Origin of the sequence: Pseudomonas sp. H11T01 (genome assembly GCF_048515765.1) — a bacterium.
In the GTDB taxonomy this organism is placed as follows: Bacteria; Pseudomonadota; Gammaproteobacteria; order Pseudomonadales; family Pseudomonadaceae; genus Aquipseudomonas.
Map to the genome: position 1 here is coordinate 1 of NZ_JBLYED010000004.1, position 223,742 is coordinate 223,742.

Consider the following 223,742-nt stretch of genomic DNA (forward strand, 5'->3'; position numbering starts at 1 on the left):
CTTCCTTCAGATTCGCAGTCACCCGCGACACCCTTGCCTCTGGCTAACACTTCCCCTTGCCGGGTGTGTAGAGGACTTTCACCTCCAAGTCACCAGCGTGGCCACCACAGCCAAACTGGTTGCGCTTGCGCGCAACGCGCCATGCCTGGCGCACCCAAAAAAAAACGCCAACCCTAGGGTTGGCGTTCTTGTTTGCAGCTTACCGCTTACTCAGGCTTGCGACGGCCGAAGCCTGGGCGCTGACCGGAGCCAGCCGGTGCGCCACGGCGTTTTCCCGATGGCGCATCCTTGTCGACCAGGACGATCCCCGGACGCCTGGACTTAGGCCCTGGCTTGGCTGGACGCTTGGTGTCGGCCGGGCGCTCTGCCACTGGCGTACCACGACTGGAATCGCTGCGACCACCTGCTGGCGCACCACGATCGCTACGACCGCCGGCTGGAGCACCGCGACCGGTGGTCGGACGCGGAGTGCGTGGGCCGCGCTCGCCATCCTGGCGGGGCGCTGCTGGCTTGCGCGCCGGGCGCTCACCTTCAAGATGCGGCTCACGGGCTGGACGCGGGCCAGCGGCAGGTGCGCCGGCGGCTGGACGCAGGGTCCGTACGCGCTCGGTCTTGCCAACCGGGCGGGACGATTTGCGCTGCATACGCTCCAGCTTGTCTTTGCTCTTGGCGTTCAACTGCGGCATGGCGACCGGTGTCAAGCCCACTTCAGCACTGAGAATGTCGACTTCGTACTGGCTCATTTCGCGCCAGCGGCCCATCGGCAGGTCCGAATTGAGGAACACCGGACCGAAACGCACGCGCTTCAGACGGCTGACCACAAGCCCTTGGGATTCCCACAAACGACGCACTTCACGGTTACGGCCTTCCATCACCACGCAGTGGTACCAATGGTTGAAGCCTTCGCCGCCCGGTGCTTGCTTGATGTCGGTGAACTTCGCCGGGCCGTCTTCGAGGACCACACCGGCCTTGAGCCGCTCGATCATCTCGTCATCGACTTCGCCACGCACACGCACGGCGTACTCGCGGTCCATCTCGTAAGAAGGGTGCATCAGGCGGTTGGCCAGCTCACCGTCGGTGGTGAACATCAGCAGACCGGTGGTGTTGATGTCCAGACGACCGATGTTGATCCAGCGACCTTCTTTTGGACGCGGCATTTTATCGAACACGGTCGGACGGCCTTCCGGGTCGTCACGGGTGCAGATTTCGCCGTCGGGTTTGTTGTACATGATCACGCGGCGCACCGATTCGGCGGCCTCTTCGCGCTTGATCACCTTGCCATCGATAGTGATGGCGTCATGCAGGTCGACGCGCAGGCCAAGGGTGGCATCTTTGCCATTGACCTTGATTCGGCCATGGCTGATCCAGGCTTCTACGTCGCGGCGCGAGCCAACGCCGATACGGGCGAGGACTTTCTGCAGTTTTTCGCCTGCTGGGCCGATTTCCTGGTCGTCTTTCTGGTCTTTAATACTCATCTGGGCACCTCCCGGTGTGGTCTGTTCAGGCTTGGCCTGAAGAGTTGAAAGCTGGTCTTTGGGCGAAGGGATCGCTTGAGGGTCGCGAATCATACGCTCATGGTGCTGCTCGCGCATCAGAGACTAGTTGATAAGTCGTGGCTTATTTGTTTTTCCGCCGACCGGTGACGCCGAGTTCGAATTCAATACAGCTCCAATGTGGGAGCGGGCTTGCTCGCGAAAGCGGTGTGTCAGGCAACGGTGATGTCGACTGACACTCTGTCTTAGCGAGCAAGCCCGCTCCCACATTGGATTCGTGTCAGTCTTCGAGTAGGCGGCGTTCGTTTTCGATCGCTTCGGCGAGGGCAAGGGCTTCGGCTTCTTCGTCGCTCAAGGCAGGGGTCGTTTGCTCCAGCGCGGCAACGGCGGCCAGGAGTTTGGCGCGGGCCTCTGCGACGCCGATGAGGTCGTCTTCCTGCTCTTCCTCAATTTCAGTTTCAGCCTCGACGTGTAGCTCAATCTCAACCTCGCATTCGGGTTCTGCTTCGGCTTGAACTTCGGCCTCAGCCTCGCTCTCGGCGCCGGTCTCGATCACCGCCCCATCCCTGTGCAAATCATCAAAGTCGGTTTTGAGCCCCAACTCCATTGTGTCCAGCTCGGCCAGCAGGCTGTGGAAACTGGTTTCATCTTTCGGTTCTTCCGGCTCGGCGCTGGCGTCGGCCAGGGCCTGGATGCTTTCCGGTACCGGCGCATCGTCGAAGTCGAGAATCGGATCGGGCTCCAACTCACGCAGTTCGGCCAACGGCGGCAGGTCGTCGAGGTTCTTCAGGTTGAAGTGATCGAGAAAGGCTTTGGTAGTGGCGAACATCGCCGGCCTGCCCGGCACTTCGCGGTACCCGACGATGCGGATCCACTCACGTTCGAGCAGGGTTTTGACGATATGGCTGTTGACTGCTACACCGCGCACATCCTCGATCTCGCCCCGGGTGATCGGCTGGCGATAGGCGATCAAGGCCATGGTCTCAAGCATCGCTCGGGAGTAACGCTGCGGCCGTTCTTCCCACAACCGGCCAACCCACGGCGAGAACTTTTCGCGGATCTGCAGGCGATAGCCGGACGCCACTTCCTTGAGCTCAAAGGCCCGGCCGTCGCAGGATTTGCGCAGAATTTCCAGGGCCTTCTTGAAGACCGGTGGTTCCGGCCGCTCGCCCTCTTCGAAGAGTTCGAACAGACGCTCCATGGTTTGCGGCTTTCCCGAGGCCAACAGAAAGGCTTCAAGCAATGGCGCCAGCTCGCGGGGTTCAGTCAGATTCATTGATTTCGGCTCGTTATTCGGCTCGCGCCCGCACATGGATAGCCGCAAAGGGCTCATTCTGCACCAGCTCGACCAAGGACTCCTTGACCAGCTCGAGGATCGCCATAAAGGTCACGACCACTCCCAGTCGACCTTCTTCAGCGGTAAACAGCTCGACAAAGGGCACGAAACCACCGCCCTTGAGCCGCTCCAGTACATCACTCATGCGCTCGCGAGTGGACAACGCCTCGCGACTGACCTGATGGCTTTCGAACATATCGCCACGGCGCAGAACTTCGGCCATGGACATCAGCAATTCTTCCAGGCTCACGTCCGGCAACAATTTACGCGCCCGGGCCTCTGGTGCATCGAGCTTGGGCACCACCACATCGCGCCCTACCCGGCTCAAGCCATCAATGCCCTCGGCAGCGGCCTTGAAGCGTTCGTACTCCTGCAAGCGGCGGATCAGCTCGGCGCGCGGGTCGTCTTCTTCCGCTTCGATCTCGCTGGCCCGTGGCAGCAGCATCCGCGACTTGATCTCGGCGAGCATCGCCGCCATTACCAGATATTCAGCGGCCAGTTCCAGACGCACCGATTGCATCAACTCGACATAGCCCATGTACTGACGAGTGATTTCCGCCACCGGGATATCGAGGATGTTGATGTTCTGTTTGCGGATCAGGTACAGCAGCAGGTCGAGCGGGCCTTCGAAGGCTTCGAGGAAAACCTCAAGCGCATCCGGCGGGATGTACAGGTCCAGCGGCATTTCCATGACCGCCCGGCCATAGACCATGGCGAACGGCAGTTCTTGCTGCGCTCCCGCCTGACTGTCCACTGATTCGACCGCAGACATCTAGGCTTCGACCGTGAACGGTGCAGGATCACCACAACCGACACGGATCACTTGCGGCTCGCCGTCGGCCAGATTGATCACTGTGGACGCTTTGATGCCGCCGAAACCGCCATCAATGATCAGGTCGACCTGATGCTCAAGCAATTGGCGCATCTCATAAGGGTCGCTCATGGGCTCAGTCTCACCGGGCATGATCAGCGTCACACTCATCAGCGGCTCGCCCAGCTCTTCAAGCAACGCCAAAGCAATCGGGTGACTCGGCACCCGCAGGCCAATGGTCCGTTTCTTGGGATGCAGCAACAAACGCGGGACTTCGCGGGTGGCGTTGAGAATGAACGTGTAGGGGCCCGGCGTATGGGCCTTGAGCAGGCGGAAGGTGCCGGTGTCGATTTTGGCGAACAGCCCCAGTTGCGACAGGTCGCTGCAGATCAGTGCGAAGTTGTGCTTTTCGTCCAGTTGCCGCAAACGACGGACACGCTCGATGGCGTTCTTGTCGCCGATCTGGCAACCAATGGCGTAGGACGAGTCGGTTGGATAGATGACCACTCCACCGGACCTGATGATCTCGACAGCCTGTTTGATCAGGCGCGCTTGTGGGTTTTCCGGATGAATCTGGAAAAATTGACTCACATTTTCTACCTGTTCAGACGGCGGCAATAATTGGGTCATGTTTGAACCGACACCAAAGCGGCGGCAGATCCTCCGGGAGCGGGCGGTATTCGCCAATCTCGGACCAGCCTCCAGGGCCATGAAAATCACTGCCGGCGCTGACCAGCAGCCCAAACTCACGAGCAAGAATAGCCAGGCTGCCCACTTGCTCTGCGGGCTGATGACCATTAACCACCTCAATCGCGTGGCCACCTGCTTGAATATAGTCGGCAATCAGGCGACGGCGTTTGCTGCGGGTGAAATCGTAGTGCCAAGGATGCGCCAGGCTAACCCAGGCACCCGCCGCACGCAGGGTTTCGACGGTTTCTTCCAACGTCGGCCAATGCTGCTTGACGTCCCCTAACTTGCCGGCGCCCAGCCATTTGCGGAACGCTTCAGCGCGATCCTTCACGAAACCGGCACGCACCAGGTAATCGGCGAAGTGCGGTCGAGCGGGCGCATTACCGCTGTCGCCCAACTCCTGCTGAACTGCGCGAGCGCCTTCCAGCGCGCCCGGCATGCCCTTGAGTGCAAGCTTGCGGCTTATTTCTTCGGACCGTAGCCAGCGGCCATCATGCAATTTGGCAATGGCCTCGACCAGCGCCGGAGCGTTGACGTCGAAACCATAGCCCAATACATGAATAGTCGCCCCGCCCCAGGTACAGGATAATTCGATACCGTTGATCAGCTGCATACCCAGCGCTACGGCCGCGCTGCGGGCCTCTTCCAGGCCTTCGAGGGTGTCATGGTCGGTCAAGGCCAGGACTCGCACGCCTTTCTCGAACGCCCGCGCCACCAGTACCGCAGGCGCCAGGGCGCCATCGGAGGCCGTGCTATGGCAATGCAAATCAACATTCACAGGACTCTGTAACCTCAAATCAGCTGGCGCTTTCGCTACCATGGATGTTTGTTATTATGCCGCCACATCCTGCTTCTGGCTGCCACTGTGAAACAATTCATCGACTTCATCCCGCTGCTGCTGTTTTTCATCGTCTACAAAATCGATCCACGGGTCGTCGACATCGCCGGCCATGAGCTGACTGTAGGCGGTATTTACAGTGCCACGGCGATGCTGATCATCAGTTCGCTGGTGGTTTACGGCACGCTGTTCATTACCCAGCGCAAGCTGGAAAAGAGCCAATGGCTGACGCTGATTGCCTGCCTGGTCTTCGGCAGCCTGACCCTCGCCTTCCACAGCGAAACCTTCCTCAAGTGGAAAGCCCCGGTGGTCAACTGGCTATTCGCCCTGGCCTTTTTCGGCAGTCATTTCATTGGTGATAGCCTGCTGATCAAACGCATCATGGGCCATGCGCTGACGTTGCCAGACCAGGTCTGGACTCGTTTGAACATCGCCTGGATCGCTTTTTTCCTGTTCTGCGGTGGCGCCAATCTGTTCGTGGCCTTTACTTTCCAGAACTACTGGGTCGACTTCAAAGTCTTCGGCAGCCTGGGCATGACCCTGCTGTTCCTGGTCGGCCAGGGCATCTACCTGTCCCGCCACCTACATGAAACCGACACCACTACTCCGAAAACAGAGGACTGACATGCTTTACGCAATCATTGCTACAGACGTCGCCAACTCCCTGGAAAACCGCCTGGCTGCACGCCCCGCGCATCTGGAGCGGCTGCAACAGCTGCAAGCCGAAGGTCGCGTGGTGTTGGCAGGCCCTCATCCTGCCGTCGATAGCAATGATCCCGGTGCCGCGGGTTTTACCGGCAGCCTGATCGTCGCCGAGTTCGACTCGCTGACTGCCGCCCAGGCATGGGCCGATGCCGATCCGTACATCGCTGCGGGCGTCTACGCTAATGTTCTGGTCAAGCCGTTCAAGCAAGTCCTGCCGTAAGCTTCTCCTGCGTGGTGAACCTTGTCGGTTCATCGCGCGCTCAATCGCTCATTATTCTCGTTTAACGGCCGACAACCTGCCCAACACTCGATTGGAATCAGGAGTTCCGATGCGCCAAGGTCCGCTGTGTCTGCTGTTGGTCATGTTATCGATCGGGCCCCCCGCCCATGCCGAAGAAACTCCGGATGCAGGCCATTCAACGCCTCTGTCCCTGAGCGCCGGCAGCCAGATCACCGAGTTGCAGCAACGTTTGAAAGAAAGCGAACGGCTGCGTGATGAGCTGAACAAACAATTGCAAAGTGCCGATGGCGAACGCGAAAGCGTCCAGCTGACCCGACTGCGCCAAGAGAATCAGCGCCTCAAGCTGCAACTCAAGGAAGCTCAGGCCAGCCCCGTACCGCGTCTGCTGACCGATCAGCAGCAGTGGTTCGTCACCGGTGCCGGAGTAGCGCTATTGGCCCTGCTCTGCGGTATCTTCGCCGGTGGCAGACGTAGACAACGTCGGCAATGGCTAAATTGAGTGAGTCATGAGCGACCTGTTACTGATAGATGATGACCAGGAGTTGTGTGAACTCCTGACCAGCTGGCTGAGCCAGGAGGGCTTTCAGGTCCGTGCCTGCCACGATGGCCTGAGTGCTCGCCGCGCCTTGGCCGAAGCCGCACCGGCCGCCGTCGTGCTGGACGTGATGCTGCCTGATGGCAGCGGTCTGGAGCTGCTCAAGCAACTGCGCAACGATCACCCGGACTTGCCGGTGCTGATGCTCTCGGCCCGCGGCGAGCCGCTGGACCGCATTCTCGGTCTGGAATTGGGTGCTGACGATTACCTGGCCAAACCCTGCGACCCAAGGGAATTGACCGCACGCTTGCGTGCCGTGCTGCGCCGCAGCCATCCGACGGCAGTATCCAGCCAGCTCGAACTGGGTGATCTGTGCTTCAGCCCGGTTCGTGGCGTAGTCAGTATCGATGAACAGGAATTCACCCTGACCATCTCCGAAAGCCGCCTGCTTGAAGCGCTACTCAAGCAACCCGGCGAGCCGCTGGACAAGCAGGAACTGGCACAAATCGCCCTGGGCCGCAAACTGACCCTGTACGACCGCAGCCTGGACATGCACGTCAGCAACCTGCGCAAAAAGATCGGCCCGCACCCCGATGGACGTCCACGCATCGTCGCCCTGCGCAGCCGGGGTTATTACTACAGCCTCTGAAGCCCGACCACGCGCCCCCACCTGACGCGCGCCCCTACGAAGTACGTGTTTCGTCAGGAAGCAGTCGGCATAACACCGTGTTTTGTCAGGAGCCTCGAAAAGCCTCTTTACCCAAGCTTTACGCTCCGCTGACCGCCGCTGACCTTGATCTGGGTAATCTGCAGACATCCGGACTCACCGGGAATCGAGACAAGGAGATACACCATGCGCAAGACCCTTATCGCTCTGATGTTCGCTGCTGCCCTGCCCACCGTTGCCATGGCCATGCCAGAAGGTACAGGCCCGATGGGTTCGATGGACGGCCCGCGTCACGAGCACATGCACGACAAAGGTGCCTACAGCCAGCTGGACCTGACTCACGAACAGCGTCAGCAGATCCGCAAAATCATGGGCGAGCAGATGCACGAGCGTCAGCAACTGATCGATAAATACCTCGAAAAACTCTCACCAGCCGATCAGAAAGCCTTGAAAGACGAAATGGCGGCCAAACACCAGAAGGCCGAAGCCGAGGTTCGCGGTCTGCTGAAACCTGATCAGCAGAAGCAATTTGACGCGATTCAGAAAAAACAGGCTGAGCGTCGCGCAGAGTGGGCCGAGTTCAAGGCCTGGAAAGCGCAACAACCGCAAAAAGCGCAATAATTATGTAGCGTCATTTCCCAGCCCGCCGGTCCCCCGCCGTCGGGCTTTCTTTGTTTGAGGACTTCCCGTGCGTTCATTGTTCTGGCGCATCCTTGCCAGCTTCTGGCTGGCCATCGCTCTGGTTGCAGGGCTTTCACTCCTGCTCGGGCATATGTTGAATCAGGACGCCTGGATCCTCAGCCGTCATCCGGGCCTCAATACCCTGGCCGAGGACTGGACCCAAACATTTGAGACGCAAGGCGAAGATGCCGCACAGGACATTCTGGAGCAACGCAAACGCCAGTATCACATCGATGTTCAGGTGCTCAATGAAAGTGGCGATCCGGTGGTGCATGGGACCTTTCCGCGTCGCGCAGCCGCCTTCGAAGCACGGCAAAACAATGATGATCGACGCCTGCCATGGCGCCGTCTGACTGTCGAATATACCAGCCCGAAAAGCGGCGAAACCTACCTGCTGATCTACCGCATACCGCACCCGGAGCTGGATGCCTGGCATCGTGAGAGTCTGCTTTGGCCACTCAGCGCCTTGGGTATCGCCTTGGTGGTGCTTACCCTGTTCAGCTTACTGGTAACGTTCTCCATCACCCGTCCCCTTAGCCGATTGCGCGGCGCGGTTCACGACTTGGGTCAAACCACCTATCAACAAAACAGCCTGGCGAAACTGGCGAACCGTCGCGATGAATTCGGTGTACTGGCCAACGATTTCAACCGTATGGGCGCACGCCTGCAAAGCCTGATCGGCAGCCAGCGGCAACTGCTTCGCGATGTCTCACACGAGCTCCGTTCACCCTTGGCCCGATTGCGTATTGCCTTGGCCCTGGCAGAGCGCGCCACCCCGCAAGAGCGGGAAAAGCTCTGGCCACGACTGACCCGCGAGTGTGATCGCCTGGAAGCCTTGATCAGTGAAATTCTGGTACTGGCTCGTGTCGATGCCGATAACGCCAGCGCCGAAGAGATCGACCTCAATGGGTTGCTGAACAACCTGCAAAAAGACGCCCTGCTCAATTCTGCGGAGCAAAACGTAAGGGTTGAGGCCGAATCACAGTTGAGCCTCAAGGGCTGGCCGACCATGATCGAGCGTGCGCTGGATAACCTGTTGCGCAATGCCCAGCGCTTTAATCCGGCGGGGCAGCCGATTGAAATGTTGGCGTTACGTCAGGGCGAAAGAATTGTCATCAGTGTGCGTGACCATGGCCCCGGCGTTGACGCTGAACATTTGAGTCAACTGGGTGAGCCGTTCTACCGCGCGCCCGGGCAGACCGCACCGGGGCATGGCCTTGGGTTGGCCATCGCCCGTCGGGCGGCGGAGCGGCATGGCGGTAGCTTGATACTGGCCAACCATCCGGAAGGCGGTTTTATTGCCAGCCTGGATTTACCGTTGGTGCCTGGGGCTGTGGTTCAGCCCTGACCTGTGGCGAGGGAGCTTGCTCCCGCCCGACCGGGGACGCGTCCGTCAGCGAAGCGGTCGCAACAGCCGCGACGTGTTCTATCTGAAAATCTGCGGTTGCAGGTTTTAGGGCCGCTGCGCAGCCCAGCGGGAGCAAGCTCCCTCGCCACATAGACAATCAGACCTTGGCCGGCCAGGCGCTGACAAACTCTGCGATATCCACCTTCGGTGCTGTGCGCGGTTCGTTCTGCGGTGTGCCGAGGTACAGGAAGGCAATCACCTCTTCGCCCTCGGCCAAACCCAGCCCCTTGGCAACATGCGGCGAGTAGGACAACTCACCGGTACGCCACACCGCACCAATGCCCTGGGCATAGGCGGCCAGCAAAATACCGTGGGCAGCGCAGCCGGCGGCCAGTAATTGCTCGGACTTCGGCACTTTGAAATGGTCCTGCAAACGCGCGATGACCACCACCACCAACGGCGCGCGCATCGGCATGGCGCGGGCCTTGTCCAGAGCAGCCTGGGTCACTTCACCACCTTGCAACTGCGCCGCTTCAACCAACAACTCGCCCATTTGCTCGCGTGCCGCGCCTTCGACCGTCAGAAAGCGCCATGGCCGCAGTTGGCCGTGATCCGGAGCGCGCAACGCTGCGCCAAACAGCACTTCGCGTTGCGCCGCAGTGGGCGCCGGGTCAAGCAAACGCGGTACGGAAACACGGTTGAGCAAAGCGTCGAGAGCCTGCATCGGCCACCTCCTGAGAAAAATGTCCGGCCATTCTAGCGGTAACTGGCTCCGGGATGCCGGTTTACATGCCTCGCACCGCAGGTAGAATGGCGCACTTCCCTTATCAGCCCGAGCGGACTTCATGGCGTTGCCGACCATACGGATCATTGGTTTCATTATCGGCATCTTCCTGATTACCCTGGCCATCAGCATGGTCGTGCCAATGGCGACGCTGGTGATTTTCGAACGGACCAGCGATCTACCGTCGTTCCTCTGGGCCAGCACGATCACCTTTATCGCCGGCCTGGCACTGGTGATTCCGGGGCGTCCTGAGCACATTCATCTGCGACCGCGGGACATGTACCTACTGACAGTTTCCAGCTGGCTGGTGGTGTGCATCTTCGCCGCCTTACCGTTTTTACTGACCCAACACATGAGTTACACCGACTCGTTTTTTGAAAGCATGTCCGGCATCACGGCCACCGGTTCCACCGTGCTCAGCGGTCTGGACAGTATGTCTCCAGGCATTCTGATGTGGCGCTCGCTGCTTCACTGGCTCGGAGGGATCGGTTTTATCGGTATGGCGGTGGCCATTCTGCCGCTGCTGCGAATCGGCGGCATGCGTCTGTTCCAGACCGAGTCCTCGGACCGCTCAGAGAAGGTCATGCCGCGCTCGCACATGGTGGCCCGCCTGATCGTCGGTGCCTACGTCGGCATCACCATTCTCGGCAGTCTGGCATTGTGGTGGGCCGGAATGAGCCTGTTCGACGCCATCAACCATTCCATGTCTGCGATTTCCACTGGCGGTTTCTCGACCTCCGACCAATCTCTGGCCAAGTGGACACAACCGGCGGTGCATTGGGTCGCGATCGTGATCATGATCCTCGGCAGCCTGCCGTTCACCCTGTATGTCGCAACGTTGCGCGGCAATCGTCGAGCGTTGATCAAGGATCAGCAGGTTCAAGGCTTGCTCGGGATGTTGCTCGTTACCTGGCTGGTGTTGGGCACCTGGTACTGGTGGACCACCAATCTGCACTGGCTGGACGCCTTGCGGCATGTGGCGCTGAACGTCACCTCGGTGGTTACCACCACCGGATTTGCCCTGGGCGACTACAGCCTGTGGGGAAATTTTTCGCTGATGTTGTTTTTCTATCTAGGGTTTGTCGGAGGTTGCTCCGGCTCAACCGCCGGCGGGATCAAGATCTTCCGCTTTCAGGTCGCCTATATCCTGCTCAAGGCCAACCTGAATCAGTTGATTCACCCACGGGCAGTGATCAAACAGAAGTACAACGGTCATCGTCTCGACGAAGAAATTGTCCGGTCGATTCTGACGTTTTCGTTCTTCTTCGCCATCACCATCTGCGTAATCGCCCTGGCGCTATCGCTGCTCGGTGTGGACTGGATGACTGCCTTGACCGGCGCCGCCAGCACGGTTTCCGGTGTCGGCCCGGGCCTGGGTGAAACCATCGGCCCGGCCGGTAACTTCGCCACACTGCCGGATGCCGCCAAGTGGATTCTGTCGCTCGGCATGCTGCTCGGCCGACTGGAAATCATTACCGTGTTCGTTCTATGTATTCCGGCGTTTTGGCGTCATTGAGCAACGCTGGCGCTTCCAGTAGCCGCGCGCGGTACTCGCCGGGTGTGGCATCGAACCAGCGCCGAAACGCCCGGAAGAAGTTACTCGGATCGGCGAAACCCAGCAGATAAGCGATTTCCAGCAGGGTCATGGTTGGCTGCGCGAGGTACTGCTCGGCCAACTCGCGTCGGGTGTCATCAAGTAATGTCTGGAAGCTTGTGCCCTCTTCCTGCAAACGCCGCTGCAGGGTGCGAGGGGACAAATGCAGGGTCTGCGCGACAGCGTCACGCTTGGGCTCGCCCTGGGGCAGCAGACGACACAGCACCTGCCGCGCCTTGTGGGTGACCCGACTTTCAGAGAACCGCGCCAGGTACTCACCGGCAAACCGGTCATGCAGCAGCGCCATCGCCTCATTGGCTGTCGGCAATGGCGCTTCCATGTCCTGACGCTCGAAAATCAGCGCGTCGTACGGCGCGTTGAATACCAACGGTGCATGGAAAGCTTGTTTGTAGGGTTCGAGATTCACCGGTTGATCGCCCTGGACCAACACCTTGCGCGGCTGCAGAGTGCGGCCAGTCAACCAGCCGCATAACGCCAGTGCACAAGCCAGCGAGGCCTCGGCACTTTGCCGGGTCGGCGGCAGGTGATCGCCATGCACCGTCAGAATCAGCGCATAGCCTTCGGGCAGAAGACGGAAACTCAAGTCAGCGCTTTCAGCGATGATCCGTTGATAACGCACCAACCGCTGGAAGCCCTCGGCCAGGGTCCGACTGGACATCAAGGCGTAACCGACCACATTAAAGGATGCCGGTCGCACCAACTTGCCCATGTTCAAGCCAATCGCCGGATTACCAGACAGCTCCACGGCACGCTGCCAAAGCCGCGTCATGGAATCCTGAGGGAATCGCGCATCCGGGTCGTCCAGCGCCGCGTAATCGAGCCCTAGTTGTTTGAACAATAGTCGGCAATCCAGGCCGTCCATTTCCAGTGTTTTGACAATCCCCATCGCCCAGCTTGCAGAAGTCGTTCTTTCGCTCATGGCGTTTTCTTACATGATGAGCCGCATCCCACGGCTGATTTCAAAAGGATACTAAAGTGGCGCTTATGGTCACTGGCTGTTGCCACTGATGACTCTAGACTCAAATAAGCTACTCGCAGTACATCTGGCTATCAGAACAATAATCACAGAGATCGCAGTCGTGGCAAACACCAAGCGCTTCAACAGCTTTGCTGAGTTCTACCCTTACTATTTAAGTGAACACAACAACAGCACTTGCCGTCGCCTGCATTTCATCGGCACCAGTCTGGTCATTCTCATGCTCGCCGCAGCCATCGGCAAAGGCGCCTGGCTGCTGTTGTGGGCACTCCCCCTGGCCGGTTACAGCTTCGCCTGGGTCGGCCACTTCTTCTTTGAAAAGAATCGCCCCGCGACTTTCCAGCACCCGCTTTACAGCCTGCTCGGCGACTTCGTCATGTACCGCGACATGATCTTTGGCAAAGTGCCGTTCTAGAGGCCATCCTCAGCAGCCAGTGCTTGATTGGATCCAAGACCTACACTAAAGAACTTCCCGTCGAAAACGAAAACGATAAGAGGATCATCACCGATGAATGCCAATGCGCGCTTCACTCATATGCAGGATGGTACGCAGCAAGACTGGGAGATCATCGCCGCAGACTTCAGTGCCTATGCCAGGCAGCTACCGACGCGAATCGTTGCGCATCTCAAGTTGCTTGAGGGTGATTTCGGCGGTTTCCCGGTAGATCGACTGACTCACTCACTGCAAACCGCCAGCCGCGCCTGGCGCGATGGCCGTGACGAAGAATATGTGGTCTGTGCCCTGCTCCATGATATTGGCGACACCTTGGGTTCCTACAACCATCCAGACATCGCCGCAGCAATCCTCAAGCCCTTTGTCAGCGCCGAAAACCTGTGGATGGTGGAGAAACACGGTATTTTCCAGGGTTATTACTTCTTCCATTACCTGGGGATGGATCGACACCTGCGTGAGCAATTCAGTGGACATCCGCAATACCGGCAGACCATCGAGTTCTGCGCCAAGTACGATGCCGCAGCCTTTGACCCGACTTACGACACCTTGGCGCTGAGCTTCTTTGAACCGATGCTGGAGCGCCTGTTCGCTCAGCCGAAGAACTCGATCTACATGGCGGTGATGGAAGAGCATTCGCCGGTCTGAAGAGAGGGGACTGCCAATTTCAGGGCCGCTTCGCAGCCTATCCCTTGTGCCCTAACTCGGCTCTGCCACCTTCACCACTTGCGCCTTCAATTGCGCCTCCCGCGCCTGAGCATCGGACAATCGATACAGCTCGATCGAGCCATCCCAGTGCTCGATCAATGCGGTGCATGACTCCACCCAATCGCCACAATTGAGGTAGTCCACCTCGCCGACCTTGCGAATTTCGGCATGGTGAATATGCCCGCAGACCACACCGTGCAACCCGCGCTTGGTGCATTCGTGGGCGATGGCTTCTTCAAAATCACTGATAAAGCTGACCGCGGTTTTGACCTTGTGCTTGAGGTACGCCGACAACGACCAATAACCGTAGCCATACCGCGCGCGCCAGTGATTGAGCCAGCGGTTCAGGGTCAGGGTGAACTCGTAGGCCGAGTCGCCCAAAAACGCCAACCAACGGTGATAACGAGTGATCACGTCGAACTGATCACCGTGGATCACCAGCAAATGCCGACCATCGGCGGTGACGTGCACCGCCTCGTCCACCAACTGGATATTGCCCAGGATCAGTTTCGAATAACGCCGCAGGAATTCATCATGGTTACCGGTGACGTAGATCACTTCGGTGCCGCGTTTGCTCATGGTCAGCAAACGGCGAATGACGTTGGTATGTGCCTGAGGCCAGTACATGCCGCTGCGCAGCTTCCAGCCATCGATGATGTCACCGACCAGGTAGACACGGTCCGCGTGGTAGCCCTTGAGAAACTGCGACAAATGCTCCGCCTGGCAATCCCGGGTACCGAGATGCACATCGGAAATCCACAACGTGCGCACGCGTTGCTTACGGCTGGGTTTGGCGAGCTCAGCGCTGGTCATGGGCAACCTCTTCGGTATTTTTTGCGAGCTTGCGCCAGAGCGATTAATAGCCCATGACACTAATACGGCAGTCCGATGACAGCGAAAGCCTGCGCATTGCCGGTGTAGACTGCTGGTCTGCCAAGGAGACTGCGATGAGACCGATCCTCACGCTACGCCAATACACCCACGACTTGATCGTCCACAGCCATGAACACGCGCAACTGGTGTTCGGCCTGTCGGGCCAGCTCGACTTCGAAGTCGACGGCCGCGGCAGTCAGGTGGTTCAGCAAAGCTTCGTGGTGGTTCCCTCTGACGCCCATCACGCCTGCGGCAGCCCGAACGGCAGCCGCTGTCTGGTGCTGGATGTACCCAGCGATCATTGGGTGACGCAATCCTTGGGTGACCACGCCGATGCCAGCCGCCGCTTGCTGGACAATCCTGGTCGGCAGCCATTGAATGCTGCACAAAACCAGCTGGTCAGTTGGCTGGCATGCAGCCCGGTGGATGACCCGCTGATTGCTCGGCAAGGTGCCGTTCTTTTACTCGCCAGCCTCAATAGCGCCGCACCAAACAGCGTTGGCGGTCGACGTCTGCCCTACGCCGCGCTGAATGCACATATCGATCAATACGCCGCCTACCCGTTGCAAGTCGCAGACCTGGCCCGCGTCGCCGGGCTATCCAGCGCTCGCCTGCACGCACGATTCATCGCCGAATGCGGTCAGACACCGATGGACTACATTCGCAGTCGTCGTCTACATATCGCCGTACGACTGTTGCGCGAATCCGCGCTGCCGATCGGCGAAGTCGCCAACAGAGTCGGTTACAGCTCCCAAAGCGCGTTCGCTGCAGCGGTGATGCGCGAGTTCGGCGTCTCCCCCGGCAAATTGCGCCGCGAGGTTTGAGACAAATAACGCGAGGATCACGACAGACAGACGTGCGTGCAGCGCGGTTCAATAGGGTGTCCATCCCCACTATCGTGATGTTAAGGATTGCAATGACTCCGCGTACCGCCCTTGGCGCCCTGCATATCGGTGCACTGATGTTTGGCCTGACCGGCGTGTTCGGCAAACTCGCCGCCGCCTCGCCCGCCATTATCGTCTTCGGCCGTGCCGCATTCGCCGTCATTGCGCTGGCATTCTTCGCCCGTTTCGCCAGCAATACGCGCTGGCAGAAACTTGAGACCGTCGACTGGCGCCGTCTGCTGCTCAGCGGCCTGTTGCTGGCCGGGCACTGGGTAAGCTTTTTCATCGCGGTGAAAGTCGCCGGTGTGGCGGTTGCGACCTTGGGCTTTGCCAGCTTCCCGGCATTTACCGTGATCCTCGAAGGGCTGATCTTCCGCGAGCGAATTCGCGCCAATGAAATCCTGCTGGTGGTGCTGGTGAGTGTCGGCCTGGTGCTGGTCACCCCAGACTTCGACCTCGCCAGTGAAGCCACCAGTGGTTTGCTCTGGGCCATGGGTTCGGGGTTATTGTTCGCCCTGCTGTCGCTGACCAACCGCGCCAGCTCCGGGCGGATTCCGGCGGTGCAGGCCGCGTTGTGCCAAAACGTGGTGGTCGCGTTGTGTCTGCTGCCGGTGGCTGCGCCGGGGTTGACCGAGGTTCGGGCCATCGACTGGCTGTGGATCGGCTTGCTCGGGGTATTCTGCACCGGCGTCGCCCACAGCTTGTTTGTCGCCAGCCTCGCGGTGATCAAGGCACGCACCGCCGCGGTAGTGTTTGCCCTGGAACCGGTCTACGGCATCACTGTCGCCTGGCTGTTGTTCGGTGAAAACCCGACCCTGCGCATGCTCATCGGCGGCGCATTGATCATTGTCGCTATCGTGGTTTCCAGCAGCCTCTCAAGCAGCTCAAACAAAAAAACAGTCGCGGCTGAAGCAGCGTCTCACTGAGTTCGGTCGTTGTGACCGAGGTCGCGCTGCGGATCAATCTGATCGCGGACCCGCTGCTTGAGTACTTTGGCCTCGGGGAAACCGCCGTCGGCCTTGCGTTCCCAGATTTGCACACCATCGCAGGTGATGTGAAATATCCCGCCTGTTCCAGGCGCAAGGGAGACTTTGCCGAGATCGTCGCTAAAGGTACTGAGCAGCTCCTGAGCCAGCCAGGCGGCGCGCAATAACCACTGGCACTGCGTGCAATAGGTGATGACGATTTCCGGTTTACTTCCAGTCATGGCGCGGTGAACTCCTGAACTCGATGACGTCGCTATAATAGCCACCTTTATCGCTCGACCCTGTGGCGAGAGAGCTTGCTCCCTCGCCACAATTGATCGCCAGACAATAGATTTCCGTTAACTGGCCAAGTCTCAACGAATACTGGCCAACAAATGACGCGCAGTCTGTTGCAACGATTCATCGCCTTCTTCAAGCAACTCATTGAGCAAGCGACTGGCGCCCTCCAGGTCGCCCTCGTCGATACAGGTTTGGGCCTGCTCCAGCTTATGGGCGCAGGCTCGCTGACGCTCCAGCGTGTCGAAATCCACCGACAACGGTTCGACCTCCAGTTCCTGCGGGCCGCTGGCGAAACTATCGAGAAACGCTTCGCCCAACGCCTCTATCTCTGACGTCGAGGACAGATCGGATTCGGCCTCGCTGAAGTCGCTCAGAAACGGCTCGTCGGACATTTCGAATACTTCAGGCAATACTTTCAAATTCGACGTGAAGCCCGGATCGAAGCTGGGCGTTGTATGGATGAGTGACGTGTTGCTCAGCGGCGGCGTGGTGTCGAACGGACTGATCAAATCCCAGTCTGTGTCCATCGACAAATCTTCCAGGTTCAGCTGGAACTCATCCAGCACTGGACTGGCCGGGACCTCGGCTTCAGCCAAAGCCGACACTGCTGGTGGCGCTTGTACCGGCGCTGCCGACAGTTTCGTAAATCGCGCACGAGTGTCCTGCAGGGTTTGGGCGCTCACACCTGACTCAAGCAAGCGGCTCTCCTGCTCTGCATACCCGACCTCATCGCCCTGCTGCCCGAGAATCTCCAGCAACCGCATACCCAGATCGAGTCGTTCAGGCTGTTTGAGCAGGGCCTCGCGCAAAATCCCCACGGCTTCGCCAAGGCGGCCGTAGGCAACGTAGAGACTGACCCCCTCGAGGACATCGGATTCTTCAGCACGCTCCCGGCGCGGTGACGCGGTTTTCTGCGCTGGCGCAGCATCATCCATTTCAGCGGCGACCTGTTCCTGCGCACGAGGTGCCACTCGGCTAACCAGTGAGTCATGGACCACTGGCGGAACGGGTAATGCCTGGGGCGTCGCTTGAGCCTGATGCCGCTGACGGCGCACCCAGAATGCCAATATCAACAGCAATAACAGCAACACCAACCCCGCCACCACCAGCAGGTTCGGTCCGCCAGACTCTTCAATCTGCGGTGCAGCGAGCGGCGAATTTACCACCACAGGGGTGACAGGCGCGGCAGGACTGGCAGAGAGTCTTTTAACTTCGGCCAATTGGGTTTGCAGATCGATGATTGCTTTTTGGCCAGCGGCGATCTGTTCGTCCTGGGCTTGAAGTCTGGTTTGCTGATCATCGACGGTTGTTTGCAGATGCTGGTTCTCCAGCACGCTGGCGGCCAACTGCTCGGAAGTGGATACAGATTGCTCCTGAGGCGGTGCCACGGCAGGTGATTGAACGTAGCCTGCGGGTTCGGGTGACTTCGGCTGCACCGCCATATCAGGCAGCAACAGGCTCTGGCCGACAGCCAGACGCTCGCCACCGGGGTTGAGTGCGCGAATGCCTAGCATCAGTTCGTTGGTAGACGCTTTGCTGCCAGCGTCACGTAAACGCTTGACGATGATCCACAGGTTATCGCCGTTGACCACGGTGTAACGTTTGCCCTGCAACGCTGGCGGCGGCGGTTCGAGCGGAGACTCTTGCCGGGGGGCCGATGCAGATGACCGAGATGTCGCGGGCGATACTTGCCCGAACTCACTCGAGGGGACGATCCCCGGTGAGCCCGGTGGGTCGATCAGCACGGTGTACTCGCGCAACAAACGCCCATTGGGCTGATTCACTTGCACCAGGAAATTCAGGAAAGGTTCATTGACCGGCTTGTTCGAAACCACCCGAATCACGCTGCGATTGCCACGCAGGATCGGGGTGAAACGCAAGTCATTGAGAAAGAACACCCGCTCGACACCGGCACGACTGAACTCCTCAGCCGTCGCCAGGCTCACGGACACCTCACCTTCGGCCAGATCACCGGGTTCCACCAGTGTGATCTCGGCATCGAGCGGTTGATTCAATGCCGAATGCAGCGTGATATCACCCAGCCCCAACGCTGGGGCGAATGCCGAATAACACAAAGCCCCGCAGGCGACTAACAGCGAGTGAATTTTGCGCAGCCGGGGCTTTTTTTCAGAGGAGTTCAATCTGACGGAACTGCGCAACGCGAACTGCAAACTCTCGAGCATGAGCATCCCTTGGATAATCGAAAACAACCTGCGGGCGTTCATGCGTCCTGCACAAACCCTGCTATCTCTTATAGTCTGCCAAGCGCTGAATCTCAAAAGTCTGCAGGGTTGTAATGCCTCAAGATTTTTCCAGATTGGCCAGAATGTGCCCATGAACTCTCATGCAAACACGCAAATCTGCTTCGTCGACGCCGACGAAAAGTTCGTGGCGCAAGGCGGTGGCTATGGTTTCGATTTGTTCGATCAACGGTCGTGCCGGAGCGCAGAGGACGATCTTTTTCGCCCGACGGTCTTCAACAACAGCTTGGCGCTGCACCAGCCCTTGAGTCTCCAGACTGTCGAGCAAACGGGCCAGCGTTGGTCCTTCGACACCGACGCTTTGGGCCAGTTCACGTTGAGTCGGTGCTTCCTCAAAACGGGCAAGGTGCAGCAGCACCAGCCAGCGGGCCTGGGACAGGCCAAGCCCGGCCAGACGGCGATCCAGTTCAGCACGCCAGCCTCGAGACATCTGGGCCAGCTGCATGCCAAAACGGTGTTGATCGGTTAACGGCATAAAACACTCATGGTTAGACTGAAATAGAGAAATACTAATTATTAGTCAGCTAAGCATGACCCTTTGCTTGAGGCAAGGCTTGCTATGTACTGAATCGTTACATCCAGGGTCACTCAAATCTCGAATTCCGACTGCAAAGCAGCGCGCACGCAGTAGAGAACGCCCTCGGGAACCCGACCGGCGAACAGCTCGATGACCTCTGCGGCAGGCGGCAATTCGCCTTCCCCATCAAGGAATGCATCCTGGATTTCACCCAGCAAATCTTCTGGCAGATCCAGCGCCTGCTCCAGTGACAACTGCTGCTTGCCAATGGCCTCGGCGAGCAAGGTGTAAACGTTCTTTTCCGAGCATTGCAATTGACCGGCGATCTGCATCGGCGTCATGCCCGCGCGGGCCAGGGTGATCAGCTCGTGGCGAATATCGGCAACCACTTTCGGCGCCTCGACCTGGCCGCCCAGCACTTCGAGGAAAGCCTCGCCGTAACGCTCCAGTTTGCGCGCACCAACGCCGCTGACCCTGGCCATTTCCGACAAGGAGCTCGGCTGGCTGCGGAGCATTTCCAGCAAGGTCGAATCAGGAAAGATGACATACGGCGGCACGCCATGCTCTTCGGCCAGTTTGCGCCGCAGGGCGCGCAAGGCTTCCCACTGCTCGCGCTCTTCGCCACGCACCAGCTGACTGGCCTGGCTGGTACTGCTTTTCGCAGTGGTCTGCGGTTTGAGATCGCGGCGCAGTTCCAACGTGACTTCGCCCTTGAGCAACGGCCGGCAACTGTCGCTCAAACGCAGGCCACCGTAGCCTTCCAGATCAATGTCCGCCAGACCACGGGCCACCAGCTGTCGGAACAGTGAACGCCATTCGCCTTCGGTCCGCGCCTTGCCCACTCCAAACACCGAAAGATGTTGATGGCCAAAGCTGCGTACCTTGTCGTTGTCTTTGCCCAGCAACACATCCACCAGATGCCCGACGCCATAACGCTGGCCGGTACGGTAGATCGCCGACAGTGCCTGACGCGCAGGCTCGGTGGCGTCCCAGGTTTGTACCCCGTCGACGCAGTTGTCGCAGTGACCGCAAGGTTTGGGCATGTCTTCGTCGAAATACGCCAGCAGGGTCTGGCGCCGGCAGCGGGTCTCTTCACAGAGTGCCAGCATGGCGTCGAGCTTGTGCTGTTCCAGACGCTTGTGGCGCTCATCACCTTCGGAATTTTGCAGCATCTGCTTGAGCATCAGTACGTCTTGCAGGCCGTAGGCCATCCAGGCGTCTGCGGGCAAACCGTCACGGCCGGAGCGACCGGTTTCCTGGTAATAGGCTTCCAGAGACTTGGGCAAGTCGAGGTGCGCGACAAAGCGCACGTTGGGCTTGTCGATGCCCATACCGAAGGCAATGGTGGCAACCATGATCAGGCCTTCCTCATTGAGGAAGCGCTTCTGATTGAAGGCCCGCGTTTCGTTGGGCAACCCGGCGTGGTATGGCAGCGCGGGATAGCCTTGCTCACACAGGAAGGCGGCCACTTCATCGACTTTCTTGCGCGACAGGCAGTAGACAATGCCCGCATCGCTACGACGCTCGGACAGGAACGCCAGCAACTGCTTGCGCGGCTGCTCTTTGGGCACGATGCGGTAGAAAATGTTCGGACGGTCAAAACTCGAAAGGAATCGCTCGGCATCCTGCAAATGCAGGCGAGTGACGATTTCTTCGCGGGTTCGCTTGTCGGCGGTGGCAGTCAGGGCAATACGCGGCACATTGGGGAACAACTCCGCCAGTTGCCCCAGTTGCAGGTATTCCGGACGGAAGTCGTGGCCCCATTGAGAGACACAGTGCGCTTCGTCAATGGCGAACAGGGCGATTTCCAGGCTCTGCAAGAAAGCCAGCATCCGCGGCTGCACCAGTCGCTCGGGGGCCAGATAGAGCATTTTCACTTCGCCGCGCTTGATTCGCGCCGCCAGATCGCGCTGCTGCTCGGCGCTCAGGGTCGAATTCAAGGCGGCTGCGGCAACTCCCAGCTCTTCCAGGGTCGCGACCTGATCGTCCATCAACGCGATCAACGGTGATACCACCACCGCCAAACCATCACGCAGCAGCGCCGGGACCTGAAAACACAGCGACTTGCCGCCGCCGGTAGGCATCAGCACCAGGGCGTCGCCGCCGCTGGCCACACGCTCAATGATTGCACCCTGACGGCCACGAAAACTGTCGTAGCCGAAGATGTCCTTGAGAACGCGTTGAGCCTGCTCGAGCATGAAAAACTCCAAATATTGCCGAATATCCCTCTGCGCAGGCTGGATGAAAAAGTCACGGCTTTCACGGAAAAATCCGTAAGCGGACTTTTCCTGATCCGTCGCACCACCTGCAGGGCATTACAAAACGCGGCAGTATACCCGAGGGTTCCCCGGCGAAGTGTGCCGGTGACGAATAGCAGCCGACACCGCAAAAACCGTGCAAATCTGCCCTGCGGCTGGCCTGAGCGCCAAAGAAGGCCTAGAATTCAGCATCGAATATTCCCAAGGTAGCCCTTCTAATGTCCTTCGCTGAGCAACTAACCCGCCTGCAAGTCTTCCTCGACGCCGACGAGCTGCATGACGAGGCGCTGGACTATGTGGCCGCCCACGGCTATCTGACTGCGCTATCGATCTGTTCAGAGATCGTTCCCGACCGTGAGTGGATCGACGCCCTGTTCGCCGAGGAGCCGCATTACAGCGACGCCGCCGAGCGTGAAGCGATCGAAGCCACCCTGGTGCTGCTCAAGGCGCACATCGCCCGTCAACTGGCGTCCGATGAAGAGTTCGAGCTGCCGTGCGAGCTCGATCTCGGCGAAGATCCGGACGACTCCGACCTGCGCGGTTGGTGCATCGGCTTCATGGAAGGCGTGTTCCTGCGCGAAGCGGCCTGGTTCGAAACCGCCGAAGACGAAGTCAGCGAGATGCTCCTGCCGATCATGGTGGGTTCCGGTCTGTTCGATGAACAGCCTGAATTCTCCGACATCGCCAGCGACGCCAACCTGATGGACGACATGATCGTACAGATCCCTGAAGCGCTGACCGCGCTGTACCTGCTGTGCAATGCACCGGACGAAAAACCGGCCATTCTCAAGCCTCGTCACCACTGAGTCTGTGGCGACCGACCCTATAAGCAACCGCCCCCTGCTGCTGCGTTACGTTCTGCTGGCCATCGGCTGGCTGAGCGTCGCATTGGGGGTGATCGGGATTTTCCTGCCCGTGTTGCCCACCACACCTTTTCTGCTGCTGGCGGCCGCTTGTTTCGCCCGCAGTTCGCCGCGTTTCTATCAATGGCTGGTTGAGCATCCACGGCTCGGCCCATGGATTCGCGACTACCTCGACGGCAACGGCATCCCGCTCAAGGGCAAGGTCTACGCCCTCGGCCTGATGTGGCTGAGCATCGGGTTTTCCTGCTACCTGGTGCCCCTGCCCTGGGCCCGCGGCTTCATGCTGACCAGCGCGGTGCTGGTGACGGTTTACATTCTTCGGCAGAAGACCCTTTACAGGTCTTAATACCGGGCGCCCATTGTGGCGAGGGAGCTTGCTCCCGCTGGACCGCAAAGCGGTCCCAAAATCGGTCACTGCGTTTTTATCAGGTAGAACGCATCAGCTGATTTCACGACTGCTTCGCCCGAACGCGGACCGGCCGGCGGGAGCAAGCTCCCTCGCCACAGGTGTTTTCCACCATGCTCCCGTCAATAGACAATCAACCTGCCCTTTCAGAAAACACCGCCTAAACTTCAGTAATCTGCACTTAGGCAGCCAGACATGTCCCGTAGTCCGCGTAGTCCAGGATGGTCAACGCTCCGACTTCGGCTCGGCGGATGGTTGCTTGTGTCGGGTATTCTGCTGGCCAGCCTGGGCAGTGTCTGGGCGAATTGGGATTTTGCGCTGATCCTGCAAGTTGCCGAGCAACGCTACGGCCCTCTGGGCCCGGCCAAGGAACGGATCGAGGCCTGGAATCAGATGCTGCAACGCGAAGCAAAACAACCCGAGCGCGAGCAACTGCGCGCCGTCAATCGCTTCTTCAACCAGCAACTGAGCTTCCAGGACGACACGCGTATCTGGAATCAAATCGACTATTGGGCCACGCCCGTCGAATCACTGATCAAGGGTGCAGGCGACTGCGAAGACTATGCCCTCGCCAAGTACTTCAGCCTGCGCAACCTTGGTGTTCCCAGCGAAAAACTGCGCATCACTTATGTCAAGGCGTTGACCCAGAACCAAGCGCACATGGTGCTGACCTACTACACCAGCCCCGGTGCCGATCCATGGGTGCTGGACAATCTGATCGACGAGATCCGCCTGGCCTCACAACGTAAAGACCTGCTTCCGGTATACGCCTTCAACGCTGAAGGACTGTACTTGCCGGGCGCAAACGGTGGTAATCGTAGCAGCGACTCGAAAAAGCTCTCGCGCTGGCAGGACGTATTGAAAAAGATGCAGGCCGAAGGTTTTGTCGTGGGTGATGGGTAAAGCCGTCAACAACAAGGAGCGCTTCATGTCGCTACTCAAGCAGTTGTTTCTCGCCATCTGTCTGTTCCTGCTGGTGGCGTTCAGTGGCAGTTTTTTTGTCAGCCTGGAAACTTCGCGTGAGCAAATGCTCAGCCAGTTGCGCTCCCACGCTCAGGACGCAGCCACCGCACTGGGGTTGTCGTTGACCACGCAAGTCGACGATCCGGCGATGATTGAGCTGATGGTCAGTTCGATATTCGACAGCGGTTACTTCGCCAGCATCCGGGTGGTGAGCATCGCCGATGAGCAGGTTCTGGTGGAGCGCAGTACACCACCCCAGGCTGAGGGCATACCGGATTGGTTCGAGCGTCTGGTGAATTTACGCCCGCAAGGTGGCGACGCACTGATCATGCGTGGCTGGGAGCAGGTCGCGCGAGTCGAAGTGGTGAGTAACCCTCAGTTTGCCCTGGCGAAACTCTGGGACGGCACCCTTGGCAGCCTGGTCTGGTTGCTGCTGTGCGGGCTGCTCAGCGCAGTGTTTGGTGGCTGGCTGCTGCGCGGGCAATTGCGCCCGCTCAACAGCATGGTCAAACAGGCCGAAGCCATCAGCAAGCGCGAGTTCCTCAGCCTGCCAAAACTCCCCAACACGCCGGAGCTCAAGCGTGTAGTGCTGGCCATGAATCAAATGGTCGAAAAACTCAAAGGGCTGTTTGCCGAAGAAGCCGCCCGCAGCGAAAAACTGCGGGTCGAGTCCTATCAGGACAGTCTCACTGGACTTGCCAATCGGCGCCTGCTGGATGAACAACTCACCGACCTTTTATTGGTCACCGAACAAAGCAGCGAGGGCCATCTGCTGATGCTGCGAGTCAACGACCTGGCCGGCCTCAACCAACGCCTGGGTGGTCAGCGCACCGATGCCCTGATCAGCGCGATCGGCGAATTGCTCAAACGCTTGATCCAGCAAACCGATCGCCGTCACTGGTTGGCGGCGCGTAACCGTGGCGGCGAGTTCAGCCTGTTAGCACCCGGTCTGGACAGCAAAGACGCCGCACGGCTGGCCGCCGAGATCAGTGCGACCCTGGAAAACCTGCGCCTCACCGGTGCCAGCGACTGCATGCCGGTCGCACACTTGGGTATCGTCGCTTATCAACCGGGCGACCCCGTCAGCACCGTGCTGCTGCATCTCGATCAGGCGCTGACCCAGGCACGGCACCACCCGGAACGACCCTGGGCACATCTGGCGAACTTCAATGGCGCGCCCAGGCAGACTCAGCACGATTGGCGCAACTGGATCGATGACGCCCTCAACCACGGCAAGATGCAGCTGTACTTCCAACCGGTGGTGGAGTGCGCCGATACCAGCCAGGTGCTGCATCACAAGGTACTGGCCCGACTCCTCGACCCACAGGGCAAGGCGATTGCCGCCGGGCATTTCCTGCCATGGATCGAGCGTTTGGGCTGGTCGACGCGTTTCGACCTGACAATGCTCGAACACACCCTGGACTACCTCGCCGAACACCCTTGGCCACTGGCGTTAAGTCTTTCCGGCAGCACCCTGCGTGATGCGCCGCATCTGCAACAAATGCTGGCCATGCTAGAAGGCCTCCCCGATCTCGCACCACTGCTGATCCTTGAACTGGACGAGCGCCAACTGCCACCACCGGATGAACTGCTGCAACTGAGCCAAAGCATTCAGGCCACCGGTTACCGGATCGGCCTGCAACACTTTGGTGGCAACTTCAGCCAGATCGGCAATCTCACTAACCTCGGTCTGGCCTACCTGAAAATCGACGGCAGCTATATCCGTGCCATCGACCAACAGAGCGACAAACGCCTGTTCATCGAAGCCGTTCACCGCGCGACCAACAGCATCGACCTGCCGCTGATTGCCGAGATGGTCGAGACCCAAGGGGAGCTGGAAGTGATCAAGGAGTTGGGGTTGTTTGGGGTGATGGGAAGATTGATCGGGCCGCCGGAGCCGATGTAGGCAAAAGCGACTCGCTCCTACAAAATGCTCTGTCGGTCGATTTTTCGTGGGGACTTTTCTGACGGGTTTTCGGGGTTGCGTTGGGATCGGTGCGCGGATAACCTTCGCGGGTCGCTGCCAATTCAGCGACCGGGCGTCGCGGCCCGAGCAATCAAGGCGCACAGCGCCACCTCTCCAATCAGTTGGCGCTTTTTTATCGTCTACTGTTTTGTTATGGCGGCTGTGCGCGGGATACCTTCGGGTATGCCGGGTTCCTTGATTCCCGGTCCGCGAACCTGCGTACAGCTGCCACCCTCCATCGCGTCGCGGCGATCAGTGGCGGCTCCACTTATCAAGGAGCTCCACCATGATCAAAATCACCCCCGATCCCCCTGAAACCGAAAGCACCTCCCCGTACGATTCCCTCGATCCTGGCAAACTCCACGAAGCCGCCGAACGCGCCCTCGATTTCCACCTGCCACCATCCAAAACCAAACCAAAACCCACCCTGCAATCAGCCCATATCTTCACCGTGATCGATGGTATCGACACCGAACGCTTGCTGGCCAATCTCAGCGAAACCCTGGCCTCGGCCAATGCCATGGCCAGTGACCTGGCCTTCGAGCTGGAAGGCTCCCGTCGGCACTTTGCGTTGGGCATTGCGCAGATGATCGAGTTGGGCGAATTGCTGGCCAACCGGGTGCTGGATAACGTCGACCCGCGGAGCGTCCATGGAGGCGTTCCTTTGCTGCGCGTGGGAACGATCTAAAATGCTCTGTCGGTCGATTTTTCGTGGGGACTTTTCTGACGGGTTTTCGGGGTTGCGTTGGGATCGGTGCACGGATAACCTTCGCGGGTCGCTGCAAAATCAGCGACCGGGTTTGGTCACCCGTTTAATGTCAGGCGCACGAGCGCCAACCTCAGCATGTCAGGCGCTTTTTTGTGCTTGTTATAATGCTTTGCGGTGGGCTGTGCGCGGGGCACTTTCGAGTGCGCCGGGTGCCTGACTTCCCGGTTGACCAACCTGCGTACCGCCCACCACCTATCGTTTGGTCACGATGGTGGTGAGCTCCACTAATGTCAGGAGATTCACTCAATGATCAAAGTCACCCCCGATCCCCCTGAAACCGAAAGCATCTCCCCCTACGACTCCCTCGATCCCGGCAAACTCAACGAAGCCGCCGAACACACCCTCGATTTCCACCTGCCACCACCATCCGAAACCAAACCAAAACCCACCCCGCAATCGGCCCATATCTTCACCGTGATCGACGGTATCGACACCGAACGCTTGCTGACCAATCTCAGCGAAACCCTGGCCTCGGCCAATGTCATGGCCAGCGACCTGGCCTTCGAGCTGGAAGGCTCCCGTCGGCACTTTGCGTTGGGCATTGCGCAGATGATCGAGTTGGGCGAGTTGTTGGCGAATCGGGTGCTGGATGATCTCGATCCGCGGGAACCGGTGGAGTATCGGGTCAAGTCTTAGGGGTTCGTCAGACTGACAGCGTCATCGTTCATCGCGAGCAAGCCCGCTCCCACACTGGATCTCCTACATACACAAATCTTGTGAACGACAGAGGTCAAATGTGGGAGCGGGCTTGCTCGCGATGAGGGCCTCACGGCCACCACTGACTTCCCGATTTCATACAAAACAAAAAACCCCACCCTCTCGCGAAGGTGGCGGGTTTTGTTGTTTCAGGTCAGACGGTATCCACCTTCAACGAATGGTCGTGGAGCATGCCGTTGATGATGGTGGCGGTGTCCGCGCCGCCGGCGATCACGCCGCCGGCTCCCGGTGTCACGCCATAATGGGTGGCGAGGTTGACCCCGGCCAGGTCGATGGTCTGAGTCGGAGTCGCACCGGCTATCGAGCTGACGTCGATGCTGGTCACCAGTGAGGCGCCGCTGCCGGTGACCTTGAAGTGCAGGTAATCGTCGAGCGAGGCTGAAGTGGTGTTTTCGCCTTGTAGCAGTTGCGACAGGTCGAGCTTGTCGGTGCCCGGCGTGAAGTCGGTGACCACGTCGTGCCCGCTGTTGCCTTGCAGCCACTGGAAGGTGTCGCTGCCCGGGCCGCCGGTCAGGGTGTTGTTGCCCATTCCGCCGATCAGGATGTCGTCACCGCCACCGCCGTTGAGTACGTCGTTGCCCAAACCACCGTTGATGATATTGGCGTTGTTGTCTCCGGTCAGGGTGTCGTTGTAGTTGGAGCCGATCAGATTTTCGATTGAGGTCAGTGTGTCGGTGCCAGCGCCGATGGTGTTTTGCGCGCCGAGCACGTTGAGGTCGACCGTCACGCCAGCCGTGGCATGGGCGTAGCTGGCGGTGTCATTACCGGTGCCACCGTCGAGCAAGTCGTTGCCTGGCCCGCTGAACAGCAGGTCGTTGCCCGCGCCGCCGTGCAGGGTGTTGTTGCCGGAGCCTGCGGTGAGCACATCATTGCCGTCGCCACCGTTGAGGATGTTGTCACCGGAGCCTGCCACCAGCACATCATCGCCCGAGGTTCCGGTGAGGGTATGCCCTTCCTGGTAGGTGATGCTGACCGCCGCGCTGTCGCTGCCGCCGTGGCTGTCACTGGCGGTGTAGGTGCCGTGGTAGTCCGGGGTGATGTCGTGGGCCCCGGCGTAGTTGACGGTCATGGTCAGTTGGTAGTTTTCCGCCGCATTGGTGTGGCTGCCGCTGGTGTTGGTGATGTTGGTAACGTGGATCTGATAGGTCCCGTCCGCCGCCGCGGTGATGGTGCCGCCGTCGGGAATCGCTACGAAGGCGCCACCGTTGAGCGAGTACTCCAGGGTGATGTGACCGGCCGCCAGGTTATGGTCCAGGTTGAGGGTTTCGCCTTGTTTGAGGTTAACGGTAATGCGGTCCTCATCGTTGGCGCTGGAATTGCTGACATTGCCCAGATAGCCGCTGACCACCACCATGGCGGTCATGGCCACTGCGTTGGCGTTGAACGATGCACGGTCGACGCTAATTGCCTGGTTGGCAGCGTTGTTGCCGTGCCCGTCGAAACAGATGGTTTGGATGCTGCCCGCAGTGAAGTCGCTCCCTTTGGCCACCCATCCGGTGTTGAACGTGGTTGGGGAGGCCGTCAGAGGATCGCCATTGGCATCGCTGTCATTGGCCAGCAGCACATCCCCGGGGATCGAGACGTTGTTCGACATCACGTTGGTGATGATGTGGTCATCGACCGCCACCGGCGGCGCGTTCGGGTTGACCTTGATCACCAGGCTGGAACTGGCCAGATCACCGTCGTTGTCGCTGACGGTGTAGCCAACGTTCTCGGTGATCACCACGCCAGTAACTTTCTGTGAGGTGTAGGTGAAGTCTCCGGTGTCGAGGTTGATCACCAGCGTGCCACCATTGTTGGTGGCGATGCTGATGCTGTTGTCGACGGTGTTGAAGGTGCCATGGTTCGCCCCGCCACTAGCGGTCAACGCCCCCTGGTTGCTGAGGCCCTTGGGATCATAGGTGTAGGTCGTGCCGTCGACCACGATCGATTTGATGAAACCACCGTCGGCGCCGAACGAACCGCCGTCTCCCAGTAAGCTACCGGTGACTGGCATGCCGACTACGGTGCCTGACAAAACCGAGTTGAGCTGGTTGAGATCGGTTACCACCACAGCGTTGGTGTCGGTATGAGTGCTGCCGTCGTAGGCCAGCGGGTTCAGGTTGGCGCTGCTCACTCCGGAACCCAGGCCGATGGCGTAGTTCTTGATGCCATTGGCGTCGAGGAAGGCTTTCCAGGCCAGCTCGTCTGCCGCGCCGGTTTCTTGTCCGGAGGTCGGAATACCGTCGGAGAAAAAGTAGCCGACGTTTTGTGCACCGGTGAGCTGGCCGCTGGTGGCGAACGCCAGCTTCGCCGCCGCCACGGCAGCGTCGTAGTTGGTGTCGCCATAGGCGACCAGAGACGCCACGATAGTTTTGGCAGTGGCGATGTCGACCCAGACAGGGGTCTTGTCGGCAGCGTGGGTGCTGAAGGTGACGATCTGCACTTTGACGTCGCCCAGTTCATCGTACTTGTCGAGCAAGGCACTGATCGCCTGCTTGGCCAGGTCAAGGCGGGACAAACCCGGTACGCCGGAAGGGTCAACCATACTGCCGGACACATCGATCACCAGCAGCAGGTTCGAGTCGACTCCTACCGCCGTCACCGAGCGTTCGCTGGCGACCGCTTTGGGCACGTCATCGACGATGCTGACCACAAGGGTACTGGTGGTGGTGTTGCCCTGCGCATCGGTGGCCTTGTAGGTGAAGCTTTCGCTCAGGGTATTGGCCCCGTCGTTGGCATTCGGCGAGGTTTTCGGCGCCGAGGTCAGGGTGTAGGTGTACGTGCCGTCGGGGTTGAGCAGGATCTGCCCGTAAGTCCCGGTGGCGCTGCCGACCAGGCTGAAGGTGATGCCACCACTGCCGCCGGAGACCGAACCAACCAACGTACCGGACGCAGTTTCGCCGGTTGAAGTCGGGTCGCTGCCGGTCACTGTGCCGGCTGCCAGGTCCTGGCCATCCTTGCTCAGATCGAGGGCTTTTTCGTAGACCGTGACGTCCTGATCGGTGACGGCCTTGAGGTTGCAATCGGCGACGTTGATCGAGATGGTCGTGGTGCTTTCATCGCCATCGGAATCACGAATGGTGTAGGTGAACACATCCGTAGCCCCAGGAGGGCTCACCGAATTCGGGTTGCTGTGATAGACCGCATGGCCGGCGGCGTCCAGAGTCAGGTAGCCGTAGGTGCCGTTGATGTTCGAGTTGAGGCCGCCGACGGCCGAGCTCGAGGTATCGCTCCCCGCCCGAACACCGATCACTGCCCCGCCGACCGCCGCACCATCGGCGCCGGTGATGTCGTTACTCAAGACGTTGCCTGTGACCGTGCCGCCTTCAGCGACCGTGGCGCTATCGGCATTCGCGGTCGGAAGATCATCGACGATATTGACGTCAATCACCCCCGAAGCCGTGCTGCCATCGCCATCGGTGGCGACCACGGTGAAGTGCTCGGCAATGCTGTTGGCACCCAGCCCGGTTGGGTGGGTTTCGTTGCCGTTCAGGGTGTAGCTATAACTGATCACGCCGGTGGTGGCGTTGTAGCCGGTGATGGTCAGCGTGCTGCCCAATGCAGTGGGTATCGATTGCGGGAAGCCCGCGGCCACCCCGCCGGCGACCACGTAGACGCCACCGACGCTGAGGGTTTGCAGGCCATCCAGCGCAGTCACGGTGAAAGTACCGTTCTGGGTCAGTGCCGGCGCATTCGGGCTGCTGCCATCGCTGAGGTTTTTTTCGTAAACGGTGAGTTCGCCGCCCTCGACATTGAGCCCCCCGAGGGTCACCGGGTCGCCATTATTGTGGACCTTCAGCACCAGATTCGCGGTACTGGTATCGCCGTCTGAGTCGGTCAGCGTGTAGGTGAACGTGTCGGTCCCGTTACCGCCGCCATGCAACGCCAAAAACGCCGGATCCGTGGTGTGGACGGTATAGGTGTAAGTGCCGTCTGCCGCCAACACCAGGGTGCCGTAGGTCCCATTGAAAGTGCCTCCGGTAATAGGTCCGGTGGCCACACGGTCAGCGCCTTGCACGTCGTTGGTCAGCACACTGCCCGTCAGGATCAGTTGGCTTTCCGAGGCGGTGCCAGTGTTGCTGTCATCGACAGCCTTGGGCACGTCGTCAGTGATGTTGATGTCAAGCGAACCGGTTGTTGAATCGCCGTTGCTGTCGCCGGCAACGACGGTGAAATGCTCGCTCAGACTGTTTGCGCCATCGCCGGCGGGATGGGTCTCGTTAGTCACCAGGGTGTAGGTATAACTGACCGCGCCGGTAGCCGCGTTGTAGCCGGTGATCGTCAGGGTATTGCCGAGCTGGGTGGTGATCGACTGCGGGAAGCCTGCGGCCACACCGCCGCTGATCACGTTGATCCCGCCGATGCTCAGACTGAGCAGACCGTCGGGAGCGGAAACGCTGAAGCTGCCACTTTGGGTCAACGCCGACGGATTGCTCGCCGAGCCTTGGGGCAGATTGGCTTCATTGAGGGTCAGTTCACCGCCTTGCACAGACAGGCCGGTCAAGGTCACCGGATTGTTGGGCGGCACGATAACCACTGGGTTCTGGTCGCCGTTGTCCGGGGCCACTACAACCACAGGAGGCTGGCCGCCGTTGTCCGGGGCCGCTGCAACCGCTGGGTTCTGGTCGCCGTTGTCCGGGGCCGCTGCGATACGTTCCAGAGGAAGCTCGGGAATGCCGTTGAAACCGGCCGTAGGAAAACCAATGACCGGGTCAACCCGCCCCGCCACTTCTTCCAGCAACACAAAGGAGTGACCGCCGCCCAAGGCCCCCGTTGCACCTGTACCGTCAGGTCCGGCCGCAGTGGCCTCCCCGGTCTGGGTCGGGTCGGCGCCGGCCGCAATGGCTTTCTGCAGCTGTTCGACATCGCTCAGTTGCGCTTCGCTGGGCGTCACCGCCTCATGAGCATCCACATGGGGCGCCTGGTGCGCTAGCAGTTGCGAGGTCACTTGCAGACTGCTGTCACGCCCCAGGGTCAATTCCTGTCCGTTTTGCAAATGAACAGCGACTGCGCCTTCGGCACCGGTGACCAGTTGATCCCCGGCAAACAAGCGGTCCCCTTCGACCAGGGCGCGTCGGGTTCCATCACCCGCAACAGCGAAAACCTGACCAACGATCTTACTGACGATACCGATGAGCGTTGCCATGTGCACTCCTCCGCTGCCGACAGCTATCGGCACTTGGTTGTACGGAGAAAGTGTTTATGGCGTTACCGGGTTGCTTGGCGAAACATCTGCCTGGCAGCTCGTTTACTCAACGTAAACTGCGCTCCGTCGCGATCTTCTCGCCCCACATGACTGACCTTCGCCGGCCCGCTGTTTCTGCCGGGGAAAACCGAATGAAATCAACTTCATCCCCCCGACAGCTTTCCTGCGAAAGCTGCGTCGCGATTTTCTGCTGAAAGCGCCAAAAAAATGCCGCCCAAAAAACCGTGCCGCTCCATCCCCTCCACCACTTCCCCGCCCTATGTTGCAAAATTGGTTGAACTTTCCTTCAGCCCGCTAAAGCTCCCTAGAGCTTAATAAACTTGAGGCCTCTGGTTTGAACAATGTGCTGGATTTTGAGGAGCACATAAGTTTTTTTCGGCATAAGCCTTATGAGAAATCCTTCTTGGTTTCTCTCCAAGATGTTCTTAGCTCTGATGTTACAAACCTGAAACGGTTTGACCTAATAAAGTTCGTCATTTTTTTGGCGAATGATAAGCACCATCAGGATCAGGGAGAAGTACCTATGGGCGTTTTGAAACCTCTTTGCAGCGCAATTTTATTGGCCATAGCCTGTTCACATCAGGCCCAGGCCATGTCACTGACCGAAGCGATTCAGAGCACGCTGGATAACCACCCGGAACTGCATGCCAGCGAGAACAATCGCCTGTCCGCCGATGAGGACGTGAAAGTCGCTAGAGGGGGCTACTTTCCTACCGTCGATTTGAATGCCGCATACGGACGCGGCTACAGCGACAACACCAACACCCGTGCCTTGGGTAAACACAACACTGAAACCCTGACCTACACCCAGTCGGAACTGCGTTTGCGGCAAATGCTGTTCGACGGTTTCAACACCGCCAATGAAGTCGGGCGGACCAAGTCAGTGGTCAACTCCCGGGCTTATTTCACCCGCGGCACCGCCGAGAGCCTGGCCTTGCGCACCATCGAGGTGTATCTCGAAGTCCTCAAGCGCCGTGAGCTGGTAACCCTGGCCAAGAACAACCTGCAGGCGCACTTGCGGGTCAACGATCAGATCGGCCTGCGCACCCAGCGCGGCGTAGGCAGCAATGCCGACCGTGATCAATCAAGCGCGCGCCGGGCACTGGCGGAAAACAACTTCGATACCGCAGAAGTCGACCTGGCCGATGCCGAGGCAAACTTCTTCAGTGCGGTCGGGCGCATGCCCGATGAGCTGGAAACCCTCCCTTCGATCAGAGGCGAAGTACCCGGCAGCCTGCCGGATGCGCGGCAAAGCATGCTGGAGAACAACCCGTACCTGAAATCCGCCCAAGCTGACGTGCACGCCGCAGAGAGTCAGTACGAGGTCGCCAAATCGCCGTTCTATCCACGCTTCGATGCGGAAGCTGCAGTCGGCGCCAACGAAAATGTTCAAGGCGACATCGGCCACGACAACGAATGGCGGGTCGGCGTGGTGATGAACTACAACCTGTTCAGGGGCGGCAGTGACAAGGCTCGCCTGCAATCGGACGCACACAAAATCAACCAGGCCATGGACATCCGCAACAACGCCCTGCGCATGCTCAACGAGAACATCACGCTGGCCTGGAACGCGATGGTCAACGCGAAGAAACAAACCCCGACCGCCCGTGAATACGCCGAAACCACAACCCGCGTGCGCGCGGCCTATCAAGACCAGTTCGGCCTTGGCCAGCGTACCTTGCTCGATCTGCTAGACAGCGAAAACGAGCTGTACAACGCTAACCGCCGCTACACCGAAGTGCGCTACGTCGAAGAGTTCTCCATGTACCGGGTTCTGGCCAACATGGGTGAGCTGTTGAACAAAGAAAAAGTGGTGGTACCTGCTGAAGCGATCGCACAAACAGAAGTCAGAAGCGAAGCCCGTTTGCCAGAAATGAAGTAGGTAAAAGGAGAGATCAATTTGACCAGCATGGAATCCGGTGGCCCAGGTGTCGATCCGCGCCTGAGCTTTGATGACCCGCTGTTGGACGGATTATTGATCCTCTGCAAACTGCACGACTGCACCGTCAGCCGCGCCAGCCTGAGCGCCGGGTTACCACTGGCCCAACAGCGTCTGAGCCTGGACTTGCTACCGCGTGCCGCAGCCCGGGCCAGCTTGCAAGCGCGTTTACTGCGCCGAGAACTAGGGGCCATCTCGGCACTCAACCTGCCGGTGTTGCTGATCCTCAAACATGGCCGCTGCGCGGTCTTGCGGCGTTGGGGTGATGACGGCGGGGCATTGATTCTGCCGAGCGAAGCCGAAGGCGGTGAACAATGGGTCAGCCGTGAAGAGCTGGCCGAAGACTACAGTGGTCAGGCGCTGTTCGCCCGGCCACGGCATGAACTCGAAGACTTGCGCGCGCCACTGGTGCCGAGGGTCGAAGCCTGGTTCCGCGACACGCTGAAGTTGTCGCGCTGGCTGTACAGCGATGCGATTCTGGCAAGTTTTCTGATCAACCTCTTGGGGTTGATGGTGCCGTTGTTCGTCATGCAGACCTACGACCGCGTGGTGCCGAACCAGGCGACCTCGACGCTCTGGGTGCTGTCCATCGGGCTGCTGATCGGCACCGGTTTCGAACTGGTGCTGCGAGTAGTCCGTGCTCACCTGCTGGATCAGGCCGGGAAAAAAACCGACATCATTCTTTCCGCCACCTTGTTCGAACGCATCACCGGCATGTCGATGAAGGCGAAGCCTGCGACCATCGGCGGTTTTGCCCAAAGCATTCATGACTTTCAGGGGCTGCGGGAATTCCTCACCGCCGTGACCCTGACCAGCCTGATCGACCTGCCGTTCGCCGTGCTGATGCTGCTGGTGATCGGCCTGCTCGGCGGCTGGCTGGTGGTGATCCCGTTGCTGGCCTTCCCCATCACGATTCTCTTCGCCATGCTGATTCAGGTGCGTCTGCGCGACACCGTACAGAAAAGCCTCAGCCTGGGCGCCGAACGTCAGGCGCTACTGATCGAAACCCTCGGCGGCCTGGAAACCCTCAAGGCTTGCAGCGCCGAAAGCGAACGCCAGCACAAATGGGAAAGCACTCATGGCGCGCTGACCCGGCTGGACAGCCATGCGCGCAACCTGTCGGCTTTGGCCACCAACGGCACGCTGTTCATTCAGCAGTTCTCCGGCATGGCGACCATCGTCGCCGGGGTCTACAGCATCATCGCCGGCAACCTCAGCGTCGGCGCTTTGGTCGCGACCTACATGCTCGGCAGTCGGGTACTGGCTCCGCTCGGGCAAATCGCCGGGCTGATCACCCGCTATCAACAAGCCCAACTGACCATGCGCAGCACCGATGCGCTGATGTCATTGCCTCAGGAGCGCGACGCCAAACAGCGGCCGCTGGAGCGCACCCAGCTGCAAGGCGCGCTGGATGTCAGCCAGGTAACCTTTCGCTACAACGGGCAAAACGCCCCGGCCCTGGCCAACATCAGTTTCAGCATGAAACCCGGCGAACGGATCGGCATCATCGGTCGCAGCGGCTCGGGCAAAAGCACCCTGGCGCGGTTGGTCATGGGTTTTTATGCACCTGAAGAAGGTCAACTGTTGCTCGATGGTTTGGACTTGCGGCAATTGGATGTCGCTGATCTGCGCCAGCAGATCGGTTATGTCGCGCACGATCTGCCGCTGCTGGCCGGCAGCCTGCGCGACAACCTGACCCTCGGCGCGCGCTACATCAGCGACTCGCGGATGCTTGAAGTGGCCGAACTGACCGGTGTCACCGAACTCGCCCGCCAACACCCGCAAGGCTTTGACCGCCCTGTCGGTGAGCGCGGCCAGTTGCTGTCCGGTGGTCAGCGTCAGGCCGTGCTGTTGGCCCGGGCGCTGTTGCTCGACCCGCCGATCATGTTGCTCGACGAACCCACCAGTGCCATGGACAACAGCAGTGAAGATGTTCTGCGCCAACGACTGCACGATTGGGTTCAGGGCAAGACTTTGCTGCTGGTCACCCACCGCACTTCAATGCTCAGCCTGGTGGATCGGCTGGTGGTGCTGGACAACGGCCGGATCGTCGCCGACGGTCCAAAAGAAGCAGTCATCGATGCACTGCGCAAGGGCCGTGTCGGCTCTGCGGCCGTTTAGGAGTCGCCTATGTCTGGTTCATCTCCTGCTTCATCAAGACCACGCGGCTATTTCAGCAGCTTCAGCAAAAGTGCGGAAAGCGAATTCATGCCCGACGTCGCCGGGGCGTCGCTGCAGGATTCACCGCGCTGGTCGCGAATGACGGTGTGGATCGCTGCAGCGTTGATTATCAGCGCAGTGGTCTGGGCCAAGTTCGCCGTGCTGCAAGAAGTCACCATGGGCGAAGGCAAGGCTATACCGTCGAGCAAAGTTCAGGTGATCCAGAACCTTGAGGGCGGCATCGTCACCGAGATCTTCGTGCGCGAAGGGCAAATGGTGAACAAGGGCGATACCCTGCTGCGCCTCGATGACACACGGTTTCTGTCCAACAAGGGCGAGAGCGAAGCGGATCGCTTTGCCTTGATCGCGCAGGTCGAACGGTTGTCCGCCGAGGCCGAGGGGCGACCTTTCAAACTCTCCGAAGAGGTCATCGCCAAAGCCCCGCAAGTGGCTGAAGACGAGCGTTCGCTGTTCGAACAACGGCAACGTCGGCTGGCCAGCGAGCAACGCACACTGACGGAGCAACTTCGGCAAAAAACCCAGGAACTGGCTGAGTTTCGCTCCAAACAGGGCCAATTCAGTTCCAGCCTGGGCTTGCTGCAACAGGAAATGAACATGTCGGCGCCGCTGGTGGGGACTGGTGCGGTTTCGCCGGTGGAAATCCTTCGTCTCAAACGCAGTGCGGTGGAGATTCGCGGCTCCTTGAACGCCACCACCCTGGCCATTCCACGGGCCGAATCGGCGATCAATGAGATCAAGAGCAAGCTCGATGAATCGGTGCAGAGCTTCCGCTCGGACGCCGCCAAGGAGCTCAACGAGAAACGCACCGACCTGTCGAAAATCACCGCGTCGAGCATCGCCATCGATGACCGGGTGACCCGCACCACGGTGATTTCACCGGTGCACGGGGTGATCAAGCAATTGAAGGTCAACACCATCGGCGGTGTGGTCCAGCCGGGCAGTGACATGGTGGAAATCGTGCCGCTTGAAGACAACCTGCTGATCGAAGCCAAGGTCCGGCCGCAGGATGTGGCCTTTCTGCATCCCGGGCAGAAAGCCATGGTCAAGTTCAGCGCCTATGACTACACCATCTACGGCGGCTTAAGTGCCAAACTCGAACTGATCGGTGCCGACACCATCACCGACGACAAGGGCAACAGCTTCTATCTGATCCAGGTGCGCACCGACAAAAACCATTTGGGCGGCGACGTCAAACCGCTGTTGATCATCCCCGGCATGGTCGCCACCGTCGACATCATCACCGGCGAGAAAAGCGTGCTGGATTACTTGCTTAAACCGGTGCTCAAAGCCCGGACCGAAGCGATGCGGGAGAGGTAGCATCGGGCTGGAAACTGTAGCGATAGTTCAATTGCCATCGCGAGCAAGCCTGCTCCCACACTGAATCTGCGTCAGCCCACGATGGTGGGATCAGCATAGATCTAATGTGGGAGCGGGCTTGCTCGCGATAGGGACGACTCGATCCTACCTGCAAGGTTACTCCCCCACCCCACCATGATTTCTCCGAAAGGTCTCCTCCCCCATCGCCGCAATCTGTCCTTCGATCAACGCTTCAAACGGTCGCAACAGCGGCTCGAACGAAGTCGGTGCTTCAAGGGTTTGCAGTGCCTGGACGATCGCCTCCACCGTCGACAACGCCCCTGGCCCCGGAGCCTTGCGCAAGCGATAACGCGACACCGCACCCTCGGCCAATGTCACTCTCGGCAACGCCGCCAGCAATGGATTGAGGTGCAACAACTTGCGTGCTTTGCGCCAGGTACCGTCCGGCACCACCAAGAGCAACGGTTGATCCGACGGGGTGTAGGCCTGCAACGGTTGCGCGTCTTGCGCAGGGAACAGCAGTCGCGCTTGATAGCCCGGCAGGTTCAACAACGCGGGCAGATCCTCGAACACCTCCCCCACGATCAATTCGGCATTGTTCAAGCCCAACGCCGCCAACCGCGCGGTGTTCAGCGCATGGTTCACTTCGCTGGGATGCTGCAACAGTAACACCCGGGTGCGGCTATCAAGCTGCGGGATCAATGGGCACAAGCAATGGGTTTCAGGGCGCAGGCAACGGGCGCATTGGCTTCTGGACATGAGGTTCTCCCGGTCAGACCTGGTTTAGCTGCGCTTTGAGCAAGTCGCGGAAGGTCTGGATCAGCGGTTCACGGCTGCGACCGCGGCGCACGATCATCGAGAACGGTGCCTGATAACCAAAAGTCGCCGGTAGCAATACGCGCAAATCACCCTTGTCGGCCCACGCCTGGGCGTAATGCTCCGGCAGGTAACCGATGTAGGCGCCGGACAGCACCAGAATCAGTTGCGCCTCCATACTCTCCACCGTCGCCGCACTGTGCTTGAAGCCGTGGCGAGCCAGTTCGGCCTGACTCCAGTAACCGCGACCGACCATGCGTTGCTGGGTGATGACTTGTTCGGGGATGCGCCGCTCGGTGAACAATGGGTGACGGTTACTGCAATACAGCCAGTGTTGTTCACGATAGAGCGGCATATAGACCAGCCCGCTCATGCGCGTGGAGAACGCACCGATGGCCAGGTCCAGACGGTTATCCTGAACGCCGAGCTGCAGCTCATAGGGGCTCATAACAGACAGGTGCAAGTGCACCGCCGGGTGTTCCTGGCTGTAGGCGCCGATCGCTTCGGCGAACGGCAGGGCCTTGTCGCTGACAGTCGAGTCGATCACCCCGAGGTTGAGGGTGCCGCGCAATTCGCCCTTGAGGGCGGCGGCGTATTGCTCGAAACCTTCCAGTTCGCCGAGCAGCCGCAGGGTTTCCTGATGGAACAACTCACCTTTGCTGGTCAGGCTGAAGCCGCCCCGGCCGCGATGGCAGAGCACCAGACCCAACGCGGCCTCGAGCTGACTCATGTAAGTGCTGATAGCCGACGTCGACAGGTTGAGCTCCTGCTGAGCATTGGCAAACCCCTGATGCCGCACCACGCTGACGAAAATGCGCAATAGTTTCAGGTCGGGTAAAGCGTTGGCCATGGGGGGCTCCGGCTGGAAATGTGTTGTCTGTCATAACCTCCCCTCACCCCAGCCCTCCCGAAACGTCGGACCGCCCCAGAGGGGAGAGGGAGCTGACCGAAGTGGATTCTGCAGATACTGCGACCTGAAATATCGAGTCGAACTCAGATTTTGAAAACGACAAAGATCGGCTCCCTTTCCCCTCTCCCCTGTGGGGAGAGGGTTGGGGTGAGGGGTCGATCTTGTAGCCCCACAAATCCTCAATGCTGCAAAGTCTATCTCCCCCCACTCTATTAGTTTAGAAAAATCTGAACTAAGTATTTGCCGGTAGCGATTCTTCTCGCTCACTACATTTCGCAGAATCACCCCCTGACAAATAAAACAACGATGAGGCCCTACCCGTGGACAAGATTCTTCACCAACCACTGGGCGGCAATGAAATGCCGCGCTTCGGCGGCATCGCCACCATGCTGCGACTCCCCCATTTGCAATCCGCTGCCGGCCTGGATGCAGCTTTCATCGGCGTCCCGCTGGACATCGGCACTTCGCTGCGCCCCGGCACCCGCTTTGGGCCACGTGAGATTCGCGCCGAATCGGTGATGATCCGCCCGTACAACATGGCCACCGGTGCTGCACCGTTCGACTCGCTGTCGGTCGCCGACATCGGTGACGTGGCAATCAACACCTTCAACCTGCTGGAATCCGTGCGCATCATCGAAGAAGCCTACGACGACATCCTCGAGCACAATGTTATCCCCCTGACCCTGGGTGGCGACCACACCATCACCCTGCCGATCCTGCGTGCCATTCACAAGAAGCACGGCAAGGTCGGTCTGGTGCATATCGACGCCCACGCCGATGTGAACGATCACATGTTCGGCGAGAAAATCGCCCACGGCACGACCTTCCGTCGCGCTGCGGAAGAAGGTCTTCTGGACTGCGACCGCGTGGTACAGATTGGTCTGCGGGCCCAGGGCTACACGGCTGAAGACTTCAACTGGAGCCGTAAACAGGGCTTCCGTGTAATTCAGGCAGAAGAATGCTGGCATCACTCAATGGCACCGCTGATGGCTGAAGTCCGCGAGAAAGTCGGCGGCGGCCCTGTGTACCTGAGCTTCGACATCGACGGCATCGACCCGGCGTGGGCACCAGGTACCGGCACCCCGGAAATCGGCGGCCTGACCACCATTCAAGCGATCGAGATCATCCGCGGCTGCCAAGGGCTCGACCTGATTGGCTGCGATCTGGTAGAAGTTTCGCCGCCTTACGACACCACCGGTAACACCTCGCTGCTGGGCGCCAACCTGCTGTACGAAATGCTCTGCGTACTGCCGGGCGTGGCCCACCGCTGAGGAATGACCATGAGTGAACGTAATCAGGTGTTGAAGGCCGCCGCTGAACTGGTGTCGGCTTTTGCCCGTAACGATCGCGAAGCCTACTTCGGCGCGTTCAGCGCCGACGCCAGCTTCGTTTTCTACACCCTCGAAAAGCCGTTGCTGTCACGCGATGCCTACCAGGCCTTGTGGGACAACTGGCGCCGCGAGGATGGCTTCGAGGTGCTCTCGTGCACCTCGAGCAACGCCTTCGTCAGCCTGCAGGGTGACGTGGCGATTTTTATTCATGACGTCGCCACCGAGCTGCGCATGCAAGGGGAGCAACTCTTTAGCCAGGAACGCGAAACGATAGTGTTTCGTAAACAACAAGAAGGCCATTGGCTGGCCTGCCACGAACACTTATCCGCAATGCCGGAAGGGCTGCCCTCCCCTTAGCCAAGACAGGTGACGCTCACACACGATGAGCGCGCCTTTATGATCGGAGCTGATCATGAATAACAACAACAAAGACCAAAGCATCAACACGATTGAAACCTTCGGGGTCGAACAGATCCCGGACCATGAGCGCACCGCCAAGCCCATCGATCTTTTTCGAATGATCTTCGGCGGCTCTAACACCTTTGCCACCGCCGTGCTTGGGAGTTTCCCGGTATTGTTCGGCCTGTCCTTTCAGGCCGGAGTCCTGGCGATTGTGCTGGGCGTGCTGTTCGGTGCAATTATCCTCGCGCCGATGGGCCTGTTCGGTCCGATCAACGGCACCAACAACGCAGTGTCTTCCGGTGCGCACTTCGGCGTGCACGGGCGAGTCGTCGGCTCATTCCTGTCGCTGCTGACCGCCATCGCCTTCTTCTCACTCTCGGTGTGGAGCTCGGGTGATGCACTGATCGGCGGCGCCAAGCGCTTGATCGGCGTCCCGGAAAACGACCTGACCCTGGCCCTGGCCTACGGTCTGTTCGCGATCCTGGTGCTGACCGTGTGCATCTACGGTTTCCGCTTCCTGTTGTGGGTCAACAAGATCGCGGTGTGGAGTGCCAGCCTGCTGTTCCTGCTGGGGATCTTCGCCTTCGCAGGGCCTTTCGACATCAACTTTGCCGGTAGCGTCAGCCTCGGTCAGCCGGGTTTCTGGGCAGCCTTTATCGGTGCCGCACTGGTGGCCATGAGCAACCCGATTTCCTTCGGTGCGTTCCTCGGTGACTGGTCGCGTTACATCCCGCGGGACACCCCTAAAGGCCGGATCATGGCGGCGGTGATCATCTCGCAGATCGCCACGCTGATTCCGTTCATGTTCGGCCTCGCCACCGCGACCATCGTTGCCATCAAGGCACCGGAGTACATTGCGGCGAACAACTATGTCGGCGGCCTGCTGGCGGTTTCACCGAGCTGGTTCTTCCTGCCGGTGTGCCTGATTGCAGTGATCGGCGGCATGTCCACCGGCACCACCTCGCTGTATGGCACCGGGCTGGACATGTCCAGCGTGTTCCCACGCGTGCTGTCGCGGGTCAAGGCGACCTTGTTGATTGGCGTGCTGTCGATTGCCTTCATCTTCATCGGACGCTTTGCGGCGAACCTGGTGCAGAGCGTGTCGACCTTCGCCGTGCTGATCATCACCTGCACCACCCCGTGGATGGTGATCATGATCATCGGTCTGCTGGTGCGTCGCGGCTTCTACTGCCCGGATGACCTGCAAGTCTTCACCCGTGGCGAACAAGGCGGTCGCTACTGGTTCCAGCACGGCTGGAACTGGCGTGGTCTGGGTGCCTGGATTCCTAGTGCAATGGTCGGTCTGTGCTTCGTCAACCTGCCGGGGCAGTTCGTCGGCCCACTGGGCAATCTGGCGGGTGGCATCGATATCAGCCTGCCGGTGACCCTCGGTCTGGCTTCGTTGGTGTACCTGACGCTGTTGAGCCTGTTCCCGGAGCCAGCATTGGTTTACGCACCGAACGACCCACGCAGCAAGCGCACGGATTCGCGCGCCAAATCTGAACTGAGACAACCCGCCTGATAACGAACTACCTGTAGGAATGGGCTTATGTGGCTAGGGAGCAATCTCTCTCGCCACAGAAAGCCCTCCTTGCTAAAGATTTCGAGTTTGGCTTCACCATAAAAAAGACAATCGGAGACACGCTGTAATGGCTTTGGATTTATTTGTTGTTCTCATCTATGCCGCCGGCATGCTGGTGCTCGGTTACTACGGCATGCGCAAGGCCAAGACCCACGAGGATTACCTGGTGGCCGGTCGCAACCTCGGCCCGACCCTGTACATGGGCACCATGGCTGCCACCGTACTCGGCGGCGCTTCGACAGTCGGCACTGTACGTCTGGGCTACGTCCACGGGATCTCCGGTTTCTGGCTCTGCGCCGCACTGGGCTGCGGCATCATCGCGCTGAACCTGTTCCTGGCCAAACCGCTGCTCAAGCTGCGGATCTTCACCGTCACCCAGATTCTGGAAAAGCGCTACAACCCGATGGCCCGTCAGGCCAGTGCGGTGATCATGCTGGCCTACGCGCTGATGATCGGCGTGACCTCGATCCTGGCCATCGGCACCGTACTGCAAGTGCTGTTCGGCCTGCCGTTCTGGATTTCGGTGATGCTCGGTGGTGGTGTGGTGGTGGTTTACTCGACCATCGGCGGCATGTGGTCGCTGACCCTGACCGACATCGTCCAGTTCGTGATCAAGACTGTCGGCCTGATGTTTGTCCTGCTGCCGATCTGCCTGTACCGCGTCGGCGGTTGGGATGAGCTGGTCACCAAGTTACCGGCATCCAGTTTCAGCTTCACCACCATCGGCTGGGACACGATCATCACCTACTTCCTGATCTACTTCTTCGGGATCCTGATCGGCCAAGACATCTGGCAGCGTGTGTTCACTGCCAAAAATGAAAAAGTCGCGCAATACGCGGGTACGTTCGCCGGTTTCTACTGTATTGTTTACGGCCTGGCCTGCGCCCTGATCGGCATGGCCGCTCACGTGCTGCTGCCGGACCTGGACAACGTCAACAATGCCTTCGCAGCGATCGTCAAAGTGTCCTTGCCGGACGGTCTGCGCGGTCTGGTGATCGCCGCTGCGCTTGCAGCGATGATGTCCACTGCCAGTGCCGGCCTGCTGGCCGCCTCCACCACCCTGACCGAAGACCTGCTGCCAAGACTGCGCGGCGGCAAACAGTCGAGCCTGAACATCAACCGTCTGTTCACCCTGCTGACCGGTCTGGTGGTGCTGTGTATTGCGCTGGTGGTCAACGACGTGATCAGTGCTCTGACACTGGCCTACAACCTGTTGGTGGGCGGCATATTGATCCCGCTGATGGGCGCCATTTTCTGGAAACGCGCGACCACCGCCGGCGCTATCGCCAGCATGGGCCTGGGCTTTGTCACTGCACTGGTGTTCATGCTCAAGGACGGTCTGGATGCCAACACGCCGATCTACTACAGCCTGGCGGTAGGTTTGATCAGCTTCGTATTCGTCAGCTTGTTTTCCCCTCGCCCGGTGGCAGTGGCCAACGCGATCTAATCTGAGAATAGAAACGGCTTAACCTTTTTCTTCGACGGGTGCGGCGTCGGTTGCCGCATCCGTTTTTTTTCGCCAGAAGGAAACCTCTATGAAAATAGTCAGCCGAGATCAATGGTTCGAAGTCAAAACCCTGAGCGATGGCGTGCGCTTGATTCACGAGCCGTATATCCGGCCTTTCTACCGCTGCAACCTGTGGCACATTCAAGGCCGCGACAAAGACCTGTTGGTGGACAGCGGCTCCGGTCTGGTCAGCCTGCGCGAGCAACTGCCCTGGCTTACCGAACGACCGCTGCTGGCAGTGGCCAGCCATTGTCATTTCGACCACATCGCCGGTCATCACGAATTCCCCGAACGCCTGGTCCACCCGGCCGAAGCGCAGATCCTCGCCGAGCCCAATGGCGACAACACCCTGGCCACGGCTTTTGTCGGCGACGACATGTTCGAGGCTCATCCCGACTGCCCGTTGTGCTACGCCGAATACCGGGTCAAGGCTGCGCCCGCTACCCGTTTGATCGAAGAAGGTGACGTGCTCGACCTCGGTAACCGCACGCTGCAGGTGCTGCACACACCCGGCCATTCACCGGGCGGTATCAGCCTCTGGGAAGCCGCCACCGGTACGCTGTTCAGCGGCGACATCATCTATGACGGCCCATTGATCGAAGACGCCTACCACTCCAATCTCGAGGACTATGCGAAAAGCCTGCAGCGATTGCGCGAACTGCCAATCCGCACCGTGCACGGCGGACACTTCCCGAGTTTTTCCGGGGAGCGTCTGCGCGCACTGATAGATGAGTGGAGCCGTCAGCATGAGTAATCTGTGCGGTACTGGCAGTTAGCGACTACCGCTTTTGCAGGAAGGCGGTACAAGGATCGCTAGCGTCATTTTGAGGTCTTTGGCCTGGTTCCCGTTGATCAGTCAGCGGGAAGCCGGGCCTTTTTTCGCATGCTGCAAGAGGTCCCGCGCCGCGCGCAGGATGGCTCAGCCGCCGAGGATCCTACCGGCGCTGCTGACGTCGCCGTTGCTCGTCGTCAGTGCGGATTGGCACGGGTTGCAGAGGCGGTTCAATCAGGCCGAGAGCAACACCGAGGTCATGGAGCCAGTTTTGGATTTTCTCTTTCATGGTGCCCCCTTCAGGGTAGTGCCGAGCGACCGGAGTTCTGTAGCCGCTTCATACAGATAATAGTCCGAAGTCCTACGCAATGCTCGCCCGGTATGACAATGATCTGTTACAGAATTATTTCGAATGTGCCGAATCATCCTCAGGCGCTGACCCTGACTTCCAGTGGCTGAACCGGCCTGGCCGCCTGTTGTAACTCGATCCAGGCATTGAGGTTGGCGCCGACCATGCCCTTGCGCCACATCAACCAGGTGGTGGCGCTGGCGAACGGCTCAGCCAACGGGTGCACCGCCACGCTTTCGCGTCCCGGCAGGCTGGCGAGCATCGATTCCGACATCAACGCCACACCGGAACCGGCAATCACGCAGGCCAACATCCCCGGATATGACTCGATCTCCATCGCCCGGCCCATCGCCGCATGATCATGGGCAAACCACGCCTCCAGACGCATCCGGTAAGAACAGCCCTGACGAAAGGTGAACACCGACCGCCCTTCCACATCCAGGGCACTGCGCACCGGGGGGTGATCAGCCTCGCTGATCAGCACCAGTTTCTCGTCGCACAGCGGCACACCGTCGAGCCCGGCCAGTTCCAGCGGCCCGTCCACCAGTGCCGCGTCGAGCCGACCGGTGAGCAAGCCTTCCAATAGCTCACCGCTGGGGCCCGATTGCACCTGCAGGTTCACCGCCGGGTAGGTGCGGTGATAGCGCGCCAGCAGCGCTGGAAGATGAATCGCGGCCGTGCTGTACATAGTGCCCAACACAAAGTCGCCGGCCGGCTGACCGCCCTGTACCGCCGCATGAGCTTCGTCGTGCAAGGCGAACAGCCTTGCGGTGTAGTCCAGCAAGACTTTGCCCGCAGGCGAAAGCTGCAAACGCTGACGCTCGCGCAGAAACAGTTCGACACCCAGTTGCTCTTCCAACTGCTTGAGCCGGGTCGACAGATTGGACGGCACCCGGTGCAGCCGTTCGGCGGCACGGGTGATGGAACCTTCCTCGGCAACGGCCTGGAAGATGCGCAATTGGCTGAACTCCACACCATTCTCCAAACGTGAACAAGTTACTCACTATTATTCATTTTTAAAGAAAGTCAATCAGTCCTAGCCTAACGGTCATTGCTCCTTTGCAGGAATCCTGACCATGTCACCTCTGATTCGCTTACTCGCCAGTTTCATTGCCTTGATGATGGCCATGGGTATTGGCCGCTTCGCCCTCACCCCACAATTGCCGCACTTGCTCAGTGAAGGTCAGATTGATCTGACCGCCGCCGGGCTTATCGCGGCGGCCAACTACCTCGGTTACTTCATTGGCGCGGTCGACGCGATGTTCGCCCGCCGCCCTGAGCAGGTTCGTCGCCGTTTGCTCGGCGGTTTGTGGTTGTGCGTGTTGCTGACGCTGGCTTCGTTCTGGGCCACGGGCTTCTGGTCGCATTTGCTGCTGCGATTCGGCACTGGCGTGGCCAGCGCCTGGGTTCTGGTGATGATTACTGCGCTGAGTCAGCCTCTGGCGTTGGCAGCCGGACGTCCACGACTCGGCGCCCTCGTCTTCGCCGGGCCCGGGCTGGGGATTTTCCTGACGGGATTGCTGGCGCTGGGCTCGAACCTATTGGGGCAGAGCTCGGCCACGCTGTGGCTGGTGTATGCCGCTGTGGGGCTGCTGATGCTGCTGGTGATTTTGCCGATCCTGCCGCAACCGACAGCGAACGTGACCGCGGCGCCTGCGGCCGTGACCTCAGGCAACGCCGCAATCCCTCGGCTGGGTTTGATCTATGCCTTGTACGGCCTGGGTTACATCATTCCCGCCACGTTCCTCTCGCAGATGGCCAGTGCGCGCTTTCAGGGTCAATGGCAGGCCGACCTGTTCTGGCCGTGCTTCGGCCTGGCCGCGGCCACTGGCGTGGTGCTGGTCAGTTTGCGTCGGTACACCCCTAATACAACCCCGAATACCACCCGCCATTGGTTGATCGCGACCCTATGGCTGCAAGCTGCCGGGGTGTTCGCTTGCCTGCTGGGCAGCGGTCTCGGACTGGCGTTGGGCGTGATCCTCTGCGGCACGCCGTTTTTAGCCTGCATGCAGCTGGTGATGCAACGCTCGCGGGAACTGGCGCCCCACAACACCCAACGCAATGCCGGGTTGCTGACGGCCTGCTTCGCCGTGGGTCAGCTCAGCGGGCCGTTGCTGGCGGCGCTGAGCAGCCATTTCAGTGGTGGGTTGGCGCCCGCATTGATGGTTGCCGGTAGCGGATTGTTGCTGGGTGGCGCGCTATTGCTGCGCCCGGTCATTGCCCCAGTGCTTTGCGCAAACGACGTCGCACCCACTGTTCTGCGCTGACGAAGGTGATGCCGAGCAACACCAATACGGCACCGACCACGAAGTTGAGGCTCAGCTTTTCATTGAGTAGCACCACACCAAACGTGACGCCGAACAACGGCGTCATGAAGGAGAACACCGCCAGATTCGCCGCCAGGTATCGGCGCAACAACCAGAACCAGGTCAGGTAACTGAAGAACGACACCACCAGCCCCTGGAACAGCACACTGGCCACGGCCACCGTGGTCAAACTGACATGGCTGATCTGCCCACTCGCGGCGGCAATCACCAGTAGACCGACAAAGCCAACGATCAGTTGATAAAACAAGGTCAGGGTCGCGGGTGCTTCGGACAAACGTGAAGCGCGCACCACCACTGTGGTCGCGCCCCAGGCAGCCCCGGCCAACACGCCCAACGCGTCACCCAGCAGCATCCGCCGATCGAGGTTGTCCAGCGACAAACCGCCAGCAAACGCAAAGCTGATGCCGACAAACGCGAGGAAGATCCCCAGCCATTGCAATGGTCGAAGCCGCTCGCTTGGTAGCAGCCAGTTCACACCCAATGCGGTGAAGATCGGCGCGGTGTAGAGGAACACCGACATGTGCGCAGCCGTGGTCAGTTGCAGGCCTTCGGAGATAAACAGAAACTCCAGGCCAAACAGGCTACCGGCGAGCAGGCCGCCCCTCCAGGTATTGCCGACTTGCTCCCAACCGCCCTTCCAGAAAATCAGCAAAGCGACCAATACCGCAGAGATTCCGGAGCGTCCGGCCGCCTGCATCACCGGCGCGATGTCTGCGGCAGCCCATTTGATCATCACCTGCTGCACGCCCCAGATCAGGCACAGCCCCATCATCACTTGCAGGGCAAAACCATCGGCGCTGCGCCGTTCAACGCTCACCGCAAGACCTCGAAGACAGACAAAAACATGGCAGTTACTCAGATCAAGATCAAAAGATCGCAGCCTGCGGCAGCTCCTACGCCGGGCACGTACACCTGTAGGAGTTGGCGTAGCCTGCGATCTTTTTGGGGGATCAGCTTAGCTCGATACGATCGGCATGAATCACGATCTGCCCGTTCTTGTAGAGCGCACCAATGGCTTTTTTGAAGTTGCCCTTGCTGACGCCGAACAAACCGCTGATCACCGCCGGGTCGCTCTTGTCGCTGACCGGCAAGGTGCCGTTGTTTTCGCGCAACTTGCTGAGGATCTTCGAGTTCAGGCTGCTGGAGGCTTCTTCACCCACCGGTTGCAGGCTCAGACTGATTTTGCCGTCGGCACGGATTTCTTTGATAAAACCTTTCTCTTCCTTGCCGGCGCGCATGAACTTGAACACTTCGTTCTTGTGGATCAAGCCCCAGTGTTTGTTATTGATGATCGCCTTGAAGCCCATGTCTGTGGCTTCGGCCACCAGCAAATTAACTTCCTGACCGACCTGGTAGTTAGCCGGGGTCTTGTCCAGGTAACGGTCCAGACGCGCGGTGGCGGTGATGCGGCGGGTGTGCTTGTCGAGATAGACATGCACCACGCAATACTCGCCGGCGGTCATCTGGCGTTTTTCTTCGGAGTACGGCAGCAACAGGTCTTTAGGCAGACCCCAATCAAGGAAAACCCCGATGCTGTTCACTTCAACGACTTTCAAACTGGCAAAATCACCGACCTGAACTTTCGGTTTTTCAGTGGTTGCGATGAGTTTGTCATCGCTGTCCAGATAAATAAAAACGTTGAGCCAGTCTTCATCTTCGCTGGGAATATCTTTGGGGATATAACGATTAGGCAACAGAATTTCGCCGTCCGCCCCACCGTCCAGATACAAACCAAAGTTAGTGTGTTTAACCACTTGCAAACTGTTGTAGCGCCCGACTAAAGCCATTTCCAATACCCTCATTGCGTGGGCGGCATTCTACCCGAGTTTGCCGGTACAGTTCTGCGGCCAGCCGGGCGGCCAATGAAAAACCTCTGGGCGCCCCGATTTTCCTGGCTTTGGGAACCCGTTTTGGCCCGCTCGTCAGACCGGCCAGCGGATTTGCCCTGCCGCGGCGTTGCCCTGCACCAATAATTTCCACCCGGGTTTTTAGTTAAAACAGTAGGTTAGGCGTTTATTCCGAAGATCAACTTATACTTAATCGACCCGTGGGCTCGGTTATTTCAGGGGGATATTTACCAAGCAATTGTCAAGTATTTCCTGTACGATGCCTGGCCAAGTTAATTTTCTACAGGTTAATGGCCGCCATGCGTGTAAAAGCATCCAACAGCAAAGCAAAGCCAGCTCCAGCCGTTGAAACCAGCGAATCGATCAACAGCCAGATTGCTGCTTTCCTGAAATCCGGCGGTGAGATCCAGCAAATTGCCAAAGGCGTCAGCGGCCAGACGTTCGGCCCGTCCAAGCAGATCACCCTGGGCAAAAAGTAACATCCCCTTAACATCCCCCGCATCACCTGGTCCCTAAGCGCTTTGAGCCCCGAAGCGCTTGGACTGGAACCCTCCCTGCAATATCCCGTCAGTTAACCCATCTTGCAAAAATAGACGAACGGCCTTCGCTGGCCAAGCTCTGCGCCTGATCTACAGTGAGCCGATGAACTGCCGGGTTCATTCTGCGTTCAGATGCAGAACCTGCGCAGTCGCAAGGATTCGCCCATGTCGTACTGGCTGAAACACTTCGCTTTGCTGCTGATACTGAGCCTCGTGCTGTCTGGCTGTAATCGCGTGGGGGTGGCCTACCGCAATCTCGACATGATCATCCCCTGGACGCTGAACGACTATCTGGTCATGAACAGCGAGCAAAAAGTCTGGTTCAACGAGCGGCTCAAGGAACACCTCAGCTGGAATTGCACCACGCAACTGCCCGGCTACCTCGACTGGCTGGATCGCCTGCAACAGATGGTCGAGACCCATCAGGTCACCGACGCTGCTCTGAACGCCAGAATCCTGGAGGCCAAGCAGGCCATCGCACAAACCGCCCGGGAAATCACCCCTTCGGCCATTGAGTTGCTTCAAGGCCTTGATGATCAACAAGTCAAAAAAATGAATGAGGCATTTGCTAAAGACCAGCGCAAACGCCTGGCCAACTTCCTCAAACCGTCTTTGGAACAGCAGATACAACAACGCAGTGAACGGATGAATAAACGCCTGGTCGCCTGGCTAGGCCCGCTCAGCGCAAGCCAGGCACAACGGATCGTTGTCTGGTCAACTTCGTTAGGTGAACAGAACCAACAATGGATCGCCAACCGCGTCCATTGGCAGACGCAATTCAGTGCTGCCATGGAGCAGCGTCATAACAGCGACTTCCCACAACGCATCGAGCAACTTCTGGTTAATCGCGAGAGCTTATGGACTCCAGAGTATCGCCAAGCCTACAACCAGAGCGAGCAAGCGGTCCGCAGCCTGCTGGTGGACCTGATGGCCGAAAGCACACCCGAACAGCGGCAAAGACTGCTGAAGAAAATCAATGATATCCGCAGTGATCTCACCGCATTGAAGTGTTTGAAGGCGGTGCGGCAGGGGTGATTATGGAGGGGGCGATCTTTTGGCGGTTATCAGAGACACCCTTCATAGCGTGTGACCGATGGCGTGGGTAGCCGTTCAGCCTGCTGATTATCGAGCAGTAAAACCGCCGGGCACCTTGTCGATTTCAACCTTGGCCAAACGACTAGGCTGTGTAAGCAGTCGCCCTGCAAAGCGCTGCAACCGTCGCAGGAGGAAAGATCATGAACACCTGGCAACCGCAACAGCACAAGGTTGTGTCCCGCGAGCAATGGCTCGTGGCACGTAAAGAGCATTTGCTTCATGAAAAAGCCTTTACCCGGGAACGGGACAAACTCAGCGCCGAACGCCGCGCACTGCCCTGGGTGAAAGTAGACAAACCCTACAGCTTCGAAGGCCCCGACGGACCGCAAAGCCTGGCTGACCTGTTCGGTGGCCGCAGTCAGCTGATCGTCTATCACTTCATGTTTGCAGCCGGTTGGAAAGAAGGCTGCCCTGGCTGCTCGTTCCTGTCCGATCACATCGACGGCGCCAACCAGCATCTGGCCCATCATGACGTGGCATTTGTGGTGGTTTCCCACGCCCCCTTGGCCGAATTCCAGCCTTTCAAAAAGCGCATGGGCTGGAAGTTCAACTGGGTGTCTTCAGCCGGAAGCGACTTCAACGCGGACTTCAAAGTGACCATCAGCGACGAAGAGCTCACCGCCGGCACCGCCGTCTATAACTACGAAAAAAGCACCAGCACCGAAGGCGAACTGCCAGGCCTCAGCGTGTTCTATCGCAACGACGCCGGCGAGATCTTCCACACCTATTCCACTTATGCGAGGGGACTCGACTTGCTGGTCGGCGCCTACAACTACCTCGACCTGACGCCCAAAGGACGTAACGAAGAAGAGATCATGGAGTGGGTCCGCCATCATGATCGCTACGAAGACGAACCGGCAGCCAAGGGAGCGTCGAGCTGCTGTTCCGAATGAAGCCAACGGGTCCTGCGTTGTCAGTTCAATCGCCATCGCGGGCAAGAACCAGGCGTCCCCTGTTGCCCCCACTCACATGAAGGACCAGACGATGAACGTCACCCTCAAAGAGCTGCCACCCACACGCGTGGCTTACATGCGCTACGTCGGCCCCTACGGCATGGGCATCGGCACCTTCTGGCGCGAAACCATGGCCCCGTGGATGATCGAAAACAACCTGCTGCAACGAGTACGCTACGGCATCGGCCACGACGACCCGTTCACCACACCCGCCGAAAAATGCCGCTACGACGCCTGCGTCGAAGTCCCGGACAGCTTCGGCGCCAGCGAACAGGCCGCCGTCACCACCCTGCCCGGCGGGCTCTATGCCATCGCCCAATTCAAAGGCAAAGGCCCGGACATCGCCGACGCCTGGACCGAACTCTGCCGCGACTGGATGCCCAAAAGCGGCATGCAGTTCGATGCACGGCCGTGCTTTGAGCGGTACCCGGTGCACGCCCAATACGATGAGAAAACCGGCGTGCTGGAGTGCGAAATCTGTATACCGGTGAAAGCGCTCTAAACAGCGTCGCCGTCCCATAGACACAGGCTTCGTCTTGAACGAAAAACGGGCGACTTTAAGGTCGCCCGTTTTTGTTTTGTTGATCAGGCCAGGCTGTGAAGCACGCTGAAACACTGAACTTTTTCCGTTTCAACCCTCTCAACCAGATAACTGCCTGACCTGGAATGCGAGGCCTGCCCCATGAAAACCCTGCTGAAAATGACCCTTGCCGTCACCTTGATCGGTGCCCTGCCCGTCTGGGCCTGCACCCCGGAAGAAGCCTTGGCCAAACGTGAGCAACTGGCCAAGGAGGTGGCCAAGATCACCGAGCAGAACCCGGCCAAAGCCAAAGAGATCAACGATGAACTGCAAAAGATGGATTTGGTGACCGCGAGCAAAGACCTGCCGGACAAATGCCAGTTGATCGACAAGCGCCTCAAGGAACTCGATGAAGCTGCGGCAAAGGCTAAGAGTTAAATCCTCGACAGCAAAAAGCCCGGCCTCACTGACTGGGTGAACGCCGGGCTTTTTGTTGAATCACGACAGCGCGTTATTCAGCCGCCGGTGCTTCTGGCTTGCGGCGCTTGAGCGGCGCCATACCATCCTTGCTGACCAGCGACAGGGCGTCGGTCTTCGGACGGTTGGCGATCTTGCGCTTGGTCGGTGCCTTGGCGCCGGTTTTCTTTTTGTCGCCTTTGGCGTCGGTCTTTTTCTTCTTCACGCCAACGGCCTTGCCCGAAGCCTTGACCTTTTTCGGTCCGCCGTAGGTGCCTTTGACTTCCTTGATGGTGCGGCGCTCGAAGGTCTGCTTCAAGTAGCGCTCGATGCTCGACATCAGGTTCCAGTCGCCGTGGCAGATCAGCGAGATGGCCAGGCCATCATTGCCGGCACGACCGGTACGACCGATACGGTGAACGTATTCGTCGCCGCTGCGCGGCATGTCGAAGTTGATCACCATGTCCAGACCGTCGACGTCCAGGCCGCGAGCGGCAACGTCGGTGGCCACGAGGATTTTCACGCCGCCCTGTTTCAGACGGTCGATCGCCAGTTTGCGGTCTTTCTGGTCCTTGTCGCCGTGCAAGACGAAGGCTTTGTATTCCAGTGCCACCAGACGGCCGTAGATACGGTCAGCCATGGCGCGGGTGTTGGTGAAGATGATCGCCTTTTGATAGGTCTCGTTGGCCAGCAGCCAATTGACGATCTGTTCTTTGTGCTGGTTGTGGTCAGCAGTGATGATTTGCTGACGGGTCGTCGCGTTCAGCTGGCTGACGCTGTTGAGCTGCAAGTGTTCAGGGTTGACCAGCACTTTGCCGATCATCTCGCGCAGGCCCGAACCGCCGGTGGTGGCGGAGAACAGCATGGTCTGCTGACGGCTCGCGCACTCATCGACCAAGCGTTGCACGTCTTCGGCAAAGCCCATGTCGAGCATACGGTCGGCTTCGTCGAGCACCAGCACTTCGACTTCTTTCAGATCGAGGTTACCGGCGTTCAGTTGTTCCAGCAAACGGCCCGGGGTACCGATCAGGATGTCCGGCACCTTGCGCAACATGGCGGCCTGGACCTTGAAGTCTTCACCGCCGGTGATCAGGCCAGACTTGATGAAGGTGAACTGCGAGAAGCGTTCAACTTCCTTGAGGGTCTGCTGTGCCAGCTCACGGGTCGGCAACAGAATGACCGCTTTGATGCTGACGCGGATCTTCGCCGGGCCGATCAAGCGGTTAAGGATTGGCAGAACGAAGGCTGCGGTTTTGCCGCTACCCGTTTGAGCCGTCACCCGCAGGTCACGCCCTTGGAGCGCGAGCGGGATGGCCGCTGCTTGCACAGGCGTTGGCTCGACAAATTTAAGCTCGGCCACGGCTTTGAGCAGGCGTTCGTGCAGGGCGAATTGGGAAAACACGGGTGCTACCTCGAAGAAATACAAAAAAACAGCTGCATAGGGTAACGGTTTCGAGCGCGAAGGCCGAGTCTCTTTACGCGAAGAGCCGCAATCAGGCACTTTTTTGTTAGGGAATTTGACCGTGATCGTAACAATAGTGGTCTTAAATGCTCTAATCGACCCGTCTCGTCCTACAGAAGAATCGTTTTAGCGCATGGATATCAAACAGCTCTGGCTCAATGCCCAAGACCTTTGGGGCGCCCTCGATCAACATCCGTTGCTGCATTCCAGCCTGGCTTTGGCGCTGTTGTTGGTGGTCGCGCTGGTCCTCGGACGAGTGGCACGCTATCTCATTCTGCACGCAGCCAAATTGCTCGGCCGGCAACCGGCGTTGTATTGGCTCAACGATTTACGGCACAACAAAGTCTTTCACCGCCTGGCGCAGATGACGCCTTCGCTGGTGATCCAGTTCGGCCTGAACCTGGTGCCGGAATTGAGCAAGGCCAGTCAGCACTTCCTCGGTAACGTGGCACTGGCCTTCACCATCCTGTTCCAGGTGCTGGTCTTGAGCGCCCTGCTCAGCGCCTTGCTGGATATATACGCGCGCACCGATCACGCCAAGACCCGCTCGATCAAGGGCTACGTGCAACTGGCGAAGATGGTGCTGTACGTCTGTGGCGCAATCATCATTGTTGCGACGCTGATCGACCGTTCGCCGCTGTTGCTGTTGTCCGGCCTGGGGGCGATGTCGGCCGTGATTCTGTTGGTCTACAAGGACACCTTGCTGTCGTTCGTCGCAGGGGTACAGCTGACCAGCAACGACATGCTGCGAGTCGGCGACTGGATCGAAATGCCGCAAGTCGGCGCCGATGGCGACGTGGTGGACATCACCCTGCACACGGTCAAAGTGCAGAATTTCGACAAAACCATCGTCTCGATTCCGACCTGGCGCTTGATGTCCGAGTCGTTCAAAAACTGGCGCGGCATGCAACAGTCTGGCGGTCGGCGAATCAAGCGCAGCCTGTTTATCGACGCCAGTGGCGTGCGCTTTCTGCACGATGAAGAAGAACAAAAGCTGACCCAGATCCGCTTGCTGACCGACTACATCGGCCGCAAACAAGCAGAGCTCAAAAGCTGGAACGAAGCCCAGGGCAACGTCGCGGCGATGTCGGCGAACCGTCGACGCATGACCAACCTCGGGACCTTCCGTGCGTATGCACTGGCTTATCTGAAGAGCCACCCCGAGGTTCAAACCAACATGACCTGCATGGTCCGCCAAATGCAGACCACCGCCCAAGGTGTGCCGCTGGAAATCTACTGCTTCACCCGCACCACCGTCTGGGCCGATTACGAGCGGATTCAGGGCGATATCTTCGATTACCTGTTGGCGGTGTTGCCGGAGTTTGGTTTGAGTGTGTATCAGCAGCCAAGTGGCAGTGATATGCGCGCAGGGCTATTGCCGGCAGTGTTGGGGGCGGGTTACATCCCCGAACTTGAAAAGCGCTCGATGTAAGGCACACCACATCCCGCAAGGACGCCGCTGGACCTGTGGGAGTGTGGCTTGCCCGCGATAAGACCATTCAATAAAAAGTGATGATCCTGACATGACGCCTCGTAAGCAAAGGTGCTGAGCGTAGAACTAATAGAGCCAATGGTGTCTGTGCACACCCAATAGTTCCCCGCCAATAAAAATCGGCGTGCACCTGTAATCGCCGTATTTAAGGAAAGCAACACAACAGCAGCAGAAAGAAAAATTCACCTACACATTTAGTGAATTTTACTATCTACGCACGCACTTTTAATCTGTTTTCAGGAAAACTAAATCTATAGCATCTGGCCACTCGCAAACCAATGACCAAAGGCGCTGAACGTGTTAGGGACAACTAAACTCTCAGAGAACTCTGTCAGCAATCAACAGAGCCAGGATTTTAAGGCATTGACAGCATTTGTCAGTGCGCCACATTTTTCCCAGCCCACCAGCTTTTATACAAACAGCCCTTATCAAAGACCGTCTCGCGGCCAGGACATAACCGAGACGCTTATCAGTGGTTCTCTGGCTCGAGATCAACTTTCGAGCAATTCTCATCTTTTGGCTCAGCGTATTTTATTAAATATTTATGAACAGGACTTGGTCTTCTTGCCAAAGGCGCCTTTGGCCTTGGATCTCCATGAGTTCAAAAGCTTTTATAATCCAGCATTGGTGGCCTGTGGCAAACAGATTCGCCCTGCCCTTGAAAACTATCTTTATCACTGGCTGGAACAGGAAATCCATGTCAATGGTCCTTGGTGCCTGGACTCATTTGTTGCTCATACCAGTAAAGTACTGGACGACATCGCCCATTCAGACTCCAAACTCTATAACGTATTGACCCACAGTCGTGATCCCCAACGAGCGGCGAAATTTTTCCTCACCCAATGTGCCGGAGACTTCCTCAGCGAAGCATCCGCCATGGCGCGCAATGTTCTAGGCAACGCCGGCGAGTACACCAGCGAACTGTTCAAGATCCTGATTGACGAATATGGTTATGGCATTGATAAAAGGAAACACAGTACGATCTTCGAAAACATGCTCAGGGAACTGGACATGCCCCCTCACGTCCATCACTACTGGCAGTTTTATACGGCGGGTTCTCTTTCTCTGACCAACTACTTCCACTACGTATCGGCTAATCACGGTGAGTTATTTCGTTATATCGGCGCAATGTATTACACCGAAGCCACTCTGGCGCTCACCACAAAACACCAATCGCGTGCGATCAACACCATTTTCAATGGTACCGTCTCCACGGAATACTTTGACGAACACAACCATATTGACGTGCATCACGGAAGAATGGCGTTGCAGCGCCTGATCATTCCCATGATCAAACATTTCGGACCCAAAATAATACCGGACCTCATCCGCGGCTTCGAAGAGTTCAAGCTACTTCAAGATATCGCCGACGAAGAACTGTATGCACACATCAAATGGCATGACGAACTGGATATTCATCGCGCGCGCGCCACAACGCTCCACGGCAATCAATGCCCGGACAGTACGTTCACCGAAGTGAAAAATGAATTATCCGTCTTGCACACCCACGCCAATGATGAGCTGTTCTGGGTAGAGTCCGGAGAGTTGAATTTCGTCGTAAGTCCGGAATTGTCTGTTCGGCTTAGCGCCGGAGAAGGCATTGTCATCCCCAAGGGAATGATCCATGGAACTTACATAACCAGCGACCACTGCACCTACACTGTTACCGCGATCTGAGCAGCCACCTCCCATGAAAGCCATCACGCTAAATATCGCTAATGCTAACTATGTCGCTGTGGGTGATAAAACGTACTTCCTCAACAGACGACACAACGCCACTCAACTGTTGCCCACCACGTGCCCACACCGAGGCGGCCCCTTGCATATGGGGGAAATCACGCTTGATGGGAAAACCGTGGTCTGCCCCTGGCACGACAACAAGTACAAAATTTGTAATCTGGAAAAGAAATCGTTGCCCACCGTCCGCGTCGGAAGCGTTATCAGCACTGTGGTGGGTGACACCGAACGGTGTGTGCCCTTACTTAAAATTTCACGGCATAACGGACAGGCGCTATGACTAATAAATCAACACTTCCCGCGTTCTACTCTATCGTGACTTTATTCACCAGCCTGGACATGGCAATTGTCATCGCCATGGTCTGGTTCGGCCTGGAAACCACTGGCTCCACTTTCCTGGTGGGTGTCACCTTGTGTGTTGCGACCGTGGTTCCTTACGCGTGCGAACACTACATCGGTAAATTCTTTACGATTGAGTTGAGCATGAAACGGCTCCTCTATATTCGGCTCATCGCTTTCGCGGCAATTCTGGGACTCTCGTTCACTGAAGCGGCCTTGCTACCGATTGGCTTTCTGAGTATCGCTTTTCTGGTCGGTGTCACCGACTACTTCACCATCAGCACGCTGGAATCGAAAAATACCAAACTGGTCCTCGCAGGCTTTACCAACAGTGACACTTCTGCGCGACTCATGCAGACCTCAATCCAGATTGGCGCCTTTGGGGGAGCGCTGCTGGGCGGCGTTATCGTGGATGTTTTTTCGGTCAACCAGACCCTGCAGATAATCAGCATCGCAGCGATCGTTTCTTTGGCGGCGATCCTTCTGGTTTCTGCGACACCCACACCCCTCAAGCAAGACGAAGCCCCAATCATTACCGCCACGACAAGGCTCCAGCTTCCAAGAAACCTTTTTATATTGATCATCGTTCTCAGCATGATCGGTTTCCATATCGGGGCTTTTAACAGCCTGGTTCCTATCGTCTTTCAAAAACTCAACGAGTGGAACGCCACACTCTTTGGCGTTGCCAGCGGCCTTGCCGGGCTCGGCGCATTCAGCGCCGCCGTGTTGCCCCGACTGAAGCTCAAAAGTCATCACGCGGTGTTGATCGTCATTATCGCCGATGTGGCAATCGTCTATTTCCAGAACCTCTACCTAATGATGTTCGCCGCTTTCACCCTTGGTTTTTGCATTAACAGTCTGAGAATCCAGCTGCGTAAAACCCTCATAGAGTCAGCCCCCAATGACCGGGTTGCCGACATGATTGCCTCCAAAAGCTCGCTCTATTACCTATTGGTCAGTGGTTCGGCCCCCATGATTCTCACTTTTTTCACCACAAGCACGTTCCTGGGTCTGGAAGGTGCACGGATCCTGATGGTCGTTTCCGCAGCTCTTCTGGGGTGCGCTGTATTGGCCTGGCTCATAAGCCGGGAAGTCTCGCCCGCAGCAACCGTTGATTAAGGAGTTTCTGACAGTGAAAACCGTTCTTATTGTTGACCCGTTCTCCACGGGCAAACTGTATGCACCGATATTCAACTCGCTGGGCGTGCGTTGTATCGCCATCATTTCCAGCCCTCACCTGCCCGATCACTTCACCAGTGATTTGGTGCCAGAGAATTTCGAAGAAATTTTCCAATGGGAAGAGAGCTTGTTAATCACCCTTGAAGATATACCTATCACGGCGGTCATCGCGGGGTGCGAAACCGCAATTTATCTCACGGACTACCTGACCGAACTTCTTGATGTAAAGGGCAACAGCCGAATCACCAGTGACTTTCGGCGTAATAAATTTTCCATGCAGGAAGCGCTGAGGAATCATCACCTGCCCCACATCAACTCTCGTCTTTTAAGCTCGACGTCACAAATCCCCGGTTTGCTGGAGTCAATAGACCCTGATCTGAAATACGTCATCAAACCCCTTAATTCAGCAGCCACCGAGGGTGTTGTTTTCGCAGAAGGGATAGAGAACGTTGAAGCGGCATTGACCAACGCTGCCTGGCATCAAGCAAACGATTTGGGCGAAATCAATCTCGGATTCATCGTTCAGCCATTTGTATCCGGCCCGGAATACGTGGTCGATATGGTTGCGTTTGACGGAACTTTTATTATTGCCTCTGTGTGCAAGTACACAAAAGTCCATAAGAATGGAAGCATGTTTGTCTACGAAAGCCTGGACACACTTGATCCTGGTGAAAGCAGTCTAAAACCGTTGATCGATTATGCAAAACTGGCCGCCGCCGCATTGGGTATCAAGGTTGGCCCCATTCACATGGAAATAATCTGGTCCGATGCCGGCCCGGTCATGATTGAGGCCGGAGCTCGTCTGCATGGGGGAATAGCTCCGCAATTATTTGAACACGTGTACCAACCCGATCTGCTTTCCCTGTCTGTAGATTGCTACTTGGGCCGCCCGGCCCCCGAAGGAATGAGCGCAGCCAAACACGTCAGTCATGGAAAAATCGGATTCTTCTGCTCTGATAAAAAACACACCTTTGAAAGCCCCTCTGACGCAACACTGATCTGCGCAACGCAGGATGTCGCGTATGGAGGCCACACATATTTCATTCCTCCGGGTGGCACCACTGAGGTGACGATCGACTTTGCCACCTGCCCGGGTTTGTTTTGGCTACATCACCCGAACACCGAACAACTCGATAGCAGTGCACACAACATACGCTCTCTACTGTGGCGTTAATGAGGGACCTATGACAAACCGTTTAATCATCCAGAAATCCGCTGCAGATGTCGGTGCCAATAATGCCTGCGCCGCCATTATAGAAGGCATTACGGTGTCTTCCGACCAGAGTTTCCTTCCTGTTCTGACGGCCAACCTGAACCATGTTGCGTCTCGCCTCTGCGAGCTGGACTCGAACAGGGTTTACATGGGGTTTTCGCATCAACTGCAAAAACTTGGCTATCACAAAACCGTCAGCGCAAACGAAAAAATCCTGAAGAGTTTCATTTCCAAAGGTATACGGTCCATCAATAATATTGTTGATGCCTACAATGCGGTTGCCATCCGTAACGGTGTCAGCATCGGCGTACATACCTATAAACAAGCGAATGACATCCACGTATTTCGCTCTGAAAAACCAATGAGCTTTCGACCTCTTTTTGCAAAAAAAGAAGTCACCATTCCGGTCGGAGACCTCGTTTACACCTCAGGAGAGTCGCCCTTGGCGAGCATCGGAAAAGCGGATGCCGATGCCCATGACTTCAGACTGACGGACGAATCCTCAAGCCTGCTGGTGGTCGTACTAGGCCACGAAGATACACCGCACGCCTTCAACCAGGCGGTTATCGAAGAACTGGTCGACGCTCTTCGAGAGAAAATGCCCACGTTGAGCTATCACTTTCTGGAGCGGGTCCTGGTCCCGGAAGTTAAATAAACTTCAGGCTCTGAACGTCCGAGGTTATGCAATGGGTACGGGGCTTTCCTTTTCTGATGTCATCATTCAAGGAATCCCCCGCCCACGATTCGTATCAAATCAACGAAACACGCCTATCGCCACGCTTTCAAAACGGGATTAACGATCACTTCGTCGACTTGCTCTATCTTCAAGATTTTCTCTTTAAGAACCATCAACTCCTCAAAGCTTTTATATTCAACTTCGAGCATCATGTCGATGTCACCAAATAGAGAGTAGGCGTGAATTATTTCGGCATATCCGTGTAATTGCGGAAAGACCAGATGACAACTACTCCCAATGAGCCTCAGTATCAAAAAGGCCACTTGCTGCTGTTCACCCTCTTCTTTAGCCACATTAATTGTAAACCCTAGTATGACCCCCTTATCTATCAGCTTTTGAACTCGTGACTCCACTGCTGTTCGAGACTTGTGAACTTGCCGTGACAGGCTCGACAAACTGACTCTGGAGTCATCCTTCAACGCAGCTATAATAAGCTCATCCACCTTATCCACTCTGCCGCCCCTTACATTATTCTTTTTTATAACTGACTTTCATTACCAACTGCCGAGCAAAAAACAGAGGCCTGTACTGCATTTCGACAAGGCTACCCTGCTGATGTCACTTGGCGCCTTACCCCCAGCCGACTGATCCAGACCGCCGCCAAAATTACCCCACCACCAAAAAACAACCGCCCCAACGCCTCATGCTGATTCCAGATCAGCAAATTGATCAACAACCCCACTGGCACATGCAGGTTATTCATCACCGCCAGCGTGCCGCCGTTGACCAGGCACGCGCCCTTGTTCCACCAATACAAACCCAGTGCCGTCGAGACCAGCCCGAGGAACACCAGTACGCCCCATTGCAGCGGTGCTTCGGGCAGGAAGTTGGTTTTGCCGAACAGCAGAAACGCTGGCAACGCCACCGCCAGTGCTCCCAGATAGAAATAACCAAAGCGCCGGTAATGCGGCAGATCGCTTGGGTAACGCGCCACCAGATGCTTATAAAGCACCTGCCCCGCGGCGTAGGTGAAGTTGGCCAGTTGCAGCAGCAAGAAGCCCATAAAGAAGTCCGGGTTGATCCGGTCGTAGCGAATCACCGCGGCCCCGGCCACCGCTACCAGCGCTGCAATCAAAGCCCATGGATTGAATCGGCGGTTCAGCGCGTCTTCGATCAATGTCACGTGCAGGGGCGTGAGGATGGTGAACAGCAACACTTCCGGCACCGTCAATACGCGAAAGCTCAGGTACAGACAGACGTAGGTCACGCCGAACTGCAAGGCGCCGATCACCAGCATCCCGCGCATAAAGGTCGGCTCGACCTGGCGCCAGCGGGTCAAGGGAATGAACACCAGTCCGGCCAGCAGCACGCGCACCAGCACCGCGAAGTAGCTGTCGACATGACCGGCGAGGTATTCGCCGATCAAGCTGAAGGAAAACGCCTGAATCAACGTAACAAAAAGTAGATAGCCCATACGCGCCTCGTTTCGAATGGCGGCGACGATAGCGGTTTTGCGGCTGACAGTGAAATCCTGCTCCGCGATTAAGAAACAAAAAAAAGCCCGATCTCGCTAATGCGTTCGATCGGGCGGGAGCACTCAGGTGCAACAAGTGCAAAGGGAGGTTCGATGCGCGAACCGGCTTGAAGGGGGGGCGCGAGGTCACTAAACCATCAGGCGATTATCTGGCGATTAAAGCCTCAAGCCACCTGAGCAAGCTTGGCGTTAGCCTGGTTCAGTCCTTTTTCATGGAAGTCACCGCCCAGGTTCATGCCTTCGGCGTGAATGAACTCAACGTCGTGGATCCCGATGAACGCCATGACCTGACGCAGGTAGGGTTCCTGGTGATCAGCGGGGCTGCCGGCGTAGATGCCGCCGCGAGCGGTCAGCACATAGGCACGCTTGCCAGTGAGCAGGCCTTGCGGGCCGGTGTCGGTGTATTTGAAGGTCACTCCGGCACGCAGCACATGGTCCAGCCAGGCTTTCAGAGTGCTCGGAATGGCGAAGTTGTACATGGGCGCGGCCATCACCAGTACGTCGGCGGCCAGCAGCTCATCGGTCAACTGGTTGGAGCGCTCGAGGGAAGCGTGCTCGATCTCGTTGCGCTGCTCGGCAGGCTTCATCCAGCCGCCCAACAGGTTGGCGTCCAGGTGTGGAACCGGATGGGTCGCCAGGTCACGAACAGTGATCTGGTCAGCCGGGTGAGCGATTTTCCACTGGCTGATGAAGGTTTGGGTCAGCTGGCGTGAAACCGAATCTTGCTGACGGGCACTGCTTTCGATGATCAGAACGCGGGACATGGGATGTAGCCTCCATCGGTGAATGCTGTAAGTCGATGGAGTGGAGATTAAACAGTGTCATATCGATGAAAAAGCGCAAATAACTGCTATAACCCATCTATAAATTCGTTTATAAGCGAAGCATGCCCAGCCGGACTACTCCGTTCGGTGCTACTTGGGTGTGCAGGTCAGCTCAATGCGAAGCTTGATGATAGTGCGGTTGAACTTGGCGGTGGCATTTTTGAATTTGCCAGCGGGCACGTCCATCTTGCGGGTGCGAGGCGCTTCAGGGCCGTTACGAAAAACCACGGTGCAAGCCACGTCGGTGCTGCCGTAGTTGTTCACCTGAATGGAGCCGATGTCGGCATCCGTGTCGTACGCGGTGTAGTCGACCTTCAGCCCGTTGAGCTCTTTGTGCACATCGATCGGATAGGCAAACGCACTGAGCGGCAACATCGCCAGCAGTACACAACAGATTTTTCTCATTCGGCAGTCTCCAATTTAGACCGCCAGCTTAGGACAAGAGGAGCTCATCTTGAAAGCGCCCCGCGTTACCCTTGATCAATGGCGAACATTACAGGCCGTGGTCGACCACGGTGGCTTCGCCCAGGCAGCCGAAGCGCTGCACCGTTCACAATCGTCCGTCAGCTATACCGTGGCGCGCATGCAGGATCAGCTCGGCGTGCCGCTGTTGCGCATCGACGGCCGCAAAGCGGTGCTGACAGAAGCTGGCGGCGTGTTGCTGCGCCGCTCGCGGCAGCTGGTCAAACAGGCCAGCCAACTGGAAGACCTGGCCCATCACATGGAGCAAGGCTGGGAAGCGGAAGTGCGGCTGGTGGTCGATGCCGCTTACCCGAATGCCCGTTTGGTGCGCGCCCTGACAGCGTTCATGCCACAAAGCCGTGGCTGCCGCGTACGCTTGCGTGAAGAAGTGTTGTCCGGGGTCGAAGAAGTGCTGCTCGAAGGCGTCGCCGACCTGGCCATTAGCGGTTTCAACATTCCCGGTTACCTGGGCACCGAAATGAGCGCGGTGGAATTCGTCGCCGTGGCGCACCCGGATCACCCACTGCATCGGCTGAACCGCGAATTGAGTTTCCAGGACCTGGAAAGCCAGTTGCAAGTGGTGATCCGCGATTCCGGCCGCCAACAACCGCGGGACGTCGGCTGGCTTGGCGCCGAACAGCGCTGGACCGTCGGCAGCCTGGCCACTGCCGCTACTTTCGTCGGCAGCGGCCTGGGTTTCGCCTGGCTGCCACGGCACCTGATCGAACGTGAAATCAAGGAAGGTCTGCTTAAGCTGCTACCGTTGGACCAGGGCGGCAGCCGCCACCCGACGTTCTATCTGTATTCGAACAAGGACAAACCACTGGGCCCGGCCACGCAGATTCTTATCGAACTGCTGCGCACCTTTGACACCGCGCCGCTGGATGCGCCCTTCGCCGCCCCACAGCAAGCCTGAAACCCGGTAAGCCCGAACAGGAGTTCTGCCATGGCCTATTTCGAACATGAAGGTTGCACCCTGCACTACGAAGAATATGGCCACGGCGAACCCGTGCTGCTGCTACACGGTCTGGGTTCAAGCGCCCTGGATTGGGAAGACCAGATCCCTGTGCTGGCGGCCCGCTACCGGGTGATCGTCCCGGATGCACGTGGCCATGGTCGCTCCGACAAGCCCCGCGAGCGCTACAGCATCGCTGGCTTCAGCGCTGATGTGATCGCACTGATCGAGTACCTGAACCTGGGACCTGCCCATGTCATCGGGCTGTCCATGGGTGGCATGATCGGCTTCCAACTGGCGGTGGATCAGCCGCAAATGCTCAAAAGCCTGTGCATCGTCAACAGCGCACCCCAGGTCAAACTGCAGACGCCGGACGAATATTGGCAGTGGTTCAAGCGCTGGAGCCTGATGCGCGTCGTGAGTATGAGCGCCATCGGCACGGCGTTGGGTGCGAAGCTTTTCCCCAAACCGGAACAAGCCGCGCTGCGCAGTAAAATCGCCCAGCGCTGGGCAAAAAACGACAAACGTGCTTATCTCGCCAGCTTCGACGCCATCATCGGTTGGGGTGTGCAGGAACGACTTTCCCGTGTCACCTGTCCAACCCTGATCGTCAGCGCCGACCGTGATTACACGCCGGTCGCGCTGAAAGAGGCCTATGTAAAACTGTTGCCCAATGCGCGGCTGGTGGTGATCGCCGATTCCCGCCACGCCACCCCACTGGATCAACCAGAACGCTTCAACCAAACCCTGCTCGAGTTTCTAACCGCAGTCGACACCACTACCAGGATCACTGACCCATGCTAAAAAAAATTGCCCTCGTCGCCGGCTCCGTTTTGTTCGCCGCTAACCTGATGGCCGCGACACCTGCCAAGGCGCCGCACGTTTTGCTGGACACCACCAATGGCCAGATCGAAATCGAACTGGACCCGGTCAAGGCACCGGTCTCCACCGCCAACTTTCTCGCTTACGTCGACAGCGGCTTTTACACCAACACCATTTTCCACCGGGTGATTCCTGGCTTCATGGTTCAGGGCGGTGGTTTCACCCCACAGATGCAGCAAAAAGACACCAAGGCGCCGATCAAGAACGAAGCAAGTAACGGCCTGCATAACGTACGTGGCACGCTGTCGATGGCTCGCACATCCGATCCAGACTCCGCCACCAGCCAGTTCTTCATCAACGTCAAGGACAACGACTTCCTCGACCCGGGCCGCGATGCCGGTTACGCCGTGTTCGCCAAAGTGGTGAAGGGCATGGACGTGGTCGACGTCATCGTCAACTCGCAAACCACCACCAAAAATGGCATGCAGAATGTGCCAATCGATGCCGTGCTGATAAAGTCGGCCAAGCGCATAGACTGATATGTAAAGGGAGTCCTGAGCGGCGGTGGCTTTCCCACCCCGCTCACATCAGAACAGGAGAGCCCGTACGCGGGCGTGAGACCTCATGCTTTATCGTCGCTTTGAACAACTGATCGATATTTTTCGCGACGCTCCGACAGCGGCTCCGCCGAACACGGTTCTACCCTTTTACGTGTATTACCTGCGTCAGGTCTGGCCGAGCTTTGCTGCCTTGCTCATCGTCGGTCTGTTCGGTGCGCTGATCGAAGTTGCGCTGTTCAGTTACCTGAGCCGGATCATCGATCTGACCCAGGGCCCCCCAAATGTCGACTTCTTCAAGATTCACGGCATCGAGCTGATCTGGATGGTGGTGGTCGCCCTGGTCCTGCGTCCGGTCTTCGTCGGCCTGCACGACCTGCTGGTGCACCAGACCCTCAGCCCCGGCATGACCAGCATGATTCGCTGGCAGAATCACAGCTACGTGCTCAAACAAAGCCTCAACTTCTTTCAGAATGACTTCGCCGGGCGCATCGCCCAGCGCATCATGCAGACCGGCAACTCCTTGCGCGACTCCGCCGTGCAAGCGGTGGACGCGCTGTGGCATGTGCTGATCTACGCCATCAGTTCGCTGGTGCTGTTCGCCGAGGCCGACTGGCGCCTGATGATCCCGTTGCTGACCTGGATCGCCTGCTACATCGGTGCGCTGTGCTACTTCGTGCCGCGGGTCAAACAGCGCTCTGTTGTCTCCTCCGACGCCCGTTCGAAACTGATGGGGCGCATCGTCGATGGCTACACCAACATCACCACGCTCAAACTGTTCGCCCACACCCACTTCGAACAACAGTACGCCCGCGAAGCCATCGCGGAACAAACGGAAAAATCCCAACTGGCCGGCCGCGTCGTCACCAGTATGGACGTGGTCATCACCAGCATGAACGGCCTGTTGATCGTCTCCACCACGGGCCTGGCCTTGTGGCTGTGGACCCAGTCACTGATCTCGGTCGGTGCCATCGCCCTGGCCACCGGCCTGGTGATCCGCATCGTCAACATGTCCGGCTGGATCATGTGGGTGGTCAACGGCATCTTCGAAAACATCGGCATGGTCCAGGACGGCCTGCAAACCATCGCCCAACCGGTCAGCGTGACGGACCGCGAAAAAGCCCCGCGCCTGGAAGTGGCACGGGGTGAAGTGCGTTTCGAGCACGTCGACTTTCACTATGGCAAGAAAAGCGGAATCATCAGTGACCTCAACCTGACGATCAAACCCGGCGAGAAAATCGGCTTGATCGGCCCATCCGGCGCGGGTAAATCGACTTTGGTCAACCTGCTGCTGCGCCTGTACGACCTGCAAGGCGGGCGGATCCTGATCGATGGCCAGGACATCGCCGAAGTGGCCCAGGAAAGCCTGCGCGAGCGGATCGGCATGATCACCCAGGACACCTCGCTGCTGCACCGTTCGATCCGCGACAATTTGCTTTATGGCAAACCCGACGCCACCGACGAAGAGCTCTGGGAAGCGGTGCACAAGGCTCGGGCCGACGAATTTATCCCGCATCTTTCCGATGCCCAGGGCCGTACCGGTTTCGATGCTCATGTCGGTGAGCGCGGGGTGAAACTCTCCGGCGGTCAGCGCCAACGGATCGCTATTGCCCGAGTGCTGCTCAAGGACGCGCCAATCCTGATCATGGACGAAGCCACCTCGGCGCTGGACTCGGAAGTCGAAGCGGCGATTCAGGAAAGCCTGGAAACCCTGATGCAAGGCAAGACCGTGATCGCCATCGCTCACCGTCTCTCGACCATTGCCCGAATGGACCGCCTGGTGGTACTGGAAAAAGGCCGGATCGCCGAAACCGGCAGCCATGCCGAACTGCTCGCCCACGGCGGTTTGTATGCGCGCTTGTGGCAGCACCAGACGGGTGGGTTTGTGGGGATTGATTGATCTACCGACAATCGCCACACACACAAACCGCCAGAGCCCTTTAACCATGGGCTCTGGCGGTTTTTTTTGGACTGGCGTTCCGGAAAATCCCTGCTGTACTCAGCCAAGGCTCTGGAGAGGGTCTGTAGTCACCCTGCAGGATGCATAACGGCTATATCGACTCGATCGTCGACCTACTACAAGGATGCGTCTCATGTCTCTGTTCAAACGTTCAGTTACTGAGTTGTTAGGTACGTTTTGGCTGGTGTTGGGTGGTTGCGGCAGTGCGGTGCTGGCAGCGGCTTTTCCGGGTGTAGGAATCGGATTGCTCGGGGTGGCGCTGGCGTTTGGTCTGACAGTACTGACCATGGCGTTCGCCATCGGCCATATCTCTGGTTGTCATCTCAACCCTGCAGTGTCTGTCGGGCTGTGGGTGGGTGGTCGATTCCCGGCCAAAGAACTGCCCGTTTATATCGTCGCCCAAGTCATCGGCGGGGTGATTGCCGCTGCCTTGCTGTATTTCATTGCCAGCGGTAAACCCGGGTTCGAGCTGGCCGCAGGGTTGGCGTCCAATGGTTATGGCGAACATTCGCCGGGCGGTTATTCGATGGCTGCGGGGTTTGTTTGTGAACTGGTGATGACCGCGATGTTCATCCTGATCATCCTTGGTTCCACCGATAAACGCGCTCCGGCCGGCCTGGCGCCAATCGCCATTGGCCTGGCGTTGACCTTGATCCACCTGATCACGATTCCGGTCACCAACACCTCGGTCAACCCGGCCCGCAGTACCGGTCCGGCGCTGATTGTCGGTGGATGGGCGATTCAGCAGCTGTGGATGTTCTGGCTGGCGCCGATCCTCGGCGCGGTGATCGGCGGGGTGACCTATCGCTGGCTGGGCAAAGAAGACAGTTAGGCTCAAGACCTGCGAGGATCAGTCCTGCCGATACGGCAAGGCGGTCCTCGCCTCTTCTGCATAGGCCAGCACACCAATCCGCTCCTGCTGCAGGAAATCTTTGACCGCCGCCTTCAAACCCGGATGCCTCAGGTAGTGCCAGGAATGAGTGATGACCGGTTCAAAGCCACGAATCAATTTGTGTTCACCCTGGGCGCCGGCGTCGAACCGTTGAAAGCCATTGGCGATCGCGTATTCCATCCCCTGATAGAAGCACGTCTCAAAATGCAGGCGATCGAACTCCGCCAGGCAGCCCCAATAACGACCGTAAAAACTGTCGCCCCCCACTAGGCTGAAGGCCATCGCCACTGGCCGTGATCCTTGCCTGGCCAGCACCACGCGAATGGCTTCGGGCATCCGTTCAGCCAGCAGACTGAAAAATTCCCGTGTCAGGTACGGCGCTTGCCGACGTATAGCGTAGGTATTGGCATAGCAGGCATAAACGAAATCCCACTGCGCCTGATCGAGTTGCCGACCTTCGAGCCATTCAAACTCGATGCCCTGCCCCGCGACCTGTTCACGCTCCTTGCGCATCTGTTTGCGTTTGCGTGAACTCAGGGCGTCGAGAAAATCCTGAAAGTCCCGATAACCACGGTTCTGCCAGTGATACTGGCAGCCGACCCGTTGCAGCCAACCCGGCTGCTCGGCCAACGCCGCATCGGTGAACGGGTCAGTGAAGTTGATATGAGCACTGGAGAGCCCTTCGATTTCCAGATATCCCGGCAGGCTTTTCAGTAGCTCAAAACCGTCCTGCACGTTGGCCGCCAACAACCGTGGCCCGCTGACGGGGCTGAACGGCACGGCGGTCAATAGCTTCGGGTAGTACTCGATCCCGGCACGCTCGCAGGCATCGGCCCAGGCATGGTCGAACACGTATTCGCCGTAGGAGTGCCATTTACGATAACTCGGCAATGCGGCAATCAAACGACCGTCTTCAATATGCAGCAAATGCTCAGGCTGCCAACCGGAATGCGGACCCAGGCTGCCACTGTCTTCCATCGCACTAAGAAAGGCATGCCGCAGGAACGGCTGAGCGTCGGGCACCAGCGCATCCCATTCTTGAGGTGCGATGGCGGACAGACTTTCCAAACGTTGTAGCGGCATCGCATTCCCCGAGAATCATGACTCACAGACGCGCCGAGTATCGCCCATCGCAACACAATCCACACGACCTATCCACCCGCGAGGCTCTGAAACGGGGGTGTTACGCCGTGCCCCGATCGTCATCGAGCCGCCATCACTTTGCCACTTCCCTGTCATAAACCATCGCGATACTGGCGCCAGTTTTTAGAGCGTCGGGTACTACCCGGCCTCTGGTTTTCCGTCCGTCACGGTCGGTTGCTTCCTGGATGGCTCAGTCATCCCCTCTCATTCTCGGAGATTGATATGCGTCTTGCTTCCACGAAAACTGCGGCGGCTCTGTGTGGCGGCCTGCTGCTGGCCATGAGTATTCCGGCCAGCGCCGCAGTCGACGCCAAACTGCTCGACATGCTCAAGGCAAACGGCTCTATTTCCCCAGCGCAGTACACCGAACTGCAAGCCGAGCTGGCCAAGGACCAAAAGACCCAGCAGATCCAGCAACAAGCTCAACAAGAGACCAACGAGCAGATCGCGGCGACCGCGAAGAAAACCAATGAACTGAGCACCTTCGACCAAAAACTGGCGTGGGCTGCCAAGACCCAATTCAAGGGTGACGTGCGCTTCCGCCAGGAAACGGTCAAGAACGATGGCGTTCCAAACAGCAAAGACCAGGATCGTCAGCGCATTCGTGCCCGCCTGGGTGCCTACAGCGAAATCAACCCGCAAGTCGACACCGGTATCCGTATCGCCACCGGCAGCAACGACGACGCTCGCTCCACCAACCAGGACCTGAACAACTACTTCGACAAGAAGCAGATCTGGCTGGACCTGGGCTACATCGACTACCACCCCGACGCGATCAAGAACCTGCACGTGATCGGCGGCAAGATGTCTCAGCCATGGGTGAGCATGGGTGACATCATCTGGGATAGCGACATCAACCCGGAAGGTCTGGCCCTGACTTACAAATTGCCGGTGGGCGGCAGTACCGAGCTGTTCGGTAGCGCCGGTCACTACACCCTCAAGGACAACGTCGACGGCGAAGGCGTGCAGTTCAAACACGACCTGCGTCTGTACGCTGGCCAGTTGGGTGCGCGCTTCGCCATCACCGACAGCATGAAAATGACGTTGGGCGGCAGTATCTACTCGTACGACAACGACAAGAGCAGTGCCTGCCCTACCTCCGGCACCGTCAGCACGCCATGCGCACTGGCCGTCAACGGCAACAGCCCGAACGAAACATTCAAACTGTACGAAGGTTTTGGTCAGCTCGACTTCACCAACCTGCCAGTACCGCTTTCGTTGTACGGTCAGTACGTCAACAACAAAGACGCGAGCAACGATCAGGACACTGGCTGGCTGGCCGGCGTGAAGTCCAAGTTCTACGGTTTCAACGTGGACTACAACTACCGCGATGTGCAGCGTAACGCAGTGGTTGGCGCCTTCACCGACTCTGACTTCGCCAACGGCTTTACCGGTTCGCGCGGCAGCAAGTTGAAAGTGAGTTACGACATCGACAAGAACTTCGCCCTCGGCGCGACGTACTTTCTGGCGACCTCTGACCAAACAAACGCCAACATCAACAAGAAAGATTCGGACATCAACACCCTGCAACTGGATGCTGAAGCGAAGTTCTGATTTACCCCGCTATACGATTCGGGCAAGGAAGCCCGAGTTGCTTTTACAGTCTGGCCTGGATGGATTGATCCCCATCATCCGTTCGATACATCCACCCGAGCCTGTTTCTTGACTCCCCCGCAATGAATCCCCTGACCTACGGAATGTCCTTGCGACGCTCGGCAGCGAGACGTTCGGCCAGCGTATCGGCGTCCGGCACGGCTTCTTCGGGCATGGCACGCAACGTCGCCTGCATCAATCGCATCTGACGAATGAACCGCCGGCAATTGGCGCAAAACATCAGGTGATGGCGCACCATCAGCTTCTCCCGAAAATTCAACTGGCCATCGAGGTAATCGCTGGATCGTGCCACTTGTTCCTTGCAGGTCAACATTCGCCGGTTTCCTCAAAGTGCTCCACGGTCGCAAAGACCTTCAGTCGTGCCCGATGCAGCAGTACACGAACATTGGAGAGCGAGAGCTCCAGAAGATTACAAATCTCCTCCAACTCCAGGCCTTGGCGCTCGCGCAGCAGCAACACACTGCTTTGCAGTTCAGAAAGGCTCAGCAAGGTGTGTTCCAGACATTCGCGCAGCTCATTTTCGGTGAGCAGGGCTTCGGGCGTGTCCTCGTGCCAGGCGAACGGAGCCACCAGCCAATGACCGTCCCCCGGGGAAAACCGCTCATCGCCAATCGTGCCGTGGGGCGATGGCAAATCGTCCAGCAGGACTTCCCGGCGGTTTTGTTTGTAACGACTTTTAGCCGAGTTGGCGGTGATGGTCAGCAGCCAGGTTTTGAGACTGGAACGGCCCTGAAAACCGACCAGGTTGCGCACGACGGACAGCCAGGCGTCCTGCACCACTTCGTCAGCATGACGATTGCCGACAATGGCATAGGCCACAGCGCGCATCGCGCTTTGGTAGGTGCTGACCAATTCCTTGTAAGCCCGCTGCTCACCCGCCAGAAGGCGTTCGAGCAGTTGCGTGTCGTCAGTCATAAGCGCTGATCTCCTGTGGCGAGGGGGCTTGCCTCAATGCCAATCCATTAAGGCGCAGGATCCGTGGGAGCGTGGCTTGCCCGCGAAGAACGATGACGCGCAATGCCTGAAAAAACACGGTGTTCGCTTCGCGGGCAAGCCACGCTCCCACAGGGTTTGTGCCTGGCTCAGGCTTCCCACTGCCCCACACAAATCACCGCTTACGCAGAATCACGCTACCAATCGAATAACCGGCACCAAACGAACTCAGCACTGCCAGCGAACCGCTCGGCAAATCGTCCTGGTTCTTGTGAAACGCAATCACGGAACCGGCCGAGCTGGTGTTGGCGTAGGTGTCGAGAATTACGGGGGCTTCTTCAACCGTGGCTTCGCGGCCCAGCAGCTTCTTGACGATCAGGTGGTTCATGCTGAGGTTGGCCTGGTGCAGCCAGAAACGCTTCACGTCGCTGACGTTGAGCGTGTTCTCCTCCAGATGAGTGCCAATCAGTTCCGCCACCATCGGGCAAACGTCACGGAACACCTTGCGACCTTCCTGCACGAACAGCTTGTCTGGTGCACCGACGCCCTCTTCGGCTGCGCGGTTGAGGAAACCGAAGTTGTTGCGGATGTTGTTGGAGAACTTGGTCAGCAGTTTAGTGCTGACGATGTCGAACTGGTACTTGGAGGTCGCCAGATCGGCACGCTCGATGATTACCGCCGTTGCGGCGTCGCCAAAAATGAAGTGGCTGTCGCGGTCGCGGAAGTTCAAGTGGCCGGTGCAGACTTCCGGGTTGACCATCAGAATCGCCCGGGCCTGACCAAGTTGGACACTGTTGGCAGCGGCCTGGATACCGAAGGTCGCCGAGGAGCAGGCGACGTTCATGTCGAAGCCGAAGCCCTGGATGCCCAGCGCTTCCTGGACTTCGATGGCGATGGCCGGGTAGGCGCGTTGCAGGTTGGAACAGGCGACAATGACGCCGTCGATGTCGGCGGCGGTCTTGCCGGCGCGCTGCAAGGCTTGCTCGGCGGCACCGATGGCCATTTGGCAAAGTACCGACCACTCGTCGTTGGAGCGCTCTGGCAGACGCGGCGCCATGCGCTGCGGGTCAAGGATGCCTTCCTTGTCCATGACAAAGCGGCTTTTGATCCCTGAGGCCTTTTCAATAAAGGCTGCACTCGATTCAGTCAGTGCCTGAACTTCGCCACGCTCGATGGCAGCGGCGTTATCGGCATTGAACTGCTGCACATAGGCATTGAAAGACTGCACCAGCTCTTCGTTGGAGATGCTGTTGGCCGGGGTGTACAGGCCGGTGCCGCTGATGACGACGTTATGCATGGTCGTTTCTCTAATCTGTTCAGGCAGAAAGTATTAGTACCGACGTACCAATACATAAAGGGTTTAATCCCACCGATTGGGATGAAACCGTGCGAAGCTTTATTCCGAACCGCTGCGGCAATGAAAGCTCAAATTCGCGGTTCCGGCGTTTATAACCGCGAAGTTTGCCATAAACGTTGGCATTTGGCCCTATTTGCAGGATGCAGCGCCTGCTACAAATCCTACGAGAGGATTAGGTTTTTAGGCGTCAACCTGGCTCCATTGCTTGCTCAAACGCTTGTCGGAGATCGGTACCTTGGTCCCCAATTGCTGGGCAAACAACGAAACCCGGTATTCCTCCAGCCACCAGCGATACAGCTCCAGCTGTGGATCACGCTTGCCTTCCTGGGCGTGTTTGTTGGCGCGAACCTGGTATTGCGCCCACAACCCGGACAGTTCGGTGCTCCAGACCCGGTCCTTTTGCACCTGGCTCGGCAGTTTTTCAAGGCGCAACTCGATGGCCTTGAGGAAACGCGGCAGCTCCTTGAGCCAGACGGCCGGGGTTTCGCGAACGAAGCCGGTATAAACCAGCTGACTCAATTGCTGCTTGATGTCATTGAGGGCCACCGCCTGCGCCAGGTCGATCTTGCCCTTGAAGCGTTTTTGCAGGCCGTGCCAGAGTTTGAGGGTCTCCAGTGTCAACTTCGCCAGCCGCTCGGCGTGCTCAGTCCAGCTGCCACGCTTGCGCTCGGCCAACGAAGCCAACCCGGCGCCATCGCGCGGCAAACTGGCTTCACCGTCGAGAATGCAGCTGTCGAGACTGGCCAGCAGAATGTCTTCCACCAAGCTATCGATACGCCCCAGCTCGCGGTACATCAGACCCAGCTCGGTCAGCCCCGGTAACTTGCCACGCAGGAATTTCGCCGGCTCGGCCAGTTGCTGCATCAACAAACGCTGCAAAGCCCGGCGATGCTGGAACTCGGCCTCGGCGGCGGTGGAGAAGCGCCCTTCCTTGACTGTGCCGCCCTCTTCCACCAGCGCCGGATAAACCGTCATCGATAGCCCCGCGATTTTCTGCTGGGTCTTCTCAGCCACTGCGGCGAAGACTTTGGCCTCCACCGGCTGTTGGCTTTTCGCCGTTTGCGGCACCGCCAACGCGGCCTGGCTGGCCTCGACGAAACGCGCGGTCAGTTCGGCCAGGTCGCGGCCTTCCCCAAGGAATTTGCCTTGGCCGTCGACGATTTCCAGGTTCATCCGCAGATGCCCATCGACCTGCTGAGCGGCTTCAACCCAGGCTTCGTCGCTGACCCGCGCACCGGTCATGCGCAGTAATTCGCGTCCCAATGCCTGAGGCAGCGAGCCGTCGGCAAAGGTGATGCGCTGCAACGCGGCTTTGACGAAGTCCGGCACTGGCACAAAGTTCTTGCGCAAAGCCTTGGGCAGGTTGCGCACCAGCGCGATGCACTTGGCCTCGATCACTCCCGGTACCAGCCATTCCAGACGCTCGGACGGCAGTGCCGGCAGCAATGGCGCCGGCACTCGCAAGGTCACGCCGTCACGGGGATGATTGGGTTCGAAGTGGTAACTCAGGGCGAGTGCCAAATCGCCCAAATGCAACGTATCCGGGTAATGCGCAGCAGTCACTTCGCTGGCCTCACGGGCCAACACGTCTTCTTCGCGCATGACCAGCAACTGCGGGTCTTTCTGACTGTGGATGCGATACCAGCTGTCGAACGTCGCGGTCTGGTGAATATCGGCCGGCAGCCGCGCGTCATAGAAAGCGAACAGGGTTTCTTCGTCCGCGAGGATGTCGCGGCGACGGGCCTTGGCTTCCAGTTCGTCGAGTTGCTCGAGCAGTTGTGTGTTGGCGGTCAGGCACTTGGCGCGGGACTGGATTTCCCCGCGTACCAGAGCTTCACGAATAAATAGCTCACGGGACAGCACGGGCTCGATCGGGCCGTAATGCACCGGCCGCCGTCCGACCACGATCAACCCGAACAAGGTGATCTGTTCGAAAGCCACAACCTGCCCGCGCTTCTTCTCCCAATGGGGTTCGAAGTGGTTCTTCTTGATCAAATGCCCCGCCAGCGGCTCGATCCAGTCCGGCTCGATCTTGGCTACCATCCGCGCGTACAGCTTGGTGGTTTCCACCAGTTCGGCTGCCATCAGCCATTGCGGACGCTTTTTACCAAGCCCCGATGAAGGGTGAATCCAAAAGCGCCGTTGACGGGCGCCGAGGTAATCGCCGTCTTCGGTCTTCTGGCCGATCTGGCTGAGCAAACCGGACAGTACGGCTTTGTGCAGTTTCGGGTAGTCCGCCGGTTCTTTATTAAGGCTCAGCTGCATGTCGCGGCAGATCAGACTCAACTGCCGATGGGAGTCGCGCCACTCGCGCAAGCGCAGGTAATTCAGGAAGTTCTTGCGGCACCAATTGCGCAGCGGACTGGCCGTCAGCGCCTGGCGCTGCTCTTCAAAACCGCGCCACAGATTGACCAACCCGGCGAAGTCCGAGTCCACGTCCTTCCACTGGGCGTGGGCCTGATCGGCGGCTTGCTGACGCTCCGGCGGACGCTCGCGCGGGTCCTGGATCGACATGGCACTGGCGACGATCAAAACCTCCTGCAAGCTGCCCAGTTTGGCGGCTTCCAGCAGCATGCGGCCCATGCGCGGGTCCACCGGCAGACGCGCCAGCTGCCGACCCAGCGGGGTCAGCTGACTTTCGCGATCCACCGCAGAGAGCTCTTGCAGCAGGTTGAAACCGTCGCTGATGGCTTTGCCATCCGGCGGCTCGATAAAAGGGAAATCAGTGATCTCGCCCAGACGCAGATGCAGCATTTGCAGGATTACAGCTGCAAGGTTGGTGCGCAGAATTTCCGGATCGGTAAATTCCGGCCGGCCGATAAAGTCCTCTTCTGCGTACAGGCGAATGCAAATACCCGGCTCGACCCGTCCGCAACGGCCTTTACGCTGGTTGGCGCTGGCCTGGGAGATGGCTTCGATCGGAAGGCGTTGAACCTTGGCGCGGTAGCTGTAGCGGCTGATCCGCGCGGTGCCACTGTCGATCACGTAGCGAATGCCCGGCACCGTCAGCGAGGTTTCCGCCACGTTGGTCGCCAGCACCACACGACGCCCCGGGTGGGACTGGAAGATCCGCTGCTGCTCGGCCGGCGACAGCCGTGCGTACAACGGCAGGATTTCAGTGTGTTTGAGTTGCGCCTTGCGCAGCATGTCGGCCGCATCGCGAATTTCCCGCTCGCCGGGCAGGAACACCAGCACATCGCCGGGGCTGCGGCGCTCGCTGCGTTCATAGGCGGCGATTTCGTCGAGGGTGGCGAGGATCGCCTGATCCACCGTCAAGTCGTCTTCGACACGGTTGCCCTCTTCATCCTGCTCAAGCGTCAGCGGCCGATACCAGGTGTCCACCGGAAAGGTCCGGCCGGAGACTTCGACAATCGGTGCGTCGTTGAAATGCTTGGAGAAGCGCTCCAGATCGATGGTTGCCGAGGTGATGATGACTTTCAGGTCCGGGCGACGCGGCAGCAGGGTTTTCAGGTAGCCGAGCAGGAAGTCGATGTTGAGGCTGCGCTCGTGGGCTTCGTCGACGATGATCGTGTCGTAGCGCTCGAGGTAACGATCGTTCTGGGTTTCCGCCAGCAGAATGCCGTCGGTCATCAGTTTGATCAGGGTGTTCGAATCGCTCTGATCTTCGAATCGCACCTGATAGCCGACCAGCGCACCCAGCGGCGTCGCCAGTTCTTCTGCGACCCGGCTCGCGACGCTGCGAGCGGCGATACGGCGCGGCTGGGTGTGGCCGATCAGACCGTACTGGCCACGACCGATTTCCAGACAGATTTTCGGCAACTGGGTGGTTTTGCCCGAACCGGTTTCGCCAGCGATGATCAGCACCTGGTGCTTGAGCAGCGCTTCTTTGATTTCATCGCGCTTGGCGGCAATCGGCAGGCTGTCGTCATACCGAATCAGCGGCAGGCTGGCACGCCGCGCCACGACCCGATCGCAGGACGCCTGAGCGCGCTCGACCCACTGCGCCAGCTTGGCCTCGTCAGGCTTTTTACGCAGCTCAAGCAACTGCCGCCGCAACCGGTGGCGGTCGGCAAGCATGGCGTGATCGAGGTTTTTCAGCAGTTGGTCGATAGCAGGCGATTCGTCAGTCATCAGGTACGCAAAAGTCGTCTAGTGGTGCAGGGGGCGGATTGTCGCAGATTTTACGACCGCTGCGCGGCCGATCGCGAGCAAGCCCGCTCCCACATTAAATCTGTAGTGGCCGCGAAATTTGGGGCCGCCGCGGTCAAGTGTGGGAGCGGGCTTGCTCGCGATCGATTCGGGCCGCGTTCGGACGCAGCAATCGCAAAGAACTACTCGTTATCCAGCCCCTTGCGCCGATACGGAAACACATCGATCACCTTGCCGGCGCGAATGGCCGCTTGCAGGCCTTTCCAGTAGTCGGCGTTGTACAGCTCGCCGTGCAGTTGATCGAACAGACGCCGCTGTCCGGCGTCGGCGAACAGGAACGGCGGGAACTCCTCCGGGAACACATCCAGCGGCCCGATCGAGTACCACGGCTCCGAGGCCATTTCATCTTCCGGGGTGCGCGGGGCCGGGATGTGGCGGAAGTTGGCTTCGGTCAGGAAGCAGATTTCGTCGTAGTCATAGAACACCACCCGGCCGTGACGGGTAACGCCGAAGTTCTTCAGTAGCATGTCGCCGGGGAAGATGTTCGCCGCCGCCAGTTGCTTGATCGCCAGACCGTAATCCTCCAGCGCCTCGCGAACCTGCGCATCGTTGGCGTTTTCCAAATACATGTTCAACGGCGTCATACGGCGCTCGGTCCAGCAGTGGCGAATGAGCACGGTGTCGCCATCGACCTCCACCGTTTTGGCCGCCACTTCCAGCAATTCAGCCAGGCACGCCGGGTCAAATTTGCTCAGTGGGAAGCGGAAGTCGGCGAATTCCTGGGTATCGGCCATACGCCCAACCCGGTCGACGCTTTTTACCAGGCGATACTTCTCGATCACCGTCGCGCGGTCGACGTTCTTCGATGGCGAGAACCGGTCCTTGATGATTTTGAATACGGTGTTGAAACCCGGCAGGGTAAACACGCTCATGACCATGCCACGCACACCCGGGGCCATGATGAACTGGTCATCGGTGTTGGCCAGGTGATTGATCAGCGAGCGATAAAATTCGGACTTGCCGTGCTTGTAGAAGCCGATCGAGGTGTACAGCTCGGCGATGTGCTTGCCTGGCAGGATGCGCTTGAGAAAGCCGATGAACTCGGCCGGCACCGGCACGTCGACCATGAAATACGAACGGGTGAAGGAGAAAATGATCGACACATCCGCTTCATCGGTGATCAGCGCGTCGATCTGAATCCCGCGGCCTTCGCGGTGCAGAAAGGGAATCACCAACGGCCATTGGTCATCCTGGGTGTAGATGCGCCCCACCAGATACGCGCCCTTGTTGCGGTACAGCACCGAGGAAAACAACTCGACGCTCAACTCCGGGTCCTTGCAGACCCAATCCGGCAGGTTCTCACGCAACTGTGCTTCGAGCCGACGCAGGTCGCCTGGCAAATCGGCATAAGCCTCGCTGAAGCTGTAGTCGACGAAGATCTGCTCGAGCATGCCCGACAGTTCACCCTCAGGCTTATAGATGCGGGTTTGCGCAGCACGGGCCCGGCGCAGGCTCGGCCGGGTGGTGTGGATGAACATGCAGCCGTCGCTGATCAGGTCATGGCTGAACAGGCCGCAGAAGGTCGAGTTGTACCAGGTCTCGGACAGCTCATCGTCGAAGCGCAGATCGATCAGGCTGATGTATGCGCTTTTCACCAGCGGCCAGAACGTAACATCCAGCATTTCCTTGGCATCAAAGGCCTCGTGCAGCCGAGCGACCACTTCACTGACTTTATCTTCATAGAGGTTAATCCGCGCCGCTGAGGCGACCTGTGCCTCCTGCCATTGCGCCTGCTCGAAACGCCCGCGAGCGCCGTCGGTGATCTGGCGGAAATGCTCGCGGTAATCGTCGAAGCCATCGAGGATCATTCGGGCGATATCGGCGGCTGGCCATTGCTGCGGCATAGATAAACCTCTGGGGATGGTTCTTATCATTGAATGCCTGAGCTTAGAGGCCAATTGTTACGCAATGCAACCATTGCCATGTGCCCGACCTGCGGCGACACTTGCGCGCCAATCCAGTAAGGAACACGCCGTGAACCCCGTCGATATACTGCGCTTGCTGTCGCTTGCCGCCATTTGGGGCGCGAGCTTCCTGTTCATGCGCATCATCGCCCCAGTGATTGGCACTATCCCCACCGCTTTTTTCCGCGTATCGATTGCCGCCACCGGTCTGCTGGTGATCCTGGCGCTGATGCGCGTCAGCTGGGACTTTCGTGGCAAGTTCAAGACGGTACTGCTGCTCGGGGTGATCAACTCGGGGATTCCGGCGACGATGTATTCGGTAGCCGCCCAAGTGCTGCCGGCCGGTTACTCGGCGATCTTCAACGCAACAACGCCGTTGATGGGCGTGTTGATTGGCGGTGTGTTCTTCAGCGAAAGACTCACCCCGGCGAAGATTGCCGGTGTCTGCCTTGGGCTGTTCGGAGTCGGTGTTCTAACCCGCGCCGGTCCCGTGGCCTTCGACCTGGAACTGTTGATGGGTGCCCTCGCCTGCCTCCTCGCGACCACCTGCTATGGCTTCGCCGGTTTCCTCGCGCGTCGCTGGCTGGATCAGCAAGGCGGGCTCGACAGTCGCCTTTCGGCGCTGGGCAGCATGCTGGGCGCGACGTTGTTTCTATTGCCGCTGTTCGGTTACAGCGCCATCAGCCAGCCGCCGGCAAGCTGGGGTGGCTGGAGCGTCTGGTTGTCGCTGCTGGGATTGGGCCTGGTCTGCACAGCCTTTGCGTACATTCTGTATTTCCGCTTGCTCAGCTCGATTGGCCCGGTCAAATCAATGACCGTGACCTTCATGATCCCGCCGTTCGGCGTGTTGTGGGGCGCGCTGTTCCTCGATGAACCGTTGTCCATGGCGCATGTGTATGGCGGGATTTTGATCGCCGGGGCGCTGTGGTTGGTGCTCAAGCCTGCGGTGGTGAAGGTATCGAAGGTGGTTGCGCGGTAGGGAGCCTTGTGGCGAGGGAGCTTGCTCCCTCGCCATAGGGATTTCCACTACCCCGCTGCCATCCGCACCTTCCGGGCTTTTAGCCCGGCCATCAACGATGGCCCAAGAGCGACGAGTGCCGAGCCGAGCACCACCAGTACCGCGCCGCCATAACCCAGGCCATTGATCTGCTCGGCGTGCACATACTCCGGCCACAGCCTGGCTGCCAGCGCCACCGCGCCGAAGGTCACCAACGGCGTGATTGCCAACGTCGCACTGACTCGCGAGGCCTCCCAATGCGCCAGGGCTTCGGCAAATGCGCCGTAGGCAATCAAGGTATTCAAACAGCAACCGAGTAGCAGCCAGCCTTGCAACGGGCTCAGTTGCAGCGCTTCCAGCGGGTGCACCCAAGGCATCAGCAGCAGCGCGCAAAACAGGTAGATCACCATCATTATCTGGAACGAATTCCACACCGTGAGTAATTGCTTCTGACCCAAGGCATAAAAGGTCCAGACCGTCGACGCCGCCAGAACCAGCAAGACGCCAGCGGTGTAATCGCTGAGGGACGTCAGCAGCTCACTCAAACGCTGATTGAAAAACAGCCCGAAGCCGATCAACAGCACCAGCAACCCAATCCCTTGCCCCACGCTGAAGCGCTCCTTGAAGACAAACAGGCTGGCGATCAGCAGCAGGATCGGCCCCATCTGCACCACCAACTGCGCGGTGCCCGGGCTGAGCAGGTTCAGGCCCATCAGGTACAGCACGTAGTTGCCCACCAGCCCCAGGACTGCCATCAATACCAGCCAGCCGCCCCGTGGGCCGAGCACTCGCCAGCTCGGCAAGCGTTTGACCGCCGCCAGGTAAATGAACAGAAACCCACCGGATACGATGAGTCGATACCAGGTCACGGTGACCGGGTCCATGACCAGCAGCACTTGCTTGAGTTTGATCGGCAAGATGCCCCACAGCAGCGCAGTCAACAGGGCGAGGAACAGTCCATAAACCCAGCGACCGGACGAAATGTGCATGGAAACCTCAAAACCAGACGGCGAGAAACCATTCTAGGCCTGGATCGCCCCGCTACACAGTTACAGTTTGGAGCCCGCCGCTAATGAGACTGTGCTGGTCGCAACCTTAAGTTGGCTATATGCCACTGATCAGATGGCCAGGCGCTTCAACGGGTTCAGACATAAGCTGATTTGATTACCCAATCAGGACCACTACACAGGAGATCACCATGTTCGGCATGCGCGCACACGACCAAGCCCCTGCCACTCACTTTCGCAGTGAGCGGGTCTGTCGCGTCAATGGGGATTTGTATTTCAGCACCCGGGAAAACACGCTGGAAGGCCCGTTCCACAGCCAGGATGATGCCGAGCGGGAGATACAGGCTTATATCGAGCGCATGCAGGCACAGCGCACGAATTCATGATCGTGGCGCGCCCATCGCTTGCTCGCGATAGCTATTGGGAGAGCGACACCAAGCCTTCTGAGTTAACGCACCGCTTCAAACAACCCCGTAGCCCCCATCCCGCCGCCCACGCACATGGTCACGACGCCGTAGCGCAGGTTGCGCCGTTGCAGTTCGCGCACCAGATGCCCGACCTGACGCGAGCCGGTCATGCCGAACGGGTGGCCGATAGAGATCGAGCCGCCGTTGACGTTGTATTTTTCGTTATCGATTTCCAGCCGATTGCGGCTGTACAGGCACTGCGAAGCGAAGGCTTCGTTGAGTTCCCAGAGGTCGATATCGGCCACCTGCAGGCCCTTGGCCTTGAGCAGTTTTGGCACCGAGAACACCGGACCGATACCCATCTCGTCCGGCTCGCAGCCGGCGACGGTGAAACCACGGAAGAACGCGCGAGGCTTGAGGCCAAGCTCCAGGGCTTTTTCCAGGCTCATCACCAGGGTCATCGACGCGCCATCAGACAGCTGCGAGGAATTACCCGCGGTCACCGAACCGTCTTCAGCAAACACCGGCTTCAACCCGGCCAGGCTTTGCAGGGTGGTGTCGGGGCGGTTGCAATCATCACGATCGACGACGCCCTCCAGGATCTGCACCTGGCCAGTGGTTTTGTCTTCGACTGAGTATTTCACCGCCATCGGCACGATTTCATCGTCGAATAACCCGGCAGCCTGAGCCTGGGCGGTGCGCTGCTGACTTTGCAGAGCATAGAGATCCTGCTCTTCGCGGCTGACGCCATAGCGGCGGGCGACGATTTCGGCGGTCTGGCCCATCGGGAAGTAGATGCCCGGCACCTGCTCCTTGAGCAGCGGGTTGATCAAGTTATCGGTGTTGACGCTTTTCATGGTCAGGCTGATGGACTCGACGCCACCGGCAACGATGATGTCGCTGCAACCGGAAGCGATCTGGTTGGCGGCAATGGCAATCGCCTGCAAACCCGACGAGCAAAAGCGGTTGAGGGTCATGCCGGCAGTGCCGGTGCCCAGTTTGGATAACACCGCGACATTACGGCCGATGTTGTAACCCTGGGCCCCTTCGTTGGAACCGGCGCCGACGATGCAATCCTCGACGCTGGCCGGGTCGATGCCGTTGCGGGTCAGCAGCGCATTGACGCAATGGGCAGCCATGTCATCCGGACGGGTCTGGTTGAACTTGCCACGAAAGGATTTGGCCAGGCCAGTCCGCACGCTATCGACGATCACCACTTCACGCATGGCATACCTCATTGTTGTTGTCGGTTGAGAGTGCATCGAGCATAAATCCACCCTATTACCGACCGCGACAATCATTCACCCCGCGTATGCGCAACTATCGACTTACTCCTTGTCCTTTTTCACCTTCCGGTCGTGTTTGTCAGACTTCTCGAAGGCCTCTTCCAGCGCCCGATTGATGGTGCGCAGCACTTTGACCCGGGCCCAGCGCTTGTCATTGGCCTCCACCAGCGTCCAGGGTGAAATCTCGGTGCTGGTGCGGTCGACCATGTCGCAGACGGCGGCGCGGTAGTCATCCCACTTCTCGCGGTTGCGCCAATCGTCTTCGGTGATCTTGAAACGCTTGAAGGGAATGGCTTCGCGGGCCTGGAAGCGCTCCAGCTGGGTTTGCTTATCGATGGCCAGCCAGAACTTCACCACGATCACCCTGGCATCGCTGATCTGCTCCTCGAAGTCATTGATCTCGGCGTAAGCGCGCATCCAGTCAGCCCGGCTGCAAAAGCCTTCGATCCGCTCCACCAGCACCCGGCCGTACCAGGAGCGGTCGAACACGGTGAATTTGCCTCGCGCCGGAATGTACCGCCAGAACCGCCAAAGATACGGCTGAGCGCGTTCTTCTTCAGTCGGCGCGGCGATCGGTACGATGCTGTATTGCCGCGGATCGAGGGCCGCCGCCACTCGCCGGATCGCCCCGCCCTTGCCGGCCGCATCGTTGCCTTCGAACACCGCCACCAGTGCGTGTTTGCGCATGCGTTTGTCACGCATCAAGCCAGAGAGCCGTGCCTGCTCGGTAATCAGTTGTTCTTCGTAGTCGTCTTTATCCAGGCTTTGGCTCAGGTCCAGACTGCCAATCAGACTCAGTTGATCGACACTTGAGGGCAGCGGCGCGGCATTCACTGAGTCGGGTTTGACCTTGGGTCGGGCCAGGGCGATTTGCAGACCTTCGAGCAGGATCTTGCCCACCGCCAGACTCCGATAATGTGCATCGACGCCTTCGATCACATGCCAGGGCGCGTAGTCGCGACTGGTGCGGCGCAGCACACGTTCCCCGTATTTCACGAATTTGTCGTAGGTTTGCGATTGCTGCCAGTCCAGCGGGCTGATACGCCAGCTGTGCAGCGGATCGTCCTGCAGGACTTTGAGGCGGGTTTTCATTTGTTTCTTGGACAGGTGGAACCAGAACTTGAAGATCAGCGCGCCTTCATCGCAGAGCATTTTTTCCAGACGCTCAGCACCGCCGATGGCCTGATCCAGCACGGCGTCCTTGAACAGCCCGTGGACCCGGCCCTGCAACATTTGGCTGTACCAGTTGCCGAAAAAAATCCCCATCCGCCCCTTGGCCGGCAGCATCCGCCAGTAGCGCCAGGCCGGAGGTCGGGCCAGCTCTTCATCGGTCTGCTGATCGAAAGTACGGACCTCGATCAGCCGTGGGTCCATCCATTCGTTGAGCAACTTGACGGTCTCGCCCTTGCCGGCGCCCTCAATGCCGTTAATCAGTACGATGACCGGAAAGCGCCCTTGCTGCTGCAGATCGAACTGGGCTTCGAGTAAGGCTTCACGCAGGGCCGGCACCTCGGCCTCAAAGGTTTCTTTGTCGATGGCGTGACCGATTTCAGCGGATTCGAACATGGGCGCCTCTCCTTCCAGGATTGAGCAAGACTAGCGGATTGGGCAGAGGTTTGTCTGAGCAATGCAGCAGGCGTTGCCATGGATCAATCCCGATAGCAGCGATCAGCTAGAATGGCCGCCTTGCCGTCGCCGAGCCGAACATGACCACTCAATTGCCCCACGCCCAGATCGACTGGGACGACCAAGGTCGTCCGCGCTCACAGGTGTTTGACGATGTGTATTTCTCCGACCAGTCGGGCCTTGATGAAACCCGCTACGTGTTCATCGAGCAGAACCGTTTGGGCGAGCGCTTTGCCGCGTTGCCGGCTGATGGGCGACTGGTCATTGGCGAAACCGGTTTCGGCACCGGGCTGAATTTTCTCTGCGCCTGGCAATTGTTCGAGCAACAGGCTGTGGCCGGTGCGCGGCTGCATTTTGTCAGCGTGGAAAAGTACCCGCTGAGCCCCCCAGACCTGCAGCGCGCCCTCACTCTTTGGCCTGAGCTCAAGCCTTTTGCCGATCAGCTTCTGGCGCAATACATCGCCATCCATCAGGGCTTCCAGCGCCTGGTGCTCGATGGTGGGCGGGTGACTCTCACCCTGCTGATTGGCGACGCGTTGGAGCAACTGCCGCAACTGGACGCGCAGATCGATGCCTGGTTTCTCGACGGCTTCGCTCCGGCGAAGAACCCGGACATGTGGACGTCCGAACTGTTTGCCGAGCTGGCTCGCCTGGCCGCCCCCGGCTCGACCATCAGCACCTTTACCAGCACCGGTTGGGTACGACGCCTGCTCAATGCGGCGGGTTTCAAGATGCGGCGTACGCCGGGGATCGGTCATAAATGGGAAATCCTGCGCGGCGAATTCCTTGGCTGGCCTGAAGACGTGCCTCTACCTGTTGTGAGCAAGCCGTGGTTCGCCCGTCCTGATCAGCGCATCAGCGAACGTCGAGCGCTGGTGATCGGCGGTGGGCTGGCCGGTTGCGCCAGCGCCGCGAGCCTTGCTGCGCGTGGTTGGCAGGTGAGCCTGCTGGAGCGCCATGGCGAGCTGGCTCAGGAAGCCTCGGGCAATCCGCAAGGCGTGCTCTATCTCAAACTGTCGGCCCACGGCACGGCGTTATCACAGTTGATCGTCAGTGGTTTCGGGCATACCCGGCGCTTGCTCGAACATCTGCAGCGCGGTGTCGATTGGGACGGTTGCGGAGTGCTGCAACTGGCGTTCAACGCCAAGGAAGCCGAGCGCCAGGCGCAGTTGGCGGCAGCCTTTTCGCCGGACCTGTTGCACCTGCTGGATCAGCCACACGCTCAGGCTCAGACAGGTATCGCACTGGCTCATGGCGGTTTGTTCTTTCCCGAAGGTGGCTGGGTTCATCCGCCCGCCTTGTGTCAGTGGCAAGCGGCGCATCCGGCGATTGAAGTGCTGACGCATCACGATGCATTGGAGCTGCGCAAGGTCGATGACCAATGGCAAGTCTGGGACGGTTCAAGATTGCTGGCTTCAGCACCCGTGGTCATTCTGGCCGGTGCCGCCGAGATCAAGCGCTTTGCGGCAAGCGCCGAGCTGCCGCTCAAACGTATTCGCGGGCAAATCACACGTCTGGCACAAACCCCTGAAAGCGCAAGCGTGGCCACCGTGGTCTGCGCCGAAGGTTATGTCGCACCGGCTCGCCTGGGCGAACACACCTTGGGCGCCAGCTTCGACTTCAAGAGCGATGACCTGACCCCGACCACGGCCGAGCACGTGGGCAATCTGGAGTTGCTGAAAGAAATCTCGACCGATCTGGTTAGCCGCTTGCACGCCGAACAACTGGACCCGGAACAGCTTCAAGGACGCGCGGCCTTTCGCTGCACCAGCCCCGACTACTTACCCATCGTCGGCCCATTGGCCGATCACCAGGCCTTCGCCCAGACCTACGCTGCACTGAGCAAAGACGCCCGGCAAGTGCCCGACATCCGTTGCCCCTGGCTGGACGGTTTGTACGTCAACAGCGGCCATGGCTCTCGCGGCTTGATCACTGCGCCACTGTCAGGGGAGTTACTCGCCGCCTGGCTGGACAACGAACCGCTGCCGCTGCCGCGAAGCGTGGCTGAGGCTTGTCACCCGAATCGGTTTGCCTTGCGTCAGTTGATTCGCGGCAAGGCGTAATCCCAGTCAGTCAGGACACAAAACCTGTGGGAGCGGGCTTGCCCGCGAAGGGGCCTTAAAAGCAACCTCATCACAACCAGACAGCATCCCAAAGCGGATAGTCTCCGACTCGCTTTACCAACCTGGCCCGCACGGGGTTTGCCACGATGTAACGGGCCACTTCGAGCAAATCCTCTTCACTGCGAATAGCCCGATCATGGTAACCAGTCTGCCAGAGCGGGCCATTGCGTTGCCGGTTGCCATTAACTGCTCTCGCAGCGTTCGATTTTGTTCTTCTCATTAGTTCGCCAAGGCTGGCGTTCTGCAACTCGATCAACCAGTGGAAATGATCGGGCATCACCACCCAGGCCAGCGATTGAGCGGACCTCTCCCGCTCAGCCTGTTTGAATTCATTGACAAGCAAACGCCCGGTGGAGAAATCGCTAAAGATTGGTTCACGCCCCAGTACCACGGCAGTAAGAAGATAGACTTGACCAGACTCTGAATAGCGTCCTTTTCGCAGGCGATGTGAACTGTACACAGGCATTCCTTTGCCTCCTGAGCTGTTGAACTCTCAAAATATAGTGAGTGATCAATAGCTGGCTCGTTCGGCAGTGACACCGGATGTGTCTGGTCGATTGCATTCGCGGGCAAGCCCGCTCCCACAAGGAGTGCGCATAACCTGTGAGAAGGGCCGGGCGACGTTCGATTGCCCGCGAAGACGGTAGATCAGACACTACACAAACAAGCTGGCAGCCATGCTTTGACTGGCCGCGCGGGCCCAAGCCCAGTAGCATCGCCGGGATTGTTCACCAGAGGTGCCTATGCTGATTCCGTACGACCAACTTGAAGTCGATACCCTGACCCGTCTGATCGAAGACTTCGTCACCCGAGACGGCACCGACAATGGCGACGAAACTCCGTTGGAAACCCGCGTGCTGCGGGTTCGCCAGGCATTGACCAAAGGTCAGGCGCTGATTGTCTTCGATCCGGATAGCCAGCAATGCCAGCTGATGCTCAAGCACGACGTGCCCAAAGAGCTGTTTGATTGACGCTATCCGCTGCGTTTGGCTTGCGCCGTTCGGGCCTGGATGCGTTCGTAGACTTCCGCCCGGTGCACCTCGACCTCTTTGGGCGCCTCGATGCCGAAGCGAACATTGTTTCCGCTCACTGAGAGTATGCGTACGGAGATATTGTCGTCGATGGAAATCAACTCGCCCACAACACGGCTTAATACGAGCATGGCACTGGTCCTTAAGGTTACCGGGCCTTGAAGATGCCCGGAGCACCGACTGGCTTCAATGCGCCAGCACTAAAACAGTCCAACCCTACGCCGCCGGCAGATGCGCCTGACAGAAAGCCCTTTCAAACCTTTGCGATCGCGGAATATGTCAGACGCTGGAAAAGCGTGGACCAAACAGAATGATGCTCGCACCGATCACGCACAGAGCCACTCCCAACCAGTCCGAACTCAAGGGCCGAATCCGCTCGACCACGCTCAGCCAGCCAATGGACGCAATAATGTAGATACCGCCATAAGCCGCATAGGCGCGGCCGGCGTAGGTCGCTTCGACCTTGGTCAGCAGTAACGCGAAGAGCGTCAGGCTGAGTAACGCAGGGGCAATCCACCAGGCACTTTTACCCTGGCGTAACCACATCCAGAACGCGTAGCAACCGGCGATTTCAAACACCGCCGCAAGAAAAAACCACAGGTAATTGAGCATGCAACGGCCTCGTCAAGGTTGCCGGAATCGGCAACCCTAACGACGCTGCTTCCCGCGAGCAAGTTCAACCTGCGGTTTGCTTGGCTTTGGCGCGCATCTTGTCGGCCATCACGGTCATTTCGTTGTAGAGCAGTTGCGGGTTCTTCTGCTTCAGCGCCCAGGCCATGCGGCCCTGTTCGTGGGGCAGAATCATGAACTCGCCCTCAGCAACCCGCTGGTAGATGTAGTCGGCGATTTCACTGGCGGTAATCGGAGAGCTTTCCAGCAGCTTGCCGACCTGGGCTTTCATGGCTGGTGTCGGGCCACGGAAGGAATCCAGCAGGTTGGTCTGGAAAAATGACGGGCAGACCACATGCACAGCGATTTCCTGGTGCGCCAGTTCAATCAACAAGCTCTCGGACAACGCCACCACACCAGCCTTGGCCACGTTGTAGTTGCTCATCGCAGGGCCTTGCATCAAGGCTGCCATCGAAGCGATGTTGATGATCTTGCCTTGGCTTTTTTCCAGCAGCGGCAAGAAGGCCTTGCAGCCCTTGACCACACCCATCAGGTTGATCGCGATTTGCCAGTCCCAGTCTTCCAGGGACAGTTCACTGAAGAAGCCGCCCGAGGCGACACCGGCGTTATTGACGATCACATCGATGCCGCCCAGCTTCACTTCGCAGGCCTGGGCAAACGCGGTCAACTGGCTGTAATCGCGCACGTCACAACGCTGGATAAAGCCGTCGCCTCCGGCTTCGCGCACTAATTTGAGGGTCTCTTGCAAACCCGGTTCGCTGACATCCGACAAGGCCAACTGCCAACCCTCGCGGGCCCAGCGCAGAGCGATTTCGCGGCCCAGGCCGGAACCGGCGCCAGTGATCATCATGCGATTTTGCATAGAAAGTTGCCTTGTTGTTCTGGGGTAGATGCGCCGCAGTGTAGCGAAGGTTTTTCCTACACCCACGCACCATCAGACTGCTGAATGCCTCAGGCAAACTTTGGCCGAATACACACCGATTTGGGTCGTGGGAGCGTGGCTTGCCCGCGAAGACGCCGGGGTCGCGCTCGACTGACGCGGTCCCATTGAATGAAGGCAGCTTTAAATTAAAAGAAATAAGCCAAGCGCTAAAAAGCATTAAAAAAACTTGGAATTATCTGCAGCTCTCCAGAGTCGGAGATTATAAGCAGCCCGGTTTTATCGAGCTCGAGCGGGTCCTTAACAGCACTACGGTCTTTCCAGAACTTACCAATAAGGGAAATTGACATGGGCACCATTCTCCTCATTATCCTGATCCTCTTGCTGGTGGGTGGCCTGCCGGTCTTCCCGCACTCCAGAAGTTGGGGCTATGGCCCGTCCGGCATCATCGGCGTAGTGCTGGTGGTGATTTTGATTCTGTTGTTACTCGGCAAGATATAACGCTCTGCACATTTAATACTGCAAAAAAAAAGAGGCCCCTATGATAGGGGCCTCTTTTTTTACTGAACCAGACGCTTAGTCCGGATTGCTGTCGACGACACCGGCGGTGTTATCCAACAGGCTTTTGGTTGCCGTTTGCAGGAACGATTCCAGCTTCAGCTTCATCTCAGCCGTACGCGGTGCATCCGGGACGATTTCAGCGTGAGGATTGGCACCCAGTTCATACCGGTACATCTTCGGCGCCATTTCCTTTTCCTTAGGCATAACCAGGATCTGGTCATCGCTGATGATGGCCGTGGTCTGTTCGGTGCCCGACGGTTTGATCACGCCAAAACCAGTATCGCCTTGCGGCAGGTTGAGCAGGTCACGACCCCAGCACTGATGGCGCACTTCGCCACCAATCCGCCCCATGATGGTCGGAACGATGTCGATCTGAGTGCCCACAGTGTGGTCGCGTTGACCAAACTTTTCCTGGATCCCCGGTGCGATCATCAGCATCGGTACGTTGAAGCGGCCCAAGTCCATTTCGGTGATCTGGCGCTCGTTGCCAAAACCATGGTCGCCCACGATGACAAACAGGGTTTCCTTGAAGTAAGGCTCTTTACGGGCCTTTTCAAAGAACTGGCCCAGGGCCCAGTCGGCGTAACGCATTGCGGTCAAATGTTCGTTCAGGCTGCCACGATCGGTCACTTTTTCGACCGGCAATGGGGTCGGCAACGCGTAAGGCGTGTGGTTGGACAGGGTCTGCAGCAGCGCATAGAACGGCTTCCCTTCACGGGCCTTGAGCTCTACCAGGCCACGGTCGAACATGTCCTGGTCGGACACGCCCCAGGTCGGATCGGAGAACACCGGGTTAACGTAATCGTTACGCCCGATGAAGTTGGTCATGCCCTGGTTGCTGAAGAAACCCGACTGGTTGTCCCAGGCGAAGTCGCCGTTGTAGACATACACATCGTCGTATTTGCGGGCACTGAGCAACTGCGGCAGGCCGGACAGCTTGTGGCTGCCTTCCGGGGTCTGCATCAGGTATTCGAAGCCCGGCAGGTTCGGGAAGCACGCCATGGTGGCAAACATTCCCTGGTGGGTATGGGTACCGTTGGAGAAGAAGCGGTCGAACAGCAGGCCTTCTTTCGACAGTTTGTCGAGGTTCGGCGTGATATTGCCGGGGGCGCCCAGGGCACCCACCGAGTGACCGGCCATGCTTTCCATCAGGATCACGACGACGTTCTTGATCGGCAGGGTCTTGTCGGCCGGCGGTGTGTAATCGCGGCGTACGGCGGCGATATCGGCGTCAACCAGCTTTTCATCCGCCATTACCAGCATGTCGCGGACGACCTTCTGGGCTTCTTCCTGTGGCAGCGTCGGCTTCCAGATATTGTCGCGCTCCTGGGACATTCGGCTTTGCGCGGCAGCGACCAGCTGAAGCGTGCCGTTGAGGCCCAACTGGTTGGCGAAGTTCGAGTCAGTGGTGTAGACGTCGCCCCAACGCAGCGGCGGGCCTTGACGCAAGGTGCCACGGGCGGCCACGACACCAATCATCAGGCACACCGCAAAGACGCCTACGCGCACGTACCACGGGGCGACCTGGCGTGTGCTGATGCTGCCACCGCTGAACGGGCCACGAGGCCGGGTTGCGCGGTCGGCGCCCTTGAATGCCAGGCTCAACAGCCAGGTGCCAACGACCCAGGCCAGCAGATAGCGAACCACCGGGAAGCCGTACCAGAGCATGCTCATCACGGTTTTCGGGTCTTCCTTCACGTACTGGAAGACCAACCCGTTAAGGCGCTGGTGAAACTCGCGATAGAAGTCCATCTCCATCAGACCAAGGAACAGCGCGATGCTGGAGGCGATGGTCAGCCAGAAACGGAAGAGCCCGCGGGCGGCCATGGCCCGGACGCTGAATAATGCCAGCAGCAACGGTACGATGAGATAGACCACCAGACGCAGGTCAAAACGCAGGCCGTTGGCAAAGGCTTCGAGGAAGGTCGAGGCCGGGGTATTGAGGATCATCTCCCGGTTATAAACCAGCAGCGCCACGCGCAGCAGGGAGAGCATCACCATCATGACCAAGGCACAAAGCAGCGTGTAAGCCAGATGCGATTTGACGGTCGGTTGCAGCAAGCGATTTGAAGCGCGCTGCTGACTCAGGGCGTCCGGGTTTGCCATGTCGTTTTAGGACCCATTGGAAGTTGAAGTTTCATAAATGCAGGTGCGCTCTGTCCTCTCATAGCCATTACCAGTGCGTATTGGCTGCGGGGATTGCGCGGTGCGCAAATGTTGCACGATCACTCGCGGCATTGCCATTTATTACTGGCATGCCCCCCCAACCCGATCTTTCAGGGCTCTGGAACAAGGGAGCGCTAGAGGTTGAACGTGGAAAACAAAGCGTGCGAATTGTCTTGGAGCGGTTGTGAAAATTTCGTTCAGCGCATATTTGGATACATAAAAAAGGGCCTCGCGGCCCTTTCATCAACGCTGTTACTTAGTCATTGCTCGGCTTGTTAACCGCCTGCAATACATATTGCGGCAACGCGAACGCACCGATATGAATCTCAGGGTTGTAGTAGCGAGTGATGATGCCGCTGCCAGCAAAACGCTGGCGCAGGGTCTCGCGGGACAACTTGCGATAAGCAGTGTTGGTCGCGCCCCAGGCGAAGGTCATCGCGCCACCGATATAGGTCGGCACTGCGGCCTGATAGAAGTGCCAGTCCGGGAACAGGCTACGCATGCGGCCGGCGGTGGTTTTCACTTCGCTCAGTTGCATGAACGGTGTGCCATTCTGGGTCACCAGAATGCCGCCCTCGTTCAGGCAACGGCGGCACGCTTCATAGAAGTTTTCCGAGAACAGCACTTCGCCCGGGCCGATCGGGTCGGTGGAGTCGGAAATGATCACGTCGAACTTCTCTTCGGTGGTTGCGACGAAACGCATACCGTCGTCGATCACCAGGTTCAGCCGTGGATCCTCGAACGCGCCCTTGGAGTGGTTCGGCAGGAATTCCTTGCACATATCGACCACGGTGCCGTCGATCTCGACCATGGTGATGTGTTCGATGCTGCGGTGCTTGGCCACTTCGCGCAGCATGCCGCCGTCACCGCCGCCGATGATCAGCACACGCTTGGCGGTGCCGTGGGCAAGAATCGGTACGTGGGTGAGCATCTCGTGGTAGATGAACTCGTCGGCCTCGGTGGTCTGGATCACGCCGTCCAGCGCCATCACACGCCCCATGCGCGCGTTCTCGAAGATCACCAGGTGCTGGTGTTCGGTGCGCACTTCGTGCAGCAGTTTTTCCATGCGAAAACGCTGGCCATAGCCTTCGTAAAGGGTTTCCAGGTACTCGCTGTTCTCGGTGATGCTCATGGGTAAGTCCCCCGGTGAATGCTGGTGGCAACGGACGGTTACCCGCCCATGATGGTCAATCGTCGGCACGGGTGTCGGCGATTGACCAAGGAAAGGCGCGCATTCTACGTCGCCGAACATGACAGGTCGAACCTTCTGGCTCTATCTTTGTGCCTGACCCTCTCCAGGAGCCGACCCGATGTTTTACCGCTATCACCCCAGCCCCATCGGGCCGTTGCTGCTGGCCGGCGATGAACAGGGGCTGCGCCAGCTGTACATGGACATCCAACAGCACTGGACGCCGCCTGCGCACTGGCTTGAAGCGGGCAATGAACTCGATACCGTCTGTCGGCAACTGGATGAGTATTTCGAGGGTAAGCGCGAGTGTTTCGATGTGCGCCTGGCGCCCCAGGGCACGCAATTTCAGAAAACAGTGTGGCGGGCTCTACTGCAAATCCCTTTTGGCCGCACCTGGAGCTACGGCGAACTGGCCATGCATATCGGCAACCCGAAGGCCGTACGGGCGGTCGGCACCGCCAATGGCGCCAACCCGATATCAATCATTATCCCGTGTCATCGGGTGATCGGCAGCAACGGCACCCTCATCGGCTATGGCGGCGGACTCGAACGCAAACAGATGCTGCTGCAGCTTGAGGGATCGTGGTTGATTTGATGCGTCACCGTTACAGCCGCATATTGCCCCGCGGCCCGGCGATCGCCCAGATGATCAGCCCCAGCACCGGCAGCAAGATAATCACCAGTACCCAGATGATTTTCATCCCGATTTCGACGCTGCTTTTAAGAACGTTGATGATCGCCCAGATATCCAGGGCAAGAATGATCAGCCCGACCAGACCATTGAAGGTAGAACCCATGGTGTCGCTCCTTGGTGATGGCTTGCACTCTTAGGATAGCCGGGCTTGATAAGGGCTCCGCTTTATTACGCTCAGACGTGAACCGCCACCCGCAACGCTTCCAGGGACGGCGCGGCATTGATGCCGACTTCAGCGCACAACTCCAGTACCCGTGGCACGTCGTTGCCATACACCAGCACCGCCTGGATCTCGTCGTCGAGCAGTTGGCTGAAGTTCATCAGCACATAACCACCCTTTTCCGGGTTCATGGCGCTCAACTGGATCTGGATGCGGTTGAGCGCTGTCAACGCTTCGACTTTAGCCAACTGCTTGGGCTTGATGTTGAAGGCTACACCCGGGCCAAACGAAGCGACGATCTGGGCGAACAGGTCCATATAGGTATCGGCCTGGAACAACACGGTTTCCGGCAGGCTACCGACCACGATCCACTCACCCAGCGGGATCGGGAAAGTGTCGTCGTAGTTAATGTCCGGATTGGCTGCTAGAAACGCGTCGGCGTCGGCGTAGGCTTGCGCGGCTTCGTCGGCGATACGCGCCACTTCATCGTCGTCCATGCACCCGGAGCTGATTTTGCTGATGAGTTCGACGAGGGCGGTTTTCATGGGCGAATCCTGATGCGAGGGAAATTTGAGGGCGCGAAGGATAGCGCATTGAGGGAGCTTCGCGCATTTGTGGGTAATTGTGGACATCTGTGGCGAGGGAGCTTGCTCCCGCTGGGTCACGAAGTGGCCCCAAATCAGCCGACCGTGCTTTTTTCAGGAGGAACGCATCTACCGATTTTTACGACTGCTTCGCAGCCGAGCGGGAGCAAGCTCCCTCGCCACAAGGTTCAGCGCTAGCCTGAAAATCTCAGCCCAGCAACTTTTCCAACTGCGCCGTGGTGTCTGCTGCGCCCATGGTTTTTGCAGCGTCCAGCGCGGACACGCCGTTGGCGTCCTTGGCCTTTGGATCGGCGCCTTTGCTGATCAGGTAGTCGACGATTTCAGTGCGGTTGAACATCGCCGCCATCATCAACGCGGTACGACCGTCAAACGACGAACCTTCGACCTCGGCGCCGCCTTCGACCAACGCTTTGACCACCGGCAAGTCACCTTTGAACGCGGCGCCAGCAATCGGGCTTTGGCCGTTATCGTTGCGGATCTCTGGGTCAGCCTTGTGCTCGAGCAGTACCCGCACGGCATCGACGTGCCCGTGATAACTGGCAAGCATCAACAAGGTATCGCCCTTGTGATTGCGCAGATTGACCGGCAGACCTTTGCTCAGCAAGGCGGCGAGCATCGCGGCGTCGCCTTCACGCGCCTTGTTGAACACCTGCTCGGCAAACTCCGCAGCTTCTTCTTCGGTCATCTTGCGGCTTTTGTCTGACATTCTGGACTCCACATTCACATCGCAAAGCCGCTAGTTTCCCGAGCGGCCCCGAGCCTGTCACCCCTTTTTTCTCACTCCCCGCCATAGCCAGAATCAATAGCGGAACTTGCCACCGTGGATATCCGCCAACACCTGCTCGGTCACTTGCACGTAAGTGTCCGAACCTGGCAGCCAGGCGTAGATCGGATCATCGCCGGTTTTACCGGGGTCGAAGGCCTCGTCCTTAAGCCGGACTTTCTGATATTTGAAGGTGCCAGTAGTCTCCATTTTCACTTTCACCCGCAGGAACAACGGCACCGCGTAGGCCGGCATTTGCTGCCTGGCAAATTGCAGCAGCTCACTGAAATCCAGAGTGGCCAGGGATTCGGCCGGGGTAATCGCGGCCATCCCGGCACGCCCGTTGGTGTTGCTGATCTCGACGCCATAGGCCACCGCCTCGGCAATATGCGGATGTTGCAGCAGGATGTTCTCCACCTCAGTCGTCGATACGTTTTCGCCTTTCCAGCGGTAGGTATCGCCCAGGCGGTCAACAAACTGCGCATGCCCGAAACCGATATTCCTGAGCAGATCGCCGGTATTGAAGTAGCTGTCGCCCTTCTCGAACACATCGCGAAGAACGACCTTTTGGGTCTTCTCTGGATCGGTGTAACCGTCGAGCGGCGCCTTGTCGTCGATCTTCGCCAGCAGCAGTCCTTGCCCGCCCTTGGCGACTTTCTGCATGAAGCCGGCCTCGTTGCGAATTGGCGCACAGCTGTCGTGGGTATATTCCACCAACGCCCAGGACATCAGCGAAAAGCCGATGGTGTTGTCGAAGTTGAGAATGTTTGTAAATCCGATATTGCCGTCGCTGGCGGCGTACAACTCGCAGACATGATTGACCGCAAAGCGTCTCTTGAACTCAGTCCACACGCCCGGGCGCAAACCGTTGCCAATCATCTTCACCACGCCGTTGCGGCTGTCGTCGGCGCTGGGTGGCTGGTCGATCAGGTAGCGGCACAATTCGCCGACATAGCCAATGGTGGTAGCGTTGAATCTGCGCACGTCATTCCAGAACTGACTGGCGCTGAATTTACGCCGAATGGCAAACCCCGACGCGCCGATGATGGCAGAGCCCCAGCACACGCACAGCCCCGTGGCGTGGTACAGCGGCAACGTGCAGTAGACGACGTCCTTGGGGCCCATATCCAGGGCGATCAAGCCGAAAACAGCCGACGTCTTCATCCAGCGTCCGTGTTTGAAAACCCCGGCTTTGGGCAATCCGGTGGTGCCTGACGTGTAAATATAGAAGCAAGGGTCATCGAAACAGATCTGCTGACTGCTGGCAGGGTTGTCTGTCGAGCAATCGGCACTGGCGGTCATCAGGTCGATAAAGCCTGCTAGCGCCTCGCCGGGGTCACGGGAACTGTCCCGATCGGCAACACCCCAGGTTTTCGCCTCATCGATGGCGACGTGCTCACGGACCGATGAATAAGTGTCGGCCAATTCTGCCCCGACCACGATCGCGGCCGGCTTGACCAGGTTCAGGCTGTGAACCAGCACATGCTGGGTTTGCGAGGTGTTGAGCATGGCGCAGATACCGCCAACCTTGGCCACCGCCAGCACCGTCACCAAGAGCTCGGGACGGTTCTCGATGAAAATCCCGACCACATCGCCCTTGCCGATACCTTGAGCAATCAGGTGATGGGCAATGCGGTTGGCCCACTGGTTGACCTGTGCATAACTCAACGAGACATTGCCGTAGAGCAGCGCCGGGCCTTGGGGATTGCGCAGCGTGGCTTGCTCGAAGGCCCAACCCAGACCGCAGGGCTGATTCGGCTTGTTGGCGTTGGCGATCTTCATCCCCTTGACCACCCGTGGGATGGCTTTGGCAATGGACGGCAACTTACGGATCATCATGCCCCAGGTAATCATGTCGCTTGGGTTGCTGCTCATAGGTGAGGTCCTGTTTTTTTATTATCGGGCGAACACAAACCCATCCGGCCGTGACGCAAAACCTATGGAGTTTCGTAAACCGTTGAACACCAAAAAAACCGTGTTGGCGTTCAACTAAAAACGCTTAACAAGTCCGTTATTACAGGCTGAAAAATACGTCAGTCATTCTTGGGCTGTACATGGAGGATTTGAAAAGTTTTGTATCTATTGGCAGGACCACCGCCCACCCTGAAAACCACGCAAAATGCAGGATGCACGATGGCCATTCATGCAAAATGCACGAAATCGAAACTAAACGGAAATTTCAACTAATTGATTTATATATACTTTTAAAAAAAAGAATACTGGCACAATCACTGCACCTATCACTTCACGCTTGCCATTCAAGAGCTAACGGAGCCGATAGACATGAGCCTGATCCAAGAAAAATTCTCTTCTTTGTTTTCCAACTTCGACGTCACCATTCAGGCACGGCCTGACGGCGGTATTTTGCTCACGCTGCGCAATAGCGAAAAACAGCTCAAACGATCGATTTCCTATGCACAGCTGCACGCCGGCGACCAACTGTCCTGGGTCATCAGTGCCATTCGCCGCGACCTGGCAGAACAGGCCAGCGAGCTGCCAAACATTTCGATGCTGCAAAGCCAACACCGCTTCGCGCTGCCGACCTATCACTCGGTCTGAATCAGCGCTCGCTGCACCCGTTCAGGTCGTGCAAGCCTCCAGGCTTCACGACCTGACGTCGTAGGGGTCAGCTCAACAAACCGCGATTAACGGCCTCACCGACAGCCTGAGCCCTGTTGGTCACTTCCAGCTTGCAATAGATATTGCTCAAGTGAAATTTGACCGTAGCCTGAGAAATCTCCCGAATCACACTGATTTCCCATACCGTTTTCCCGGCCTTGGCCCACCTCAGGATTTCAAGCTCCTTTTCGCTTAAGGGCTTGCCCACCGGTCGCTGTCGAATGCTCATTCATGATCTCCCTCTCACTTCGCCAGGTCACACAGCTGCCCACATAAACATTTCGTTGACAGTCCATGCACGAAAAGGCGCAAGAGTTACACACAGGGGAGATTTAACAAGGAAGAAAAGCAACAAACAGCGATGACCTACACATCAACAAGCGTATTCCTACGCCTACAAATCACAACTTGGCCAGTTTCTAAAAGTTGACTGTTGACCTGTTCAAATGCGGCTGACTACTGACACCACATTCGTAGTCAGCCGCTGCAACTTAGCCTCGCGAACTTAGAACCCTGCCGGATCTATTTGCGCAAAGTTGGTCACGTTTGGATGCCCGGCCAATTCGCCCCCGTCGCGCACCAGACCACAGGTGGCCATACCCGCTTCTCGCGCCGCATCCAGTTCCTGAACGATATCGGACAGGAACAGAATCTGCTCGGGCTGACAGCCAATTGCCTGGGTAATCCGCTGATAAGACTGCGCTTCGCGTTTGGGCCCCGACGTGGTGTCGAAATAGCCACTGAACAACGGCGACAAATCACCCGCCTCGGAGCAGCCGAAAATCAGCCGTTGAGCCTGAATCGACCCGGAGGAATAAACAAAGAGTTGATAACCTTCCTGATGCCAGCGTTTCAGCGCTTCTACGGCATCCGGGTAAACGTGTCCTTTGAGCTGCCCGGCCTGATACCCCTGCTCCCAGACCATCCCTTGCAAGGCTTTGAGCGGCGTCGCCTTACGGTCTTCGGCGATCCAGTTCAGGAGAATCTGAATAACCCGCTCAACGTCTGCTGCTGACTCACCACTGTCCTGACGAACAGCCTGCAGTTGCTCGGCCACGTCCGGTCGTTCGGCGTTCTGCCGGACGAATTCGGGAAGATGCTTGGCGGCAAAGGGGAACAGCACCTCAAACACGAAACTCACCGCGCTGGTGGTGCCTTCGATGTCGGTGAGAATGGCTTTGATCGACATCCGCTCAGTCCTCCAGGCCAGGAAAACGGCTGGCGATATCTTCGCCGGTGAATTTGGCCACCCAGCCCTCAGGATTGTTGAACAGGCGGATCGCTACAAAGTGCGGGTTCTCGCCCATGTCGAACCAGTGTCGCGTACCGGCGGGAACCGAAATCAAGTCGTTCTTCTCGCAAAGCACGGCGTACACGTAATCATCGATGTGCAGGGTAAACAGGCCACGTCCGGCGACGAAAAACCGTACTTCGTCTTCGCCATGCTGGTGCTCATCGAGGAACTTGGCACGCAGTTCGGCTTTTTGCGGATGATCGCTGTTGAGGCTGACAACATCGACGGTGATGTAACCACGTTCGGTCATCAGTTTATCAATTTGCTCCTGATAGGCAGCGATCACTTCTTCCTGGCTGGCCCCGGGCTGAATCTTTGTCGCGGCTTGCCAGCGATCGAAACGCACGCCTTTTTCGGCCAGCGTCGAGGCAATGTCGTCGAAATGGGTCAGAACCTTGTTCGGCAGTTCCGGGCTGGATTGGTGGTAAACGGACAGGCTGCTCATGCTGGCAACTCCTCGGTATCAGCATCGCCTTCCGGTTTTTACAGACCGGTCAGGGGGTGCGTTTCATCAGACGGTGGGCTACTTCAGAAGAAGTAAGCGTTAACGGTTAAGCACCGAGCGGGTCTTCAACTCGCACTCGAACAAAAACTCAAAAGCTTCGATCTGCCGCAGCGCATCACTCATCCGCGCGCCCCAAGTGTAAAGACCATGGCCGCGGATCAGGTAACCCACGCAATCGGGATGAGCCTCAAGCCAAGGCTGCACCTTGGCGGCCAGGCGAGCAATATCCTGATCGTTATCGAAGATCGGCACCCGCACTCTGGACTCGTGAGTGGAGATACCACTAAACGCCTTTTGCAATTCGTAGTCTTCGAACTCGATAAAGTCTTCAGCGGTCAGCCGCGACAGCACGGTGGCATTCACCGAGTGCGTGTGCAACACCGCGCCGATCTCCGGGCGCCAGCTGTAGAGCTGGGTGTGCAACAGGGTTTCGGCAGAAGGCTTCTTGCCCGGTTCCAGGCTGTTGCCGGACAGATCGGTGGCCAATACGTCATCCAGGCCCAACTCACCTTTGTGCTTGCCGGAAACGGTCAGCAAGGCTTCGCTGGGCGACAGGCGGGTCGAGTAGTTGCTGCTGGTGGCCGGCGACCAGCCGCGACCATAGAGAAAACGCCCGGCTTCGATGATTTCCAGGGCTAGCTGTTCACGGGTAAGGTTCATGGCCTGTCCTCTTGCATACGTGTGGCAATGATAACGGCTGCAGCCAATGCTGCGAGGCTGGCAATACTAAAGGTCAACGTCGGCCCGAGGGCATTCCAGCTGTAACCGGAATACAACGCGCCCAGCGCGCCGCCAGTGCCGGCCAGCGCGGCGTACAACGCCTGACCCTGACCTTGTTGACGAGCGCCGAAGCTACGTTGCACGAAATGGATGGCAGCCGCGTGAAAGCTGCCGAAAGTGGCCGCGTGCAGCACTTGAGCAAACAGCAGCACCCACAGAAATTCAGCAAAGGAGCCGAGCAACAGCCAGCGCAATGCCGCCAACAGGAAACTTGCCATCAACACTCGGCGCACCGAGAAACGCGCCAGAATCTTGCTCATGGCCAGGAACATCAGCACTTCAGCGACCACGCCCAAGGCCCAGAGCATGCCAATCAAGCCACGGGTATAACCCAGTCGCTCAAGGTGCAGGGTCAGGAAGGTGTAATACGGTCCATGACTCATCTGCATCAGCGCCACGCAGGCATAAAACGCCAACACGCCGGGGCTGCGCAATTGCTTGAGAAACCCCTCGCCCGCCAGACGGTTGCCCTGGGCTGGCTGGGCATTCGGCACCCAGGCGCTGCTGACGACAATCCCGGCCATGATCACCACCAGTGTCACCGGATAGATGTCCAGACTCAGCCATTCGAACAAGCGCCCAAGAACGACCACTGTGATGATAAAACCGATGGAACCCCATAAACGGATCTGACTGTAACGCGAGGCCTGCCCATTCAAGTGCGCCAGGGTGATGACCTCAAATTGCGGCAACACCGCGTGCCAGAAGAACGCATGCAGGGCCATGACCATCGCCAGCCAGGCATAGCTTTTGCTGACGAAAATCAGTGAGAAGGTCAACAGCGTGCAGACCGCACCAAAGCGCACGATCGCCAGTCGGCGTCCGGTGTAGTCACCGAGCCAGCCCCAGATATTCGGCGCCACGCAGCGCATCAGCATCGGGATCGCCACCAGCTCACCAATGCGCGCACTGGAAAAGCCCAGATGATCGAAATACAGCGCCAGAAATGGCGCCGTCGAACCGAGCAAGGCGAAATAGAACAGATAGAAACTGGATAGCCGCCAGTATGGAAGCGCCGCCACGGCCATCAAGCCGTGGTGACTGGCTGGGCGCCCCGTGCCATTACAGCTGGCCCAGCACCGGTGTGCTCACGCGCACGTCCGCGTTCTGCCCGCGATTGCGCAGCAGGTGGTCCATCAGCACGATGGCCATCATCGCTTCGGCGATGGGTGTGGCGCGGATGCCGACGCACGGGTCGTGGCGGCCTTTGGTGATGACGTCCACCGGGTTGCCGTGTACATCAATGGAGCGGCCCGGCGTGGTGATGCTCGAGGTCGGTTTGAGAGCCAGGTGCGCCACGATCGGCTGACCCGACGAGATGCCACCAAGAATGCCGCCAGCGTTGTTGCTGAGGAATCCTTCCGGTGTCATCTCGTCACGGTGCTCCGTGCCACGCTGGGCAACGCTGGCGAAACCGGCGCCGATTTCCACACCCTTGACCGCATTGATGCTCATCAGCGCATGGGCCAGTTCGGCATCGAGGCGATCGAAAATCGGCTCGCCCAGACCCGGCATCACACCTTCGGCAACCACGGTGATCTTCGCGCCGACCGAGTCCTGATCACGGCGCAGTTGGTCCATGTAGGCTTCCAGCTCCGGCACTTTGTCCGGATCGGGGCTGAAGAAGGCGTTCTCTTCCACCGAGTCCCAGGTCTTGAACGGGATTTCGATCGGGCCCAACTGGCTCATGTAGCCGCGGATAACGATGCCCTGGCTCGCCAGGAACTTCTTCGCAATCGCGCCGGCTGCCACGCGCATGGCGGTTTCCCGCGCCGAGCTGCGACCACCGCCGCGATAATCGCGTTCGCCGTATTTGTGGTGGTAGGTGTAGTCGGCGTGGGCCGGACGGAACAGATCCTTGATCGCCGAGTAGTCCTTGGACTTCTGGTCGGTGTTGCGAATCAGCAGACCGATCGGGCAACCGGTCGTGCGGCCTTCGAAAACCCCGGAGAGGATTTCGACTTCGTCGGCTTCCTGGCGCTGGGTGGTGTGGCGGCTGGTGCCGGGCTTGCGCCGGTCCAGATCGCGCTGCAGGTCGTCCAGCGACAGCTCAAGGCCCGGCGGGCAGCCGTCGACAATGGCGACCAACGCCGGACCATGGCTTTCGCCAGCGGTGGTGACAGTGAACAGCTTGCCGTAGGTATTGCCGGACATGCAGGGCGCTCCGCGAAATCAGCTTAAAAAACGTAGGGTCTGTTGACGTTTGGTGACGAACCGCGTTGCTGTGCCAACGTGTGCGAGGCAAGGCGCGGGATGCCGCCAATGGTTGTTCCCTTGGCAAATCCCGCAACGCAGCCTCGCGCAAGTTGGCGCGCAACCCGAAGGGACGGGGCCCACTTGGCGCAGGGCTGCGTTGCTCGGAACTTATTTGGAACAACCAAACCACGTTCCTCGCGCCTTGCCCTGCGCCAAGTGGGCCGCCGTCGCGGTCGTCACCAAACGTCAACAGACCCTAGCCTGAATAACTAAGCGCGTCAGTATACGCACGCTGCCAAAGTAGTTCATCCTTGAACCTTATCGGTGCCCGTGAGTCAAACCTGCACCTTGTTCATAATGGCGTGATGATGCTGCGAGTTCTTGCCTTGAGCCTTACCCTGTTTACCGGCTTCGTCCAGGCCTCCGTCTTGCAACGCCCGATCAGCCTGGACACCGGCAGCGGCGAGTTGTACGGCTCGTTGTTGCTGCCCAAATCCGACACACCGGTGCCGGTGGTATTGATCGTCTCCGGCTCCGGCCCCACTGATCGCGACGGCAACAACCCCGAAGGCGGACGCAATGACAGCCTCAAGCGCCTGGCCTGGGTGCTGGCCAAACACAACATCGCCAGCGTGCGCTATGACAAACGCGGTGTGGCCGCCAGCCTCGCGGCCACCCCAGACGAACGCAATCTGACGCTGGATGCCTACGTGGCCGACGCCGTGGCCTGGGGCCAGAAGCTCAAGGCCGATCCACGCTTCGGCCCCTTGATCCTTCTCGGACACAGCGAAGGCGCACTGATCGCCAGTCTTGCAGCTCCGACAGTGGAGGCTGGCGCAGTGATCTCCGTCTCCGGCAGCGCCCGCCCAATCGACGAGGTGTTGCGTCAGCAGCTGAGCTATCGCCTGCCACCACCGTTGGTGCTGCGCAGTAATCAACTGCTCGACAGCCTCAAGGCCGGCCATGTTGACGAGGATGTGCCGCCGCAGCTGCAAGTGATTTTCCGCCCCAGCGTGCAACCGTATCTGATCACACTGTTTCGCCAGGACCCGGCAGCAGCCTTCGGCAAACTGAAAATGCCAGCCTTGATCATTCAGGGCGGCAACGACATTCAGGTCGGCGTCGGCGACGCAAAAATGCTCAAGGCGGCCAAACCGGATGCCGAACTGGCGCTGATCGAAGGCATGAACCACGTCATGCGCATCGTACCCAACGACATCAAGCGCCAACTGGCGTCCTACAAAGACCCGCAACTGCCACTGGCCGCCGAGCTGGGCGCGCACATCTTGAGTTTTATTGAAGGACTTCGTGCCAGTTAAGCGGCTTTTACCCTCCAGTCCTGAAAAAAACGGCCGATAAGCCTTTGCCAACAGTTCACTTGCTGTCGGCAAGCAGCGCTTGGACAGGATCTCGCCGTTATGACTGATACCCAGAATTCACCCGAAACCGCAGCCGACGAAACCGCCCCCGACGTGGTCGAGCTGCCGTGGGCGGACGTCCATGCCGAGCACCACAAGATGCTCCGTCTGGCGCAGCTGCAAACCGATCGTGCCACGGGCGGGCGACCCTTGCGCTTTGTCGAGTTCGGTTATGCCGAGCGCAACAACAAGGATCGCAGCCTGCTGCGCATGAGTATCCAGCTGCCGAACCAGCGGGTACGCAAAGAGCAGAACCACCTGGACGTATGGGTCGATCACGCCACTCATCGGGTGCATTTCGGCCCTGAAAGCGGCTTGCAAATCGAGCCATTGAACCGTGGAATTGGCCGTTTTCTGTTGGCGCAGGGGATCACCTGGGCACAGAAAAAGTGGTCGCACTACCGCGTCGACGGCTTCGATCTGGCGAACAAGGACGCCCTCAACGAAGACACACGCCTGCGCCGCGATCACGTTCTGCGCTCCCATGGTCTGAATGTGGTTTACGCCGATGCCCAACACTTGAAGGGCAGCGTGAAAGACCTGCAAGTGGGTGAGTTGCGGGCTGGCTGGAACACTGAAAAGCTGCAGTTCGTGGAAATCCTCGAAGCCGCACAGATGCTCCAGCAAGCCGAGCAAAACCTGGCGGAACAGGAAGTCAAACTGCGCCAACAGGAAGAAAAGGTCACCAAGTTCAAGCGCGAAGACATCGGATTACGCTTCACCATCACCTGCCTGGTAGCGTTCTCGGTGTTCCAGGCCGGGTTGTTGATCTGGATTGCTACGCACCGTTAAGTGCTCAACGTTTATGAAAAGGCGGACACTCGTGTTTGAGCTTGTGCCAGAGGAATTCGATCCGGCTCAGCTCCGAGGGAGTGCGGTGGCAAGAAGTACAGGGTTAGCCTTTCGAACTCCGGGAGCTGGAACGGTGCATGTAGCGCTTTCGCCGCGTGAATGGAGGGCGCTGTACGATTAATCCAGGCTTTTATGTGCAATTGCGAGAACCAGAAGCACCAAGCCTAACGCCATGAAAGTTATTAGTGGCAGTCTTATCCAGCGTCGAAGGTGAGGAGGAAAGTTATCGATATCATCTTGATTCACATCGCCCACTCTAACATTCTTGGGCGAATGTAATGCGCCACTTATAGTGGTCAGTCGATTGACACGTCCTCGTAAACCATTGCCTGTGAATTGCTGGTGTCGAGAGATAAACAAGCAGCGGCTAAGATTCTTTTCTATTTCGTCGATTTTAAAAAAAGCGACATACATATAGACGCAAGCGCACAAAACCATCAGCCCTAAGCACAAAGCCATTCCCTTTATTAACATCCATTCAGCTTGAGTGGTACTTGACGGTTTCCAGCCGAATAGAACCATTATAAAAAAAAGGGCAAAAAATCCCACCCCACCAATAAACGTCAATTGATCGGCTATTTTTATCCAGCGGCGTAAGTTTTCAGGGAAATTTTCTATGTCTTCCGGGTCAGCCCTACCGTCTTGGAGATAAATGCTTGGATTGCTCAGAATGGAACTGACAGTGTTCAGTATGTAGAAGCGACCTTGAGGTGTGTTCCTCATCATTGATTTGAGCACATTTATGCCTTGGCAACGGTCAAGACACTTGAGGATTTTCTCCATTTTAAAAAAAACCATGTATAGCGAAACGCCTAACCCCAAGAGTACTAGGGCAAGTGCCGAAAGACAAAAAACAATAAAAACCCAATTTCCCATGATGGAGACTCAGTAGTCTAATTAATAGATTGCGTAATGTTGAGGTGGTAAAAAGTTTAGGGTGGTCTGTTTATCTTGTCTCCTTGTAAACCAATTCGCCAACAATCTCGCCAAGTGTTTCTACTGCTTTTCCTCCTGTAGCAGATCCCACACCTACGATAACCAATCCACAGACAAGGCCGCCCACACCACCTGCAGCAGTGAAAGCTGGGCATATAACAGCTGCAGCTTTAATACCCGCCGCTCCTCCGGCCCACCCACCCGCAAGAGCTCCAGTAAACTTCCCTCCTTCCGTGAACTTCACTTCTTGGCATTCCTCTTCTCGCCCCACACGGCAGGTTTCCTGCACGTTCATCACCGAGGCTGTGGCGCCAAGACCTATGCCGACCACCCCACCTGCCTTGATGTACTTGGCGGCTCTACTTACCCCATCAATATGAGTCGCATACCCCGGTATCTGCCCCGGTGCTCCGGCCTTGTCCCAATGATGAATCAGGCTACGACTGGAGATACCAAGGGCGGTTTTCAGTTTGGGGTGGTCGGGTAGGCCGATGCTTTTGCGTACCAGTGGACCGAGGCTGTTATCCAGTTGTGAGAGTAGGCGTTTGCGTTCGGCGAAAAATTCCGCTGTTTGCAGATGGCCGTGTTGTTGATAGGTGCGTTGATGCAGGCTTTCCAGGTTAACAAGGGTGTCTTGCATGGTGACGAGGTGCCGGGCAAACATGGTTTCGCCAATACCAACAGCGGTTGAGCCGTGGGTCACGAAGGACTCGATCACACCATGTTGTTGCACCATGAAGGCGGCTTCTTCATCGGTGAGGTCTTGCAGCGCGGCATCGACAGCGGCGGCTGCCTGTTTGAGGTGTGCGACTTCGGGGTAGCAGAGGCGATAGTCGGGGTCGGCCAGGATGACCATTTGGCCGGGTTTGAGTTGTGGCCCCAAGTGTGAGTTGAAGCTGAGGAACTGTTTGGCCCTGACCGAGAACGGGTCATTGAAAAAGCTGGCTTGCAGTTCGTTCCGGCTCATCGGCCGTTGCACGATATGAAAGCCCGACGGAGCACCTTCCTAGCGAACCTTCACCGGTTCGATGGATTTCATGAAGGCCTGCCGAGCCCGGGCTTCGGCTGCGGCTTTTTCAAAAGGCGCCCAGTCGAAGGCATGGGCTTGTGGCTTGAGCAGCAGCCATTCGCCGCTTTTGACTGCATCGAGCACTTCGCCGTCAAAGTTGAGCAGCAAGGTGTCACGAAGTCCCTGGAGGCCTTCGATGTCTTGCAGGCCTTCGAGTGCCTGTTCTACCCATGGCAGCGCTTCGCGGGCGCTATAGGAAAAAGGGCGGTATTGAGGAAGGTCATTGCGATGAATCAGTTTCATTTTGGGCAGGCCTCACTATGGTTCAGTCGCGCCATTGATCTATGCCGGTGGTCCCGCAGACTTCGTGAGTCCAGGTAATTCGGCGATAGGCGAAGTGCACTGTTTCCATGAGGGTGTATTCCGCCTTGTCGGGGTCCTGACAATGGGGCATGACGATTTCTGCATGAGTGATGACCGCTTCATCCAGTGTCATCGTGTAGTAGTGCTCCTGCCCTCCCTGGGCTGACGTGCGATAAAACTCCACGCGACAGCAGGTCAAGGGCTCACCGTTGAACAGCGCGATATTGATCAGTGGTGATGATTTGTCGATCACCTTGGTGACCATCAACGGCCCGTGTTGCCTGCGGCCGGACTGGGCACCTGGTGGGACAAACACGACATGCTTGAAGGCCTGAACCAATATCTGATCTTCATGACCTTCTTGATAGCTGTTGCCGACCGATTCCTTGGTGAACGCTCCGGCGGTGATAAGGCCCTGATGGGCGCCTTCGATGGTCATGTAGGCGGGTGTTGGCATTTGGCTTCTCCGTTGCCATGGGTGATGAACATTTAAAGCGCGGAGCAACGGCGACTTTTAAATGAGCTCACTGTTATAGCAACGTCGAATCGGTTTGTTCTGGGGCGCAGAGGAATAGGGACGTAGCCCTCAACAATTGGAGAAAACTCTTACGGGATTGCTCAAGCATTGTTGTCGACGCTATCAACAACTGATCGGCAGGAGCCTTCGACAACGCCGAAGGCTCCGACAACCCGCCTCGAATCAGCGCGTTTTACGGAACACAAACACCAACCCGACGATGATCAACAGCATGCCGAGCATGCTCAACGTCGCCAGTGTGTTGCCGAAAAACAGATAGTCCATCACCGCCGTCACCGCTGGCACCAGATAGAACAGACTGGTGACATTCACCAGATTGCCCCGGGCGATCAAGCGATAGAGCAACAGGGTCGCCAGCACCGAAACCACCAGCCCCATCCATAACACCGGCACGATAAAACCCGTGTCGTGTTCAAAGTGGAACGGCTGGAACGGCACAAACACCCCACACAGCAGCAGTCCGGCCAGGTATTGCACCGGCAGCGTGCCCAACGGGTTATCGGTGATGCGTTTCTGCATGATCGCGCCAAACGTCATGCTCGCCAGCGCCAGCAAACCGAAAAGCATCCCGGCCAGGGACATTCCCGCCAAACCAATGCCTTGGTAAACCACCATGACCAGACCCGCTAACCCAAGCGCCAGACCGAAGATCCGGCTCCAGGAACGCTGACGCTCCATCAGCACCACGGTGAGGATCGGTTGTACGCCCATGATGGTGGCCATCACCCCGGGGGTGACCTTCAAATCGAGGGCCAGTAGATAGAAAATCTGATACGCCCCCAGCAACACCACACCGGTGGCTGCCGCATAGAGCATCGGTTTGCCGCCACGGGGCAGTTTCAGCTTGAGCAACGGCATCAACAACACCAGCCCGAACAGCGCAATGGCGAAGCGGATCAGCAGGAAGGCAAAGGGTGAGGCGTGAGCCAGCCCCCATTTAGAGAAGATCGCCCCGCTACTCCAGAGCAGGACGAACAGGCTCGTCGAGGCTGCCGCAAGCGCGGACTTTTTCGAAAGGACAAACATGGATACCACCTGTAATCAGGCAAAAAAGCCAACTCAGCAAAGGCTGAAGTTCAGTAGTTTTTTTCAGGCGGGCACAGGGAACAGCAAACGAAGCTGGTCAGCCCTGAATGCCAACGCCTGGCGGTGATACGACTGCGCACACCGGCGTGCTACTGACAGGTGGGGGGTAATGACTGATCTGCGCAGGCTGCTGATCCCCGCACGGCACGACGCCAGCGTTGACCGCTGAATCGACTACCGTGTTGATGAGGGAAGCTGGCATGGGCTGATCTTTTTTGAGGAGAGACATCAGGTGGGTTGTATAACGCACCGAGCGCCGACTATAACCAGCGCCCGATACCTATTGCAACGACTTGCAACGACTTAGCCAAACAACCAGTAACCCAGTAATGTCAGTACGACAACCGCCAACACTGGCCGCAGGATGCGATAGAGCTTCGGATTACGGCGTTTCCACTGTTTGACCACACCACTGAAGCGGTCACTGGAATTCTTGCTCCAGGCATAGGCCTGGTTGATGCCGCCGACGCGTTCGTCGTCGAGGTTCTGTGGTGCAGTGGCGCGGCCCAGCAAACCACTGACCCAACGGTTGATACGGGTCATGAGGCGGTTGCTCAGCGGGCGCTCGATGTCACAGAACAGGATCACGCGGGTCTTTTCGGTTTCGTTTTTGACCCAGTGCACATAGGTCTCGTCGAACATCACGTCTTCGCCATCGCGCCAGGCGTAGACCTGACCGTCGACAAAAATACGGCAATCGTCAGAGTTCGGTGTCGACAGCCCCAGATGATAACGCAGGGAACCGGCGAACGGATCGCGGTGCGGGTTGAGGTGGCTGCCGCCCGGCAGCAAGGCGAACATCGCGCCTTTTACATTGGGAATACTGCTGACCAGCGCCACGGTTTTCGGGCAGAGCACCTCGGCCGACGGCAATGGCTTGTCGTACCACTTGAGGTAAAAACGCTTCCAGCCCTTTTTGAAGAACGAGCCAAAACCGGCATCGTTGTTCTTCTCGGCGGCGCGGATGTAGCCCTCGTCGAACAAGTGCATGGCTTCGTCGCGGATGACTTCCCAGTTGTCTTTGAGCACATCCAGTTCAGGGAACTTGCTGCGATCCAGGTAGGGTTTGGACGGCACGCCGGAGAACAGGTACATCAAGGCGTTGTAGGGAGCGAACAGTGCGGAATGGTTGACGAACTGACGCAATACCGGCAGACGCGCCTTGCCGCGCAAATGCACATAGAGCGTGCTGCCCAGGAACAGCAGCAATATCGACGCCTTGGCGGCAAAGGAAAAGGTCATGCAACAACTCCTTGATAATAGGCAACTCTGCGCGATGTCATTTACCCCACATGGCAGCCGGCCATGATAAACACTACCGGCCTCGGGAAAAACCCGCCTGACTCAACATTCAGTATTAAGGGATACGCAATAAAGCACTTATTAACATAAGGCGGCTGAACAGGGGCTGATGTGGATCAGCACAACAGTCCGCAGATCGTTCCCACGCTCCTGCGTGGGGATGCAGCCCGTGACGCTCCGCGTCAAAGCGGACGCAGAGCGTCCAGTGAGGCATTCCCACGCAGAGCGTGGGAACGATCATCTATCGATCTGACGCCTTACTGCTGATTCTCCTGCTCAGTAAACAAATCGCTGAACAACATGCTCGACAGGTAACGCTCACCCGAGTCCGGCAGAATCACCACAATAGTCTTGCCCTGCATTTCCGGAGTTTCGGCCAGACGCACGGCGACGGCCATGGCTGCGCCACCGGAAATACCGCTCAGAATCCCCTCTTCCTGCATTAGCCGCAGGGCCATCGCCTTGGATTCTTCATCGCTGACCAATTCAACCCGGTCGACCATCGACAGATCGAGGTTTTTCGGCACAAACCCGGCGCCAATGCCCTGAATCTTGTGCGGGCTCGGCTTGATCTCTTCCCCGGCCAGCGCCTGGGTGATCACCGGCGAGACGATCGGCTCCACCGCAACCGACAGAATCGGCTTGCCCTTGGTGTTTTTGATGTAGCGCGACACACCAGTAATGGTCCCACCCGTGCCCACACCCGCCACTAGCACGTCCACCGCACCGTCGGTGTCATTCCAGATTTCCGGGCCGGTGGTTTTTTCATGGATAGCCGGGTTGGCCGGGTTATCGAACTGCTGCGGCATGAAGTACTGGGCCGGATTGCTGGCGGCGATTTCCTCAGCTTTCTCGATCGCACCTTTCATGCCTTTGGCGGGTTCAGTCAGCACCAATTCGGCACCCAGTGCCTTGAGGACTTTGCGCCGTTCGATGCTCATGGATGCCGGCATGGTCAGTACCAACTTGTACCCTCGGGCAGCCGCGACGAACGCCAGGCCAATGCCGGTATTACCCGAGGTCGGCTCGATGATGGTCATGCCAGGCTTGAGCTTGCCGGTGCTTTCGGCGTCCCAGATCATGCTCGCGCCAATCCGGCACTTGACCGAATACCCAGGGTTACGCCCTTCGGTCTTGGCCAGAATCGTAACGCCACGAGGGGCAATGCGGTTGATCTGTATCAACGGCGTATTGCCTATGGAATGGGCGTTGTCAACAAAAATGCGGCTCATGGCTGGGTCCTTGTACAGCATTGAATAAGCCTTCAAGGGTAAGCCTCGTGCTCATGAGCGTCCAGTCGGTCGAACGACTGTCATGCAGAGCAGTCAATGGCTTTATATGGCCGGAGATTGAATACCATGAAGCGTCGATACAGTTGGCCCCTGTGGACTCTGGCCGGCATCGTCGTGCTGCTGGTCGCGCTGGACATCGCTCTGCCCTACCTGGTTCGCGACTACTTGAACGACAAGCTGGCGGATATGGGCGACTACCGCGGCCAGGTCACCGACGTCGACGTGGCGCTGTGGCGCGGTGCCTACCGGATTAACGGGCTGAAGATCGTCAAGGTCGACGGCAAGGTGCCGGTGCCCTTCGTCAATGCGCCGTTGATCGACCTTTCAGTCAGTTGGCATTCGCTCTGGTACAACCACGCGGTGGTGGCCAAAGTCCTGTTCGTTAAACCGGAGCTGAACTTCGTCGACGGCGGTGCCAACAAGCAGGCCTCGCAAACCGGCCAAGGTACCAACTGGCGGGCACAATTGAGCAAGCTGGTGCCCATCACGCTGAACGAAGTACGCATCAATAACGGGCGAATTGCTTTCCACAATTTCAACTCGAAACCGCCGGTCAACATGGATGCCACTCAAGTCAACGCCAGCGTGTACAACCTGACCAATGTGGTCGACGTCAAAGGTAAACGTGACGCCCGCTTCGAAGGTAAAGCTCTGCTGCTTGGGCATGCACCGCTGGAAACCACGGCCACCTTCGACCCGCTGAGCAACTTCGAAGACTTCGAATTCCGCCTGCGTGCCAAGGATATTGAACTCAGACGCATGAACGACTTCGCCTCGGCCTACGGCAAGTTCGATTTCAATGCAGGCTCCGGTGACGTGGTGATAGAGGCCCAAGCCAAAAAAGGCCAACTCACGGGCTATATCAAACCGCTGTTAAGGAACGTCGAGGTGTTCAATTGGCAGCAGGACGTCGAAAACAAGAACAAAAGCATCTTCCGTTCCGTGTGGGAAGCCTTGGTCGGCACCAGTGAAACGGTGCTCAAGAACCAAAGAAAAAACCAGTTCGCCACCCGCGTCGAGCTCAGCGGCAGCGTTCACCAGCGAGATACCAGCGCGTTCCAGGCGTTTTTGCAGATCTTGCGTAACGGCTTCATCCAGGCGTTCAACGCCAATTATGAGCAACCCAAACCGTCGCCTGGCTAATCTTTGAGGGTCACTTGATAACGGCCGGTTTTTTCGGCCCGCCCTGACTGAGTCAACATGTGACGCTCCATTCAGAGACTGAATGGGGCGTCTGCGTTCACAGTCGACCGGGCGCCGCGTTATAGTCGGACATGTTTTTTATTTCGCCCGCCCTGCTTTGCTCAGGTTGGCGTTACCGTTCGAGGAATTGCAGATGAAGTTCGAAGGCACCCGCGCATACGTCGCCACCGATGACCTGAAGCTGGCGGTCAACGCCGCCATCACGCTGGAGCGGCCTTTGCTGGTCAAAGGCGAGCCCGGCACCGGCAAAACCATGCTCGCCGAGCAAATGGCCGAGTCCTTCGGCGCGCGGTTGATCACCTGGCACATCAAGTCCACCACCAAGGCTCACCAAGGCCTCTACGAGTACGACGCGGTCAGCCGTCTGCGTGACTCGCAGCTGGGCGTGGACAAGGTCCATGACGTTCGTAACTACCTGAAAAAGGGCAAGCTCTGGGAAGCCTTCGAGTCCGAGGAGCGGGTGGTTCTGCTGATCGACGAGATCGACAAGGCCGACATCGAATTCCCTAACGACCTGCTGCAAGAACTCGACAAGATGGAGTTCTACGTTTACGAGATCGACGAAACAATCAAAGCCAAAAAACGCCCGATCATCATCATTACCTCCAACAACGAGAAAGAGCTGCCGGACGCCTTCCTGCGCCGCTGCTTCTTCCACTACATCGCTTTCCCTGACCGCGTCACCCTGCAAAAAATCGTCGACGTGCACTACCCGGACATCAAGAAAGATCTGGTCAGCGAAGCGCTGGACGTGTTCTTCGACGTGCGCAAGGTGCCGGGTCTGAAGAAGAAGCCGTCAACCTCCGAACTGGTGGACTGGCTGAAACTGCTGATGGCCGACAACATTGGCGAAGCGGTGCTGCGTGAGCGCGATCCAACCAAGGCGATCCCGCCACTGGCAGGCGCCTTGGTGAAGAACGAGCAGGACGTGCAATTGCTTGAGCGTCTGGCGTTCATGAGCCGCCGCGGCACTCGCTGATACTTCTTTTTTACGATCTCAAGGGCGACAGCCATGCTGCTCAACCTGTTCAATGAAATGCGCGCGGCCAAGGTGCCGGTTTCGGTACGCGAACTGCTCGACCTGATCAACGCGCTGAAACAGCGGGTGATCTTCGCCGACATGGACGAGTTCTATTACCTCGCCCGGGCGATTCTGGTGAAGGACGAACGGCATTTCGACAAGTTCGACCGGGCGTTCGGCGCCTACTTCAATGGCCTGGAAAAGCTCGACGATCATCTTCAGGCGTTGATCCCCGAAGACTGGCTGCGCAAGGAATTCGAGCGTTCCCTGAGCGACGAAGAGCGTGCACAGATCCAGTCCCTGGGTGGCCTGGACAAGCTGATTGAAGAGTTCAAGAAGCGCCTCGAAGAGCAAAAGGAACGTCACGCCGGTGGCAACAAATGGATCGGCACCGGCGGCACCAGTCCGTTCGGCTCCGGCGGTTTCAACCCGGAAGGCATTCGGGTTGGCGATGCTGGCAAACGTCAGGGCAAAGCTGTCAAGGTCTGGGATCAGCGCGAGTACAAGAACCTCGACGATTCGGTCGAACTCGGTACGCGCAACATCAAGATCGCCCTGCGTCGTCTGCGCAAATTCGCTCGCCAGGGCGCAGCGGAAGAACTGGATATCGACGGCACCATCGACCACACCGCTCGCGATGCGGGGTTGCTGAACATTCAGATGCGTCCAGAGCGTCGAAACACCATCAAGCTGTTGCTGCTGTTCGACATCGGCGGCTCGATGGACGCCCATGTGAAGATTTGCGAGGAGCTGTTTTCGGCCTGCAAAACCGAGTTCAAGCATCTGGAGTATTTCTATTTCCACAACTTCATTTATGAATCGGTGTGGAAGAACAATATGCGTCGCGGCTCCGAACAGACGTCGACCCAGGATTTGCTGCACAAGTACGGCGCTGACTATAAAGTGATCTTCATCGGCGACGCCGCCATGGCGCCCTACGAAATCACCCAGGCCGGTGGCAGCGTCGAGCACTGGAACGAAGAAGCCGGTTATGTGTGGATGCAGCGTTTCAAGGAGAAGTACAAGAAGCTCATCTGGATCAACCCGTACCCGAAAGACACCTGGGGCTACACCGCTTCGACCAACATCGTGCGTGACCTGGTTGAAGATCAGATGTTTCCGTTGACGTTGCGTGGGCTGGAAGAAGGGATGCGGTTCCTCTCGAAATGATCGCTCCCATGCTCTGCGTGAGAATGCCGCCCGGGACGCTCCGCGTCCCAGTGACGCAGAGCGTCATAGGATGCATTCCCACGCGGGAGCGTGGGAACGATCAGTTGCCTACCTAAACCTGCGCAAATACCCAACCTGCTGCTGATGCGCCGTCTCCTGCACCACCGGCGCCAAGCGTACCTGCGCCCCTGGCAAACATTGCGCCAGCCGCGCCAGCGCCAAGGGTGTCAACGCTCCCAACCGTGGATAACCGCCAATGGTCTGCCGGTCATTGAGCAACACGATCGGCTGCCCATCCGGCGGCACCTGAATGGCGCCCAGCGGGATGCCTTCGGAAATCATCGGTTTACCCTGATACTCCAACACCGGCCCCAGCAGACGAATACCCATGCGATCAGCCCGACTGTCGACAGTCCAGGCGTTATTGAACGCATCGAACAGACTTTGCCCACTGAACTCACCGATCTGCGCACCGAGCACCACGTCCAGTGGCGAGCGCTGCTTGAAGTCCGGAATCAGTTCGCGAGGCAGTTCGCGCACATTAACCGCTGGCCGCAGGTAACTCAGCTCATCGCCTTTGGCCAACGCCCGCCCAAAACCATCAAGGCCGCCAAGTTCTTCACGCACCACCGTGGCACAACTGCCCAACACCATTGACGCAGCGAAACCACCGGGTGCGGCGAGATAGCCTCGAGCCCCCAGCAGCGGCTGAGTGAACTGCAGGCGTTGGCCCTTCTTCAGACTGAAACTGCGCCACGGAGCGAGAGGCTGACCGTCGAGTTGTGCGCCAAGATCCGCCCCCGCCAGCGCCAGGCAGCAATCGTCCTGCGCCACCAGCGTGAAGCCGCCGAGGGTCACTTCGATCACCGCCGCATCCAGCGAATTGCCCAGCAGCCAATTGGCCCAGGACATCGACACCCAGTCCAGCGCGCCGCCCTGAGTCACGCCCAGATGTCGCACGCCGAACCGCCCGGCGTCCTGCAGCAGGCACAGCGGGGTGCTGGCTTCAATTAATAGACGGCTCATGCCACGTTCTCCATCGGCGTGTCATCACCGCCCAGGTTGATGAATTCGGCATGGCTGACGGCCTCGAAACGCACCGTGTCGCCCGGTTGCATCAGGCTATAGCCGTCGCGCTCTCGGTCGAAGAGCCTGCTCGGTGTCCGCCCGATCAAGTTCCAGCCGCCCGGCGATACCACCGGATAGGCCGCGGTCTGGCGCTCGGCGATTCCCACACTGCCGGCCGCCACGCGCTTGCGCGGCGTACTCAAACGCGGTGCGGCCAGCGCCTCTTCCACCAGGCCCATAAAGGCAAAACCCGGCGCAAAGCCCAAGGCGAACACCTGATACTCACGCTCGCTGTGGCGACGAATGACCTCGTCAACCGCCAAACCGCTGCGCCGGGACAACAGATTCAACTCCGGCCCGACACTCAGGTCATACCAGACCGGCAGCACATGACACCGGCCTCCTGCCTGTGGATTCGGCGCCAGGTCGGTCAAGGCCTCGGCAATCAGTTCGCGGGCCTGGGCCGGCGTCAGCGCAGTCAGATCGTAATGCACCATCAAGGTCGTGTAGGACGGCACCAGATCGATCAGTTGCTCGGCGAACCCGCTGCGCAACCGTTCGCTGGCGGCGAGCATCCAAGGCATGTTGTCCTCGGCAATAACGTCGAACAGCCGCACCATCAGACAGTCGATTGCAACCACTTCAACCCGTGGCTTCATGGTTGAGTCTGCTGTTTCAAGGCCTCGCGGATACGCCGTACCGCAGCGACCGAACTGGCGTTGTCGCCATGTACACACAGGGTGTTGGCCTGCAGATGTAAGGCGCTGCCATCGCTGGCGATCAGGTGGTCACCACGGGCGATGATCAGCGCCTGTTCGATGATCTTCTCGGGATCGTGATGCACCGCCCCCGGCAACTGCCGCGATACCAATCGCCCGGCACTGTCATAAGCGCGATCAGCGAAGGCCTCGAACCACAACGACACACCGTACTCATCGCCCAAGGCTTGAGCTGCACTGTTGTCGCGAGTCGCCATCAGCATCAATGGCAGTTGTCGGTCATAAGCGGCCACGGCCTGGATCACCGCACGTAGCTGCTCAGGGTTGGCCATCATGTCGTTGTACATCGCGCCGTGGGGTTTGACGTAACTCACGCGGCTGCCCTGGGCCCGGCAAATGCCATCGAGGGCGCCGATCTGATAGTGCAGCAGGTCCTGAATTTCCTGCGGGGTGCAGGCCATGGAGCGGCGACCGAAACCCACCAGATCCGGGTAGGCCGGGTGGGCGCCAATCTGTACGCCGTTGTCCAGCGCAAGACTGACCGTCTTGCGCATGATGCTCGGGTCACCGGCATGGAAACCGCAGGCGATGTTGGCGCAATCAATGAACGGCATGACCTCGGCGTCCAGACCCATGGTCCAGTTGCCAAAGCTTTCGCCGATGTCGCAGTTCAATAGCAGGCGGTTCACGGTGAACACTCCTGTAGGCTTTTGAATATTCTTGTGCGGGACCTTTCGTCAGCATCCCGCCGAGGTTATCAGTTACTGCGCTTCGAGTTGCTTGCCGCGGGTTTCCGGCAGACTCAGGGCCGCCAGGATCACCACGCCATAAGAGACTGCCGCAAACGCCCCAATCCCCATGCTCAACGGTACTTTCTGGCTGAGCAGGCCAATCAGCAGCGGAAAGAATGCCGCCAATGCCCGACCGATGTTGTAGCAGAAGCCTTGGCCCGAGCCACGAATCCGCGTCGGGAACAGCTCGGTCAGGAACGCGCCCATGCCGCTGAAAATCCCCGAGGCGAAGAACCCCAGCGGGAAGCCCAGCCAGAGCATCACGTCATTACTGACCTTCAGTTGGGTGTAGAGCAGGACGATGGTGAAGGAGCCGACCGCGAACAAAATAAAATTCTTTTTGCGACCGAGAATGTCGGTCAGATAAGCGCTGATCACATAGCCCACGTAGGAGCCAACAATCACCATCGCCAGATAACCGCCGGTGCCCAGCACACTCAGACCGCGCTCGTTCTTGAGGAAGGTCGGCAGCCACGAGGTGATTGCGTAGTAACCGCCCAGCGCACCAGTGGTCAGCAACGAAGCGCGCAACGTGGTGCTGAGGATGCCCGGAGCGAAGATCTCGTAGAACTTTGCCGGGTTGCTCGGTTCCTGCCGGGCCTTGGCCTCACGGTAGATTTCCGGGTCCTTGACCAGTCGACGGACGAAAATTACGAAGATCGCCGGCACGATGCCCAGCAGGAACAACGCACGCCAGGCATCTTCTGGCGGCAGCCACGAGAACAGCAACGCGTACAAAATCGCCGTCAGCCCCCAACCGAGCGCCCAACCGGATTGCACCATGCCAACCGCCTTGCCGCGATCCTTGGCCCGAATCACTTCACCCATCAGCACCGCGCCGGCGGTCCATTCACCGCCAAAGCCGAAGCCCATCAACGTGCGCGAAATCAGCAGTTGCTCATAGCTTTGGGCGAAGCCACAGAGGAAGGTGAAAAAGGCGAACCACAGAACCGTCAGTTGCAGCGTACGCACCCGGCCAATGCGATCTGAGAGAATCCCGGCGATCCAGCCGCCGATAGCCGAAGCGATCAGGGTGCTGGTGTGCATCAACCCGGCCTGACCGGTGGTGATACCCCACATGGCAATCAGCGTTGGCACGACGAAGCTGAGCATCTGCGTGTCCATGCCGTCCAGGCCATAGCCAATCTTGCAGCTCCAGAACGTCCGGCGTTCTTGCTTATTGATATTACGGTACCAGTCGAAGGGACCGGGGCGGCCTTCGGACTTGGCGACATCGAGGGTGTCGGGCGCACTCATGGCAAAAATCTCCACGCTAATTTTATTGGTATTGTTCTGAGTCCCGACGACGCTTATCGTGGGTTAGGCGCATTCTTCGGCGCAGGCGCCCTGCCCGTCCAACTAATAAAAACCACCCCAAGACATAAGAAAAAGTTGATCCCATGAATCTCAAGTTTCTCGAAACCTTCGTCTGGGTGGCCCGGCTCAAGAGCTTTCGCCTGACCGCGGAAAAACTCTTCACTACCCAGGCATCGATATCCAGCCGTATTGCCGTGCTCGAAGGCGAGCTGGGGGTGAAGCTGTTTCTGCGTGATTCGCGGGGTGTGAGTCTGACGCCGGAAGGCTTGAAGGTGCTCGACTACGCCGAGCAGATGATGGACACCATGCAGGCGCTCAAGCACTCGATCGAGACCAGTTCAAGCAAGGTCGGGCGGATTCGTATCGGTGTGATGGACACCGTGATCCATACCTGGCTGAGTCCGCTGGTGGCGGAAATGACGGACGCCTACCCCTTGGTAGAAATCGAACTGGTCGCCGATACCTCACTCAACCTCTGCGATCAGCTGCAAAAAGGCTTCCTCGATATGGTGCTGCAAACCGATCTGCTGCGCCAGGAAACCATCCGCAGCCTGGAGCTGGCGAGTCACCCCATCGGCTGGATCGCCGCCACTAATTCGATCTACAACCGCGAATACTCAGGCGTCACCGACCTTGCCCGCGAGCGGATCATCACCTACTCGAAAAACTCTCATCCCCATCAGGACGTGCTCAGCCTGATGCAAGCCAACGGCGTGATCGCGCCGCGACTTAACTGCGTGAATTCGGTGTCGGCGATCACCCGTTTGCTGCGCGACGGGTTCGGGATTGGCGCGTTGCCACCGGTGCTGGTCGCTGAGGAGTTGGCGCGAGGTGAACTGACCTTGCTGGCGATCGAACAACGCCCGCCGAATCTGCAAGTGGTGGTGTCGTGGCGGGTCGGGGTGGAGTTGGTCGAAGAGATTGTGGTGTTGTGTCAGAAGGTCTTGCGCAGCTATGCACAGAAGGTGGGTGAGGGATATATCGTGTTAGCGAGTTAGTCGATCGTTCCCACGCGTGTGGGAACGATCATTTTACAAACCCTTCAAATCCCGTTCTTCAATCGGCCGGCTCTGGCGCAGGCGTTTGCCGCCGAGCACCACCCAGTCGATCAGGCGAAACAGGCATTCCAGACCGAACGACAGCAGCAGCGCGCCGCCCATGCCCCAGCCCATGGCTTCGGGTGTCAGCAGGATCTGGTAGCTGTAGCCGTTCCAGGTTTCCTTGCGAATATCCGGGTCGGCGGCCAACGCCACTTGCAACGCGCGGATGTACCACGGGCCTTGCATGGCCTGGAATTGCTTATCGAGTGCCAGTTGGCGAGTGAGTAAGGTACTCAGACTGTCGGCATCGCTGCGAAATACCGGGTCCTCGCTGGCGCGGTAATGGGCGACCAACGCCTGCAAGTCGCCCTTGAAGAACTGTTGGGCCGTGCCCTGAAAGCCCTGAAGACCGGTCTGCGCCTCGATCAAGTGGGCTTCGACGCGCTTGGCGTAGTCGCTGATAAACCCCGGCACTTGCACGCCGACCAACAGGCCCGCCGCAAACAACACCAGACGCAAATAACTGAGCAGCATAGTGGACGTCCTTATTCGGTCTGACCCTGGCTGATGCATTCACCGCGTCGCCACAGGCTCCATTGGCCCGGGTTGTAGCGGGTCCAGGTCTCGTTTTCGGTCAAGGGCTCGGTGGCAATCACGGTCACCACGTCGTTGGGCGTGGTTTCTGCCTGGAAGTCGACGATCACATCGACATCCTTCAAGCGGGCCGGGCCGAATGGCGCGCGGCGAGTGATCTGCGCAAGCTTGGTCGAGCAATAGCAAAACAACCAGTCGCCATCGCTGAGCAGGCAATTGAACACGCCTTTGCTGCGGTATTCGGCGCAGGCGGCCACCAGGTCCGGCAGCAATTGCTCGACGTCCACTGGTTCAGGGAAGGCTTGGCGGACCCGGTTGAGTAAATCGCAAAACGCCGCTTCGCTGTCGGTATCGCCGATCGGCCGATAGAAACTGGCGACAGGCTGGAAGTCGGCCAATTGGCCGTTATGGGCGAAACACCAGTTTCGGCCCCACAACTCGCGAACAAACGGATGGGTATTGGACAAGCACACCTTGCCGACATTGGCCTGACGGATATGGCCAATCACGACTTCGCTTTTGATCGGATAACGTTGCACCAGCTGCGCCACTTCCGAATCGCAACTCGCCGCAGGATCCTGAAACAACCGCAAGCCTCGGCCTTCGTAGAACGCAATACCCCAACCGTCGCGGTGCGGACCGGTACGGCCACCGCGCTGCATCAGCCCGGTAAAACTGAACACGATATCGGTCGGTACATTGGCGCTCATGCCCAATAACTCACACATTCTCGGACTCTCGCTTCAATACCGGGGCGGGGTTACAAACGCGGTTCAACTCGCAAACGCTGGGGGTTGCTCGGAACGGGTGGACGGCCATAGCGATCATCACCGCCGGCACCACCGAAAGGTTGATCATCCTCGGGGTCCTGCGCTGACGCCGCTGCTTTCGCGGCAGCGGCCTGTTCCTTGCGAGCCTTGGAGGCGCGCTCGATCGGCCAGCGGATCAACACGAAAACCAGGTAAATGCCGAAGGCGATCATGCTGTACATGAACAAGTCAGAGACCGCACGCCAGACGTTGTTACCGACCTTAAACGCAAGGTCCAGTGCGGTAATGGCCACGGCCGGGGCGAATTTTTCCTTTACTGGGTCGATAATGGTCGGACTGAGCAGCAGCACCGCCATCAGTAAACGCAATGGCTCGCGCAGCCAGCGCCACATCCAGCGGGTCATGCGCACCCACACCAATAGGCAGCCTAAAGCGGCGAAGGCGTAAAAGCCCCAGGCGATCAGATAGTCGTTCTCGGTCATGGTGTCCATGGCAAGGCAGGCAAAGAGGCGCTTATGATAACGGCTTTTCGCATGTCAGGCTGCACCGCTGTCCGCGAACCTTTCTTTTGTACAACGTCCGAGAGCCATTCATGCCCCTACCCGCCAACGTTCTCGCAGCTCCCATCGCCCACAAGGCCGACGGCGCTGATCCTTATGCCTGGCTGCAGGACCGCGACAGTACGCCTGTGCTTGACTACCTCAAGGCTGAAAACCGCTATCAGGACGCCCAGCTCGCCGATCAGGCCGAACTGCGCGAAACCCTGTTCAAAGAAATCAAGGCCCGGATTCGCGAAACCGACTTGTCGCTGCCCTCGCCCTGGGGTCCGTACCTGTATTACACCCGCACTACGGCCGGTGATGAATACGCTCGGCACTACCGCTGCCCGCGCCCGGCCGATGACAGCCTGCAGGTCGATGAGCGCCAGGAGCAGCTGCTGCTCGACCCGAACGCGCTGGCCAATGGCGGCTTTTTCTCTCTGGGCGCCTTCAGCATCAGCCCGGACCACCAGCGTCTGGCCTATAGCCTGGACACCAGCGGCGAAGAAACCTACACCCTGTTCGTCAAGGAACTGTCCAACGGCAAACTCAGTGAACTGCCGTTCGAAAACTGCGACGGCAGCATGACCTGGGCCAACGACAGTCTGACGCTGTTCTTCGGCGAGCTGGACGACACCCATCGCCCGCACAAACTGTTCCGCTATCGTCTGGATGGCACGGCGGCAGAAGAGATATTCAATGAGCCGGACGGACGTTTCTTCCTGCATTGCTACCGCTCGAGCTCCGAACGTCAACTGATTCTGTCTCTGGGCAGCAAGACCACCAGCGAAGTCTGGGTGCTCGACGCCACGCAACCGCAGCAACCGTTTACCTGCCTGGCGCCACGGGTCGAAGGCCATGAATATGACGTCGACCACGGCAAGCTCGACGGGCAATGGGCCTGGCTGATTCGCAGCAATCGCGATGGTATTAACTTCGCCTTGTACCAGACCGCCGACAACGGCGTCGTACCGTCCCAGGATGACTGGCAGAATCTGGTCCCCCACAGCGACAGCGTGATGCTCGACGGCATGAGTCTGAACGCCTCGGCGCTGACCCTGAGCCTGCGCGAAGGTGGCTTGCCGATCATTGAAGTCCGCCCGCAAAATCTGCCCGCCTACCGTGTGCAACTGCCCGACGCGGCCTACAGCCTGCATGTGCAAAACAGCCTGGAGTTCGCCAGCGACAAGATCCGCCTGCGCTACGAAGCCTTGAATCGTCCAGCCCAGATTCGCCAGCTTGAGCTTGGGAGTGGCGAACAGAAAGTCCTCAAGGAAACCCCGGTGCTCGGCCCGTTCGATCCCGATGCCTATGTCAGCCAGCGCCTCTGGGCCACCGCTGCCGATGGCACCCAGGTACCGATCAGTCTGGTGGTCAAGCGCGAAACCTTGCTCGAAAACCAAGAGCGTAAACCAACGCCGCTCTACCTCTACGGTTACGGCGCCTACGGTGAAAGCCTCGATCCGTGGTTTTCCCATGCGCGCCTGAGCTTGCTGGATCGTGGCGTCGCCTTCGCCATCGCCCACGTGCGCGGCGGCGGTGAGCTGGGCGAAGCCTGGTACCGCGCCGGCAAGCAGGAACACAAACACAACACCTTCAGCGACTTCATCGCCTGTGCCGAACACCTGATCGCCAACGGTTTTACCACCTCATCGCAACTGGCGATCAGCGGTGGCAGCGCCGGCGGTTTGTTGATTGGCGCGGTGCTCAATCAGCGTCCGGAGCTGTTCAAGGCAGCGATTGCCGAAGTACCGTTTGTCGACGTGCTGAACACCATGCTCGATCCGGATCTGCCGCTGACCGTCACTGAATACGACGAGTGGGGCAATCCCGAAGAGCCTGAAGTCTATGATCGGATCAAGGCTTACGCGCCTTACGAAAACGTCAGTGCCCAGAGCTATCCGGCAACCCTGGTGATTGCTGGCTACAACGACAGCCGCGTGCAGTACTGGGAAGCCGCCAAATGGGTGGCCAAACTGCGAGCGACCAAGACCGACGATCATCTGCTGCTGCTCAAGACCGAGCTGGGTGCTGGCCACGGCGGCATGAGCGGTCGCTATCAGGGATTGCGTGATGTAGCGCTCGAATACGCATTTGTTTTTAAGGTTTTGGGCATCGCCTGAGGAACTCAGGCCGGCGTCCCGGTCTTAACACTGGGCCGCCGGGCTTTGGCGTTTCATCCAACGCCCGGAACAGCAACAGACACAAAAAGACTATGATGACATGTCAGAACCCACTTTACTGAACAACGAAATCCGCGACTGGCTGATGGACTGTGGCATGTTCGATCAGCTGTTGCCGGCCGATTTCAGCACCGCTGCCGGCTACTTCAGCATCAGCACCATCACTCACGGCGAAGAGATTTTCCATGAGGGCGATGCCGGCAGCTTCATGTGCATCATCCACACAGGCCAGGTGGCGGTGCAGAAGACCAACAACGAAGGTCAGTTGGTGACTATCGCAACCCTGCGCAGTGGCCGGGCTTTTGGTGAGATGGCGGTACTCGACGGCGAACGGCGCTCGGCCAGTTGTATCGCTGCCAGTCATTGCCAATTGCTCAACCTGGGCAAGGATTCGCTGGAAAAGATGCTCAACGAGGCGCCGAAAATCGCCGCCAAGATCATCCGCGCAATCGCCATCGCGCTGTCTAAACGACTGCGCATGGCCGATGGACAACTGCTTTCGCAGCAGGTTTAACCGCCGGGGGTCTTGGCTTTTTGCTGACTTTGTTCCAATCCTGGCAAGGTCTGATCCTTGGGCGGATTGGGCATTTCAATCGGTGGCAACAAGGGGGATCCCCCGCTCCCGCCGCCAGCCTTGGGCACATTCCTTGGTGTGATCTGCGGATACGGCGTGGGCGTCGCGGTGCCCGGTGAACCCGAGACAGGCTCTGGAAAAACGGGGACAGATTGCAGCTCTTGTGCCTGCGCTGCACTTATCGAGAGCGCGGCCAACACAATGGCCGTTAGAATGGTGCGCTTCATCAATGGCTCCGTTGCCCTTTTTGCTGATCTTCAGGCTACTCCCAACCGCTCAAGTTTGCCCTTCTCAATGCCAGTTTTCCCACCCTAATGAGAGTCCCATGAAACGTTTCGTTCTGCTCGACACCACCCCGATCCCCGATAACGGCGGTGCCTTGTGCCTGTTCGAATACGGTGAGGATTTCGTCATCAAGATCCAGGGCGGTGACGGCGGGCAGTTGATGAACACTCGCATGCACGGATCCGAAGATGCCCTGGCGGAGATTCCCTGCCGCAAGGTGGCGGGTCGTCCTGGCTCTCGCGTATTGATCGGTGGTCTGGGTATGGGCTTCACCCTTGCCGCGGCCCTCAAACACTTGGGCAAGACCGCCGAAGTGGTGGTCGCGGAACTGGTGCCCGGCGTGGTTGAGTGGAATCGCGGACCGCTGGGGGAAAAATCCGGCCGGCCGCTGCTCGACCCGCGCACAGTGATCCGTATGGAAGACGTGGCCAAGGTGCTGCAAGCCGAGCCGCAAGGTTTCGACGCGATCATGCTCGACGTCGACAACGGTCCCGAAGGCCTGACCCAGAAGGCCAATAGCTGGCTGTATTCCTCTGGCGGCTTAAGTGCCTGCGCCAAGGCCTTGCGCCCCAAAGGCGTGCTGGCGGTATGGTCGGCCAGTGCTGACCGGCAGTTCTCCGACAAACTGCGCAAGGCCGGCTTCAAGGCCGAGGAAGTGCAAGTCTTCGCCCACGGCAACAAAGGCACGCGGCACACCATCTGGATTGCCGAGAAGCTCAAGGCCTGAGCTAAACTAGGTTCATAACCGTCATTCGTCTTTTACAAAGGTGAACCCATGAGTTCGTCAACACCTCCGTCCAACACGGCCAAACTGGACCGCATCCTCGCCGACGCTCAGCGCGACCGCGAGATGGGTTACCGCGACAAAGCCCTGAAGATGTACCCGCACGTGTGCGGGCGTTGCGCCCGTGAGTTTTCCGGCAAGCGCCTGAGCGAGCTGACCGTGCACCACCGCGACCACAACCACGACAACAACCCGCAAGACGGTTCCAACTGGGAGCTGCTCTGCCTGTACTGCCACGACAACGAGCACTCGCGCTACACCGACCAACAGTACTTCGGCGAAGGCTCCACCAGCTCGCCGAAAATCGCCAAGGCCACTCACAATCCGTTCGCCGCTCTGGCGGGGTTAATGAAGAAAGACGACTGAGAATCTTCGGTGCCTGTGCGGGCCTCATCGCGAGCAAGCCCGCTCCCACACTTGATCTGCAGCGGCCACAAATAGTGTGTTCACCAGAGGACTAGTGTGGGAGCGGGCTTGCTCGCGATAGCAATTGACCAGACGACACGCCTCTTCAAACTGACCGCCCTTCGAGCAATCCCCGTATAATCGCGGTTTTTCTCGAAGGCACCCGGCTCGTGGCAAACAAACGGTACAGCTGCATTGGTTTGTATAACCCTAAATCACCGGAGAACGTCGGTTCGGTGATGCGCGCCGCTGGCTGTTATGGCGTGGCGTCAGTGTTCTACACCGGCAAACGGTATGAACGCGCCCGCGACTTTGTCACCGACACCAAGAAAGTCCATCAGGACATTCCGTTGATCGGCATCGAAGACCTGAAAAAAATCCTCCCTCTAGGTTGCGTCCCGGTCGCTGTCGAACTGGTCGAAGGCGCTCGCTCACTGCCGGAATACACCCACCCGGATCGCGCGCTGTACATCTTCGGCCCGGAAGACGGCTCGCTGGATAAAGACATTCGCGACTGGTGTGAGGACGTGGTGTACATCCCGACAACCGGTTGCATGAACCTCGCCGCGACCGTCAACGTGGTGCTTTATGACCGCATGGCGAAAGGCAATAACACACGCTCCGGCCCGAAGTTCTAGTTTGTAAATATAGAAAACGGACGGAACAAGCGACGCGCGCGCGCAGTCAGCTTTATATCAATCACCCTTCTGGAGACAGGTCATGAGCGACAGCAAAATCGTACAGCGCATCGAATCCACCCCGTTCCAGACTCAGCCGACGCAAAACGTCCAGGGCTGGGAGCGCATTGGCTCGCTGGCCGGTGGCGTGGTAATGATGGGCAAAGGTCTGCGCCGTGGCGGCGTTTTCGGTCTGGTTCAGGTGGCGATTGGCGGTGTGGCCCTGGCCCGTGGCATCACCGGCCACAGTTCGGTGAAAGACCTGCTGGAAAAAAGCCGTCAGGACATGAACAGCATGCGTTCGAAAATCGAACGGGCCGCAGAAGAGTTGAGCCGTTTGAAAGCCAATGCCGAAGCAGCGAACCGTGCTGCGAAAGTGGCGGGTAATGATTCGGTGAAATCGCCTAAAGCCGGGGTTTGAGGCGACACAGTTGATCAGATGATCGTTCCCACGCTCCCGCGTGGGAATGCAGCCCGTGACGCTCCGCGTCACTGCCGAAGCGGACGCGGAGCGTCTAGTGAGGCATTCCCACGCAGAGCGTGGGAACGACCAGCAACTATAGCCTTACTGCAACAACTCGCTATCCAGTACCTTCGACGGCTCGCCGAGGATACTTTCGCTCAGCTGCACAAACTCTTTGGTGCTGATGCTTTCCAGGCGCATCGCCGCGCGCATCACATCATCCAGTGAACGCTTGTTGCGGGTTTTCAGGCGTATTTCGCGGTCCAGTTCCTGCAGCAGCAACACCGCTTTGGCAACCGCCGGTCCGGTGATTTGTTCGCCACGCAGGGTGGTGACGTTGTGGCTGTCCCTGGCCAGTCGGATCTCCAGGCTCTGATAACGCTCGTCACTCATGCCGCCAGCACGGCGCATCAGTTCGATCGCGTAGTACTCGGCAAACCCTTCGCTGATCCAGTCGCTGCGCTGACTGCCTTTGACCCGGCCAAACACCTGAACCAACTCACCTACCAAGGGGCTGCTGCCGCTTTCGCTGACCAGTGGCAAGCGGCTGTGCAGGTAAATCGAGTCCCGGCCGGCCACGCTGCCGCGCCACATCGGGTCGCCAGCACCGACGATCAGCAGTTTGGTCGGGTGACGTGGGAATACGGCCTGCACTTGCGGCCAAACGAAGGTCAGCAGTGTCAGCACGTCCATGCGACGCATGCCTTGGCGTTGCGGGGAGGCGACCGTGACTTCGGTTTCTCCCAGGCGAGTGCGACGACTGCCCAAGGTGCCCGCGAGCATCCAGCCGGTCGGCCGGTCAAACAGGCGCGAAACGTTGTCGACCCGAAAGCGGTTCTTGCCGATTCGCGGCCAAGCGGTTTCAACGCTTTTCCAGCCAGTCGGCAATTCAAATTCCAGACGCGACACCAGCTCGATACCGTCTTGCTGATCCAAACGCCCCGCCGGCACCAGGTCTTCGCCGCGCAGCAACGCCCAACTCGGGGTCATGCGCGTTTCGAAAGTGCCACTCTTGCGGGCATGGCTGATACGTACACGGTAGGTAAGGCTGGACTTGCCACTGGCAGGACGCCAAATGCCGCGCTGGCCTTCGGAAGTTTTGGGCACCGCAGATTGCCACTGACCATCGGCCTTGAAATCGCTGTAATCACCGCGATTGCCCAGATCGAAGTCGAGACTGCGCACCGCTGCACCGTCGGCCAGTGTCAGCCGCACTTCGGCCTCATCGCTCTGCGGCAACAGACGCACGTGGTAATCCAGATTGACTTTCTTCGCCGCCCACAGCGGCGAACTCAGCGCCAACAGCAGAAAAGCTAACGGCAGTCTTGATCCCACAGCCATACACACTCCCCGGTGAATCAACGTTGAAGCGCCTAATCCACTCGGCTCTCAACCCGCACGGAAGATCAGGTGATCTTCCCAATCTTCTTCGGCCACGCTGCCTTCGGCGAGCATGCGCCCGGATTGAGAAATCCGCTCGTGGTGAACCGCATCGCGATCACCGCAAACCAGATGGTGCCAGAGCGGCAAGTCCTTGCCCTCGCTGACCAAACGATACCCGCAGGTCGGCGGCAGCCATTTAAACTGGTCAGCCTTGCCCGGCGTGAGCTGAATGCAATCGGGCACCGAGTCGCGACGATTGGTGTAATCAGTGCACTGGCAGGTTTTCAGGTCCAGCAGTTTGCAGGCGATTCGCGTGTAATAGACGCTGTTGTCTTCCTCGTCTTCGAGCTTTTGCAGGCAGCACAGGCCACAGCCGTCGCACAACGACTCCCACTCCTCTTGATCGAGTTGTTCGAGGGTTTTGCGTATCCAGAAAGGTTCGACTTTGGCGGCCATGGTTCAAGCATCAGTATCAGGCAGTGAAAAGGCCGCCAGTCTAGTGTGCAAGGGCTCTGGGGCCAAGCGCTTGCGACTGCCGGTAGAACAGGACTTGTCAGTTCTTGCGCCGCGAAGTAGCTTTGCGAGTTGCAAGGAGCCATGCCGAAGTGCCATTAACGCTCAACTGCGTTGCATTCAGGTGAACTGCCACGGCTCAGAAAACCACATCTGCTCAGCTAACTGCGCCCGTCGGTTTTTCAACCTTTCATTCTCAAACGTAGCCAGGAACTCTTCATGAGCGCTAATCCCCGCATTGCCAAATACGCGATCCACCCACAGTTCACCGACCGCTGGTCTCCCCGCGCCTTCACTGGCGAAAGCATCCCGCAAGAAACCTTGCTGAGCTTTTTCGAAGCCGCGCGCTGGGCACCTTCGGCCTACAACTCGCAGCCTTGGCGTTTTCTCTACGCGCGTCGTGATACGCCGAACTGGGAGCGCTATCTGGGACTGCTCAATGAGTTCAACCGCAGCTGGGCACAACACGCCTCGGCGCTGGTGATCGTGATGTCGAAAACCACCTTCACGGCACCAGGCGCCGAAGAAGAAACCCCGGCACTGTGGCACACCTTCGACACCGGCTCGGCCTGGGGCCATCTGGCGCTGCAAGCCAGCATTAGCGGCTGGCACACCCACGGTATGGCCGGTTTCGATCAGGAACTGACCCGCAAGGAGCTGAATATTCCTGAAGGCTACGCGCTGCACGCCGCCGTGGCGATCGGCAAGCTGGGAGACAAAGCGACCCTGGCCGAGTACCTGCAAGCCCGGGAAACCCCAAGCCCGCGCCGCCCGCTGAGCGAGTTGGCGGCTGAGGGTGATTTCAGCCTGTAAAAGCATTCGCGGGCAAGCGAACGTCGCCCGGCCCTTCCCACAGGTTATGCGCAATCCTTGTGGGAGCGGGCTTGCCCGCGAAAGGGTCAACCGATTTTCAAACTTTACCGCGGGAATCAATATCCCCGCGAGAAATCCACTTCGCCGCGCAACGCTGCACCGGCCTGATACGCCAGCAGATTCTCGATAAACAACTGCACCATCATCGGCGGTGACGTAGGCGCCGAACTGTGGCCCGTCAGCAGCAAACCCCAAGCCGTCCAGAACGGGTGACGTTGCGGCAAGGGCTCCTGACGGCAGACGTCGATCACCGCCCCCGCCAGATGCCCTTCCTTCAACGCTTCGACCAGATCCGCATCGACCACTGCCACACCGCGTCCAACGTTGATGAACAACCCGGTCGGTTTGAATTTCTTGAACAGCGCCGCGTCGTACAAATCATGGGTATTGGATGTATTGGGCAGCAGGTTGACCACGTAATCGACCTCTCCCACCAGACGCCCTAAATCCTCCAGCCCGGCGACTTCGATAAACGGCGCCTGCTCACGCGCCTGGCTGGCGATGCCGTACAACTCGACACCAAACGGCAACAGGAACTGCGCAACGCTCTGGCCGATGTCACCGGTGCCGACGATCAACACCTTGCGTCCGGCCAGGCTCTGGCCCAAGCGGTTGTCCCACTTGCGCTCGACCTGACTGACTAGCCGCGCCAGTACTTCGCGTTCGTGGCCGAGCATGTAGGTCAGTACGTACTCGGCCATGACCTGACCGAAAATACCCACGGCCCGGGTCAGGCGGTAATGCCGAGGCAAACCTTCGGCGAGCAACGGCGTGATCCCGGCCCAGGTGGATTGCAACCACTGCGGTTCGTGCCCCTGACGCAGCAAAGTCGCCAGCAGGTCCGGCTGACCAAGCCAGATCGGGCAATCCGCGGCAAAGCTCGCCAGTTCAGCGGAGTCGCCGCTGGTGAGCACTTCCAGGTCAGGAGCGGCCTGACGCAACAATTGAGCGTAAAGAGCGTGGTCGTGCTCAGCAATTAGAACGCGCATGGTTCAAACCTTTCAAAAACAGTGCAGGTGGTCGTCGACGGAGTCTTCCCCATCGTTAACGGCCACCGCCAGATTATTCAGTTCCAATTGTAAGAGTGCTCTGGACAGAGCACCCGGATCAGTCCGTCAGAGCGGATCATTACGTCGTAGCAGTTCTTCGGGCAAATGTTCGATGTATTCGTCTTCGGCCGGCGGCATTTGCAGGTGATAGCCCTGCTTCTCGAGGTTCTCCAGCACCACGTTAATGTCCTCGCGAGACAACTTGCGCTCCGGGCTGAGTACCAGATCGAAGGCGTGGTGCGGTTTACCGAAGGCCAATAGCAGCGGTTCCGGGACGCGCTCCAGTGCATCGCTTTTCAGCACATAGAGGTACATCTCGTTTTTCTTCAGGCTTCGGTAGATGGAACAAATACGTTTCAAGGCTGTTCTCCGGCGGTGGCCAGGCTGTCTAGCAACGCCTGGCCCATCAATTCGCGGCGCCAACCACGCAATGAATCAGGCAATTGGTAAGGACCCTCGGGGAAGCCGCTTTTGAGCAGGGCTTCCAGGGTTTTCTTGCGAAGCATTAATTCCGGCGCCATATCCAGGCGTTCAGCTTCAGCCTGACCGAGCGCCCGCAAACGCTTGATCAGCGCCGCAGCCTCGACTGGCAATGGCTCAGGCACCGCAGGAGGCCATTGATCTGGCGATACACTGCCAGCCTGCTTGATCAGATCAAGCAGAAACTCGCCGTCCTGACGCACGGTACGCGGGTGCATGTCTTCGATTTTTGCCAGTGCTGCGAGGTTGTCCGGCTGAGTCCGGGCCAATGGCCACAACGCGTGCTCACGGACAATCCGGTTACGCGGCAGGTCGCGGGCACGGGCTTCACGCTCGCGCCAGGCACAGAGTTCACGCAACACCGCTAACTGAGCACGGGAGAGTTTCCAGGCCAGCTTGGCCTCGCGATAGACCTCATACGGATCAACTTCGCGGCGCAGGTTGGCCACAAGCTCAGCACCGTCGTCCAACACCCAGGCGTACTTGTCATCAGACAGTTTCGGACGCAGCCGAATGTAAACCTCAGCCAGATGCAGAGCATCTTCGGCAGCGTAGCTGATTTGGGTCTCGGACAACGGGCGCTGCAGCCAATCCGAGCGCGTCTCGCCCTTGGGCAGATCAATGCCCAGCACTTCCTGGACCAGGCGCGAGTAGCCCATGGAGAAGCCCAGGTTCAGGTAGGCGGCGGCCAATTGCGTATCGAACAACGGCGCTGGCAGGCTGCCAGTCAGACGCAGCAGTACTTCCAGATCTTCGCTGCAGGCGTGTAGGACCTTGATCACCGCCGGATTTTCCAGCAATGCGGCCAGCGGCTGCCAATTGTCGATGGTCAAAGGGTCAATCAGGTAAGCGCGTACGCCATCGCCAATCTGCAGGAGCCCGGCGATCGGATAAAAAGTGTCGACCCGCATGAATTCGGTGTCGAGGGCAACGAATGGCAGCTGCTGCCACTCGGCGCAAAACTGACCGAGGCTATCGTTGTCGCGAATCCAGTGAATATCGATGGCCACACGGCTCTCCCTTGAAGAATGGCGCGCAGTATATATCGCCCCCGGCGATTTCCGAGCATCCAGAGCACAAGAGCTTGAGCGAAAATACCTGCCGGGCTATTCAGAATAGCCTGACAAATCCTGACCAGTGGCCTGTACGGCTAGTTCGTTAGCTCAATTTACGCAGCACGTAGACCCGCGACAGGGCCCATCCAGGCATGAAGTCTCGAGAATCGAGAATCTCAAAACCCGCTTGCCTGAACTCGCCCTCGACCTGCGCTTTACTGACCAGTTGATACTCGGCAACACCCGTCGAGGTCGCCTGGTCAATGTCTAGTCCCTCGCGGCGCCGAACGTTGAAGCCGCTGTCGACTTGCACCGAAATAATCACGGTGTCACGGCTGACACGGTGAAACTCACGCAGCAAAACCAGTCGGTGCTCACTACTGACAACGTGCTGAAACAACCGCATGCAGAAAATGCAGTCCACCGCATTGGCCGAAAGACCAATGGTGAATGCCGAGCCCTGAAAGGTTTTGACTCGCTTTAGCAGACCCGCCGAGTGATGCGTTTGGGCATGGTTGAGCATGTCCTGAGAATTGTCCGTCGCCAGGATTACCCGATTGGCGTGCTCGGCCAGAACCGACCAAAAACGCCCGGCACCGCACGCTACGTCGAGAATCAGCCCCGGCTCGCCCGCCTCTTTGAGCGCGCGACGCACCAACTGCTCATCTCGCCAAAGCGAGAGTCGACGGGCCCACCCGGTCGGCCGTGTCCCCTGGCAAACTCGGGCGTGCTCCTGGTCGTAACGCTTAGCGAACTCAAGCTCGATGGAGGATGGGGGCTGCGATGACATGACTCGCGAACTCTTATGAAGGGATCTACTGGCGACAGGCTAAAGTCTGGCGCGTGAAAAAAAGGTCGAACGGTCGTGAAGATATCAATGAGCAGCCAGAGCCCCATCGGCCCCATTGCCCCGGCAACCGGCGAACATGTCCAGGCTGGCGTTGTAAACACTGCTGTCGACTTTCAACAGGCCGAGCATCGAATGGAACAGATTGTCGTGGCTAAGAGGTTTTTCACGACTCAGTTGCAGACAACCGGCGTCCACCGAGAAAGCCTTCTGATAACTGTCCGAGAACCAGGCCAGCATCGCTACATGCTTCTGCTGCTCCGGCGCCAGCATGTAAGGTGTGCCGTGCAGGTACAGGTTGTATTCACCCAGCGACTCACCGTGATCCGACAGATAGAGCATCGCGGTATCGACTTTGTTTTGATTGCTGCGCAGCAGATCGATCAATGTCGACAACACATGATCGGTGTACACCAGCGTGTTGTCGTAACCGTTAACGATACTGTCGCGACTGCAATTGTTCAGTGCATTGCTTTCACAGACCGGAGTAAAGCGCTCGTACGCTTTGGGGTAACGCTTGAAGTATTCAGGGCCATGACTGCCCATCTGGTGCAGTACCAATACGGTGTCTTTATCAAGGTTGTCGATGAACTGCTGCATACCCTGCAGCAGGATTTCATCGCGGCACTCGCTATCGGCGCACAATACCGGGTCCTGGAGGTTACTCACATCATCGATCGTGACCCGATCACAGGTGCCTTTGCAGCCTGACTGGTTATCTCGCCAGATCACTTCCAGCCCGGCGCGCTTGAGCACATCCAGCAGGCCTTCTTCGTTCTTCGCCTTACTGGCGTCGTAATCCTGGCGACCCATGTTGGAGAACATGCACGGCACCGACACCGCGGTTTCCGTGCCGCAGGAATGCACGTCAGTAAAGGCGATCAGGCCGGCCTCTTTACTGAGTTTGGGTGTGGTATCGCGGTCATAACCCAGAATGCCGAAGTTTTCCGCACGGGCACTCTCGCCCACCACCAGTACCGTCAACGACTTGCGGGCATGTGTCTGCCAGGCCGGATTTTTCTGCGCATCTTCACCGATCTTGAGGAACGGTTGCCGAGCGGACACTACCTGCTCACGCATATAGCCGACCGAGGCACCAATGTAATTGCTCGGCACTATCATCAACCGCAATTCGTGGTGATTGCGAAACAACGAAGACAAGCCTTGGTAGTTGGCCAGAGCCACAACACCAATAACGCCTGCCGAGACGATACCCACCAGCATTTTACTTAATAGTTCACCGTGCCAGCGACGATAGTTAATCGGGGTTTTCCATAACAACCACGACGGCAGTACGCCCAGGAAAACAACATAAGCCAGCCACTTCAGCGACAGTAAGCCACGCACTTCAGTGGCGTTGGTTTCGGCGAAGTTGCGCAACATTCCGGCGTCAATCAAAACACCGTACTGCGCCATGAAGTAAGCAACGCCAGCACTGATTAAAAACATCGTTATCAATACGGGCTTGAGAACAAATCGAAAAGCCAGCAGTGTCAATACGATATTGAATGCACACACAATCATCACGCCAAACGCCACGCGCATGGCAATGCCTTGCCCGTCGGATGGAATAATGTCGAAAAGGTGTTGCCAGAGAACAAAATTGAAGCCAAATAATAAAAATGCGCTGGCTATCAGCGTCACCCACTCAGGGCGCACGGCTTTAACATTCAACATGAGGGTTTGCTTGATCCTTAAAAGAAGTGCCGCCGAAAAAAAGCAAATATTCAGGCCCACGGCAGCACGAACTCTACGCAACTGACCATCAATTTTTCGTGAAAAGGAAGCCTACAAAGCCGGCGAGTGACCATTTGCCAGGCTTTTGCTCAGGATCTCGACGCTTTAGGCCTGGTGCAAATACCAGCGCCAGTCCTGCTCACCCACTTCGCCCATGAACTGACGGTACTCGGCACGCTTCACCGCCAGATACACCCCAAGAAATCCGGCTCCGAATGCGTCGCGAGCCCAGGACGAGCTTTCCAGAGCCCCCAAAGTGGTCAACCAGTCCGTAGGCAGCAGCTCTTTGGCTTGAGCGTAACCATTACCTTCAACCGGCGCACCTGAGTCACGCCGCTCACGAATACCCCGATGAATACCCGCCAGAATCGCTGCTGCTGCCAGATAGGGGTTAGCATCGGCACCGCAGATACGGTGTTCGATATGCCGGGAAAATGCTGGGCCGCCAGGCACGCGCAGGCTCACGGTGCGGTTGTCCACGCCCCAGGTTGCGGCCAGCGGCGCGTAGCTGTTGGCCTGGAAACGCCGGTAAGAGTTGGCGTTCGGGCAGAACATCAGCAGCGAATCAAGCAAGGTGCTGAGCATGCCGCCGACCGCCTGCCTGAGCAGCGGCGTACCGTCGGGCGCTTCGCTGGCAAAGAGGTTATTGCCGTCCTTGTCAGCCAGACTGACATGCATATGCATGCCGGTGCCGGCCAAGTCGTCGAACGGTTTGGCCATGAAACAGGCGGTCATTCCATGCTTGTGCGCCACGCCTTTGACCAGGCGCTTGTAGCGCACCGCCTCATCCATCGCTTGCAAGGCATCGCTGCGGTGCTCAAGGGTGATCTCCACCTGTCCCGGCGCGTATTCGGAAATCGCCGTGCGTGCCGGAATGCCCTGGAGTTTGCAGGCGCTGTAGAGGTCAGCGAGAAACGGCTCAATCTGCTCCAGCTCACGCAAGCCATAGACCTGCGTTGCCAGGGGTCGACCGCCGTCCACATCCCGTGCCGGTTGTGGGCGACCGTTGCTGTCGCGCTGGCGATCAAGCAGATAAAACTCCAGCTCTGCCGCCATCACCGGATAGTAACCATCGGCTTTGAGCCCATCGATCACCTTGGCCAACAGGTGCCGAGGGTCAGCCACCGTCGCCGGCATCCCCTCCTGCGGGTGCATGCTGACCTGCACTGCTGCGGTGGGAATCTGCCGCCAGGGCATACGCTGCAAACTGCCGCTAAGCGGATACGCCCGACAGTCGATATCGCCGACGTCCCAGACCAGTCCGGAGTTTTCCACATCGTCGCCATTGATGGTCAGACCGAGGATGGTGCTCGGCAGAGGCCGGCCGCTTTCATACACCGCCAGCAGTTCATCGCGATGCAGCAACTTGCCCCGTGGGACGCCGTTGTTGTCGAGGATGAACAACTCGAACATCTCGATATCCGGGTTGTGCTCAAGAAAAGTCAGGGCTTCTTGCTGTGAGGCGAAGCGGGTCGTGGCAAAACTCATGGGAACTCTCGTATTTCCGCGTCAGGCAAACGCGCAGGCGTCGCCGGTTCGATCCAGTCCACCGCGTACGGCGAAGTGCGATCCATATGAAGACTTAACGGGAAATACAGGTATCCGGTGGGCGCGCATGGCGACAGTGCCACAGCGCCCAGAAGGCCAGTTCAGAAGGGAGTGCAGACAAGCTCGGCGCGGTGCCAGGCATGATTCGACGACGTGGCTGAAGGCTTGACGCTATAACGCCAGGCGAAGCCTCGTGCTTGATTCCAATCAGCCAAGCATCCATAGAAAAGACCGCAGAAAACAGATGCCGAACAGCGTCACACGGGCAGATAAGCCGTTAAATCCGGATTTGACGGAGTTTGGTTGCAGATTGGTTAAACATTGCAAGCCCGCTAATGGCACGCTTGCGTGCTCACAATTGCCAAGTCCATCTAATTTCCCAATAGCAGCAGCGAGATTTTGATTTGCGGCGCCGACGCATCTCTCTGCCTAATCACACCCATGCCACTCAAGGCTTGGTTATGGAAAACATTCACCAATGAAAACCGTCAGTTTCACCGCCGCAAACATAGGCATGCTGATCTGGGCGTTGTTGATCGCCGCCTCGTTTTTCGCGGCTGCGCAGGTCAGTCAGAGCATCGACCCGATTCTGTTGACCGGTCTACGACTGCTGTTTTCAGCCTTGATGTTTTTGCCGATGCTGCTGTTGAAAGGCACCACGCCCATGACCGCCCGCGGCTTACTCAGCCATGCAATCCTTGGGTTGTTGCTGGCGGTGTATTTCGGTTCGCTGTTCGAAGCCTTGCGCTACACCTCTGCGACCAATACCGGAACGATGTTCACCCTCGTCCCCTTGATGAGCCTGCTGTTCGAAGCATTCCTTCTACCCAATAGTCGCCTGAATAACCGCTTGCTGCCCATGCTGATCGCTGCGGCAGGCGCACTGTTGCTGATTCTCAAAGACACAGGGTCCGGCGAACTGCCGTCGCTCTATGCCCTCCTGGTGTATGGCGTCGGCTGCCTGGCGATGGCCTTTTACTCGCCCCTGAGCCAGCGGCTCAAAGACCATAGCCTCAAAGGTCGCGGCCCGGTGGCCATGACCTTTTGGAACATGCTGTTTGGCTCGCTGTTTCTGTTTGTGTTCTGCCTGTTCAGCGGCGGCTGGCGCACGGGTTCGCAATTGGCGGCCAGTGATGTGTTCTGGCTGATGTACCTGGCGCTGTTTGCCACATTGGCGACTTTCTGGCTGCTGCACCGGGCGATCGGTGTGATTGCTCCGTCCACGGTGATTTCCTACATCTATCTGAGCACGCTGTTTATTACCTTGTTCCATTGGTTCTGGCTCAGGCAGCAACCGCTGCCGATGGAAATCATTGGCGCGCTGCTGGTGGGGATCGGCATGCTGGCACTGGTCGTCTCCAGCCGACGCTCGGAACCTGTAACGGCGTAAGATCAGGCGCTGGTCGTGTGACCTACACTTCGTGTCCCACAGCAGATAATGAAATTTCCCACGAGGCATTCTCCTGGGACTACCGTTCCGCTACCCTTTTATGGATGTGTTGCGCTCAACCAGCGCAAGGCGTTCATAGGGACGGAACTGATGCTGAACAGCAACTTGCTTAGAAAGCTCGACATGCAGGACCTCATGGTGTTTATCGCCGTGTATGAACAAAGCAGCGTCACCGGCGTGTCTGAAACCCTCTGCGTCAGCCAGTCCACCGTCAGCTATTGCCTGAAAAAGCTGCGTACAAGCTTCGAGGACGAGTTGTTTCTCAATACCCGAACGGGTATGCGTGCGACCTACAAAGCCACCACCATGTACGGGCATGTGCTGAAGATTCTTGAAAGCATCAACCTGTGCCATTCCGGTGCTCAAGCCTTCGACCCTACCCAGAATGCCGTCACCTTCAACATTTGCGCGCCAGAATACTTCGAGCTGCTGATACTGCCGCGGCTATTGAGAAACTTCGATTTCGCCGACCTGCCGGTGACCGTCAATGTGCAAAAGCTCGAAACCGATATTCCCGCCGATGAGCTGCGCGACGGCAGTCTCGACCTGGTGATTTGCTTCGGCCCCAACTTTCACCGCACTCACAAAGACTTCAAATCCCAGATGCTGGTTGAAGACGATCTGGTCTGCGTCTTCGATAAACGCGCGACCCCACTGGAACCGCGCTTCAGCCTGCAATCGTTCGTCGAACGTCGTCACGTGTTCCCCACACCCTGGACCTCCGACACCAACATGGTCGACGGCTGGCTGGCCCGGCAGGCACACAAACGGCAGATTGTCGCGCGGTCCAACAGCTACAGTGCGGCACTGAAGATGATCACCGGAACCGACTTCATCCTGACGCTGCCGCGGCGTATTCAAATGCTGCTGGCCAATGACGCGGTGTTCAGTCATTGCGAAGCACCAAACGGCTTGCCCGGATTTACCCTTGACATGCAATGGAACGAAGCCAGCGATCAGGACTGCGCCAATACCTGGCTTCGTGAGCAAGTGGCCAAGGTCTGCGTGGAACAGGGCTTGCGCTGAATCGAAAACCCTTGCCGGTCAGTGGCCGATAGCGGTCTTGGTGTAGGACTCACGGTCAATATCCAAAATCTCCGCGCACAGCTGCACGTCTACATCGGCCGGCCATTCGCACAAGTCCTGCAACACGTCCAACAGGCTTTGCGACAACTGCTTCTTGATCTCGGCCGAGCGCCCACTCAATAGCGCCAGCTTTACATGCACAAAAGCACGCTCGCCCAGGCTGGTACCGACCCGAAATGTCCCCACCTGCACCGCCCGACTCTTGATGTCGAACTCAGCCGCAAATTGCCCGGAAGCTACCAGCGCATGGTTGAGTCGCAACAACGCCTTGTCGGCATCGAGCGCTGGCAGGTTGGGGGTATATTCCATATGCAGGTGAGGCATGTCATTGCTCCTGATCGATTGAAGGAAGGGTCGTACATATAACACAGTGCTATCCCACTGCTGACAGCCTACTAATGCCCGGGTGCTGCCACTGAGTCGCGTAGCGCCAGGCTTTCCCACGCAGCGACCATGATCAGCAGCCCCGTTGTCAGTGCGCCCAGGACCAACGCCGAAAACAGATGATTCAGCGCCGCCGGCAGTAAGGCGAGCAGCAGCGCCAAACCGACCAGATGCGACAGCGGCGGCAGGACGCGATCTGCCATCACCCATTTGAACAGCGCGCAACCGAGCAAAAACAGCCCGGGCCCGGCGATGATCGCGATGATGCCGGCGTCAGTCGCATGGTCCCGGTGCACCAATACCAATTCATCGGCCACCGCACTGACGATAATTCCGGCCACGATCAATGCATGCAGATAGGTGTAGGCAATCCGCGCCTGGCGGCCGGGATCACTAGAGTGAGCAATGCGATGGTGAGCCCGTTCGGCGCCACTGTCGAAATACACCCACCACATCGCCACGCTGCCGAGCACCGCCACCAGAAAGGCCATCAGCCCTTGCAGACTCCAGACCTGTTCGGCGAAGGTCGCACCGGTGACCAGCAGCGACTCACCCAAGGCGATGATCACAAACAACCCACAGCGCTCAGCCATGTGATTGCCTTCCACATTCCAGTCAGTCAGCGTCGAGCGGCCCAGGCCCGGCACCCAGAAATACAACGAAGGCGAGATCAACTCGATCACCAGCGCCAGCGCCCAGCAGGTCAGACGCTGATCACCTTCGAGCACCCCACCGCTGATCCAGAAAACCCCGGAAAGGACCATCCAGGCCAGAATGCGCTGGAAGTTACGAGTCATATTCAACGGCTCGCCACGCACAGCCCAGATCGCAAACAACGTTCGCCCGACCTGCATGAACACATACGCGCCGGCGAACAGCAGACCACGATCAGTGAAAGCCTTGGGAATCGAAGACGACAGCAACAACCCGGCAACCATCAGTGCGAACAAACCAATACGGATCGGAATCCGTTCCGGGTCGAGCCAGTTGGTGACCCAAGAGGTGAAGATCCATACCCACCACACCGCGATCATCATCAACGCGACCTGCACGGCACCACCGATGGAAAGGTGAGCCAGCAAGGAATGCGAGAGTTGAGTGACAGCGAACACGAACACCAGATCGAAAAACAATTCGACCATGCCGACCTTGCCACTGTCGTGGCTGCCGCGCCCACGCAACAGAGAACGGGAGCTGCTCATGGGGTGAACCTCCGGTCGAATTCTGAGGAATATCGCTACACAGCAAAGCAGCGCAGCGTCGAGGCATCAAGCAAACCTGCAGCGCGTTGTCAGGGTTTCAGAGCGGCTTGAGGCTCTCTATATCGGACAAACCGTATCAGACAAACCGTGTTCACTCATAAAGGCTTCCAGTCGCGAACGCAGCCAGCGCTCGGCCGGGTCGCTATCAACGTGGCTCAGCCAGACCATGGACAGGTCCAGCGTCGGCGTCTTGAACGGGAACGGCTCATTGAACAATTGACCTGAAACGGCCATGGCGGCCGCCGCGTAATCCGGTAGGCTGGCGATCATGTCGGTGCCAGCGAGCAATGCCGGCAAGGAGCTGTATTGCGGCACGGACAGGACCACATGGCGCTTGCGGCCGATTTCCGCCAACCATTCATCCGCGAAGCCGCTGACATTGGCCGTGTGAGAAACCAGCACATGCGGCCGTGAGCAGTATTCATCCAGGGTCAGCGGGGCTTCAGAGGCGTCCGCGCGCAACACGCTGGGATAGATATGCCTGAGCAATTTACGTTTGGCGTTGGCTGGCAGGCCTCGGGTCTGGCTAATGCCAACGGTGATGTCGCCGGACGCCAGCAAGTCTGGGATACGCCAATAGTCGACGTGCTGGACGACGAATACCACTTTCGGTGCCTCTTGGCGCAGCGCACGCAATAACGGCGGCAGCAAACCGAACTCGACATCATCGGACAAGCCGATGCGAAAGGTCATGGTGCTGCTGGCGGGGTCAAAATCGTGGGTCAGACTCAGAGCGACCGACAACGAATCCAGTGCCGGTGAGAGGTGCAAAATGATCTCCTCTGCCCTCGCCGTCGGCTCCATTCGATGACCAACCCGGATGAACAGCGGATCGTTGAACATTGTGCGCAAGCGATTGAGCGCAGAACTGATGGTGGGCTGCCCGAGAAACAGCTTCTCTGCCACTCGCGTCACATTGCGCTCCAGCATCAGTGTTTCGAACACGACCATCAGATTGATGTCGGCCTTGCGCAGCTCATTGCGATTCATCTGCCTGACCCCAGTCTCAAAGACGGATCACAGTTTAGGGAGGAGGAAGGACCCGCGTCTATGTACAGAGGCGATAGACCTTGCAGCACGACGGGATTTTTATCGTTGGTGAGACGGGTACGTGATGGGCCGCTATTCACTTTCTGCGTTTAAAAAACTGACGATCACTTCTCGCATCCTACAACCCTTTCCTTTTTTCGGCTCGGCACTAGCGCTGTGGTCGATCGTAATTAAGCTCTGGATGGCTTGGGGCTAAATCATGTAAACAAACCCCGACCCCTGCCTAATAACCCGATAAGGAAATGACTCATGGCCAGAGACAAAGCAAAAGATGATCTGTATTTCAACTGCAGCCAGCCTCACGAAAAATCTTATGTTGCCAACCTCTATCCAGACGCAGCGGACAAAGTCGAAGAGTTTCTAACCTTCGCTTGTAAAACCAATGCCATCCGTAATTCGACGCATAAGGAAGTCTATGCGTTGATCCATAAAAAACTGGGTCTTCAAACACCTCCAGTGAAGTAGTTTGATGGAAAGCTGCTCATGACAGATGAGCAGCTTTTAACAACATCTGACGGCAACCCAAGCAGCTCGGTGCTTTATATTTCCTTCACCGGGGTCTCCCCCTGTGTGCCCATGATCAATCCGATAGCGTGCATGCAATCAGCCTTATTGATATAGGACTCCCCGCTGGCAATCGTTTCATGATTTGCCGCCCTCAACCGCCAGCGCCACTGCCCCTTCCCGGTAAGCGGCGTGCCTCGGGATTGCCTGTAGATTTCAAAATACATACTGCTCGCTCCATGCGATTGCTGAATGGCGACAGGTTGTAGACCTGTCTTGCAAGCGTAGAAGAAGCCAGCAAAATGACCATCAAACAAGAACCTCTAATAGTCAGCAAATATTACCTTCTGAAGTAATAGGTAATAAAACCGGCGTACCCCATCAGCCTATTAAATGGCCGAATTAAGTCCGCAGTGAGATCGGGATTGGAAGGGAATGGAAAGGTACTTGGCCGCCCCCTCAGCTACAGGGCACCCATCAGCCGAACCCCACTGCTCAACCCATGGGATCTCAACAACTAGTTGGAGCGCCCGCCACCGAAAGACCACTCATCCTCCGCCGTGGTGGTGATCACCACCATCACGTCCTCCGGTCGTAGCCCAGGTGCGATGTTCAATCGCTCGACGAGGCTACGGTAGAAAAGCGCTTTGGTCCGTGTATCTCGAGGGCGGCCAGCGGTAATTGCGATCAGGACATAATCCTGGCTACGTGGCCCGCCCAAATAGCTGGAATCAAATATTAATTCTTCCGGTTCATGCTGATGAATGACTTGAAACCGATCATTGGCAGGGACCTCGAATGAGCCCACCAGCGCCTCATGCAAGCTCTGCGAGAGCATTTTCAAATATTCGGGGGACTTGCCTTTGAGTAATGAAATACGGGCATATGGCATAGCGGACTTACTCCTGAGTGGTCAATTGCGCGAAATTCTGTGCGTGCTCGCCGAGCAGTCCGGCATAAAGGGGGGTAGTACGCTCCATTTATTTCTCCTCCGATCAACTCATTTGACGGAGGAAAAATAACAACTCACTATCATCCTGAATATCAAATTAAATACACATAACACTCCTGAAAATATGGACGGTACCCGTGCGACGCCCTACCTTTGATCTTGATGTACTGCGCACCTTTGTCATCGGCATCGAGTTCAACAGCTTTGCCAAGGCAGCCGAGCGTCTCGGCCGTTCAACGTCGGCGGTCAGTGTCCAACTCAAAAAGCTCGAAGATCAGGTCGGCGCTGCTGTGCTACGCAAATCAGGACGTGGCCTGGCGCTGACACCTGTCGGCGAAGCGGTCCTAAGCCATGCACGCCGTCTGCTGGAGCTGAACGACGAAATTTTCAGTATGTTGCACGAGGCCGAAGTCGAAGGTTGTGTCCGTGTGGGCTTCCAGGAGGATTTTGGCGAACACCTCCTCAGCGAGATTCTCAGACGTTTTTCCCGAATCCATCCGTTGGTACGCCTTGAGGTGCGCATTGCGCGCAACGCAGAACTTCTGACGCTGATCGGAAATGGAAGCCTGGACCTCGCTCTTGCGTGGGAAACGGAAGCAGGAACGCCCTACAGCACACGTATCGGGGAAACCCAGATGCGCTGGATTGGGCCACGTGACAATCCTTTGCTCCATCAACAAAAAAACCAGCCGTTAGCGCTAGTGGTTTTTGACTCGCCATGCGTACTACGCAGCACCGCCACCCAGGCGCTGGATCATGCTCATATTCCTTGGCGCGTGGCTCTGACAAGCCCAAGCGTGAGCGGGATCTGGGCCGCCGTCGCTGCTGGACTGGGTATCACTCTGCGAACCCGAATCGGCCTGCCAAGCCATCTGACAGTGATTGACGGGCTGCCGAGGCTGCCCGCTATTGGCTATGTGCTACACCAAGCCAACGATTCCCCCTCCCCTGTCACTCGGCAGTTAGCCTCTCTCATCCAGACAAGCCTGGATGAACATCCGTATCTGTCTGCCCATTAATCATCCTGAAAAATGAGGGCATCCGTTTGATCCCTTTGGCGAGGGTCTGATTGGACGTCTGCGAATCACTGCACGGTCAGCGCCTTCACCCCCAGGCCCATGACTCGTTGATCGTCCCCGAGTCCCAATTGCTTGGGGCTGATCGCGTCGGGCAACTGCACATGAATACGCATCAGCGTGTCGCGGGCGATGGCTTCTCGGATTGGCGCAGTGAGTGGGATTTCGATGAGATTGTCCTGCAGTCTCGTCAGACGAGTCGACAACGCTTGTACACCATTGATGGTGAAGACCACCTCCTGACGGACATGCATGGGCAGCACAAAGGCAAGCGCCTCGATCACGACGGCCTGAGCTTGAGCGGGAACCCGAAGCGCGATGTCGGCTTCATTCCCTTCAGACCAGGTCCCCCAGGCTTCAGGACTCGACCATCCTTGAATCAGGTGGCGGGACTTGCTGTTGAACAGTTGCCGCTGACCCAATTTGATCAAGGGGATCAACTGCATCGAACGCCCCTCGTCCTCTACCCAAAGGCATTGAGCACATTGCTTCCATCCCGGCGCCAGGACCACCAGACCGTCAACACGAGCCAGAAGATCGGTTTCGCTGTTGACGTTTTTCACAGCGTCGAGCAAGGCCCTTTCATCGAGGATGTACAGCGAGTCAGTGTCGTACTGCCCCGTCTCAAGCATCCGTTTCGCCTTTTGCTGAGCCTGTTGCAACGCGGCGGTCCCCATCCGTCCCAGGTAGGCAGTGTCAGTTTTCAAACCATGGATTGCGGCGTAGGTGGCAATCGGGAGCCAGTTATCCGACTGGTTCTGCGGCTGCAACGAGCGAATGTTCTCGTAGTGGGAGGCTGCACTGGCCCAGAACGGATCACGCAGCGTTGACGACCACTGCGAGACAGGTGTCATCATCCGGCTGTTACGCAGCCCTGCCCAACCGTTGCGGGTATCCACAACCTGGACACATAGCGACACCGCCAGCAGACATACCGCCGTACGCGGCCGGTTGCCACGCACAACCAGGAAAATGATGGCAAACAGAATGGCGTAGAAAACCGGCCAGAACATCCGTCCCGACGCACGAAAGATGTTCGCCAGCTTGATGATTTTTCCTGGCAGCGGGTAGTGAAAACCGAGCAAGCCGACACCGATCTCATTCGAGAGCGCAAACAGCGTCAAACCTAGCAGCGCCAACAATAGAATCGGCAGACGGCGCGCCGCACCTGCGAAGCCGGTTGTACCTTTCAGCGTCGCGATACCACCGCAAATCGCCAGCAACAAGGTTCCCAACCCAAGATAGTTGAACCCTTCGTAGTCGCCTGCGGCCTCCGGCAAGTCTGGCAACACTGAAGACCAGCCGCTGGCATCGACCGGCGCCAGCAGATTCATTCGGTAGAAGCCAAAGCCACCGGAAGCCGTACCGTCCCCAATGCTGAAATAACCCGCCTGCCAGCAGCTCAGACTCACCAGCAAAAACAGCAGGAACAACTCGATGAGGGCGTTGCGCCGCGTCAGTTTGCCTTTGAGGGTTCTACCGGCAAGATCCGCCACCCAGATCAAGGCAACCATCGCCAGCAGGTATGCGTGCACCAGGGCCGTCGCCGCTAACAGCGAGCCCCAGGCCAGTCGGCGTCTCTGCATGCCGGGATGCAGCGCAAGATAGAGGGCGGCAAGGATCAGAAAATGGCCGGCGAGGGACAGATGCCCGCCCATGCGCAAGAACATCGGCGGCGAGAACAGAAACAGACCTGCTCCCAGAAGCCTGAGAACGACACTGGGTGTCACCAGCCCAAGTAACTTCCAGGCAAACCAGGCTTGCAGAACAAAACACGCCAACAGCCAAATACCGAAGTATTGAAACGTCTCTGGAAGCATCGAATCGAAGGGTTTGAACAAAAATGCCAACAGCGGATTGGAGTCAGAGAATATGATCGCGCTGCCCAGTTCCAACCCGTAGGACGGGTTAAGTCCGAGAGGAAATGTCCATGGGAAGTGTCGGAAGAACACCCATCCCAAATAATGGGTCGCCGGATCACCACTTTCCAGCCAGGCAATGTTTTGCGGGTCCAGTGCCCGTGGCCCGATCACCATGAAAAAGGCCACCAGCCCCATTAACAGGGGCAGCAATACGACCGCCAGATGCTTGCCCGACCCCTTCATCGATACGTCCAGAAGTTATGCAACACAAAGGTGAATGCCGGAATGGTCAGCGCCACCGCACCGATCCCAAGTAGGTAATGAAGCCCGGCCATTTGGGCGGCCCAGGCCACCAGCATCGCCAATAAGAAACCGGCACCCGACACCATCAGAAAACGCAGCAGCGTTCGGCCGTGCAATCGGCTGGAAAAACTCCAGGTGGTGTTCACTACGTAGGAAACGACGGTCGCAGCGGTAAACGCCACGCCGTTGGCCAAGGGCGGCAGGGGCAGCACATAGTTGATGAACAGCACGGCAACCAGCGCATGAAGGGCGGTGACGAACAGCCCGGTCAAGGCAAAACGCTGAGCCCGTTTGATGAAGGCTGACCTGTCGGCGCCTGTCTCACTGCTCATCGCAGGTCACTCAGGTATCGGCGTGACATCACGGCTTCTGCGCCAGGCAGAACACCGTCAAACCGGCGAGACGGTTCGCGCCCATGAAAGGAAGCTCGATACTGCACAAGGTCTTCAAAAACGCGTTGACCAGCGGATGATGTCGTTTGAGCTGCGAGCGTGGTGGCGATGGTTGCGCACCTTTCGGCAGTAACCGCAGGGTGGCCGCAATAGGGAAGACCAGACCGAAATAGTAAGCCCCCTGCCGGACCGTCAAACCTGCGTCTTTGGCCACCGCCTCCAGTTGCGACAAAGTGTAGCGACGTTTGTGTTCGAGGAAGTCATCGTGCCCGCTCCAGAGGAACTGGAATGCCGGAACCGTCATAAGAAAACAACTGCCAGACGGTACCTTGTCGATGTAGGCCTTGAGCAATCCGACGTCGTCATCAACATGCTCCAGAACGTCCATCAGCAACACCAGATTGGCATCCACAGACTCGATGGATCGGCGATAGTGCACCGGTTTCCCGGCGGTTATGGCGTCCGAGTCCGCCCCATAGCTGATGTCCACGCACCAGGCCTCACTGGCGGGCGTATGGCTCAACAGATGATGGGAAAAAAACCCGGAACCGGCGCCTACATCGAGGATTTTTCGGCCGTCTATGCCTTGGAGCATGCGCCTCATCGCCGCCGCTTTTGAACGGTAATACCAATGCTGCTCGATGCTTGAACCGAGGATGTCGGTTTCCTTGAGATCCATGGTCAGTCCTTGGCGTTGTAGACGCGACGCACCAGGAAAACCGGGCGGCGTTTTGATTCGATGTACGTTCTGCCCAGGTATTCACCCAGCACCCCGATCCCAATCAGTTGCAGGCCACCCAAAAAGGTGACGGCGACCATGAGCGAGGCGTAGCCGGGTAAATCGATACCGGAGATCAATGTCCGCAACACGATGAAAATGGCGAACGAGAAAGAAACCAGAGAAACGAACAGCCCCAGATAGGTCCAGATCCGAAGCGGCTCCGTGCTGAAACTGGTAATGCCTTCCAAGGCGAAATTCCACAAGCGCCACCCGTTGAACTTGGTTTCCCCCGCCACCCGCTCCGGGCGCTCGTAGTCGACATAGGTGGTGCGAAACCCGACCCAGGCGAACAAGCCTTTCATGAAGCGCCGTGACTCTGGCAGGGTCTGCAATGCATCGATCACACAGCGGTCCATGAGCCGGAAGTCACCGACGTTTTCCGGAAGAGGCTGATCGGAGATTTTGTTGTGCAGACGGTAGAACCAGTTGGCGGATACTTGCTTGGCCCAAGAGTCGTTGTTGCGACTCACACGATGGCCCAGCACCACTTCATAACCTTCACGCCAGCGGGCAATCATCTGGAGGATGACTTCAGGCGGGTCCTGCAGATCGACATCGATGGGCACCACGACCTGGCCGCTTGCGCTCTGCAAGCCTGCAGTCAACGCGGCTTCTTTTCCGAAGTTGCGACTCAGGTCGACGATTCGAATACGCGAGTCGCTCTTCTGTCGCTCCAGAAGCAACTCCAGCGTGGTGTCGGTACTGCCGTCATTGACGAAAACCAGCTCCAGACCGATCAGCGCTTCGTTCTCGAAGACGTCGATAATCCTGGCGATGAACAAATCGATGGTTGCCGCTTCATTGAAAACGGGGATGACGAGCGATAATTCCAAATGCTCGGCCAGATGCGTTCCGTGCTGATGAGTCATTTGACTGCTCTTTTTTATAGTGATTTTTCTACAATCCGCAGCCGCCGACTGATTTTCAGCGCCATGAGCCGAATCGTATTAAGCAGGAGCACGGGAGGTGATGCAAGGGCGAAACTGCGGCGGTTTTGGCCATTCAACAGGCCATCACCGCGGAGTCAGTTACGCTGACTGAAATATCGTTTAATTATTAAAAACAAAAAACCTGATAGCCAAAAAATCGCTTTTGTTCAGGTGCTGTGAGGAGCTTCGGCATGCGGCGAACAGTTGATGAGGTGGGCATGACCAAACACCGGAAACGAAAAAAGCCCCGTAGCTTGTTCAGCTACGGGGCTTTTCTATGTATGGCGGAGAGATAGGGATTCGAACCCTAGGTACCGGTGAAGGTACAACGGATTTCGAATCCGTCCCATTCGGCCACTCTGGCATCTCTCCAACGGCGCGCATCATAACAGCACCTTTGCCCGAAGCGAAGCCCCTAGGCAAAATTTTTCCGTGCTATCAGATGCTTGCGTCGATTAAAGCGGTACGCCCAGACGCTTGGCAACTTCTTCATAGGCTTCGATGACGTCACCGAGGCCCTGACGGAAGCGGTCTTTGTCCATTTTCTTGCCAGTGGCTTTGTCCCACAGACGGCAGCCGTCCGGGCTGAATTCGTCGCCCAGGACGATTTCACCGTGGAACACGCCGAATTCGAGTTTGAAGTCGACCAATAGCAAGCCAGCGTCGTCGAACAGTTTGCTCAGGACTTCGTTGACCTTGAGCGACAGTTCTTTCATGCGAACCAGTTGCTCAGCCTTGCCCCAGCCGAACGCCACGACGTGGGATTCGTTGATGAACGGGTCGCCCTTGGCGTCGTCCTTGAGGAACAATTCGAAGGTGTAAGGCTCGAGTTTGAGGCCTTCTTCAACGCCCAGGCGCTTGACCAGGCTGCCGGCTGCGTAGTTACGCACGACGCACTCGACCGGGATCATGTCGAGTTTCTTCACCAGGCATTCGTTGTCGCCCAGCAGTTTGTCGAATTGGGTCGGCACGCCGGCTTCTTCGAGTTTCTGCATGATGAAGGCGTTGAACTTGTTGTTCACCATGCCTTTGCGGTCGAGCTGCTCGATACGCTTGCCGTCGAACGCCGAAGTGTCGTTGCGAAACAGCAGGATCAAGCGGTCAGCGTCATCGGTCTTGTAAACCGATTTGGCTTTGCCGCGGTAGAGTTCTTCACGTTTTTCCATGATGGGCTCCGCTTGCTAAGTAGGTGGGCTAGGCGATATGTCGCCAGTCGAGCCCTGAATCTTGATCGGCCAATTGCAGCCAGTCCGGGTCGCACCCGAGGGTGTCGACAAAACATTGCCGGGCCAGCTGCGGCAGGTTGTTCTTGCTGCTCAGATGGGCCAGGACCAGGTGTTGCAGGTCTTTCCAGCCCAACTCCGCCACCAGGAATGCCGCCTGATGGTTATTCAAATGTCCCAGTTCACCGCCCACACGCTGCTTGAGAAAGTACGGGTAGTGACCTCTGGCGAGCATGTCGCGGCAATGGTTGGACTCGATCATCAACGCATCGAGATCCCGATAGCCTTCCAGCACCTTGCTGCAATACGAACCCAGATCGGTCAACAGACCGAAACGCCGCTCACCGTCACTGAATACGTATTGCGTCGGCTCCTGCGCATCGTGGGATACAGAGATCACATTGATGCTCAAGGCACCAACCTGAAGTTGCTCACCACCTGCCACGAAGCCCGCCGGCTCAATGGGTTTGCGCATCCCGCGCAATGTACCGCGACTGAGGTAGACCGGTAGATTGTAGCGCCGAGACAGCAAACCCACGCCATGCACGTGGTCGGCATGTTCGTGGGTTACCAGTATGGCACTCAGCTGCGTAGGACTTACACCCAGGCGCAGCAGGCGCCGCTCGGTTTCGCGCAAGGAGAAACCACAATCCACCAGAACGTACGTGTCATCGCGGGCTATCAGCGTGCCATTCCCTTGGCTACCACTGCCGAGAACGGCAAAACGCATTGGATCAGCCCAGGTTGTCCTGAATCACACCCAATATTTTGCGAGCCACTTCGGCCGGCGCAACGGTATTGATGTTTTTCTCGACGGTGACTTGCACGGCATCCCCCACCTTGCTCAGGCGAACCTGATAACGCTCGGCGCGGGCATCGATTTCTTCTTTGGCCGGTTTGCTGCCAAACAATTTGCCGAAGAAGCCTGGCTCATCGTTTTTCTTCTCGGCCTTTTCAGCGAGGTTGATGTAGTACAAGCCCAGGCTGCGGTTGATGTCTTCAACCCGCCATTCGCCCTTCTCCAGCGCACGGCCGACACTCGACCAGGCGCGGTCAAGGTCTTCGCCGAGGTTGAGCACCACGTTGCCGCTGCCGTCTTCGGTGAGGCTGACGCGGTTAGGCGTATCGAAATCACGCGCGGCCAACAAGGAAACCGAACCGCCCTTCTCGGAGGTCCGGCTCATGCTCGCAAGCATCTCGTCGACCAATGCCGCATCCAGACCGGTATTAACCGAACGGTTGGTAAAATCAACATTGGCAGTGCTGCCGGCAGGACGCTCGGCGCTGATCACGTAGATTTCACTGGTGTTGCGCTGCACGCCCGGTTCGATACGAACCCGCACGCGGGTTTCGCCGTCAGACGCGGCTCCGGCACTGCTCAGGCGCTTGGCCATCGAAGCGGACAACTCGTCGGAATGCTGCCAGGAGGTAGTGAACTCGCCGGTTTTCGGACGCTGTTCATCAATACGGAAACCGTTGTCCTGGAAGAATTGCATAGCCACTGGCCAGACTTCAGCGGGTGGTCGCTGGGCCATGACCCAACGCGAATCGCCGCTTTTCTGCAGGGTGTAGTCGCTGGCATTGGCCACCGCCGACAACGGCTGCGGACGCGGAACTTCGTATTCGCCCTTGACGGTGTCGTCAGCCACGTTGCGCGGGATCGGCAGCAAAGGGTCGAGACGCTTGGAGGTGCTGACATTCGGCGGCAATTGCATTGGCGCGGTTTGTTGCGCTTCCAGGTAATCGCTGCCACGGTCACGGAAGTAGCCTTCCGGGCCCCAAACCCAACCACAGCCACTGGTGCTGGAGATGATCAAGGCAAGTGCGGAAAGTCCGGCCATTCGCTTCATGCGTAGTACTTCCTCAATTAAACCAATACGCCGGACTGGCGCATGGCCTGTCGCAGCGGTTCGTGGCAGGCAGCACTGAGCCAGGTGAGCGGCAGACGGATACCGTCCGGCATCAAGCCCATCTCGTGCAGGGCCCACTTCACAGGGATAGGGTTGGATTCGATGAACAGGGTTTTATTGAGTGGCATCAGCTTTTCGTGGATCGCACGGGCAGTCACGGCATCGCCACGCATTGCAGCGGCGCACAGATCGCTCATGGCTCGCGGAGCAACGTTGGCCGTTACCGAGATATTGCCTTTGCCGCCCAGCAGCATCAGCTCGACCGCGGTGGCGTCGTCACCGGAATACACCAGGAAGTCGCTGCTGACGCCGGCCAGGATGTCCTTGGCACGTTGCAGATCGCCAGTGGCTTCCTTGATGCCGATGATATTCGGCACGGTAGACAGACGGATTACCGTCTCGGCCAGCATGTCGCAGGCAGTGCGGCCAGGCACGTTGTAGAGAATCTGCGGAATATCGACCGCTTCGGCGATGGTGCGGAAGTGCTGATACAGGCCTTCTTGCGTCGGCTTGTTGTAGTAAGGCGTTACCAGCAGGCACGCGTCGGCGCCAGCGTTCTTCGCGTTAGTGGTCAATTCGATCGCTTCGCGCGTCGAATTGGCTCCTGTACCGGCGATCACCGGAATACGCCCTGCAACTTGAGCTACCACGCGACGAATCACTTCTATGTGTTCGTTCACATCGAGGGTGGCCGACTCACCTGTAGTGCCGACCGCCACGATGGCGTTGGTGCCCTCTTGCAGGTGGAAGTCCACCAGTTTGCTCAGGCTGTCCCAGTCGAGACGACCCTGTGCATCCATGGGTGTGACCAGTGCCACCATACTGCCCGCAATCATGCAACCGCTCCTGCCGGAAAAAGAGAGCGGTAATGGTACTGGCGCCAAGATGCTTGTACAAGCAAAGTACTGCGCTCGTGCCATTCCCCTGAGCGATGGTTTTCGCTACCCTTCAGACTTTGATCGGTACTGATAAGCTTGTACGCCGGGTTCCAGCCTCCCTTTTCGGCATCCGAAGCCCCCGATCCTGCGTTGCCACCCCTCGCTCTCGTCTCACGGGAGCTTGTCGCAACCTCTAGACTCAGGGTTTCTGAATTCGTATCCGGACGCTCGCTCCCAGTACTCGAGCCTGCAAAAGTATCGACCGCTCATCGTTTTAGGAATGCTGCATGTCCACCCCCACAGTCCGCGAACAATTCCTTGTCATCAGTGCCCTCGGCGCCAACCCCATGGAGCTGACTAACGTCCTGTGCCGCGCCAGCCATGAAAATCGCTGTGCCGTGGTGACCTCCCGCCTGACTCGCCACGGCGAATGCAGCGCGTTGGTCCTGCAGATTTCCGGCAGCTGGGACGCCCTGGCGCGCCTGGAAGCCGGCTTGCCCTCTCTGGCCAAGAAGCACGCCTTCACGGTCAACGTAGTTCGTAGCGCCGCGCTGGAAAATCGTCCTGAGGCGCTACCTTATGTGGCGTATGTCAGTTCGGCCTATCGCTCGGATATCGTCAACGAGCTGTGCCAGTTCTTCATCGACCATCACGTCGAGCTGGAAAACCTGACCTGCGATACCTATCAGGCCCCGCAAACCGGCGGCACCATGCTCAACGCGACGTTCACTGTCACGTTGCCAGCCGGCGTGCAGATCAGTTGGCTGCGTGATCAGTTCCTGGATTTTGCCGACGCGCTGAACCTCGACGCGCTGATCGAACCGTGGCGCCCACAGAACCCAATGTAAGGAAGCTTTCATGGCCGTTGCTATCGACCAACCTGTCGCCGACTTCGAAGTACCTGCCACCAGCGGGCAAACCGTTAGCCTCGCGGGGCTCAAAGGCAAGCAGGTGGTGATCTACTTCTATCCGAAGGACAGCACGCCTGGTTGCACAACCGAGGGCCAGGGCTTTCGTGATCAATACGCTGAGTTCAAGGCAGCCAACACCGAAGTGTTCGGCGTATCCCGCGACAGCCTGAAGTCCCACGAGAACTTCAAGTGCAAGCAAGAGTTCCCGTTCGAGCTGATCAGTGACAAAGACGAAGCCGTCTGTCAGCTGTTCGATGTGATCAAGCTTAAGAAACTCTATGGCAAGGAATACATGGGCGTAGATCGCAGCACGTTTCTGATTGATAAAGACGGTGTTCTGCGCCAGGAATGGCGTGGCGTGAAAGTACCCGGCCATGTGGATTCAGTACTGGCTGCAGCGCAGGCCCTGAACAAGGCCTGATTATTCAGGCGTCTGTCAGGACGTCATCGCGAGCAGGCTCGCTCCCACGCTTGACCTAGTCGTCCAGACAATGTGGGAGCGAGCCTGCTCGCGATGAGGATCGCACCACAACGCAAATCTAAAATTAATCGCTACAACAACGGCGCCACAATCGGCTCCTTGCGCGGCCAGGCATCCAGCACCGCTTTGAACAGGGTGGCCAGCGGAATCGCGAAGAAAATCCCCCAGAAACCCCATAGCCCGCCAAACAACAGCACCGCACAGATGATCGCCACGGGATGCAGGTTGACCGCTTCCGAGAACAGCAGCGGCACCAGCACGTTGCCGTCCAGCGTCTGAATGATCCCGTAGACCGCCATCAGATAGATGAACTGATCGCTCCAGCCCCATTGAAACAGCGCAATCAGCATTACCGGCACGGTCACCACCACCGCCCCGACGTAGGGCACTACGACCGAAACCCCGACCAACAGCGCAAGCAGTGCCGCGTAGTTCAGACCCAGCGCCACAAAAGCAATGTAAGTAACGCCACCACAGATGAAGATCTCGATGACCTTGCCGCGAATGTAATTGGCGATCTGGCGGTTCATTTCCTCAGCAACCCTGGTGATTAGCGCTCGCTCGCGGGGCAGATAGCCTCGGACCCATTGCCCGATCATCTCCCGGTCCTTGAGGAAGAAAAACACCAGAATCGGCACCAGAACCAGATAGATCATGATGTTGACCAGCAACGGCAAACTGGACAGCGAGAACGTCAGCGCCCATTGGCCGAACTTGCCGATTTCACCGCGCGCCACTTCGATGGCCTGCAATACCTGCTCATCGGACACCAGATGCGGGTAACGCTCCGGCAGCAGCAACAGCAATGACTGCCACTTGGCGAGCATGCCCGGCAACTCGTTGAACAAGGTGATCAGCTGATGCCAGAGCAACGGCACCACCACCACGATGAACACCAGCAGCACGCCCATGAACAAGGCGAACACCAGGCCCACCGCAGCCGCGCCAGGCAAACGCAGGCGTTCAAGGATGACAACCAGCCCTTGCATCAGATAGGCCAGCACCATGCCCGCCAACACCGGCGCCAGCATTCCGCCCAGGGTCAGCACAGCGGTGAAGGCCAGGAACAAGAGAACGGCCAGCACCACGGCCTCCTCATCGGAGAAATAGCGCTGAATCCAGTCGCGTAACACCTTGAACATCAATAATCCTTAAAAATGAGCGCTGCAGATTTCAGGCCTTGCGCAACCAATAGCGATAGACACCCGCTTCATCTTCCTCGCGAAGCAGCGTATGACCGGCCAAACGGGCAAAGGTGCGAAAGTCCCGCTGAGAGCCGGCGTCGGTAGCTATTACCTTGAGTACCGCACCGCTGGGTAGGCGATTGAGTTCCAGCTTGGCCTTGAGCAATGGCAGCGGGCAGTTCAAACCACTGGCATCCAGTTCGGCGTCGTACTCTACAGCGTCGGTCATTACTTCACTCCGGGCGGGTATTAGAGCCGCTTAGAATATCTGGTCCCAAGCCAAGTGTCCGGCTACAGTAAGCTCTTTGTCGACTAAGGCTTTGTGCATGACTTTTTTGCGCCCTACCCTGCTGACGCTCGCTTGCCTGCTCGCCTCACCGGGCTTCGCCGACGACCTGCCGTCACTCGGCGACGCCAGTTCTGCCATCGTCTCGCCGCAACAGGAACACCAATTGGGTCGGGCCTGGCTGGCGCTATTGCGCAGTCAGGTATTACAACTCAACGACCCGCAACTCAAGGATTACGTCGAAACCAGCGTCTATAAACTGGTGGAGACCAGCCAGGTCAATGACCGGCGCCTGGAGTTCATCCTGATTAACAGCCCGCAACTCAACGCCTTCGCGGCACCGGGCGGGATTGTCGGTGTGAATGGAGGGCTCTTTCTCAATGCCCAGACCGAAAGCGAATATGCCTCGGTGCTGGCCCACGAACTGGCTCACTTGTCGCAACGCCACTTCGCTCGCGGCGTAGAAGCCCAGCAACGCATGCAAGTGCCAATGATGGCAGCCCTGCTGACCGGGATCGTGATCGCCGCTGCTGGCGGCGGTGACGCCGGGATTGCGGCCATCGCTGGGACCCAGGCTGCAGCGATGCAGGAACAACGACGCTTCTCGCGCCAGAACGAGCAGGAAGCCGACCGCATCGGCATTCTCAACCTTGAAAAAGCCGGTTACGACCCGCGCGCCATGCCGACCATGTTCGAACGGCTGATGCGCCAGTACCGCTTCGATGCCAAACCACCGGAGTTCCTGCTGACTCACCCCGTCACTGAATCGAGGATCGCCGACACCCGCAACCGCGCCGAACAATCCAAACAGGGAGGCATCGAAGACAGCCTGCGTTATCAATTGATTCGCGCGCGGGTCCAGTTGATCTACGAAGAAACTCCAGGCCTTGGTGCCAAACGCTTCCGCGCCCAACTCGATGAAAACCCGAAGAATGATGTGGCCCGCTATGGTTTGGCGATCGCGCAGGTCAAAGGCGGTCAGTTGAATGAAGCTCGAGAGAACCTCAAACAACTCCTGGCCAAATCACCGAATGACATCACTTACAACCTGGCCCAGGTTGACCTGGACATCACCAATAACCGCCTACCCGATGCCCAATCACGCGTGGACCGGATGCTGACGCAGTATCCAGGCAACTATCCGCTGAATCAGGTACGCGTCGATTTGCTGCTCAAGCAGAACCGCCCCGCTGACGCCGAGAAAGCACTCGAGGGCCTGCTCAAGACTCGTCCTGACGATCCGGATGTCTGGTACATGGTGGCGGAAACCCGCGGGCTGTCCGGCAATATCATCGGCCTGCATCAAGCCCGTGCCGAATACTTCGCGCTGGTTGGTGATTACCGACAGGCAATCCAGCAACTCGACTTCGCCAAGCGCCGTGCCGGTACCAACTTCCCTCTGTCTTCAAGGATCGATGCGCGACAAAGGGAGCTGATGGATCAGGAGCAAATGGTCAAAGACATGATGCGCTGACATTTATCCCGCCGACAAAAAAGCCCGTCTCTTTCGAGACGGGCTTTTTAATGCCGCGAATAATCGGTTGCCCGGTTATTCAGCCAGTTTGAAGGTGATGAAGCTGGCACGACCTTGACGCAGAACCCGCATTGATACCGATCGATTCTTCGGTAGCGCCTTGGCGATCTCCGTGAACTCCTTGGTCGAACCAATTGCCTGGTTGTTCAAGTGAGTGATCACATCGCCCGGCTGCAGGCCGATCAAGGCAGCAGGACCATCCTGAACTTCCTTGATGACAACGCCGCCCTGGATTTCGTTGGTCTTTTTCTGCTCATCGGTCAGCTCAGCCACGGCAACACCCAAGCGATTGCTGCTGCGCTCAACGCCGCCGGACTTAGGCAGGGCGTCCAACTCTTTACCCTCTTCAGGAATAGCGCCGACGGTCAGCTCGACGTTTTTACGCTTGCCGTCACGGATGACTTCAAGCTTGGCCTTGGAACCAGCCTTGAGCGCACCCACCAGGTGCGGCAGATCCGCAGACATGACAATCGGTTGATTATTCATGCTCAAGATCACGTCACCGACCTGCAGACCGCCTTTGGCCGCCGGGCCATCATCCTGGATCTGTGCCACTAGCGCACCAGCCGGCTTTTCCAGACCGAAGGACTCGGCCAGATCTTTATTCACTTCCTGGATCACCACACCCAACCAGCCGCGACTGACCTTGCCACCGCTCTTCAGCTGATTGGAAACGTCCATCGCCACATCGATCGGGATAGTAAATGACACGCCCATAAAGCCGCCGGAACGGGTATAGATCTGCGAGTTGATCCCGACCACTTCACCGGCAAGGTTGAACAGTGGACCACCCGAGTTGCCCGGGTTGATCGACACGTCAGTCTGGATGAATGGCACATAGTTTTCGTTCGGCAGGCTGCGACCGACGGCGCTGACGATACCGTGGGTCACAGTATGGTCAAAGCCAAATGGCGAGCCGATAGCAACCACCCATTGTCCGGGCTTCAGATCCTGGGACTTGCCCAGTTTCAACACCGGCAGATCCTTGCCCTCAATCTTCAGCAGCGCCACATCGGAACGCGGGTCAGTGCCGACCAACTTGGCTTTCAACTCACTGCGATCGGCAAGACGCACGAGGATTTCATCGGCGTCGGCAATCACATGATTGTTGGTCAGGATGTAGCCGTCAGGCGAGATGATGAAACCTGAGCCCAGCGATTGCGCTTCGCGCTGACGGTCGCCGCGGGGCGTCCGTGGCTGTGGCATGCCGCGCTCGAAAAACTCGCGCAACATCGGCGGCAGGCCTTCCAGATCAGGCATTTGAGCCGAATCAGAGACCTTGCGATCCGGAAGCTTTTGCGTGGTACTGATGTTCACTACCGCAGGCGAGGCTTGCTCGACCAGTTGCGTGAAGTCAGGCAGCTCAGCCGCTTGGGCGGCGAGCGTCTGACCAAGCAAAATCACAGTGGCAACAACGGATAGATAAGACTTCAAACGTGGTATCGACATACGGCTCCCGTTACAACGAGCAGGGTTAAGCGATATGGAGCAAGAAACACCGGGGAAATATACGCCGGTACTTTTGTTCCGGGAACAACAAACAAGGCCAGAGCCGAGGGCTCTGACCTATAGAAAAATTCTGGATTTTTTGCAAATTGAAATGCTCACCAAACATTTCGACATCTCAATTGTGGAGTAGGCATTGCCGACCTCTTACACAACCAAACGCTTCGATGAGCATCATTTCAGAAACTCACTGCTTGGACGCAGTGGCATCGGTGCGCATCGAAAGCGCAATCCGTTCAGCGGTACCGATCGGAATCTCGCCAACCACCGTCACCATCACCTCGCCTTCTGGCGTGGTCAGACGTCGCGAGACTGCAACGGTCGGGCCTAACTGGGTTCGGGTATCTGTGACCACCGCGCCATTCAAAGGCTCGAGGAACACCGAAAATCGCGCCAGTCCATCGTCATACATCAGGCTATTAACCAACACCTTGGTGTCCGGGTCCTTACGCGCACTGCTGCTAGTCAATTCGAACCCTGGTGGTAGCCAGTCCGAATGCCAGACCCGAGAAGCTTTCACCGCCGAAGCCTTGTCACTGTCGAGGACGACAGGCTTGCACTCGGCGCTGGCTTGCAGCTCGCTGTCGCTTGGCACATCAGCAGTATAGAGCTGAGTAAACTGGAACCGCTCAAGCAACTGCCCTTTGTCATTTAACAGCAATGACTTCAACGGCAGGCCGGTTTCTCGGTCCAGGTGCAGTTCGAAACCATACCGATGCTGATCACGAGGCGTCAGCGAAACAATCACCGCCGGTCGACCGGCCACACGCGACTTGCCGATAACGGCAAGGTCGTACCAATTCTTGAGTTTTTGTGGATCAAGTGCACGAGCGGAAGAGTCAGGAGCATCCCCCAGCCCTGCTATCAGGGCGCCGCTTACACATTGAGTATGCCCATCAATGCGCACGACTTCCTGTGCTGAGCCATCGAGCTGAAGCAAACGCTCGCGGACTTTGCCATCCTGGACACGATGCCAGATGTTATGGGTAGAAAAACTACCGTTACGCTCGTAAACGAAAGTACCGTGGAAGCTTTGCTGTTGCTCGGCCTGGCCCAGACGGCTCAACCAGTCCTGGGCTTCATCGGCATGGGCTGGAACAATGAACCAGCCACCCAGCAGAAGAGTAAGTAGAGGTATGGCGCGCATGATCCTCCTTAGCGGTTTTCCAGGCTTGCCGCACGGGCATAAGGCAGAGCGCTTTCAGTGCCTTTGAGTGCAGCTTGTTGAGCATGTTGACGCAGGTAGCTTGGCAGACGCTGATCATGCCAGCCTGGCTGACCTTGCAGTACGCCGTTGGCCATAGGGCCAGTGGCTTCCGAACTCTCACTATAGCCTGCCAATACCGCAGGGCCTTTTATTTGTGGAGTAGCCAGACCTGGTTGAGCCGATTGCTGAGCCAGTTCGACCCCAGCGATCTCATCCTGGTTATACAGACGTACGCCAGCCAGCACAGCAACAGTCACCGAAGCGGCAACAGCCAGACGCCCCAGAGTGCGCCATGGACCACGAGTCGCTTTGGCCGGTACGGTTTCGTCAGCCAGAGCCGCAGAAACTGCCGCAGCGATATCCAGACGAGGGAGCAACAAGTCTTTGTGCATTACAGCCCGAGCGATCTGGTAACGAGCCCAGGTATCACGAGTTTCAACATCGTCAAAGGCATTCAATACCCGACGCAATTCCAGTTCGTCCGCTTCGTTATCCATCACTGCGGACAGCGATTCCTGCAGGGCTTCACGACTCATGGCGGTTCCTCTCTTGGCTGTCGCCGCTGTCTCAGTTAATCCTGCAACAACGGCTGCAGGGCTTTATCGATGGCTTCCCGAGCGCGGAAAATCCGGGAGCGCACGGTACCCACCGGACACTGCATGACGCTCGCAATGTCCTCGTAACTCAGACCATCGAATTCACGTAAAGTTAAGGCCGTACGTAAATCTTCTGGCAGTTGCTGGATAGTTCGATGGACGGTGCCTTCGATCTCATCCCGCAACAACGCACGCTCCGGTGACTCGAGATCCTTGAGGCCATGATCGCCGTCGTAGAATTCCGCATCTTCAGAACTAACATCGCTATCCGGCGGCCGGCGGCCGCGTGAAACCAGATAGTTCTTCGCCGTGTTGATGGCGATTCGGTACAACCACGTATAAAACGCACTGTCGCCGCGGAAATTACCGAGTGCACGGTAAGCCTTGATAAAGGCTTCCTGTGCGACATCCTGGGCTTCATGGGTGTCGTGCACGAAACGCACGATCAACCCGAGAATTTTGTGCTGGTATTTCAGCACTAACAGATCGAAAGCTCGCTTGTCGCCGCGCTGAACGCGCTCTACAAGCTGCTGATCCTCTTCCTGGGTTAGCATGAACACTCCTCGTTAAACTCAAAGGAGGCTTGCATTCCCAAACGATCAAGCTTGCAAACATAGACTCGGGCTTTTCGCAAAAGTTCTCCCCCTCCAAGCAAGTTTCCTGCGCACTCTGATTTGGCACACACGAAAAACGCAGCGCGGGCAAAAGCCGGCTGCGCGAATAATCTTGTCGTCGAATTCACCTACAAAGACCGGTACACAGGTCCCGTATGATTCCGACGCTATCCCCTTCTGTCGGGCAACCTTCTATTGAGCCTGTCTGCTCAGCAAAAGTTCCCGATATTTATAGCTGTGCGACATGAACATTGTGCAACCGTGAAGCGAAAAAGACCGGTTTATCCTCGATACCGTCGTCTAATCGTCGATTTACCTGAAAAAATCATCCGGCACCCTATCTACCTGAGAACAGCCTTTCAGTCACAGTAGTTTCACAATGCCACGATCGCCTGGCTATTGTGCCGATCCACCCCTCTATATACTAGTGGGCTGTGTGGCTGTCTTGACTCGCCGATCCAGGTGTCTTGCGCCAACCCCGACCCGGGTCGCTTTGAGCGGAATCCTGAAATGAGCCAACAGTTTCAACACGATGTTCTGGTGATTGGCAGCGGTGCTGCCGGCTTGAGTCTTGCGCTGACCTTACCCGGTCATCTGCGCATTGCCGTATTGAGCAAAGGCGACCTCGCCAACGGCTCAACGTTCTGGGCCCAGGGTGGTGTGGCTGCCGTGCTGGATGACACCGACACCGTTGAGTCCCATGTCGATGACACGCTCAATGCCGGCGGCGGCCTGTGCCATGAAGATGCAGTGCGCTTTACCGTCGAGCATAGTCGCGAGGCGATTCAGTGGCTGATCGATCAGGGTGTCCCCTTCACCCGCGATGAACAGTCAGGCACCGAAGACGGCGGTTTTGAATTCCACCTGACTCGCGAAGGTGGCCACAGTCATCGACGGATCATCCACGCCGCCGATGCCACGGGTGCGGCCATTTTCAAAACCTTACTGGACCAGGCAAAACAACGGCCAAATATCGAACTGCTGGAACAACGGGTCGCCGTTGATCTGATCACCGAAAAACGCCTGGGCCTTGACGGTGACCGTTGCCTTGGCGCCTACGTGCTGAACCGTGGCACCGGCGAAGTCGACACCTATGGCGCGCGCTTCACCATCCTGGCCTCCGGTGGCGCAGCGAAAGTCTACCTCTATACCAGCAACCCCGACGGCGCCTGCGGTGATGGCATCGCAATGGCCTGGCGCTCGGGTTGCCGGGTGGCGAATTTGGAATTCAACCAGTTCCATCCCACCTGCCTCTATCACCCGCAAGCCAAGAGTTTCCTGATCACCGAAGCCCTGCGCGGCGAAGGTGCGCACCTGAAGCTGCCGAACGGCGAACGCTTCATGCAGCGCTTCGATCCTCGAGCCGAACTGGCGCCGCGTGACATCGTTGCCCGCGCCATCGACCATGAGATGAAACGCCTGGGCGTTGACTGCGTGTATCTGGACATCAGCCACAAGCCGGAAGCGTTCATCAAGACCCATTTCCCGACCGTGTATGAGCGCTGCCTGGAATTCTCCATCGACATCACCAAACAACCGATCCCGGTCGTTCCGGCCGCGCACTATACCTGCGGCGGGGTGATGGTCGATCAGCAGGGGCGCACCGATGTGCCAGGCCTGTATGCCATTGGCGAAACCAGCTTCACCGGCCTGCACGGGGCCAACCGCATGGCCAGCAACTCGCTGCTGGAGTGTTTTGTCTATGCCCGATCGGCGGCCGCGGACATTCTTGAGCAGTTGCCGCAGATCCCGGCGCCTCTCGCCCTGCCCGCCTGGGATGCCAGCCAGGTCACAGACTCCGACGAAGACGTGATCATTGCGCACAACTGGGATGAATTGCGGCGCTTCATGTGGGACTACGTCGGTATCGTGCGTACCAACAAGCGCCTGCAACGAGCTGAGCATCGTGTGCGCCTGCTGCTGGATGAGATCGATGAGTTTTACAGCAACTATAAAGTCAGCCGCGACTTGATCGAATTACGCAACCTGGCTCAGGTTGCCGAACTGATGATTCGCTCAGCGATGGAGCGCAAGGAAAGTCGAGGCCTGCATTACACCCTCGATTACCCGAACATGCTGCCGGTTGCCCTCGACACTATTCTGGTGCCGCCCACCTACGCCGACTGAACTTGAGTCGAACCCGCAGGCGTCGGTGCACATCCGCCGTCTGCGAGTCGCGCGGTACGCAAATCGCCCGCACACGCCGTTCACCGCGCAGACGAAAACGCAGCACGACGATCAGTGGCAATGCCAGGCTATCGGGCCGAAGCTGCACAGCCTGCCAGCCATGAGCGGCATTCCACAGTTGCCAGCCATCGGCATCACGGCGCAAACCGCTAAACGCGGCGGGATGAGTCAACAAAATTTGTCGCGGCAACGCCCATAGTCCATGGGCCAGGCACAAGGCGGCACCGAGCAGACTCGCCCAGATCGGTATAGTGAGTAGAGATAGCGAACCCAGCGCGAACAGCTGAGCCAGAAGATAAGCCGCCAGCAACTGCCGTGAGGCATGCCAGCGGCATTCGAAATAATTACTTGGGCTGGACACGGTCCAGAATCATTCGAACCATGCGCTGCAACTCAGGGTCTTCCGATTCGGCGCGCTCCATGAACCAGCCAAACATGTCCTGATCTTCACACTCGAGCAGCCTGGTATAGCATTCGCGGTCTATAGCATTCAGATGCGGGTAGACCTCTTTCACGAATGGCACCAGCAATACATCCAGCTCAAGCATGCCGCGGCGGCTGTGCCAGTAGAGGCGATTCAGTTCAACATCTTCGACCATGGAGCGCTCCTCAAATAGAGCGCAAGTATACAGCCCGAGACCACCACGAACAGTCGGCTTTGGTCGGGACTATCCATACTTTGTGAACTACCCATTTCAAGGGCGCCCCCTTATGATGTCCCCCAGACCTTTTATCCTGCGATGACCCATGGCCGATTCTGCTTTTTTCTGCACGTTGTCTCATGAAGGCGTTCTCGCCGTTCGCGGCTCCGACGCCAGCAAATTCCTTCAGGGGCAACTGACCTGCAATCTCAATTACCTGAGTGATACCCAGGCCAGTCTCGGCGCACGCTGCACGCAGAAAGGCCGCATGCAATCGAGCTTCCGCATCCTGCTTGAAGGCGATGGCTGCCTGCTCGCGATGGCGACTGAATTGCTTGAGCCGCAACTGGCGGACCTGAAAAAGTACGCCGTATTTTCAAAATCCAAACTGACTGACGAAAGTGCCGCCTGGGTTCGCTTCGGCCTCGGTCAGGCTGATGCCGCTCTTTCCACCCTGGGCCTTGAGCTGCCACCAGAAACCGATGCCGTGGCGCGTGCTAACGGATTGATCGCCATTCGCGTGTCCCCCGGCAGAGCCGAACTCTGGGCCGCGGCGGATCAGGCCCAAACCCTGCGTGGCCACTTGTCCGCGCAACTGGTCGAGGGTGATCTGAATCAGTGGCTGCTGGGGCAAGTTCGCGCAGGCATCGGCCAGGTCATGCCGAGCACTCGCGAGCTGTTCATCCCACAGATGCTCAACCTGCAAGCCGTTGGCGCCGTGAGTTTCAAGAAAGGCTGCTACACCGGCCAGGAAATCGTCGCGCGCATGCAATACCTGGGCAAACTCAAGCGCCGGCTGTATCGACTGCAACTGGACGCCAGCGAACTGCCTGAGCCCGGTGCGCAATTGTTTTCCCCGACCCACGGCAGCTCCATCGGCGAAGTGGTCATCGCTGCCCGTGCCGAACAGCACATTGAACTGCTGGCGGTGCTGCAAGCCGAAGCAGCAGAGGGTGGCATCGTCCACCTTGGCGCGCTCGAAGGCCCTGCCCTGCAACTGCTCGACCTGCCTTACCAACTGGATCGTGATCGCGAAATCCAGCGTTAATTGCAGCACTTTTTTGCAATACCCTAGAGAACAGAAATGAGCAAGCTGGCGGAAAAGGTCCAACAGGATTTGGTTGAGGCCATCGATAACGATGACCTGGTTCTGCCAACATTACCGGAAGTGGCCCTCAGGATTCGCAAGGCCGCTGAAGATCCGGAAATCAGCGTCAGTACGCTGAGCAAAGTGATTGGCCGCGATACGGCGCTATCGGCCCGCCTGATCAAAGTGGTCAACAGCCCTTTGCTGCGGGCGACCCAGGAAGTGACCGACCTGCATACGGCGATCACCCGACTGGGCGTCAACTACAGCAGCAACCTGGCCATCGGTCTGGTCATGGAGCAGATTTTTCATGCCCGCTCCGAGGTGGTGGCGCAAAAAATGCGCGATGTCTGGCGCAGGAGTCTGGAAGTGGCCGCCATCAGTTATGCCCTGTGCCGCAGCCATACTCAGCTGAAGCCTGACCAGGCGGCGCTCGGCGGACTGGTGCATCAGATCGGTGTATTGCCGATTCTGACCTACGCCGAAGATCACTATGAGCTGCTTTCGGACCCAGTCAGCCTCAACCATGTGATCGAGCACATTCATCCATTGCTTGGCGACAAGCTGCTCAGTGTCTGGGAGTTTCCGGAAATGCTGGTGAAGCTGCCGGGCCAATACCTCGACTTCAAGCGCCAGTCAGAGCGGGTCGACTATGTCGACTTGGTGCAGGTTGCCACACTGTATTGCCACAAAGACACCGAGCACCCGCTGGCCAGGGTCGACGCATTCAACGTGCCGGCCTTCAAAAAACTGGGTATTGATCCCGAAAACACGGCGATGTGCAGCGATCTGGAAGAGTCGCGTTCGATGTTTTACTGATTGTGAACACGAGCAATTGTGGCGAGGGAGCTTGCTCCCGCCGGCCGATCCGCGCCCGGGCGCAGCAGTCGTAAACCCGGCAAATGCGATTTGGCTGAAATACTGCGGTGTATGGTTTTGGGGCTGCTTCGCAACCCAGCGGGAGCAAGCTCCCTCGCCACAGATATTGTGCTCAGCATCTACCCCGCAATAAAACTCACCCGCACCTTCAACCCCGCCTGCGCGCCATCGTGGAGGCTGATCTGCGCCAAATGGGCGCGGCAGATTTCACCGACAATCGCCAACCCCAATCCTGAACCCGCGCCTTGCTGGTTACTCCGATAAAAACGCTCGAACACCCGATCACGTTCCTCCTGGGGAATTCCAGGCCCGTCATCTTCGACCTCCAACACCGCCGGCGCAGTCACCCGCAGAATCACATTGCCGCCCGGCGGTGTATGGGCCAGAGCGTTATCCACCAGGTTGCTCAAGAGTTCATTGAGCAGCGTCGGCTCGCCGCGTAGCCAGACAGGCTCGTCCGCCTCCAATGCCAAAGCAACGCCCCGTGCGTGAGCCAGCGGCGCCATGGCCATGCCCAGCTCTCGGGCCAACTGGCTCAGATCAAGTAGCTGCGCACCACCCTCGGCAATCGCCCGGGCGCCGTTTTCGATACGGGCCAGCGACAGCAATTGATTGGCCAGGTGTGTCAGGCGATCCGTCCCCTGAGCGGCGCTTTCCAGGGTCGTGCGCCAGGTTTCGGGTTCTGCCGCGCGCAGACCCAATTCAAGTCGTGCCTTTAGCGCCGCCAGCGGCGTGCGCAATTCATGAGCGGCATCGGCAATGAACTGTGCCTGACGCTCGAACTGGCCACGCAGGCGCTCGGTAAAGTGATTGAGTGCCCGCACCAGCGGCCACAACTCACGCTGCACTTCCACCAGCGGCAAGGCACGCAAATCATCCGATTGACGCTCCTCCACTGCGGTGCGCAACCGCTCCAATGGCCGCAACGCGGCACTGACGGCAAACCACACTAACATCAGCGCGCCCATGGCCAGCATCCCCAGACGTAGCAAGGTATCGGTCATCAGGCTGCGCGCCATGCGGACCCGAGCCTCGTCAGTTTCCGCCACGCGAATTTCCGCCATGCCGTTCATGTTCGGCTCACTGACAGGCTTGAGCAGGCTCACCACCCGCACGTTCTGCCCTTGATAAGTGGCGTTGTAGAAGCGCGCCAGCGCCGGGTAATCGTCAGTGCGCGGCGTACCCGGTGGCGGCCCGGGCAGGTTTTCGTAGCCGGAAATCAGCTTCTGGTGAATGTCGTTGACCTGGTAATAAATCCTCCCGGCGCTGTCATAGGCGAAAGTGTCGAGGGCGACGTAGGGCACATCAGCACTGAGGCCGCCATCGCGCTGGGACAAGCCAGCGGCGATGGTCCGGGCCGAAGCCAGCAAAGTCCGGTCATAAGCGGTGTCGGCAGCTTCGCGGCCATTCCAGTAAGCGCTCAAACCACTGGCCAACATCAATACCACCAGCAGCAGCGCGAGGTTCCACAGCAACCGCCAGCGCAGACTGCTGGGCTTATGCATCGCGGGTTTCCAGCAGGTAACCGAGCCCCCTGAATGTCACGATCGCCACCGGTTGGCCGTCGAGTTTCTTACGCAAGCGGTGGACATAGATTTCGATAGCGTCGGGACTGGCTTCTTCGTCCAGGCCAAACACCTGAGAAGCAAGCTGCTCCTTGCTCATCACCCGACCAGGCCGGGCGATCAGCGCTTCGAGCACTGCCTGTTCGCGGGAAGTCAGGGTCAACAGATCATCGCCGAGGGTAAAACGCCGTGTGTCCAGGTCATACACCAGCACACCACAACGCTGCTGGCGCTCGCCACCGAGCACACTGCGGCGCAGCAATGCCTTGACCCGCGCTTCAAGCTCGGTGAGTTCAAAGGGTTTGGCCAGGTAATCGTCGGCGCCAAGGTTGAGCCCATGGACTCGATCCTTGACGTCGCTGCGGGCGGTCAACATCAGCACCGGCAGATTTTTCCCGCGAGCACGCAAGCGCGCCAGCACCTCGAAACCGTCCATGCGCGGCAAGCCGACATCGAGAATCGCCACCGCGTATTCCTCGCTGCTCAGGGCCAGGTCGGCGGCCACGCCATCGTGCAGCACATCGACGGTCAAGCCGGTGCTTTTCAGCGCCTGGGCGACACTTTCGGCCAGCTGCAGATGGTCTTCGACGAGAAGAACACGCATGGATCTCTACCTCATTCAGGGATGGTCGACGCCATTCTTTGGCGCGGAGTTTACAGCCGCATCCGCCGCTGTGAAGCCTGAAAACACTGAAAGTCTGCTGAAAGGTTAGCGAAAGGTTGGCCCGTTAGAGTCCAGCCACGGACAGTTTCGACTGCCGTGGCTACTGAAGAGTAGCGACCGAAAAACGCCTCGAAGCGTTTTCGCCAATAAGAACAATAACGGAGTACTTCACCATGCTGTCCATACAGCCTCAGGTTTTCCCGCCTGCGCGTTTTTCCCGCCTCAGCCAGACCGCCCTTGCCAGTGCCGCCGCCCTCGCCGGCTTTTCGCCGTTAAGCCAGGCGGCCTTCTTCGAAGACAGTAGCGCCACGTTTGAAACCCGCAACATGTATTTCAACCGCGACTTTCGCGACGGCACCAGCGCCAAGCAATCCAAGCGTGATGAATGGGCTCAGGGCTTCATGCTCAACCTGCAATCGGGTTACACCGAGGGGACTGTAGGTTTCGGCGTCGACGCGCTGGGCATGCTCGGGGTCAAGCTCGACTCCAGCCCCGACAACACCGGCACCGGCCTGTTGCCGACCCACGATGACGGGCGTGCCGCAAACGAGTATTCCAAGCTGGGTTTGACCGGCAAGGTGAAAATCTCCGCCACCGAGCTCAAGATCGGCAGCCTGTTCCCGGAGCTGCCGATCCTCAAGGCCAACGACGGGCGCATCCTGCCGCAGACCTTCGAAGGTGGCCTGCTGACCTCCAAAGAAATCAAGAACCTCACCTTCACCGGCGGACGCCTGGACAAGGCCAAGGATCGCGACGACACCAACTACGAGGACATCGCCCTCAACAACAAGAACAGCCGCTTCGTCTCGGGTGCAACCGGCAAGCATTTCAATTTTGGCGGCGTAGATTACAAGTTCACCGACAAGATCACCGGCAGCTACCACTACGCCCAACTCGATGACGTCTACAACCAGCACTTCCTCGGCGTGGTCGCTTCACAACCGTTCGGCCCCGGTACCTTCGCGACCGACTTGCGTCTGGCCATCAGTGATGACCAGGGCGCGGCCCGTGGCGGTAATATCGACAACAAATCCCTCAACGGTCTGGTCAGCTATGCCTTGAACGGGCATAAACTCAGCGCCGGCTATCAGCACATGTCCGGCGACAGCGCCTTTCCGTATGTCGACGGCAGCGACCCGTACCTGGTCAACTTCGTCCAGATCAACGACTTCGCCGAAGCCCAAGAGCACTCCTGGCAAGCGCGTTACGACTATGACTTTGCCAAGCTTGGCATTCCCGGCCTGAGCTTCATGAGCCGTTATATCAGCGGTGACAACATCAAGCTCAAAAGCGGCGAGACCGGTAAAGAGTGGGAACGCAACACTGAGATCAAATACGTGGTGCAAAGCGGCACCTTCAAGGACGTCGCCGTGCGCCTGCGCAATGCCACTTACCGTTCCAACTACTCTGCCCGCGACGCTGATGAAGTGCGTCTGTTGGTGAGCTATAGCGTTGCCCTTTGGTAATTGATTCAACCGCCAAGGGCGAAAGATCGCAGCCTGCGGCAGCTCCTACACAAACAAAACAACAATTTCTGTGGAGACAACAATGAATTTATCACTGCGTAAAGTTGCTCTAGCCGCCAGCTGCATGCTCTTTGCCGGCCAATTGCTCGCCGAGCCAAAACGCCCGGAATGTATCGCCCCGGCCTCACCGGGCGGCGGCTTCGACCTGACCTGCAAACTGGCACAAAGCGCGCTGGTCAACGAAAAACTGCTGACCAAACCGATGCGTGTGACCTACATGCCCGGCGGCGTCGGTGCGGTGGCTTACAACGCGGTGGTCGCTCAGCGTCCGGCCGATGGTGGCACGCTGGTCGCCTGGTCCAGCGGTTCGCTGCTGAACCTGGCCCAAGGCAAGTTTGGGCGTTTCGATGAAAGCGCCGTGCGTTGGCTCGCAGCGGTCGGCACCAGCTACGGTGCCATCGCAGTAAAAAGCGATTCGCCCTACAAGAACCTCGACGATCTGGTCCAGGCGCTGAAGAAAGATCCGAGCAAAGTGGTGATCGGTTCCGGCGGCACCGTCGGCAGCCAGGACTGGATGCAAACCGCACTGATCGCCAAGGCCGCCGGGATCAACCCGCGTGACCTGCGTTATGTCGCCCTCGAAGGCGGTGGTGAAATCGCTACCGCCCTGCTCGGTGGCCACATCCAGGTCGGCAGCACCGACATCTCCGACTCCATGCCGCACATCCAGAGCGGTGACATGCGCCTGCTCGCGGTGTTCTCCGACAAGCGTCTGGACGAGCCCGAAATGAAAGACATCCCGACAGCCAAGGAACAGGGCTATGACATTGTCTGGCCGGTGGTACGTGGTTTCTACCTCGGGCCAAAAGTCAGCGACGAAGATTACGCCTGGTGGAAAGCCGCCTTCGACAAACTGCTGGCCTCGGAAGACTTCGCCAAGCTGCGCGATCAGCGTGAACTGTTCCCGTTCGCCATGACCGGGCCGGAGCTGGACACCTACGTGAAGAAGCAGGTTGCCGACTACAAGGTGCTGGCCAAAGAGTTCGGTTTGATCCAGTGATCGCCTCTGTCTAGCGGTTGCGCCCCTGCGCATCAGGGGCGTGCCCCAGGAGTTTCCCATGCTCTTACAACGCATTTTCGCTTCAGCGCTGCTACTGGTCTGCATTGGCCTGGCACTGATGGCATGGCCGTATCAGGCCGCATTTTCCTACGAACCGGTCGGGCCTCGGGCCTTTCCCCTGCTGATGCTCGGCCTGATGGGGCTGGGTCTGCTGTATATGATCTTTCGCCCGGCAGCCATTGTGCACAGCGAAGACGACCCGCAACTGGACCGTGAAACACTGATCAAGATCGGCATCTGCGTGGTGCTGTTGCTGGTGTTCGCCGGGACCTTCGAACCACTTGGGTTCATTGTTTCCAGCATCCTGATCGGCATTCCGATGGCGCGTCTGTACGGTGGTCGCTGGTTGCCCAGCGTGGTGATCATCAGCCTGATGAGCATCGGTCTGTACCTGCTGTTTGATCGGGTGATGGACGTGCCACTGCCTATGGGCCTGCTCGACGTTCTGGAGAATTGATATGGATACCCTGAATTATCTCGGCCAGGGCTTCGGCGTTGCGCTGACACCGTACAACCTGGTGACCGCCCTGTGCGGCACCTTGATCGGTACCGTGGTCGGTCTGCTGCCGGGTCTGGGCCCGATCAACGGTGTGGCGCTGTTGATCCCGATTGCCTTCGCCCTTGGCCTGCCACCGGAATCGGCGTTGATCCTGTTGGCGGCGGTTTATCTGGGTTGTGAGTACGGCGGCCGCATCAGCTCGATCCTGCTGAACATCCCGGGCGAAGCCTCCACCGTGATGACCACGCTGGACGGTTACCCAATGGCTCGCCAGGGTCTTGCCGGCGTTGCACTGTCGTTGTCGGCGTGGAGCTCGTTCATCGGCGCCTTTATCGCCACCTGCGGCATGGTGTTGTTCGCGCCGCTACTGGCGAAATGGGCGATCGCCTTCGGCCCGGCGGAATACTTCGTGCTGATGGTCTTTGCCATTGTCTGCCTCGGCGGCATGGCCGGTGATCGACCGCTGAAGACCTTTATCGCGGCGCTGATCGGTTTGTTTCTGTCGAGTGTCGGGATCGATGCCAACAGCGGTGTGTACCGTTTCACCGGTGACAACATCCACCTCACTGACGGTATTCAATTCGTGGTGCTGGTGCTGGGTCTGTTCTCCATCAGCGAAATCCTTCTGCTGCTGGAAAAAACCCATCGCGGCCAGGAAGCGGTGAAAGCCACCGGGCGAATGATGTTCAACTTCAAGGAAGCGGCGTCGGTGTTCACCGTGAACATCCGTTGCGGCCTGCTCGGCTTCGTCATGGGCGTGTTGCCAGGTGCCGGTGCGACCCTGGCCAGTGCCGTGGCCTACATGACCGAGAAACGTATCGCCGGTGCCAGCGGTAAGTTCGGCCAGGGCGACAAACGTGGCCTCGCCGCGCCTGAAACCGCCATCGGCGGCGCTGCCTGCGGCGCACTGGTGCCCATGCTGACCCTCGGTGTACCGGGTTCGGGCACCACGGCCGTGATGATCGGTGCACTGTCGCTGTACAACATCACCCCAGGCCCACTGCTGTTCCAGCAGCAACCGGACATCGTCTGGGGCCTGATCGCTTCGTTGTTCGTCGCCAACGTCATGCTGGTGATCCTCAACATCCCGATGATCCGCATCTTTACCCGCATCCTCGCCGTGCCGAACTGGGCACTGGTGCCGGTGATCGCCATCATCACAGGGATCGGCGTCTACGCCGTGCATGCCACCACCTTCGATCTGTTCCTGATGATCGGCATCGGCATCTTCGGCTACATCCTGCGCAAGCTCGACTTCCCGCTGTCGCCGGTACTGCTGGGATTTATCCTCGGCGGTCTGATGGAACAGAACCTGCGTCGGGCACTGTCGATTTCCAACGGTGCGCTGGAAATTCTCTGGTCCAGCCCGATCACCTTCGGCGTCTGGGTGCTGACCGCAATCATGCTGTTGATGCCAATCCTGCGGATCTGGCGCAAACGTTCCGTGCAGCGTCGTGCCCTGGCCGATGTCTGAGGCCACCTTCAAAAACTGGTGGGGAACACCGCTGGTCGGTCTGCTGGGCGGTTACCTCGCCAGCCAGATCGGCTGGCCGCTGCCATGGATGGTCGGCTCGTTGCTGGCGATCATCCTGGTGCGCTGCCTGACACCCTGGCAATTGGCGGAAATCCCTGGCGGGCGCAAATGTGGCCAGTGGGTCGTCGGCATCGGTATCGGCCTGCACTTCACCCCGGTGGTGATTGAGCAAGTCATGAGCCACTTCGGTCTGATCTTCTTCGGTGCCTTGATCACCAGCCTGTCCAGCGTGGTCGGGGTCTGGTTGCTGCGGCGTACCGGCGAAGATCGCGCCACTGCGTTTTTCTCCAGCATGCCCGGTGGTTCCGGCGAGATGGTCAACCTCGGCGCGCGCAATGGCGCGGTGCTCAGTCGGGTCGCGGCCGGACAGAGTTTGCGGGTGCTGGTGGTGGTGCTGTGTGTACCGGCGGCGTTCAAGTATTTGTTGGGAGAAGGCGCTCCGGTGCTTCATCCGACGGCAGTCGATTGGCGCTGGCTGGCGGTGCTGTTCCCGGCGGGCGCCCTGCTCGCCTGGCTCTGGCAGCGTTTGCGTCAACCTAACCCTTGGTTGTTCGGGCCGTTGCTGGTGAGTGCGGCGGTGAGTATCACTTGGGATCTGCACATCGGCCTGCCCAAGGGCGGCAGTCAGATCGGCCAGTGGTTGATCGGCAGCGGCTTGGGCTGTCACTTCAATCGGCAATTCTTCCGCCGGGCACCGTCGTTCATGGGCCGGACCTTGATCGGCACGGCATTAACCATGTTGATCGCCACCCTGGCGGCTCTAGGCCTGAGCGCCCTGACTCAACTGGACCTGCGCTCACTGACGCTGGGCATGATGCCCGGCGGCATTGCCGAAATGAGCCTGACGGCCGAAACCCTGCAGCTGTCGGTGCCACTGGTGACCGCGATGCAGGTGATGCGGTTGCTGTTTGTGCTGTTTCTGGCGGAGCCGTTGTTCCGGTATTGGGATAAGCAACCAGAGAAGATCTGAATTGATCGTTTGATCGTTCCCACGCTCTGCGTGGGAATGCAGCCCGTGACGCTCCGCGTCACATTCAAGAGCGGACGCAGAGCGTCCATTGAGGCATTCCCACGCGGAGCGTGGGAACGATCATTGTCACTCGACCGGCGGCAATCGCCACTCGATCGGCGTCTCGCCATTCTGTTCAAGAAACTTGTTGGCCCGGCTGAAGTGCCCGCAACCGAGGAACCCGCGATAAGCGGACAGCGGCGATGGATGCACCGAGGTCAGGACCAGGTGCTTGGTCGCGTCGATCAGTTTCTGCTTGCCCTGGGCATGGGCGCCCCACAGCAGGAAGACCAGATGCGGCTGGTGCTCACTGACAATCTCGATAACCCGATCAGTAAAAAACTGCCAGCCCTTGCCCGCATGCGCATTGGCGTTGGCGCGCTCGACGGTCATGGTGGTGTTGAGCATCAGCACACCTTGCTCGGCCCAGCTTTGCAGGCAACCGTGAGCAGGGATGTCGATGTTCAGATCGCGCTTGAGCTCTTTATAGATGTTCACCAGCGACGGCGGCGCTGGCACGCCCGGCTGCACCGAGAAGCACAAACCATGGGCCTGGCCCGGGCCGTGATAGGGGTCCTGACCGAGGATTACCACTTTGACCTTGTCCAGCGGGGTCAGATTAAGGGCGTTGAAAATCATCGGGCCTGGCGGGTAGATTTCCTTGCCCGCGGCGTATTCCTGACGCAGGAATTCGCGCAACTCTGCCATGTACGGCTGGTCGAACTCAGCACGCAGTGCCTCCTTCCAGCTCGGTTCGAGTTTGATACGGTCGTCAGAAGTCATCGCCTGGTCCAGAAAAACAATGGGCGCACCCTAAGAAAGCCCGTCACGCTTGTCAATTGATCTGGCGCAGAACCGGCACTTTCCCGTATAGCGATCATACTGAATGCTCAATTTCTCAATCGAGGTCACGATGAATCTGCACTTCGAAGAACTGACCGGCACCGACGGCGCACGTATCGGCATCGCCAGCCTGGATGCCGAAAAGTCCCTGAACGCCCTTTCCCTGCCAATGATCCACATCTTGAGCGAACGCCTGGACGCCTGGGCCAAAGACCCGCAGATCGTTTGCGTGCTGTTGCGCGGCAACGGCGCCAAAGCATTTTGCGCCGGCGGTGAGGTGCGCAGTCTGGTTGAAGCGTGTCGCGCACATCCAGGCGAAGTCCCCCCTCTGGCCGGACACTTCTTCGCGGCGGAATACCGCCTCGACTACAGCCTGCACACCTACCCGAAACCACTGATCTGCTGGGGCCATGGCTATGTGCTCGGAGGCGGCCTGGGGCTGTTGCAGGGTGCCAGTATCCGCATCGTGACGCCGAGCAGTCGTTTGGCCATGCCGGAAATCAGCATTGGCTTATATCCGGATGTCGGCGCCAGTTGGTTTCTCGCGCGCCTGCCGGGCAAGCTCGGGTTGTTCCTCGGTTTGACCGGCGCCCATATGAATGGTCGCGATGCGATCGATCTGGACCTGGCCGACCGCTTTCTGCTGGATGAACAGCAAGAAGAACTGATCGAAGGCCTGCTGCAACTGAATTGGCAAGAGCAGACACCCATGCAGCTCAACAGTCTGCTCAAGGCCTTGCAGCAGGAGGCCATCGGGCAATTACCGCCCGCCCAGTGGCTACCGCGACGCGAGCAGATCGACGAATTGCTGGATGTGAGTGATGTGCGCTGCGCCTGGCGCGCCATCAACCACCTTCGCGATCACAACGATGTTCTGCTCAGCCGTGCCGCAAGAACCCTGAGCGAGGGCTGCCCGCTGACCGCGCATCTGGTTTGGGAGCAGATTATCCGCGCCCGCCATTTGTCGCTGGCACAGGTATTCCAGATGGAATACACCATGAGCCTGAACTGCTGTCGTCATCCAGAGTTCAGCGAAGGGGTACGCGCACGGCTGATCGACAAGGATCAGAAGCCCCATTGGCACTGGCCCGATATCAATGCGATCCCGGAAGCGGTGGTCGAGGCGCATTTCCACAAGGTATGGGAAGGTCGGCATCCGCTGGCGGATTTGTCCAACTACTGAAATCCCAGGCAAAAAAAGCGGCGCTTGATGCGCCGCTCGATAACGGTAGTGCTTAACGGTGCCAGTCGCGGTCTGGACTATTGTCTCTGTGATCTTCGCGTACATTGCGGTGTTCATCCCGACGGTGATCATCGCCATGGCGGTTGTCTTCCTGACGGATGAATCCCTGACGATTGTCCCCTTGACGATTGTCCCCTTGGCGATTGTCTCCATGACGATCATGGGAATCCCAACCTCGGTTCGAATAAGACCGGTAGTCTGAGCGCGGAGCCGATTGGTAATACCGTGGCGCCGGTTGGTAATACCGTGGAGCTGACTGGTAATACCGCGGCGACGGTGAGTAGTAACGGTCCCGGTCACGATAGTAAGTCCCGCCTCCGTAGTAATAAGCTGGAGCCGGCTGGGTATAGACCTCGGAACGGTAGTAGCTCGATCCTCCATCCTCGTAATAGGGTACGCACGCAGAAATAGACAAACCCAATAAAGCAATCAGAAGAAGTCGTCGATACATGGCGGCCTCCTGGACCGCGAAAGAGCACACACCAGCGACGCTGGTCGGCGACAGTCAACAATTAGCTGGCTGTCGAAACATCTGACAACAAAATCGGAATCTGGTGCGTTTCTGAAACACTTTTATACAACTAGCGCAAAGCCATGATCGCCCCATCCCAGTGCGACGAGCACCACAACAACGCATGATCATCCTCGCCCCTCCCCCTCTGCATGTGCACCAAACCCTCTAGATCAGTACTTGGCGACACTTGGCACGCCTCTCGCTTAGTCAAAAGCGTGCAGGAGTCATCACAGGTTCGCGGCACCACAATTTGCAATGGCTGACTAGGGTTCCGGCTCGCTTAGGCGAGTGGCTGGTCCGAGAGTCAGCGACCTCCAGTTGAGGTTACACGGCGGGATAAAAGCCCGGGAGACAAGACACCGTTCGCGGTGCCGCGTGCTCCTGTCCGCCCTTGATCAACTGGAGAACCATCTATGTCCCAGCTTCGTTTACCTGCCCTGCTCGCCGCCGCTTTCGCGGCCCTTGTGAGCTTCTCGTCCCAGGCTGCACAGAAAGACCACTTCAGCGTCTGCTGGACTATCTACGCCGGTTGGATGCCTTGGGAATACGCAGGCACCCAAGGCATCGTCGACAAGTGGGCGAAAAAGTACGGCATCAAAATCGATGTGGTGCAGCTCAATGACTATGTCGAATCGATCAACCAGTACACCGCCGGCCAGTTCGACGGTTGCACCATGACCAACATGGACGCGCTGACCATCCCGGCTGCCGGCGGCGTCGAAAGTACCGCGCTGATCGTCAGTGACTTCTCCAATGGCAACGACGGCATCGTACTCAAAGGTGAAGGCAAGACTGTCAGCGACCTTAAAGGCATGAACGTCAATCTGGTCGAATTGTCGGTCTCCCACTACCTGTTGGCGCGTGCGCTGGACTCGGTCGATCTCACCGAGAAAGACCTGAAAGTGGTCAACACCTCCGACGCCGACATCTCTGCCGCCTTCAACACCGATCAAGTACACGCCGTCACCACCTGGAACCCAATGCTGTCGGACATCAAAGCCAAGCCTGGCGTTACCCAGGTGTTCGACTCGAGCAAGGTTCCCGGCGAAATCATGGACATGATGGTCGTCAACACCCAGACCCTGAAGGACAACCCGGCACTGGGCAAGGCACTGACCGGCGCCTGGTTTGAAGTGGTTGGCCTGATGAATGCCAAATCCGCTGCCAGCACCGCAGCGCTGCAACACATGGCCAAAGCGTCGGGTACCGACCTGCCGGGCTTCCAGTCGCAACTGGACACCACCAAGTTGTTTTCCACGCCTAAAGAAGCACTCGATTTCGCGACCAGCGCGCAACTGCCGAACACCATGCGCAAGGTCGCCGAGTTCTCCTTCCAGCACGGGCTTCTCGGTGAAGGCGCCAAGGACACCAGCGCTGTCGGCATGTCCTTTGCCAATGGCGTGACCAGTGGCGACAAGGCCAACCTCAAGCTGCATTTCGACCCGAGCTATGTGCAGCTGGCCGCCGACGCCAAGCTGTGAGCCACGTTGTAGGTAACCGGAGGACACGGCCATGCGCCTGATCAATCGCCACCCGGATCGCCCGAGCCGCCTGTTGTTGGTGATCCTGCCGTTCGCCCTGGTGCTGTTCGCCTATTTCATGGGCTCGGCCGAGCGGCTGACGGACAACCCCAACGACAAGCTGCTGCCCAGTGCCGTGCAAATGACTGACGCGGTGAAACGCCTGGCCTTCACCGCCGACCTGCGCAGCGGCGAATACTTGCTGTGGCAGGACACGGGCGCCAGTCTCCAGCGGCTGGCTATCGGCCTGGGCATCAGCGCCCTGGCCGGGCTCTGTCTGGGCATCGCCGCCGGGACGCTGCCGTTGTTCGGCGCGCCGTTGTCACCCTTGCTGACGGTACTGTCTATGGTGCCGCCGCTGGCGATCCTGCCAATTCTGTTCATCGTTTTTGGTCTCGGCGAGCTATCGAAAGTGATGCTGATCGTGATCGGCATCACCCCCTGCCTGGCCCGTGATCTGGAACAGCGCGCCCGGGAAATTCCGGTCGAGCTGCTGATCAAGGCCCAGACCCTCGGTGCCTCGACCTGGACGGTGATTCTGCGGGTAGTCCTGCCGCAACTGCTGCCACGGCTGCTGATATCCCTGCGGTTGATGCTCGGTTCGGCATGGTTGTTTTTGATTGCCGCCGAAGCCATCGCTTCCACCGACGGTTTGGGCTATCGGATCTTCCTGGTGCGTCGCTACCTGGCGATGGACGTAATTCTGCCGTACGTGGTGTGGATCACCCTCCTCGCCTGGCTGATGGACTGGGGGCTCAAACGTCTGACCCAACGGGCGTTCCCCTGGTATGAGGGGGCGCGCGCATGAGCTTCATCACCGTGAACAATGTCTGGCAGCAATACGCCGATCAGGTGGTGCTCGAAAGGCTCAACCTCAGTGTCAACGAGGGTGAGTTCTGCACTTTGGTGGGGGCTTCGGGTTGCGGCAAGTCGACCTTTCTGCGGTTGTTGCTGGGGCAGGAAAAAGCCAGTCGCGGCGAAATCCTGCTGGACGGCAAGGTGCTGGCCAGCGAACCGGATGCCAGCCGTGGCGTAGTGTTTCAGCGTTACTCGGTGTTCCCGCATTTGACGGTGCTGGACAACGTCGCCCTCGGTCTTGAGCTGCCACGCTCGCCGCTGCTTGGGCGCTTGTTCGGCAGCGCCAAGCGCGAAGCGCGGGAACAGGCCGCCGTGCTGCTGCACAAAGTCGGCCTTGGTCACGCGCTGGACAAGTACCCGGCGCAGCTGTCCGGTGGCATGCAGCAACGGCTGGCCATCGCTCAGGCGCTGATCATGAAACCCCGCGTGTTGCTGCTCGATGAGCCCTTCGGCGCCCTTGACCCGGGCATTCGCAAAGACATGCACAGCCTGCTGCTGGAGCTGTGGCGCGAGACGCAACTGACGGTGTTCATGGTCACCCACGATCTGTCTGAAGGCTTCAGCCTCGGCACCCGCTTGCTGGTGTTCGACAAGGTCCGTCTCGACCCGCACGCACCTGGCGCCTTTGGCGCACGCATCACCTACGACATCCCTTTGAACAGCGACCGCCGTGCCACCCGTGCCGCCGTCGACGCCCTGCCGGCTGTGCTGGCAGGCGCGATTCCCATCGCTTAGAGGAGTTTCCACATGACTGATTCGACTCAACTGTTCCCACCCTTCGCCGAAGAAATGCTTCCCGGTGGAGGTCACCGTTCCTTCGTTCTTAAGCGCGGCCAACTGCTGCGCCTGACCGACCTTCGCGGCGGCGCCAACGTCAGCCTGACCCTGCTCAACGCCAACGAGAAAACCGAGCGGCTGAACCTGCCCGACACCCTCAAATGCCAACACACCGCCAAGCTCACCGCCGGTCATTGCCTGTACTCGGACATGGGCCGGGTGCTGGCGGCGATTACCGCCGACACCTGCGGCTGGAGCGACAGCATCGGCGGTGTGCTCTGCGCAGACGAAGTCGCAGAAAAATACGGCCAGGGCCGCTTTCAGGAACTGCGCAACGGCTTCTACCGCAACGGCGCCGACAACTTATTAGTTGAGCTGGGTAAGTGGGGACTGGGCCTGTCCGACCTGCTGATGACCCTCAATCTGTTCAGCAAAGTCAGCGTCGACGCGCACGGTCGCTTCCACTTCCTCGAAGGCAACTCCAAGGCCGGCGACTACATCGAACTCTACGCACCGATGGACACCCTGGTGGTGCTCACCGCCCTGCAACATCCCATGGACCCGAACCCGGAATACGCACCCAAGCCGCTCAAGCTGAGCTGGATGAACGCCGACGCCAGCGTCGCCGAGCATTGCCGCACTTCGCGCGCCGAAAACGAGCGCGGCTTCATCAACACCGACCGTCTGTTCGCCTGAGGATCGCTGCCATGTCTTTAGCCATTGCCACCACCGAAAAGCATCCTGAAGCGGCGGTCTACCGCGCGACCATCCCGTCCGGCGAACCGTGGCTAATGGAGGTCAAAGCCGGCCAGACCTTGCGCATCCTCGATCTGGAAGGCAACCAAGCGGTCGACACCTTGTTCTACAGCCTGAAAAACCCCAAGGAACGCTACGACGTGCAACGCACCTTGCGCCGGCAAAACAGCGTCTACCTGAGCACCGGCAGCGTGCTCTATTCCAACCTCGGCCAGCCGATGCTGACCATCGTCGAAGACACCTGCGGTCGTCACGACACCCTCGGCGGTGCCTGTGCGCAAGAGAGCAACACCGTGCGTTACGCGTTGGAGAAACGCTACATGCACAGCTGCCGCGACAACTACCTGCGGGCCTGTGCCCATGACGGGCGACTGGGCAAAGGCGACATCGGGCCGAACATCAATTTCTTCATGAACGTGCCGGTGACTGCCGACGGTGGCCTGACCTTCGAAGACGGCATCTCAGCACCCGGCAAGTACGTCGACCTGCGGGCCGAGATGGACGTGATCGTGCTGATCTCCAACTGCCCGCAACTGAACAACCCGTGCAACGCCTACAACCCCACCCCTGCGGAGCTACTGGTATGGAACTGAAACTCGCGCGCCTGCGCCGTTGGTTGTTTGTGCTGTGCCAGAGCCGGTCGGGGCAGTGCGTTAAGAAGTGAGGCGTTCTGACTGACGCTTTCGCGGGCAAGCCCGCTCCCACAGGGGGACCGCGATCTAATGTGGGAGCGGGCTTGCCCGCGAAAGCGATCGCACAGTGACCCGGGACGACCCTGGCACACATCGAAAACTGCGGGACGGCCCGCATCCCAGGTCGGGGCTGAGCTGCCATCAGCCTCCAGGGGTTTTGCCATGTTCGAAAAACTGTTGATCGCCAACCGTGGCGCCATTGCTTGTCGCATTCTGCGGACCTTGCGTGAATTGCAGGTCAAGGGCGTTGCTGTGTACTCCGAAGCCGATGCCGCCAGCCTGCACATCCTGCACGCCGACGAAGCCCACAGCCTCGGCGAAGGCGCCGCCTCGGGCACCTATCTGGCAGTGGAAAAAGTCCTCGCCATCGCCAAAGCCTCAGGCGCCACGGCGATTCATCCCGGCTACGGTTTCCTCTCGGAAAACGCCGCGTTCGCCGAAGCCTGCGAAGCGGCCAATATCGCTTTCGTCGGGCCGACGCCAGAACAGCTGCGAATGTTTGGCCTCAAACACACCGCCCGCGCCTTGGCCAAGCAGCACGGCGTGCCGATGCTGGAAGGCACCGAGTTGCTCGACAGCCTCGACGCCGCATTGATTGCAGGTGATCAGGTCGGCTATCCGGTGATGCTCAAAAGCACCGCCGGCGGTGGCGGCATCGGCATGCGCGTGTGCCGCAGCGCGGTGGATTTGAGCGAATCCTTCGACGCGGTGAAACGCCTCGGGCAGAACAACTTCAGCGACGCCGGAGTGTTTATCGAGAAGTACATCCAGCGCGCCCGACACCTGGAAGTTCAGGTGTTCGGTGACGGCCAGGGCGAAGTGATCGCCCTCGGTGTGCGCGACTGCTCGGTGCAACGGCGCAACCAGAAAGTCCTCGAAGAAACCCCTGCGCCGAACCTGCCCGACGGCATGGCCGAAGCGCTATGCGCGGCTGCGATCAAACTGGCAAAAGCGGTGAATTACCGCAGCGCTGGCACGGTGGAATTCGTCTTCGACAGCGACGCTCAGCGATTCTACTTTTTGGAAGTGAACACCCGCTTGCAGGTCGAGCACGGCGTCACCGAACAAGTATGGGGTGTCGATCTGGTGCGCTGGATGGTGCAACTGGCGGCCGGTGATCTGCCACCGTTGAGTGAACTGAGCCAAGCATTGAAACCCGAAGGTCATGCGATACAGGCACGATTGTATGCTGAAGACCCGGGCCGGGATTTCCAGCCGAGCCCCGGCCTGCTGACCGCTGTGAACTTCCCTACCGCCGACGGCAAACAGCTGCGCATCGACACTTGGGTCGAGGCCGGTTGCGAAATCCCGCCGTACTTCGATCCGATGATTGCCAAGCTCATCAGTTGGGCACCGACCCGCGAACAGGCCCGCGCTGATCTGCATCAAGCCTTGGGCGACAGCCTGCTGTATGGCGTGGAAACCAACCGCGATTACCTGCGGCAGATTCTGCTCGATGCGCCGTTCGCCAGCGGCCAGCCCTGGACCCGTTGCCTCGAAGGTCTGGTCTACCAGGCCAACACCTTCGAAGTGCTCAGCGCCGGGACCCAGACCAGCGTGCAAGACTACCCCGGTCGCCTCGGCTATTGGGCGGTCGGTGTGCCGCCATCAGGACCGATGGACAGCCGAGCACTGCGTTTGGGCAATCGCCTGCTGGGCAATGAAGAGGGTTTTGCGGCCCTGGAAATCACCATGAGCGGGCCCTTGCTGCGCTTCAACTGCGAGGCCATGGTGGCGGTGACCGGCGCTGTCATTCCGCTGACGTTGAACGGCCAACCCGTGCCAATGAACACCAGCCTGTCGGCCCCGGCAGGCGCCACCTTGAGCCTGGGCACCATTGCCGGCGCCGGCGCACGCAGCTATTTGTGCCTGCGCGGCGGTCTGCAAGTGCCGGACTATCTGGGTAGCAAAAGCACCTTCACCCTCGGCCAATTCGGCGGTCACGGCGGCCGTGCCTTGCGGGCCGGGGATGTGCTGCACCTTTGCCCGTTGAGCGACCACCGTGCGGGGGAAACGCTGCCGGATGAACAGGTCGTCGAGTTGCCGTCCGTGCGACAAGTTCGGGTGATCTACGGGCCCCACGGCGCGCCGGAATATTTCACTGAACGCTACATCCAGACCTTCTTCGCCACCCAATGGGAAGTCCACTTCAACTCCAGTCGCACCGGCGTACGGCTGATCGGGCCGAAGCCAGAATGGGTCCGCGCTGATGGTGGTGAGGCCGGGCTGCACCCATCGAATATTCACGACAACCCGTACGCCATCGGCGCGGTGGATTTCACCGGTGACATGCCGGTGATCCTCGGCCCCGACGGCCCAAGCCTGGGTGGGTTTGTGTGCCCGGTGACGGTGATTGAGGCGGATTTGTGGCAGTTGGGGCAGCTGAAGGCTGGGGACAAGGTGCAGTTCTCCCCCGTCAATCTACAGACGGCCCGCGCACTCAAACTTGAGGGTGATTCCTGTGGGAGCGACGGTGCGGCGATCCGACTTGCCCGCGAAGGGGCCAGACGAGACACCGCATCAACTTCTTCGTGGGCAAGCCCACTCCCACACGAGATTGTGTCGCCTGTCGTTTTGGATCTGGGCCAGGACGACACCCGCCTCGTCGCACGTCTCTCTGGCGACACCCATCTGCTATTGGAAATCGGCGCCCCCGAGCTGGATCTGGTGCTGCGTTTCCGCGGCCACGCGCTGATGCAAGCACTGGAAGCCAAGGCCCTGCACGGCGTGATAGACCTGACGCCTGGTATCCGTTCGCTGCAAGTGCACTACCAACCCGAGCAACTGCCGCTGGCCGATTTGCTCGGCATCGTCGCCGGCGAATGGGATGCCGTGTGCGCCGCCAAAGACCTGCAAGTGCCGTCGCGCATCGTCCACCTGCCGCTGTCCTGGGACGACCCGGCCTGCCAGTTGGCCATCGAGAAGTACATGACCACGGTGCGCAAGGACGCGCCCTGGTGCCCAAGCAATCTGGAGTTCATCCGCCGCATCAACGACCTGCCCAACCTCGACGAAGTGCAACGCACGGTGTTCGACGCCAGCTATCTGGTGATGGGGCTGGGTGACGTCTACCTCGGTGCGCCGGTCGCCACCCCGCTCGATCCACGGCACCGTTTGGTGACCACGAAGTACAACCCGGCGCGGACCTGGACCGCCGAAAACTCGGTGGGCATCGGTGGCGCCTACATGTGTGTGTACGGCATGGAAGGCCCCGGCGGTTATCAGTTCGTCGGCCGCACCTTGCAGATGTGGAACCGCTACCGCGAAGTCGCGGCGTTCGACGGCAAACCCTGGTTGCTGCGCTTCTTCGACCAGATCCGCTTCTACCCGGTGAGTGCCGATGAGTTGTTGCAGATTCGTCGTGATTTTCCGCTGGGGCGCTTTGAGCTGAGCATCGAACAGAGCCAGCTCAAGCTTGCCGATTACCAAGCCTTTCTGACCCAGGAAGCCGAGAGCATCGCCGCGTTCCGTCAGCAGCAACAGAGCGCTTTCAACGCCGAGCGCGAGCGCTGGATCGCCAGCGGCCAGGCGCATTTCGACAGCGAAGAACAGGTGCCCGAACAGGCCGAAGACGCGCCGCTGGAAAGTGGCCAGCAGAGCGTCGACAGCCACATCGCCGGCAACCTCTGGCAGGTTCAGGTAGAAACCGGCAGCCGGGTCGCCGCCGGTGATGTGCTGGTGATTCTGGAGTCGATGAAGATGGAAATCCCGGTGCTCGCGCCCATGGCCGGTGTCGTCCGGGAAATCCGCGTGCAACCCGGTTCTGCGGTGCGTGCCGGGCAGCGAGTCGTGGTGCTGGAACTCGACTGATCTCATTTAAAGAAGGACTTAAACGATGACTATCAATCTGCAACTCGACACCCTGCGCGCCGCCTACCGCACCGGCAGCACCACGCCTCGGCAACTGCTGCCAGGCTTGCGGGAAAAAGCCGCAGCGCTGAATCCGGACTATCACCTGTTTATCCACTTGCTCAGCCTCGCCGAACTGGAGCCCTACCTTGCCGCGCTGGACGGCCGCGACATCGACAGTTTGCCGCTGTACGGCGTGCCGTTCGCGATCAAGGACAACATCGACCTGGCGGGCATTCCCACCACTGCCGCCTGCCCGGCCTTCGCCTATGTACCGCAGCGTTCGGCGACTATCGTCGAGCAGTTGCTGGCCCTCGGCGCGATCCCGCTGGGCAAGACCAACCTCGACCAATTCGCCACTGGCCTCAATGGCAGTCGTTCGCCCTATGGCGCATGCCCGAACAGCGTATTGCCGGAATATCCGTCGGGGGGTTCCAGTGCCGGTTCTTCGTTGGCGGTGGCACTCGGGGTCGCAAGTTTTGCTTTGGGCACTGATACCGCTGGTTCCGGCCGAGTGCCGGCGGCGTTGAATAATCTGTTGGGTTTAAAGGCCACCAAAGGTTTGATCTCCACCGCGGGCGTAGTCCCGGCCTGTCGCACCCTGGATTGCGTGACAACCTTTACGGCGACCGCTCGCGAAGCCAGCCAGTTGCTGGCCCTGACCGCGCAGCTCGATCCGCGTGATGAGTACAGCCGCATCAACCCGTTGTGGAATGACGGCTCGGCCTTCGGCACACCGCGACCGTTTCGCTTCGGCGTGCCGCGAGTTGAGGACCTGCAATTCTTCGGCTGCGAGGAAGGTCCCTTGCTGTTCGGTGACGCTATTGATCGGCTCAAGGGACTTGGCGGTGAAGCGGTGGAACTCGACATGTCACCATTCCTCGAAGCCGCCCGCTTGCTGTATGAAGGGCCGTGGGTGGCCGAGCGTTACAGCGTGGCCGGCGAGTTAATGGAACAAAACCCCGAAGCCGTACTGCCGGTAATCCGCGCTGTGCTGGCCAAGGCGCCGGCAGTCGATGGCGTGCAAACCTTCCGCGCCCAGTACCGTCTGCAAGCCTTGAAAGCCCTGTGCGACCAGGCACTGGAAAACCTCGACTGCGTACTGACCCCGACCATCGGCCGCCCCGTGACCCTGGCGGAACTTGAGGCGGAGCCGGTGTTGCGCAACTCCGAACTCGGCTATTACACCAACTTCATGAACCTGCTGGACTACGCCGCCGTCGCCGTACCCAGCGGTTTCATGAGCAATGGTTTGCCGTGGGGCGTGACGCTGTTTGGCCGGGCGTTTACCGACCAGTACCTGCTGAGCGTGGCCGATGCGCTGCAACGTCAACAAGGCTCGACCTTACCCGCCCCTACCCATCCGGCCCGCAACGATCGCGCCCGGCTGGTGGTGTGCGGTGCGCATCTGGATGGACTGGCGCTGAACTGGCAACTCAAGCAACGCGGTGGTCGTCTGGTTGAAACCACTCAAAGTTCGCCGCACTACCAACTCTACGCTCTGGCCGGCGGCCCACCGTTTCGCCCGGGTATGGTGCGCGTGGCTGAAGGAGGGATGGCGATTGCGGTGGAGGTCTGGGAGTTGCCGAGCAGTGAGTTGGGTTCGTTTCTGACCGGGATTGCGGCGCCGCTCGGGTTGGGCAAAGTGCAGCTTGCCGACGGACGCTGGGAAAGCGGGTTTATCTGTGAATCCTATGGACTGGACGGCGCAAAGAATATTAGCCATCTGGGCGGATGGCGGGCGTATCTGCAAAGCCGCAGTTGACCACATGATCGTTCCCACGCTCCCGCGTGGGAATGCATCCCGTGACGCTGCGCGTCACATCCACAGCGGACGCAGAGCGTCCATGGCGGCATTCCTTTGCTGCGCGTGGGAACGATCAAGTTTTGACTGTTAGCAGTCCGAATACCCCTGCAAATGAAGCAGTTATTTCCGTGCCGTGCCATTAGAATGCCCCCACCCGGCCTCTGCCAACGGAATCGCTATGCTGCTTCGCTCTGCACTGTATTCGCAACGCTCGTTGGTGCTCACGCTCATCGCGCTGCTGGGCTGTGGTTTCCTCGCCACTTCACTGCTCAGTTACTACGCCTCGCGGGCGTCGATTCGCGACAATATCGTCAATACCGAGTTGCCGCTGACTTCCGACACGGTCTACTCGGAGATTCAGAAAGACCTGGTCCGGCCGATCCTGATTTCCTCGATGATGGCCCGCGACACCTTCATGCGCGATTGGGTAGTCGCCGGCGAACGCGACCCCGAGCAAATGACCCGTTACCTCAACGAGGTCATGACCCACTACGATGCCTACACTGCGTTCTTCGTTTCCAACAGCAGCCTGACCTACTACCACGCCAAGGGTGTACTGAAAAAAATCAGCGCCAAGGAACCCCGTGACACCTGGTACTTTCGCGTGCGCGACATGGCCGAGCCGTATGAGATCAACGTCGATCCGGACATGGCCAACCATGACAACCTGACCTTTTTCATCAACTACAAAGTCTACGACTACAAAGACCAGTTCATCGGTGCCGCCGGCGTCGGTCTGACGGTCGATGCGGTCATCAAGCTGATCGACAAATACCAGCAGCGCTACCAGCGCAGCGTGTACTTCGTCGACACCTTCGGCCGCCTGGTGCTCACCGGCGCTGAAGGCGGGCCGCAAGGCGCACGGGTCGGGCAGACCCTCAGCGAGCTCGACAGCATGAAGGACCTACTGACCAAACTGCCCAAACCCAGCAGCGGCAGCTATGAGTATTCGGCCCAGGGTCTGGGGCATTTTCTCAACGTGCGGTTCATCCCCGAGTTGAATTGGTACCTGTTCGTCGATAAACGCGAAGACAGCGCCCTCAATGAAATCCGCCAGTCGCTGTACCTCAACTTGCTGATCTGCCTGATCGTCACACTGATCGTGCTGGCCCTGCTCAACCGCGTGGTCAACCGCTACCAGCGCAAGATCGAAGCCCAGGCGACCCTCGACAGCCTCACCGGCCTGCCCAACCGCCGTGGCTTCGACCTGCTGGCTATCCAGGCCATGCACGAAGCCCAGCGCGAACCAAAACCGCTGACGGCCTTGCTGCTGGACCTGGACCACTTCAAGCGCTTGAACGACACTTACGGCCACCTCGCCGGTGACCAGGTGCTGGCCGGTTTCGCCCAGGATCTGGAAAGCTGCCTGCGCCAGTCAGACATTGTCTGCCGCTGGGGCGGGGAAGAATTCATCGTGCTGCTCAAGGACACTGACAGCACCACTGGTCAGATGATTGCCGAAAAAATCCGTCACCAGATCGAGCAACAACGCTATGCCTATGAAGGCCAGGCGCTGCAGGTCACCGTCAGCATTGGTCTCGCCACCCTGCAAACCGACGACACGCTGCACCTGCTGCTATCGCGCGCCGACCATGCGATGTACCGTGCAAAACAAACTGGCCGTAACCGAACCTGCGTGGAAAAGCCTCACTCAAGCGATGAATAAACCTGACCTCTGCCCGGCCTGCGGCGCCAGCAACGACTGCACCCTGGTCGATCCGCGAACCGCTGACCAAGCCTGCTGGTGCTACGGCGTCAGCATCGACCCGGCAGTGCTCCAGGCACTGCCCGCCGAACTGCGCGACCAATCCTGCCTGTGCCCGCGCTGCGCGCAAGTCGAGGCGCAGTTGTAGGCGCAGCCACCAAGCCGATCACGTAAGATGCACAACCCTTTTCTGATCTGCCGATAGCCATGCGCGTTGACCGTTTCCTCAGCAACCTGCCCCGTTTCAACCGCAAACAAGTGCGCTTGCTGCTGGTCGAACGGCGGATCAAGGTTGACGGGCAAATAGTCAGCGACCCTCACTTTGATGTGCGCGAGTTCAGTCGCGTCGAGTGCGACGGCGAAGTGCTGCAAGCCGGCAAACCGCCGCGCTACTTCATGCTGCACAAACCGCCGGGCTGCGTCAGCGCCACCAGCGATCCTGAGCATCCGACCGTGCTCGACCTCATCGATGAGCTGGACAAACACGAACTGCACATCGCCGGGCGACTGGACTTCAACACCACCGGCCTGATGCTGATCACCAACGACGGCAGTTGGTCACGACGCCTGACCCAGCCGCAGACCAAACTGCCGAAAATCTACTACGTCGAAACCGAACAAGACATCGCCCCTGAGTACGCGCAGACCTTCGCCCAAGGCCTCTACTTCGCCTTCGAAGACCTCACCACCCAACCGGCCGAACTGCTCGTGCTCGGGCCAAAGTCTGCGCGGCTGAGCATCGTCGAGGGCCGTTATCACCAGGTGAAACGGATGTTTGGCCACTTCAACAACAAGGTCCTGCGCCTGCACCGCGAACGCATGGGGCCGCTGGTGCTCGACGACGCCCTCGCACCCGGCGAGTACCGCCCGCTGACCGCCGAAGAAATCCAACACATCTAAAACTCGCTGCCGAGTCACGACCATTCAGCAGAAGTTGTCGAGCAATTCACAAACGGCACTTGCGGGATGAGTCTCACCCTGCTTGAATCAAACCGTCGGCCAAAATGTGACCGATGAGTCATCAACATACTTCTAAGAAACCTTTTGCCGGCAGTGAGCCCTCAGGCTCCGCATTCCCCCGGCAGATTGCCCGCCTATAACAATACCCGTCGACCAGGTTTCACCGGATCGACATGGGCTTCAAAATTCCAGGCGTATGCCTACCTGTCACAAAGCTCGTGCAATCTTATTGCGCGCATACCCGCTTGCCAGGAGTCTTACGACATGAGGCCAGAAATCGCTGTGCTGGATATACAGGGTCAGTACCGGGTTTACACGGAGTTCTATCGCGCAGATGCCGCAGAAAAGACCATCATTCTGGTCAACGGCTCCATGGCCACCACTGCGTCATTTGCCCAGACCGTGAAAAACCTGCACCCGCAATTCAACGTCGTGCTTTACGACCAGCCCTACGCGGGCAAGTCCAAAGCCCACAACCTGCACGAGAAAATGCTCACCAAGGAAATTGAGGGGCAGATTCTCCTGGAGCTGATCGACCACTTCGCCGCCGAGCACGTGCTGTCGTTCTCCTGGGGTGGCGCCGCGGCATTGGTCGCCTTGGCCCATCGTCCACGGCGCATCGAAAAAGCCGTGATCAGTTCGTTCTCCCCAGTGATCAACGAACCGATGCTTGAGTACCTCGAACGCGGCGTCGACTACCTCGGCAGCCTGGATCGCGACCGGGTCGGAAACCTGGTGAACAACACCATCGGCAAACACCTGCCGTCGTTGTTCAAGCGCTTCAACTACCGCCACGTCAGCACCCTGGCCGAGCATGAGTACGGGCAGATGCACTTCCACATCAACGAAGTGCTCAACAGCGATCGCCTGTGCTACCTCAACGCCGCCAAAAAAATCGACGTGCCGGTGCTGTTCATGAACGGTGAATGGGACGAATACACTGCCGCTGGCGATGCCAAACTGTTCGCCAACCACGTGCAGCACAGCACCTTCAGCACCATTCAGGCCACCGGGCACTTTCTCGACATGGAACACAAAGCCGCCTGCCGAGACAGCCGCCACGCTCTGCTGGGCTTCTTGAAACCGGCCCAACATGAAAACCGACCGCGCTACCAGTTCGTCCAGGATCACCATGCATTGGCAATTTGAAATAGCGTCATCGCGGGCAACCTCGCGCTCCTAAGGATCATGCAATACCTGTGGGAGCGTGGCTTGCCCGCGAAAGACCGCAAAGCGGTCTCAAAATCTTTGCCCCCAATCATTCGCCCGGCCTGACCCCAGCCGCCGTCGACGATTAAATGCTGCCCGCCGCTCCCCCGAAAAACCCCGTAATCGCAAATACCCCAAAGAAAAACTTCAAATCCCCGCGCACATCTGGTACAAAGTCAGCCGCTCTGAGCGGGTGTCGTATAATGGTATTACTCCAGCTTCCCAAGCTGATCACGCGGGTTCGATTCCCGCCACCCGCTCCACATCGACTTTCCATGGACGTCTATACAAGTCTACGGAACGCATGCAAGTCACTGAGCTGAAACGGTTTTATTCCTAGCTTCATTCCAGTGACATCCAGCGAATTCCACTGACTACCGGTCCGATTTGGTACATAAAGTGGTACATCCTTGCGGTCTTTTCCCGTTCCGCATTGTTGCTGGAGGAGCCATCCCCGGGGGATGACCATCGCATCCAACTCTAATTCTGAGGGTTGGACACATGCTCACCGATTTCAAAATCCGCCAGGCCAAAGCCACTGGCAAAAAATACACGCTCAGCGATTCCGACGGCCTCTCCCTTTTCATCTCGAGTGGCGGCTCCAAGCTCTGGCACTTTCGATATTCATGGCTCGGAAAGCGAACCCGCATCTCCTTGGGAAGCTATCCCGAGCTCTCCTTGCACGACGCCCGTGAATTGCGCGATCAGGCACGAGCGATGGTCACCAAGTGCATCAATCCCCGTATTGAACGCAAGCAGAAACTCAATGCCATCAAGATGGCAGGTGAGAACACCTTCATGACGGTCTACGAGAAGTGGCTGGACCACCGCAGACTAACCCTCGAAGAGGGACGCCAGACTTCGCTCTCGATCATCCCTCGGGTTTTCAAAAAGGACGTTTTCCCCCAGCTCAAGCGCCTGACCATCTACGAGATCACCCGGCCGATTCTGCTGGAAATCATCGGTCGCATTGAAAAACGCGGGGCACTGTCGGTCGCCGAAAAACTACGCTCATGGTTCAAACAGTTATTCGACTACGCAATGGTCATGGTCCAGGGAATGGAGAATCACCCGGCCATTGACCTGCACGTTGTCGCGATACCCCTGCCGCCTGTTGATCACAATCCATTTCTGCGCATGACCGAACTACCGCCGTTTCTCCAGATCCTGCGCAAGTACCAAGGCAGGCTCACAACTCAACTGGCAATTCGACTGCTGTTGCTGACAGGTGTACGCACTGGTGAGCTGCGCCTCGCCACACCAGATCAGTTCGATCTGGACCGGGGACTCTGGCTTATCCCTGTAGCCTCACTGAAGCAGCGCAAGATGCTGACCGCCAAAAAGCGCAAGCGCGCCACTGACATTCCGCCCTATATCGTCCCCCTCTCTGCGCAAGCGCTAGAGATCGCTCGTCACATGCTTGGGCAGTTCAAGACAGCGCAGATTTACCTGTTTCCCGGCGTTACGCGAATCAGTAACCGCATGAGCGAGAACACCGTCAATACCGCCCTCAAACGCCTGGGCTATGATGGCCGGCTAACCGCGCATGGCATCCGCGCCACGATGTCGACCGCGCTCAACGAACTGGGTTATCCCAAGGTTTGGGTAGATGCGCAGTTGTCGCACTCCGATCCCAACCGCATCAGTGCCTCCTACAACCACGCCGAGTACGTCGAACAGCGCAGGTTAATGATTCAGGATTGGGCCGACCGACTGGATCTGTTCGAACAAGGTCAAGTCCAGACCGCCAGCACCCATTTGACCATCCATTTGCAAGGTGTTCCGACGATTACGGGCCAGCACACCACTCCCCTTTCCACACCAAACCCACATGTCCCTATCATGCTGGTTACGTCCCCAGTACAAAGCCCGCCAACAGCAGCGCCGGCCAGCCATCGACTTTCCTCCGTAGAACTACCTGAATATGCCAAACCTACGTTGTCGGAACTCCAACGTGAGCGCCTCACGCTTCTGGACATTTTTGAGGGCCCGGACAATCTAGTCGTGGCCGATTACGCGAAGCTGGCAGGAAAATCTCGGCGGTGGATCACTTACGAGATACAAGCGGGCAATTTGCTCGCCATCCAGTTGGGCAACAAAGGACAGCGCGTGCCTGTATGGCAACTCGAGCCTTTAAAGCGGCAACTGGTTCAAACGGTTCTACGACAGACGCCTCGCGGTGTGGATACTTGGGACATCTACCATGCGCTGCATCGCCCGGATGAAGATCTGGGAGGGAGATCGTCCCTGGATGCCTTGACGCAACAAAATATGAAGGAGATTGCCAGCCTGTTAGTGGTTCAGTGTGCCCAGCCCGGTGCACCGCTGACAGCGAGTGGACTTCCGCTATAGGTGGATAGCGACCACTGAGACGCCACGCATGGCCGGTCGGACTGGAATCACACGTTAAACATCGACCGGTCGGCAAATGGCCCGTGAACACACGATTTTTCGGGAAGAGATCGCGTCACGGGCTATGCGGGGGACCGCCGGAAGTCTTTTCTAGGAGCATCGAGATCGCCGATCAATCCTGATGGCGATGCCGAAACAGTACGAAGGCTGAACATAACGGTTGTGTTGCAGAGCGTGTTGTTGAATGCCCTGCTAAGTGAACCGCGATGAGATGCAGGGGAACAGGCCGTCGTGGCCCATACCTCGGAGACATCTCATGGCACACCAACACACTCACCAGAACTCGCAGGACCAAGACGCTCTGCGCACCACGGTGCTTTCACTCACGATCGATATCCGCCTCACACCCCTGGACCGTAATTGCTGGCATGTTATGCGCATGCTCCGCTCCGCGGGAGGCCTCTATCCGCTGGCGGGCATGGGGCAGTTGCGCAGCTACCTCTCGTGCACTCCATTGGCAAAGCGCGCCGCGTTCGACACGGCTTGGCGCACGGTAGTCGTGCTGCGCCTCACGGGCTGGATCAGCTTGGTAGGGCAGCATTGCGATCCCCTGACTGACAGTGTTCTCAACGTGCTGTATCAGGTCAACGAGAGCGCGCTGGACTTTCAGCAGGCCTGTGCTCTTGACCCTAGCCTGCCAGAGCTTTTGCAGACCTGCATCGGCCACAAAAACAGCCATCTCGATCGTCTTGCCAAGCACATCGTGTCAACGCTTGAGCCCAAAGCCGCCTCCATTTCCACCGAGGAGCAACGCAACGACGAAGATGACCCGCCGCCACCCTCGACGCCATCGAGAAAGCGCCCTCCTGCAAACCAAATATCCGCATCCAGCGATTCCGTGAGCAGTACCACCGTCACGCAGCAGACCAAACAAGCCCCTCAGATGCCACATGAGCCAGACAGTACGTATAAGACGTATATGTATAAAAAAGAACGTACGTACCGCGCGCACACGCGTGAGGAAAGCGATACACCATCAGCGTCAGTGGCATTGCCGGCATGCCTGAACAACGCCAAGGCAGATCAGCAAAGAGACGTGCTGGCAGCCTTGAGTCGGCTGCCGTCACAACATCGCCAGGATGTGCTGGACGAACTGCAGGCACGCAGTCAGGGCGGCACGGTGCGCAATGTCGTCGCCTATTTCTTCGCTTTGGTGAAGCGCGTATCGGCAGGCGAGTTTCGCTTGTGGGCAGGTCGCAAAAAAGCGCAATCAGCTAACGAGCCTGACGAGATCCGGCCTGTGGCACCCGTGCGCACAGAAGTCTGCAAGAAGCCACCTGCGCAACCGGCGTGGCGCGAAGCTGGACGACCACACCTCGCCAACATGCGGAAGATACTGTCAGGCTCGATGAGCGCTGGAGACCTGGCTACACAGATGATGGAAGCCAAGGAGTGGCAGGCGAGCCCTGCTTAACGAGGAGTGTCTTCACCTTCTGCGGCATTGACCAAAAGGCAGGGTTGTGGGGAACAGGGTGCTGAATTCTGCGGTATGCACGTGTGGCGTATCGGCGCTCTTTTGCGGGGAGGCTTCGTTAGGGACGAGGGGCGCTGCGAGCGGCAAGCGTGCCGACCAATCCGGATTGGGCTATGCGGCGGGAAATGATGAGTCAGAGTTACACGACGCGGTTTGATCAGTTGTGGACGGTAGATTACCGATAAGCGTTAGTTGGATGGAGGCAGTCAAGGACCGCACAGCGATGAAATTTGTTTCAGCGCCTCCGATAGCACGAAAAAGGGTATCTGAGCCGACAGAGAATTAAAGATGCTTTGCGACAAAAGCGACGGCAACAAACAGGGTCAGCGCGAACGCAGCACCGATGCTGAACGGCAACAACGTAGCGCGGATTGTGGTCGGGGCCGGGCGTCTCATCTCTTCAGCTAAAGCCTCTACCTCACGATGTAATTGCTCAATGCTTGCTTGATTACTACGATGTGTAGACATGTCTCTTTCTCCTCCGAGGTCGCGGGCCGTGTTGAGTCCGCAAACCGTTCCTGGCAATGTGAGCCGTGTTATTGCAAAGTTCAAGTACCAGCGATGTATGGTGGTTATTGGTGTGTTGTGGCGAACCGGCGCTCAGATTTTAGTCCAAAATCCCACAACGGCGACAATGGCGGTCATTACCCCAGCCCCTACTGCGTATGGGTACCAGAGAGCTTCGTGCTTCAGCTTCGTTTCTTCGGCCGTAAGCTTGCGAGTCTCAGCCAACAATTTTCGGGTTTCGACCAGTAGTTTATCGAGCTCTAAATTTTCGCGATCATTCTGGAGCATTGATCATCCTTCTCGGGTTTCAGCCGCTGCCCTAAGCGTCGCTTTCTGCGAAGTCGGCAAAATCTGTCGGACGTCAATCGCTGATCACCAATCTTGTAGTCCGTTCTGCGGAGCACTATTTCTTATCTACCCAGCTGTGGATAGCGGGTGACTCTCGCTTAGTTTGTAGGCAAAATCTGAGAGTTGCGTATGAAAGAGCGTTAGCTGATTTTCGGTCAGTTGATCGTCTTGTTGACACTTGTTTCATCGGGATACTCTTTAGACGTCGCTGATAATTCAGCGATCGGGCTTGGAAACCCGGAGTTACGCAACAGCACCCCATCACAAGAGCTGGCGTCTTGTTACGCCTTTAAGAACTTGTGTTATGGCGGCTGTGCGTGGGACGTCTTCGGGCGTGCCGGTCTCCTTGACTCCCGGTTTCCAACCTGCGCTCAGCTGCCACCCCTTCGCTTGGAACGAACGTGGCGGCTCCTAACGTCAAGGAGCTAGACTGAACCCTGTTAAACCGCGTGATACAACTTTTTTCCCTCAACACTACTCCCCGTTTCGTAAAACAAAATCGCTCTATCTTGGCTGCTGCTTAAGGAATGGGGGTGGCTTATGAGCGACAATCCCAGACTAACGACCATCGGCCTTACACCTTTTCACTACTGCAATGATCAAGCGCTGTTTCGAGTCAACCGCGGCGTGCCTGTCGCGGATGCCTTGGAGCAAGTGTCGGATTTGCTCTTCTTGGCCAAGTTGTTGACCGTCGATGCCGCTTACTCCAAGGACAGTGACCGCCACGCCTGGGCGGCGCATCATTTAACTTCGATGAGCAAGGCGGTTGTCGATGATGTGCAGAAGGTGCTGACTAGATGGCCACCGGTGAAGACCGACGGCTAGCGGCCGCTTGCGGAGCCCCGAGGTCTCGGGGCTTCTTGAATGGAGTGGCGAGTTGGCGGTGAACCGCGCGCTAGATCAACTTAACCTGCCTTACCCGCCACGGTTCTGTGATGAGCGACTTACCGAGTTGCCTAAGTTCATCTGCCGCGTGAACCGCGAGAATCGGCCACCCATGTGGCCGATTGACGGTTTTACTCGCTGGATGTGTTGGAGACTGCACTCAAGTGCTTCAACGTCCCGAGTACACAATGACCGACGGATTCAGCGTCACCCTCAAACTCCCATAACCAGCACCACCGGCGAGGATCTGTACATGCCGCTGGCTCAGCTTTGCCCACAAGCTGCCTGTGCAGGCGTGGCATGGGGACCATGCCGCTTCTGCGCAGGGAGCCGACAACGCCGAAGGCCGCGTCAGTGCCGCAGGCGCGGATAAATACGCGCTTGCTGCAGCGCCCGTAACTGTCACGCGGCTCGGATGCCACGAGATGGGCCGTCACTGCAAGCCGCAGTGACGGCCCCACCCACGCCCCGAACAATACGGGCAACGCAAGATCCTATTGAGTGCGGCGTACATGATGATGGCCGCTCTACATTGACCGGGTAGCGCCAAAAGACGACTGGCATCATGTGTCGTCATCCCAACAGCGCAAGGTCCCTGCAAGCGGCTGGTCCACCAGAATGGATGGATGGGACCCATCCCAGGTATGCCAAGCTCCCTCAGCATACCGACCCCTACCCATGGGGCGGAGCCTACTTTGTCTCACGGATTCAATCTCTCTGATTCAATCCTTTACGCGCCGCTGGCGCACTTTCCCAGGTGGCGATCCTGTGTGCAATGCACAGGATTGCCGCCGCCTTCCTCCCGCACTCATTTCATTGGAGAACTCATCGACGCAAACAGCCCATTCATCTCTCACCCTCTCCGTCCGGTCTTCCTGCAGGAAGCAAGACAGACGTCTCATTCGAGACACTGGTGTCTCCTGAACACCATGCCCCCTGCCCTCACGGGATCTCGCCTAGCGAGTTGGCACCAACACTAACCAATGAGTTTCAGGAAAACGCAACAACACCTGGCAATACCCCGATGGTGGAATATGGACGACTTGACCTACACCTTGCGGCAGCTTTGCCGACGCAACCGCGATGGGAGCCACAACACCCAGGCCGACCGCATGCGCTCATTGGCCCTGTCCGCGCGGCAACTGCGCGAGGCCGGTTTCCGGCAGATGAAGGCCTCCTCGCTTAAGGGCAAACACGCCCTTGCATTGCTGGATCGTTGGCAAAGCGAAGGCCTGTCATCTGGCACCATCAAGAATCGGCTTTCCCACCTACGGTGGTGGGCCGAGAAGATCGGCAAGTCCGGCATTCTCCCAGCGGACAATACTCAACTCGGCGTGGCTGACCGGCGCTACGTAACCAGCATCAGCAAAGCCCGGGAACTAGGATCAGGCCTTGACCAAATCACCGACATGCACGCGCGCATGAGCCTTCAACTGCAGTCTGCATTCGGGTTACGTCGGGAGGAAGCGATCAAATTCCAGCCAAGTTATGCGGACCAAGGAGATCACATTCTCCTCAAGGGCTCGTGGACGAAAGGCGGGCGAGAGCGTTCTGTGCCGATCACTACACCGGAGCAACGCGAGGTGCTACAGGCAGCGCATCGCCTGGCGGGATCCGGGTCATTAATCCCGGCACACAAAAACTACATCCAACAGCGCAATACCTACGATGGCCAGTGCAAGGCAGCGGGTCTGAGTCATATGCACGGGCTACGTCACCGGTATGCACAAAGCCGCTATGAGGCTCTGACCGGTTGGAAGGCACCAGCAGCGGGTGGATTTTCATCCAAGGAATTGAGTGCAGCGCAGCGCATTGAAGACGCTCATGCTCGACAGACTATCAGCCGTGAGCTGGGGCATGAGAGGACACAAATTACTGCAACGTATCTTGGCAGATAGTTCAGGCTGCGAGAGAGACGGATATTTTGCCACCCCCAACAAAAGTCCTGCTGCTATCAAAAACATCTTTATTGCCCGCGCGACACCCAACTTGATCTGGAGTATGGGATACCAACGTGATGCAGGCAGTTGAACGAGCCCCATGGAAGACAGAGCACCGTTTCCCACTAACAACTAGGGCCAGCAGTTGTGTTTTTTACTGACAGCAACGATAAGTGTGGGCTGCTTGGGTAATTGCACAGACCGGCCCACCAATTTGCGTTCGACCTGACCAATCATTTCCATCGAATTTGAACAGCACGCTCATGACCATGAAACGCAGAAGTTGACCCAAAGCTGCCGATAGCAATGTGCAGGTAACGGCCAAGAGCTACCGTACCCAGAACTTCTTGCCTATGGCAAAGCCGCTTCGGATATACTAACGCTAGCTCAGTAGAGACGCCCTCTAGCATTCACGGACGAGACAAAACCCATATGTTAATGAAAATATCATTCATCGCTTCGCTAGGAATTCTATCGCTAATTCAAACACCACTATCTTTCGCGGACAATGTCAATGGGAAAAACCTCTATTTACAGAGGTGTGTCATGTGCCACGGAATAGATATCAAAGGAACAGGACCATTGGCTAATAAAATCAATCCTCCTACACCTGACCTTACAACGTCGGCTTTCAAAAAAAGACTAAATGATTATCCGGGCGTTATTGTATCATCGATAATACTTCGTCCAAATGGAGACTTGATTCCAAGAACTTTGCGAGAGAATGGTGTAAAGATTCCGCCACACGCTTGGAGCATTAAGGATTTTCGCGATTTGAATCAATACATGAGTGGTGTAATTTCAAAAAATCGATGATTTTGAGATGAGCAATGAACAGGGGATGGACTTATTTATTTGCTATCAGCCTAGATGCAATGAAAAATAGATCTGTCCCCTTTTCATACTGTCGAGGCTGGTGATAGAGAAATAAGTCTGTCACCTTTTCATTGCACTCTGGGCCAAAAGCCGCCGCTCACTGAGGACTGCTTGCGACCATACCGGCCTGTAGCCGGCAGATATTCACCCAGCGAACAGTTAAGGGATATTTGGTGCTAATTATGACGTAGCATGGCTACATGATGATCAGCTTCCGATTTTATCGGGAATGGCAGTCGGGCCACTGAAAGGGATAATGTTTGGCTACCACATCACCTGCTCACACTCTGCGTGCGCTGTCCGATCTTGATTACTATGACAGCAGGTCGGTTCCGCTCCCTGTTGAAATCACCGCTCTTGACGCTTGGAACATCATGACGGCCGAACCGGGACTGCTCATGCGGCTAGCTTTCCGAACGAGGGACGCGATTTCCTCGTTATTCGGCGTGAAGCGGATCGGCGGGTTCTCCGGCGCTAGGCGAGAGACAGTACACGCTGACGAACAGCTGGATTTCTTTCTGGTGGAGCATAGTGCCCCCGACATGCTGGTTCTGACCGAACGTGACCGGCACCTGGATGTCATGATTTGCCTTTCGATAACAGATCGTGTGTTCACGATCACATCATCTGTCGTAACGCATAACGTCTTTGGGCGCATCTACATGTTGCCGGTAGGTCTAGCCCATAAGCTGATCGTCAATAGTGATCTCAGGCGACTGAAACGAAAGCTTGAAGGGAAGTAGATTTTGGTTGTTTCAGCTTTATCCCAGCGACCGCTCCTGGCCGATTGTGTTGAAAAAGTCGACCTGGCCAAGTGGGCAATGCATTGAGCGGTGAAAACGTCATTTTTGTGCGCTGGTACGTAAAATCTGAGTCCTGATTCTTCTGCGTGCGGTGCGGATTTCAATCTCAGACGTGTTCTTTTCTTACCCGAAAACCGAAGCCGACTTATTCAACACAATCGGCCCATTGCTGCTGTTCACTACAGGCAGCTTTCGGCCAGAAACAAAAACTTCGAACCCTATATCTCCACCCTCGCAATTGCAGCCTCTCTTCCCTGCCAGGTGCTATAGACGATCCCTACACTCGATGGCTTGCATAGGATTGCTACGACAACTCACCGATGGAGCGTGTCTTCCGGAGCTTGAAAACGGAGTGGATACCATCGGTGGGCTATATGTCGGTTCAGCAGGCCCAACGGGATATAAGCCATTATTTGATGCACTGCTACAACTCGATACGGCCTCATCAATTCAATGGCAGGCTAACGCCCGCTCAGGCCGAGAAAAAACTTAACGTCATGTCCGGTATTAGCTGACCACTACATTTTGACTCTATTACCCTCCCTGATACAGGTTGAGTCGCCCCGGTTTCTCTAGCCCCCTAGCAAGGTCGATTAAACGAGCCACTTCAAATAGCTAGCCCGCTCGATATCAACAACCTCAACAGTTATAGAGCACGACACCAAATCAAGTTCGCTGAGCTTGGCCTGTATCGATTTGGAAAGTACTGCTTTTTGCAACAAAGATCTCCCAGAAAGTATTTTGACCGTTACATGAACGAAATCGGTCTTAAAGCCGCCTACAATGTAACTGTGATAGGTAAGCGCCCGGACTTTAATATCGCTACCGTCCGGTTCGAAAAGCATTGAGTCTAGTGTCCCCTGATGCACCTTCGACGTAAGCATGTCGCCATCCAGAGTGGCTGAGCACTCAATAATGCAATGAGGCATAATATCTCCAACTTTATCCGTGTTGTTTGAATGGTAGGTTGAGAAGGCACTTTCGAACGTTTGGCATAAACTGTCAAGGGGGCATGGGCACTTAATGCGTGCCGGAGCAAGGCATTGTTGTATAAGGCGAGCATCAGCACGACAAAGCGATGAAGCTATTGCGGCCTGTCATTTTTATTTCGCCTATAACTACATCAAGTAGAGCAGGTGACCCAGCGTATAACCTTCTCAAGGTGGCCAGCGTGAATCGGCCCTAATATCGTAGATCTATTTGAGAGTCTGCTTTTGGCCGATTCTGTTGAAAAAGTCGGAGTAGTCACTGCAGCCTTAGGTTGAGACTTGAAAGCACATCATTTGTGCGCTGGTACGAAAAATCTGACCCGGTTTGCCGCTCAAAACTCGGCAGATTTCAATCTCCGTTGCACCGTTTTTCACGGCGACTCTTGCAGCGGACTTTTTCAACAGAATCGGCCGTTCTCTGCCGATCATGAGCCTCTTATAGCGGACTCTCCGACTAATGTGCAGCGCTGCCAAATTCCTTCAAAACCTCCGCGATTAGTCAGCATCGAAGATTTGCTCAGTCAACTGAGCCATCACACCTAAGCAGTGCGAAATGCTCCTTACCGTGCGCAGGGTGGCAAGCTCAGGGTACTTGATGGGCATAGGGTCCTAGTACATAATGCGGTCTCACCACCCTATTGATGGTGGATCTAATTTTTATTAAACAATTAGTTGGATGTCATCTGATCATCCCGCCACCCGCTCCACTCATTTGAATCCAACGTCGCGATGGTTTGACGGGGGATGTAGAGACAACAAAAAACCGGTCCACGTGGCCGGTTTTTTTGTGGGTGGGATTTGAGTGCGCTTCGACTGTTTTTTACCGCGTCGCCACAATAAACAGCCGTGGAAATGGCAGCAGCACCCCGCCATCAGCCAACGCGGGGTACGCCTGTTCGATCGACGCGGTGTAGCGCCTCAGGTACTCCTCCCGTTCAGCCTCGTCGAGTGGATCAAGAAAGGGTCGCAGGCCACTGCCCTTGAACCACTCCACCACCGCAGCGGCGCCTGCGAGGGGGTGATGGTAGGTGGTGCGCCACACGTCCACCCGGGCACAGCTTGAACGCAACAAACCGTAATAGCTGTTTGCGTCGGCCATCGCCGGTCGCTGGTCAGCGGCGCCGGCGAGTTTGTCGGCCCACGGGCCTTGGGCTGCCGTTTCGCGCATCAGGCGGTGGGCGGGCTGGTTGAGGTTATCGGGCATCTGAATGGCCAGACTGCCACCCGGAGCGAGCCGGGCCACAAGAGACGGCAGCAGGGTCGTGTGGTCGGGCACCCATTGAAGAACGGCGTTGGCCAGAATCACATCAAACGGGCCTGGCTCATCCCACCCTTCGATGGCCACCGCGTCGAACTGAACATCCGGTAAGCGCTTGCGGGCGGCTTCGATCATGTCGAGCGAACTGTCCAGCCCACGGACCTTGGCATTCGGAAAGCGCGCCGCCAGCAACTCAGTTGAGTTACCGGGGCCGCATCCGATATCGATGACGGAACGGGCTTGGGTCGTGGGTACAGCGGCCAGCAGATCACGTGCCGGACGCGTGCGCTCATCTTCAAAGGCAACATATTGCTTGGCAGACCAACTCATCGCGCGCTCCTCGGTTCTTTGTCCTGATGGGTAGACACGCTTGGCACGATGCATCGACAAGCGTGCTTTGTCCCTGCGCTCGCTAAGGTATGCCGTGGCTGACATTCGGGCAATCACTGCCCGGCCTCGAAAAAATCCAGAAACACACCAAGCCCACGCGATCCGCACGATCGCGCCTCACCTTCCTACACTTGCCCCCTTAACGCTTATCGCCATCCATCAGTTTTTTTGGTGGTTATAGTGTTGATAAGAGATTTTCAGCAGGTATAGTAACCACCTACACACGCCACAGGGAGGTGATGTGGATAGCCGATTTTTAATATGCCAGATCGTCGCTGACGGTTGGTATCTGGTAAGGGTCAGGGTCAGGGGTAGTCATCATCACTTCAAGCATCCAACAAAGCCCGGGCTGGTGACGATCCCACATCCGAAAAAAGACTTACTGAAAAAGACGGCCACCAGCATTTTGAAACAGACCCTGCTTTGATGAACCGGGTGCACAGCGTCCGCGGAGGACAACGAACATGCTTTACCCAATTGCGATTTCAATGGCCGATGATGAACACGCCTGGGGCGTAGAAGTGCCGGATATTCCTGGCTGCTTCTCGGCCGGCGATGACCTGGACGATGCCATGGCCATGGCACGGGAAGCCATCGAAGGGCACTTCGAAATTCTGGCTGAAGACGGCGCCCCGATCCCTCCAGCCAACAAAGTCACCCTTCATGCGGCCAATCCTCAATACGCAGGCTGCACCTGGGCTGTGGTTGATATCGACGTAACCAAGTATCTGGGCAAAGCCCAAAAACTCAACATCACCCTGCCCGGCTATCTACTGACCCGTATCGACGAGTACGTGCTGCATCATCCAGAAGAGAAAAGCCGCTCGGGGTTTCTGGCCTCGGCAGCGCTGAAGGTGTTGCAGCAGGGTTGAACGTCAGCGAATAGAGCACCAAAAAGACTTAAAGCATCTACGGCCCCCGAATTTCTTTGCAGACTGCAGAACTGTGGAGACATAAAGAACCGGTCTTGATCGCCGGTTTTTTATCGCTAACTGTTCATCTACCCTACCATTCGTCGAGCTTATAGCCGTCTGTTTTGACAGCTCAATTTTGAGATCTATAGTCCAATCGCGGCCTGCTGGAAGGAACCCGGACCGTCACTTTTTAGGCATGGAGCAAGGCCAGCTCGTATTCTGTGATCGGTGGGTTCCGCTAGTGGTGTGGTTACAACGGCCGTAAGGCAATCAAGCGTTGTAATGCCTGGTCAGCACCAGGCTCTCACTATGAAAAAGGAGCTTTACTATGTCTCGAGTCACGGATGTACTTGTTTCGATCGACACTGAAACCATTCTGAAAAACTACCCGAACATCAGCAAAAACCCCGCTTCACCGACGCTTATCGACGTCAATCATGTGTACATGGTGACCAACCAGAACAATGTGGTCAGTGGCCAGGCGGGCGGCGAGCTCAATTTGAAGGCTCAGGTCGGCGACCTGATTCGCTGGCGCGAAACCAGCCTGTCGCAGAGCTTCGAAACCGCGGTGATTTTCTACAAGTTCGTCGGCAACCAGGGCAATGACCTGATCTCGACACCCACGCCGCGCAAGGCTACCGCCTGCATCGCAGTCCCCAATACCAGTAACCCGTCCGTGCCCAGCTGCCAGAAAGTCGATAACCATTACTGGTCTTCGGAAACCCTCTCCACCGGCAGCGTGACGTACCACTTCCATTTTCTGATCGTGAATCGCGACTGCCAGATCGTTGGCTGCTGCTCGTGGGATCCGTTCATTACTATCCGTAACTGACGTGGGCGGCCCCTTGGCGACAAGGGGCTTTCCGATCTCACTACCGCCCCCACTGGAACTGGATGTCGTGCTTGAGCCGGGGCGGCTGTCGCAATCCGTCTACATCATGAAAGGAATCCGTGATGTCCGCAGACACGCTCGTACCTCCTTCGAAAAATACCGAACCCGCCAACAATGTGTCGCTCATTGTCGATGCTGAAACCTTGCTGTCACGTTATCCACAACCCAGTCTTGAACCGGATAGCCCGACGGTGATTGACGACGAATTCATCTTCGTAGCGGGTGGTACTCAAACAAAAAAATCTGTCAAAAATGACAGCCTGATTACGTTGACCGCAACCAATGGCAAAACCTTCCATATTCGCGGTCGCACCGTGGGTCTGCAGGCTGAGCACAGCGTGGTGTTTTACGACATTACGGTGGGCGATGCCGGCGTGCTTTCGCCCCCGCAGTTGATTGTCCACAGTGGCCTGACCTTGCCTGCCCCCAACCCTGAAAATCCAACCCAGCCGGTCAGTCAGAAGGCGGATGACCATTACTGGCAATGCATGCAATTGGCTGCTGGTGTGGAAAAGTGCGAACTGAGTTTTATGGTGGTTAACACGAGTTGCGAAGCGGTGGGTTACTTCAGTTGGGTGCTTGAGGTGAAGCTGGCCGGTTAAATAGATTTCAAATAAAAAACCGGCTCTGGGAGCCGGTTTTTTTATGTTGCTTGCGTCATCGCGACTAATCGTAATACCCCACCGTTTTTTTCAACCGATCCGAATACTCGTAGATTTCATCGATGGAGCTAATCGGATGCCGGGTTTCAACCTTTTCTTCGTCAAAGATCCCGATGTACTTCTGTGTCCGGTTGAAGTGCAGGCGGCAAATCGGTTTGCGGTTGTTGTCATCGAGCAAGATGCCGAAATAGCTTTGTGTGTCTCGCTGCACGATTCGCTTGGCATCAACGACTGAACGGACCACCGCGCGGACAATGTGATAACCCTCCAATTCTTCCAGAGTGGTCAGGACCTTGTCCTCAGACTCGCCACGCGCCTCTGCTTCTGAGGCGCCTCCTCCAGAAACGGGAAGTGAAGACAACGTAGGTTGAAGGACGCCACTCATGGCTGACTTCAGACGGTCATTGATTTGGTCATTGAGAAACTGGCCGATCGCTTTTCTGGTCAGTTCCTGGAACTGCTCTCGGACTTTCTGGGTGATAACGCCGTCGTACACCCGTGAAGCGAAGACTTTGACAAAATCGTCGTCAGGTTTGCTGACTTGAGAGGCAATCACCTTTTTGATCTGGCTGACGTATTTCAATTCACCTGCCGCGTTGATGATCGAATCCACGTCGAACGCAGACTTGGTCAGTTTCGTCAGCTCGGGGACGGAGTATTCATCAATGTCGAGGAGGTCGAGTTCCAGAAAGGGTTTCTCGTCCATTTTGTTGGGTGCGTCCAGGTCGGTGAAGAATTTGTAGACCTGGCCATTGGTGAGAATAGAGATTCTGGCGCTGGTAACGTGGAAGTAACGGAACAGCTGCGAGGCGTGATTGATATGCAGCGGCTCACCAATTTTCTTGCACTCGATCAGGATCTGGACCTCCCCTTCCTTCATGATCGCGTAGTCGATTTTCTCTCCCTTCTTTGTTCCCACATCACAGACGAACTCCGGGGTTACCTCCGTCGGGTCGAAGACGTCGTAGCCCAATACCGTGCTGATAAAAGGCATGACAAACGCATTTTTAGTCGCTTCTTCCGTCTGGATCGCAGCCGCTTGCAGACGTACCTTGGCGGCGAGACTTGCTAGCTTTTCGAAGAATTCCATGAGTGGCCTCTTACCTGTTCCGATCCGTGTATGAGCATGCCGGCAAATTGACTGCCCTTGATACTAGACACAAACCGGTACAAAGAAAGAATCCGGCGAAAGATAGGAATAGAAGAAGAGAATTCCCACGATTTTCTTCGTGATGGTGAGGCTCAACAGCGGACGCTGGGCGTCCAGGACTGCATTCCTTTGCTGCGCGTGGGAACGATCAGCGGTGCTGTCTTTCGCGCCAAATTTCCTTGAATGTCGATGTGTACGCAGAATTTTCATGGAACCGCCGCTGTCTGAATTTCAGGTGCATCCCAATAAGGAACACGGCCATGAAATTCGCGAAATTCTCTCAAACGCTGGCGTTGTGGGCGGGCAGTCCAAAGACGTTTTTGGGGGCCATCACGTTGATTTTTATCTGGGGGCTCAGCGGGCCGTTTTTCCACTTCAACGACACATGGCAGCTGATCATCAATACCTCGACCACCATCATCACCTTCCTGATGGTGTTCCTGATTCAGAACACGCAGAACCGCGATACCGATATCTTGCATCTGAAGATCGATGAGTTGCTGCGAGCCACCAAGGAAGCGCATAACGCAATGCTGGGCCTGGACGGACTGGACCTCAAGCAATTGGAGGCGCTCAGAAAGCAATACAGCAAACTGGGGGAAGGCGAGACGATTTCGGTGGATGGCACCACACCCGAAGAAACCCAAAAGCAGGATTTGAATCAGTGCTGATCAGCTGCCCGCGGATGACGTTCGGTCAACCGCGGTGCTCTTTTATCAGCCGTCCATCCGGACGGGCTAACGGCTGGCCTGCAACGCCCTGGCCATTTGCAGATGGTTTTCGAGTTTGGGCAGGGTTTCTTCGGCGAAGGCTTTTAGTTCGGGAACCTCAGAAGTCTGCGCTTGCTGTTGAATCTGTTTGATCGCCTCTTCAGTGGCTTTGACCTGGCTGGCGGCATAGGCCGCGTCAAAGGCGTCGCCGTCCTGTACGGGCGGCATCAGAGTCTTGGCCTTGCTCACTACCTCTTCTCTGTCGGCGACCGGCAACTCGAGTTTCCTGGCGATTTTGGCCAGATGCTGGTTGGCCGTGGTGCGGTCATTGATGACCTGAATCGTGTAGTCCTTGACCTCTTGGGAAGCCGTTTTCTGATGGGCCAGACGGCTGGCTTCGATGTCGGCGATGCCTTGGGCTGAGGCCTCGTTAATGAATTCGACAGGCGATTGTGCAAAGGCACTGCTGGCGCCAAGACCCAGCAGCACTGCGAAACTGGCGGTGCGTAATCGGGTGGCTATCCGGCTCATATTTCGTGCCCTCCTTAAAATGGCAATTCAAGCGGGAGCTTGCGCTCCCGCCTCTCAATCACTGACTAGCTGCGGCCACTGCCAGGGCTGTGCTGGCCTCCTTTGCGACCGGCGTCGGCTTTGTCTTTATCGACAGTGGTGGTTTTCCCACCTTTACGGTCGGCTTCAGGGGCCTTGGTGCGGTCATTGGGGGTACGCCCCATGTTGGGGGTTTTTGAGGTAGGCATGATTCTCTTCCTCTTGGTGAATGATTGCGGCGAGCGATGCCCGCATAGAATCTGAATTTTTACGGCCGCAAAGGTTTAGAAAAGTTGCGCCTGTCGCGACGAACGGTATCGGTGAAAATGCGAAAGCCCGATCAGTGATCGGGCTTTCGCGTTGAACGGCTCCAGTCTTGGGCGCTGTCAGTTCAATGAACTCGGGCGTGTGTTCGCTGCGCTCGCTTGACCGCATACATCGCTTCATCGGCATGTTTGAACAGCTGCTGTTCTTCAGTGCCGTGTTCGGGATAGAGCCCGATTCCGATGCTTGGCAGGATGCTCAGGCTGTGGCCGTCCAGCCGCAGCGGCTGACTAAGGACGTAACGGATTTTATCGGCCACAGTAGTGGCGTCTTCCGACGCCTGAATGCTGTCGAGCAGGACCACAAACTCATCTCCACCGATACGCGCCACGGTGTCGGTTTCGCGCACACAGCCTTTGAGCCGATTGGCGACGGCTTGCAGCAGCAGGTCGCCGACCCCATAGCCATAAGTGTCGTTGACCTGCTTGAACTGGTCGAGGTCGACATACAGTAGCGCCAAATGCCCGGACTCTTTGCTGACCCGCGTCAGAGCCGCGTTCACGCGTTCGTGGAGCAGTTCCCGATTGGGCAGATGGGTCAACTGGTCGTACTGCGCCATGTACTGCAACCGGGCATGCAATTGCTTGCGCTCGATGGCCGCCGCGACCTGCGCGCAGACGTATTGCAGCAGCTCTTTGTCTTGCTCGGTGTAACGTTCGCCACCCGGTGTGCTTTTGACGATCAGCGCACCGATGGTGCCCTTCTTTGAGCTGAGCGGCACCCCAAGCCAGCAAGGGGAGTTCTGCCCCTTGATGAGGTCGAAAAGTTCAGGCATCGGGCTATAGTTGTCGGGGGTCAGCAGGATCGGCTGGCCGCTGCGAATCACCTCGGCGCACAGGCTGCCAGTCGCGGTACCCGCAGGCTCCGGACCTGGCTCGTGGTCGTCAACATGATAGGGAAAACTGATTTGCCCGCACTGTTCGTCGTACAGCGCCACGGAGAAATTCAACGCCGGTAGCCATTCGCCGATAATCCGGTGGATACGCCCGAACAGGGCCAGCAAATCCTCGGCGGCATGGGCCGCTTCCGAGATCGCATAGAGTGCTGCCTGCTTGGACTCGGCCTGTTTGCGCTCGGTGATGTCATGGGCCACGGCGATGCGCAGCTGATCGACCTCTGACCAGCGCGCCGACCACATGATGTGCGCCACTTGCCCATCCTTGCGCAGATAGCGGTTCTCGAAGTTCGGCTTGGGTTGGCCGTCCATGATTTCCCGGGCAGCCTGCAGGGTCCGGGCACGATCGGCGGGATGGACCATTTCGATCATCGGCTGGCCAATCAACTCCTCCGGTGTATAGCCAAAAATGCGCTCGCAGGCGGCGCTGACAAACACGAAACGGCCCTGGGCATCGACCGCACACACGACATCCAATAAAAGGTCGATGTAGCTCGCCAGCGGCGTGGAGTTCTTGGTTGCCATCAGGAATCGATACTGTCCGTAAAAATAAAACGCTGGGTATCAATCCATCGATCCGATCAACGGTTTTCGCCGATGACCTGTTTTAGCTGCCGCCGCCTTGCGATCAGCCTTAAACCTTGTTTGCCAACAGCCCCGGCACCGCATGCAGCAAGGCATTGACGGCAAAGCCGATGAACATCACCCCGCAAATACGGGTGATCGCCAGCTCATGCCGTTGGTACACCGTGCGCACCCGCTGCGCGCCGACCACTGCGATGAGAATAGCGTATGCGGCGATCCCCCCAACAAAACTCAAAAAGATCAGCCAAGGCAGCATCGACCAGTGCAACAACTCCGCACGGCTGGAGAGCAACGCCGTGAAGGTCGCCACCGCCACTGGATAGGCTTTGGGGTTGGTCAGGCCAAACATGATCCCGTGCCAGAACGGTTGCCGCGCCGGGCCTTGAGGTGTTTCAGAGCTGCTGCGACGGGCGCGAATGGCCCGCGCGCCAAGCCAAAAGAGATAGAGCCCGCTGAGCACGCCCAGTACATCAAACGCCGTGCTGCCGATTTCCCGCGCACCGACGATGGCGATCAGCGCGGTGCTGCACCAGACCACATCACCCAGCAGATGCCCACAGAGAAAACCCGCGCCAGCACGACGCCCCCGAGCCGCACCGATACCGAATACCGCCAGCACTCCCGGCCCCGGGGTGATGCCATAAATGAAACCTGAGGCAAGTACGGCCAGGAGCAGCGAGGGTGTCATCGAGGGTTCTCATCAAGAGCCATGCCCCAAGTGGCGGGCGAATGGGGCGGATTCTATCGCAAGCCCAGTGGGTTGCGGGATACCGTCCGGATATCCGGGTCGGGATCAAGAAAATAGATGCCCACGATATTTAAGACGAATGATCGTTCCCACTCCGCGTGGGAACGATCAAATGGTTCGGGCCGCGTTCGGACGATATTTTAGGGCCTTCAATCCCCCTGAAGCTTATCCAGTGTGCGCAGTTTCTGTGGCAAGCCCCACAACAGCAGCGCGGCGGCGATCAGTGCGGCGACGCCGATGACGTATAACGCGGGGGTGGTGCTGCCGGTCAGGTCCTTGATCCGACCGACCATGACCGGGCTGACGATGCCGCCGAACTGTCCCAGGGTGTTGATCACCGCAATCCCACCCGCGGCGCCGGCGCCTGCACCGGCCAGTAGTTTCGGCGGCAGGGTCCAGAAAGTTGGGATCGAAGCGATGATGCCCGCGCCCAATAAACCCAGGGCGACAATCAGGAACGTGGTGTGGTCGGCAAAGATCCCGGCACAGAAGAACCCCACCGCACCCAGCGCGACCAACCCACTGACGAACTTGCGCCGTTCGCCGGTGGCGTCCGACAAGCGGCCGATCACGACCATGCTGATGGCACCACAGACATACGGGATGGCCGTCAGCAAACCGATCATCACCGGGCTCTGGGTGCCGGCGCTGCGGATCAGTTGCGGCGCCCAGAAGTTCAGGCCATAGGACGCGACCTGGATCAGGAAGTAGATCAGGCCCAGGGTCAGAAAGCCTGGAATGCGCAACGCCGCCAGCAATGAACTGCCGCCCTTATGCGGCTCATGTTGGGCAACGCGGCTCGATAGAAAGGTTTTCTCCGCTGGGGTCAGCCAATGCGCATCTTCGATGCGGTCCTTGAGCAGGGTCAGCACCATGAAACCCAAGCCGATGCACGGCAAACCACCGAGCAGGAACAACCAGTGCCAGCCGCGCATCTGCATGACGCCGTCCAGATGCTCCAGCACCAGGCCGGAAAACGGCGCCCCCACCAGCCCGGCAAACGCCGAGGCCAGAAACAGCATCGATGTGATGCGTCCGCGAAAGTGCTGCGGAAACCACAGCGTCAGGTAATACAGCACGCCAGGCGCGAAGCCCGCCTCCATCGCACCGATGACGAAGCGCAGGCTATAGAACTGCCATTCGCTGTTGACGAAGACCATGGCTGCAGTGGCCAGGCCCCAGGACATCATGATCCGGGCGATCCAGCGTCGGGCGCCGATCTTGTAGAGCATCATGTTGCTCGGTACTTCGAAGATCACGTAGCCGACCACAAACAGCCCGGCGCCCAAACCGTAAGCGGTGTCGCTCAGGCTCAGATCGGTCTGCAATTGGAACTTGGCGAAGCTGATGTTGATGCGGTCGAAAAACGCAAACAGGTAGCAGACCATGATCAACGGCATTAGTCGCCAGGCGACTTTGCTGACCAGGGCTTTTTCGGCGTCAACCATTGCGGCCGGGCTCGCGCCCGCCTCCAGGACATTAAGGCTCATTGTGTTTCTCCAGGCGGACTTCCCGTAGGTGTCCGATTGTTTTTGTTGTCTGGTTGAGGTGCTAAAGCGTTGCCAGGGTGTCCGGCGCCGGATGCAGGTCGCAGTTGCGTCCGGCCTTGGCCACCTGGCCCGGTAGTTCATGGCCCAACAGCGCGGGCAATCCTCGGGACAATCGCAGCAGCAACGGCAGATCGATACCGGTATGAATGCCTATTTCATCGCACAGGTTGACCAGATCCTCGGTACAGATATTCCCCGAAGCGCCCGGCGCAAACGGACAACCACCGAGCCCGCCCAACGCCGCATCGAAACGCCGTGCGCCCGCCTCGTAGGCTGCCAGCACGTTGCATAATCCGAGGCCGCGGGTGTTATGAAAATGCAGGGTCAGATCGGCCGCGGGCACGCGCTGCAATACCCGCCGAACCAGTCGATCAACCTGTCGCGGATTGGCCATGCCGGTGGTGTCGGCAAGGGTGATGCCCTGCATGCCAAGTTCCAGATAGGCATCGACAATCTGCAGCACACGGTCTTCATCGATATTGCCTTCGAACGGGCACCCGAAGGTGGTGGCGATGCTCGCGTTGAGCCTCACCGATGAGCCGCCGACAAACTCGACCACATCGCCGAACGCCGCCAACGAGCGCTCGCAACTCATGCGCATGTTCGCCAGGTTATGAGTCTGGCTGGCGGACATCACCAGATTCAGCTCATCCGCCGCAGACTCCAGCGCTCGTTGCGCGCCTTTGAGGTTGGGGATCAGCGCCACGTAGATCACACCCGGCTGCCGGGCAATGCCCTGGAACACTTGCTCGCCATCGCGCAGGGCCGGAATCGCTTTGGGCGAGACAAATGAGCCCGCTTCGATCCGGCTGAAACCGGCCAGCGACAGCTGATTGATCAGCGCAATTTTGTCGGCAGTTTCGACCCAGGTCGGCTCGATCTGCAAGCCGTCGCGCGGGGAGACTTCCTGAACGATCAGAGTCTCGGAAAAGTCGCGGATCATTGCACCACCCCTTTGGCTTTCAGCCGTTCTATGTCCTGGCCGGTGAGGCCCAGCTCAGCCAGAATTCCATCGGTGTGCTGACCCAAAGTCGGTCCCGACCAGTTTACGCCGCCCGGCGTCTCGGACAGTTTCGGCACGATACCGGGCATCTTCACCTTCACGCCTCCGGGCAGTTCAGCGCTGAGCAGCATGTCCCGCGCCTGGTAGTGCGGGTCGGCAACGATGTCGGCCGCCGAGTAGATGCGTCCGGCGGGGACTTCGGCGTCCTGCAAGGTGGCCAGCACCTGCTCGATCGGCAAACTGCTGGTCCAGTGGGTGATCGCCGCGTCGAGTAATCCACTCTTGGCGGCGCGGCCATCGTTGTGGGCGAATTCTGGTGCTTCGGCCAGGTCGACACGGCCGATGACTTCCATCAGACGCTTGTAGATCGGGTCGCTATTGCCGGCAATCACCACGTACGCGCCATCGGCGGTCAGGTAGGTGTTGGACGGCGCAATACCCGGCAAGGCACCGCCGCTGCGCTCACGGACATGGCCAAGCATGTCGTATTCCGGCACCAGGCTTTCCATCAGGTTGAACACACTTTCGGCCAGGGATACGTCGACCACCTGCCCTTCGCCCTGCCCGGTCTTGACCCGCAGCAAGGACATCAAGGCGCCGATCACCGCATGCAGGGACGCCAGCGAATCACCGAGACTGACACCGACCCTCGCCGGTGGCGAACCCGGTGTACCGGTGGTGTAGCGAATGCCGCCCATGGCCTCACCGATCGCACCAAAACCGGGGCGGTCGCGATACGGGCCGGTCTGGCCGTAACCGGAAATACGCACCAGCGTCAGGTTGGGATTGAGGGCATGCAACACGTCCCAGCCCAGCCCGAGTTTTTCCAGGGCACCGGGGCGCAGGTTTTCGATCAATACGTCGGCGCTGCTGGCGAGTTGCTTGACCAGTTCAATGCCTTCGGAGGATTTCAAATTCAAGGCCAAGGACTTTTTGTTCCGCGATTGCAGGTACCACCACAGGGACGTACCTTCATGCAGCTTTCGCCACTTGCGAAGCGGGTCGCCCTGGCCGATGGCTTCGATCTTGATCACCTCGGCACCGAACTCGGCCAGCACGCGGGCGGCGAATGGTGCGGCAATCAGTGTGCCGATCTCGATTACCTTGATGCCACTCAGAGGGGCAGTCATTACGGGGTACCTCTTGTTCTTGGAATATGCGCCAAGGCTAGAGGACCGATGCCACTGGAATCCAACCTTCAGTTGGCAACGAGCGTTCGCGAAACGCGAAGGGTCTGCGGGAGAATTACCGCGACCTCAGGAATGCCATCGCGAGCAGGCTCGCTCCCACATTAAATCTGCGGCGGATACAAAATTGATGCTCTGACCCGGTCCCCTGTGGGAGCGAGCTTGCTCGCGATGGGGCCGGAGCAGCCAACAAAGATGTCAAACCGGCCCGCGCAAATACTCAAACAACATCTGGCTTACCGGCGACAGCGCCGCCTCATCGCGCACCACCAGAATCAGCATGCGTTCGGACCAGTCGTCACTGAGCGGCACCGCGTGCAAACCCAGCGCCCGACCAAACAGTTCATAGGCCCGTTGCGGCAGGATGCCGATGCCCATGTTGGCCTGGACCATGCGGCACATGGCGTCAAACCCCGGCACATGAATCCGCAGGCGCAGCACCTTGCCCGCCTTGCGCGCGGCGGCATGGGTACGCATGTTGATCGAACTGGCGGAGTGTAGGCCGACGTAATCGCTGTCCAGCGTGTCGGCAAACGCCAGTTCGTGCTCAATGGCCAATGGATGATCCAGACGCATCAGCACCACCAGTTTGTCGCGCCGGTAAGGCACGCTGTGCAGCCCTTTGATATCGCTGTCACTGGAACAGATACCAAAGTCCGCCACACCATCCAGTACCCCCTGAATCACCCCATTGCTGGGGCGTTCTTCAAGGTCGGTTTTGACTTGTGGGTGACGTTCGGAAAAATCCCGCAGGTCTTCAGGCAGGAACTGGATGATCGCCGAGAGATTGGCCAGCATCCGCACATACCCGCGCACGCCGTCGCTGTGTTCGCCGAGTTCAAGGCCCATTTTTTCGACGTTGAACAACATCTGCCGCGCGTGGTGCAGCAAGGTTTCGCCGGCAGGCGTCAGGGTCATGCCCTTGGCCTGGCGCACGAACAGACTGATGCCCAGCGCCTCCTCCAGCTCCATCAATCGCTTGCTCGCCGCCGACACCGCAATCGCCTCACGGGCCGCGGCGCGGGTCAGCGTGCCCTCCTCATGGACGGCCACGAACAATTGCAACGTGATCAGATCCAGACGACGTATCAGGCTTTTTTGCAGCATCAAAGGCTCGGTGATATCAGCTCAGTCGCAGACCCTAGCATATCGCCCTTTTAGCCTGGCCAAGCAATCGGAATAATCGCCTGGAATCACAAGCAACGCACAAGTGGGTCCCCCCAAGGGACTGACAACGATCAGAACATTCTGTGAACTGCAGGTGGTTTGCTACAGAATCACGGCCGGGATATGCGCCACTGAAAAGATAAGGAAATCAATGAAGAGCAGAACCACCTTACTCATCACCTGCTGCACGGTTTTTATGGCTCAGCTGGGGATGAGTATTTATTTGCCGGCGATGCCTGAGATCGCCCGCGACCTGTCCACCGACGCCTCACAGGTCTCATGGGGGATGGCGGCGTATCTGATCGGCATGGCGTTGCCCATGCTGTTCTGGGGCAGCCTTGGCGAACGCATCGGGCGCAAACCCGTGTTGCTCGCAGCGCTGGGTATTTATGCGTTGGGGAATATTGCCCTACCGGTCGGCACGACCATCGAGTCGTTTCTTGCGCTGCGTCTGGCCCAAGGCATTGGCGCCAGCGGCATTTCGGTCATGGCCCGGGTGCTGATACGCGACAGTTTCAGCGGCAATCTGTTGGCCAAGGCGCTCTCCTGGTTGTCGATTTCCTTTGTGATCGCGTTGGGCATCGGCCAGTACCTCGGCTCGCTATTGCAAGCAGCTTTTGGCTGGCAGGCGATCTTCCAGGTGCTGGGCGGCGCAAGTCTGCTGATGGCGTGGGTTGTGTCGCGAATTGCTTTTCCTGCGCTACCTGACCGAGCACATCAGCACTCCAGCTGGCACAGCTATACCCGCATTCTCTGCCATCGGGCTTTCCTGCTTCCGGCGTTTGTCGGCGGCCTCGGTTACGGGGTGATCATCGCTTTTAACACCTCAGCGCCGCTGATTCTGCAAGGACCCTTCAACTGGTCAGCCATTGAGTACGGGCTCTTGGGATGGCCGATCAGCGCCGCTTATTTTCTCGGTGCAGTGGCGGTCAATAAGTTCGTGCTGCACACCGGTCAACGGCGCTTGATGAGTTGGGGAGTGGCGCTGGTATTGGCCGGCAGTGCGACCATGCTTGTGGGTAGTCTGTTCGGCACCTCGCTGGCTGTGCTGTTCTGGCTGCCCTATTGTTTTTCCGTGTTCGGACAATCGCTGATTTACCCCGTCAGTCTGTCCCTGGCCAACGACGGCGCACCCGTCAGCGGTGCCTACGCCATGGCGTTGAGCGGCTTTATCCACCAACTCATGGCCGCCGTCATCGGTGGGATTGCCAGCCTGCTGGTGAGCCAACAGGCCTGGCCGTTGGCTCTGTTGTGCACGCTACTGGCCTTGGGCGCGATGTTCTGCGCGTTGTACATTGCGCAGCCGCGGCCCAACGAAAGAAGCGGCGGGGATCGACCGATCAGTCGAGGCGTATCTTGATCTGGCTCAAGTCCCGGTCGTGATAAAGTCTGCGCCCTGCACACCTTCAGCCTTGAGACGACGAACCGCGATGATGGATTTCCAGGAATTTGATGCCGAACTTGAAGACTGGAACGCGTTGCGCGCAACCACCTCGTTCACCAGCCTGTTGGTGGGTAACGGCGCCAGCCGCGCGGTGTGGGACGACTTCGGCTATGACTCGCTGTTCGAAAACGCCCGCACCGTTGAAGAAAAGCCCCTGAGCCAGTCCGAACTGAGCGTCTTCGAGGCCATGGGCACGCGGGTTTTCGAGCAAGTGCTGAGCGCGTTGAAAACCACCAGCCGGGTCAACAAGGCACTGGCCGTCAGCTCGGCCGCGCCGCGTAATCGCTACTACGCGATCAAGGAAGCGCTGATCAATACCGTGCATACGGTGCACATCCCTTGGCGCCTGGTGCAGGCATCAAGTCTGGCGAAGATCAATCAGGAACTGGGCAGCTACCCAACAGTGTTCACCACCAATTACGACCTGCTCAATTACTGGGCGATCCTGCATGACTCACAGGCCATTACTGACCTGTTCAATGGTGCTGATTCAAATTTCGACTTGAGCAAAACCCAAGCGGATAAGTCGCGCATTCTCTACCTGCACGGCGGCCTGCATCTGGTAAGAAATTCGGACGGCACCGCGCGCAAGCTGACCTCGACTGAAGGCACTTTGCTCGGCAGTTTCGCAATCAACAACACCATTAAGACCCTGGACGATGTGCCGCTGTTCATCAGCGAAGGCACGGCCCAGGACAAGCTCAAAACCATCCGCAGTTCGGATTATCTGTCCTTCTGCTACGAACAGCTGCTGACCCATGACGGCGCCCTGTGCATCTTCGGCCACAGCCTCGGCGAGCAAGACAGCCATATCGTCCACGCCCTGCGTCAGGCGAAACTCAAGACAATTGCTTTCTCAATCTACCCGCGCAACAAAGCGTTTATCCAGCATCAGAAGCGGCATTACACGAAGTTGTTTGAAGGGATGGATGTGACGTTGCGGTTTTTTGACTCGAAGAGCCATGGGTTGGGGAATCCAAAGCTTTCGGTGCCGGTCGAACGGTAAGTACGCCGATCGTTCCCACGCTCCCGCGTGGGAATGCCTCACTGGACGCTCTGCGTCCGCTCTTGTGACGCGGAGCGTCACGGGCTGCATTCCCACGCAGAGCGTGGGAATGATCAGATCACAGCACCGGCAAGGTCTTGTCCTTCACCACTTTGCTCGGTCCGTTGGACTTGACGCTGGCAATGCCTTTTTGCAGTGCCGCATCAGAGGAATAGGCTTCACTGCCACCGATGATCTGATGATTGGCAGCCTTTAGATTGAAGTACGGATGGCCATCCTTGGTGGTCTTTTTCTCGTAGCGTTCATCCAGCGGGCTATTGGCCTGAACCGAGGCGATGCCGCTCTCGGCAGCACTGCGGGTGGTGTACAGCTCGCTGGTGAGAATGGTTTCGGCGTTGGCCGCCTTGAGGACAAAGCGGAACTGACCCGTGCTGCTTTTGCTCAACTCGTACCATCCAGACATGGTGCTACTCCTGTCGCTTGATATGGCTTACTGCGCCATCAGAGTAAAGACCGTGGCCCGCGTTTAGCCAATATCGCGCGGATTTCCAGGAGAGTTTTGTCGCCTGATACATCGCATCGCGAGCAGGCTCGCTCCCACATTAGCTCTGTGTTATTCACACCATTGTGGAACGACGCAAATTCAATGTGGGAGCGAGCCTGCTCGCGATGAGGCTATCAAGGTCAACATAAAACCCAGCCTACTTCACCGCCGACCGCACCACACTCAATTCCGGCGCCCCTCCTCGCCGCTGGGTCAGATAGCGCGTGCAACTGACCCGCAGAAACGAGGCGAAATTCACCACTTCGCCACGGTAGTCCATCACCTCTTCATACAGCTTGGCGATCAGTTGATTGGTGGTCATGCCGTCGACCTCGGCGATCTCACTGAGGATGTCCCAGAACTGGTTCTCCAGGCGCAAAGTGGTCACCACCCCACAAATGCGCAGCGAGCGGGAGCGTGATTCGTAGAGAATCGGGTCAGCTTTGACGTAGAGCTCGCACATGGGAGGCCCCTCTTTTACAGCGTGATTTTGGTGCCCAGCAAACCGAGGAAACCCGCCAGCCAGCTTGGATGCGCCGGCCAAGCCGGAGCTGTCGCCAGATTGCCTTGAACGTGGCCTTCGGTCACCGGGATATCGATGAACGTACCGCCGGCCAGTCGCACTTCCGGGGCGCAGGCCGGGTAAGCGCTGCACTCGCGGCCTTCAAGAATACCCGCCGCCGCCAGCAATTGCGCACCATGACAGACCGCTGCAATCGGTTTGCCAGCCTTGTCGAAGGCTTGCACCAGTTGCAGGACTTTTTCGTTCAAGCGCAGGTATTCCGGGGCGCGGCCACCGGGCACCAGCAGCGCGTCGTAATCCGCCGCATCGACCTTGGCGAAGTCGAAGTTCAGCGCAAACAGGTGCCCCGGTTTTTCGCTGTAGGTCTGATCGCCTTCAAAATCGTGGATCGCGGTGCGTACGGTTTGTCCGGCGGTTTTATCCGGGCATACCGCATGCACGGTGTGGCCGACCATCAGCAGTGCCTGAAACGGCACCATCACTTCGTAGTCTTCGACGTAATCGCCAACCAGCATCAGAATTTTTTTAGCGGCCATGGGGATGACTCCTCTCGTAGATATACGTGGGCAACAAGAGTATTCAAGGTAGTCCTAATCCGCAGGGGTGGGTAATAACCAGCTACTACGGCGTTATCGTTCATCGCGAGCAGGCTCGCTCCCGCAGGGAACGCATTTCAATGTGGGAGCGAGCTTGCTCGCGAAGGCGTCCTCAAACTGTACGGATAACTCTGCGCCTAGCTGTAACACCGCAGCCTGCGCGGTTTATGGCTAGATGAAGGTTCTCCCGCCACCCTCGATTCTGGTTGCTGTTATGTCTTCTCGCGAAAACACCGGCATGGCCCTTGGCCTGCTCGGCGTCATCATCTTCAGCCTGACCCTGCCCTTCACACGGATCGTCGTGCAGGAAATCCACCCGCTGCTCAACGGCCTCGGTCGCGCGCTGTTTGCGGCGATTCCGGCAGCGCTGTTGTTGCTCTGGCGTCGGGAGAAATGGCCGACCTGGAAGCAGGTCAAAGGCCTGAGTCTGGTCATCGCCGGGGTGATTCTGGGGTTCCCGGTGCTTTCGGCCTGGGCGATGCAGACGTTGCCGGCGTCCCATGGCGCGCTGGTCAACGGTTTGCAGCCACTGTGCGTGGCGCTGTATGCCGCGTGGTTGTCCCATGAGCGACCGTCCAAAGCCTTCTGGGCCTGTGCGGCACTGGGCAGCGCACTGGTTTTGGCCTATGCCTTGATCAGCGGTGCAGGCAGTATTCAGGCGGGTGATTTGTTGATGCTTGGAGCCATTGCCGTTGGTGGTTTGGGTTATGCCGAAGGTGGCCGGTTGGCTAAGGAGATGGGCGGCTGGCAGGTGATTTGCTGGGCGCTGGTGCTGTCGACGCCGCTGCTGATCGGCCCGGTGACCTACCTGGCGCTGCAGCATCAGGGGGAAATTTCCAGCAAGACTTGGTGGGCGTTCGGTTATGTGTCGCTGTTCTCGCAATTCATCGGTTTCTTCGCCTGGTACGCCGGGCTGGCCATGGGCGGCATCGCCCGGGTCAGCCAGATCCAGTTGCTGCAAATATTCTTTACCATCGCCTTTTCGGCGCTGTTCTTCGGTGAACACATCGAACCGATCACATGGCTATTCGCCGCGGGTGTGATCGTCACGGTGATGCTCGGGCGCAAGACCAGTGTGCGCCCGGCGCAGCCAGGCACATTGCCATCAGGCATTCAGGTCAAGCCCATTAAATAAGAAGCCCGTCGGCTCGCAACAGCGTTTCCAGGCAATGCTCACTGATGTTGTAGAAAGCCTTCAATTCCTGAATCTTCACCAACAGCTGAGCCGGATCGACCGGCTCGGCGCGCTTGACCGCCAGAATCATTTTGTTCTTGTTGGTGTGCTCCAGCGAGATGAACTCGAACACCTTGGTCTCGTAACCGCAGGCTTCGAGGAACAGCGCTCGTAGGCTGTCGGTGACCATTTCCGCCTGCTGGCCCATGTGCAGGCCGTATTGCAGCATCGGCTTGAGCAGCGCCGGACTCTGGATTTGCAGGCGGATCTGCTTATGGCAGCACGGCGAACACATGATGATTGCTGCACCGGAGCGGATGCCCATGTGGATCGCGTAATCGGTGGCGATGTCACAAGCGTGCAGCGCGATCATCACGTCGATCGCGGTCGGGGCGAAGGTGCGAACGTCACCGTGCTGGAAGGTCAGCCCCGGATGCTCCAGCCGCGCTGCGGCGTTATTACACAAGGTCACCATGTCTTCGCGCAGCTCGACGCCGGTCACCAGCCCTTCGGCGTGCAAGGTGTTACGCAGGTAGTCATGGATGGCGAAGGTCAGGTAACCCTTGCCCGAACCGAAATCCGCGACCCGCACCGGCTGATCCAGCGCCAGCGGTGAGGACGTCAGGGCATGGCTGAAGACCTCGATGAACTTGTTGATCTGCTTCCACTTGCGCGACATCGCCGGAATCAGCTCGTGCTGCTTGTTGGTCACGCCCAGGTCGGCAAGGAACGGTCGGCTCAACTCCAGAAAGCGGTTCTTCTCGCGGTTGTGCTCAGCCGAAGGCACTTCGCGCTCCTGCTGGGCCTTGCCCTTGAACAGCGAACTTTTGCCCTTTTTGCTGTATTCGAGCTGCACTTCATCGGTCAGCGACAGGAGGTGCGCGTTCTTGAACGACTCGGGCAACAGGTCGGCAATCGCCGCCACACCGTCGGCCAGTGAGAAGTTCTTGGTGATGTCGCGGGTCTTGTAGCGATAGACGAAGGACAGGCACGGCTGCTCCTTCACGGTCAGTTGCTTGATGATTACCCGCTGCAGATCCGCTTCGTCACCAACGTACTTGGCCAATACCAGTTTGATGAAAGAGTTTTGCGCGAGGCTGGTGTCCAGCAGGTTCAGGAACTGCGCGTGATGATCCGGCGCGAGGCTGGCGGGAGTTGCGGTGACTGACATGTAAAAAAGTGCCTCGGGCGGTGCGGATCGGGAATGGCGGGTATTTTAGGGGGGATGGGGTTTGAGGGCACGGGGTTATTTGCCGGACGGTAGATCTTTGTCATTTTCAATGATCCTACCCCAACACCACCAACCGATTTGGCAATTCATTGCGCACATGGGTCACCGGCACGTGCACCTTGAGCAGTTCACCGCAGGCTTCAATACAGGTGATAAACCCCTGCAACGTCTGGCCCTGTTTCACCTGCTGGGTGAAGGTCGCGACGATGGCGTCCCAGGTTTTGTTATCCAGACGTTTGGAAATGCCCTCGTCCACCAGGATTTCCACATAACGCTCGGCCTCGCAGACAAAGATCAGCATCCCGGTGCTGCCGGCGGTGTGGTGCAGGTTTTGTTCGAGAAACTGCCTACGCGCCAGGTTCGAGGCGCGCCAATGACGAACCGAGCGCGGGATCAGGTGGGTGGTGATCTTCGGGATCCGGAACACCAGGCACAGCATGATAAAGCTGACCCATTGCATCAGCAGCAACGTATGCATGTTCATCCAGCCGGACAGGTAGTGCACAACGCCCGGCACGATCAACGCCAGCAGACTGGCCCAGAGCAGCGGGATATACGCATAGTCGTCGGCCCGGGCAGCGAGGACGGTGACCAGTTCGGCATCGGTGTATTGCTCGACCCGCGCAATCGCTTCGGCGACCTTGCGCTGTTCGTGTTCAGTCAGTAATGCCATGTCTTCGAATACTCACTCATTATTTTAGTTACCAGCCGCCAGACGATCCGCCGCCGCCAAAGCTACCACCGCCGCCACTGAAGCCTCCCCCACCGCCGGAACCGCCTCCAAAGCCGCCGCCTCCGAAACCGCCCGAGCCGCCCCGGCCACCGCCGCTGGGAAGAATGCCGAGCATCTGGCAGACGAAAATCGTCACGATAAACAGCAACACCAGAAAGATGAAAACACCCGGGTGGCTTTCGACGAAGTCGCCGCCGCGATCCCCTCCCGACCCAACGACATTGGCCGGCTCATTCAGCGGGTTACCG

Annotated in this window: 222 protein-coding genes, 2 tRNA genes, 2 pseudogenes and 1 riboswitch (1 of these 227 running past the window's edge); of the genes and pseudogenes, 107 read left to right on the top strand and 119 right to left on the bottom strand. The window is 58.2% G+C overall.

Annotation, left to right across the window (positions count from 1 at the left end):
- Positions 1-206: 206 nt before the first annotated feature.
- The 5 genes from rluB to ACN1C3_RS06180 all read right to left on the bottom strand — a co-directional run bounded on the left by rluB (position 207) and on the right by ACN1C3_RS06180 (position 5,108).
- Positions 207-1,475: a 23S rRNA pseudouridine(2605) synthase RluB gene (rluB, locus tag ACN1C3_RS06160; RefSeq protein ID WP_419114921.1), complete on the bottom strand. Its 1,269-nt coding sequence runs from the start codon at positions 1,473-1,475 to the stop codon at positions 207-209.
- A gap of 298 nt (positions 1,476-1,773) precedes the next feature.
- The gene (gene scpB / locus ACN1C3_RS06165) at positions 1,774-2,769 is read right to left on the bottom strand and encodes an SMC-Scp complex subunit ScpB (protein WP_419114922.1); all 996 of its coding nucleotides are present in this window, start codon (positions 2,767-2,769) and stop codon (positions 1,774-1,776) included.
- Between the two features lie 13 nt (positions 2,770-2,782).
- Complete coding sequence (locus ACN1C3_RS06170; protein ID WP_419115257.1) at positions 2,783-3,541, bottom strand: segregation and condensation protein A; 759 nt, start codon at positions 3,539-3,541, stop codon at positions 2,783-2,785.
- 60 nt (positions 3,542-3,601) lie between these two features.
- Positions 3,602-4,231: an L-threonylcarbamoyladenylate synthase gene (locus ACN1C3_RS06175; protein WP_419114923.1), complete on the bottom strand. Its 630-nt coding sequence runs from the start codon at positions 4,229-4,231 to the stop codon at positions 3,602-3,604.
- Positions 4,232-4,244: 13 nt separating this feature from the next.
- Positions 4,245-5,108, bottom strand: a complete 864-nt coding sequence (locus ACN1C3_RS06180; RefSeq protein ID WP_419114924.1) for a PHP domain-containing protein — start codon at positions 5,106-5,108, stop codon at positions 4,245-4,247.
- Between the two features lie 87 nt (positions 5,109-5,195).
- Here ACN1C3_RS06180 and ACN1C3_RS06185 point away from each other — a divergent pair, with 87 nt between their 5' ends.
- The 6 genes from ACN1C3_RS06185 (at position 5,196) to ACN1C3_RS06210 (ending at position 9,345) form a co-directional block, all read left to right on the top strand.
- The gene (locus tag ACN1C3_RS06185) at positions 5,196-5,792 is read left to right on the top strand and encodes a septation protein A (protein ID WP_419114925.1); all 597 of its coding nucleotides are present in this window, start codon (positions 5,196-5,198) and stop codon (positions 5,790-5,792) included.
- 1 nt (position 5,793) lies between these two features.
- Positions 5,794-6,093, top strand: coding sequence for a YciI family protein (locus ACN1C3_RS06190; RefSeq protein WP_419114926.1), 300 nt, complete (start codon positions 5,794-5,796; stop codon positions 6,091-6,093).
- Between the two features lie 109 nt (positions 6,094-6,202).
- The gene (locus ACN1C3_RS06195; RefSeq protein WP_419114927.1) at positions 6,203-6,613 is read left to right on the top strand and encodes a translation initiation factor 2; all 411 of its coding nucleotides are present in this window, start codon (positions 6,203-6,205) and stop codon (positions 6,611-6,613) included.
- A 7-nt stretch (positions 6,614-6,620) separates the two neighbouring features.
- Complete coding sequence (locus ACN1C3_RS06200) at positions 6,621-7,298, top strand: response regulator transcription factor (protein ID WP_419114928.1); 678 nt, start codon at positions 6,621-6,623, stop codon at positions 7,296-7,298.
- Positions 7,299-7,502: 204 nt separating this feature from the next.
- Positions 7,503-7,937: a Spy/CpxP family protein refolding chaperone gene (locus tag ACN1C3_RS06205; RefSeq protein WP_419114929.1), complete on the top strand. Its 435-nt coding sequence runs from the start codon at positions 7,503-7,505 to the stop codon at positions 7,935-7,937.
- Between the two features lie 67 nt (positions 7,938-8,004).
- On the top strand, positions 8,005-9,345 hold the full coding sequence (locus ACN1C3_RS06210; RefSeq protein ID WP_419114930.1) for an ATP-binding protein: 1,341 nt from the start codon (positions 8,005-8,007) through the stop codon (positions 9,343-9,345).
- A gap of 157 nt (positions 9,346-9,502) precedes the next feature.
- Here ACN1C3_RS06210 and ACN1C3_RS06215 read toward each other — a convergent pair whose 3' ends face one another.
- The gene (locus ACN1C3_RS06215; RefSeq protein ID WP_419114931.1) at positions 9,503-10,069 is read right to left on the bottom strand and encodes a nitroreductase family protein; all 567 of its coding nucleotides are present in this window, start codon (positions 10,067-10,069) and stop codon (positions 9,503-9,505) included.
- Between the two features lie 121 nt (positions 10,070-10,190).
- Between ACN1C3_RS06215 and ACN1C3_RS06220 the strand changes: the two genes are divergently transcribed.
- A complete protein-coding gene (locus ACN1C3_RS06220; protein WP_419114932.1) occupies positions 10,191-11,645 on the top strand; it encodes a TrkH family potassium uptake protein in 1,455 nt (484 codons plus the stop codon).
- On the opposite strand, the gene ACN1C3_RS06225 is transcribed toward ACN1C3_RS06220, so the two are convergent.
- A complete protein-coding gene (locus ACN1C3_RS06225; RefSeq protein ID WP_419114933.1) occupies positions 11,602-12,663 on the bottom strand; it encodes an AraC family transcriptional regulator in 1,062 nt (353 codons plus the stop codon). The two genes, ACN1C3_RS06220 and ACN1C3_RS06225, sit on opposite strands and share 44 nt — an antisense overlap.
- 160 nt (positions 12,664-12,823) lie before the next feature.
- On the opposite strand from ACN1C3_RS06225, the gene ACN1C3_RS06230 reads away from it, so the two are divergent.
- Together ACN1C3_RS06230 and ACN1C3_RS06235 are read left to right on the top strand one after the other, a co-directional pair.
- Positions 12,824-13,135 (top strand): Mpo1-like protein, encoded by a 312-nt coding sequence (locus ACN1C3_RS06230; protein WP_419114934.1) that lies wholly within the window; start codon positions 12,824-12,826, stop codon positions 13,133-13,135.
- A 93-nt stretch (positions 13,136-13,228) separates the two neighbouring features.
- On the top strand, positions 13,229-13,819 hold the full coding sequence (locus ACN1C3_RS06235; protein ID WP_419114935.1) for an HD domain-containing protein: 591 nt from the start codon (positions 13,229-13,231) through the stop codon (positions 13,817-13,819).
- Between the two features lie 51 nt (positions 13,820-13,870).
- Here the strand turns inward: ACN1C3_RS06235 and ACN1C3_RS06240 are convergent, their stop codons facing one another.
- Complete coding sequence (locus ACN1C3_RS06240; protein ID WP_419114936.1) at positions 13,871-14,692, bottom strand: UDP-2,3-diacylglucosamine diphosphatase; 822 nt, start codon at positions 14,690-14,692, stop codon at positions 13,871-13,873.
- A 134-nt stretch (positions 14,693-14,826) separates the two neighbouring features.
- Here ACN1C3_RS06240 and ACN1C3_RS06245 point away from each other — a divergent pair, with 134 nt between their 5' ends.
- Together ACN1C3_RS06245 and ACN1C3_RS06250 are read left to right on the top strand one after the other, a co-directional pair.
- A complete protein-coding gene (locus ACN1C3_RS06245) occupies positions 14,827-15,576 on the top strand; it encodes an AraC family transcriptional regulator (protein ID WP_419114937.1) in 750 nt (249 codons plus the stop codon).
- A 92-nt stretch (positions 15,577-15,668) separates the two neighbouring features.
- Positions 15,669-16,562, top strand: a complete 894-nt coding sequence (locus ACN1C3_RS06250) for a DMT family transporter (RefSeq protein WP_419114938.1) — start codon at positions 15,669-15,671, stop codon at positions 16,560-16,562.
- Here ACN1C3_RS06250 and ACN1C3_RS06255 read toward each other — a convergent pair.
- The 4 genes from ACN1C3_RS06255 to recQ all read right to left on the bottom strand — a co-directional run bounded on the left by ACN1C3_RS06255 (position 16,556) and on the right by recQ (position 21,877).
- Positions 16,556-16,843, bottom strand: coding sequence for a SelT/SelW/SelH family protein (locus ACN1C3_RS06255; RefSeq protein WP_419114939.1), 288 nt, complete (start codon positions 16,841-16,843; stop codon positions 16,556-16,558). The genes ACN1C3_RS06250 and ACN1C3_RS06255 overlap by 7 nt on opposite strands.
- Positions 16,844-16,975: 132 nt before the next feature.
- Positions 16,976-19,090, bottom strand: a complete 2,115-nt coding sequence (locus ACN1C3_RS06260) for a FimV/HubP family polar landmark protein (protein WP_419115258.1) — start codon at positions 19,088-19,090, stop codon at positions 16,976-16,978.
- A 112-nt stretch (positions 19,091-19,202) separates the two neighbouring features.
- On the bottom strand, positions 19,203-19,637 hold the full coding sequence (locus tag ACN1C3_RS06265; RefSeq protein ID WP_419114940.1) for a MarR family transcriptional regulator: 435 nt from the start codon (positions 19,635-19,637) through the stop codon (positions 19,203-19,205).
- A gap of 113 nt (positions 19,638-19,750) precedes the next feature.
- Positions 19,751-21,877 (bottom strand): DNA helicase RecQ, encoded by a 2,127-nt coding sequence (recQ, locus tag ACN1C3_RS06270; RefSeq protein WP_419114941.1) that lies wholly within the window; start codon positions 21,875-21,877, stop codon positions 19,751-19,753.
- A gap of 278 nt (positions 21,878-22,155) precedes the next feature.
- Between recQ and ACN1C3_RS06275 the strand changes: the two genes are divergently transcribed.
- From ACN1C3_RS06275 to ACN1C3_RS06300, 6 genes are all read left to right on the top strand, one after another.
- Entirely contained in the window at positions 22,156-22,743 is a 588-nt protein-coding gene (locus tag ACN1C3_RS06275; RefSeq protein WP_419114942.1) for a UPF0149 family protein, read from the top strand.
- Between the two features lie 4 nt (positions 22,744-22,747).
- Positions 22,748-23,146 carry a YbaN family protein gene (locus tag ACN1C3_RS06280; RefSeq protein ID WP_419114943.1) on the top strand — a complete coding sequence of 133 codons (399 nt, stop codon included), beginning with the start codon at positions 22,748-22,750 and terminating at the stop codon, positions 23,144-23,146.
- A gap of 255 nt (positions 23,147-23,401) precedes the next feature.
- Positions 23,402-24,109 carry a cysteine protease LapG gene (gene lapG, locus ACN1C3_RS06285; protein WP_419114944.1) on the top strand — a complete coding sequence of 236 codons (708 nt, stop codon included), beginning with the start codon at positions 23,402-23,404 and terminating at the stop codon, positions 24,107-24,109.
- A 25-nt stretch (positions 24,110-24,134) separates the two neighbouring features.
- On the top strand, positions 24,135-26,075 hold the full coding sequence (gene lapD, locus ACN1C3_RS06290; RefSeq protein WP_419114945.1) for a cyclic di-GMP receptor LapD: 1,941 nt from the start codon (positions 24,135-24,137) through the stop codon (positions 26,073-26,075).
- Between the two features lie 346 nt (positions 26,076-26,421).
- Positions 26,422-26,823: a DUF6124 family protein gene (locus ACN1C3_RS06295; protein ID WP_419114946.1), complete on the top strand. Its 402-nt coding sequence runs from the start codon at positions 26,422-26,424 to the stop codon at positions 26,821-26,823.
- Between the two features lie 327 nt (positions 26,824-27,150).
- Positions 27,151-27,540 carry a DUF6124 family protein gene (locus tag ACN1C3_RS06300; RefSeq protein ID WP_419114947.1) on the top strand — a complete coding sequence of 130 codons (390 nt, stop codon included), beginning with the start codon at positions 27,151-27,153 and terminating at the stop codon, positions 27,538-27,540.
- A gap of 214 nt (positions 27,541-27,754) precedes the next feature.
- Here ACN1C3_RS06300 and ACN1C3_RS06305 read toward each other — a convergent pair whose 3' ends face one another.
- Entirely contained in the window at positions 27,755-32,749 is a 4,995-nt protein-coding gene (locus tag ACN1C3_RS06305; protein WP_419114948.1) for a retention module-containing protein, read from the bottom strand.
- Positions 32,750-33,332: 583 nt separating this feature from the next.
- On the opposite strand from ACN1C3_RS06305, the gene ACN1C3_RS06310 reads away from it, so the two are divergent.
- Genes ACN1C3_RS06310 through ACN1C3_RS06320 form a run of 3 tightly spaced genes read left to right on the top strand, consistent with a single transcriptional unit; the run spans position 33,333 to position 38,246 of the window.
- Entirely contained in the window at positions 33,333-34,691 is a 1,359-nt protein-coding gene (locus ACN1C3_RS06310) for a TolC family outer membrane protein (RefSeq protein ID WP_419114949.1), read from the top strand.
- 18 nt (positions 34,692-34,709) lie between these two features.
- The gene (locus ACN1C3_RS06315; RefSeq protein WP_419114950.1) at positions 34,710-36,869 is read left to right on the top strand and encodes a type I secretion system permease/ATPase; all 2,160 of its coding nucleotides are present in this window, start codon (positions 34,710-34,712) and stop codon (positions 36,867-36,869) included.
- Positions 36,870-36,878: 9 nt separating this feature from the next.
- On the top strand, positions 36,879-38,246 hold the full coding sequence (locus ACN1C3_RS06320) for an HlyD family type I secretion periplasmic adaptor subunit (protein ID WP_419114951.1): 1,368 nt from the start codon (positions 36,879-36,881) through the stop codon (positions 38,244-38,246).
- 156 nt (positions 38,247-38,402) lie between these two features.
- Here ACN1C3_RS06320 and ACN1C3_RS06325 read toward each other — a convergent pair whose 3' ends face one another.
- Positions 38,403-39,005, bottom strand: coding sequence for a tRNA-uridine aminocarboxypropyltransferase (locus tag ACN1C3_RS06325; protein WP_419114952.1), 603 nt, complete (start codon positions 39,003-39,005; stop codon positions 38,403-38,405).
- 13 nt (positions 39,006-39,018) lie between these two features.
- On the bottom strand, positions 39,019-39,912 hold the full coding sequence (locus ACN1C3_RS06330) for a LysR family transcriptional regulator (protein ID WP_419114953.1): 894 nt from the start codon (positions 39,910-39,912) through the stop codon (positions 39,019-39,021).
- 380 nt (positions 39,913-40,292) lie between these two features.
- Here ACN1C3_RS06330 and speB point away from each other — a divergent pair, with 380 nt between their 5' ends.
- The 5 genes from speB (at position 40,293) to ACN1C3_RS06355 (ending at position 45,548) form a co-directional block, all read left to right on the top strand.
- Complete coding sequence (gene speB, locus ACN1C3_RS06335; RefSeq protein ID WP_419114954.1) at positions 40,293-41,243, top strand: agmatinase; 951 nt, start codon at positions 40,293-40,295, stop codon at positions 41,241-41,243.
- Positions 41,244-41,252: 9 nt separating this feature from the next.
- Positions 41,253-41,660 carry a YybH family protein gene (locus ACN1C3_RS06340; protein WP_419114955.1) on the top strand — a complete coding sequence of 136 codons (408 nt, stop codon included), beginning with the start codon at positions 41,253-41,255 and terminating at the stop codon, positions 41,658-41,660.
- A gap of 55 nt (positions 41,661-41,715) precedes the next feature.
- Entirely contained in the window at positions 41,716-43,227 is a 1,512-nt protein-coding gene (locus ACN1C3_RS06345; protein ID WP_419114956.1) for a purine-cytosine permease family protein, read from the top strand.
- A gap of 127 nt (positions 43,228-43,354) precedes the next feature.
- A complete protein-coding gene (locus tag ACN1C3_RS06350; protein WP_419114957.1) occupies positions 43,355-44,734 on the top strand; it encodes a sodium:solute symporter in 1,380 nt (459 codons plus the stop codon).
- 88 nt (positions 44,735-44,822) lie between these two features.
- The gene (locus ACN1C3_RS06355; protein ID WP_419114958.1) at positions 44,823-45,548 is read left to right on the top strand and encodes an MBL fold metallo-hydrolase; all 726 of its coding nucleotides are present in this window, start codon (positions 44,823-44,825) and stop codon (positions 45,546-45,548) included.
- Positions 45,549-45,729: 181 nt separating this feature from the next.
- On the opposite strand, the gene ACN1C3_RS06360 is transcribed toward ACN1C3_RS06355, so the two are convergent.
- A complete protein-coding gene (locus ACN1C3_RS06360) occupies positions 45,730-45,855 on the bottom strand; it encodes a PA1414 family protein (protein ID WP_263596377.1) in 126 nt (41 codons plus the stop codon).
- 139 nt (positions 45,856-45,994) lie between these two features.
- Positions 45,995-46,888 carry a putrescine utilization regulator PtrR gene (gene ptrR / locus ACN1C3_RS06365; protein WP_419114959.1) on the bottom strand — a complete coding sequence of 298 codons (894 nt, stop codon included), beginning with the start codon at positions 46,886-46,888 and terminating at the stop codon, positions 45,995-45,997.
- Positions 46,889-46,991: 103 nt separating this feature from the next.
- Here ptrR and ACN1C3_RS06370 point away from each other — a divergent pair, with 103 nt between their 5' ends.
- Entirely contained in the window at positions 46,992-48,182 is a 1,191-nt protein-coding gene (locus ACN1C3_RS06370) for an MFS transporter (RefSeq protein WP_419114960.1), read from the top strand.
- Here ACN1C3_RS06370 and ACN1C3_RS06375 read toward each other — a convergent pair.
- Positions 48,130-49,059 (bottom strand): DMT family transporter, encoded by a 930-nt coding sequence (locus ACN1C3_RS06375; protein WP_419114961.1) that lies wholly within the window; start codon positions 49,057-49,059, stop codon positions 48,130-48,132. The two genes, ACN1C3_RS06370 and ACN1C3_RS06375, sit on opposite strands and share 53 nt — an antisense overlap.
- A 133-nt stretch (positions 49,060-49,192) precedes the next feature.
- Complete coding sequence (locus ACN1C3_RS06380; protein ID WP_150804402.1) at positions 49,193-50,029, bottom strand: S1 RNA-binding domain-containing protein; 837 nt, start codon at positions 50,027-50,029, stop codon at positions 49,193-49,195.
- A gap of 350 nt (positions 50,030-50,379) precedes the next feature.
- Here ACN1C3_RS06380 and ACN1C3_RS06385 point away from each other — a divergent pair, with 350 nt between their 5' ends.
- The 5 genes from ACN1C3_RS06385 (at position 50,380) to ACN1C3_RS06405 (ending at position 53,634) form a co-directional block, all read left to right on the top strand.
- Complete coding sequence (locus tag ACN1C3_RS06385) at positions 50,380-50,568, top strand: hypothetical protein (RefSeq protein WP_172668627.1); 189 nt, start codon at positions 50,380-50,382, stop codon at positions 50,566-50,568.
- A 225-nt stretch (positions 50,569-50,793) separates the two neighbouring features.
- On the top strand, positions 50,794-51,663 hold the full coding sequence (locus ACN1C3_RS06390) for a DUF6279 family lipoprotein (RefSeq protein ID WP_419114962.1): 870 nt from the start codon (positions 50,794-50,796) through the stop codon (positions 51,661-51,663).
- Positions 51,664-51,863: 200 nt separating this feature from the next.
- A complete protein-coding gene (locus tag ACN1C3_RS06395) occupies positions 51,864-52,616 on the top strand; it encodes a DUF899 domain-containing protein (RefSeq protein ID WP_419114963.1) in 753 nt (250 codons plus the stop codon).
- A 91-nt stretch (positions 52,617-52,707) separates the two neighbouring features.
- Positions 52,708-53,178, top strand: coding sequence for an AraC family transcriptional regulator (locus ACN1C3_RS06400; protein WP_419114964.1), 471 nt, complete (start codon positions 52,708-52,710; stop codon positions 53,176-53,178).
- A gap of 180 nt (positions 53,179-53,358) precedes the next feature.
- Positions 53,359-53,634, top strand: a complete 276-nt coding sequence (locus tag ACN1C3_RS06405; RefSeq protein ID WP_419114965.1) for a hypothetical protein — start codon at positions 53,359-53,361, stop codon at positions 53,632-53,634.
- Between the two features lie 73 nt (positions 53,635-53,707).
- Here ACN1C3_RS06405 and ACN1C3_RS06410 read toward each other — a convergent pair whose 3' ends face one another.
- Positions 53,708-55,054: a DEAD/DEAH box helicase gene (locus ACN1C3_RS06410; RefSeq protein WP_419114966.1), complete on the bottom strand. Its 1,347-nt coding sequence runs from the start codon at positions 55,052-55,054 to the stop codon at positions 53,708-53,710.
- Between the two features lie 193 nt (positions 55,055-55,247).
- Between ACN1C3_RS06410 and ACN1C3_RS06415 the strand changes: the two genes are divergently transcribed.
- The 6 genes from ACN1C3_RS06415 to ACN1C3_RS06440 all read left to right on the top strand — a co-directional run bounded on the left by ACN1C3_RS06415 (position 55,248) and on the right by ACN1C3_RS06440 (position 61,729).
- Positions 55,248-56,546, top strand: coding sequence for a mechanosensitive ion channel family protein (locus tag ACN1C3_RS06415; protein WP_419114967.1), 1,299 nt, complete (start codon positions 55,248-55,250; stop codon positions 56,544-56,546).
- A 423-nt stretch (positions 56,547-56,969) separates the two neighbouring features.
- Complete coding sequence (locus tag ACN1C3_RS06420; protein WP_419114968.1) at positions 56,970-58,283, top strand: iron-containing redox enzyme family protein; 1,314 nt, start codon at positions 56,970-56,972, stop codon at positions 58,281-58,283.
- 13 nt (positions 58,284-58,296) lie between these two features.
- On the top strand, positions 58,297-58,623 hold the full coding sequence (locus tag ACN1C3_RS06425; protein ID WP_419114969.1) for a Rieske 2Fe-2S domain-containing protein: 327 nt from the start codon (positions 58,297-58,299) through the stop codon (positions 58,621-58,623).
- Positions 58,620-59,801, top strand: a complete 1,182-nt coding sequence (locus ACN1C3_RS06430; RefSeq protein ID WP_419114970.1) for an MFS transporter — start codon at positions 58,620-58,622, stop codon at positions 59,799-59,801. The genes ACN1C3_RS06425 and ACN1C3_RS06430 overlap by 4 nt, the downstream gene beginning before the upstream one ends.
- 13 nt (positions 59,802-59,814) lie before the next feature.
- On the top strand, positions 59,815-61,035 hold the full coding sequence (locus ACN1C3_RS06435; protein WP_419114971.1) for an ATP-grasp domain-containing protein: 1,221 nt from the start codon (positions 59,815-59,817) through the stop codon (positions 61,033-61,035).
- A 10-nt stretch (positions 61,036-61,045) separates the two neighbouring features.
- Entirely contained in the window at positions 61,046-61,729 is a 684-nt protein-coding gene (locus ACN1C3_RS06440; RefSeq protein ID WP_419114972.1) for a phenylalanine--tRNA ligase beta subunit-related protein, read from the top strand.
- Between the two features lie 113 nt (positions 61,730-61,842).
- On the opposite strand, the gene ACN1C3_RS06445 is transcribed toward ACN1C3_RS06440, so the two are convergent.
- The 4 genes from ACN1C3_RS06445 to ACN1C3_RS06460 form a co-directional block, all read right to left on the bottom strand.
- Positions 61,843-62,262 carry an Lrp/AsnC family transcriptional regulator gene (locus ACN1C3_RS06445; protein WP_419114973.1) on the bottom strand — a complete coding sequence of 140 codons (420 nt, stop codon included), beginning with the start codon at positions 62,260-62,262 and terminating at the stop codon, positions 61,843-61,845.
- Between the two features lie 92 nt (positions 62,263-62,354).
- A complete protein-coding gene (locus ACN1C3_RS06450; protein WP_419114974.1) occupies positions 62,355-63,224 on the bottom strand; it encodes a carboxylate/amino acid/amine transporter in 870 nt (289 codons plus the stop codon).
- A 224-nt stretch (positions 63,225-63,448) separates the two neighbouring features.
- Complete coding sequence (locus tag ACN1C3_RS06455) at positions 63,449-64,048, bottom strand: FMN-dependent NADH-azoreductase (protein WP_419114975.1); 600 nt, start codon at positions 64,046-64,048, stop codon at positions 63,449-63,451.
- Positions 64,049-64,198: 150 nt separating this feature from the next.
- Complete coding sequence (locus ACN1C3_RS06460; RefSeq protein WP_419114976.1) at positions 64,199-64,513, bottom strand: 3-phosphoglycerate kinase; 315 nt, start codon at positions 64,511-64,513, stop codon at positions 64,199-64,201.
- Positions 64,514-64,562: 49 nt separating this feature from the next.
- Here ACN1C3_RS06460 and ACN1C3_RS06465 point away from each other — a divergent pair, with 49 nt between their 5' ends.
- The 5 genes from ACN1C3_RS06465 (at position 64,563) to aqpZ (ending at position 69,696) form a co-directional block, all read left to right on the top strand.
- Complete coding sequence (locus ACN1C3_RS06465; RefSeq protein WP_419114977.1) at positions 64,563-65,486, top strand: LysR family transcriptional regulator; 924 nt, start codon at positions 64,563-64,565, stop codon at positions 65,484-65,486.
- A 30-nt stretch (positions 65,487-65,516) separates the two neighbouring features.
- A complete protein-coding gene (locus ACN1C3_RS06470) occupies positions 65,517-66,329 on the top strand; it encodes an alpha/beta fold hydrolase (protein ID WP_419114978.1) in 813 nt (270 codons plus the stop codon).
- Positions 66,323-66,886 carry a peptidylprolyl isomerase gene (locus ACN1C3_RS06475; protein WP_419114979.1) on the top strand — a complete coding sequence of 188 codons (564 nt, stop codon included), beginning with the start codon at positions 66,323-66,325 and terminating at the stop codon, positions 66,884-66,886. Before ACN1C3_RS06470 ends, ACN1C3_RS06475 begins: the two co-directional genes overlap by 7 nt.
- 85 nt (positions 66,887-66,971) lie before the next feature.
- Entirely contained in the window at positions 66,972-68,804 is a 1,833-nt protein-coding gene (locus ACN1C3_RS06480; protein ID WP_419114980.1) for an ABC transporter ATP-binding protein, read from the top strand.
- Positions 68,805-68,997: 193 nt separating this feature from the next.
- A complete protein-coding gene (gene aqpZ, locus ACN1C3_RS06485; RefSeq protein WP_419114981.1) occupies positions 68,998-69,696 on the top strand; it encodes an aquaporin Z in 699 nt (232 codons plus the stop codon).
- 18 nt (positions 69,697-69,714) lie between these two features.
- Here the strand turns inward: aqpZ and ACN1C3_RS06490 are convergent, their stop codons facing one another.
- The gene (locus ACN1C3_RS06490) at positions 69,715-70,839 is read right to left on the bottom strand and encodes a GNAT family N-acetyltransferase (RefSeq protein WP_419114982.1); all 1,125 of its coding nucleotides are present in this window, start codon (positions 70,837-70,839) and stop codon (positions 69,715-69,717) included.
- A 282-nt stretch (positions 70,840-71,121) separates the two neighbouring features.
- Here ACN1C3_RS06490 and ACN1C3_RS06495 point away from each other — a divergent pair, with 282 nt between their 5' ends.
- The gene (locus tag ACN1C3_RS06495) at positions 71,122-72,453 is read left to right on the top strand and encodes a putative porin (protein WP_419114983.1); all 1,332 of its coding nucleotides are present in this window, start codon (positions 71,122-71,124) and stop codon (positions 72,451-72,453) included.
- Between the two features lie 136 nt (positions 72,454-72,589).
- Here ACN1C3_RS06495 and ACN1C3_RS06500 read toward each other — a convergent pair whose 3' ends face one another.
- The 5 genes from ACN1C3_RS06500 to aceK form a co-directional block, all read right to left on the bottom strand.
- Positions 72,590-72,826 carry an anti-sigma factor family protein gene (locus tag ACN1C3_RS06500; protein WP_419114984.1) on the bottom strand — a complete coding sequence of 79 codons (237 nt, stop codon included), beginning with the start codon at positions 72,824-72,826 and terminating at the stop codon, positions 72,590-72,592.
- Entirely contained in the window at positions 72,820-73,428 is a 609-nt protein-coding gene (locus tag ACN1C3_RS06505; RefSeq protein WP_419114985.1) for an RNA polymerase sigma factor, read from the bottom strand. The genes ACN1C3_RS06500 and ACN1C3_RS06505 overlap by 7 nt, the downstream gene beginning before the upstream one ends.
- A gap of 193 nt (positions 73,429-73,621) precedes the next feature.
- On the bottom strand, positions 73,622-74,743 hold the full coding sequence (locus tag ACN1C3_RS06510; RefSeq protein WP_419114986.1) for a beta-ketoacyl-ACP synthase III: 1,122 nt from the start codon (positions 74,741-74,743) through the stop codon (positions 73,622-73,624).
- Between the two features lie 240 nt (positions 74,744-74,983).
- The gene (gene hrpA, locus ACN1C3_RS06515) at positions 74,984-78,895 is read right to left on the bottom strand and encodes an ATP-dependent RNA helicase HrpA (protein ID WP_419114987.1); all 3,912 of its coding nucleotides are present in this window, start codon (positions 78,893-78,895) and stop codon (positions 74,984-74,986) included.
- Positions 78,896-79,095: 200 nt separating this feature from the next.
- Positions 79,096-80,817: a bifunctional isocitrate dehydrogenase kinase/phosphatase gene (gene aceK / locus ACN1C3_RS06520; RefSeq protein WP_419114988.1), complete on the bottom strand. Its 1,722-nt coding sequence runs from the start codon at positions 80,815-80,817 to the stop codon at positions 79,096-79,098.
- 130 nt (positions 80,818-80,947) lie between these two features.
- Here aceK and ACN1C3_RS06525 point away from each other — a divergent pair, with 130 nt between their 5' ends.
- A complete protein-coding gene (locus tag ACN1C3_RS06525; RefSeq protein ID WP_419114989.1) occupies positions 80,948-81,856 on the top strand; it encodes a DMT family transporter in 909 nt (302 codons plus the stop codon).
- Between the two features lie 47 nt (positions 81,857-81,903).
- Here ACN1C3_RS06525 and ACN1C3_RS06530 read toward each other — a convergent pair whose 3' ends face one another.
- Entirely contained in the window at positions 81,904-82,863 is a 960-nt protein-coding gene (locus ACN1C3_RS06530; protein ID WP_419114990.1) for a DMT family transporter, read from the bottom strand.
- Between the two features lie 209 nt (positions 82,864-83,072).
- Here ACN1C3_RS06530 and ACN1C3_RS06535 point away from each other — a divergent pair, with 209 nt between their 5' ends.
- Positions 83,073-83,267, top strand: a complete 195-nt coding sequence (locus ACN1C3_RS06535; RefSeq protein WP_419114991.1) for a DUF6316 family protein — start codon at positions 83,073-83,075, stop codon at positions 83,265-83,267.
- 62 nt (positions 83,268-83,329) lie between these two features.
- Here the strand turns inward: ACN1C3_RS06535 and ACN1C3_RS06540 are convergent, their stop codons facing one another.
- Both ACN1C3_RS06540 and pap read right to left on the bottom strand, forming a co-directional pair.
- The gene (locus tag ACN1C3_RS06540; protein ID WP_419114992.1) at positions 83,330-84,514 is read right to left on the bottom strand and encodes a thiolase family protein; all 1,185 of its coding nucleotides are present in this window, start codon (positions 84,512-84,514) and stop codon (positions 83,330-83,332) included.
- Positions 84,515-84,616: 102 nt separating this feature from the next.
- Positions 84,617-86,140, bottom strand: coding sequence for a polyphosphate:AMP phosphotransferase (pap, locus tag ACN1C3_RS06545; protein ID WP_419114993.1), 1,524 nt, complete (start codon positions 86,138-86,140; stop codon positions 84,617-84,619).
- A gap of 140 nt (positions 86,141-86,280) precedes the next feature.
- On the opposite strand from pap, the gene mnmC reads away from it, so the two are divergent.
- Entirely contained in the window at positions 86,281-88,263 is a 1,983-nt protein-coding gene (mnmC, locus tag ACN1C3_RS06550) for a bifunctional tRNA (5-methylaminomethyl-2-thiouridine)(34)-methyltransferase MnmD/FAD-dependent 5-carboxymethylaminomethyl-2-thiouridine(34) oxidoreductase MnmC (RefSeq protein ID WP_419114994.1), read from the top strand.
- 70 nt (positions 88,264-88,333) lie between these two features.
- Here mnmC and ACN1C3_RS06555 read toward each other — a convergent pair whose 3' ends face one another.
- Complete coding sequence (locus tag ACN1C3_RS06555; protein ID WP_419114995.1) at positions 88,334-88,789, bottom strand: REP-associated tyrosine transposase; 456 nt, start codon at positions 88,787-88,789, stop codon at positions 88,334-88,336.
- A gap of 277 nt (positions 88,790-89,066) precedes the next feature.
- Here ACN1C3_RS06555 and ACN1C3_RS06560 point away from each other — a divergent pair, with 277 nt between their 5' ends.
- Positions 89,067-89,294 (top strand): YheU family protein, encoded by a 228-nt coding sequence (locus tag ACN1C3_RS06560; protein WP_419114996.1) that lies wholly within the window; start codon positions 89,067-89,069, stop codon positions 89,292-89,294.
- A gap of 2 nt (positions 89,295-89,296) precedes the next feature.
- Here ACN1C3_RS06560 and csrA read toward each other — a convergent pair whose 3' ends face one another.
- The 3 genes from csrA to ACN1C3_RS06575 form a co-directional block, all read right to left on the bottom strand.
- Positions 89,297-89,485: a carbon storage regulator CsrA gene (csrA, locus tag ACN1C3_RS06565; RefSeq protein ID WP_419114997.1), complete on the bottom strand. Its 189-nt coding sequence runs from the start codon at positions 89,483-89,485 to the stop codon at positions 89,297-89,299.
- A 148-nt stretch (positions 89,486-89,633) separates the two neighbouring features.
- Positions 89,634-89,966, bottom strand: coding sequence for a YnfA family protein (locus ACN1C3_RS06570; RefSeq protein WP_419114998.1), 333 nt, complete (start codon positions 89,964-89,966; stop codon positions 89,634-89,636).
- 64 nt (positions 89,967-90,030) lie between these two features.
- Entirely contained in the window at positions 90,031-90,846 is an 816-nt protein-coding gene (locus ACN1C3_RS06575; RefSeq protein WP_419114999.1) for an SDR family oxidoreductase, read from the bottom strand.
- Positions 90,847-91,206: 360 nt separating this feature from the next.
- Here ACN1C3_RS06575 and ACN1C3_RS06580 point away from each other — a divergent pair, with 360 nt between their 5' ends.
- Positions 91,207-91,365: a DUF3309 family protein gene (locus tag ACN1C3_RS06580; protein WP_419115259.1), complete on the top strand. Its 159-nt coding sequence runs from the start codon at positions 91,207-91,209 to the stop codon at positions 91,363-91,365.
- A gap of 75 nt (positions 91,366-91,440) precedes the next feature.
- On the opposite strand, the gene ACN1C3_RS06585 is transcribed toward ACN1C3_RS06580, so the two are convergent.
- Positions 91,441-93,531 carry an LTA synthase family protein gene (locus ACN1C3_RS06585; protein ID WP_419115000.1) on the bottom strand — a complete coding sequence of 697 codons (2,091 nt, stop codon included), beginning with the start codon at positions 93,529-93,531 and terminating at the stop codon, positions 91,441-91,443.
- A gap of 316 nt (positions 93,532-93,847) precedes the next feature.
- Entirely contained in the window at positions 93,848-94,723 is an 876-nt protein-coding gene (gene speE / locus ACN1C3_RS06590; protein WP_419115001.1) for a polyamine aminopropyltransferase, read from the bottom strand.
- 178 nt (positions 94,724-94,901) lie between these two features.
- Between speE and ACN1C3_RS06595 the strand changes: the two genes are divergently transcribed.
- Positions 94,902-95,375 carry a methylated-DNA--[protein]-cysteine S-methyltransferase gene (locus ACN1C3_RS06595; protein WP_419115002.1) on the top strand — a complete coding sequence of 158 codons (474 nt, stop codon included), beginning with the start codon at positions 94,902-94,904 and terminating at the stop codon, positions 95,373-95,375.
- A 10-nt stretch (positions 95,376-95,385) separates the two neighbouring features.
- Here the strand turns inward: ACN1C3_RS06595 and ACN1C3_RS06600 are convergent, their stop codons facing one another.
- From ACN1C3_RS06600 to ACN1C3_RS06615, 4 genes are all read right to left on the bottom strand, one after another.
- Positions 95,386-95,577: a PLDc N-terminal domain-containing protein gene (locus tag ACN1C3_RS06600; RefSeq protein WP_419115003.1), complete on the bottom strand. Its 192-nt coding sequence runs from the start codon at positions 95,575-95,577 to the stop codon at positions 95,386-95,388.
- 71 nt (positions 95,578-95,648) lie between these two features.
- A complete protein-coding gene (locus ACN1C3_RS06605; RefSeq protein WP_419115004.1) occupies positions 95,649-96,179 on the bottom strand; it encodes a hypothetical protein in 531 nt (176 codons plus the stop codon).
- Positions 96,180-96,426: 247 nt separating this feature from the next.
- On the bottom strand, positions 96,427-96,945 hold the full coding sequence (locus tag ACN1C3_RS06610) for an ankyrin repeat domain-containing protein (RefSeq protein WP_419115005.1): 519 nt from the start codon (positions 96,943-96,945) through the stop codon (positions 96,427-96,429).
- A gap of 93 nt (positions 96,946-97,038) precedes the next feature.
- Positions 97,039-98,877 carry a long-chain-acyl-CoA synthetase gene (locus ACN1C3_RS06615; protein WP_419115006.1) on the bottom strand — a complete coding sequence of 613 codons (1,839 nt, stop codon included), beginning with the start codon at positions 98,875-98,877 and terminating at the stop codon, positions 97,039-97,041.
- A gap of 408 nt (positions 98,878-99,285) precedes the next feature.
- Between ACN1C3_RS06615 and ACN1C3_RS06620 the strand changes: the two genes are divergently transcribed.
- Positions 99,286-99,561: a DUF3509 domain-containing protein gene (locus tag ACN1C3_RS06620; RefSeq protein ID WP_419115007.1), complete on the top strand. Its 276-nt coding sequence runs from the start codon at positions 99,286-99,288 to the stop codon at positions 99,559-99,561.
- Positions 99,562-99,628: 67 nt separating this feature from the next.
- Here ACN1C3_RS06620 and ACN1C3_RS06625 read toward each other — a convergent pair whose 3' ends face one another.
- The 6 genes from ACN1C3_RS06625 to aroC form a co-directional block, all read right to left on the bottom strand.
- Entirely contained in the window at positions 99,629-99,850 is a 222-nt protein-coding gene (locus ACN1C3_RS06625) for a response regulator transcription factor (RefSeq protein WP_419115008.1), read from the bottom strand.
- Positions 99,851-100,126: 276 nt separating this feature from the next.
- On the bottom strand, positions 100,127-100,810 hold the full coding sequence (gene mtnC, locus ACN1C3_RS06630) for an acireductone synthase (RefSeq protein WP_419115009.1): 684 nt from the start codon (positions 100,808-100,810) through the stop codon (positions 100,127-100,129).
- Between the two features lie 4 nt (positions 100,811-100,814).
- Positions 100,815-101,360, bottom strand: coding sequence for a 1,2-dihydroxy-3-keto-5-methylthiopentene dioxygenase (locus ACN1C3_RS06635; RefSeq protein WP_419115010.1), 546 nt, complete (start codon positions 101,358-101,360; stop codon positions 100,815-100,817).
- Positions 101,361-101,459: 99 nt separating this feature from the next.
- Positions 101,460-102,080, bottom strand: a complete 621-nt coding sequence (locus ACN1C3_RS06640) for a methylthioribulose 1-phosphate dehydratase (protein WP_419115011.1) — start codon at positions 102,078-102,080, stop codon at positions 101,460-101,462.
- Positions 102,077-103,228: an MFS transporter gene (locus ACN1C3_RS06645; protein WP_419115012.1), complete on the bottom strand. Its 1,152-nt coding sequence runs from the start codon at positions 103,226-103,228 to the stop codon at positions 102,077-102,079. Before ACN1C3_RS06645 ends, ACN1C3_RS06640 begins: the two co-directional genes overlap by 4 nt.
- A gap of 34 nt (positions 103,229-103,262) precedes the next feature.
- Complete coding sequence (aroC, locus tag ACN1C3_RS06650) at positions 103,263-104,354, bottom strand: chorismate synthase (RefSeq protein WP_419115013.1); 1,092 nt, start codon at positions 104,352-104,354, stop codon at positions 103,263-103,265.
- A 362-nt stretch (positions 104,355-104,716) separates the two neighbouring features.
- Between aroC and ACN1C3_RS06655 the strand changes: the two genes are divergently transcribed.
- Together ACN1C3_RS06655 and ACN1C3_RS06660 are read left to right on the top strand one after the other, a co-directional pair.
- Positions 104,717-105,715, top strand: a complete 999-nt coding sequence (locus ACN1C3_RS06655) for an alpha/beta hydrolase (RefSeq protein ID WP_419115260.1) — start codon at positions 104,717-104,719, stop codon at positions 105,713-105,715.
- A gap of 99 nt (positions 105,716-105,814) precedes the next feature.
- A complete protein-coding gene (locus ACN1C3_RS06660) occupies positions 105,815-106,606 on the top strand; it encodes a hypothetical protein (RefSeq protein ID WP_419115014.1) in 792 nt (263 codons plus the stop codon).
- A 177-nt stretch (positions 106,607-106,783) separates the two neighbouring features.
- Here ACN1C3_RS06660 and ACN1C3_RS06665 read toward each other — a convergent pair whose 3' ends face one another.
- The 8 genes from ACN1C3_RS06665 to cysK form a co-directional block, all read right to left on the bottom strand.
- Entirely contained in the window at positions 106,784-107,542 is a 759-nt protein-coding gene (locus ACN1C3_RS06665; protein WP_419115015.1) for a hypothetical protein, read from the bottom strand.
- Between the two features lie 70 nt (positions 107,543-107,612).
- On the bottom strand, positions 107,613-108,569 hold the full coding sequence (locus tag ACN1C3_RS06670) for a hypothetical protein (RefSeq protein WP_419115016.1): 957 nt from the start codon (positions 108,567-108,569) through the stop codon (positions 107,613-107,615).
- A 39-nt stretch (positions 108,570-108,608) separates the two neighbouring features.
- On the bottom strand, positions 108,609-108,914 hold the full coding sequence (locus ACN1C3_RS06675; protein WP_419115017.1) for a hypothetical protein: 306 nt from the start codon (positions 108,912-108,914) through the stop codon (positions 108,609-108,611).
- A 22-nt stretch (positions 108,915-108,936) separates the two neighbouring features.
- Positions 108,937-109,431, bottom strand: a complete 495-nt coding sequence (locus ACN1C3_RS06680) for an Hcp family type VI secretion system effector (RefSeq protein WP_419115018.1) — start codon at positions 109,429-109,431, stop codon at positions 108,937-108,939.
- A 243-nt stretch (positions 109,432-109,674) separates the two neighbouring features.
- On the bottom strand, positions 109,675-110,538 hold the full coding sequence (locus tag ACN1C3_RS06685) for a DMT family transporter (RefSeq protein WP_419115019.1): 864 nt from the start codon (positions 110,536-110,538) through the stop codon (positions 109,675-109,677).
- 97 nt (positions 110,539-110,635) lie between these two features.
- The gene (locus tag ACN1C3_RS06690) at positions 110,636-110,800 is read right to left on the bottom strand and encodes a hypothetical protein (RefSeq protein WP_419115020.1); all 165 of its coding nucleotides are present in this window, start codon (positions 110,798-110,800) and stop codon (positions 110,636-110,638) included.
- A gap of 101 nt (positions 110,801-110,901) precedes the next feature.
- On the bottom strand, positions 110,902-111,840 hold the full coding sequence (locus ACN1C3_RS06695) for an aspartyl/asparaginyl beta-hydroxylase domain-containing protein (protein WP_419115021.1): 939 nt from the start codon (positions 111,838-111,840) through the stop codon (positions 110,902-110,904).
- A 317-nt stretch (positions 111,841-112,157) separates the two neighbouring features.
- Positions 112,158-113,132, bottom strand: coding sequence for a cysteine synthase A (gene cysK / locus ACN1C3_RS06700; RefSeq protein ID WP_419115022.1), 975 nt, complete (start codon positions 113,130-113,132; stop codon positions 112,158-112,160).
- Positions 113,133-113,258: 126 nt separating this feature from the next.
- Between cysK and ACN1C3_RS06705 the strand changes: the two genes are divergently transcribed.
- From ACN1C3_RS06705 to ACN1C3_RS06715, 3 genes are all read left to right on the top strand, one after another.
- Complete coding sequence (locus ACN1C3_RS06705; RefSeq protein ID WP_419115023.1) at positions 113,259-114,335, top strand: DUF748 domain-containing protein; 1,077 nt, start codon at positions 113,259-113,261, stop codon at positions 114,333-114,335.
- 193 nt (positions 114,336-114,528) lie between these two features.
- Entirely contained in the window at positions 114,529-115,374 is an 846-nt protein-coding gene (locus ACN1C3_RS06710) for an AAA family ATPase (protein WP_419115024.1), read from the top strand.
- 33 nt (positions 115,375-115,407) lie between these two features.
- Positions 115,408-116,586 carry a vWA domain-containing protein gene (locus tag ACN1C3_RS06715; RefSeq protein WP_419115025.1) on the top strand — a complete coding sequence of 393 codons (1,179 nt, stop codon included), beginning with the start codon at positions 115,408-115,410 and terminating at the stop codon, positions 116,584-116,586.
- Positions 116,587-116,694: 108 nt separating this feature from the next.
- On the opposite strand, the gene ACN1C3_RS06720 is transcribed toward ACN1C3_RS06715, so the two are convergent.
- The 4 genes from ACN1C3_RS06720 to ACN1C3_RS06735 form a co-directional block, all read right to left on the bottom strand.
- Positions 116,695-117,612 (bottom strand): biotin-dependent carboxyltransferase family protein, encoded by a 918-nt coding sequence (locus ACN1C3_RS06720; RefSeq protein ID WP_419115026.1) that lies wholly within the window; start codon positions 117,610-117,612, stop codon positions 116,695-116,697.
- Positions 117,609-118,313, bottom strand: coding sequence for a 5-oxoprolinase subunit PxpB (gene pxpB / locus ACN1C3_RS06725; RefSeq protein ID WP_419115027.1), 705 nt, complete (start codon positions 118,311-118,313; stop codon positions 117,609-117,611). Before pxpB ends, ACN1C3_RS06720 begins: the two co-directional genes overlap by 4 nt.
- A complete protein-coding gene (locus ACN1C3_RS06730; protein WP_419115028.1) occupies positions 118,310-119,062 on the bottom strand; it encodes a 5-oxoprolinase subunit PxpA in 753 nt (250 codons plus the stop codon). The genes pxpB and ACN1C3_RS06730 overlap by 4 nt, the downstream gene beginning before the upstream one ends.
- A 72-nt stretch (positions 119,063-119,134) precedes the next feature.
- Positions 119,135-120,421 (bottom strand): MFS transporter, encoded by a 1,287-nt coding sequence (locus tag ACN1C3_RS06735; protein ID WP_419115029.1) that lies wholly within the window; start codon positions 120,419-120,421, stop codon positions 119,135-119,137.
- A 143-nt stretch (positions 120,422-120,564) separates the two neighbouring features.
- Here ACN1C3_RS06735 and ACN1C3_RS06740 point away from each other — a divergent pair, with 143 nt between their 5' ends.
- Entirely contained in the window at positions 120,565-121,479 is a 915-nt protein-coding gene (locus ACN1C3_RS06740; RefSeq protein ID WP_419115030.1) for a LysR family transcriptional regulator, read from the top strand.
- A 33-nt stretch (positions 121,480-121,512) separates the two neighbouring features.
- Here ACN1C3_RS06740 and ACN1C3_RS06745 read toward each other — a convergent pair whose 3' ends face one another.
- The 3 genes from ACN1C3_RS06745 to ACN1C3_RS06755 are packed head-to-tail and all read right to left on the bottom strand — an operon-like array spanning position 121,513 to position 123,376.
- A complete protein-coding gene (locus ACN1C3_RS06745; RefSeq protein ID WP_419115031.1) occupies positions 121,513-122,055 on the bottom strand; it encodes a DUF2937 family protein in 543 nt (180 codons plus the stop codon).
- An 11-nt stretch (positions 122,056-122,066) separates the two neighbouring features.
- Entirely contained in the window at positions 122,067-122,843 is a 777-nt protein-coding gene (locus ACN1C3_RS06750) for a class II glutamine amidotransferase (RefSeq protein WP_419115032.1), read from the bottom strand.
- A gap of 32 nt (positions 122,844-122,875) precedes the next feature.
- On the bottom strand, positions 122,876-123,376 hold the full coding sequence (locus tag ACN1C3_RS06755) for an MFS transporter (RefSeq protein ID WP_419115033.1): 501 nt from the start codon (positions 123,374-123,376) through the stop codon (positions 122,876-122,878).
- Positions 123,377-123,477: 101 nt separating this feature from the next.
- On the opposite strand from ACN1C3_RS06755, the gene ACN1C3_RS06760 reads away from it, so the two are divergent.
- Positions 123,478-125,547, top strand: coding sequence for a S9 family peptidase (locus tag ACN1C3_RS06760; RefSeq protein WP_419115034.1), 2,070 nt, complete (start codon positions 123,478-123,480; stop codon positions 125,545-125,547).
- Between the two features lie 100 nt (positions 125,548-125,647).
- Entirely contained in the window at positions 125,648-126,121 is a 474-nt protein-coding gene (locus ACN1C3_RS06765; RefSeq protein WP_419115035.1) for a cyclic nucleotide-binding domain-containing protein, read from the top strand.
- On the opposite strand, the gene ACN1C3_RS06770 is transcribed toward ACN1C3_RS06765, so the two are convergent.
- Positions 126,118-126,408 carry a hypothetical protein gene (locus tag ACN1C3_RS06770; RefSeq protein WP_419115036.1) on the bottom strand — a complete coding sequence of 97 codons (291 nt, stop codon included), beginning with the start codon at positions 126,406-126,408 and terminating at the stop codon, positions 126,118-126,120. The genes ACN1C3_RS06765 and ACN1C3_RS06770 overlap by 4 nt on opposite strands.
- Before the next feature lie 98 nt (positions 126,409-126,506).
- On the opposite strand from ACN1C3_RS06770, the gene ACN1C3_RS06775 reads away from it, so the two are divergent.
- The 4 genes from ACN1C3_RS06775 to ACN1C3_RS06790 all read left to right on the top strand — a co-directional run bounded on the left by ACN1C3_RS06775 (position 126,507) and on the right by ACN1C3_RS06790 (position 128,753).
- Positions 126,507-127,193, top strand: a complete 687-nt coding sequence (locus ACN1C3_RS06775; RefSeq protein ID WP_419115037.1) for a spermidine synthase — start codon at positions 126,507-126,509, stop codon at positions 127,191-127,193.
- 48 nt (positions 127,194-127,241) lie between these two features.
- Positions 127,242-127,616: a YajD family HNH nuclease gene (locus tag ACN1C3_RS06780; RefSeq protein WP_419115038.1), complete on the top strand. Its 375-nt coding sequence runs from the start codon at positions 127,242-127,244 to the stop codon at positions 127,614-127,616.
- 209 nt (positions 127,617-127,825) lie between these two features.
- Entirely contained in the window at positions 127,826-128,293 is a 468-nt protein-coding gene (locus ACN1C3_RS06785; RefSeq protein WP_419115039.1) for an RNA methyltransferase, read from the top strand.
- An 82-nt stretch (positions 128,294-128,375) separates the two neighbouring features.
- Positions 128,376-128,753: a DUF2892 domain-containing protein gene (locus ACN1C3_RS06790; RefSeq protein ID WP_419115040.1), complete on the top strand. Its 378-nt coding sequence runs from the start codon at positions 128,376-128,378 to the stop codon at positions 128,751-128,753.
- 144 nt (positions 128,754-128,897) lie between these two features.
- Here ACN1C3_RS06790 and ACN1C3_RS06795 read toward each other — a convergent pair whose 3' ends face one another.
- Together ACN1C3_RS06795 and ACN1C3_RS06800 are read right to left on the bottom strand one after the other, a co-directional pair.
- Complete coding sequence (locus ACN1C3_RS06795; protein WP_419115041.1) at positions 128,898-130,136, bottom strand: hypothetical protein; 1,239 nt, start codon at positions 130,134-130,136, stop codon at positions 128,898-128,900.
- Positions 130,137-130,184: 48 nt separating this feature from the next.
- Positions 130,185-130,634 carry a YcgN family cysteine cluster protein gene (locus tag ACN1C3_RS06800; RefSeq protein ID WP_419115042.1) on the bottom strand — a complete coding sequence of 150 codons (450 nt, stop codon included), beginning with the start codon at positions 130,632-130,634 and terminating at the stop codon, positions 130,185-130,187.
- A 276-nt stretch (positions 130,635-130,910) separates the two neighbouring features.
- Here ACN1C3_RS06800 and ACN1C3_RS06805 point away from each other — a divergent pair, with 276 nt between their 5' ends.
- Positions 130,911-131,504: a nitroreductase family protein gene (locus ACN1C3_RS06805; protein ID WP_419115043.1), complete on the top strand. Its 594-nt coding sequence runs from the start codon at positions 130,911-130,913 to the stop codon at positions 131,502-131,504.
- A gap of 116 nt (positions 131,505-131,620) precedes the next feature.
- Here ACN1C3_RS06805 and ACN1C3_RS06810 read toward each other — a convergent pair whose 3' ends face one another.
- From ACN1C3_RS06810 to ACN1C3_RS06835, 6 genes are all read right to left on the bottom strand, one after another.
- Positions 131,621-132,553 carry a D-2-hydroxyacid dehydrogenase gene (locus tag ACN1C3_RS06810; RefSeq protein WP_419115044.1) on the bottom strand — a complete coding sequence of 311 codons (933 nt, stop codon included), beginning with the start codon at positions 132,551-132,553 and terminating at the stop codon, positions 131,621-131,623.
- A 126-nt stretch (positions 132,554-132,679) separates the two neighbouring features.
- The gene (locus ACN1C3_RS06815) at positions 132,680-132,973 is read right to left on the bottom strand and encodes a YcgL domain-containing protein (RefSeq protein ID WP_419115045.1); all 294 of its coding nucleotides are present in this window, start codon (positions 132,971-132,973) and stop codon (positions 132,680-132,682) included.
- Positions 132,970-134,103: a ribonuclease D gene (gene rnd / locus ACN1C3_RS06820; protein ID WP_419115046.1), complete on the bottom strand. Its 1,134-nt coding sequence runs from the start codon at positions 134,101-134,103 to the stop codon at positions 132,970-132,972. Before rnd ends, ACN1C3_RS06815 begins: the two co-directional genes overlap by 4 nt.
- A 148-nt stretch (positions 134,104-134,251) precedes the next feature.
- The gene (locus ACN1C3_RS06825) at positions 134,252-134,938 is read right to left on the bottom strand and encodes a class I SAM-dependent methyltransferase (RefSeq protein ID WP_419115047.1); all 687 of its coding nucleotides are present in this window, start codon (positions 134,936-134,938) and stop codon (positions 134,252-134,254) included.
- Positions 134,939-135,022: 84 nt separating this feature from the next.
- Positions 135,023-136,672 carry a phosphoethanolamine transferase gene (locus ACN1C3_RS06830; RefSeq protein WP_419115048.1) on the bottom strand — a complete coding sequence of 550 codons (1,650 nt, stop codon included), beginning with the start codon at positions 136,670-136,672 and terminating at the stop codon, positions 135,023-135,025.
- Between the two features lie 165 nt (positions 136,673-136,837).
- Positions 136,838-138,220, bottom strand: coding sequence for a glutamine synthetase family protein (locus ACN1C3_RS06835; protein WP_419115049.1), 1,383 nt, complete (start codon positions 138,218-138,220; stop codon positions 136,838-136,840).
- Between the two features lie 538 nt (positions 138,221-138,758).
- On the opposite strand from ACN1C3_RS06835, the gene ACN1C3_RS06840 reads away from it, so the two are divergent.
- Together ACN1C3_RS06840 and ACN1C3_RS06845 are read left to right on the top strand one after the other, a co-directional pair.
- Entirely contained in the window at positions 138,759-139,670 is a 912-nt protein-coding gene (locus ACN1C3_RS06840; protein WP_419115050.1) for a DMT family transporter, read from the top strand.
- 150 nt (positions 139,671-139,820) lie between these two features.
- A complete protein-coding gene (locus tag ACN1C3_RS06845; protein ID WP_419115051.1) occupies positions 139,821-140,756 on the top strand; it encodes a LysR substrate-binding domain-containing protein in 936 nt (311 codons plus the stop codon).
- Positions 140,757-140,774: 18 nt separating this feature from the next.
- On the opposite strand, the gene ACN1C3_RS06850 is transcribed toward ACN1C3_RS06845, so the two are convergent.
- The 3 genes from ACN1C3_RS06850 to ACN1C3_RS06860 all read right to left on the bottom strand — a co-directional run bounded on the left by ACN1C3_RS06850 (position 140,775) and on the right by ACN1C3_RS06860 (position 143,452).
- Entirely contained in the window at positions 140,775-141,140 is a 366-nt protein-coding gene (locus tag ACN1C3_RS06850; RefSeq protein ID WP_419115052.1) for a 5-carboxymethyl-2-hydroxymuconate Delta-isomerase, read from the bottom strand.
- 71 nt (positions 141,141-141,211) lie between these two features.
- On the bottom strand, positions 141,212-142,402 hold the full coding sequence (locus ACN1C3_RS06855) for a low temperature requirement protein A (protein ID WP_419115053.1): 1,191 nt from the start codon (positions 142,400-142,402) through the stop codon (positions 141,212-141,214).
- Between the two features lie 117 nt (positions 142,403-142,519).
- The gene (locus tag ACN1C3_RS06860; RefSeq protein ID WP_419115054.1) at positions 142,520-143,452 is read right to left on the bottom strand and encodes a LysR substrate-binding domain-containing protein; all 933 of its coding nucleotides are present in this window, start codon (positions 143,450-143,452) and stop codon (positions 142,520-142,522) included.
- Between the two features lie 309 nt (positions 143,453-143,761).
- Here ACN1C3_RS06860 and ACN1C3_RS06865 point away from each other — a divergent pair, with 309 nt between their 5' ends.
- Positions 143,762-143,977: a hypothetical protein gene (locus ACN1C3_RS06865; RefSeq protein WP_419115055.1), complete on the top strand. Its 216-nt coding sequence runs from the start codon at positions 143,762-143,764 to the stop codon at positions 143,975-143,977.
- 74 nt (positions 143,978-144,051) lie between these two features.
- On the opposite strand, the gene ACN1C3_RS06870 is transcribed toward ACN1C3_RS06865, so the two are convergent.
- Positions 144,052-144,243, bottom strand: coding sequence for a YegP family protein (locus ACN1C3_RS06870; protein ID WP_419115056.1), 192 nt, complete (start codon positions 144,241-144,243; stop codon positions 144,052-144,054).
- 290 nt (positions 144,244-144,533) lie between these two features.
- A complete protein-coding gene (locus tag ACN1C3_RS06875; protein ID WP_419115057.1) occupies positions 144,534-144,908 on the bottom strand; it encodes a tautomerase family protein in 375 nt (124 codons plus the stop codon).
- Positions 144,909-145,105: 197 nt separating this feature from the next.
- Between ACN1C3_RS06875 and ACN1C3_RS06880 the strand changes: the two genes are divergently transcribed.
- The gene (locus ACN1C3_RS06880; protein WP_419115058.1) at positions 145,106-145,987 is read left to right on the top strand and encodes a LysR substrate-binding domain-containing protein; all 882 of its coding nucleotides are present in this window, start codon (positions 145,106-145,108) and stop codon (positions 145,985-145,987) included.
- Positions 145,988-146,052: 65 nt separating this feature from the next.
- On the opposite strand, the gene ACN1C3_RS06885 is transcribed toward ACN1C3_RS06880, so the two are convergent.
- From ACN1C3_RS06885 to dapA, 9 genes are all read right to left on the bottom strand, one after another.
- Positions 146,053-148,149, bottom strand: coding sequence for a DUF6311 domain-containing protein (locus tag ACN1C3_RS06885; RefSeq protein ID WP_419115059.1), 2,097 nt, complete (start codon positions 148,147-148,149; stop codon positions 146,053-146,055).
- Positions 148,146-148,541, bottom strand: a complete 396-nt coding sequence (locus ACN1C3_RS06890; protein ID WP_419115060.1) for a GtrA family protein — start codon at positions 148,539-148,541, stop codon at positions 148,146-148,148. Before ACN1C3_RS06890 ends, ACN1C3_RS06885 begins: the two co-directional genes overlap by 4 nt.
- Positions 148,542-148,569: 28 nt before the next feature.
- Entirely contained in the window at positions 148,570-149,280 is a 711-nt protein-coding gene (locus ACN1C3_RS06895) for a class I SAM-dependent methyltransferase (RefSeq protein ID WP_419115061.1), read from the bottom strand.
- Between the two features lie 2 nt (positions 149,281-149,282).
- Positions 149,283-150,251, bottom strand: a complete 969-nt coding sequence (locus ACN1C3_RS06900; protein ID WP_419115062.1) for a glycosyltransferase family 2 protein — start codon at positions 150,249-150,251, stop codon at positions 149,283-149,285.
- 342 nt (positions 150,252-150,593) lie between these two features.
- Positions 150,594-150,683: transfer RNA gene (locus ACN1C3_RS06905), tRNA-Ser, on the bottom strand.
- An 83-nt stretch (positions 150,684-150,766) separates the two neighbouring features.
- Positions 150,767-151,477, bottom strand: coding sequence for a phosphoribosylaminoimidazolesuccinocarboxamide synthase (gene purC / locus ACN1C3_RS06910; RefSeq protein ID WP_419115063.1), 711 nt, complete (start codon positions 151,475-151,477; stop codon positions 150,767-150,769).
- Between the two features lie 28 nt (positions 151,478-151,505).
- Complete coding sequence (locus ACN1C3_RS06915) at positions 151,506-152,264, bottom strand: MBL fold metallo-hydrolase (RefSeq protein ID WP_419115064.1); 759 nt, start codon at positions 152,262-152,264, stop codon at positions 151,506-151,508.
- 4 nt (positions 152,265-152,268) lie between these two features.
- Complete coding sequence (gene bamC / locus ACN1C3_RS06920) at positions 152,269-153,384, bottom strand: outer membrane protein assembly factor BamC (protein WP_419115065.1); 1,116 nt, start codon at positions 153,382-153,384, stop codon at positions 152,269-152,271.
- 17 nt (positions 153,385-153,401) lie between these two features.
- Entirely contained in the window at positions 153,402-154,280 is an 879-nt protein-coding gene (gene dapA, locus ACN1C3_RS06925; protein ID WP_419115066.1) for a 4-hydroxy-tetrahydrodipicolinate synthase, read from the bottom strand.
- Between the two features lie 329 nt (positions 154,281-154,609).
- Between dapA and ACN1C3_RS06930 the strand changes: the two genes are divergently transcribed.
- Both ACN1C3_RS06930 and ACN1C3_RS06935 read left to right on the top strand, forming a co-directional pair.
- Complete coding sequence (locus ACN1C3_RS06930; protein ID WP_419115067.1) at positions 154,610-155,170, top strand: glycine cleavage system protein R; 561 nt, start codon at positions 154,610-154,612, stop codon at positions 155,168-155,170.
- Positions 155,171-155,180: 10 nt separating this feature from the next.
- A complete protein-coding gene (locus ACN1C3_RS06935; protein ID WP_419115068.1) occupies positions 155,181-155,654 on the top strand; it encodes a peroxiredoxin in 474 nt (157 codons plus the stop codon).
- A gap of 131 nt (positions 155,655-155,785) precedes the next feature.
- Here the strand turns inward: ACN1C3_RS06935 and ACN1C3_RS06940 are convergent, their stop codons facing one another.
- Together ACN1C3_RS06940 and ACN1C3_RS06945 are read right to left on the bottom strand one after the other, a co-directional pair.
- Positions 155,786-156,856 carry an AI-2E family transporter gene (locus ACN1C3_RS06940; protein ID WP_419115069.1) on the bottom strand — a complete coding sequence of 357 codons (1,071 nt, stop codon included), beginning with the start codon at positions 156,854-156,856 and terminating at the stop codon, positions 155,786-155,788.
- Positions 156,857-156,887: 31 nt separating this feature from the next.
- Entirely contained in the window at positions 156,888-157,127 is a 240-nt protein-coding gene (locus ACN1C3_RS06945) for a sulfurtransferase TusA family protein (RefSeq protein ID WP_419115070.1), read from the bottom strand.
- A gap of 97 nt (positions 157,128-157,224) precedes the next feature.
- On the opposite strand from ACN1C3_RS06945, the gene ACN1C3_RS06950 reads away from it, so the two are divergent.
- A complete protein-coding gene (locus tag ACN1C3_RS06950) occupies positions 157,225-158,658 on the top strand; it encodes a M48 family metalloprotease (protein ID WP_419115071.1) in 1,434 nt (477 codons plus the stop codon).
- Positions 158,659-158,733: 75 nt separating this feature from the next.
- Here the strand turns inward: ACN1C3_RS06950 and ACN1C3_RS06955 are convergent, their stop codons facing one another.
- The 4 genes from ACN1C3_RS06955 to rpoE form a co-directional block, all read right to left on the bottom strand.
- Positions 158,734-160,167, bottom strand: a complete 1,434-nt coding sequence (locus tag ACN1C3_RS06955; protein WP_419115072.1) for a DegQ family serine endoprotease — start codon at positions 160,165-160,167, stop codon at positions 158,734-158,736.
- Positions 160,168-160,411: 244 nt separating this feature from the next.
- Positions 160,412-161,371, bottom strand: coding sequence for a MucB/RseB C-terminal domain-containing protein (locus tag ACN1C3_RS06960; protein ID WP_419115073.1), 960 nt, complete (start codon positions 161,369-161,371; stop codon positions 160,412-160,414).
- A gap of 8 nt (positions 161,372-161,379) precedes the next feature.
- Positions 161,380-161,967, bottom strand: a complete 588-nt coding sequence (locus ACN1C3_RS06965) for a sigma-E factor negative regulatory protein (protein ID WP_419115074.1) — start codon at positions 161,965-161,967, stop codon at positions 161,380-161,382.
- A gap of 35 nt (positions 161,968-162,002) precedes the next feature.
- A complete protein-coding gene (gene rpoE, locus ACN1C3_RS06970; protein WP_150642086.1) occupies positions 162,003-162,581 on the bottom strand; it encodes an RNA polymerase sigma factor RpoE in 579 nt (192 codons plus the stop codon).
- Positions 162,582-163,151: 570 nt separating this feature from the next.
- Between rpoE and nadB the strand changes: the two genes are divergently transcribed.
- The gene (nadB, locus tag ACN1C3_RS06975; protein WP_419115075.1) at positions 163,152-164,768 is read left to right on the top strand and encodes an L-aspartate oxidase; all 1,617 of its coding nucleotides are present in this window, start codon (positions 163,152-163,154) and stop codon (positions 164,766-164,768) included.
- Here the strand turns inward: nadB and ACN1C3_RS06980 are convergent.
- Positions 164,737-165,189, bottom strand: coding sequence for a protein YgfX (locus ACN1C3_RS06980; RefSeq protein WP_419115076.1), 453 nt, complete (start codon positions 165,187-165,189; stop codon positions 164,737-164,739). The two genes, nadB and ACN1C3_RS06980, sit on opposite strands and share 32 nt — an antisense overlap.
- Entirely contained in the window at positions 165,173-165,427 is a 255-nt protein-coding gene (locus ACN1C3_RS06985; protein WP_150805650.1) for a succinate dehydrogenase assembly factor 2, read from the bottom strand. The genes ACN1C3_RS06980 and ACN1C3_RS06985 overlap by 17 nt, the downstream gene beginning before the upstream one ends.
- Positions 165,428-165,575: 148 nt before the next feature.
- On the opposite strand from ACN1C3_RS06985, the gene ACN1C3_RS06990 reads away from it, so the two are divergent.
- Together ACN1C3_RS06990 and ACN1C3_RS06995 are read left to right on the top strand one after the other, a co-directional pair.
- Entirely contained in the window at positions 165,576-166,517 is a 942-nt protein-coding gene (locus tag ACN1C3_RS06990; RefSeq protein WP_419115077.1) for a YgfZ/GcvT domain-containing protein, read from the top strand.
- 36 nt (positions 166,518-166,553) lie between these two features.
- On the top strand, positions 166,554-167,375 hold the full coding sequence (locus ACN1C3_RS06995) for an HDOD domain-containing protein (protein ID WP_419115078.1): 822 nt from the start codon (positions 166,554-166,556) through the stop codon (positions 167,373-167,375).
- A 179-nt stretch (positions 167,376-167,554) separates the two neighbouring features.
- Here the strand turns inward: ACN1C3_RS06995 and ACN1C3_RS07000 are convergent, their stop codons facing one another.
- Both ACN1C3_RS07000 and ACN1C3_RS07005 read right to left on the bottom strand, forming a co-directional pair.
- On the bottom strand, positions 167,555-168,940 hold the full coding sequence (locus ACN1C3_RS07000; RefSeq protein ID WP_419115079.1) for a sensor histidine kinase: 1,386 nt from the start codon (positions 168,938-168,940) through the stop codon (positions 167,555-167,557).
- Positions 168,933-169,604 (bottom strand): response regulator, encoded by a 672-nt coding sequence (locus tag ACN1C3_RS07005; protein WP_419115080.1) that lies wholly within the window; start codon positions 169,602-169,604, stop codon positions 168,933-168,935. Before ACN1C3_RS07005 ends, ACN1C3_RS07000 begins: the two co-directional genes overlap by 8 nt.
- A 233-nt stretch (positions 169,605-169,837) precedes the next feature.
- Here ACN1C3_RS07005 and ACN1C3_RS07010 point away from each other — a divergent pair, with 233 nt between their 5' ends.
- The 5 genes from ACN1C3_RS07010 to ACN1C3_RS07030 all read left to right on the top strand — a co-directional run bounded on the left by ACN1C3_RS07010 (position 169,838) and on the right by ACN1C3_RS07030 (position 175,253).
- Positions 169,838-171,130, top strand: a complete 1,293-nt coding sequence (locus ACN1C3_RS07010; RefSeq protein ID WP_419115081.1) for an OprD family porin — start codon at positions 169,838-169,840, stop codon at positions 171,128-171,130.
- An 82-nt stretch (positions 171,131-171,212) separates the two neighbouring features.
- A complete protein-coding gene (locus ACN1C3_RS07015; RefSeq protein WP_419115082.1) occupies positions 171,213-172,190 on the top strand; it encodes a Bug family tripartite tricarboxylate transporter substrate binding protein in 978 nt (325 codons plus the stop codon).
- A gap of 58 nt (positions 172,191-172,248) precedes the next feature.
- Positions 172,249-172,707 (top strand): tripartite tricarboxylate transporter TctB family protein, encoded by a 459-nt coding sequence (locus ACN1C3_RS07020; RefSeq protein ID WP_419115083.1) that lies wholly within the window; start codon positions 172,249-172,251, stop codon positions 172,705-172,707.
- A gap of 1 nt (position 172,708) precedes the next feature.
- On the top strand, positions 172,709-174,223 hold the full coding sequence (locus ACN1C3_RS07025; RefSeq protein ID WP_419115084.1) for a tripartite tricarboxylate transporter permease: 1,515 nt from the start codon (positions 172,709-172,711) through the stop codon (positions 174,221-174,223).
- Entirely contained in the window at positions 174,216-175,253 is a 1,038-nt protein-coding gene (locus ACN1C3_RS07030) for an AbrB family transcriptional regulator (RefSeq protein WP_419115085.1), read from the top strand. Before ACN1C3_RS07025 ends, ACN1C3_RS07030 begins: the two co-directional genes overlap by 8 nt.
- 126 nt (positions 175,254-175,379) lie before the next feature.
- On the opposite strand, the gene ung is transcribed toward ACN1C3_RS07030, so the two are convergent.
- A complete protein-coding gene (ung, locus tag ACN1C3_RS07035) occupies positions 175,380-176,075 on the bottom strand; it encodes a uracil-DNA glycosylase (protein WP_419115086.1) in 696 nt (231 codons plus the stop codon).
- Between the two features lie 130 nt (positions 176,076-176,205).
- Here ung and ACN1C3_RS07040 point away from each other — a divergent pair, with 130 nt between their 5' ends.
- Positions 176,206-177,318: an enoyl-CoA hydratase/isomerase family protein gene (locus tag ACN1C3_RS07040; RefSeq protein WP_419115087.1), complete on the top strand. Its 1,113-nt coding sequence runs from the start codon at positions 176,206-176,208 to the stop codon at positions 177,316-177,318.
- A 52-nt stretch (positions 177,319-177,370) separates the two neighbouring features.
- Here the strand turns inward: ACN1C3_RS07040 and ACN1C3_RS07045 are convergent, their stop codons facing one another.
- Positions 177,371-177,829, bottom strand: coding sequence for a hypothetical protein (locus ACN1C3_RS07045; protein ID WP_419115088.1), 459 nt, complete (start codon positions 177,827-177,829; stop codon positions 177,371-177,373).
- A gap of 315 nt (positions 177,830-178,144) precedes the next feature.
- A riboswitch (guanidine-I (ykkC/yxkD leader) is annotated at positions 178,145-178,245 on the top strand.
- Between the two features lie 60 nt (positions 178,246-178,305).
- Here ACN1C3_RS07045 and ACN1C3_RS07050 point away from each other — a divergent pair.
- From ACN1C3_RS07050 to ACN1C3_RS07120, 15 genes and pseudogenes are all read left to right on the top strand, one after another.
- Positions 178,306-179,373 carry a putative urea ABC transporter substrate-binding protein gene (locus ACN1C3_RS07050; protein WP_419115089.1) on the top strand — a complete coding sequence of 356 codons (1,068 nt, stop codon included), beginning with the start codon at positions 178,306-178,308 and terminating at the stop codon, positions 179,371-179,373.
- Positions 179,374-179,404: 31 nt separating this feature from the next.
- The gene (locus ACN1C3_RS07055) at positions 179,405-180,220 is read left to right on the top strand and encodes an ABC transporter permease (RefSeq protein WP_419115090.1); all 816 of its coding nucleotides are present in this window, start codon (positions 179,405-179,407) and stop codon (positions 180,218-180,220) included.
- Positions 180,217-181,005, top strand: coding sequence for an ABC transporter ATP-binding protein (locus tag ACN1C3_RS07060; protein ID WP_419115091.1), 789 nt, complete (start codon positions 180,217-180,219; stop codon positions 181,003-181,005). Before ACN1C3_RS07055 ends, ACN1C3_RS07060 begins: the two co-directional genes overlap by 4 nt.
- A 12-nt stretch (positions 181,006-181,017) precedes the next feature.
- Positions 181,018-181,743 carry an urea amidolyase associated protein UAAP1 gene (locus ACN1C3_RS07065; RefSeq protein ID WP_419115092.1) on the top strand — a complete coding sequence of 242 codons (726 nt, stop codon included), beginning with the start codon at positions 181,018-181,020 and terminating at the stop codon, positions 181,741-181,743.
- 11 nt (positions 181,744-181,754) lie between these two features.
- Entirely contained in the window at positions 181,755-182,396 is a 642-nt protein-coding gene (locus tag ACN1C3_RS07070) for an urea amidolyase associated protein UAAP2 (protein WP_419115093.1), read from the top strand.
- Between the two features lie 261 nt (positions 182,397-182,657).
- Complete coding sequence (uca, locus tag ACN1C3_RS07075; protein WP_419115094.1) at positions 182,658-186,305, top strand: urea carboxylase; 3,648 nt, start codon at positions 182,658-182,660, stop codon at positions 186,303-186,305.
- A 25-nt stretch (positions 186,306-186,330) separates the two neighbouring features.
- Positions 186,331-188,109 (top strand): allophanate hydrolase, encoded by a 1,779-nt coding sequence (gene atzF / locus ACN1C3_RS07080; RefSeq protein WP_419115095.1) that lies wholly within the window; start codon positions 186,331-186,333, stop codon positions 188,107-188,109.
- Positions 188,110-188,329: 220 nt separating this feature from the next.
- Complete coding sequence (locus ACN1C3_RS07085) at positions 188,330-189,817, top strand: diguanylate cyclase domain-containing protein (protein ID WP_419115096.1); 1,488 nt, start codon at positions 188,330-188,332, stop codon at positions 189,815-189,817.
- Positions 189,810-190,004, top strand: coding sequence for a cysteine-rich CWC family protein (locus tag ACN1C3_RS07090; RefSeq protein ID WP_419115097.1), 195 nt, complete (start codon positions 189,810-189,812; stop codon positions 190,002-190,004). Before ACN1C3_RS07085 ends, ACN1C3_RS07090 begins: the two co-directional genes overlap by 8 nt.
- A 59-nt stretch (positions 190,005-190,063) precedes the next feature.
- Positions 190,064-190,756, top strand: a complete 693-nt coding sequence (locus ACN1C3_RS07095) for a pseudouridine synthase (RefSeq protein ID WP_419115098.1) — start codon at positions 190,064-190,066, stop codon at positions 190,754-190,756.
- Between the two features lie 324 nt (positions 190,757-191,080).
- Positions 191,081-191,965, top strand: a complete 885-nt coding sequence (locus ACN1C3_RS07100) for an alpha/beta fold hydrolase (protein ID WP_419115099.1) — start codon at positions 191,081-191,083, stop codon at positions 191,963-191,965.
- Positions 191,966-192,214: 249 nt separating this feature from the next.
- Positions 192,215-192,288 (top strand) — tRNA-Gly (locus ACN1C3_RS07105).
- A gap of 238 nt (positions 192,289-192,526) precedes the next feature.
- Positions 192,527-194,377, top strand: a complete 1,851-nt coding sequence (locus ACN1C3_RS07110) for a tyrosine-type recombinase/integrase (RefSeq protein WP_419115100.1) — start codon at positions 192,527-192,529, stop codon at positions 194,375-194,377.
- A gap of 316 nt (positions 194,378-194,693) precedes the next feature.
- A complete protein-coding gene (locus ACN1C3_RS07115; protein WP_419115101.1) occupies positions 194,694-195,851 on the top strand; it encodes an STY4528 family pathogenicity island replication protein in 1,158 nt (385 codons plus the stop codon).
- A gap of 122 nt (positions 195,852-195,973) precedes the next feature.
- Positions 195,974-196,096, top strand: a pseudogene (locus tag ACN1C3_RS07120) (DUF4113 domain-containing protein); the annotation flags it as partial.
- A 97-nt stretch (positions 196,097-196,193) separates the two neighbouring features.
- Here the strand turns inward: ACN1C3_RS07120 and ACN1C3_RS07125 are convergent.
- Together ACN1C3_RS07125 and ACN1C3_RS07130 are read right to left on the bottom strand one after the other, a co-directional pair.
- Entirely contained in the window at positions 196,194-196,379 is a 186-nt protein-coding gene (locus ACN1C3_RS07125; RefSeq protein ID WP_419115102.1) for a hypothetical protein, read from the bottom strand.
- Between the two features lie 132 nt (positions 196,380-196,511).
- Positions 196,512-196,706: a hypothetical protein gene (locus ACN1C3_RS07130; protein WP_419115103.1), complete on the bottom strand. Its 195-nt coding sequence runs from the start codon at positions 196,704-196,706 to the stop codon at positions 196,512-196,514.
- A 600-nt stretch (positions 196,707-197,306) separates the two neighbouring features.
- On the opposite strand from ACN1C3_RS07130, the gene ACN1C3_RS07135 reads away from it, so the two are divergent.
- From ACN1C3_RS07135 to ACN1C3_RS07155, 5 genes and pseudogenes are all read left to right on the top strand, one after another.
- Positions 197,307-197,591, top strand: coding sequence for a DUF3077 domain-containing protein (locus ACN1C3_RS07135; protein ID WP_419115104.1), 285 nt, complete (start codon positions 197,307-197,309; stop codon positions 197,589-197,591).
- A 1,094-nt stretch (positions 197,592-198,685) separates the two neighbouring features.
- Positions 198,686-199,549: an integrase domain-containing protein gene (locus tag ACN1C3_RS07140; RefSeq protein ID WP_419115105.1), complete on the top strand. Its 864-nt coding sequence runs from the start codon at positions 198,686-198,688 to the stop codon at positions 199,547-199,549.
- A gap of 480 nt (positions 199,550-200,029) precedes the next feature.
- Positions 200,030-200,407 (top strand): c-type cytochrome, encoded by a 378-nt coding sequence (locus ACN1C3_RS07145; RefSeq protein WP_419115261.1) that lies wholly within the window; start codon positions 200,030-200,032, stop codon positions 200,405-200,407.
- Positions 200,408-200,727: 320 nt separating this feature from the next.
- A complete protein-coding gene (locus ACN1C3_RS07150; protein ID WP_419115106.1) occupies positions 200,728-201,210 on the top strand; it encodes a DUF2867 domain-containing protein in 483 nt (160 codons plus the stop codon).
- Between the two features lie 359 nt (positions 201,211-201,569).
- Positions 201,570-201,785: pseudogene (locus ACN1C3_RS07155) on the top strand (integrase core domain-containing protein); the annotation flags it as partial.
- A 78-nt stretch (positions 201,786-201,863) separates the two neighbouring features.
- Here the strand turns inward: ACN1C3_RS07155 and ACN1C3_RS07160 are convergent.
- Entirely contained in the window at positions 201,864-202,199 is a 336-nt protein-coding gene (locus ACN1C3_RS07160; protein ID WP_419115107.1) for a 5-carboxymethyl-2-hydroxymuconate Delta-isomerase, read from the bottom strand.
- A gap of 880 nt (positions 202,200-203,079) precedes the next feature.
- Positions 203,080-203,847 (bottom strand): trans-aconitate 2-methyltransferase, encoded by a 768-nt coding sequence (gene tam, locus ACN1C3_RS07165; RefSeq protein WP_419115108.1) that lies wholly within the window; start codon positions 203,845-203,847, stop codon positions 203,080-203,082.
- A 301-nt stretch (positions 203,848-204,148) separates the two neighbouring features.
- On the opposite strand from tam, the gene ACN1C3_RS07170 reads away from it, so the two are divergent.
- The 4 genes from ACN1C3_RS07170 (at position 204,149) to ACN1C3_RS07185 (ending at position 206,315) form a co-directional block, all read left to right on the top strand.
- Positions 204,149-204,334: a type II toxin-antitoxin system HicA family toxin gene (locus ACN1C3_RS07170; protein WP_419115109.1), complete on the top strand. Its 186-nt coding sequence runs from the start codon at positions 204,149-204,151 to the stop codon at positions 204,332-204,334.
- A gap of 37 nt (positions 204,335-204,371) precedes the next feature.
- Positions 204,372-204,779: a type II toxin-antitoxin system HicB family antitoxin gene (locus ACN1C3_RS07175; protein ID WP_419115110.1), complete on the top strand. Its 408-nt coding sequence runs from the start codon at positions 204,372-204,374 to the stop codon at positions 204,777-204,779.
- 370 nt (positions 204,780-205,149) lie between these two features.
- The gene (locus ACN1C3_RS07180; protein WP_419115111.1) at positions 205,150-205,653 is read left to right on the top strand and encodes an inclusion body family protein; all 504 of its coding nucleotides are present in this window, start codon (positions 205,150-205,152) and stop codon (positions 205,651-205,653) included.
- 122 nt (positions 205,654-205,775) lie between these two features.
- Entirely contained in the window at positions 205,776-206,315 is a 540-nt protein-coding gene (locus tag ACN1C3_RS07185; protein WP_419115112.1) for an AidA/PixA family protein, read from the top strand.
- Between the two features lie 64 nt (positions 206,316-206,379).
- Here ACN1C3_RS07185 and ACN1C3_RS07190 read toward each other — a convergent pair whose 3' ends face one another.
- Entirely contained in the window at positions 206,380-207,465 is a 1,086-nt protein-coding gene (locus ACN1C3_RS07190) for a type I restriction endonuclease (protein WP_419115113.1), read from the bottom strand.
- Positions 207,466-207,528: 63 nt separating this feature from the next.
- A complete protein-coding gene (locus ACN1C3_RS07195) occupies positions 207,529-207,735 on the bottom strand; it encodes a hypothetical protein (RefSeq protein ID WP_419115114.1) in 207 nt (68 codons plus the stop codon).
- 50 nt (positions 207,736-207,785) lie between these two features.
- On the opposite strand from ACN1C3_RS07195, the gene ACN1C3_RS07200 reads away from it, so the two are divergent.
- Positions 207,786-208,196: a low affinity iron permease family protein gene (locus ACN1C3_RS07200; protein ID WP_419115115.1), complete on the top strand. Its 411-nt coding sequence runs from the start codon at positions 207,786-207,788 to the stop codon at positions 208,194-208,196.
- A gap of 66 nt (positions 208,197-208,262) precedes the next feature.
- On the opposite strand, the gene ACN1C3_RS07205 is transcribed toward ACN1C3_RS07200, so the two are convergent.
- From ACN1C3_RS07205 to ACN1C3_RS07240, 8 genes are all read right to left on the bottom strand, one after another.
- Positions 208,263-208,766 carry a DUF4142 domain-containing protein gene (locus ACN1C3_RS07205; RefSeq protein WP_419115116.1) on the bottom strand — a complete coding sequence of 168 codons (504 nt, stop codon included), beginning with the start codon at positions 208,764-208,766 and terminating at the stop codon, positions 208,263-208,265.
- Positions 208,767-208,831: 65 nt separating this feature from the next.
- A complete protein-coding gene (locus tag ACN1C3_RS07210; RefSeq protein ID WP_419115117.1) occupies positions 208,832-208,993 on the bottom strand; it encodes a general stress protein in 162 nt (53 codons plus the stop codon).
- Between the two features lie 182 nt (positions 208,994-209,175).
- The gene (locus ACN1C3_RS07215) at positions 209,176-210,528 is read right to left on the bottom strand and encodes a diguanylate cyclase domain-containing protein (RefSeq protein WP_419115118.1); all 1,353 of its coding nucleotides are present in this window, start codon (positions 210,526-210,528) and stop codon (positions 209,176-209,178) included.
- A 109-nt stretch (positions 210,529-210,637) separates the two neighbouring features.
- A complete protein-coding gene (locus ACN1C3_RS07220) occupies positions 210,638-211,276 on the bottom strand; it encodes a LysE family translocator (RefSeq protein ID WP_419115119.1) in 639 nt (212 codons plus the stop codon).
- 209 nt (positions 211,277-211,485) lie between these two features.
- Complete coding sequence (locus tag ACN1C3_RS07225) at positions 211,486-212,826, bottom strand: MFS transporter (RefSeq protein ID WP_419115120.1); 1,341 nt, start codon at positions 212,824-212,826, stop codon at positions 211,486-211,488.
- Positions 212,827-212,887: 61 nt separating this feature from the next.
- On the bottom strand, positions 212,888-213,829 hold the full coding sequence (locus tag ACN1C3_RS07230; protein ID WP_419115121.1) for a hydroxymethylglutaryl-CoA lyase: 942 nt from the start codon (positions 213,827-213,829) through the stop codon (positions 212,888-212,890).
- Positions 213,826-215,019, bottom strand: a complete 1,194-nt coding sequence (locus tag ACN1C3_RS07235; RefSeq protein WP_419115122.1) for a CaiB/BaiF CoA transferase family protein — start codon at positions 215,017-215,019, stop codon at positions 213,826-213,828. Before ACN1C3_RS07235 ends, ACN1C3_RS07230 begins: the two co-directional genes overlap by 4 nt.
- A 255-nt stretch (positions 215,020-215,274) precedes the next feature.
- Positions 215,275-216,183 (bottom strand): LysR family transcriptional regulator, encoded by a 909-nt coding sequence (locus ACN1C3_RS07240; RefSeq protein ID WP_419115123.1) that lies wholly within the window; start codon positions 216,181-216,183, stop codon positions 215,275-215,277.
- A gap of 211 nt (positions 216,184-216,394) precedes the next feature.
- Here ACN1C3_RS07240 and ACN1C3_RS07245 point away from each other — a divergent pair, with 211 nt between their 5' ends.
- Together ACN1C3_RS07245 and ACN1C3_RS07250 are read left to right on the top strand one after the other, a co-directional pair.
- Positions 216,395-217,603 (top strand): multidrug effflux MFS transporter, encoded by a 1,209-nt coding sequence (locus tag ACN1C3_RS07245; RefSeq protein WP_419115124.1) that lies wholly within the window; start codon positions 216,395-216,397, stop codon positions 217,601-217,603.
- A 70-nt stretch (positions 217,604-217,673) separates the two neighbouring features.
- Positions 217,674-218,693 (top strand): DUF4917 family protein, encoded by a 1,020-nt coding sequence (locus tag ACN1C3_RS07250; protein WP_419115125.1) that lies wholly within the window; start codon positions 217,674-217,676, stop codon positions 218,691-218,693.
- A 118-nt stretch (positions 218,694-218,811) separates the two neighbouring features.
- Here ACN1C3_RS07250 and ACN1C3_RS07255 read toward each other — a convergent pair whose 3' ends face one another.
- From ACN1C3_RS07255 to ACN1C3_RS07265, 3 genes are all read right to left on the bottom strand, one after another.
- Positions 218,812-219,156 carry a YegP family protein gene (locus ACN1C3_RS07255; RefSeq protein WP_419115126.1) on the bottom strand — a complete coding sequence of 115 codons (345 nt, stop codon included), beginning with the start codon at positions 219,154-219,156 and terminating at the stop codon, positions 218,812-218,814.
- A gap of 238 nt (positions 219,157-219,394) precedes the next feature.
- Entirely contained in the window at positions 219,395-219,700 is a 306-nt protein-coding gene (locus tag ACN1C3_RS07260) for a ribbon-helix-helix domain-containing protein (protein ID WP_419115127.1), read from the bottom strand.
- 14 nt (positions 219,701-219,714) lie between these two features.
- Positions 219,715-220,296: a DJ-1/PfpI family protein gene (locus ACN1C3_RS07265; RefSeq protein WP_123428182.1), complete on the bottom strand. Its 582-nt coding sequence runs from the start codon at positions 220,294-220,296 to the stop codon at positions 219,715-219,717.
- A gap of 274 nt (positions 220,297-220,570) precedes the next feature.
- Between ACN1C3_RS07265 and ACN1C3_RS07270 the strand changes: the two genes are divergently transcribed.
- Positions 220,571-221,491, top strand: a complete 921-nt coding sequence (locus ACN1C3_RS07270; protein WP_419115128.1) for a DMT family transporter — start codon at positions 220,571-220,573, stop codon at positions 221,489-221,491.
- Here ACN1C3_RS07270 and ACN1C3_RS07275 read toward each other — a convergent pair.
- The 3 genes from ACN1C3_RS07275 to ACN1C3_RS07285 all read right to left on the bottom strand — a co-directional run.
- Positions 221,484-222,701 carry a class I SAM-dependent methyltransferase gene (locus ACN1C3_RS07275; RefSeq protein WP_419115129.1) on the bottom strand — a complete coding sequence of 406 codons (1,218 nt, stop codon included), beginning with the start codon at positions 222,699-222,701 and terminating at the stop codon, positions 221,484-221,486. The two genes, ACN1C3_RS07270 and ACN1C3_RS07275, sit on opposite strands and share 8 nt — an antisense overlap.
- Before the next feature lie 115 nt (positions 222,702-222,816).
- Complete coding sequence (locus tag ACN1C3_RS07280) at positions 222,817-223,434, bottom strand: TPM domain-containing protein (protein WP_419115130.1); 618 nt, start codon at positions 223,432-223,434, stop codon at positions 222,817-222,819.
- Between the two features lie 28 nt (positions 223,435-223,462).
- Positions 223,463-223,742, bottom strand: the end of a protein-coding gene (locus ACN1C3_RS07285) for a TPM domain-containing protein (protein ID WP_419115131.1). 473 nt of this gene lie beyond the right edge of the window; the window shows 280 of its 753 coding nt (coding positions 474-753); its start codon lies off the right edge, out of view; the stop codon is at positions 223,463-223,465.

Excerpts from the sequence above, each read along its gene's own strand:
- rluB (WP_419114921.1), bottom strand. The coding sequence starts at position 1,475 with ATGAGTATTAAAGACCAGAAAGACGACCAGGAAATCGGCCCAGCAGGC.
- scpB (WP_419114922.1), bottom strand. The coding sequence starts at position 2,769 with ATGAATCTGACTGAACCCCGCGAGCTGGCGCCATTGCTTGAAGCCTTT.
- ACN1C3_RS06170 (WP_419115257.1), bottom strand. The coding sequence starts at position 3,541 with ATGGTCTATGGCCGGGCGGTCATGGAAATGCCGCTGGACCTGTACATC.
- ACN1C3_RS06190 (WP_419114926.1), top strand. The coding sequence starts at position 5,794 with ATGCTTTACGCAATCATTGCTACAGACGTCGCCAACTCCCTGGAAAAC.
- ACN1C3_RS06195 (WP_419114927.1), top strand. The coding sequence starts at position 6,203 with ATGCGCCAAGGTCCGCTGTGTCTGCTGTTGGTCATGTTATCGATCGGG.
- ACN1C3_RS06200 (WP_419114928.1), top strand. The coding sequence starts at position 6,621 with ATGAGCGACCTGTTACTGATAGATGATGACCAGGAGTTGTGTGAACTC.
- ACN1C3_RS06205 (WP_419114929.1), top strand. The coding sequence starts at position 7,503 with ATGCGCAAGACCCTTATCGCTCTGATGTTCGCTGCTGCCCTGCCCACC.
- ACN1C3_RS06215 (WP_419114931.1), bottom strand. The coding sequence starts at position 10,069 with ATGCAGGCTCTCGACGCTTTGCTCAACCGTGTTTCCGTACCGCGTTTG.
- ACN1C3_RS06220 (WP_419114932.1), top strand. The coding sequence starts at position 10,191 with ATGGCGTTGCCGACCATACGGATCATTGGTTTCATTATCGGCATCTTC.
- ACN1C3_RS06225 (WP_419114933.1), bottom strand. The coding sequence starts at position 12,663 with ATGAGCGAAAGAACGACTTCTGCAAGCTGGGCGATGGGGATTGTCAAA.
- ACN1C3_RS06235 (WP_419114935.1), top strand. The coding sequence starts at position 13,229 with ATGAATGCCAATGCGCGCTTCACTCATATGCAGGATGGTACGCAGCAA.
- ACN1C3_RS06240 (WP_419114936.1), bottom strand. The coding sequence starts at position 14,692 with ATGACCAGCGCTGAGCTCGCCAAACCCAGCCGTAAGCAACGCGTGCGC.
- ACN1C3_RS06245 (WP_419114937.1), top strand. The coding sequence starts at position 14,827 with ATGAGACCGATCCTCACGCTACGCCAATACACCCACGACTTGATCGTC.
- ACN1C3_RS06250 (WP_419114938.1), top strand. The coding sequence starts at position 15,669 with ATGACTCCGCGTACCGCCCTTGGCGCCCTGCATATCGGTGCACTGATG.
- ACN1C3_RS06255 (WP_419114939.1), bottom strand. The coding sequence starts at position 16,843 with ATGACTGGAAGTAAACCGGAAATCGTCATCACCTATTGCACGCAGTGC.
- ACN1C3_RS06260 (WP_419115258.1), bottom strand. The coding sequence starts at position 19,090 with ATGCTCATGCTCGAGAGTTTGCAGTTCGCGTTGCGCAGTTCCGTCAGA.
- ACN1C3_RS06265 (WP_419114940.1), bottom strand. The coding sequence starts at position 19,637 with ATGCCGTTAACCGATCAACACCGTTTTGGCATGCAGCTGGCCCAGATG.
- recQ (WP_419114941.1), bottom strand. The coding sequence starts at position 21,877 with ATGCTCGAGCAGGCTCAACGCGTTCTCAAGGACATCTTCGGCTACGAC.
- ACN1C3_RS06275 (WP_419114942.1), top strand. The coding sequence starts at position 22,156 with ATGTCCTTCGCTGAGCAACTAACCCGCCTGCAAGTCTTCCTCGACGCC.
- lapG (WP_419114944.1), top strand. The coding sequence starts at position 23,402 with ATGTCCCGTAGTCCGCGTAGTCCAGGATGGTCAACGCTCCGACTTCGG.
- lapD (WP_419114945.1), top strand. The coding sequence starts at position 24,135 with ATGTCGCTACTCAAGCAGTTGTTTCTCGCCATCTGTCTGTTCCTGCTG.
- ACN1C3_RS06295 (WP_419114946.1), top strand. The coding sequence starts at position 26,422 with ATGATCAAAATCACCCCCGATCCCCCTGAAACCGAAAGCACCTCCCCG.
- ACN1C3_RS06300 (WP_419114947.1), top strand. The coding sequence starts at position 27,151 with ATGATCAAAGTCACCCCCGATCCCCCTGAAACCGAAAGCATCTCCCCC.
- ACN1C3_RS06305 (WP_419114948.1), bottom strand. The coding sequence starts at position 32,749 with ATGGCAACGCTCATCGGTATCGTCAGTAAGATCGTTGGTCAGGTTTTC.
- ACN1C3_RS06310 (WP_419114949.1), top strand. The coding sequence starts at position 33,333 with ATGGGCGTTTTGAAACCTCTTTGCAGCGCAATTTTATTGGCCATAGCC.
- ACN1C3_RS06320 (WP_419114951.1), top strand. The coding sequence starts at position 36,879 with ATGTCTGGTTCATCTCCTGCTTCATCAAGACCACGCGGCTATTTCAGC.
- ACN1C3_RS06325 (WP_419114952.1), bottom strand. The coding sequence starts at position 39,005 with ATGTCCAGAAGCCAATGCGCCCGTTGCCTGCGCCCTGAAACCCATTGC.
- ACN1C3_RS06330 (WP_419114953.1), bottom strand. The coding sequence starts at position 39,912 with ATGGCCAACGCTTTACCCGACCTGAAACTATTGCGCATTTTCGTCAGC.
- ACN1C3_RS06340 (WP_419114955.1), top strand. The coding sequence starts at position 41,253 with ATGAGTGAACGTAATCAGGTGTTGAAGGCCGCCGCTGAACTGGTGTCG.
- ACN1C3_RS06345 (WP_419114956.1), top strand. The coding sequence starts at position 41,716 with ATGAATAACAACAACAAAGACCAAAGCATCAACACGATTGAAACCTTC.
- ACN1C3_RS06350 (WP_419114957.1), top strand. The coding sequence starts at position 43,355 with ATGGCTTTGGATTTATTTGTTGTTCTCATCTATGCCGCCGGCATGCTG.
- ACN1C3_RS06355 (WP_419114958.1), top strand. The coding sequence starts at position 44,823 with ATGAAAATAGTCAGCCGAGATCAATGGTTCGAAGTCAAAACCCTGAGC.
- ACN1C3_RS06360 (WP_263596377.1), bottom strand. The coding sequence starts at position 45,855 with ATGAAAGAGAAAATCCAAAACTGGCTCCATGACCTCGGTGTTGCTCTC.
- ACN1C3_RS06370 (WP_419114960.1), top strand. The coding sequence starts at position 46,992 with ATGTCACCTCTGATTCGCTTACTCGCCAGTTTCATTGCCTTGATGATG.
- ACN1C3_RS06380 (WP_150804402.1), bottom strand. The coding sequence starts at position 50,029 with ATGGCTTTAGTCGGGCGCTACAACAGTTTGCAAGTGGTTAAACACACT.
- ACN1C3_RS06385 (WP_172668627.1), top strand. The coding sequence starts at position 50,380 with ATGGCCGCCATGCGTGTAAAAGCATCCAACAGCAAAGCAAAGCCAGCT.
- ACN1C3_RS06390 (WP_419114962.1), top strand. The coding sequence starts at position 50,794 with ATGTCGTACTGGCTGAAACACTTCGCTTTGCTGCTGATACTGAGCCTC.
- ACN1C3_RS06395 (WP_419114963.1), top strand. The coding sequence starts at position 51,864 with ATGAACACCTGGCAACCGCAACAGCACAAGGTTGTGTCCCGCGAGCAA.
- ACN1C3_RS06400 (WP_419114964.1), top strand. The coding sequence starts at position 52,708 with ATGAACGTCACCCTCAAAGAGCTGCCACCCACACGCGTGGCTTACATG.
- ACN1C3_RS06405 (WP_419114965.1), top strand. The coding sequence starts at position 53,359 with ATGAAAACCCTGCTGAAAATGACCCTTGCCGTCACCTTGATCGGTGCC.
- ACN1C3_RS06415 (WP_419114967.1), top strand. The coding sequence starts at position 55,248 with ATGGATATCAAACAGCTCTGGCTCAATGCCCAAGACCTTTGGGGCGCC.
- ACN1C3_RS06425 (WP_419114969.1), top strand. The coding sequence starts at position 58,297 with ATGAAAGCCATCACGCTAAATATCGCTAATGCTAACTATGTCGCTGTG.
- ACN1C3_RS06430 (WP_419114970.1), top strand. The coding sequence starts at position 58,620 with ATGACTAATAAATCAACACTTCCCGCGTTCTACTCTATCGTGACTTTA.
- ACN1C3_RS06440 (WP_419114972.1), top strand. The coding sequence starts at position 61,046 with ATGACAAACCGTTTAATCATCCAGAAATCCGCTGCAGATGTCGGTGCC.
- ACN1C3_RS06450 (WP_419114974.1), bottom strand. The coding sequence starts at position 63,224 with ATGGGCTATCTACTTTTTGTTACGTTGATTCAGGCGTTTTCCTTCAGC.
- ACN1C3_RS06455 (WP_419114975.1), bottom strand. The coding sequence starts at position 64,048 with ATGTCCCGCGTTCTGATCATCGAAAGCAGTGCCCGTCAGCAAGATTCG.
- ACN1C3_RS06460 (WP_419114976.1), bottom strand. The coding sequence starts at position 64,513 with ATGAGAAAAATCTGTTGTGTACTGCTGGCGATGTTGCCGCTCAGTGCG.
- ACN1C3_RS06470 (WP_419114978.1), top strand. The coding sequence starts at position 65,517 with ATGGCCTATTTCGAACATGAAGGTTGCACCCTGCACTACGAAGAATAT.
- ACN1C3_RS06475 (WP_419114979.1), top strand. The coding sequence starts at position 66,323 with ATGCTAAAAAAAATTGCCCTCGTCGCCGGCTCCGTTTTGTTCGCCGCT.
- ACN1C3_RS06480 (WP_419114980.1), top strand. The coding sequence starts at position 66,972 with ATGCTTTATCGTCGCTTTGAACAACTGATCGATATTTTTCGCGACGCT.
- aqpZ (WP_419114981.1), top strand. The coding sequence starts at position 68,998 with ATGTCTCTGTTCAAACGTTCAGTTACTGAGTTGTTAGGTACGTTTTGG.
- ACN1C3_RS06490 (WP_419114982.1), bottom strand. The coding sequence starts at position 70,839 with ATGCCGCTACAACGTTTGGAAAGTCTGTCCGCCATCGCACCTCAAGAA.
- ACN1C3_RS06495 (WP_419114983.1), top strand. The coding sequence starts at position 71,122 with ATGCGTCTTGCTTCCACGAAAACTGCGGCGGCTCTGTGTGGCGGCCTG.
- ACN1C3_RS06500 (WP_419114984.1), bottom strand. The coding sequence starts at position 72,826 with ATGTTGACCTGCAAGGAACAAGTGGCACGATCCAGCGATTACCTCGAT.
- ACN1C3_RS06505 (WP_419114985.1), bottom strand. The coding sequence starts at position 73,428 with ATGACTGACGACACGCAACTGCTCGAACGCCTTCTGGCGGGTGAGCAG.
- ACN1C3_RS06510 (WP_419114986.1), bottom strand. The coding sequence starts at position 74,743 with ATGCATAACGTCGTCATCAGCGGCACCGGCCTGTACACCCCGGCCAAC.
- hrpA (WP_419114987.1), bottom strand. The coding sequence starts at position 78,895 with ATGACTGACGAATCGCCTGCTATCGACCAACTGCTGAAAAACCTCGAT.
- aceK (WP_419114988.1), bottom strand. The coding sequence starts at position 80,817 with ATGCCGCAGCAATGGCCAGCCGCCGATATCGCCCGAATGATCCTCGAT.
- ACN1C3_RS06530 (WP_419114990.1), bottom strand. The coding sequence starts at position 82,863 with ATGCACATTTCGTCCGGTCGCTGGGTTTATGGACTGTTCCTCGCCCTG.
- ACN1C3_RS06535 (WP_419114991.1), top strand. The coding sequence starts at position 83,073 with ATGTTCGGCATGCGCGCACACGACCAAGCCCCTGCCACTCACTTTCGC.
- ACN1C3_RS06540 (WP_419114992.1), bottom strand. The coding sequence starts at position 84,514 with ATGCGTGAAGTGGTGATCGTCGATAGCGTGCGGACTGGCCTGGCCAAA.
- pap (WP_419114993.1), bottom strand. The coding sequence starts at position 86,140 with ATGTTCGAATCCGCTGAAATCGGTCACGCCATCGACAAAGAAACCTTT.
- mnmC (WP_419114994.1), top strand. The coding sequence starts at position 86,281 with ATGACCACTCAATTGCCCCACGCCCAGATCGACTGGGACGACCAAGGT.
- ACN1C3_RS06555 (WP_419114995.1), bottom strand. The coding sequence starts at position 88,789 with ATGCCTGTGTACAGTTCACATCGCCTGCGAAAAGGACGCTATTCAGAG.
- ACN1C3_RS06560 (WP_419114996.1), top strand. The coding sequence starts at position 89,067 with ATGCTGATTCCGTACGACCAACTTGAAGTCGATACCCTGACCCGTCTG.
- csrA (WP_419114997.1), bottom strand. The coding sequence starts at position 89,485 with ATGCTCGTATTAAGCCGTGTTGTGGGCGAGTTGATTTCCATCGACGAC.
- ACN1C3_RS06570 (WP_419114998.1), bottom strand. The coding sequence starts at position 89,966 with ATGCTCAATTACCTGTGGTTTTTTCTTGCGGCGGTGTTTGAAATCGCC.
- ACN1C3_RS06575 (WP_419114999.1), bottom strand. The coding sequence starts at position 90,846 with ATGCAAAATCGCATGATGATCACTGGCGCCGGTTCCGGCCTGGGCCGC.
- ACN1C3_RS06585 (WP_419115000.1), bottom strand. The coding sequence starts at position 93,531 with ATGGCAAACCCGGACGCCCTGAGTCAGCAGCGCGCTTCAAATCGCTTG.
- speE (WP_419115001.1), bottom strand. The coding sequence starts at position 94,723 with ATGAGCATCACCGAGAACAGCGAGTACCTGGAAACCCTTTACGAAGGC.
- ACN1C3_RS06595 (WP_419115002.1), top strand. The coding sequence starts at position 94,902 with ATGTTTTACCGCTATCACCCCAGCCCCATCGGGCCGTTGCTGCTGGCC.
- ACN1C3_RS06600 (WP_419115003.1), bottom strand. The coding sequence starts at position 95,577 with ATGGGTTCTACCTTCAATGGTCTGGTCGGGCTGATCATTCTTGCCCTG.
- ACN1C3_RS06605 (WP_419115004.1), bottom strand. The coding sequence starts at position 96,179 with ATGAAAACCGCCCTCGTCGAACTCATCAGCAAAATCAGCTCCGGGTGC.
- ACN1C3_RS06610 (WP_419115005.1), bottom strand. The coding sequence starts at position 96,945 with ATGTCAGACAAAAGCCGCAAGATGACCGAAGAAGAAGCTGCGGAGTTT.
- ACN1C3_RS06615 (WP_419115006.1), bottom strand. The coding sequence starts at position 98,877 with ATGAGCAGCAACCCAAGCGACATGATTACCTGGGGCATGATGATCCGT.
- ACN1C3_RS06620 (WP_419115007.1), top strand. The coding sequence starts at position 99,286 with ATGAGCCTGATCCAAGAAAAATTCTCTTCTTTGTTTTCCAACTTCGAC.
- ACN1C3_RS06625 (WP_419115008.1), bottom strand. The coding sequence starts at position 99,850 with ATGAGCATTCGACAGCGACCGGTGGGCAAGCCCTTAAGCGAAAAGGAG.
- mtnC (WP_419115009.1), bottom strand. The coding sequence starts at position 100,810 with ATGTCGATCAAAGCCATTCTCACCGACATCGAAGGCACCACCAGCGCG.
- ACN1C3_RS06635 (WP_419115010.1), bottom strand. The coding sequence starts at position 101,360 with ATGAGCAGCCTGTCCGTTTACCACCAATCCAGCCCGGAACTGCCGAAC.
- ACN1C3_RS06640 (WP_419115011.1), bottom strand. The coding sequence starts at position 102,080 with ATGAACCTTACCCGTGAACAGCTAGCCCTGGAAATCATCGAAGCCGGG.
- ACN1C3_RS06645 (WP_419115012.1), bottom strand. The coding sequence starts at position 103,228 with ATGGCCGTGGCGGCGCTTCCATACTGGCGGCTATCCAGTTTCTATCTG.
- aroC (WP_419115013.1), bottom strand. The coding sequence starts at position 104,354 with ATGTCCGGCAATACCTACGGCAAGCTGTTCACTGTCACCACCGCTGGC.
- ACN1C3_RS06660 (WP_419115014.1), top strand. The coding sequence starts at position 105,815 with ATGACTGATACCCAGAATTCACCCGAAACCGCAGCCGACGAAACCGCC.
- ACN1C3_RS06665 (WP_419115015.1), bottom strand. The coding sequence starts at position 107,542 with ATGGGAAATTGGGTTTTTATTGTTTTTTGTCTTTCGGCACTTGCCCTA.
- ACN1C3_RS06670 (WP_419115016.1), bottom strand. The coding sequence starts at position 108,569 with ATGAGCCGGAACGAACTGCAAGCCAGCTTTTTCAATGACCCGTTCTCG.
- ACN1C3_RS06675 (WP_419115017.1), bottom strand. The coding sequence starts at position 108,914 with ATGAAACTGATTCATCGCAATGACCTTCCTCAATACCGCCCTTTTTCC.
- ACN1C3_RS06680 (WP_419115018.1), bottom strand. The coding sequence starts at position 109,431 with ATGCCAACACCCGCCTACATGACCATCGAAGGCGCCCATCAGGGCCTT.
- ACN1C3_RS06685 (WP_419115019.1), bottom strand. The coding sequence starts at position 110,538 with ATGTTTGTCCTTTCGAAAAAGTCCGCGCTTGCGGCAGCCTCGACGAGC.
- ACN1C3_RS06690 (WP_419115020.1), bottom strand. The coding sequence starts at position 110,800 with ATGCCAGCTTCCCTCATCAACACGGTAGTCGATTCAGCGGTCAACGCT.
- ACN1C3_RS06695 (WP_419115021.1), bottom strand. The coding sequence starts at position 111,840 with ATGACCTTTTCCTTTGCCGCCAAGGCGTCGATATTGCTGCTGTTCCTG.
- cysK (WP_419115022.1), bottom strand. The coding sequence starts at position 113,132 with ATGAGCCGCATTTTTGTTGACAACGCCCATTCCATAGGCAATACGCCG.
- ACN1C3_RS06705 (WP_419115023.1), top strand. The coding sequence starts at position 113,259 with ATGAAGCGTCGATACAGTTGGCCCCTGTGGACTCTGGCCGGCATCGTC.
- ACN1C3_RS06710 (WP_419115024.1), top strand. The coding sequence starts at position 114,529 with ATGAAGTTCGAAGGCACCCGCGCATACGTCGCCACCGATGACCTGAAG.
- ACN1C3_RS06715 (WP_419115025.1), top strand. The coding sequence starts at position 115,408 with ATGCTGCTCAACCTGTTCAATGAAATGCGCGCGGCCAAGGTGCCGGTT.
- ACN1C3_RS06720 (WP_419115026.1), bottom strand. The coding sequence starts at position 117,612 with ATGAGCCGTCTATTAATTGAAGCCAGCACCCCGCTGTGCCTGCTGCAG.
- pxpB (WP_419115027.1), bottom strand. The coding sequence starts at position 118,313 with ATGAAGCCACGGGTTGAAGTGGTTGCAATCGACTGTCTGATGGTGCGG.
- ACN1C3_RS06735 (WP_419115029.1), bottom strand. The coding sequence starts at position 120,421 with ATGAGTGCGCCCGACACCCTCGATGTCGCCAAGTCCGAAGGCCGCCCC.
- ACN1C3_RS06740 (WP_419115030.1), top strand. The coding sequence starts at position 120,565 with ATGAATCTCAAGTTTCTCGAAACCTTCGTCTGGGTGGCCCGGCTCAAG.
- ACN1C3_RS06745 (WP_419115031.1), bottom strand. The coding sequence starts at position 122,055 with ATGCTGCTCAGTTATTTGCGTCTGGTGTTGTTTGCGGCGGGCCTGTTG.
- ACN1C3_RS06750 (WP_419115032.1), bottom strand. The coding sequence starts at position 122,843 with ATGTGTGAGTTATTGGGCATGAGCGCCAATGTACCGACCGATATCGTG.
- ACN1C3_RS06755 (WP_419115033.1), bottom strand. The coding sequence starts at position 123,376 with ATGGACACCATGACCGAGAACGACTATCTGATCGCCTGGGGCTTTTAC.
- ACN1C3_RS06760 (WP_419115034.1), top strand. The coding sequence starts at position 123,478 with ATGCCCCTACCCGCCAACGTTCTCGCAGCTCCCATCGCCCACAAGGCC.
- ACN1C3_RS06765 (WP_419115035.1), top strand. The coding sequence starts at position 125,648 with ATGTCAGAACCCACTTTACTGAACAACGAAATCCGCGACTGGCTGATG.
- ACN1C3_RS06770 (WP_419115036.1), bottom strand. The coding sequence starts at position 126,408 with ATGAAGCGCACCATTCTAACGGCCATTGTGTTGGCCGCGCTCTCGATA.
- ACN1C3_RS06775 (WP_419115037.1), top strand. The coding sequence starts at position 126,507 with ATGAAACGTTTCGTTCTGCTCGACACCACCCCGATCCCCGATAACGGC.
- ACN1C3_RS06780 (WP_419115038.1), top strand. The coding sequence starts at position 127,242 with ATGAGTTCGTCAACACCTCCGTCCAACACGGCCAAACTGGACCGCATC.
- ACN1C3_RS06790 (WP_419115040.1), top strand. The coding sequence starts at position 128,376 with ATGAGCGACAGCAAAATCGTACAGCGCATCGAATCCACCCCGTTCCAG.
- ACN1C3_RS06795 (WP_419115041.1), bottom strand. The coding sequence starts at position 130,136 with ATGGCTGTGGGATCAAGACTGCCGTTAGCTTTTCTGCTGTTGGCGCTG.
- ACN1C3_RS06800 (WP_419115042.1), bottom strand. The coding sequence starts at position 130,634 with ATGGCCGCCAAAGTCGAACCTTTCTGGATACGCAAAACCCTCGAACAA.
- ACN1C3_RS06805 (WP_419115043.1), top strand. The coding sequence starts at position 130,911 with ATGAGCGCTAATCCCCGCATTGCCAAATACGCGATCCACCCACAGTTC.
- ACN1C3_RS06810 (WP_419115044.1), bottom strand. The coding sequence starts at position 132,553 with ATGCGCGTTCTAATTGCTGAGCACGACCACGCTCTTTACGCTCAATTG.
- ACN1C3_RS06825 (WP_419115047.1), bottom strand. The coding sequence starts at position 134,938 with ATGTCATCGCAGCCCCCATCCTCCATCGAGCTTGAGTTCGCTAAGCGT.
- ACN1C3_RS06830 (WP_419115048.1), bottom strand. The coding sequence starts at position 136,672 with ATGTTGAATGTTAAAGCCGTGCGCCCTGAGTGGGTGACGCTGATAGCC.
- ACN1C3_RS06835 (WP_419115049.1), bottom strand. The coding sequence starts at position 138,220 with ATGAGTTTTGCCACGACCCGCTTCGCCTCACAGCAAGAAGCCCTGACT.
- ACN1C3_RS06840 (WP_419115050.1), top strand. The coding sequence starts at position 138,759 with ATGAAAACCGTCAGTTTCACCGCCGCAAACATAGGCATGCTGATCTGG.
- ACN1C3_RS06845 (WP_419115051.1), top strand. The coding sequence starts at position 139,821 with ATGCTGAACAGCAACTTGCTTAGAAAGCTCGACATGCAGGACCTCATG.
- ACN1C3_RS06850 (WP_419115052.1), bottom strand. The coding sequence starts at position 141,140 with ATGCCTCACCTGCATATGGAATATACCCCCAACCTGCCAGCGCTCGAT.
- ACN1C3_RS06855 (WP_419115053.1), bottom strand. The coding sequence starts at position 142,402 with ATGAGCAGCTCCCGTTCTCTGTTGCGTGGGCGCGGCAGCCACGACAGT.
- ACN1C3_RS06860 (WP_419115054.1), bottom strand. The coding sequence starts at position 143,452 with ATGAATCGCAATGAGCTGCGCAAGGCCGACATCAATCTGATGGTCGTG.
- ACN1C3_RS06865 (WP_419115055.1), top strand. The coding sequence starts at position 143,762 with ATGGCCAGAGACAAAGCAAAAGATGATCTGTATTTCAACTGCAGCCAG.
- ACN1C3_RS06870 (WP_419115056.1), bottom strand. The coding sequence starts at position 144,243 with ATGTATTTTGAAATCTACAGGCAATCCCGAGGCACGCCGCTTACCGGG.
- ACN1C3_RS06875 (WP_419115057.1), bottom strand. The coding sequence starts at position 144,908 with ATGCCATATGCCCGTATTTCATTACTCAAAGGCAAGTCCCCCGAATAT.
- ACN1C3_RS06885 (WP_419115059.1), bottom strand. The coding sequence starts at position 148,149 with ATGAAGGGGTCGGGCAAGCATCTGGCGGTCGTATTGCTGCCCCTGTTA.
- ACN1C3_RS06890 (WP_419115060.1), bottom strand. The coding sequence starts at position 148,541 with ATGAGCAGTGAGACAGGCGCCGACAGGTCAGCCTTCATCAAACGGGCT.
- ACN1C3_RS06895 (WP_419115061.1), bottom strand. The coding sequence starts at position 149,280 with ATGGATCTCAAGGAAACCGACATCCTCGGTTCAAGCATCGAGCAGCAT.
- ACN1C3_RS06900 (WP_419115062.1), bottom strand. The coding sequence starts at position 150,251 with ATGACTCATCAGCACGGAACGCATCTGGCCGAGCATTTGGAATTATCG.
- purC (WP_419115063.1), bottom strand. The coding sequence starts at position 151,477 with ATGGAAAAACGTGAAGAACTCTACCGCGGCAAAGCCAAATCGGTTTAC.
- ACN1C3_RS06915 (WP_419115064.1), bottom strand. The coding sequence starts at position 152,264 with ATGCGTTTTGCCGTTCTCGGCAGTGGTAGCCAAGGGAATGGCACGCTG.
- bamC (WP_419115065.1), bottom strand. The coding sequence starts at position 153,384 with ATGAAGCGAATGGCCGGACTTTCCGCACTTGCCTTGATCATCTCCAGC.
- dapA (WP_419115066.1), bottom strand. The coding sequence starts at position 154,280 with ATGATTGCGGGCAGTATGGTGGCACTGGTCACACCCATGGATGCACAG.
- ACN1C3_RS06930 (WP_419115067.1), top strand. The coding sequence starts at position 154,610 with ATGTCCACCCCCACAGTCCGCGAACAATTCCTTGTCATCAGTGCCCTC.
- ACN1C3_RS06935 (WP_419115068.1), top strand. The coding sequence starts at position 155,181 with ATGGCCGTTGCTATCGACCAACCTGTCGCCGACTTCGAAGTACCTGCC.
- ACN1C3_RS06940 (WP_419115069.1), bottom strand. The coding sequence starts at position 156,856 with ATGTTCAAGGTGTTACGCGACTGGATTCAGCGCTATTTCTCCGATGAG.
- ACN1C3_RS06945 (WP_419115070.1), bottom strand. The coding sequence starts at position 157,127 with ATGACCGACGCTGTAGAGTACGACGCCGAACTGGATGCCAGTGGTTTG.
- ACN1C3_RS06950 (WP_419115071.1), top strand. The coding sequence starts at position 157,225 with ATGACTTTTTTGCGCCCTACCCTGCTGACGCTCGCTTGCCTGCTCGCC.
- ACN1C3_RS06955 (WP_419115072.1), bottom strand. The coding sequence starts at position 160,167 with ATGTCGATACCACGTTTGAAGTCTTATCTATCCGTTGTTGCCACTGTG.
- ACN1C3_RS06960 (WP_419115073.1), bottom strand. The coding sequence starts at position 161,371 with ATGCGCGCCATACCTCTACTTACTCTTCTGCTGGGTGGCTGGTTCATT.
- ACN1C3_RS06965 (WP_419115074.1), bottom strand. The coding sequence starts at position 161,967 with ATGAGTCGTGAAGCCCTGCAGGAATCGCTGTCCGCAGTGATGGATAAC.
- rpoE (WP_150642086.1), bottom strand. The coding sequence starts at position 162,581 with ATGCTAACCCAGGAAGAGGATCAGCAGCTTGTAGAGCGCGTTCAGCGC.
- nadB (WP_419115075.1), top strand. The coding sequence starts at position 163,152 with ATGAGCCAACAGTTTCAACACGATGTTCTGGTGATTGGCAGCGGTGCT.
- ACN1C3_RS06985 (WP_150805650.1), bottom strand. The coding sequence starts at position 165,427 with ATGGTCGAAGATGTTGAACTGAATCGCCTCTACTGGCACAGCCGCCGC.
- ACN1C3_RS06990 (WP_419115077.1), top strand. The coding sequence starts at position 165,576 with ATGGCCGATTCTGCTTTTTTCTGCACGTTGTCTCATGAAGGCGTTCTC.
- ACN1C3_RS06995 (WP_419115078.1), top strand. The coding sequence starts at position 166,554 with ATGAGCAAGCTGGCGGAAAAGGTCCAACAGGATTTGGTTGAGGCCATC.
- ACN1C3_RS07000 (WP_419115079.1), bottom strand. The coding sequence starts at position 168,940 with ATGCATAAGCCCAGCAGTCTGCGCTGGCGGTTGCTGTGGAACCTCGCG.
- ACN1C3_RS07005 (WP_419115080.1), bottom strand. The coding sequence starts at position 169,604 with ATGCGTGTTCTTCTCGTCGAAGACCATCTGCAGCTGGCCGAAAGTGTC.
- ACN1C3_RS07010 (WP_419115081.1), top strand. The coding sequence starts at position 169,838 with ATGCTGTCCATACAGCCTCAGGTTTTCCCGCCTGCGCGTTTTTCCCGC.
- ACN1C3_RS07015 (WP_419115082.1), top strand. The coding sequence starts at position 171,213 with ATGAATTTATCACTGCGTAAAGTTGCTCTAGCCGCCAGCTGCATGCTC.
- ACN1C3_RS07020 (WP_419115083.1), top strand. The coding sequence starts at position 172,249 with ATGCTCTTACAACGCATTTTCGCTTCAGCGCTGCTACTGGTCTGCATT.
- ACN1C3_RS07025 (WP_419115084.1), top strand. The coding sequence starts at position 172,709 with ATGGATACCCTGAATTATCTCGGCCAGGGCTTCGGCGTTGCGCTGACA.
- ACN1C3_RS07030 (WP_419115085.1), top strand. The coding sequence starts at position 174,216 with ATGTCTGAGGCCACCTTCAAAAACTGGTGGGGAACACCGCTGGTCGGT.
- ung (WP_419115086.1), bottom strand. The coding sequence starts at position 176,075 with ATGACTTCTGACGACCGTATCAAACTCGAACCGAGCTGGAAGGAGGCA.
- ACN1C3_RS07040 (WP_419115087.1), top strand. The coding sequence starts at position 176,206 with ATGAATCTGCACTTCGAAGAACTGACCGGCACCGACGGCGCACGTATC.
- ACN1C3_RS07045 (WP_419115088.1), bottom strand. The coding sequence starts at position 177,829 with ATGTATCGACGACTTCTTCTGATTGCTTTATTGGGTTTGTCTATTTCT.
- ACN1C3_RS07050 (WP_419115089.1), top strand. The coding sequence starts at position 178,306 with ATGTCCCAGCTTCGTTTACCTGCCCTGCTCGCCGCCGCTTTCGCGGCC.
- ACN1C3_RS07055 (WP_419115090.1), top strand. The coding sequence starts at position 179,405 with ATGCGCCTGATCAATCGCCACCCGGATCGCCCGAGCCGCCTGTTGTTG.
- ACN1C3_RS07060 (WP_419115091.1), top strand. The coding sequence starts at position 180,217 with ATGAGCTTCATCACCGTGAACAATGTCTGGCAGCAATACGCCGATCAG.
- ACN1C3_RS07065 (WP_419115092.1), top strand. The coding sequence starts at position 181,018 with ATGACTGATTCGACTCAACTGTTCCCACCCTTCGCCGAAGAAATGCTT.
- ACN1C3_RS07070 (WP_419115093.1), top strand. The coding sequence starts at position 181,755 with ATGTCTTTAGCCATTGCCACCACCGAAAAGCATCCTGAAGCGGCGGTC.
- uca (WP_419115094.1), top strand. The coding sequence starts at position 182,658 with ATGTTCGAAAAACTGTTGATCGCCAACCGTGGCGCCATTGCTTGTCGC.
- atzF (WP_419115095.1), top strand. The coding sequence starts at position 186,331 with ATGACTATCAATCTGCAACTCGACACCCTGCGCGCCGCCTACCGCACC.
- ACN1C3_RS07085 (WP_419115096.1), top strand. The coding sequence starts at position 188,330 with ATGCTGCTTCGCTCTGCACTGTATTCGCAACGCTCGTTGGTGCTCACG.
- ACN1C3_RS07090 (WP_419115097.1), top strand. The coding sequence starts at position 189,810 with ATGAATAAACCTGACCTCTGCCCGGCCTGCGGCGCCAGCAACGACTGC.
- ACN1C3_RS07095 (WP_419115098.1), top strand. The coding sequence starts at position 190,064 with ATGCGCGTTGACCGTTTCCTCAGCAACCTGCCCCGTTTCAACCGCAAA.
- ACN1C3_RS07100 (WP_419115099.1), top strand. The coding sequence starts at position 191,081 with ATGAGGCCAGAAATCGCTGTGCTGGATATACAGGGTCAGTACCGGGTT.
- ACN1C3_RS07110 (WP_419115100.1), top strand. The coding sequence starts at position 192,527 with ATGCTCACCGATTTCAAAATCCGCCAGGCCAAAGCCACTGGCAAAAAA.
- ACN1C3_RS07115 (WP_419115101.1), top strand. The coding sequence starts at position 194,694 with ATGGCACACCAACACACTCACCAGAACTCGCAGGACCAAGACGCTCTG.
- ACN1C3_RS07125 (WP_419115102.1), bottom strand. The coding sequence starts at position 196,379 with ATGTCTACACATCGTAGTAATCAAGCAAGCATTGAGCAATTACATCGT.
- ACN1C3_RS07130 (WP_419115103.1), bottom strand. The coding sequence starts at position 196,706 with ATGCTCCAGAATGATCGCGAAAATTTAGAGCTCGATAAACTACTGGTC.
- ACN1C3_RS07135 (WP_419115104.1), top strand. The coding sequence starts at position 197,307 with ATGAGCGACAATCCCAGACTAACGACCATCGGCCTTACACCTTTTCAC.
- ACN1C3_RS07140 (WP_419115105.1), top strand. The coding sequence starts at position 198,686 with ATGGACGACTTGACCTACACCTTGCGGCAGCTTTGCCGACGCAACCGC.
- ACN1C3_RS07145 (WP_419115261.1), top strand. The coding sequence starts at position 200,030 with ATGAAAATATCATTCATCGCTTCGCTAGGAATTCTATCGCTAATTCAA.
- ACN1C3_RS07160 (WP_419115107.1), bottom strand. The coding sequence starts at position 202,199 with ATGCCTCATTGCATTATTGAGTGCTCAGCCACTCTGGATGGCGACATG.
- tam (WP_419115108.1), bottom strand. The coding sequence starts at position 203,847 with ATGAGTTGGTCTGCCAAGCAATATGTTGCCTTTGAAGATGAGCGCACG.
- ACN1C3_RS07175 (WP_419115110.1), top strand. The coding sequence starts at position 204,372 with ATGCTTTACCCAATTGCGATTTCAATGGCCGATGATGAACACGCCTGG.
- ACN1C3_RS07180 (WP_419115111.1), top strand. The coding sequence starts at position 205,150 with ATGTCTCGAGTCACGGATGTACTTGTTTCGATCGACACTGAAACCATT.
- ACN1C3_RS07185 (WP_419115112.1), top strand. The coding sequence starts at position 205,776 with ATGTCCGCAGACACGCTCGTACCTCCTTCGAAAAATACCGAACCCGCC.
- ACN1C3_RS07190 (WP_419115113.1), bottom strand. The coding sequence starts at position 207,465 with ATGGAATTCTTCGAAAAGCTAGCAAGTCTCGCCGCCAAGGTACGTCTG.
- ACN1C3_RS07195 (WP_419115114.1), bottom strand. The coding sequence starts at position 207,735 with ATGAAAATTCTGCGTACACATCGACATTCAAGGAAATTTGGCGCGAAA.
- ACN1C3_RS07200 (WP_419115115.1), top strand. The coding sequence starts at position 207,786 with ATGAAATTCGCGAAATTCTCTCAAACGCTGGCGTTGTGGGCGGGCAGT.
- ACN1C3_RS07205 (WP_419115116.1), bottom strand. The coding sequence starts at position 208,766 with ATGAGCCGGATAGCCACCCGATTACGCACCGCCAGTTTCGCAGTGCTG.
- ACN1C3_RS07210 (WP_419115117.1), bottom strand. The coding sequence starts at position 208,993 with ATGCCTACCTCAAAAACCCCCAACATGGGGCGTACCCCCAATGACCGC.
- ACN1C3_RS07215 (WP_419115118.1), bottom strand. The coding sequence starts at position 210,528 with ATGGCAACCAAGAACTCCACGCCGCTGGCGAGCTACATCGACCTTTTA.
- ACN1C3_RS07220 (WP_419115119.1), bottom strand. The coding sequence starts at position 211,276 with ATGACACCCTCGCTGCTCCTGGCCGTACTTGCCTCAGGTTTCATTTAT.
- ACN1C3_RS07225 (WP_419115120.1), bottom strand. The coding sequence starts at position 212,826 with ATGAGCCTTAATGTCCTGGAGGCGGGCGCGAGCCCGGCCGCAATGGTT.
- ACN1C3_RS07230 (WP_419115121.1), bottom strand. The coding sequence starts at position 213,829 with ATGATCCGCGACTTTTCCGAGACTCTGATCGTTCAGGAAGTCTCCCCG.
- ACN1C3_RS07235 (WP_419115122.1), bottom strand. The coding sequence starts at position 215,019 with ATGACTGCCCCTCTGAGTGGCATCAAGGTAATCGAGATCGGCACACTG.
- ACN1C3_RS07240 (WP_419115123.1), bottom strand. The coding sequence starts at position 216,183 with ATGCTGCAAAAAAGCCTGATACGTCGTCTGGATCTGATCACGTTGCAA.
- ACN1C3_RS07245 (WP_419115124.1), top strand. The coding sequence starts at position 216,395 with ATGAAGAGCAGAACCACCTTACTCATCACCTGCTGCACGGTTTTTATG.
- ACN1C3_RS07250 (WP_419115125.1), top strand. The coding sequence starts at position 217,674 with ATGATGGATTTCCAGGAATTTGATGCCGAACTTGAAGACTGGAACGCG.
- ACN1C3_RS07255 (WP_419115126.1), bottom strand. The coding sequence starts at position 219,156 with ATGTCTGGATGGTACGAGTTGAGCAAAAGCAGCACGGGTCAGTTCCGC.
- ACN1C3_RS07260 (WP_419115127.1), bottom strand. The coding sequence starts at position 219,700 with ATGTGCGAGCTCTACGTCAAAGCTGACCCGATTCTCTACGAATCACGC.
- ACN1C3_RS07265 (WP_123428182.1), bottom strand. The coding sequence starts at position 220,296 with ATGGCCGCTAAAAAAATTCTGATGCTGGTTGGCGATTACGTCGAAGAC.
- ACN1C3_RS07270 (WP_419115128.1), top strand. The coding sequence starts at position 220,571 with ATGTCTTCTCGCGAAAACACCGGCATGGCCCTTGGCCTGCTCGGCGTC.
- ACN1C3_RS07275 (WP_419115129.1), bottom strand. The coding sequence starts at position 222,701 with ATGTCAGTCACCGCAACTCCCGCCAGCCTCGCGCCGGATCATCACGCG.
- ACN1C3_RS07280 (WP_419115130.1), bottom strand. The coding sequence starts at position 223,434 with ATGGCATTACTGACTGAACACGAACAGCGCAAGGTCGCCGAAGCGATT.